This is a genomic window from Candidatus Lariskella endosymbiont of Hedychridium roseum (genome assembly GCF_964020185.1).
Lineage (GTDB): Bacteria > Pseudomonadota > Alphaproteobacteria > Rickettsiales > Midichloriaceae > Lariskella.
The window spans coordinates 634,384-865,069 of record NZ_OZ026538.1 but is presented as its reverse complement, the minus strand read 5'-3'; the positions used below and the strand labels follow the sequence as shown (position 1 = coordinate 865,069).

Below are 230,686 nucleotides of genomic sequence, written 5' to 3'. Positions count from 1 at the left end.
ATACAGCTCGCCAAACTTTCTGCGCTATTAATGCAACAGAATATAAGCGTAACATTTGACGACAACTTAAAAAAATGGCTTGCAGATAGGGGTTATGATCCAACTTTTGGTGCAAGGCCACTAAAGAGAGTGATACAGCAGTATCTGCAAAATAAATTAGCAGAAAAGATTTTATCAGGAGAAATTAAAGAAAACAGTAGTATAAATGTATATATGAATGATGAAAGTTTGGTAGAGATTAAGAATAACTAGCATGTTTATATTGTTCTCTTGGTTGCTGTTTAAGTTGTGAAAAATTTTCGATTTTTTATCTGTATGCAGTGTACAAATGCTTAGTGTCGTGGTACTTTCTTGAGTGTTATAATGTCGAGTTTATGTAGTTATATGTGATATGGTTAACACCCTCGCCTTTAGGCGAACACTTTAGTATTAGTTACTCACCTTACGCAAAATTGACAAAATCAGTATAAAGGTAGTAAAAGTAAGCGAAATAAAAAAATAAAGTATGTCTAAGAAAATATTGGATATATATTCAGACTATTTAATTTGTCAAAATAAGTATGCAACAGCTACTGGTTTATCAGATTTATTGTCTGGAGATATAAGCCACGACAAGATTACAAAATATCTTAATTATGAAGATTTAGGATCAAAAGAATTATGGTTATACATCAAGCCAGAAATTAGGAAGCATGAGCTTAACAAGGGATGTGTTTTGATATTAGATGATTCAATAGAAGAGAAACCTTATACGGATGAAAATGAGATAGTAGCATGGCATCACTCTTATGCTAAAGGAAGGCATGTAAAGGGGATAAACATTTTATCGTGCTTAGTTTCGTATGGTGACGTAGTGCTTCCGTTTGGGTACGCACTCATTCGTAAAGATGTTAGTTTTTCTGATATTGAGACAGGAAAAGTACAGCGTAAATCTAGCATTAGCAAAAACCAACATTTTCGCAATCTCATAAAACGATCAACAGAGAACAAAGTGTTGTTTGAGCATATTTTAGCCGACAATTGGTTTGGTTCTAAAGAGAATATGGAATTCATAGAATCGCTTGGTAAAAAGTTTATTATAGGTATTAAATCAAATAGAATTATTGCATTATCATGTAAAGATAAAAAATTGGGGAAGTTTCAACAAATCTCATCATTAGATATGCAGGATGGAGAATCAAAGAAGGTATGGTTGAAAGGAGTATCTTTTGAAGTTTTACTAATCAAAAAAGTTTTCATAAACGAGGACGGATCAACTGGTATTCTATACCTTGCTTCTAATGATACAGAACATGATGCTGCCTATTTGTACGAAATCTATCAAAAACGATGGAGAATTGAGGAATATCACAAATCTATCAAAGAAAATACAAGCTTGGCAAAATCTCCAACGAAAAAGATGCGATCTCAAGCAAACCATATATTTGCTTCAATCGTAGCATTTTGCAAGTTAGAAATTATAAAGGTTGCCACTGCAACCAATCATTTTGCTATTAAATATAAATTGTTAGTAGCAGCGAATATAGCATCTATGAATGAATTGATAAATTTACGCAAAAATAATGCTCTTGCGTAAGGTGAGTTAGTTATCTAGGAAATGTGCTAAGGGAGGACGAATGGAATATAGGAGATGATCCCACAGCCTATATGACCTAAAGTATCATATAGTATTTTGTACTAAGTATAGGTATAGAGTTTTAACTGGGCAAGTTGCGATTAGAACTAGGGAAGTAATCCGAGAAATATGTGCTGCTAATTACATAAATATAATTAGTGGCAGTATGAGTCCTGATCACGTACATATATTAGCATTGGTTCCGCCTAGTATATCAATATCTAAAGCTGTGCAATATATTAAAGGTATAAGTAGTCGTAAGTTGCTACAGGAATTTGCACTGCTCCGTAAGCGGTATTGGGGGACAACATCTTTGGGCCAGAGGGTATTTTGTTGTGACAGTTGGCAATGTGAATTCAGAAGAAGTGCAAAAATATATAGAACAGCATGAGGAACATCACAAAAAAGATGATTTTAGAATATCAGAGTTTTAGCGTTTACGCTTTTAATCTGCTTTGCAAGCGTTACACAAACTACCGCGCTTTAGCCGGTAGTAATTTGATACCTTGATACTTCTATTTGTGAGAGACAAGCTTGACATTTTATAAGCACTGAGCTTTTCTCTATATATAAGTTTTTGATGATGCTAAACTACTTTTTTCCATTTTAGAAATACTGTGTTAGCTTCAGTTTTGACTTACTCGCTTGCTTTTTAGTTTGTCTACTTATCATTTTGTTATAGTGGTAATAATTATTTGTGCTTTTGTTGTAAACGCGGCAAGCATAAACTCTGGGCCAGTTGGTACGTGTGTTTATTATGTAAATATAATATGTATATGCTGAACTTGTTTTCTATAAGTGTCAGAGCTTTGTTCTGCTTCTTTCTTATTGCTTGTTGTGCATTTAGTATATCACTGGCAAGTGAACATATAGAATTGAAGAAGGAGAAATGGAAATTCGATGGGCCATTTGGAACATTTGATAGACAGGCAATCCAAAGGGGTTTTAAAGTATATAGGGAAGTTTGTTCTGCTTGTCATGCGGTAAGCAGACTATCATTTAGAAATCTAATGGAAATCGGTTTTTCCAAAGAAGAAGCTGATTCGATAGCATCAGATTATACTGTTGAAGATGGGCCAGATGATTCAGGCGCGATGTTTCAAAGACCAGCTAAAATTTTTGATCACCTGCCTGCTCCTTTCGAAAATGAGAAGGCTGCAAGAGCGGCGAATAATGGCGCATACCCTCCAGATTTATCGCTGATTATTAAAGCAAGGGAAGGGGATGCAGATTATGTTTATTCCATACTGACTGGATATAAAAAAGATGTTCCACCTTCAATTGTGCTTGGAGATGGTATGCATTACAATCCTTACTTTCAGTCAGAGCAAATCGCAATGCCTCCTCCACTTTTATCTGACGGACAGGTTGACTATACAGATGGAACAAATCCAACGATTGATCAAATGGCCATGGATGTTGTAAATTTTTTGCAATGGGTTGCTGAACCTGAGATGGAACAGCGTAAATCTCTTGGTGTGAGAGTGATTATCTTTACAATAATATTTACTCTTATCATGTATCTTGCGAAGAGGCGTATATGGTCCAGGCTTCATAAAAAAGATTGAGTGCCTATAGCAATTGATTTGCTTGCGCACATGAATTTTTGGCGGAGAGACTAAGTTGTATGCACAGCAGAAGTCTCAGAAGAGATGACTTATAAAGGCTGCGCCTTGCTATAAACTTTTAAAAACGTTGTTGTGACTTGTAGAAGTCAAGATTTGATCTTACAGACAGTTATAAATTTTATATCTGCTTGTCAGTTAAGTTTCGACTGTCAGATATGTAACTGAGATACAAGATTTCATTATTCTTTTCCACAGCTAACTTTTTACTATCCAAAAAAGTTTGCATAGGTGTTTTTCCATAACAATATTTACCAGAATGAGGTCTTTCATTGTTGAAATATTCTAACCAAATATCAAGATCTAATTGCAAGTCATCCAATGATGTATAAATCTTTTTACGCATAGCTGTATCAAAGAATTCTTGTTTCATAGTTTTATTAAAACGTTCACACATACCATTAGTTTGAGGTGAATATGCTTTAGTTGTTGTATGCTCTATACCTTCTATACTGAGAAATAACTCAAAAGCATGATGTTCTATATTTCCCTTATATTCTCCTCCACGATCTGTAAGAATACGAAGCATCGGTATCCCTTGACTCTCATACCATGGTAACACTCGATCATTTAGCATATCAGCAGCAGTAATCGCAGTTTTGTCAGTATACAGTTTAGCATCAGCAAATCTACTGTAGCTATCAATAAATACCTGAGCATAAACCTTTCCTATCCCTTTGAAATTGCCTACATAATATGTGTCTTGGCAACCTAAATAACCTGGATGTTGTGTCTCAATTTCTCCATGTGCTTCTTTTTCATTACGGCGTTTCTCTAGTACTTGCAGCTGTGCTTCGGTCAATATAATACCATCTTGGGCCATCTTAGCTTCTAAGGCTTTCAATCTTTTATTGATATTATTCAAATCATTACGTAACCAAATCGATCTTACTCCTCCAGGAGAAACAAGTATACCACTCTTCTTCAGCTCATTTGATATACTCTAAGTTGTCCATATGCTGTACTCTATCGCCATATCAACTACTGCTTTTTCTACTGCAGGATCTACTCTATTAGCGATTATTGGCTTCTTGCGACTTATCTCGTATAGCGCTTCTTCTCCTCCTGTTTCATATAGTTCTTTAAATCTGTAATAGCTATCTCTACTATAACACATTGCCTTACATGCAGATTATATACTACCAAGGCTTTTTGCCAATTCAAGTAAACCTAGTTTCGGTTTGATGATTTTTTGATTTAAGTTCATTGCTTATCTCCATTTAATAACTAATTTAATTTACTAAATGTAAGATAAAATGTCGACTAATACACAAAGTAGAAAGCTTACTTGATCTGAAAAATCGCTATGACAATACAGTATTGCATGTTGCTGCTATGTATAATAAATACTCTATGCAATTTTTGATAAAAGCATTTCCAGCAAGAGTATCAGACTTACTTATAGAAAAAGAGTGCTACGGCATGAGTGTGCTGCACTCGATTGTTCAGTATAATCCAGACGCGCTAGAGCTCTTGGTAGATACATCCTCAGAAAAAATAGCAAACTTGCTTCAGTTGACGACAAATCAGGGCAACACAGTACTGCACGCAGCTGCCAAAAATAGTATAAAATCACTAAAAATTTTGATAGAAAAATTCCCAAAACAAGTCCAAAACTTACTTAGAGTACAAAATAATAATGGCGACACACCGTTGCACTGGATTGCTCACTTCAATCAAGAATCTATATACCTCGTGATAGAACATTTTCCACAAACAATAAAAAGTTTACTTGGAGTACAAAATAATGATCATGAAACGCTGCTAAACTTGATTGCAAAGCATAATCACGAATTATTAAATATTTTGATAGAAAAATTTCCAGAGGAAGTCAAGAGCTTACTTGGAATGAAAACAAAGTACTCTGGTGGCACTGTGCTACATATTGCTGCGGCTAACAATAAAGAATCACTAAAAGTTTTGATAGAAAAATTCCCAAAACAAGTCGAAAGCTTGCTTATTGAGAAATCTGGAGCAAGCAAAACAGTACTAGATGCTGCAAAGAAGAATCCTGGTGCAAATCAGATAATATGGGATTTCTTGTATTCTAAATCAAAAAAGGAAGAGAAATTACTTGAAGCTAAAGATCATGTTAGCGAAATCGACAGAAAATTTTACTTTGATGCATTGAAGGATGCATCATCACTTAAAATCCTTATATCAAAGCTATCCGACAAACAAGTGCAAGAATTATTAAGCATGACATATGGAGAGCAAAATACATCGTGGCACATTACTGCTCGACATAATGCAGACTCTCTACTGTTTTTAGCAGAAAAATTTTTAGCTGGAAAAAGTGCAGATGAAGTACGAAAAATACTTGAGCTGAAAAATAGAAGTGGCGATACAGTACTGCACTTAGTAATTCAATATAATGAAGCATCACTAATACCATTAATAGAAAATTTTTAAGAAGATATAATTAGAGATTTATTTAAAGTGCAAAATTTCTTTGGCGACACAGTGGTGCACTTAGCTGCTGCTGAACGTAAGAAAGGATCACTCGAACCCTATATATTTCAAATGATAAATTTCTCTGGCGACACAGCAATATACTTAGATGCTGTTAAACATAAGAAAGACTCATCACTCGAACTCTTGATACAAATTTACCCACATATCATTGATGAATCGCTGGCTGACAAAAGCGTAATATTGATGAATATAGCAAATGATGCTTCGCATACGTTACTAATTAAATTTTCAGAGGGTAATAAGATACACGGCGCAGAAGTTGGAATTTCCATCCCAGGGATTCCTGATGTGCTTTCTTATTATTATCAAGATCAGGTGAGTCTTTTGCTAAAACTTAGGCTTGAGGATGCAAAGCCAGGTGCACTAAACTCAGTTGATGTGCTTGAGGCAAGCTATATTCTTCAAGAAAATAATAGTGATGATGTGGCTGCTAAGCTCTCATCATTTATCTTAGCTTCTGCCAAAGAGACAATACTAATGCCGCTTAACATAGGTGGAAGTCATTTAGTTGGAATTGCAGCTAAAAAAAAACATGGCGATAAAGTTGTGCTCCACTATATGGATTCTGAATTGAATCCACTGCCAGAATCGCTTTTTGCAAAAGTTAGAGCAGAGCTAGAATCTAGAGTTTATTCTACGGAGCGAGTAATAGCAGAAATAGAAAAACAAAACTACAGTAATTGCGGCCCTGAAGTTATAGAAAATTTAACTGCATTTGCAAGCGGGAAGACGCGCACTTCACAAGAAAAAGCAATACCAAAACATTCCACTCTATTTGAAGAGTATTTGCTGAAAGATTCTAGCAAAGGGGAAAGCACAGATGATAGTAGTGCACATGAAAGCATAATCAAAAGCATGCCAGTACTTTCTGAAAGTGCAACTATTTTAGGCAATATGCTTTTCTATAAAATATCCAGAGTATCTGACATGAAGAAAAGTATTGAACTGAATATTGCAAATACCGATCTTCTTGTGGATGCGAAAACGCAAGCGCAGCTTATTTACTACTATAATACTGGTGAATTACTTCCTAGTGCTCGCAGCATGCTTGAAAGAAATTCAGCTGCAATCCAGGAACATTATAAATTCTCTATTGTCAATGAGACATTTCAAGTTTCCATGCCAGATACTTTAATTACGGATGGAAAACTGGAAGCGCAAGTATTGCATTATCTTAGGAGTGGCGAGTTATTTGAAAGCGCTCGCTCTGCGCTTGAGAGTGGCGCTGTCAGAGTTATAAATCAATCTTCTACTGTTTCCGAAGAAGAAGTGGAAAATACTGTACCACTGATAGCGCTATTACCTAGCTATATACAGGCTTCTAATAAAATGTCACACAATGATAGTGGTGAGGCTCTGGAATTTTCTGAAGAACACCATACAAACGATACTACAGGTGGATTATTTGACAGTTTCTTAGCTTATTTGCCAAGCTTTAGTTAAAAGCTTTTATACCTATTGCACTTTAAATTTTAAAAATTGATAGCAGGTGGTTTATGAAAAGTAGGTTTATTAGAAGTAATACATCAAGTGGTTTGCTCACATATCAAGAGCTATGTAGTGCCGCAAGTAAAGATGCTAGCGTGCTAGAAAATTTGATACAAGGCTATAAAGAACAAGTAGATGAACTGCTGGATAGAGAGCCTTTTTCTGGGAATACTATTCTACACTTTGCGGCGCAGTATTATCCAGATTCACTAGAGCTTTTGATAGACGTATTTGGAGAGAAATTACTAGAAGTGCAAAATGCAGATGGACACACAGCTGCACACTATGCTGCAAGGTATAATCTAGAGTCATTAGCGCTCCTGATAAATAGATTTGGAGAGAAAGTGTTTGCTACGAAAAATGACTTTGGGAACACAGCTCTGCACTTTGCTGCTAAGCATAATATAAACTCACTTGCACTCTTCATAAAGAAATTTGGAGATAAAGTTCTTGATGTGAAAAATGACGATGGCGAAACTATTCTGCACATAACCGCCATGCGAAGCGAAGCAGCGCTAGCACTGCTGATGGATGAGTTTGGAGAGAGTGCTAAATGAACGAAATAGTGATGGTAACACAGCACTGAGTTATGCTGCTATGCATAATAAAGATTCATTAAAAGTCTTGATAGATAGGTTTGGATAGAAAGTGCTAGAGGTAATAGATAACCGTGGGAATACAGTTCTACATCTTGCTGCTGCGTATAACAAATACTCATTAGAACTTTTGATAGAGACATTTAGAGAAGTTATAGGAAGCTTACTTGAGCTGCAAAATGATAATGGCAGTACAGTGCCGTACGCTGCTGCTCGCTGGAAACCAGCTTCCCTTGAGTTATTAATAAAGGCATTTCCGGAAAAAGTAGCAAAATTGCTTGAAGCACAAGACAAAAAAGGCAACACAGCGCTGCACTTAGCTATAAAGCATAATTCTGCTGCACTAAAACTCCTGATAAAGGAGTTTAAAGAAGGGATAGCAAGTTTGATTGAGATAAAAAATAATGACGGGGGACACAGTACTGCACTTAGCTACTATACATGGAGCAAATCTACTAAAACTCTTTCTAGAAGCATTTCCAGAGAAAGTCAAAAGCTTACTGTATCAAGAAAATATGCGAGGTCAAACAGTGTTTAATTTGGCTGATTATAATTCACGTCAGCTAATAAATGATTTCCTCAGTAATAAGATACACGGTGCAGAAAGCGGAATTTCCATCCCAGGGATTCCTGATGTGCTTTCTTATTATTATCAAGATCAGGTGAGTCTTTTGCTAAAACTGCGGCTTGAGGATGCAAAGCCAGGTGCAGTAAATTCAGTTGATATGCTTGAGGCAAATTATACTTTAAGAGAAAATAATAGTGATGATGTGGCTGCTAAGCTATCATCATTTATCTTAGCTTCTGCGAAAGAGACAATACTAATGCCGCTTAACATAGGTGGAAGTCATTTAGTTGGAATTGCAGCTAGGAAATATGACGACAGAGTTGTGCTCCACTACATGGATTCTGAACGCAATCCACTGCCAGAATCGCTTTTTGCAAAAGTTAGAGCAGAGCTAGAATCTAGAGGTTATTCTACGGAGCAAGTAATAGCAGAAATAGAAAAACAAAAATACAGCAACTGCGGCCCTGAAGTTATAGAAAATTTAACTGCATTTGCAAGCGGAAAGACGCGCACTTCACAAGAAAAAGCAATACCAAAACATTCCACTCTATTTGAAGAGTATTTGCTGAAAGATTCTAGCAAAGGGGAAAGCACAGATGATAGTAGTGCACATGAAAGCATAATCAAAAGTATGCCAGTACTTTCTGAAAGTGCAACTATTTTAGGCAATATGCTTTTCTATAAAATATCCAGAGTATCTGACATGAAGAAAAGTATTGAACTGAATATTGCAAATACCGATCTTCTTGTGGATGCGAAAACGCAAGCGCAGCTTATTTACTACTATAATACTGGTGAATTACTTCCTAGTGCTCGCAATATGCTTGAAAGAAATTCAGCTGCAATCCAGGAACATTATAAATTCTTTATTACCAATGAGACATTTCAAGTTTCCATGCCAGATACTTTAATTAAGGATGGAAAACTGGAAGCGCAAGTATTACATTATCTTAGGAGTGGCGAGTTATTTGAAAGCGCTCGCTCTGCGCTTGAGAGTGGCGCTGTCAGAGTTATAAATCAATCTTCTACTGTTTCCGAAGAAGAAGTGGAAAATACAGTGCAGCTGCAAAGTCTCATGCGCATGCCAAGTAGAGAATCATACAATGATAGTGGTGAGACTCTGGAATTTTCTGAAGAACACCATACAAACGATACTACAGGTGTATTATTTGAGAGTTTCTTAGATTCTACAGTTCATTTTAATCACAACAACGCTTCTGAAATTGTATAAGAGAAAGTATCAGATTTTGATTCTATCGACCTAACCATCATTTTTCCTGATCTATAGCGTTTTTTTGCAAAAGCTGAAAAACCCTAGTTCATAATATGTTTCTACATTCGAAACATATTATGTATATCTAGGAGGAGTAAATTTATCAGCTTTTAATAAAACAATATATTCAAGTTGCATAGCGCTTATTAATTTTATTTTAATAATGTGATATGTCTGAACTGGAACCATTAATATTTCCATATACTTTCTCTCCTCTTGGTGCTCTACCATATGCTCTAAATATACGGTTATCAACACCAGATTCATCTATATAAACTATAGTAGAAGTATTTATAGATGAGATTCTTTCTTTGAATGCAGACCTCTTAACTTCATCACGTTCTTTGTATAGTGTGATCTTTTTTTTAGCGTAATTTTCAATCGCTTTAATACTTCCATACCTTTGAAGAATGTAGTCCAACGCCTAACCCTATCTCCCTTAGCGTATCATCATGGCGAGCCTTGATGTAATCCAATATGACTTCATCTGAAACCTTCCTACTGTAATTGCTCCTTTGTTTGGTGCGCAAAGAACCTGAACGATGAAGACGTAGCCAACGATATACTGTATCAAGACCTATAGCAAAGGCAGCAGAACTCTTACTACCTCCTCGCTCAATATATGAAATAACCTTTTCTCTTAACTCAAGTGAATAATAGCGGCCCATATAACTCAATAACATATCTCTTATTTATTTCACAGATAATGTAACATTATCTTTTATTAATTGATAGGAGATATACTAGACATCTTGCATAACCTCATTCTGAGGTAGAAATTCTTATAGAGTAGATTTTTGCAAAACGTCACCAAACAATGATCCACGTGAGTGTTTTTATGTTTTAGTGACAATCAAATCACAGTTTGGAACAGGTTATGCAAGAGGTCTACTATATTCTAAGGGCTCAAGCTTTGAGATTTATTTCGTTAATTCTGGGACTTATGAGCGAAATCAGCTGAAGTATAGTGACTTTGTAAGTGATGACTTTATAGCTGCTTTAAATGAGCAATTAAAGGCAAAGACAGTAAGCTACAGGGGTAATATAGGAAATAAAAGCTAATGCTAGAGACTTCAGCCAAAAGGTGCGATGGCACAAGCCGATAACACAGCAAGTAAATGTAAGAAGCATTACAGTTATCCTATAGCATCTGCATTTACTAAGGTAATGATGGAGATATACAATGAAGCTGTGGAAGCTTTTAAAATGTGCAACAATTACTATTATGATACCAAGAAAATGCAGCAAATTGTTCAGTCAAAGTATAGTGAAGTATTAGCAAATTCTGATGTTAGAATGTTTGCATACAAACTTTCGATTAGCATTTATGACACTTCGCTTGGAATGATGCACCAAATTTCCAAGACGATAATTTCCATGCTAAGGCCTAAAATAACACGAGATGGAAGCATAGTATTTCCTTGATTTGAGTTTATGTCGCATGTAAAAGAGAGGATAGATAAGGTGTTGGAGAGATCAAATATAGCATAAGTGACTAAGATACTGACAAAAGTTAGGAATTAAGATATAAAAAGTGAGTATGAAATAAAAAGCATAAAATTATGGCAAGAGCATATCCAATAGAACTTAGGGTAAGAGTAATAGAAGCATTAGAAAATGGTGCAAGAATCACTAAAGTGAGTAAACTATTTAGAGTGAGTCGTGATACTATCTATAAGTGGAAAATTCTGCAAGATAAGCACGGTTCTTTGAAAGCAGCAAGTGGTTATCAAAAAGGTCACAGTCATAAGATCAAAAATCTAGAAGATTTTAAAGAATTTTTTGAATTAAATATTGCTATGACATCAAAAGAACTAGCAAAGAAGTGGTGTAATATATCACCTACAACGATCTTACAGGCGATAAAAAAACTTGGTTATAGCTATAAAAAAAACTCATCTTCATCCGAAAAGAGATATTCCGTTAAGACATGAATTTATTGAAAAGATAAAAACCATCACAAGAGATAAAATAGTATATCTTGATGAATCTGGAATAGAAGATAATGCTTGTAAAGGATATGGTTGTAGTATTTTAGGAGAAAGGTGCTATGGGGAAAAGGTGTATCAACATAAAACTAGAATAAGTATGATAGCTGGTCTTTGTAATTGTAATCTTATTGCTCCCGTAATATTTGAGGGTAATTGCAATAAAGAGGTCTTTGAAGCTTATATTAGGGAGATGTTAATTAAAGAATTAAAACCTGGACAAACTGTTGTTATGGATAACATTAACTTCCATAAGAATCCTAAAGTGAAAGAGTTAATTGAATCTGTGGGTTGTTACATATTATTTTTACCAACTTACTCTCCTGATTTAAATCCTATAGAGCATTACTGGTTTAAGATAAAAAATGAAATTAGAAAAACTATAGATTTATTTGATACTCTTTATGATGCTGTTTTTAATACAATTAAATTGTCAGCACCTTAGTCACTTATGCTATATATCGAAAAAAGGAATTGAAAAAGTGAGAGTTTTCACATAAAGATAGATAAGAGCTGTTCTTGATATTGTTTGAATATTTGTGTAATAGTAAGAGCGCACCAAAGCTTGATGGATCTGTATACCATTGACTCTTTTTTAGAAACGATTTTAGTGCGCCGTGTCATTCGGCATAAATGATGTCGCGTGTTGCTATTATCTCTCTCGATACATACTGTGCCAGACTTTCCAATTGTATGACGCTCTTTGGGTAAAATTTTAGAAAAAGCATCCCAATCATCCGTATAAAAATGACATTCTTTCAGATGACTCACTTTTTGTAGAGCTTTTGGAATGTTGCAGTATCACGATTGCCTGTAACCCAGGCAACGGTTCTCCTTGTACTACGATCAACTGCCTTAATGATCCAAAGCTTGTTTTTTTGAACCAATAAAATGCCACATCTCGTCGAATTCCATCTCCATAATATCCGAAGAGACAACTGGCTCCTGAGTCTTGCCCATCGCCTCTACTACCCAGCGATAAATTATGGACGGCGAATGCCCTAATATCTTGCATAACATAGAAAAAGAGCCATTACCAAGACTATATAGCATAACGCATAATGCTTTCTTAACAGCTGTTTGAGGCTTCTTGCCCAGATCGCCCTCAACAAAATTTAGAACATGATCTGCACTTATAACGCTGTACACCCCTCATAATGCCATTCTTTACAAAGATATCAGAGCAACATCCCTTACAACAAACCATAAAACCACTCTTTAGTTTTTAAAAAAGTGATCATATCATACTTCTATCTAATTGTGAAAACTCTCGAAAAAGTTATAAGTGACGAATATATAGCGTACGATTTCTCAGATAGATATGAGCAGCTATACATGCATCAACATCTAGAAGATATGTTGCCTAGAAGCAAGTGCAATGCACTCGTAATGCTTCTTACGCCATATAGAATCTAAAGTCTAAATTAAATGTAAAGTGGCCTCTAGCGCAGGCACGAAATCTGTGCTAGAGTGCCTCTCCCTGATCTTGTGGTAATTTTCTATATTTATCTCTAAAATACTTCAAATAGTTGTTAGCAACTTCTTTTTAAGCAATCAAAAATCGACATCGAAATATTGAAATTAATGTGAGTTTTTAGACTCAATAAATGAAATAATTCTTATATAAATCATTAATATTTTATATTTATTTGATAAATCTGTAATATACACCTTTTGGTAGATTAATGTTATTTTCATCCAATTTGAAAGCTGATTTTGCAACATTATTTTCCCTAATTGGCCTAAAATAAGCTATTTATGCGCCTTACAAGAGAATTATGCTTTTATACAGGTGATAATCAGAATTAATCAAAAGTACGCGCCCCAAAAGTCTCGGAAGCGGCATGAAATGCTGCTTAGAGTTTCAAAATGGCGCTTTCAATCCGTAAGAAAATGTTATAAAAGACCCAAAAACCTTACGGATTTTGTGAAAGTAGTGTTTTGAGGCGCTGGGGCAATTAGTATATCCAAAAGTTAACGCAGGGTCGAGTCCTGTGCTAAACATTTCACTTCTCCACAAAAATTGATTTGTGCAAGCAAATCAATTTTTGGCAGTGGACTAGATATTTTCTGCATTTTAAGCTACAATATGCAGTATGCGTTTATCATAATCAAACATTGCATAAAAAAAGCAACAAATGTCACTTTCCAAATATCTAGATCCTAAAAATGATGTTGCGTTTAAGAAGATCTTTGGCACTGAAAAGAACAAGGATATTCTGATACATTTCATCAATGATGTTTTGGAAATGAGAGGACTAAATAAGATCCAGTCTGTGGAGTTCTTGAGCCCTGTTCAAGATCCAGAAATCGCATATCAAAAGCAATCTGTTGTTGATGTGCTTTGCAAAGACGCAAGTGGCGTTCAATATATAATAGAAATGCAAATCTCTCCAAGCAAAGGTTTTGAGAAAAGAGCGCAGTATTATGCAGCTAAAGCTTATGGAAGGCAGGCAGCAAGAGGGTCTGATGGAATGGGCCTTTATTGCAATTTAAAGAAAATAATCTTTATAGCCATTTTAGACTGCGTGCTTTTTCCAGAGAAAGTAGGTTATAAATCAGATCATATTATTCTAGACAAAGTTACTTACGAAAATGACTTAAAAGATTTCTCATTTACGTTTATTGAGCTGCCAAAATTTAAGAAGAAGCCAGGAGATAAGCTAGATAACATCTTGCAAAAGTGGTGTTATTTCTTTAAGTATGCAGATCAAACATCTGAGTCTGATTTGCAACAGATAATAGAAAGCGATTTAATAATCAAAAGAGCATATGAAGCACTAGACCAGTTTGGCTGGTCAGAGCAAGAGTTGCTGTCATATGAAGAGCAGCAAAAACGTATCCTAGATCATCAATCTATGCTAGACGCGGCTCTGGATAAAGGAATGAATATAGGTCTTGAGAAAGGTAAACTAGAAGGTAAGCTGGAAGGTAAACTAGAAGAGAAAGAAGCATTTGCCATGCGCTTGCTTGCTAAGAATGCTGATATCCAGTTTATTTCAGAAGTTACGGAACTTTCTGAAGCAGAAATACTTAAGCTAAAATCCAAGAAACCCTAAGTGAGATATCGCGAATTATTATCGGTATTCGTCTTTTAGCTTGTACGCGCGCCAGAAGTCTCAGAAGTGGTGTAAAATGCTGTTTAAAGTGTCAAAATAGTATTTTAAATCCGTAAGAAAATGTTATAAAAGACCCAAAAACCTTATGGATTTGTATTATATGCCAGGAGAAGAAGTGAAAATTAATAATACTCAAAGTAGAATATTTGAAGAGAGATTATCTGATAGTTTGAATCCACAACATAAGTTATATAAATTAAGATCGAAAGTTGATTGATGTGCTCTTTTTGGAGCGAATTTTTGGTAAAGTTTCTGCGAAACGATATGGTAGAAGCCGTAAAGACCGTCGTGTTATGCTAGGGTTGTTTATGCTGCAAAGCCATTTCAAATGCCTCTGATTGTTATACCGAGGAGTGGCCTTCAGGAAAATGCATATTGGCAGTATTTTTGTGGATATGACTATTTCAAAAATGACATAATTGTATCTGAAAGTTGCATAAGAAGATTTCGTCAAGATCTGTAAAAATAACATATGAAAGAGGTTTTTGCATAAACGTACTGTTTTGTCGATGATTTTATGAAAGATCTATTGATCCGTATTGCCGGGAATTAGCACATTAGTGGCTCAATTTTAATTGGCAACTCGCGCTATATAGTTTCCATGAATCTGCTGTTGAGTGCATAGGCAAAGGCAAGTTGCACAAACCATATGAATTCGGCAACAAGGTTGGTATAGCGGTGAGTGGTAGAAGTAATTTCATAGTTGGAATTAAGTCATTTCATGGCAATCCATACGATGGACATACCTTATCTGAGGTGGTTGATGAGGCGAAAAAGGTTGCAGAAGATCCAAAAAGATATTTGTAGACCTTGGCTACCGAGGTAATAATTTCAAGTCAAAAAGCAAAGTATATACGCCATATACCAAGAAAAGCCTTAGTTTTTCTGATAAAAAGATAATGAAGCGAAGAAGTGCAATTGAGCCTATAATCGGAAATTTGAAGCATTTTGGTTGCCTTGGACGTATAGCATAAGTGACTAAGATACTGACAAAAGTTAGGAATTAAGATATAAAAAGTGAGTATGAAATAAAAAGCATAAAATTATGGCAAGAGCATATCCAATAGAACTTAGGGTAAGAGTAATAGAAGCATTAGAAAATGGTGCAAGAATCACTAAAGTGAGTAAACTATTTAGAGTGAGTCGTGATACTATCTATAAGTGGAAAATTCTGCAAGATAAGCACGGTTCTTTGAAAGCAGCAAGTGGTTATCAAAAAGGTCACAGTCATAAGATCAAAAATCTAGAAGATTTTAAAGAATTTTTTGAATTAAATATTGCTATGACATCAAAAGAACTAGCAAAGAAGTGGTGTAATATATCACCTACAACGATCTTACAGGCGATAAAAAAACTTGGTTATAGCTATAAAAAAAACTCATCTTCATCCGAAAAGAGATATTCCGTTAAGACATGAATTTATTGAAAAGATAAAAACCATCACAAGAGATAAAATAGTATATCTTGATGAATCTGGAATAGAAGATAATGCTTGTAAAGGATATGGTTGTAGTATTTTAGGAGAAAGGTGCTATGGGGAAAAGGTGTATCAACATAAAACTAGAATAAGTATGATAGCTGGTCTTTGTAATTGTAATCTTATTGCTCCCGTAATATTTGAGGGTAATTGCAATAAAGAGGTCTTTGAAGCTTATATTAGGGAGATGTTAATTAAAGAATTAAAACCTGGACAAACTGTTGTTATGGATAACATTAACTTCCATAAGAATCCTAAAGTGAAAGAGTTAATTGAATCTGTGGGTTGTTACATATTATTTTTACCAACTTACTCTCCTGATTTAAATCCTATAGAGCATTACTGGTTTAAGATAAAAAATGAAATTAGAAAAACTATAGATTTATTTGATACTCTTTATGATGCTGTTTTTAATACAATTAAATTGTCAGCACCTTAGTCACTTATGCTATAATTATATGCGAGGGATAATATGAGACATAATAAACCCATTTATATCAGCCATAGGTATGAATCTGAAGGCTATAGGACGCACATTATCTGGCTAATCACCTGAATTTAAACAGATAAAAATCAAATGCCACAAAGTGGCAATAGAGGACGCATGCTTAAAACGCAGCATTTTGCACGCATTACAGACATTTTTCTCATTCTGCCATAAAAAAATCACAGCAAATTGACACAGATACCGTCAGCTGAGCAACAAAACATATAATAAACAATACACAGTTGTACCAAGGTATTTCAAAAGCTAAAATGCATACTTTTGCCGGATGGACTACAAAAATTAGCCTTTAGAACTGCCATGCGCTAATTTTCTGATATATTAATTGGTCCTGTGCCACAAATGCTACTTTCACAAAATCCAGCAGAAAAAATGGCAAAAATTTAAAAATCTGGATCTAGATAGTGAGATGGCGGCATTATATGTTGCACATCATCTAACAATACAGATCTGAAGCTTGACCTTGATTTTATCAATGCATACCAAGATTTTGTCTTTTTACTATGCTCCCACGGAACATCATTAACCATATCTAGAATTGATAGTTGAGCAGCAGCAGCATAATCTGCAAGAGTCACGTGTGATCCGCATAGATAGTGTTCTTCTTGTAACAAGAAAGATATATAATCTAAATGATATAGAATATTTTTCTTAGCAGCTCTTATAGCTGCAGAATTAGGCATAGAGTGTGTATTATTCCTATCTACAATCTTTAGTATCTTCTCTGATAATATATACCTTGTCACTTCATCATAAAATTTCTTGTCAAACCAACTGCACACTCTTCTGATGTAAGCATCTTTTATCTTATCATTAGTAAACATAGAGCGTTCAGTGAACTCTGCTTCTATATACTCAAATATAGCATAATTACTTGATATGACACTTCCATCTTGTAAAACAAGTACAGGTGTTTCTGCTGCAGGGTTCAAAGATAAAAAATCATCTCCTCTTTCCCAGTACTTGACTTCAATTAATCTAAAATCTACTTTTTTTTCATTTAATATGCTTCTTGCCTTTCTTGAGAAAGGACAGACTTTGCTATAATATACTTTCAACATTTGATACAGAATCCAGCTGTTTCGGTAATTTAAATTTAATATTTTCTTCAATATCCCCGATCATATTTACATTTGTATCATAATAGTTTGATAATAGCATCAGTAAGTTTTGTAGCAATATATCAGGTGCAGAAGCACCAGCTGTTATACCAAGTGTCTGAACATTATCAAGTATTTCTAGCTTAAGATTTGATGCATCATCTATTAAATAAGAAGGTTTATTGCATGTAGCACCCAAATCTCTCAATCTATTGGAATTAGAGCTGTTTTTTGCCCCTATTACAAGGAGCGCATCTATCATCGGCAGTATCGCTTTTACAGCATTTTGCCTATTTTGTGTTGCATAGCATATATCCTTAACATCTGGTCCTTCTAAGTTTTTGAATTTGCTATGCAAAGCAGTGATTATCGATTTTGTATCATCAATACTAAGCGTAGTTTGTGTTGCATACGCAAGTGGCTCATATGTATCGAAATTCAGATCATTTACATCATCAATACTTTCAACAATATATACATGATTTTTTATTCTACCACTTGTTCCTATTACTTCTGGATGGTTTGAATGTCCTATTAATATAACTTTTCTATGGTTATTATTATGTCTTTTTACAGCATAATGTACCTTCTTTACAAGCGGACATGTAGCATCAATCACATTAAGGTTACGTTTATCTGATTCATCCTCGCAAGATTCAGGTACTCCATGAGCTGAGAATATTGTAACAGCTCTTTCAGGAATATGACTTATATCCTCAACAAAGATAGCACCCTTAGCTTTTAAACTATCTACAACGTATTTATTATGTACAATCTCGTGCTTAACATACACTGGTGGTCCATATTTATCTATTGCACGCTCAACTATTTCGATAGCTCTTTCTACACCAGCACAAAGACCCCTCGGGTTTGCTAGCACAACGTTCAGCTTTCTTTTGCTATTCATTTCATTATACCTATGAAGACTTTGCCTATTTTTTCAGCGGCACTACAACAATTAAGAAAACCTAAACCACAACGGATGCAACACTATCATAGAAGTCATGATCTTAAAACAGAAAATTATTTTATAATGTGCAACTTATTTAAATATGTATGTGTGAAAATTAAATCATCGTTGCATCATAATCTAAGAAGCACAAGGGTTTATAAGTAGTATTTTTGCAAGTATCAGAAATTAATATATCCAAAAAATAGCGCAGAGTAGCTCTAAAAGCTAATTTCTATACATTTAACTTTCCGCAAAAATTGATTTACGCAAGCAAATCGACTTATGACTGGTATGCTAAGTCAAAAGCGGCATTCTTAAAGTTTTAGAAATATCAATTACTACCGGCTAAAGCGCGGTAGTTTGTGTAACGCTTGCAAAGCAGATTAAAAGCGTAAACGCTAAAACTCTGATATTCTAAAATCATCTTTTTTTTGATGTTCCTCATACTGTTCTATATATTTTTGCACTTCTTCTGAATTCACATTGCCAACTGTCACAACAAAATACCCTCTGGCCCAAAGATGTTGTCCACAATACCGCTTACGGAGCAGTGCAAATTCCTGTAGCAACTTACGACTACTTATACCTTTAATATATTGCACAGCTTTAGATATTGATATACTAGGCGGAACCAATGCTAATATATGTACGTGATCAGGACTCATACTGCCACTAATTATATTTATGTAATTAGCAGCACATATTTCTCGGATTACTTCCCTAGTTCTAATCGCAACTTGCCTAGTTAAAACTCTATACCTATACTTAGTACAAAATACTATATGATACTTTAGGTCATATAGGCTGTGGGATCATCTCCTATATTCCATTCGTCCTCCCTTAGCACATTTCCTAGATAACTAATACTAAAGTGTTCGCCTAAAGGCAAGGGTGTTAACCATATCACATATAACTACATAAAATGCAGCTATTGTTGTAAGTCACTACCAAAGTTGTAAAATAGTATACCGCAAGTAAGTAAAGAGTTAGTGAATAAGTCATTGGTGCAAAGGTTCTAAAATACCTTATTCTTGATATCTTCAAGTTTTGCATAATAGCGTTTCTTATCCAGTGTATTTTCTAGTTTATCTACGATAACAGTTACTGCACAGTCACCAGTAATATTTATAGTAGTACGGATCATATCTAGAATTCTATCTATCCCTATGATAATTGATATACACTCAAGCGGGATTCCAACAGAAGAAAGAACCATACTCATCATTACAATTCCGCCTCCTGGAAATCCCGCAGCTCCTATAGAGCCTATGGTAGCAGTAAATATTACAACGCAATATTGTGCTGGCGTTAAAGTCATTCCTATTATTTGTGCAAAAAACACTGTTGTAATGCCAAGGTATATTGCAGTTGCATCCATATTCATTGAAGCGCCGAGTGGCAAAACGAAACCAACAGTCTCTTTTGAAACACCTAGCTTGTTATGTACATCTTGCATTGAGAGTGCAAGAGTTGCTTTGCTGCTAGAGGTAGCAAATGCCATAGTTTGAATATCAACCATTTTTCTATAGAATGGCCATGGTTTTAGACCGACTATTGATAATAACACACCAAATATCATATATTGTGTAAATAGTGCTGCAAGAACAACATATAAGAACTTGCTTAGAGCTACCATTACACCAAGACCATGTTCTCCTATAACCCAAGCCATTATTGCAAAAACACCATACGGAGTTAGCTTGATTATCAGCTCTATCATCTTAAATACAAGATGTGCTGCAGATGATACAAAGTTTTTTACCTCGCGACCTCGTTCACCTATTAGTACTAAACAAAACCCCGTAAAAAAAGCAAACACAACTATTTGCAGAGTATTAGATGTTGCCATAGCCTCTATTGGGTTACTTGGGATAATATTCATCAATATATCTGAAAGCTCTTTTGTTTTTTCGTGCTTATTTGGATCTATCTCAAGGTTAATATTTATGCCGATTCCCGGCTTAAAAAAAGATGCGAAAAGTAGCCCAGTTGTAACTGCAAATATGGTAGTACAACTGTATATGCTAAGTGCCTTCAATCCAACTCGTCCTAGTGTTGAGGCATCAGATATATTTGTTACTCCATAGAGTACAGCAAAAAATATAAGTGGTACTATTACCATTTTTAGGCAGTTGATATATATAGTGCCTATTGGTTTTAGAATTTCAGCATCTTTGCCAAATATAAAACCGCAAATTGCTCCCAAAACCATACCAATTATTACTTTGTGCCATAACTTCAAACTCATAAATACGCTCCGTAAATCCTGCAAAAATGCAAAATACAAAATATAAAATAAATGAAGGCTAGATTTAAACTCGTTGTCTTAAATAATCTATACACTTCTATTTTTCTAATTGAACAAAATTTTTTATAATTGTCATAATACCTATACACTATACAAATAAACACTTACTATCCTTACATAACCCAAGTTGTGGATTAATAACGCGAGTGTGTATAGCAGATTTTTTTGTAATACAAAGAGTGTATTTTGCTACTTTAATAATGGCTTGTAGCATATCTACTCCGCAAAAATCGTTGAGTTTTATATTTCTAAAACTTTAAGAAGGTAGCTCATGACTCAATTTTCGCACATATTTAGACGAGTTGCCAATTATAAAATAATTGGAAGCTCGCGTTACATAAGTCGCATGCTCCAAAAAAACAAAACTACAAGAGCAAAATATGCTCTATAGTCGCATATAACACAAATTTTTATGTAGTTATATGTGATATGGTTAAGACCCTCGCCTTTAGGCGAACACTTTAGTATTAGTTATCTAGGAAATGTGCTAAGGGAGGACGAATGGAATATAGGAGATGATCCCACAGCCTATATGACCTAAAGTATCATATAGTATTTTGTACTAAGTATAGGTATAGAGTTTTAACTGGGCAAGTTGCGATTAGAACTAGGGAAGTAATCCGAGAAATATGTGCTGCTAATTACATAAATATAATTAGTGGCAGTATGAGTCCTGATCACGTACATATATTAGCATTGGTTCCGCCTAGTATATCAATATCTAAAGCTGTGCAATATATTAAAGGTATAAGTAGTCGTAAGTTGCTACAGGAAGTTGGCAATGTGAATTCAGAAGAAGTGCAAAAATATATAGAACAGCATGAGGAACATCACAAAAAAGATGATTTTAGAATATCAGAGTTTTAGCGTTTACGCTTTTAATCTGCTTTGCAAGCGTTACACAAACTACCGCGCTTTAGCCGGTAGTAATTGATAGTAAAATTTTATAAAATCACTAAAAAGAAGAGAAAGTAATTCTACTGAGTATTATATATAATCTCTTGTTGATAAGTACCATTATTTTCATCATATAGTACAATCAAAATATTCGAAGGGTTATCAGATACTTCAATTGATGTAACAACCTTATACGAGTTTTGAGCGGATAATTCAATATTTGGATTCATTCTAAAATATCCAATTCCTTTATTATGTATATCTCGTACCACTATTTTGATACGTTTAATTACTTTTGTTAAATTTGTTTGGTTTACAATTTCAAATTGAATTTTTAAATATGATCTATAAGTGTCATTTTCAATATTACCTTTGTTCTCTCTATATAATGTCAAATGCTCTATTGATATGCCTTGATTTTCAACATTTTCACTGAAATTAAAAATATTTTTTTCATGGCTATAAAATGAAAACGCATAATACAAGCTTAATACAGTTAAAAATAGTGCTACAGCCCAGGCGATTTTTTTAGTAGTATTTTTCCCTTTACATCTTGTATTTAATGCAAGAATAGCGGAGTTTTCTTTTACAGCTGTTTTCGTATGTAATTCACTTCCTGGCATGTAAAGCCACTCATGCCCACAAATACTGCAGCGCAAAAATCTGCCGCTCGTTGTAACTTGGTCGCCAGCGATTAAAAACTTCGTGTTGCAATTTTCACATTCTATAATCATTCTTCTGTTTGCTTTTGTTGAAGATGAAATGTATTTATTGTTGCAAAATAGATAAGTTGCACCTTACAAATCCAAGTTATCATAAAATAGTTTTATTTCATGAGCACATATGCTTTGTTCACAATGCATAGCAAAAACTCCGCTGTACAATATATAGCATATATCAAATTGAATAAATTTCGTATCTTTTCAGAGTTTGAATGATGAATATTCATATCATAATGTATTAAGTCATACGAGCAGAAATTTAGTGTGTATACTCATCATACTTTTCAAAATTAGCGATCTTACAGATAGTTCGTTATATATTTATATACTTCTCCAAAGCTCTTCCTAGCTCTTTTGGAAGTCTAATTTTATATGTGCAAAAGTTCAAATACCCAACTCTTCATTCGCTTGAGGCATACTATATAGCACTGAGCTATACGCTCAGGAATTGGCATGCTGGAATTTTAGTATGCCCTTGCTATAACTACACATTCATTTTTAGAATAACTTGGATAATCATTTAATATACACCTACGACTCATAGAATATTCTTGTATTAAATCAAAAAATTTTGCTTCTTCAGTTTTTTCTTTTTCCATTACTATGAAACCATGGAAGTTATTCTTCAACAAATTTTTCATCTCATCTAGATTATCTACAAATCTAGTTTGTTTTTTTGTGTATTCCTCCATATGTTTTCGCAAATTGTTTTCTAGAGCATGTAGCTCTTTTTGTATAATCTCAAGAATATTGTTCATTTCTATAGACTTTTTATCATTGTGCGCCAGATCTCGTCTAAAGAATGTTATTGTTTTTGACTCCATTTCATTTGGTCCAATTTCAAGTCTTATAGGTGCACCTTTTTTTATCCACTTCCATTTTTTATTACTGCTCGTTATTTCAGATTGATCTAAACATACTTTAATATTAGAAGAAGCCAACAAATCCTTAATTTTATTGCAGTATGAAACTATTTCATTTAGTTGTTCAGTATTTCTTGCTATAGGAATTATAACAACTTGATAAGGCGCTATCTTTGGTGGCAGAACTAGTCCATCGTCATCAGAATGCACCATGATAATTGCACCAATTAACCTAGTAGTTATGCCCCATGATGCTGTGCAAGCGAAGCTGTTATTTCCATCTTTATTGAGAAATTTGATGTTAAATGCTTTAGAGAATGACTGCCCCAAGTTATGAGAGGTAGCTGCTTGTAATGCTTTTCCATCTTGCATCATAAGTTCTACAGTATAAGTGTTTGAAGCACCTGGAAATCTCTCTTCTTCTGGTTTTTCACCAATAATAGCTGACATTGCAAGATCTTTTGTAATGAATTTAAAATATTCATTGTGCATTCTTTTTGCGTCTTGTAGAGCACCTTCATTATCTTCAAAGATTGTATGTCCTTCTTGCCATAGAAATTCGGAAGTGCGCAAGAAAAGGCGAGTGCGCATTTCCCAGCGCATCACGTTACACCACTGATTTAATTTCATTGGTAGATCTCTGTGAGAATGTATCCATCCAGCAACAATACTTCCAATAATTGCTTCAGATGTTGGTCTTACTATATAAGGAGATGCAAGTTCTCCGTCAGGTATTAGCATTCCTTCTTCATTTTTTTTAAGTCTATGATGCGTGACAACAGCACACTCCTTTGCAAATCCATCTATATGTTCTGATTCCTTTGCAAGAAGTTCTATCGGTATTAAAAGAGGAAAGTAAACGTTTTGTACGTCGAAGCTTTTCAATGTTGCATCAAATATGCTCTGTATATTTTCCCAAATAGCATATCCGTATGGCTTTATAATCATACAGCCGCGCACAGGTGCATTTTCTGCAAGATCTGCTGCTTTGATAACTTCTTGATACCACTCTGCAAAATCTTCTGTTCTTGTAGGATTTATAGCGGTTTTTTGCATATTATTATTCTCAATTTTAGCATTTTGCTGAAACTGCTTTCACTATTTACATGGTACAGATATCATAATATCAGCAAGATGTCATGAATTTGTTGCGTATTTCAAGGTAGTTTGTTATATAATCCATTGCATTTAAATCCATGGCTTATAGAGTCTTGTAACTACTGCTAGCGTTTTCTTATATTATGAATTAATAATTAATAATGTTTATTAACCACTGTGATTGCATTTTAGTGACATAGGGTATTTTTGTGTTGATGATTATAAAAAGCAGATTTAGTTTTTTATATCTTGTTTTATATGTGATTCTATATAGCTTAATATTAATTTAGCTTAATTGTTTAATAAGTTAAAAACTAAGTGATTTAATACGAGTATACCTCAGGTAAATGAAGACTTGGTATTTATTATGTGTTTGAATGTGCTGACTTTAATGTTATTAGCACTTGTATGGATATAAATTGGAGAAATTAATGCGTGAATTGTTAAGTCTATCAATGGTAGAAGCGGTAGAATCTATGAAAAAAGGTGATTTTACAGCTAAAGAGTTGGTTACAAGCTATCTTACGCGCATTGATGAATTAAATGCAGAAATAAACGCATTCATCACTGTGACTCATGATCTTGCCTTGAGGCAAGCTGAATCATCAGACAGGAAAATTCAAAAAGGAGAGGGTGGTATCATAGAAGGTATTCCTATCGGAATAAAAGATCTATTTTGTACTGAAGGTGTAAAAACTACAGCAGCTTCTAAGATGCTGTGTGATTTTACACCATATTATGAATCAACCGTTACTAACCTTCTTTATCAGAATGGTGGCATCAGCCTTGGCAAGACTAATATGGATGAATTTGCTATGGGTTCTTCAAATAAAACAAGTTACTTTGGACATGTGAAGAGTCCATGGAAAAGAAAAAATGACAATATTGATCTTGTGCCTGGTGGTTCATCAGGCGGTTCTGCTGCTGCAATTGCGGCAAAGATGTCTCTTGGCACAATTGGCTCTGATACAGGGGGTTCTGTAAGGCAGCCTGCCTCTTTTTGTGGAGTAGTTGGTGTAAAACCTACATACGGTCGTTGTTCAAGATTTGGAATGATTGGTTTTGCAAGCTCTCTTGACCAGGCAGGAGTCTTTACTAGAAACGTCAAGGACGCTGCTTTGCTACTTGAATCCATATGTGGGTATGATGATAAAGATTCAACTTCCGTTAATATTGAAACTCCAAAATGGTCACAAAATCTAAATGGTTCTGTTAAAGGTTTGCGTATTGGAATTCCAAAAGAATATGTTATAGACGGTATGAAACCTGATATAATAAAAATGTGGGAATCTGGAAAAGATTGGCTGCGGAGTCAAGGGGCAGAGATAGTGGAAGTCAGTCTTCCTAATACTAAATATGCACTTCCTACTTACTATGTAATTGCGCCCTCTGAAGCATCATCAAATCTTGCAAGATTTGATGGAGTGCGTTATGGGTTGCGTGTTAATAATGGTAGTGCTAACATATCCGATATGATAGCTGAAAGCAGAGCTGCTGGCTTCGGTAGTGAGGTAAAGCGTAGGCTCATGATAGGCACATATCTATTATCTGCTGGCCACTATGATGCTCATTATTTGAGAGCGCAGAAGGTAAGGAGACTAATATACAATGATTTTTTAAATGTTTTTCAAGGTGTTGATGCTATATTGACTCCAACAACTCCTTCTACTGCCTTTGGTTTGAATGAAGGTGTATCTGATCCTGTTACTATGTATTTAAATGATATACTAACCGTAACTGTAAATCTGGCTGGTCTGCCAGGTATATCTGTCCCAGCTGCACTAGGAGAAGATGGATTACCACTTGGCTTGCAAGTCATAAGCCGTGCTTATGATGAAGTTACTTTATTTCAAATTGCATATGCGCTTGAGAAAGCAGCAAATTTTAAGGCTCTTTAACTTTAATAAAAATATTAATAGTTTTCATATGGTTAGTTCTGTTAAAAGTGATTACAGGGTAGAGTCTGATACCTTTGGAGAAATCAGGGTTGCTTCTTCAAAATATTGGGGTGCTCAAACTCAGCGCTCTTTAGAAAACTTTAAAATAGGCGAAGAGAAAATGCCTTTGCCTTTTATAAAAGCCCTTGCATTGATTAAAAAGGTTGCTGCGCTCGTTAATATGGAGATGGCTGATCTTGATAAGTCTATAGGAGAGGCGATATGCAAAGCTGTAGATGAAATTATCGATGGACAGCATCTTGATAACTTGCAGCTATCTGTTTGGCAAACTGGCTCTGGCACTCAAACTAATATGAACATGAATGAAGTAATATCTAATAGAGCAATTGAGATATTGGGTGGGCAGATAGGGAGTAAAAAGCCTGTACATCCAAATGATCATGTTAATATGAGTCAGTCTTCTAATGACACATTTCCAACTGCTATGCATGTTTCTGCTGTATCTGAAATAGAAGAACATTTGCTCCCAGCTCTTGAGAATCTTTATCAAATGTTGCATGAAAAGGAGCGTGAGTTTCAAAATATAGTTAAGATAGGTAGAACTCATCTTCAAGATGCAACACCGCTCACGCTTGGTCATGAATTTTCAAGTTATGCACAGCAAATCGAATATGGAATGGAAAGAGTACGTAGTGCTATGCCTAGATTGTTGCTGCTTGCGCAAGGTGGTACTGCTGTTGGAACTGGGTTAAACGCACCTAATGGTTTTGCAGAAAGATTCGCAAGTACTATCGCTGAGATAACTGGTTACAAGTTTAGAAGTGCTCCAAATAAATTTGAAGCTCTCGCCTCTCATGATGCGATAATAGAAATGAGCGGTGCTATGAATGTTCTTGCTGCTAGTCTTATGAAGATTGCAAATGACATAAGACTTTTAGGTTCAGGGCCAAGGTGCGGCCTTGGTGAGTTGATATTGCCTGCAAATGAGCCAGGTTCATCAATTATGCCTGGTAAAGTGAATCCAACTCAATGTGAAGCGATTACAATGGTTTGTGCACATGTGATTGGTAATAATACAACAATTACAGTTGCTGGTGCATCAGGACATCTTGAATTAAATGTTTTCAAGCCAGTGATGATTTATAACCTGCTGCAGTCTATACGCCTTCTATATGATGCTATAAACAGTTTTGCAGATAACTGTGTCGTTGGAATTGTACCAAATAAGGACCGCATATCTGAGAATTTGAAAAAATCTCTTATGTTAGTAACTGCTCTAAATCGCCACATAGGTTATGATAATGCTGCTAAAATAGCGAAGAATGCGTATGCAAAGAATATTACATTAAAGGATTCTGCAGTATTACTAGGACTTGTAACGGCTGAACAATTTGATGCTTGGGTTATTCCAGAAGAAATGGCAGAGCCGAGCTAGTAAACAATATACAAAACAGTGCTTCTTTCTCTCATGAATATTTTTAGAATATTTTATTCTTTTAGTATTTGCTGAATACTTTGAGGCTTCTTCTGCTTGCAGCAGTGCCATAGCTAAAGTGCTATAAAATAGGCATAGCAAACGAGTATTTAGAATAAATTTTTATTTGCTTAAAATCAGCAATATAACTCTATTTTAGCGCGAATTGCCAATTAATTGATTGCTGTATGATAGATTTTTAGGGAGCTATATGTTGCTTTAGGGTTTTGCAAATAAACAAAAATAACATGTGGAAAAGGTTTTTGCATCAATGTACTGTTTTGTCGATGATTTTATGAAAGATCTATTTATCTGTATCCCACGCAATTATTAGCTTAGATGCTTAATTTTAATTGGCAACTCGCGCTATTTTAGGCTAGAGGTTGACTTAAAATTTATCAAAAAGACAAAGTTTAGCATGCCTGTTTTATGCTGCTTTAGTTATAGATTGTGTCATAGGCATATCTCATATACGCTATGTGATTAGCGTAATTAAGTTATGTTTATGAAGCGCCTTTAATTCTTGTTTCTCTTAAAATGCTAATCTTTTGCAATCCATTCAACTTTATTAGCAGTGTTTTAACATATAGCCAATTTTTATTTCACTAGTTGTATACTACTTATAATTGATATTGAACTTCCAGTTGTGAATATCTTTTTCTTTGCTAAAAATATTGGATTTATAACGAGCTTTTGCTGAAATTTTATATATTTTTTAAATTCTTGACTATGATGATTTTTATGTGATATTAATTAAAGTATTGCATTAATATTAGGCAATTATTTCGTATAGATTAATAATTGTCGTTTTTGCTATTATTTATGTGTGATGCAGAGAATTTAATTAGTGATACCGGTCTTGTGACTAAAGCAAAGATGTACTTGCAGTTCAATGCATTATTGCTTGCGTCATAAGGTTTTTATGGAATCGTACTATTAAAATTTTGAGAGTTTTCACATAAAGATAGATAAGAGCTGTTCTTGATATTGTTTGAATATTTGTGTAATAGTAAGAGCGCACCAAAGCTTGATGGATCCGTATACCATTGACTCTTTTTTAGAAACGATTTTAGTGCGCCGTGTCATTCGGCATAAATGATGTCGCGTGTTGCTATTATCTCTCTCGATACATACTGTGCCAGACTTTCCAATTGTATGACGCTCTTTGGGTAAAATTTTAGAAAAAGCCTCCCAATCATCCGTATAAAAATGACATTCTTTCAGATGACTCACTTTGTTGTAGAGCTTTTGGAATGTTGCAGTATCACGATTGCCTGTAACCCAGGCAACTGTTCTCCTTGTACTACGATCAACTGCCTTAATGATCCAAAGCTTGTTTTTTTTGAACCAATAAAATGCCACATCTCGTCGAATTCCATCTCCATAATATCCGAAGAGACACCTGGCTCCTGAGTCTTGCCCATCGCCTCTACTACCCAGCGATAAATTATGGACGGCGAATGCCCTAATATCTTGCATAACATAGAAAAAGAGCCATTACCAAGACTATATAGCATAACGCATAATGCTTTCTTAACAGCTGTTTGAGGCTTCTTGCCCAGATCGCCCTCAACAAAATTTAGAACATGATCTGCATTTATAACGCTGTACACCCCTCACAATGCCATTCTTTACAAAGATATCAGAACCACATCCCTTACAACAAACCATAAAACCACTCTTTAGTTTTTAAAAAAGTGATCATATCATACTTCTATCTAATTGTGAAAACTCTCAAAATTTTATTCTATATAACCTCAGTTCGATATAAGAGCTAAGTTTATTATTTTATTTTTCCATGAGACTGCTGGTTTATTTGGTTTTAAAGTATAAGCAGTTATTCCAGCAAATAAGTTAGCTAAGAAATTAGTTGTTGATCTATGCCTTGTGTGCTGTATATGACAGATATTCTTCAGTTGTCCTATAGCTGTTTCAATAAAGTTACGCTTGTTTAAAAAGGATTTTTGAGCTTCAGAATATAGCTTTTCTTTCATGTTTTTCTTAAGTCTAGTAATTAGCTCTAAACCTTGAGCACGTAGCTTTTTAGCTATGTTCTTGCATATATATCCACGATCTCCAAACAGCCATCCTTTCAAGTTGCGTGCAAGATTCTCTACAACTGCTCTATCATCTTTATTACCAGGTGTTATTGATATATTAATAATTTCACCACAATCATTCATGATAATATGCAATTTAAATCCAAAGAACCAACCAGTTGATGTTTTCCCACGTTTTGCTATATCTTTGAAAACTTTGTGTCTTCTTATGCGCATATTATGACAAACCTCAAGCTTTGTTGAATCAATATAGTATTTACCAGTCTTACTTCCAGATAAAGAGCGTAGCATAACCATCTGTGGCACAACAGCATGCTTCATAAGCTCAACAAATCTATTGTAACTCACTAATCTTGGAAATTCCGACGCATAGTGTATGCTTAGACAGTCTTTATAAAAATCTTTAAATGTTCGATAATGACTAAGTTGGAACATCACAAGTATTGTAATGATCTCTGATAAGCTCAGCATGTATTGCCTATGTCTTAATCTTCTCTCACTGCATAAACCTCGATTCTGCAATTGCTCTTCAAATAGCTTGCAAAAGTCATCTATATAACAGTATAGCTCTAATAAGGGAACCATGGTATATCCTCAAAATGTAGTGGTTTTGGAGGAATTCTAATGGTTCCATTCTTATGCCGCTAATCTTATTTCTCTATTCCTTACGTCGAACTGGGGTTATATAGCATTGTTTTATATGGACAATTGTAATTTGCATTTATATGTTATGCCAGTTTTAACAATTAAAGTAGAACAAATGAGAGGATATTATGACAGATTTATATAGAGAGTTGGAATCACAAGAAGCAATAGAGAAATCTGATAGTAATTTAACAAATGAAAATATCAATGATGTTCAAAAATATACAGAAACTAAAGATAACAGTGAAGTAATACATAACGTAGCAGTTTTGAATACTGCTGAAGCAGATACTGCAAGTGAAGCAGAGTTACAAGATCCAAACCAAGGTAAAGAATTAGAATCAAAAGAAAAAGTAGAGGAATCTAGTGTTGATTTAACTACTGAATATAATGAAGATGATAATGAAGCGCAAGACACAGCAACTTCTACTACCACTGAGGTCAATGCAGAAGAAGTAAAAAAGGTAATAGATTCATCATTTGATCTTGAACAAGTAGCTGCTAGTGCTACTACGTAAGATATACCTGTTGCTGCTCATTCTAATAATGCTGAGGTAGACTCAATAGATAATGTTTCGCTGGATATTACATCAAGAACAGTATATACAGATGATATAGCGTCTGAATGTGATACAAATGTGAGTACACTAAGTACACCAAACGCAGAACTTTAAGAGTTTTATTTATTTCATGCTTTTGGAATGCAATATATTCATGTATATCATGTATAGTATATAGATAATTTAGCGCCCTTATGTTTCTTAGGGCGTTTTTCTATGATGCTTTTTTAGTTTCTGCATGTTTATATCAGCTTGTATAGTAAGATACAAGTTTCAGCATTTGTATAGCTGGGCTTTTGTACTAAATAGTATATAGTAGTTTTCCTTTACCTTTAATTGCATGAGCTTTAGTTTGACTAGCTTGCGTAGCTTATTCATAAATTACTATTCAATTTTCTTTTAATTTTTAATATGTTATTCAGATTCTATCACAAAACCAGGCTTATAAACGTTATACATGTATGCCAAGTATTTTTGTTATCAATAATAACCCCAAATTACTCCATCGCTATGCAGACAAAACATGATTCGCTAATACCAAGAACTGTACTTTTTGGAAATCCAGATAAAACTGCAGCTCGCATTAGTCCAAACGGCAAATACATAGGTTATATTGCACCTAAGGATGGAGTGCTCAACGTTTATATTGCAGATGCGGACAATATAAAAAATGCGAAATGTATTACAAATGACAAGGTAAGAGGGATTCGTTCTTATTTTTTTGCATATGACAATAAGCATGTAATGTATATGCAAGATGAGGCTGGCGATGAGAATTGGGCGGTCTATAGTGTTAATATTGAGACTTTAGAAGAAAAAAGGCTGACTGCAAGTGGTGTACGTGCGATGATACATAAAGTGAGCCAAAAATTTGAAGATGAAATTCTTGTTCAAATGAATAGCCGTGATCCGCGTTGGCATGATGTTTATAGATTAAACATTAAGAGCGGAGAAACTAAGCTTGTATACGAAAACAATGAGTTTGTGGATTTAATAAGTGATGATGATTTGAATTTGCGGTTTGCTGTCAAGCAAAAGCAAAGTGGGGATGTATATGTATATAAATTTGATAAAGAACTAAAGGCTGAAGAGTTCTACGTCATTCCACAGGAGGACTATTATACAACTGGCATAATAGGTTTCAATAAAGCTAATGATAAGATTTATACAATAGATTCAAGAGATAGAGATACTGGGGCTCTTTTCGAAGTTGATATAGAGAGCAAGTCTGGCAAATTAATATATAGTAATGATAAAGTTGATGTTTCTGGCTTGACTCTTCATCCAACAGAGAAGAATATTTGGATTGTCAACTACAATTACTTGAGAGATGAGATTGTAGTTATAGATGATGCTATTAAAGAAGATATAAAATATCTGAAATCCATAATAAAAGGAGATATGGAAATAATCAGCATGTCATTGGATGGAAAGCATTGGATAGTTGCAGACTCACAGGATAATGGCCCTGTAATGTATTATAAATATAACAGAGCAGAAAAAGGCGCTGGATTTGCTGAGTTTTTATTTGCTAATAGGGATGATTTAAATAAGTATAAACTGGTACATATGCATCCAGTTGTGATCAAATCTAGAGATGGTCTTGACCTCATTAGTTATCTTAGCCTTCCAAGTGGGAGTCAGAAAGATGATGGATTAACAACGAAATCTCCGCTTCCTATGGTACTTTATGTGCATGGTGGCCCAACTGCGAGAGACGATTGGGGCTTTAACTCTGCTCATCAATGGTTAACCAATAGAGGGTATGCTGTCTTAAGCGTGAATTATCGTGGATCAACTGGATTTGGGAAGAGCTTTATAAATGCAGGCAATGCTCAATGGGCTGGAAAAATGCATGATGATCTAATAGATGCAGTAGATTGGGCTGTGCAAAATAAAATAGCTGATAAAGAGAAAGTTGCTATCATTGGTGGAAGTTATGGTGGATACGCTGCCCTAGTTGGGCTAACATTTACTCCAGATGTATTTGCATGTGCAGTAGATATAGTAGGTCCTTCTAGCTTAGAGACTCTGTTCAATACAATGCCTCCTTACTGGGTGCCTGCGCTTAAGTCGATGCAGATTAAGATTGGAGCAGATCACACTACAGAAGAAGGGAAGAAATTTTTAGCATCTAGATCTCCAATTACATATGTTGACAGAATTAATAAGCCTCTTCTAATAGGGCATGGAGCAAATGACCCTAGGGTTAAGCAATCTGAATCTGACCAAATTGTTGATGTGATGAAGCAGAAGAATATTCCTGTCACATATGTTCTCTATCCAGATGAAGGTCATGGATTTGCAAGGCCAGAGAATCGCATATCATTTTTTGCTATCGCCGAGAGGTTTTTGTCTCATTATTTAGGTGGAAAATTCGAAGATGTGGGCTGTGATTTTAAAGATTCTTCCGTTGAAATTAAGCACGGTGAAGAGTTCTTGCCTAAGATTAATAACAAGTGTGACGAGCAGACAGAGAAAAATCAACTATGAAAATGTTGTAAAGCTTCATCAAAGAGAGGGGCTGCAGATGCAGCTTCCTTATGGAGTGAAAGTGGTTGTTCTTTAACGGATAGACTAGCTATAACAAACTCTTAATTAGGTATTTAATGAGATATGTTGCAGACAAGATAATAAGCATTCCTCCCAGCCATAAAATGACAAACCACATCCATTCTTTCACTCTTTTATGAGTATTTAGCCAAACACAAGAGTTTTTAATACATCGCCTCATGGCTGCTTTTTTCACGAAAAACATAATAGCAATAACTTGTATAGCCTAAAATAAGTGGTAGTAACGGTACAACTCCGCATAACATCAGAGATAAGCTTGGTCCATAAGCTGCGGCGTCCCAAATTGTGTAATGATATGGAATCAACCATGGAAATATACTAAGACCTAATCCCAAGTACCACATGAGAAATATACCAATACTGCAAAAAAACGGGCGGCGTTCATATTGAGCTTTACGCAAATCGCAAAAGAGTAAAAGAAACAAGACAGCTGTAAAGAACGGAATAACTGAAAGATAATATAAGTTTGGTATACTGAACCAAAAATTCTTGATTCGCTCGTTTATAAATGGCACAACAACGCTTACTAATATCATAAAAATTCCAACAAAACAAAGAACATAAGATGCCACTCTATTAGACCATTTTTGAGTGATATCTTCAGTCTTCATGATCAGCCAAGTAGAGCCTAAAAGTGCGTAACCAAATATAACTGCTATTCCAGTCATGATAGAAAAAGCCGTAGCCCAGTCGAATGGTCCACCTGCAAAGTTGCGTCCATTGACTTGCACACCTTGGATGAACCCACCAAGAATAGTTCCTTGACAGAAAGCAGCTCCAAGTGAACCAAAGTGGAATACATAATCCCATAGTCTGCGAGAATTTTTCCCTGCTTTAAAACGAAACTCAAATGCTACACCACGCATAATAAGCCCCAGTAACATCAACATAATCGGCATATAAAACGCAGGCATTAATATTGAGTAAGCTAGCGGAAAAGCAGCAAAAAGCCCACCACCTCCAAGCACTAACCACGTTTCATTTCCATCCCAGAATGGTGCAATAGAGTTCATCATTTTATCGCGGCATTGATCAGAAGGTGCAAACGGAAAAAGTATTCCAATGCCTAGATCAAAGCCGTCTAAAAGCACATACAGAAATATAGCAATTGCTATTATGATTGCCCAAATGAGCTGTAGATCTATTATATGAGAAAAATCAAACATGCGGCCCTCCCTTCGTGGCAATCGATTCAATCACAGAAGCTTCAATTCCATGTTTATAATATTGTTCGCCGCTTTCAGTAACAGGAATACCATTTCTTATTAATTTAACGATATAATATATGCCTGCACTAAATATCAGCGTATACATCACAATAAATGCAGCCAATGACCATGCAATCTGCTCTCCAAGAATAGCTGGAGAAACTGATTGTGCTGTTCGTATGATACCATATGCAGTCCAAGGTTGCCTGCCAATTTCTGTGACAAACCATCCAGCTAAAATCGCAATAAAACCACTAGGTATCATTAATATCCACCATATATGCAGCCATTTGCTTTGAAATAATTTGCCTCGAAAATACTGCAGCGTGCTTACAATACCTATTCCAATCATTAACATGCCAATGCCGACCATAACACGAAAGCTCCAAAAAACCCATACTACTGGCGGTCTATTTTCTTTTGGTATATCTTTCAATGCTGGAATTTTGCCATTTACATCACCAGTTAAAATCCAGCTGGCACCACCTGGAATAGTAATGCCATACTCTGTAGTCTCTTTTTCCTGATTTGGCCACCCAAATAGAAAAAGTGGTGCATTTTTTTTGTGATTCCAGTTACCTTCCATTGCCGCAACTTTTGCTGGTTGATAGTGCATAGTGTTTTCACCATGCATATGACCAACAAATAATTGTATAGGAGATACTATAACAACCATAATCACAGCCATTGCCAGCATAATACGTGCTTGCGGCATATCGCGTTTTTTTAAAAGATAAAATGCAGCAACACCGCCGACAAAGAAAGAAGTTGCTAAATATGCTGCTATTGTCATATGTATGAAGCGATAAGGAAAGGATGGGTTAAAAATAATCTCAATCCAATTAGTAGGAATTAACCTACCATCTGTTGTTATTGTAAAACCTTGTGGGGTTTGCATCCAACTATTAGCAGATAAAATCCAAAAAGCAGAAATTAAAGTGCCAGTTGCCACAATACATGTGGCGAAAAAGTGCATCCTATGACTGACGCGTCCCCACCCAAAAAGCATAATGCCAAGAAATGATGCTTCTAAAAAGAAGGCAGTCAATACTTCAAAACTCAATAAAGGACCTAAAACATTTGCTACACGATCAGAAAACACTGACCAGTTAGTCCCAAATTCATAAGACATTACAACACCAGATACAACACCCATGCCAAATGTCACAGCGAAAATTTTGACAAATAACCTATAAATATCCAGAAATCTTTGATCTTTGGTGGCAAGCCAGCGCCACTCCACAACCGCAAGAAAACTAGCGAGTCCTATGCTGATTGCGGGAAAGATGATGTGAAAACTTATAGTAAACGCAAATTGGATGCGGGCAAGTAAGATAGGATCAAATTCCATATACAACTCCCAATATTTATTCCACAGCAAAATTTAGTATATAAACTATTTTCTTGTAAAGAAAACTTAATTTATTTCAAAACTGATTAGACCTCTTGCATAACCTGTTCCAAACTGTGATTTGATTGTCACTAAAACATAAAAACACTCACGTGGATCATTGTTTGGTGACGTTTTGCAAAAATCTACTCTATAAGAATTTCTACCTCAGAATGAGGTTATGCAAGAGGTCTATTGTATCAAAGAATGATATTGTAGCAGGCACAGATAAAAATCAGTCTATATAAAAGTCTTTTCATAACTAAGGATTTGAATAATTTTCGAGAGTTTTCACATAAAGATAGATAAGAGCTGTTCTTGATATTGTTTGAATATTTGTGTAATAGTAAGAGCGCACCAAAGCTTGATGGATCCGTATACCATTGACTCTTTTTTAGAAACGATTTTAGTGCGCCGTGTCATTCGGCATAAATGATGTCGCGTGTTGCTATTATCTCTCTCGATACATACTGTGCCAGACTTTCCAATTGTATGACGCTCTTTGGGTAAAATTTTAGAAAAAGCATCCCAATCATCCGTATAAAAATGACATTCTTTCAGATGACTCACTTTGTTGTAGAGCTTTTGGAATGTTGCAGTATCACGATTGCCTGTAACCCAGGCAACTGTTCTCCTTGTACTACGATCAACTGCCTTAATGATCCAAAGCTTGTTTTTTTTGAACCAATAAAATGCCACATCTCGTCGAATTCCATCTCCATAATATCCGAAGAGACAACTGGCTCCTGAGTCTTGCCCATCGCCTCTACTACCCAGCGATAAATTATGGACGGCGAATGCCCTAATATCTTGCCTAACATAGAAAAAGAGCCATTACCAAGACTATAGCATAACGCATAATGCTTTCTTAACAGCTGTTTGAGGCTTCTTGCCCAGATCGCCCTCAACAAAATTTAGAACATGATCTGCACTTATAACGCTGTACACCCCTCACAATGCCATTCTTTACAAAGATATCAGAGCAACATCCCTTACAACAAACCATAAAACCACTCTTTAGTTTTTAACTCACCTTACGCAAGAGCATTATTTTTGCGTAAATTTATCAATTCATTCATAGATGCTATATTCGCTGCTACTAACAATTTATATTTAATAGCAAAATGATTGGTTGCAGTGGCAACCTTTATAATTTCTAACTTGCAAAATGCTACGATTGAAGCAAATATATGGTTTGCTTGAGATCGCATCTTTTTCGTTGGAGATTTTGCCAAGCTTGTATTTTCTTTGATAGATTTGTGATATTCCTCAATTCTCCATCGTTTTTGATAGATTTCGTACAAATAGGCAGCATCATGTTCTGTATCATTAGAAGCAAGGTATAGAATACCAGTTGATCCGTCCTCGTTTATGAAAACTTTTTTGATTAGTAAAACTTCAAAAGATACTCCTTTCAACCATACCTTCTTTGATTCTCCATCCTGCATATCTAATGATGAGATTTGTTGAAACTTCCCCAATTTTTTATCTTTACATGATAATGCAATAATTCTATTTGATTTAATACCTATAATAAACTTTTTACCAAGCGATTCTATGAATTCCATATTCTCTTTAGAACCAAACCAATTGTCGGCTAAAATATGCTCAAACAACACTTTGTTCTCTGTTGATCGTTTTATGAGATTGCGAAAATGTTGGTTTTTGCTAATGCTAGATTTACGCTGTACTTTTCCTGTCTCAATATCAGAAAAACTAACATCTTTACGAATGAGTGCGTACCCAAACTGAAGCACTACGTCACCATACGAAACTAAGCACGACAAAATGTTTATCCCCTTTACATGCCTTCCTTTAGCATAAGAGTGATGCCATGCTACTATCTCATTTTCATCCGTATAAGGTTTCTCTTCTATTGAATCATCTAATATCAAAACACATCCCTTGTTAAGCTCATGCTTCCTAATTTCTGGCTTGATGTATAACCATAATTCTTTTGATCCTAAATCTTCAGAATTAAGATATTTTGTAATCTTGTCGTGGCTTATATCTCCAGACAATAAATCTGATAAACCAGTAGCTGTTGCATACTTATTTTGACAAATTAAATAGTCTGAATATATATCCAATATTTTCTTAGACATACTTTATTTTTTTATTTCGCTTACTTTTACTACCTTTATACTGATTTTGTCAATTTTGCGTAAGGTGAGTTTTTAAAAAAGTGATCATATCATACTTCTATCTAATTGTGAAAACTCTCCTAATTTATTTTAATAAGAACATATCAAAAGTATTATATAATTTTATGTTGTTGAATGTGGTCCAAAACATAAATCTTGCTGTATTATGTAGAGATAATTTGAGAGTTATTGAGATGTTTGTCGCAAAAGAAAATAATGGATTAAATATAGTATTATTTTATCGCTAGAGATACTTAATATCTCATCAAGCTATGTTATAATCTTAGGTTTTTAAAAGCTTATAGGGCACTGGTTGCCAATTATTTTATGTAGTTATATGTGATATGGTTAAGACCCTCGCCTTTAGGCGAACACTTTAGTATTAGTTATCTAGGAAATGTGCTAAGGGAGGACGAATGGAATATAGGAGATGATCCCACAGCCTATATGACCTAAAGTATCATATAGTATTTTGTACTAAGTATAGGTATAGAGTTTTAACTGGGCAAGTTGCGATTAGAACTAGGGAAGTAATCCGAGAAATATGTGCTGCTAATTACATAAATATAATTAGTGGCAGTATGAGTCCTGATCACGTACATATATTAGCATTGGTTCCGCCTAGTATATCAATATCTAAAGCTGTGCAATATATTAAAGGTATAAGTAGTCGTAAGTTGCTACAGGAATTTGCACTGCTCCGTAAGCGGTATTGTGGACAACATCTTTGGGCCAGAGGGTATTTTGTTGTGACAGTTGGCAATGTGAATTCAGAAGAAGTGCAAAAATATATAGAACAGCATGAGGAACATCACAAAAAAGATGATTTTAGAATATCAGAGTTTTAGCGTTTACGCTTTTAACCTGCTTTGCAAGCGTTACACAAACTACCGCGCTTTAGCCGGTAGTAATTGATAGCAGAATCGGAAAAATGTTTGTAGTACGCGCGCCAGAAATCTATTTACGTAGCAAATAAATTTCTGTGGAGAAGTAAAATGTGCAACAAAGCCGAACTGCCATACGCTAATTTTCGGGTATATTAATTCTCCTATACCTAGCAAATACTACATTCACACAATCCGTAAGGTTTTTGCGTTTATTATAACATTTCCTTACGGATTTAAAGCGCTATTTTTGCGCTCCAAGCACCATTTCATGCTTGTTTTGAGACTTTGTACTAGTTACAATGTATGCTCCTCTTTGTATAGCCAAAAAATCTGCTATACACTTGGATTATGAATAGGTAACTTGAGTTAGTTATTGGTGCAAACAAAATTAATTCTGTTTATGATAAGATTTTGCAGTTTAGATGCAGCTTCCGAGTCTGTTTCGTCATTGCTCCAAGCAGATTTGAAGAATGATTGTTTTAAAGCTGTAACATTTACTGAATAACTATCATTTGAATCTTGCAATAAAAGGATACGATATTTTTTTCTCTCTTGTTTGTTATTTGAATACTGCCAATGTGTAACTGCAGTGCCAGACTCTTTGTCAGTAAAAGCTATTTGAATATCTGATAGAGAATCAAGCATAGTATTCCATACTAGGTTTTTACTGCAGTTTGAGGTTTGTTTCTTTGGTTTTGCAGTAAAATTAGAGTTATCTGTTGAACTATATATTGTAAAACCACCAGTTTCACCTCCAAGCAAGCTTCCAACTCTTTTATTCTCCACTTCTTCTTTGGAAGGTGGGAAAACAGGGTTTTTCTGGCTTATATTAGTACAAGCAGGCAGAAGTAATAGCGAGCATAAGATAAACAAAAGATTTAGTCTGTATTGTCTATTCATAAATTTCATTGCTAATTGTTGTAATATCCTTAATTTATATGTCCATCAAAAAATCGATTTGCCGCGCAAATAAATTTTTGCGGAAAATTAAATGTACAAAAGTTATTGTCAGCAGCCCTGTACTAATTTGTCCTGTACCCTAGGGCATTGCTAACCAAGAATAGATTTTGCTTTTAAATTCGCGTATATGTATACTGCCTTGATAGTAAGTTATATTGGAAGCATTATATATGTTAAGTTGTAAGCATTGTGGCAGCATAGGAAGCACAAAGAATGGCTATATTAAAGGTCGTCAGAGGTATAAGTGCCTAGAGTGTAAAAAGAGCTATAAGTCTGGAGATATGAGAGTAAAGTACAGCCTTAATAAAAAGATGAAGGTTGTTAGTATGTATCTGGAGGGAGTTGGAATTAGATCAATCGAGAGATTAGAAAAGGTCTCGAGTCCACTTATAATAAAGTGGATTAGAAAATTCTCAAAGCTTCTAAAACAAAGGCTGAATGATGTTACGATACCTGAGGATGCCAAGTAAATCTCAATTATTGAGCTGGATGAGCTTTTTAGTTATTGCCAAAAAAAACTAACAAAGTCTACATTTGGCTTGCTGTTGATAGGGACAGAAATAAAGTTGTTGATTTTGAAGTGAGCATTGTCAGGGATTTTGCATCCTATCTTCCGATTGCCATGCGATTACAAAGTAGCTACGAGATAGAGATATCATGCAGTGACCATTACGACGTTTATGAAAAATTTAGGATTGCTAAAAAACACTATTCTACTAAGGCAGAAACGTCTTTAGTGGAATCATTCAACTCATTAATACGGCACTATTTAGCCAGGTTTCATCGTAAAACCAAACGTTACAGTAAGGCCATAGATATGATCTATAACTCTATCCTAATGCTTTTTAATAAAGACTTGCTGATATCTATCTTTAGTTAGCAATGCCCATTCATTTCTTCGCAAATATATATAATATTGAGAGTTTTCACAATTAGATAGAAGTATGATATGATCACTTTTTTAAAAACTAAAGAGTGGTTTTATGGTTTGTTGTAAGGGATGTTGCTCTGATATCTTTGTAAAGAATGGCATTGTGAGGGGTGTACAGCGTTATAAGTGCAGATCATGTTCTAAATTTTGTTGAGGGCGATCTGGGCAAGAAGCCTCAAACAGCTGTTAAGAAAGCATTATGCGTTATGCTATATAGTCTTGGTAAGGGCTCTTTTTCTATGTTATGCAAGATATTAGGGCATTCGCCGTCCATAATTTATCGCTGGGTAGTAGAGGCGATGGGCAAGACTCAGGAGCCAGTTGTCTTTTCGGATATTATGGAGATGGAATTCGACGAGATGTGGCATTTTATTGGTTCAAAAAAAACAAGCCTTGGATCATTAAGGCAGTTGATCGTAGTACAAGGAGAACCGTTGCCTGGGTTACAGGCAATCGTGATACTGCAACATTCCAAAAGCTCTACAACAAAGTGAGTCATCTGAAAGAATGTCATTTTTATACGGATGATTGGGATGCTTTTTCTAAAATTTTACCCAAAGAGCGTCATACAATTGGAAAGTCTGGCACAGTATGTATCGAGAGAGATAATAGCAACACGCGACATCATTTATGCCGAATGACACGGCGCACTAAAATCGTTTCTAAAAAAGAGTCAATGGTATACGGATCCATCAAGCTTTGGTGCGCTCTTACTATTACACAAATATTCAAACAATATCAAGAACAGCTCTTATCTATCTTTATGTGAAAACTCTCATAATATTTAATTCAGAAATTAAAAAAGTCATGCCGTTAAAATATTCTCGCGTGCATTTACTTGAGCGCAGTGCCTAATCATACCGTCAAGTTAAAGTCAGAATATGGTGACAATTACAGCAAATTAAGTGTAGATCAAAAATATGAATTAAAGCACATTTAGAAAGTTTATGCTAAGATTTACGACAGTGAGTCTGAAGAAGTAGATTTAGAAACTGTTAGATAAGAAGGATCATTCATAATTTGAAGGATAGTACGTTGCCTTGCTAGAAATGTTAACATCTGCTTCTTATCAAGTGACACAGAATCGCGCACAACACTCAACTTAGAAGGGTTCACTTGCTTACCATCAACATGTACTTCATAATGCAAATGCGGACCAGTTGCAAGACCAGTTGCGCCAACGTATCCTATAATATCTCCTTGTTTGACTTTGCTACCAACCTTTGCATTATTTGAAAACTTATGCAAATGAGCATATAAAGTGGCATACTTGCTGCTATGCTTAATCTTTATATATTTACCATATGTATTATGGCTCTTGACAGATTCAATAATACCATCACCTGCGGCAAAAACAGGAGTTCCAGTCGGTGCAGCGTAGTCAAGGCCTCTATGTACTTTGGAATAGCCAAGTATAGGATGTTTCCTCATGCCGTAGCCAGAACTAATAACAGCACTCTTCACAGGCGTCTTTAAGAGAGCTTTTCTTATGCTGGATCCATCTTTGTAAAAGTATTCAGCTTTTCCGTCTACTAAATCGTATCTATAAATTTCGATCAATCTTCCTTTAATATTAAGAGCCGCATACTGTATTGCTCCATCTTTGACTCTATTGCCTTTATCGTTTACGTGTACATCATATAGTATTTTAAACTTTGTTCCGTTCTCAAGGTCGCGCTGAAAATCCACATCATAACTAAACATCCTGGTGAATTCAGCTGCTAATGTTCCAGAAAGACCACCTTTTCTAGCAGCTCCAAGAAATGTGCTATTCACAACGCCAGATACCAAACGTTTTTGTAGAGTTGTTGGAATAGAAAGAACCTCTGCTATATAAGACTGAAGTGCTGTATTATATTTCACTCTAATCTTGTTGTCTTGGAATGAGATAAAAATAGAATTTGGTGAGCCATTAGTAGTAACAGCTTCATCTTTCTCATTATAAGCAACTAATTCTACCTTTTCTCCAGCTTTGATAGAAGACAACTTAAACACTTTATTTATAGCACTTGTGATAAGAAAAGCACTGTTCTGTGTAACTCCTACATCCTTCAGAATCTGAGACATCGTATCACCAGGAGAGAGTGTTACAGTGGTTTTAAACCCATCAACTACAAACTTACTACTCTTTGCTGCGTCTTTCGCATCAATTTCAAGTTCTTCCATTTCTTGTTCACCAGCACCATAACTCATCTCACTTAAGACAAGTGAAAGTAGAGAGAGATCTTCGCGAGCACTCCTTGGCAATATGTTATACAGCAAAGAAAGAGCGGCTATCACTATTAAAACAAAATGGTACTTATCTATTCTAAACGCAGTTTGCATTGTTTAACTGTTTAACCAGAAACTAAATAATATCACGTAACAGCAACATATAAACTTTTAGCATTAAAATCAAGTATTTAATAATAATATGATATACAAATTGTTGAATTTTCTATCGTGACATTTTACTATTCGCCTGATGTTTTAAATCACTCCTTTTATGGAAAAAATCATATGAATATAGTGTTTATGGGGACTCCGCTGTTTGCTGAGCCTGCATTACTAAGCTTGATAGAGTCTAAGCATAACATTACTGCTGTATATACAAAACCACCATCTCAATCTGGTAGGAGCATGAATGAATCAAAGTCTTTGATTCACAGAGTGGCAGAGTCTTATAACATTCCAGTATTAACTCCAAAAACTTTGCGTAATGATTTAGAGATTGAAAGGTTAAGGTCTTTGTCTCCTGATATAGGTGTAGTTGCAGCATATGGCTTGATACTACCAGAAGATATATTAAGAATTCCAAAATTTGGTTTTGTCAATATACATCCATCAGATCTTCCAAGATGGCGGGGAGCGTCTCCAATTCAGCGTACTTTGCTTGCTGGAGATACTAAAACAGCAATGTGTATAATGCAGATGGACTCAGGGCTTGATACTGGAGACATAATATTAAGACACGAGATACATTTGAGTGATGATATTACTGGTAAAGAATTGCATGATAAAATGGCTCAGCTTGGTGCTGATATGTTAATTGAAGCTATAGGATTGTTTGAGAATAATAGAGCAGTTTTGCAAAAACAATCAGAAGTTGGTGTTACATATGCTGAAAAAATCGACTATAAAGAGGAAAAAATTGATTGGAATCAAGATGTGAAAATGATTTGCAATAAAATTAGAGCATTAAGTCCGAAACCAGGGGCACATTTTATATACAATGGAGAGATAATAAAAATTATAGCAGCAGATTATACTAAAATTGAGCATGGAGAGCAATTTGGGAAAGTGTTAGATAGTAATTTAAAGATAGCATGCAATGGTGGAATTCTGATACCAAAATTACTACAGCGACAAGGACGGAAAATGATATATACAGATGCGTTTTTGAGGGGCTATAAAATAGTAGCTGGTGTAGTTTTGCAATAACAAATCTAAGCGAGAAAGGTACAAACTGTAGTTTCACGTGAAAAGTTTTATGCGCTAAAAATCTTTATTAGCCTATCCGTAAAGAGTAAAAAAATTTTTTTAATTGAGGCGGAATATTAGCATGTAGAAAGATCTCATGTTGAAGCTAAAGGCTTCAACATGAACAAGTGTACTTTGCGAATTTTATTAATGAAAATTCGCATCTAAGGCCTCAAAGAGCATATTTCGCAGAGGTAATTTGTCCAAAATATTATGGATTTTGTTAGGCTCTGCGCTCAAGTAAGTGCACACGCGTGAATTTTGAGAGTTTTCACAATTAGATAGAAGTATGATATGATCACTTTTTTAAAAACTAAAGAGTGGTTTTATGGTTTGTTGTAAGGGATGTTGCTCTGATATCTTTGTAAAGAATGGCATTGTGAGGGGGTGTACAGCGTTATAAGTGCAGATCATGTTCTAAATTTTGTTGAGGGCGATCTGGGCAAGAAGCCTCAAACAGCTGTTAAGAAAGCATTATGCGTTATGCTATATAGTCTTGGTAATGGCTCTTTTTCTATGTTAGGCAAGATATTAGGGCATTCGCCGTCCATAATTTATCGCTGGGTAGTAGAGGCGATGGGCAAGAAGGTAATAAATGCTTATCTGATGGCTTATAACTTTGCAAAACGACTTAAAGCCATTAAAGGCAATACTCCTTGGCAATTTATATTAAAAAATCCTAACCATTACTTCAATGGATAAAACAACTAGCTATATCATCTTCTTCTATTCAATATATAATTGAAAGCTCTACAAAAGCATTGCAAAATGCGCCATTTATTGGCGCATTTTTAGATTCTCTACGCACAGTTTTGCAATTTGCTATTAGATCTGCCATATAAAAAGTATAAAAGTAGTACAAACACCATCCAGCAAGCAGCTCCTATATAAGTTTCTATAGGTAATCCAGCAATAATCTGAATAAGAAGAATGATTCCAAGGAGTGGAATCCAAGGCATCATAGGGCACTTAAAGGCTCTTTCAATATTTGGCTGCGTATAACGAAGATATAAAGCAGCAAAACATGTAATAGCAAATGAGCAAAGCACTCCAAAGTTTGAGAGTTTTACTAATGTATCGAGTGGTACTGTTGCTCCAATTACAGAGATTATAGAGCCTGCAATCATTGTACTTATGTAAGGCGTTTTATACTTTTTATGGCATATGGTTAGTACATCTGGCAATAAACCGTCTTTTGCGATAGTAAAAAGGATTCTAGCAAGGCCATAAAGCATTACTAGTATCACCGAAGTAAGACCTGAGATTGCGCCAACTTTTACAGCAAAAGAGAACCAAGGCATATTCATTCTATCGACTGCGAGTGCTATTGGTTGAGCACCTTTAAATTCGTTATATGGAACAATGCCGGTTAAAACAGCAGACACTAGAACATATGCAATTGTGCACACTAACAGAGAGCCTAGTATCCCAATTGGGAGATCACGCTGTGGATTTTTTGTCTCCTGTGCAGCAGTTGCAACAGAATCGAATCCATTGTATGCAAGAAATACAATCGAAGCACCAGCTATCACGCCTGAAAATCCGAATTTTCCAAACTCGCCTGTATTTTCAGGGATGAATGGTACCCAATTGCTTGGATCAACACTAAATGCACCGAGTATAACGAAAGCAATTAAAACAGACATTTTGATAAAGACTATCACAGAGTTTACCCAAGCTGAAGTTTGTGCACCAAAACACAATAATGTACTTAGTGATAAGACTATAAAAAGTGCTGGTAGATCAAATAGAGCAGGAGCCTCAGTTCCATCTGCTAGAGTGACCATTTGCCCTGTAACTGCTGTGAGTCTTGCAGGTATTATAATGCCAAAATCAGCAAGGAAACTTAGTGTATAACCAGACCATCCACCAGCAACTGATGCTATTATTAGAAAGCTGCCAAGCAGCATAAGTCCTGACATAATGCATGCAGGAAGCTCTCCAAGCGTTGCGTATATATAGGTGTAAGCACTCCCTGAAACTGGTATTGTGGAGGCAAGTTCAGCATAACAGAGACCGGCGCATACACAGGCAGCACCGCTTATTGCAAAAGAAAGAATGATAGCAGGTCCAGCGTGCTGGCTAGCAGCTTCTCCGGTTAATACAAATATTCCTGCTCCGATGATTGCGCCTATTCCAAGAAGGATAAGCTGCCAACCGTTTAAAGAACGCTCAAGATCTTTCGAACTTTCAGCTTGAGATAATAAATCTTTGATAGATTTACGTTTAAAGTATTGTTTCACTTATGCAATCATATTTTTATATTGAACTAAAGCAATTTAATTACACCCGTAATATTTCATAGTCAACCATTATACTGATTTCAACTTTTCCTGTGCCTAGTTTATATGAGCAAATGATCGGCGAATGTTAAAAAAACATTGCATGATTTTTAATGATTTATTTTGCGCTTAAATATTGGTTTTTATAAATTGTAATGACAGTGTTTTTGCATATTTTTACGATTAATATGATAAATATTGAATTATATGGCGGGGTATGTGATATATCATCATATTATGATGATATACATATTTAAAGTGATGTTTGTGTTAATGTTGTTTTGTTTTGGTCTTTTATTTAAGTTTGATGTGCAGTCTTAGCGTTGTGTGATTTAGCTTTGTTGTTGAGCGTTATCTTTTCGGCATTGCTAACTAAAGATAGATATCAGCAAGTCTTTATTAAAAAGCATTAGGATAGAGTTATAGATCATATCTATGGCCTTACTGTAACGTTTGGTTTTACGATGAAACCTGGCTAAATAGTGCCGTATTAATGAGTTGAATGATTCCACTAAAGACGTTTCTGCCTTAGTAGAATAGTGTTTTTTAGCAATCCTAAATTTTTCATAAACGTCGTAATGGTCACTGCATGATATCTCTATCTCGTAGCTACTTTGTAATCGCATGGCAATCGGAAGATAGGATGCAAAATCCCTGACAATGCTCACTTCAAAATCAACAACTTTATTTCTGTCCCTATCAACAGCAAGCCAAATGTAGACTTTGTTAGTTTTTTTGGCAATAACTAAAAAGCTCATCCAGCTCAATAATTGAGATTTGCTTGGCATCCTCAGGTATCGTAACATCATTCAGCCTTTGTTTTAGAAGCTTTGAGAATTTTCTAATCCACTTTATTATAAGTGAACTCGAGACCTTTTCTAATCTCTCGATTGATCTAATTCCAACTCCCTCCAGATACATACTAACAACCTTCATCTTTTTATTAAGGCTGTACTTTACTCTCATATCTCCAGACTTATAGCTCTTTTTACACTCTAGGCACTTATACCTCTGACGACCTTTAATATAGCCATTCTTTGTGCTTCCTATGCTGCCACAATGCTTACAACTTAACATATATAATGCTTCCAATATAACTTACTATCAAGGCAGTATACATATACGCGAATTTAAAAGCAAAATCTATTCTTGGTTAGCAATGCCATCTTTTCTTTTGCTTATAGTTTGCTTTTTTGTATCATTTAGTTTAAGTTGTATAAAGATTGTTTTGATTATGAAAGTTAATTTATGATTGCAGTGCCAAAGGGCTTTACAAATCATAAAAACTCATTTAATAATCGACTTGGTCCATTTTGGAATTTGTAGTGAATTTAGATTAGTTGCTATATGGCTGTAAAGATAAGATTAGCTAGAGCTGGCGCAAAGAAGAGGCCGTTCTATCATGTGGTTGTTACGGATGTTCGTTCTCCGAGAGATAGCAATTTCTTAGAGAAAGTAGGTTATTATAACCCATTGCTTCCTAGTGATCATAGTGAACGCGTTGTTCTCAAAAGTGATAGAGTGAAACATTGGCTTTCTGTTGGTGCTAAGCCGACTGAGGTTGTTCAGAAGTTTTGTAAAAAATTAGCTGTGATATAGTTGTTTTCTGGTTTTGTGCTAACCATTGTTTGCTGAAAGTGGTATTTCAATTTTTACAAATCAGTGTTTCGTTGTTGGTCTGGCGTATTATATAAGGTCTATGCTGTTTGTGTATTGTGTTGAAAGCTCTTCTTTTTAGGCAATTTCTTAACTAGTCATGAGAAAGATGTGGAGAGCTGGTTTTTAGGGCGCATGTGGTGTGTTGTATTATGACTGATATGTTTTGGTTACTTCCTTGTTTTATTGCTTGGGAAGTTCTTTTTGCTTATGTGCTTTAATTGAGTTGAAATGAACAATTTTGATATTTGTATCGGCATTATTACTGCCGTCTATGGTGTAAAGGGTTACGTTAGGATATGCTCGTTTGCTGAGAATCCTGAGGATTTTATGAGCTTTAGTCGGGTGTTCGATAGAGATATGATGGAGTACAAGCTGCAAATAATTTCTTCCAGAAACAACAAGATTATTGCAGCAATAGAGGGTGTTAACTCTAGAGCTCAGGCTGAAAAGCTTTGCAATAAGCAGCTCTTTATTAAACGTTCGGAGCTTCCTGTGCCTGAGCAGGATCAATTCTATCATGCAGATCTTTGTGGTATGACTGCTAAGCTCACTAGTGGTGAGTCTATTGGTATAGTGAAGAATGTGTTTAACTTTGGTGCTGGCGATCTTCTTGAGATATGTGATATCACTTCTGAGAGAACATTATATCACCCATTCACCAGAGTTTTTGTGCCAGAGGTGAATTTAGAAGGGCGGTACCTTGTGCTTGAGTATGTGGATGAGGTAATTGAGTAAAAATGTTTTGCGCTTTTTGTATGTCTGTGATATACAGTATTTTTTGCGCGTCCAGCAAACAGGGGCTGTTGTAAGCTTTGCAGTTTTATGCTGGCGTTTGTTTTTTATGAAGAATGGTGCTTAACTTTTCGTTGCGTCATAATTCTTGAAATGCAGAATTTGTGTTGGTTGTAAGCAAATGTACCACATAGGAATCCAGTAGAGAAAATGGCAAAATTGCCAAAACCTTATGGATTTTGTTAAGTAGTATTAGTATTTGTTAGGTACATGATAAATTATATATCTGAAAATTAGCGCAGGGTTGTGCCTAGAGCTAATTTTTGTATATTTAATTTTCTGCAAAAATTATTTGCGCAGCAGATCAATTTTTGATGGAGGAGCCAACTTTCGTGGTGTATGCTGCAGCCTTTGTTTTTCTGCTAGCTTACCTGGAATTCTATAGTTTAAGCTAAGGGGTTCCTTATTTTGTTGTTTACTCATGGCTTTCGATAGCCAAGCTTTTTATTTGTGATCCCGTAGCTCAGCCGGTAGAGCAACTGACTTTTAATCAGTAGGTCACGCGTTCGAATCGCGTCGGGATCACCACCTTTTTTAGTATGCTGCAAATATTTCTCAATCAGGTTAGAAGATCCTTATAGTAAGTATTAATGAAATTTATCAGCAAAAAATAATAAAAGTACTGATACTATTTTCTATATTTTCTATGTATTGCTTACAATATCGTTCTCATAGTTATCAGTGCTTATGATCACAAGATGTAGGGAAGTTATTTGCTTTATACAACAAGTATTCAATACATCAGATTATATGTAGAGAGAGTATATACTCGCGTTGTGCATGCATCATCACTTCCTAAGAAGCGGAGGATTTATGTTGGCCTGCAAAATTATGCTGTACCGAAAGTCCAGTAGAAGGAGTGGCAACATTGCCAAAAACTTTATGGATTTTGTTAAATAGTATTTACAAGTGTCGAACAGACTATATACTCGTCATACTTTTCAAAATTGGCATCGTCAGTCAAAAAATGCTATTTGTGTATTTTGTATACACATGCGCCTCTATTATTCCTAGTGCGTGCACCAAAAGTTTCAGAAGCGGCATGAAATGGTGCCACAAGTGTTAAAATAGCGCTTTAACTCCGTAAGAAAATGTTATAATAAATGCAAAAACCTTACGGATTTTGTGAAAGTAGTGTTTGCGCGCGGCACTGTACCAATTAATATATCCAAAAATTAGCGCAGAGTCGAATTCCTGGGCTAATTTTTGCACATTTCACTTCTCCACAAAAATTTATTTGTTTGCGTATATCAATTTTTGGCGGATGGAATAGCTATATTTCAAAAATTTGCGCCTAAAGATCGCTTGTTATGTGTGATTATACATATGCTCATTGCGTTCTTTTTGGTTCTTTTTAAAATATAGCTTCGTATCAAGATATGAAATGCCAACTCTTTATTTACCTGCGGTATACAAGGAATTGGCAAGGTTTTTTTATGTATTTATCTGTATTAGTCGACATTTTATCTTACATTTAGTAAATTAAATTAGTTATTAAATGGAGATAAGCAATGAACTTAAATCAAAAAATCATCAAACCGAAACTAGGTTTACTTGAATTGGCAAAAAGCCTTGGTAGTATATAGTCTGCATGTAAGGCAATGTGTTATAGTAGAGATAGCTATTACAGATTTAAAGAACTATATGAAACAGGAGGAGAAGAAGCGCTATACGAGATAAGTCGCAAGAAGCCAATAATCGCTAATAGAGTAGATCCTGCAGTAGAAAAAGCAGTAGTTGATATGGCGATAGAGTACAGCATATGGACAACTTAGAGTATCAAATGAGCTGAAGAAGAGTGGTATACTTGTTTCTCCTGGAGGAGTAAGATCGATTTGGTTACGTAATGATTTGAATAATATCAATAAAAGATTGAAAGCCTTAGAAGCTAAGATGGCCCAAGATGGTATTATATTGACCGAAGCACAGCTGCAAGTACTAGAGAAACGCCGTAATGAAAAAGAAGCACATGGAGAAATTGAGACACAACATCCAGGTTATTTAGGTTGCCAAGACACATATTATGTAGGCAATTTCAAAGGGATAGGAAAGGTTTATGCTCAGGTATTTATTGATAGCTACAGTAGATTTGCTGATGCTAAACTGTATACTGACAAAACTGCGATTACTGCTGCTGATATGCTAAATGATCGAGTGTTACCATGGTATGAGAGTCAAGGGATACCGATGCTTCGTATTCTTACAGATCGTGGAGGAGAATATAAGGGAAATATAGAACATCATGCTTTTGAGTTATTTCTCAGTATAGAAGGTATAGAGCATACAACAACTAAAGCATATTCACCTCAAACTAATGGTATGTGTGAACGTTTTAATAAAACTATGAAACAAGAATTCTTTGATACAGCTATGCGTAAAAAGATTTATACATCATTGGATGACTTGCAATTAGATCTTGATATTTGGTTAGAATATTTCAACAATGAAAGACCTCATTCTGGTAAATATTGTTATGGAAAAACACCTATGCAAACTTTTTTGGATAGTAAAAAGTTAGCTGTGGAAAAGAATAATGAAATCTTGTATCTCAGTTACATATCTGACAGTCAAAACTTAACTGACAAGCAGATATAAAATTTATAACTGTCTGTAAGATCAAATCTTGACTTCTACAAATCATTGCCTTAACCAATCGTTCTTAAACAATACATAAGTTTCTATATCGACAAACTCTCCTCTGACTTTCCTGTATGCTTTCATGAGTGCTTCGCGAGTAAAGCCATGCTTTTCTAGAAATTTTTGCGATGCAATGTTATGCGTCATGGTTTTTGCTTCCATTCTGTGGATTTGCATATTTGTGAAGGCAAAATCAAGCACTTGTGACATAGTAGCACTCATAATTCCTCTTCTCCAATATTGACTCATAAGCTCATAGCTTATTTCAGCTCTATTGTTGTAGAAGCTCCAGCTGTTAAAACCTATAGTACCTATTAAGTTGTTTGTCTTTGCTTCTGCTATACACCAATAAATAGAATGTTTCATGTAAAATAACGAACTCCAAAATTTTATTTCTTCTATTGCAGCTTCAGGAGAGCGAGGGATATCTTCATCAGATAAATATTGACTCACATTTGGATCCGAAAGAAGCTGATAATACCTAATGTTATCAGCAAGCATAAGCTCACGCAAAATAAAATCTCCAAATCTGATAATTGGAAACTTTCTAAAAAACTTTTCTTTGTTTAATTGAGGTTGTGATGTCATTTCTTTGATATCTCTCATATTTCAAGCTCTAATGTCTGACTTATACAGCACTTTAACTTATACCAACACTAAGAAGAAATAAATTTATATATAGCTTTGCCATTTCATTTTATAATCTTTCTTATAAGAAAATTGATCCATAATTTCCATCTAAAATAGATATAATTGCAAATAATTTAGCTGAAATAGCTATTCTATAGTGAATTTTTTCAACAACAAGTCTGAGTCAATATCTAAACTACTAAACTTTTCTCTCCAAAGCTTGGCATTCATCGAAATAATGTCCATATTAAGTAATGGCTCTTTTGTTGCAAGTATCACACGATTTTGAGTACTTAAGCTCCAGAATTTACCGAAAATCGCATGATATAGCTCTGTTTCTCTTTCATAGTGTTTGCTACTTGTAAATGTGTTAACTGCAAGTATGCCACCATCTCTCATAATTTCCTTTAGTTGCATTACAAACTCTTTTTTTAAAAAATGATCAGGTATATAATCTTGATCAAATGCATCCATTATTATAAAATCGTAACCCTGTTTGCTATACTGCTGCGCTTTGTGTCTGATAAATTCCGCTCCGTCCATAATGACTATGTTAGTTTTCTCAGTAGCATTGAAGAAAAAGTATTGTTTCGCTACGTATGGCATGTCACTATTTATCTCAACTATGTCAAGCGTGACATCAGGTAGCAAAGCAAGAATTGCTTTTGCTAGTGTTCCACCGCCAAGACCTATCATCAATACCTTTTTTGGTCCTGTGTTTATATAAAGAGCAGATAAAATTGATTTTTGATAATCGAATACTATTTTGTCTACATCAGCGAGCATTATACAGCTCTGCCTAGATAATCTACCAAGCCTCGGATCTTTAAATGATAGACACCTCTCTTTTGATGTATCATAAATCCACATTTTGCCATGCTCGTTTTTTATAATGTCTATTACTTTTACTTCTGAACTAAAAAACATATACAATTCGAGAGTTTTCACAATTAGATAGAAGTATGATATGATCACTTTTTTAAAAACTAAAGAGTGGTTTTATGGTTTGTTGTAAGGGATGTTGCTCTGATATCTTTGTAAAGAATGGCATTGTGAGGGGTGTACAGCGTTATAAGTGCAGATCATGCTTTCTAAATTTTGTTAAGGGCGATCTGGGCAAGAAGCCTCAAACAGCTGTTAAGAAAGCATTATGCGTTATGCTATATAGTCTTGGTAATGGCTCTTTTTCTATGTTATGCAAGATATTATGGCATTCGCCGTCCATAATTTATCGCTGGGTAGTAGAGGCGATGGGCAAGACTCAGGAGCCAGTTGTCTCTTCGGATATTATGGAGATGGAATTCGACGAGATGTGGCATTTTATTGGTTCAAAAAAAACAAGCTTTGGATCATTAAGGCAGTTGATCGTAGTACAAGGAGAACAGTTGCCTGGGTTACAGGCAATCGTGATACTGCAACATTCCAAAAGCTCTACAACAAAGTGAGTCATCTGAAAGAATGTCGTTTTTATACGGATGATTGGGATGCTTTTTCTAAAATTTTACCCAAAGAGCGTCATACAATTGGAAAGTCTGGCACAGTATGTATCGAGAGAGATAATAGCAACACGCGACATCATTTATGCCGAATGACACGGCGCACTAAAATCGTTTCTAAAAAAGAGTCAATGGTATACAGATCCATCAAGCTTTGGTGCGCTCTTACTATTACACAAATATTCAAACAATATCAAGAACAGCTCTTATCTATCTTTATGTGAAAACTCTCATTTTTTTTAATACTTACTTCATTTTTCGAAGCAGCATCAAAGAAAGTGATTAGAATTTCAGCATCTCCTAGCTTCAAAATATGGAAGAAAAATTGCTCATCATTTAATAGCTCTGGAGATATAACATAATTCTATGGTCTCTTCTGTGCGTTTCATAAGTAAATTCCTGAAAATACATTAATATGCGATGAATGTAGGGATCGTTGCGCGTATTAGTTTTAAATATCTCTATTTTAGCTGGCAACTCTTGATAATAAAGAGAAAACCGCATATTTTTGCCGCTTTATTGAAGTAATTGGCATTGTATGTAGTTATATGTGATATGGTTAACACCCTCGCCTTTAGGCGAACACTTTAGTATTAGTTATCTAGGAAATGTGCTAAGGGAGGACGAATGGAATATAGGAGATGATCCCACAGCCTATATGACCTAAAGTATCATATAGTATTTTGTACTAAGTATAGGTATAGAGTTTTAACTGGGCAAGTTGCGATTAGAACTAGGGAAGTAATCCGAGAAATATGTGCTGCTAATTACATAAATATAATTAGTGGCAGTATGAGTCCTGATCACGTACATATATTAGCATTGGTTCCGCCTAGTATATCAATATCTAAAGCTGTGCAATATATTAAAGGTATAAGTAGTCGTAAGTTGCTACAGGAATTTGCACTGCTCCGTAAGCGGTATTGTGGACAACATCTTTGGGCCAGAGGGTATTTTGTTGTGACAGTTGGCAATGTGAATTCAGAAGAAGTGCAAAAATATATAGAACAGCATGAGGAACATCACAAAAAAGATGATTTTAGAATATCAGAGTTTTAGCGTTTACGCTTTTAACCTGCTTTGCAAGCGTTACACAAACTACCGCGCTTTAGCCGGTAGTAATTGATGTTGGATGCACATTGTAAACAAATTGATCTGCTCTAGTCAATTAAATATTTGAAGATTTTTATGGAGAATTTGTGAATTATTCCGCTAAGTTGCGATTTATTCTTCCTTTAAAGGATAGTAAAATTGCTAAGAAAGCTTATATGCATGGTGCGGCTTTGAGAATATTCGCACGAAGTCCTTGTAAAACTCTTGGCTTTTAGGACTTGCATGTGAATATATAGTCTGTTAGTCAAAAATCGATTTACTGCGCAAATAAATTGTTGCCGAAAGTGAAGCTTATTACATAATCGCGCTGCATATCATAATAGATCTCTTGCAGAACCTATTTGTGAGGAGTGAATGGTACGGGGGCCCTTGAGACGCGCAAAGGAGGCATGTATTCTAATATACTAACGCGACCTTTAGCATTGAAGCGACGCACCGGGCGTCATCAGAAATTGAGTTATGCAACGCTTCTTTTGCAATAAAGCTAGCGCAGTGCCATAAAATTAGAAAGGAGATATTATATCAAGCACCTGTTTGCCGTATCTGTCTTGCTGATAATCCGAAATTTGGCCTCTACCACCATAAGATAACCTTGCTTCTGCAATTTGATCTAGATTTATTGCATTATCACTACTAATATCTTCTGGGCGTACTATACCATTAATAGTCACCTCTCTTAGCTCAAGATTTACACGGATCTCTTGAGATCCTTGTATAAGTAAATTTCCACTTGGTAGTATGCGTACAACAGTTGCTGCAATGGTAGTTGTCATGTCTTCTTTCCTGTCTATCTTACCATGACCAGAACTTGTATCTGAAGAGCTGGTACCAATTAGTTTTTTCGAATTTATACTCTTTTCAAGCCCAAAGAAGTTTGGAATTCCCATATCAGAATCCGCAGCTCTGCTCTTATCTATTTTGTTATCGAGCTTGGCTCTATCTTGAATGTTTATTTTAACCTTTACAATATCTCCAACAGCTCTTGCGCGCTGATCTCTAAAAAATGTTCTTGACCCTGGTCTCCAAAGAGAATTAACACTTCTAACATCTGAATCTACTACTAGAACTTGTGGATGAGCTATAAGTTGAGCCTTTGCAGCGTTATTGTTTTTCTCTTGATCTTTAACATTGACTTCATGAAATGCAGGTGCATTGCCAACATTCTTTAGTTTATCAATCATAGAGCTACATCCAGCAATAAGCTGTGAAGACACAAAAATCACACTCACAAAAGCGATGCGCCTAACTTTCAATTTAACTAATTGCTTCATAACCACAATATATAAAAATCTATTCCACCAATACAACCTTACTTTTCAGCACTCTACCGCTTAATGTTTTATTTGTGTCATCATTCCTTACTCTTATTACTTCATTTTTCCCGCCATCCTCAAGCGCCACGCCAGTAGCTTCTATTGTAAGAGCTCCCTTGTGATATAATATATTCACATTTTCTCCGCTCTTAACTACCGGAATACTTTTCACATCACTCATCCGAATAGGCTTATTTGCTGCTAATACCTTTTTTGTCTTTCTACCAAGCAGTAAATCTTTAGATGAAGCATATTCTCCTCTGTAACGTGACACTGGAAACTTAGCAAGCGCCAGATCAGATTCTGTAATTATCGCACCGTGGTGTATAGTAGAAAGAGGCACAACCAGGTGTCTTGCGTTTTCAAATGTTGCAAATACCTTGTAGTGCATACCACCAACATCTAGAATTACTTCTGTAGTCTTTCCACTGTTCATGTCAAAAGAAACTAACTCAAAATCCGCATTTTTCGGTAACGCTCTAATATCTTTAAACTTTACTATTAATGGCCCTCTAATTCCTGACTCTTCCAGCTTAATCTCAAGAAGCGATTCTATATCAGTAAGCGAACTTCCAAAACATGTAGTATATGCAAAAGAAATATAACAAAAAAACAGCAAAAGCACGCGTAGTGTGAGGAACTGCACAGTATATAAAACACAACTATCACCACACAACTGCTCATCATTTTTTTGAGTATTTAAACAAAACAGCTTCATACCGCAATCGTATAAAAATATTCAAACATATTCTATGCAAGAGAGAAGGATTATACCTTTATCTCTATCAATCCTTTCTCAGCTTGGTAACCGCCATTTAAGCAATTAAGCACCATGCTATGAATTTGTTGCAAATCCAACATAGAAAGAAGAGCTTTTATACTATTCACATTTGACCCTTCTAAGAAATACTGCCTTATTTTTCCATAATTATCTTCGTTTGCAGTTCCCTCTTGAGGGTCACCTGAAGCGTCAGTCGGCATATAAAGGTTATCACCTATAGCTTCCAGACCTGCAGGATTTATAAACCTTGTTAGTAAGATTTGCCCAACAGGCTGAGGTTCCTGTTGATTTGGCAATGTGACCCATACCTGCCCATCTTCTGCGATTGTCAGGTCTTTACTTTCCAGTGGAATCTCTATCTGTGCTTCCAATTCATATTTATCAGAAGCAACTATGCGACCCAAGTTATTACGACTCAGAGCACCATTTCTAGTATATGCTATTCTTCCATCTGGCAATATCACTGAAATAAATCCAATACCATCTATCGCTATGTGATAAGGACTATCTGCTTTATTGAGTGGACCCTGAGCAAAATTCTTCGTTATGCTAGAAACTGTTACACCTCTTCCAAGCTGTATCATATTTGGTACGCCATCTGTTGCTGTAATTCCAAGTCTTTGAGAACTCTGATAGGTTAAATCAGCAAATTCAAACTCACTGCTCTTATAAGCAGTAGTGTTATAATTCGCTAAGTTATTCGTAACATTTCGCATAGCATCACTAATTGCCATTAATGCTGTTGCTGCAACTGGTGAATTTTGTGGCATAAGCTTTAACCTCCTTGTTTACTCATAGCTTTATAAACTCCTTGTGAGAGTCTATAGTTATTGTTAATCATATTATTTGCAGCCTGCATTTGATTATTCAGTTCAAGCATTCTTGCCATTTCAGTGACAGGCACTGTGTTGGACTGTTCCAATGTTCCTTGAATCACTCTAAAATTTTCTGCAGGAAAAGCAGGCATATCTGAGAAAAACATATTATTTCCACTTTTTCTGACAAAATGTAGATCTGGAAAATCTACTACAGCTATATTTCCCCTTTCTTGGTCATTTGCCATCACTCTACCGTTTTCCATTATAGAAGGCGGATTATCTGTTACATCAAAAGCTATTGTGTCACCCTCAGAAGTGAGCACAGGATGACCATCTTTATTTACGAGAGTACCATCAGAATTTATGGTAAAACTACCGTTTCTTGTATAACGCACACCCTCAGGAGTTTGCAGAGCAAAGAAACCTCTGCCAGCTATAGCCAGATCAAATGGCTGCTTTGTAGGCTTAAAAACACCTTCTTGAAATAGTACAATCGTACTTGCATCATTTGGGAAAGTTGTTTTATCGAGTACGTCGTTAGTTAAAAATTGCTTGAATAACATTTTGTCTTGCTTAAAGCCAACAGTCCCTGCATTTGCCATATTGTTGGTTGTTAACTGTATATTATCCAATATCCCTACTTGGTTTGTAAGTGTACTGTAAACCGTATTATCCATAGGCAAAAATAGCAAATTTACAAGTTATAGCTTAGCAAAAAGCATCAATAATTAGAGACACGCATAAACAAGGTTGTTTAGTGTATAAACACATCAAACACAAATCAGATTAAATAGTAATTCTATCATATCCACACAAACACACCCTAAGATAGCAGGTTACACTAAAGGGATGCAATATCAATACAAATTTGATAGTTAGTTATGCTTTTTAATTTGTGTTCTAAACTCGATTTGCGATCATGCGCGGTTGTGTGTCCAGAGAAACTGGTATGTACAGTAGGTGCAAGTCCTACTGGGTTAGAAGTTAGAGACCTATAGCTAGGATGGCACGTTGCGAGAAATCAAGATGTGAAACCCATCGACAAACTTACCTATAGGGTAAGAGCAAATTATCAGGCCGCAGCGAAAGCGAACACATAGGTGGCCTCGAAAATGAGTAGCCCTGAAGGCCGAGCTAACGACCGTGTAGTGAAGGCAGTATGTTCAACTGAAAACTAACTGATACAGTTGGACACTTCAGCGGGGTGGTAGTGGCAGCATGATAATAAGGACATACAAAGCGACTGGAGAAGTCCTCCTCATCCCGAGAAGAAATTTCTCGGAGCAAGGTAGATTCTATAACTAGAAACACTAGGAAATGAGTCAAAGATGAGAGGATGGCGGATGGGTGTGTATTAGCGAAGAAGCAGTGTAATGGCTGTGGAGTGAAGGCACCCTACTGATAATACTGTTCCAACAACAAGGGAGGTAAAGACGAAATGATAAAAACGTCTATAGAATTACAAGACCTGAGAAGGAAGATATATACCAAAGCTAAAGCTGAGAAGCAATGGCGATTTTGGGGATTATATGTACATGTGTGTAAAATAGAAACGTTAAGGGAAGCTTACAAGCTGACTAAAGATAACAAGGGAGCTCCTGGAATAGACGGAGTTACCTTTGAAATGATAGAATCAGTTGGAGTTGAACAATTTCTAGCAAGCATACAAACAGAATTGCAAGCGAGGACCTACCATCCTGAAAGGAAAAGGGTTCAAGCAATCCCTAAGGATAATGGGAACAAGATGAGAAAGTTATCTATTCCGACTATCAAAGATAGAGTTGTAGAGGTAGCACTAAAACTCATTTTAGAACCAATATTTGAAGCTGATTTTCAACCTGGGTCATATGGATATCGTCCTAAACGAACTGCAGCTGAAGCTATAGAAAGAGTTACGGTAGCGGCAATTAAAGGCAAGACAAGAGTAATAGATATAGACCTACACTCTTACTTTGACACGATTGCTCACGCAGAGCTATTTAAAAAGGTAGCAGAGCGAGTCAATGACAGAGATGTCATGAGGCTACTAAAACTGATAGTCAAAGCAGGAGGGAAGAGAGGAATATCGCAAGGTGGACCGCTATCACCCCTTTTAAGCAACGTCTATCTAAATGAGGTAGATAAGATGCTGGAAAGAGCAAAAGCAGTGAGCAAGCTAAGAGATGGCTATGAGCACATAGAATATGCTAGATGGGCTGATGATCTGATCATACTAATTGACGGCTATAAGAAATGGCAGTGGTTAGAGAGAGCAATCAATATAAGGCTAAGACAAGAACTGTTGAAAATAAATGTCACACTAAACGAAGAGAAGACAAAGACAGTCGATCTGAAGAATGGTGAAACATTTAGCTTTTTGGGTTTTGATTTTAGACGAGTAAAAACTAAACAAGGTAAAATTGGAATCCGTAAGACGCCTAGAATGAAAGCACGCACTGCTTTATTAAAGAAACTAAAAGAAATATTCAGCAGATATGTATCGCAACCAGTTGATAGAGTAACAGAACTTATCAACCCGATATTACGAGGCTGGATAAACTACTTTAGGATTGGCAACTCTAGCCGTTGTTTTGGATATGTAAAGGACTGGGTAGAGAAGAAAGTGAGACGTCATTTAATGAAGTCGCGAAGATTACAAGGTTTCGGCTGGGCAAGGTGGAGTAAGAGGTATTTGTATGAGAAGGTGGGATTGTATAACGACTACCAAATTCGATATTACAGGCCTGTGAAAGCAACAACAGCAGATAGGCCATAAGCTTTGATAAGAAGTTATCAGGAAAGCGTAGTACGGGAAATCTGTACGCTACGTTTGACGAGGCGGGCGATGGAAACGGGGGATAATAAAACTCTACCGCGCCATTGCTCGACCCTACCACACTTAACCAATTCTTATCAAATAATTATGTTATATGATCCAATATTTTAAGATGGATTTTAAAAAACGGTCGTGTATTCAATGCGTTGATTAGTCTTTAAACATAATATTCTCGTTCAATAAATGTTACGATAATTCTGTCATTTTTACTTCTACTGTTGCCATCAATTACTACCGGCTAAAGCGCGGTAGTTTGTGTAACGCTTGCAAAGCAGATTAAAAGCGTAAACGCTAAAACTCTGATATTCTAAAATCATCTTTTTTGTGATGTTCCTCATGCTGTTCTATATATTTTTGCACTTCTTCTGAATTCACATTGCCAACTGTCACAACAAAATACCCTCTGGCCCAAAGATGTTGTCCACAATACCGCTTACGGAGCAGTGCAAATTCCTGTAGCAACTTACGACTACTTATACCTTTAATATATTGCACAGCTTTAGATATTGATATACTAGGCGGAACCAATGCTAATATATGTACGTGATCAGGACTCATACTACCACTAATTATATTTATGTAATTAGCAGCACATATTTCTCGGATTACTTCCCTAGTTCTAATCGCAACTTGCCCAGTTAAAACTCTATACCTATACTTAGTACAAAATACTATATGATACTTTAGGTCATATAGGCTGTGGGATCATCTCCTATATTCCATTCGTCCTCCCTTAGCACATTTCCTAGATAACTAATACTAAAGTGTTCGCCTAAAGGCGAGGGTGTTAACCATATCACATATAACTACATAAATTTTATATCTGCTTGTCAGTTAAGTTTTGACTGTCAGATATGTAACTGAGATACAAGATTTCATTATTCTTTTCCACAGCTAACTTTTTACTATCCAAAAAAGTTTGCATAGGTGTTTTTCCATAACAATATTTACCAGAATGAGGTCTTTCATTGTTGAAATATTCTAACCAAATATCAAGATCTAATTGCAAGTCATCCAATGATGTATAAATCTTTTTACGCATAGCTGTATCAAAGAATTCTTGTTTTATAGTTTTATTAAAACGTTCACACATACCATTAGTTTGAGGTGAATATGCTTTAGTTGTTGTATGCTCTATACCTTCTATACTGAGAAATAACTCAAAAGCATGATGTTCTATATTTCCCTTATATTCTCCTCCACGATCTGTAAGAATACGAAGCATCGGTATCCCTTGACTCTCATACCATGGTAACACTCGATCATTTAGCATATCAGCAGCAGTAATCGCAGTTTTGTCAGTATACAGTTTAGCATCAGCAAATCTACTGTAGCTATCAATAAATACCTGAGCATAAACCTTTCCTATCCCTTTGAAATTGCCTACATAATATGTGCCTTGGCAACCTAAATAACCTGGATGTTGTGTCTCAATTTCTCCATGTGCTTCTTTTTCATTACGGCGTTTCTCTAGTACTTGCAGCTGTGCTTCGGTCAATATAATACCATCTTGGGCCATCTTAGCTTCTAAGGCTTTCAATCTTTTATTGATATTATTCAAATCATTACGTAACCAAATCGATCTTACTCCTCCAGGAGAAACAAGTATACCACTCTTCTTCAGCTCATTTGATACTCTAAGTTGTCCATATGCTGTACTCTATCGCCATATCAACTACTGCTTTTTCTACTGCAGGATCTACTCTATTAGCGATTATTGGCTTCTTGCGACTTATCTCGTATAGCGCTTCTTCTCATCCTGTTTCATATAGTTCTTTAAATCTGTAATGGCTATCTCTACTATAACACATTGCCTTACATGCAGATTATATACTACCAAGGCTTTTTGCCAATTCAAGTAAACCTAGTTTCGGTTTGATGATTTTTTGATTTAAGTTCATTGCTTATCTCCATTTAATAACTAATTTAATTTACTAAATGTAAGAGCCACACGAAGTTGTCGGCGCATCTGCAAACATTGATCAGGTGCAAAGTATAATAGAAGGGCTTAGTGCATATATATGGGCAGCAACACCTAAAGTATTAGCAACTCTGAATATTACAGTGAACAGTAAAGTAATAGAAGAGGCTGTAAAACATTTATATTCTAAGACACCTCTTGTTTACCGCTCTATACCACGATGCTTTACCAGATAATTTATACGCACACTAAAAGTCTCAGAAGCTGTATAAAATGGTGTTTTAAGTCCGTAAGAAAATGTTAGAATAAGCGCAAAAAACTTACTGATTTTGTGAAAGTAGCATTTTACAGCATAGAGCCAATTAATATATCCAAAAATTAGCGCAGGGCAGATCTAAAAGCTAATTTTTGTGCATTTAACTTCTACGCAAAAATTATTACTTAACAAAATCCATAAGATTTTTGGCAATTTTACCACTTTTTCTGCTGGATTTATGCGTACCATAATTGCTTGCAATCAAGATAAATCCTATGTCCTTTAGAGTTATGACGCAGGCGACTTTGTGAAATTAAAAATTCTGCCTAAGTTGAAATGCAACATTTAGTGTACCATCATCCATATATTCTAATTCTGCACCTATTGGAATTCCATGAGCCAGTTTTGTGATTTTTATATTGAGCCCAGTTAGCATTTCTGCTATGTAATGAGCGGTTGTTTGCCCCTCTAGTGTTGAGTTTGTGGCGAGTATGACTTCTTTGATCTCTTTCTCCACAACTTTATTTTTAATTGCAAACATGTTGAGAGTTTCTGGAGTACGATTATCAATTATTGATAAATTACCGCCAAGTACATGATAATGACCGTTATACAGCTTGCTGCGTTCTATCGCCCAAAGTTCCGATATACTCTCTACAACACATAGCACTTCAGCATCTCTCTCCATATCACTGCAAATTCCACAAGGCGAAACATCATCAAAATTATTACATTCTACGCATCTTTTAATGTCTTGAGAGGAACTAGCAAAGAGTTCTGAAAGACGCATCATCTTTTCTGGGTTTTGTAGTAGGTAAATGAATAATCTTCTAGCAGACCTCGGACCAAGCCCAGGCAATTTTGATATTAATGCAATTGTGTTATCTATAATCTGAGGCATCACTTTAACTCATTAATTCTACGCAATACCTCCTCTTTTCCGAGAACTTCCATAAATTCATAAATTCCTGGTGACTCAAAAGTGGCAATAATAAATGCTCTCAAAACTTGCATAACTAGTGCTGGTTTTATGGATAAAATCACCGCAACATTCACACCAATTGACTTCAAATTCCCAGCATCCCACTGTTTACACTCTGTGTATTCAGCAATAAGCTTCTGTATAAGCTCAGATCCACTATATGCATCGATCAACTCTTGCGATCTTGGATCAGTAGGACTTTTTTTCTCAATATATAGACATGCAAGGTCTGTTAATTGCTTCAAGGTATTTGCTCTTGTCTTGATTAGTTGCATTCCGGATAAAATCTTATCACTTACAGAACTGTTTTCAAGTAACAAACCGATTTTTTCCAACCTTTCTTTGAGTAAACCTAGAAGCTCAAAATCGTCTTTATGCTTGATATAATGTGCATTAACGTAATTTAATTTTTCTAAATCAAATCTAGCTGGAGAGTGAGTAATGTCAGAGAGCTGAAAGATTTCTGACACATCTTCTTTGGTAATTAATTCTATATCTCCTTTGCCCCAACCAAGCCTTAACAAATAATTGCACATAGCTTCTGGTAGATAACCCATTTCTCTGTATACATCTATTCCAAGAGCTCCATGCCGCTTTGAGAGTTTAGTACCATCGCTACCGTGTATTAGCGGTATATGTGCATAAGATGGTCTTTGCCAGCCTAGTGTATCATATATCTGGAGCTGACGAAACGTGTTTGTAAAATGATCATCCCCACGAATAATATGATTTACGCCAGAATCATAGTCATCAACAACTACAGCAAGCATGTATGTTGGAGTCCCATCTGACCTAAGTAGAACCATATCATCTAAGCTGTCGTTAGGCACAGAAACTCTTCCGTGCACGGCATCTTCCATTTCAGTTGAGCCATTTAGCGGTGCTTTTAGTCTTATGGTATATTTACCACTAGAAACATTACTATCTTTATCTCGCCATACACTACGAAACCTAATGGATGGATTACGTATTTTTGCATCTTCTATTTCTTGTGGACTCATATAGCAACGGTAAGCTTTCCCCATGCTAAGCATCATCTCAGCCACTTCTCTGTGACGCTCTACGCGGGTAGACTGCATCACATACTCTCCATCCCAAAATAGACCAAGCCATTCCATTCCACTCAAAATCGCATCAATAGCCTGCTTTGTAGATCTTTCTTTATCAGTATCTTCAATACGAAGCAAAAATCTACCACCAACAGACTTGCTAAAAAGCCAGTTAAAAAGTGCAGTACGCGCCCCACCGACATGAAGGAAACCCGTAGGAGATGGAGCAAATCTAGTTACTACTTGGTTAGATGTCATATTTGTTGTTTTGATTGGATATTGGATGCTACATTATAAGTTATCACTGACTAAAAAGCTTCCAATGCAGAGAAAAGTGACTGTGTTTAGTATGGAATTCATTATATATACTCGCTATATTTCAAAATTGGCGCATTAAAGATTGCTCATTATGTAGCCCATCCGTCAAAAATTGATTTGCGCAAGCAAATAAATTGTTGTGAAAAGTTAAATGTACAAAAATGAGCTTGACAGCAGCTCTGCGCTCACTTCCTGAGATATCATTTGTCCTGTACCTAGCAAATACTACTTAGGTACTGCCGACAAAGCCTCTTGCGCAACCCTTTTTGGTCTGATTTCCAAGTATTACTTCATTAATTTCTTCGCAAATATACCATAAAATCCTTAAGATTTTTGGCAATTTTACCACTTTTTCTGCTGGATTTTCGGGGCGCCATAATCGCTTGCAGCTAATATAAATCCTCCGCTTCGAAAGTTATGACGCAGGCGACTTAGTAAGGTCCATGCTACTTAAATATCTACCCATGATAGATGACGATTTAGCATTTATTCAGTATATACGAAGTGAGACTTCAAAAAAGCTAGGCAGAATGTGATGCACATGTATACATAATACATCAATATATATGCAGTATTTACATACTCTTGGCGTGCAAGTGAAATCAGCTATTATCTTGAGTAAAATTCAATGACAAGATGTGGCTCCATCTGCAATGCATATGGAATTTCCTCAAGCACAGGTGCTTACATATCTTCCAGATAATTTACTTTGATCAAACTCTATATAATCAGGAATAGATCCAACGCTTTGCAAAGCAGATTGAATTATTAGAAGATTTTTTGAGCATTCTCTAACTTCAACAACATCTCCTACTTTAAGTCTGTAGCTAGCTATGTTCACCACTTTTCCGTTTACCATGACATGCTTATGGTTCACAAACTGACGCGCAGCAAATATAGTAGGAACAACTCCCATTCTATAAATAAATGCATCAAGCCTAGACTCAAGGAGAGCTACTAAATTCTGCCCAGTATCTCCCTTTCTTCTAACCGCTTCTGCATATATGCCGCGGAACTGGCTCTCAGTAATATCTCCATAATACTTCCTGAGCTTTTGCTTCGCTTTAAGCTGCTCTCCGTAATCGCTGAGCTTTCTATATCCCATGGAACCGTGAACACCTGGCGGATAATTTTTATTGTTGTTTACAGGGTCTTTTACAGAACCCCAGAGACTTGCCCCTAGCCTACGGCTAATTCCGAACTTTCTATTATGACGCTTAGACACAGCACCTCAAGATAAAACTGATTGATAATTGCACTTAAAATCCTCCCTTCTACCAAGGAATGACGGAGAAGATTTTAAATTTAAGAGTCCACTTTGTCAATTTGAGAGTTTTCACAATTAGATAGAAGTATGATATGATCACTTTTTTAAAAACTAAAGAGTGGTTTTATGGTTTGTTGTAAGGGATGTTGCTCTGATATCTTTGTAAAGAATGGCATTGTGAGGGGTGTACAGCGTTATAAGTGCAGATCATGTTCTAAATTTTGTTGAGGGCGATCTGGGCAAGAAGCCTCAAACAGCTGTTAAGAAAGCATTATGCGTTATGCTATATAGTCTTGGTATGGGCTCTTTTTCTATGTTAGGCAAGATATTATGGCATTCGCCGTCCATAATTTATCGCTGGGTAGTAGAGGTGATGGGCAAGACTCAGGAGCCAGTTGTCTCTTCGGATATTATGGAGATGGAATTCGACGAGATGTGGCATTTTATTGGTTCAAAAAAAACAAGCTTTGGATCATTAAAGCGGTTGATCGTAGTACAAGGAGAACCGTTGCCTGGGTTACAGGCAATCGTGATACTGCAACATTCCAAAAGCTCTACAAAAAGTGAGTCATCTGAAAGAATGTCATTTTTATACGGATGATTGGGATGCTTTTTCTAAAATTTTACCCAAAGAGCGTCATACAATTGGAAAGTCTGGCACAGTATGTATCGAGAGAGATAATAGCAACACGCGACATCATTTAGGCCGAATGACACGGCGTACTAAAATCGTTTCTAAAAAAGAGTCAATGGTATACGGATCCATCAAGCTTTGGTGCGCTCTTACTATTACACAAATATTCAAACAATATCAAGAACAGTTCTTATCTATCTTTATGTGAAAACTCTCAAAATAATCACGTAATGATAAATAATGGGAAATGATGAAAGTAGGATATATAGGTAAAATCATTTCTGGAGATTACAGTCCTTATGGTGAGATCTTGATAAAAGATGATACAGCAGAAAGTGGTGGGTACTACATATATATTTGGCCAAAAGATGGTACAAAGTGGCCAAATTCAAAGCATGAAATTATGTATGATGTATGGCTTGAAGATTGTAGTAAAATTCAGCAATATTTCAGTTATAGAAAATGGGTTATAGACTTGGATAATAAGTAGACCATATGTTGATTATATAAAAGAGATTTGCTTCTCACCTCAGAGAAAATGCTGCTATTATTGCTGATTATATAAATGCTGCATCTGAATATGCTACCTCTAAAATTCCAGATTCTATAAAAAGCGCCTATGAAGCATTTTTAGCTGGCACTACCCTTGAAGAGCGGAAATTCTTAGAATATGCGACTGCAGGTGCTGCCGCAAAAGGCTTTAAAGCTTTTCAGCAAAGCTAGCGGGCCAAACAAGGGACATAAGGACTTTGAGGGTGGTGGAAAATCTGCTGATACAGCAGGTTATAAAGATGTTGGTGAACATCGCTTTAGTGAAAGTGTAAAACAGGATTTATCTTCAGCACTTAGATCTGGCGATAGAGATAAAATACATGATACACTAAACAATGCTGGTTGGAAGGTTGACAAAAAGGTTATTGATAAGATTCCTGAGCATTTGGTGAAAACTGAAGGCAAGTTGGCCGATTCATTTAAAAGCCAAACTAACCCTAGAGGAGGGATAAAGTTTGAAACTAAAAGCGATAACATAAGAATAATGGAAAATAAGCCAGGTGGTCAGCCAGCTCAGCAACAGGATTATGTTAAGATTGTAAGTGGTGGCAAGGTGATTGGAAGGGATGGGAATGTTATTAGTCAAAAAGATTTTCCAAATCCTGCTTCCTGCTACACATCCTGATGCTCATATACCATTAAATGAATGGCTAAATTGGAAGGAGTGGAACAAAAGATGAGTGATGATGACATGATAAAAGGTGTTAAGCTTGCAGAGAGAAGAGGCGAATTAATTGTGAATCTTCTATACCTCTCAGACGTAGAATACCAAATGCGAAAGTGGGTTAATCCTAAGTGTGACAGTCAAGGCAGACATAATAGCTTTAGTAATGAAATTGACTTTACATTTGATTTTTTTGACGATTTAAACTTACTAGGTGATGACTTAGATGAGATAAAGCGAGATCAGTATGATGCAATAGGTTGGTATTTGAAGAGCGACAAAGAGGTAGAGATTATATGTGCAGTGGCAGAAGTGTTAAGATTGTTGTGTCATAACTGCTACACCAATGAAGAATATCTTTCCTCTCCGCACTTGGCACTTCTTCGAGAAAGAAGTGCCAAGGCATTTCATATTTTTATGGAAAATGAGAAGGATAATGAGAAGTTTTGTCAGTGGCTATATGAATATATAGGTAAACTTAATGAAGAATTTGGAAGACCTGGCTGGAGGCCTTGAAGTTTAATAAAAACTAATGTTGTTCTTGAAAATATAACGTGAGGTGCGTTAGGAGTTGGCATTCACAAGGGTTTTCTGCTTACAATGGGCCTTATTAAGGCATCTGAAGTTATGGATAGTGTTATAAGTGATTCTAAGTCTGCAATTAAGCAAGTTCATGCATTTGGAATGAGTAGCCGTGATTTAATGTCAAATAAGCTGGCCCGCGAATTTGGAGATGAGACTGGCAAAAGCCTGATGACAGCGCTTTCTGAGCAGGGTTTTATACAGTCACAGGAAATTGATTTTGCCTCTTGCGGCAAGTTTTCGGATGTGAAGCTTGAAGAGAAGCTCGTTGGCTATGAAAAAAGTTTGGTGAGTACGTGTAATTATATAGGCAAGCTGAAGCGCTCTAACTTTTACGAGGAAGTTGCTAGATTCCGTGGGCACCTTGAGAGTCTTTTTATAGGCAGCATCATCTCGACATGGAAGAATGACGTAATCTCGCCCGTTGCAGGGACTCTTGGTTCTATGGCTGGAAATTTTGCATATAACAAGATAAACAAGGCATTTGAAGAGAGGGCAAAACTTGCTGAAAGTCCAAGAGGCTATCAAGAGGAATCTAAAGAAGGTTTAAATAGAGAAAAGAATAAAGAGAAATCTAAAGAAGAATCAAAACGCCAGAAGCTTGATCCTGAAGATCTGATCAATAAGGGCAGGGCAGCGGGCGGCGACAAAGCAAGAGCTAATGCAGATTCCAAGGGCGCAGGTAGAGGAAAGTCTGAAGGCGGTCCTAAAAAATACACAGTTAAAACTGGAGATACAGTTTCAGAAATTGCTCAAAAGTTTGGTGTAAGCACAGATGAACTCATAAAAGCCAATCCGACCCTTGCAAATAACAGAAAGACAGACGCATATGGCCGTGATATGATCATAATCAAACCGGGTGAGAAGATTGTTATTCCTGGTAAGGCTGGAGCTGGAAGTACATCTGGTGGTAACACTGGTGGCAGCAAGCCAGATCATGGATACGGCCCTGAATACAGAAAACCTGATGCTGAGAAATCTGAGCCGTTCAACGATAACAGGAAGCCAGAATCAGAACAGAAGCAGGGTGATGCTGCGGAAAAACCTGATGCTGGGCATGGTCCTGCTAATGATGAATTTTGGTGGTGCGACTCAGGTGTAACTGGCCTTTGCGTTGCGAGCAAAGAAGATGCCAAAAGAGCCGAAGAATCGCTGAGGGAGGGCGCACGTAAAATTGGCTCTATAATATTGGCTCTATAATAATAGCTGGAGAGTCTTTAGCTATTGAGCAGCTTGAAAAGCTTTTTGACAAGCTAGAGCAGATAAATCCAAAATTTGCTTCTCACCTCAAAGAAAATGCTGCTATTATTGCTGATTATATAAATGCTGCATCTAAGATTCCAGATTCTATCAATTACTACCGGCTAAAGCGCGGTAGTTTGTGTAACGCTTGCAAAGCAGATTAAAAGCGTAAACGCTAAAACTCTGATATTCTAAAATCATCTTTTTTGTGATGTTCCTCATGCTGTTCTATATATTTTTGCACTTCTTCTGAATTCACATTGCCAACTGTCACAACAAAATACCCTCTGGCCCAAAGATGTTGCCCACAATACCGCTTACGGAGCAGTGCAAATTCCTGTAGCAACTTACGACTACTTATACCTTTAATATATTGCACAGCTTTAGATATTGATATACTAGGCGGAACCAATGCTAATATATGTACGTGATCAGGACTCATACTGCCACTAATTATATTTATGTAATTAGCAGCACATATTTCTCGGATTACTTCCCTAGTTCTAATCGCAACTTGCCCAGTTAAAACTCTATACCTATACTTAGTACAAAATACTATATGATACTTTAGGTCATATAGGCTGTGGGATCATCTCCTATATTCCATTCGTCCTCCCTTAGCACATTTCCTAGATAACTAATACTAAAGTGTTCGCCTAAAGGCGAGGGTCTTAACCATATCACATATAACTACATAAAAAACGCCTATGAAGCATTTTTAGCTGGCACGACCCTTGAAGAGCGGAAATTGTTGCTATTATGCCTAAATTGCTACATGTCGTCTTTTGAGTAATTAAAGATAATAATCAATTTAATCCAACATTTACTGCTTGACTCTTAAGACAGTATCAAAGTTGGTTTTGGCAGGTTTTGCTACTTTTTCTGCTGGACTTTCGGTGCGCAATAATTACTTGCAATCAAGATAAATCCTATGTTCCTCAGAGTTATGATGCAGGCGACTAGCTAGTAACTTATATATTTAGTAATAATCTTTCTGGGTGTTCTACAAGTTCTTTGATGCGTACCAAAAAGGTTACTGCTTCTTTTCCGTCTACTATTCTATGATCATATGAAAGAGCTACATAAGTCATAGGACGTATCACAACCTGACCTGCCATTGCGACTGGGCGTTCTACTATATTATGCATACCAAGTATTCCAGATTGTGGTGGATTGATTATAGGCGTCGATAAAAGCGAGCCATATATACCACCGTTTGTGATGCTGAAAGTGCCACCTGTCATATCAGACATACTCAACTTTCCATCTCTAGCTTTCTTCCCAAGCTTTGATATTCTGGTTTCTAGTTCTGCAAATGAGAGTTTATCAGCATCTCGTACAATAGGTACAACAAGACCTTGTTCTGTCCCAACTGCCACTCCAATGTCATAATAATATTTATATATTATATCATCTCCTCTTATCTCGGCGTTCATATTTGGAGATTCCTGCAATGCTATTACTACAGCCTTGACAAAAAACGACATGAAACCCAACTTGATAGAATGTTTTTCCTTGAACTTCTCTTGATATGTTTGGCGTAATCTGATTACTTCAAACATATCAATTTCATTGAATGTTGAAAGTATAGCTGCAGTATTTTGAGAATCTTTCAGTCTTTTTGCTATAGTCTTGCGAAGTCTTGTCATCACTACTTTTGTTTCTGTTCTTCCGCCTTGAGCAGAGCTGACTAGGACGTCCTCTTGTGCGGATTTTACAGTAGGTACACTTATAGTAGGAGAATTTTGGCTTTGTATGACATCGCATTTTGTGATACGGCCAGACCTGCCGCTGCCATCTATAGATGATAGATCTATGTCATTGTCTGCTGCAATCTTGTTTGCAGCTGGCGATGCTATAACTGTATCCTGTTTTGTCTTTGCATCTGAAGAAACTTGCGGTATTGCCTTTGGAGCTGCTATAGCTTGCACACTAGTATCTATAGAACCAAGAAGTGCACCTATATTTACTGTTCCCCCTACATCAATTGCAATTTCGCTTAGTACTCCAGAGTTTGGAGCGCTTACCTCAAGCGCAACTTTTTCCGTTTCCAGTTCCACCAATAATTCGTCTACAGTGACAGCTTCACCGATTTTTTTATGCCACTTTGCCACAGTAGCTTCTGTTACTGATTCCCCAAGTGGAGGGACTATGATCTGAACGCTATTTTTAGAATCTGACATTTGCTAAATGAATATGAATTAAACTTAAATGTTACTAATTTTTATACTAATCTCATGCTCTTCTAAGCAATAATATAGTAGATATGAAACAACTATTGCATATTTTTTAAAATTAAAATTCAAAAATTAGTTGCTTATTTATTTTTACGACTATTCTTTTGTTAATCGTTATATTTGAGAGAATAGCAAGTTTTTAAAGGCATTAAATCTGATGCCTTTGAAAATTTGTAATCATTCATCTGTTTTTATGAGAATGCCTCCTGCATCATTGTACCATGCTCTATGGAGTGCAATTTTCCATAACCAGCAGCGGTTGATGCTGATTCTGGGCGACCTACATAATCAAGTCTTGTATCAAAATGATTTATTTTTTGCAAAACACCTGTTATCAGATCTTTTACAAATCTAAAAGCTCCCATATTTTCGTGTTCTTCTTGACACCATATTACTTTTGCGTTTGTATACCGCAACAGCTGAGTTTCAAGCTCATTTGTTGGTATTGGATAAATTTGCTCCAACCTTAATATTACTATATCCATAGCATTCTTTTCAGCTCGCATTTCATATAGATCAAAATACACTTTGCCGCTACATATTATTACTTTTCTAATGTTTTTATCTGGTAAGACTCCTTGATCATTTTCCGGTATTAGTGGGTTAAATTGTGTGCCTTGCCCCATGTCGGATATTTTTGATACAGCAAGCTTATGGCGCAGTAGTGATTTTGGAGTCATTAAAATCAAAGGCTTTCTGTAATTTCTATGAACCTGTCTGCGTAAAATATGAAACAATGAAGCAGGAGTTGTGCAATTTGCAACTTGTATATTGTTGTTTGCGCATAACTGAAGGAAACGCTCAAGTCTTGCAGAGCTATGTTCAGGCCCTTGTCCTTCATAACCATGCGGTAATAACAATGTAATACCACTCATACGAAGCCATTTTGCTTCTGCTGATACTATAAACTGATCAATCAAAACTTGCGCGCCATTTGCAAAATCTCCAAATTGTGCTTCCCAAATTACCAGCTTACCGGGAGCAGCAAGGCTATAGCCATATTCAAAACCTAATACTCCAAGTTCTGAAAGATAACTATTGCATATTTCAATCTTAGAAACTTGATCATCACGCAAGTTATTAAGCGGAGTAAACTTTTTTTCATTTGTTTGATCTGTAAGAACAGCATGTCTATGAGAAAATGTTCCACGTTCAACATCCTGTCCGCTCATTCTAACGCATATTCCTTCATCTAAGAGGCTTGCTAAAGCAAGTGCTTCACCAGTGCCCCAATCTATATTTTCACCCATCTCTATTAATTTGCGCTTCGTCAAAAGTTGTCTTTCAATTTTGCTGTTTAAACTAAAATCGCTAGGAACTGTTGTTAATTTTACACCTATTTCTCTTAAACGAACTTCATCAACTCCAGTAGGTGTATTGCTAGCATTTTGGTCAGCAGAAGATACATAACCATTCCATACGCCGTTTAACCAATCGAACTTATCGTTTTTATGAGTTTTTGATAACTCATATTCTTTATCCAAAAAAAGCTTAAAATTATCATGTATACTGCTTGCTCTCTCTTCTGTGATTATACCCTCTGAGATCAGTTTATCTCTATAAATAATTGGCGGAGTTTTATGATTAGAGATAGCATGATACATGATTGGTTGTGTAAAAAATGGTTCATCACCTTCATTGTGCCCATATCTTCTATATCCTACTATATCAATGAACACATCTTTATGAAATTTAGCTTTATAATCAAGTGCAAGTTGTGTTGCAAAGATTACAGCTTCAATATCATCTCCGTTAACATGTAAAATAGGAGCTCCTATAGATTTTGCTATATCAGTACAATATCTAGCAGTTCTTGAGCTGGAGGGCAGGGTAGTAAAGCCAATCTGGTTATTTATTACAATATGTATTACTCCTCCAATATTGTAAGAAGGTAACCCTGATAAAACCATAGTTTCTGCTACAGATCCTTGTCCAACTATTGCAGCATCCCCATGCATCATGATCGCAGCAACTTTACTTCTTTGAACATCCGCTATGTCATCTTGTCTCGCTCTGACTCTACCAACTACCACAGGATTAACAGCCTCTAAATGCGAAGGATTTGGAAGTAAAGATAAATGTACTTTACCTCCTTCTACCTCTCTGTCACAAGAAGCCCCTAAGTGATATTTGACGTCACCCGGGTGGTTTGCAGGAAATGCAAAATTTCCAGTAAACTCCGAAAATAGTGCACTATATGGTTTTTTCAATATTTTTGTTAGAGTATTTAATCTTCCTCTATGCGCCATTCCAAATACAATCTCTTGTAAACCATATTTTGCTGCTTGACTTACAATATATTCAGTTGCAACAACTGCAGACTCGGAACCTTCTATAGAAAATCTTTTTGCTCCAGGAAATTTTATATGCAGATATTCTTCTAGTGCAGTTACCTCAAATAAATCCTGCAGTAGTTTGAGTTTTTGTGAGGCACTAAAGTATAAAGTTTTTTCTTTTTCTAAATAATTTACGAACCATTCACGCACCTCTTTTGATTCTATATGCATGAATTCATATCCTATACGCGCAGCATAAATATCGCGCAGTTTCTTAGATATAAAACCAGCATTTTTGCTATTTTCATTAATATCAATAATCTCCTGTGATATATTTTGCTTTGCTATATTCAGAGGATCAAGGTTAACAGCAGTATGTCCGTATATTCTATATATGTTTGCAATCTTTTCTATTGTTTGCTGGATATCTACTGCTTGTATAGCAGATGTATCTTTTCCGATACTTTTTTCAGTTATAGGTTTTTTTGGAGCTGTATCGCTAAATGCTTCAGATATCTCATTTTGTAGCGGATTAGCAACAGCTTTACTTTTCTCTATACTGTTTAAAAATCCTTCAAGTGCTGAAGGATTATCTCCTAAGCTTTTAAAATACTCTCTCCAAGACTGATCAATAGCCTCAGGAGATTTTATATACATAGCATACATTCCTTCTAAAAACCCAGCACTTGCACCAAAAAGGTAAGTATTGGAATGAAAATCCGACATCTTCTAATTCCTCTTAAAATTCCATTCTTCAGAAAGAGCATCTAGCTCTTTTTCAACATTATTAATTTTTTGCACTAGTTTAATGTTCTCTGAGGCAACAATATAACTAGGTATTACAAAATACATCACAATACTGATTGCAACTATTGCATATATATAGAACAAAGTACTTGCATCTACAAGCAAACTTATAGTGCCTGCACTAACATCGCCATATTTTAGTAGAAAACAAATAGAGGGGGCTGAACCTAAGCAATTAAAACACATGATATTTTTTGTTAATGACTTATACTTTTGAAGATTGGAAAAAGCTGATACAATTGCTGGAAAAAACCACAATATTAGTGCTGTAAGCAATGAAAGAGAAATATATGAGATAAAAATCACAGAGCACAGCAGTGCTATACATCGGAGTATTTTAGAATCTAAAATATTCCACTTTATATTTCTTTTCTCTTTTTTTATTGAGTCATCATTATATATTTTACCTTCTTCTGCAACTTGATCTTTAGATTCAATCCCTGGTGCAACATCTTGAACTTGTAGAGAGCGCATAAAACATTTTTCCAACTTAATGATTATATATGTAACAGTCGTTTCAAGTACGAAATTTGAACTAATAACAATTATAGTATTAGCATTACAAGACTATGTAAACTGAAAATAGTGCAGGATAATGTTAGATTTATACGGTGCTTCATGTATGTTTATTGTAATTCATAAATTATATAATTAATAATCAATTAGTTGAATTTTAGCAATGAATTTTTGCTATATGACGTGATAATATGTGTGTTATCATGATTTTGATATCTTTATATATGTGATAAATTAATTTTTTGGATAAATTCGGATCTTACTTTTTAGTAGAGGCAAATATGGTTCTATTAACTAAGTCATTATGTAAGCCTTTTTAACCTAATAGATTTCTTCTTCAAACTTGTTTTAGCGACCAATTGCTTTGTCACATCCTTAGGCGCTGCCGGCAATCACCTGCGCTGACCTTTTTGGCCTGATTTGCCAGTATTACTTCGTTAATTCCTTCGCAAATATAAATCTATACAAGTATTTGACACAGAAATTATCCTTCTCACACAAGCACTCTGCTGGCATTGCATATAGCAAAGAAAAGATAATAATAAAATGTTGCAGCGCAGCATTTTGTGTGTTACACTTCAATCCAGGTTGCTATTGTAGTATTTCTAAAGCGTATAGCACTTTAGTAACTGCTGTGTTAAAAATTTTTGGAGGAAAAAATGTATAACTTGTTCAATTGGCCATATGCGTGTTACTGGGGAAGCCAAGATGCAAATAATAATTATAAAAATGTTATGCAAAATAGGTTAGAATCAGTGTCAAAGGCTGGGCAAATAATAATGCAAAATGCTCAAAATGCGGCAACCAAGAATATTTCTTTTATGCAAAAGCAATCACAAAATGGTGTAGATGCTATGAATGAACATATTAAAGCACCTGAAAAGACACAAGAGAAGGTTGCGTCAGCTTATGGCAGTTTTGTGCAGGATATGTATAACCATCTGAAAGAAATGAATGATATTGCAATGAAATGTGCAAAAGAGCTAATCGACTTAAATCAGGAAGGTGTATCTGCTGTGTGTGAGCTCTCAAAAAGTGCAAAACCAACTGCACAGCGTTAAGCTTTTTACGCTTTTTTAGTGTGGGAGTTTGCACTCTGTTGTTTTTAAAAGCTGTCTTCCTCTGGTAGAAGTGCAGCCTTCCTATTTGAGTGATTTTTTTGCGTTTAAAATTCTAATTTTAATTTTAACTAAATTATCACTATGGAAACTGCTTTTATCGGATTGGATTACATCTTTGATATAGCTTGTGATGGTGGAAAGATGGCAACATCTGCTGAATGTGTCACAAACAATAATGTGATCTTAAAGGCAAATGCTGCTATCGAATTTGCTAGAAATAATGGTTGGATTGTAATACAAGCAAAACTTGGGTTCTCGCCAAGCTATTTCACAAGGATCTAGACGTAAGGGAAGGGGATATAATAATTGTAAAGCATAGGATAAGTGTTTTTTATTGTACTACACTGGAAGCAGTCTTGCGTGCAAATAAGGTTGTGCGTCTTGTGATTGCGGGTGTTAGTAGTGCTTGGGCCGTTCAGTCAGCTGCGCGCGATGCACATGACAGAGACTATGATGTTGTTGTGCTAGAGGATGCTTGTGCAGCAGCAGATGAAAATGAGCATGATTATTCTATGCGTTTGCTTAGAAAAATTGCTAACGTGATTAAGGTGTCAGAGTTGCCATCTTTAGAACTATGTGCAGGCGAATAGTGCGCTTTTTTGCTATGTTATTATTGATGAAGTATAATTTGCCAAAAATAGTATTGACAAGTATCGGACAAATTAGTACGTGCCAAAAGTCTTGAAACAAGCATGAAATGCTGCCATGAGTGTCAAAATAGCGCTTTAAATCCGTAAGAAAATGTTATAATAAATGCAAAAACCTTACGGATTTTGTGAAAGTAGTGTTTGCTTAGGCACTGGAGCATTTATTTGCGTATAGCAAATAAATTTTTGATGGAAAGACAATACACATTCTACTACAGTTTCAGTTTATTTGATATCATGAAGTTTTCTAGTAAGAGGAACTGCATAGAGTAATTCTGTTTACAGGCTGTTTCAAGATATATGAGCTTCTCAAGCAAGTTTGATATAGCGTTATATGTAAGTTTGTCACATGCTTTTGAAAAAGCTGTTTTATAGCGCCAGAATATAGGAGGTTTCAATTTTGCAATTGCAGTATCTTTGCTAATAGCTTTTTCAATTTCAGATTTCACATATATCGTGCGCATGAGATAGCTTTGCATTAATTTAATGAATAGTATTGGGTTGAAGTTTCTTAGCTTTGCATCAGATATATAAGAAGAAACTTTTTTATAATCATTATTCAAAAAGCTCAAGCATATTTCATCAGCTTGTACGTCTGAATCTTGCATTAATATTGCTAAATCATCGTAAGAAATCTTGATACAAATTCCATTCTCATCCATTTTGTATAGCAGTAACTTGTATATCTCATAATATGCACATAAATAATGCTGTGGCAGTATATCAACAAGTGAACGAACTACATTATATTCATATTCAACTTTATGTTTTGCAAAAAGTTTTCGCACGAGTTGTTCTGTAGCATTTCTATCTTGTGTGTAACATGGTATAAATACAGCATTTTTTAAACTCTTGAGGCTGAAAAAAGCTTTAGATGTCTTTTTTATTTCAGGCGCAATAATTAATACGAAGCAGTTAATAGCACTTAAATCACCTAAAGTATTAATCAACGCTTTATCTATATTATCTGGAATATTTCTGATAACGATTATATTGTAACCAGTATCAAATAAAGAGAGGGAACGTGCATCATCTTTTAAAACCTCATAGTCTTTTAGTTGTTTATAATCGTGTTCAATAATAGTAGTGCTAAAAGAGTGTAATCTAGTTAATATATAAATGATCTTCTTATATGCTGACAATATCATGCCATCGTCAGAGCCATAAATTACAGCAAATTTTGGAGTTGAGCGAAATTCCTGAAAGAACTTCTCAACATTATTGAATTTTATTTCTGTCATTAATTAATCAAATAATATCTTATCGGCTGCATTCTCAATATCGTCATATTGAGATGTTTTAACTGACCATAGTATACCAAGCACACAGAGCAACAAAATCGGCATGGAAAGCAGCATTAAATAGAAAAGTATAGTCATATAATCCACAAATAAATATAAAAATATGACATGTTCCTTTATTTCTTGCAAATATGTAAAACAGATTTTTTTATTGTAGACAACTAGTAAAACTAGTGTGTGAGAAACATTATACTGTAAGCCTAGACTACAAATGTATTACAATCAACTATTAATTGCACCGGTTAATGCGAGATTTCCCAGGCATTGCCTAGATTTGCAGTGAAAGCTATAAAAAAAGTATAATTTTTATGCACATTTTAGTTGAACTAAGAGCATATCTTTGATATAGCTGTCTTAAGGTATGTTTATCAAAAAAATCGCACCATCCCAATGCGAACCTTCCCAAAAAAATGATAAACATGCTCTTTCGTTGTGATCTTCCCGCGGGTTTTAGGTATATGAGTTCTGACATTCACACCAGGCCGCGCGGGTTCACGAGTACTTCAAGGTGTCTAAGATATGAGAAACGCCAGTGCTCATTTTTTTCTCAAATTGCCGCGTAGGCAATATAATTGCAGAGCTGAAATCATAACAAGCAGAATAGGTGTAACAAAAACTTTAAAGTTTATCCAAATATCTTCGCTGAAGTTGCGCCATGTTATTTCATTTGCCACTGCAAGGGCGGTAAATATAACAATCCACTGTATTGTCAGTAGCTTTATCTGTTTATTGTTTAAGTCAAGTGCTTGCTTTAAAATATCACCAATAAAATATTTATTGAAGAGCGTTCCAATTGCTAAAGATACTGCGAGAGTTCCATACAGTATTGTTGGTTTTATTTTAATAAATCTTGCATCATTTGTTATAAGGCTTAATCCGCCAAATAAAAATAATATGGTTGCAGAAAAGATCATCATCTTGGATGGCTTCACTCTATATCTCAAATATAAGAATAGCATGTTGCACAAAGTACAAGTCATCAATGCAAATGTTGCTGTAATGATATCGAAGAATTTATACACAGCAAAAAATATTACTAGAGAGCTTAGTTCTAATACATTCTGTATTGGCATATATTGTCTACTACTAACAAACTTAAAGGTTGCATAACTATGGGCTATCATATTACTATCCGTATATGCGTCCTACTGGATGCTTTTTAAGAGTGTGACGTACTGATAATAATAAAAGTAAGTCGCAAATAGGAAGAATATGCAGATTTGTATGCGTAATTTGAGGTGGATTTATGTCTAAGCTGTTGATGTATAATTGGTATAAATTACACAACATCGCCGCTACTATATTTTTTATATTTTCGGTGGCAAGTAGTTCGATAGCAGCTGTAGACAATGTATTTTATGTGGAGAACATACATGTTTTTTATGATGCTGGCAATCTAAAAGATTCGAAAAAGATTGCAATAGAAGATGGGATAATGAGTGGTCTAAAAAAACTATCTCTTGCTATTACAATGCCTGCTGCGCATAAGCGTATAGATAACCTGAAAGTTACAGATTTTAAAAAATTGATCAAAAAGATACAATTTTTAGATGAGCGTATGACATCACATTCATATATGGCTACATTAAATATAGAATTTGATGAAAAAAATGTTCTATCTCTATTGAATAGCTCTGGCATACTATATCAAACAAAAATATTTGACTCATTTGTAATCATACCATTTTTAAAAAATAGTATGAATTGGCTTTGGTTTAATGGTAATTGGAAAGAGTCTTGGGATAGAATTCCAGAACAAATTGGTATGATAAGGCCTGCTGTCATAAGAGGTAATATCCAGGACATAGATAATATTGACCTTTCTAGTTTTATGACTGCAGAATATGTAAGTTTTTCCAATATATTAGAACGTTATAGGGTACGTGAGTTAGTATTAATAGAAGCTTCACAATATGGTTCTTCCATGGAGTTAGTGTTACGTATTCTTAGCAACAAAAATGACTTAAAACAGTCTTTATCATATGAGCAGCAATTAGGAGAAACAGAATTTGATTGGTATACAAGGATTGCTATGGATATTATGAATATAATAGATTCACGCTGGAAAGGTGATATGGGATCATTAAAATAAAATCTAAGATTTTTTTTCACGTGATTGATGTTTAATGTCTTGCAATTTGTGCTGTTTATAAATATAGATCTAAGCTATAATTATTAACTTATGTTAAGACATTGAAACTATATTATTGTGTACTTGAGTTTAAAATGTTAGATTTAATCTTTTTATTAGGGATAGCAGTAATAATTTTTATCAGGTTATTCAAGATTTTTGGGCATACTGATAACAATTCATCTACTGCTAAAGTTTTTGAGAATTCAGTTGATAATTTTGATAAAGAAGCTCAAAAACCTGCAGATATCGAAATAATTTCAGCCACTGAAGCAGCACTTGCTCCTCATATAAGAGATGTATTTGATAAAATAAGAGAAGTTGAAGGAAATTTTAATGCTGATGTATTTGTATCATGTGCAAAAAAAGCATTCATAACAATAATAAATGCCTTTACAAAATATGATAAACAATCTCTTCAGATGCTGCTGAGTTCAGACGTTTACAAGGTATTTTCTAGAGAAATGGAGAAAAGAATATCTTCTGGATATTTGTACAACAAGACTGTTATCGGAGTGAGAGATGTTGAAATAACAGATGCTTATATATCAGATCACTTAGCTTCAATAACATTGAGGATAGTAAGTGACCAGGTTAGCTATGTCAAAGATAAGGCAGGAAACTTGTTAAATGGTAACACAGAAAAAATTGTTATAGTTGAAGATGCTTGGCAATTTGGCAAAAAAATTGGGCAAGATAAGATATGGTTGTTGCTTTCAACATCTGCAGTAACGAGGCAGTAGCTTTGCATCCATTCTTAGATAAAGATGGCAATTTATGAAATCCGATAAAAAAAATGAAATCCAAGAAGCGCTTCACAATATACAAAGCATGATGTCGCGAGACGATTTCAAAAAAATGCAAGATGATATATTAGAACTTACAGAAAGAGAGATAATAGATAGCAAATCTATTAATAAGTCTAGATTTTATAACGATGATTCTATAGAATCCGGTGACATGGCATGTGATGAATTGACTGCTAATGCTCTTGATTCTTGTCTTCAGAAGATTGTGAAGGATTTGTTAAAACCTGAGTTGATCAAGTGGTTAAACACTAATTTACCTGGAATAGTAGAGAAGATAGTAGAGAGAGAAATTAGGATGTTGATGCCTGATAAGGACGATTGAGATTAATATTGGATTTCAAATTGATGGAGGCGCTCAAGTTGAGGTGTGACTATTTACCAAAACTGTTAGACCACAATATGTTACGACGTCCTAATTTTGTGCTGCTTTTTTTTGTGCTAATTTGTGTAACATACGTCACTTTCTTTGAAGGTTTGTGCATAGGTAGTACTAAGGATGAAGATTTTTGGAGTGACGTAAGAAGTTTAGCAGATTCCAATAAAGATATGCCGTGGACTCCTATAAACAGAGGCAATTCAGAGTCGATTGACGTTAGTACGAGTAGCAAGCCTGCAGATAATAAGTTAGAAAAGATAGAAAGTGCATTCAGCAAAAAGCAAGTGTCTGTTGTTCCTCCGCAATCGATTGTAGATGATAATGTGAAAGAAGTGAATACTGCACTTAAGAATAAATCGCAAGATGGAGCTAAATTTTTACCTCCTCCAACACTTGAGTCACTCACTACATTACAACAGAAAAGTCAAAATAGTGACACAACTAAACAGCAGGAAAAAAGTTTAGCATTACCTGAAAAGTTTAGCGATCCAGTTGCCCCAATTGCTCCTGCTCCAAGTGCGAGTAAAGAAATTGCAAGTGATGTTACTATTCCAAGTGTAGTAGATGGTTCTGCTGATAAAATTCAAAGCATTACGCCAGCTGAGCAGATTAACAATGTTTCTAAGATCGATAGTAATCGTAAAGATAAGAATGTGTTAAGCAATAGTAGTAGTATTGCAGTGCCAGATAAAACAAAGAATGCTGATGGTTTAAGTAAGAATGCCGACAGTGAAAACAGTAAGAAAGAAAAAGTAGTAGAAAAAAATGAAAAAAATGTTGCGTCGAAACCTTTGAAAATCAATAAAAGAAGCAATGAATCAGATGCTAAAAAATCACTTCCCAAAAAAGAGAATAGTGGTTCCACAAAAGACATAACAAATGTTGATGATAAAAATAATGGAACAGCGAAAAAAAAACACAGTATCACACATAAGAAAGAATACTTGGTAGTGCCTGGATTCAATGCTAGAGTTCCAGATTTTGATGAAGAGACACATAGTATGGATTTAGACATAAACACGAGACAGCCATATGATTATAGAAAGCAACCTTTACCTCCAAGCATAAGTAAAAAGCAATATAATAGACAAAACCAGCATTTACCCAAAGCATTTTATCAAAGTGAATATTCTTCTCTGCTATTTATTGCTGTGCAAAGCTCAGATATAGGTGCAATTCAAGCTTTATTAGCTAAAGGTGCTGATATTAATGCACAGGATGCAAGCAACGGTTATACGCCATTAATGTATGCCATAGTATATAATAAGTTTGATGCATTTAGATATCTAATGATGAGTGGTGCAGATGTTAGCATAACTACACTCGATGGAAGAACTGCGCTACATATAGCAGCCATTTATAACAGAGTAGATATGTTTAAAATGTTGATTTCTATAGGAGCAAATATTTTTGCAATGGATAATGCTGGTTTAACTCCTTATGAGTCATCAGGTGAAATGTATGAGGAAATTGCTATGGTGCTTGCTTCTCAGTATGACGATATAAATCAAGCATTACTAGATTGTACATTTATAGGAGCAAATACTTGTGTTGTACAGATTCTAAAAAAAGGAGCGAATGTGAATTATAGAAGTAGACATGGAGATACAGCACTCACTATTGCAATGAATCGTAAAAATATAGACTTGATTGCAATACTAATAGCAAATGGTGCTGATTTAAATCAAAGAGGTATTGGTGGTTTAACAGCTAAAGATTTAGCGCATGCTATTGGCGATCAGCAGATCATCAATGTGGTAGAAACTGCAATAGTACAAAGAGAGCTAAAAGATATACAATGATATTTAAAGCGCTATTTTGACACTCGAGGCACCATTTCATGCTTGTTTCAAGATTTTTAGCGCGTGTACAATTATAGAACAATTAAGTATGGATCATTTTCCATAATATACATTATCATGTTTTTGTGCATCAATGTTGTAATTACGTATTGACGTTTGTTTTTTTTAAAGTTATGTAATCTAGGAAATAACTACTAGGTATTTAAGATGTATTACATGCGTTTTCTGATTTTATTTCTTACATTATTTGTTATAGGCTGCGCCAGCAATAACAGTGATAAGGTAATCCCGACGAATCCGGAGGAGCTTTATAGCTCAGGAGTAAAAAACATATCAGAGAAAAGATTTGCAGAAGCAATTAAAGATTTTTCCACCATAGAGAAAGAGCACCCTGCTCATAGATTAGCGCCAAATGCAACAATGCTAAAAATGTATGCATACTTTAAAAGTGATAAGTTTGATGATGCTACATTTGCAGCGGATGATTTTGTAAGAAATTATCCAGCTAATCAGCATGTTGATTATGTATACTATATTAGAGCATTATCACTTATAAATCAGATGATGGATTTTGAGAGAGACCAAAGCTTAACAGAAGATAGCCTATTGGCTTTAAATAAATTGATTACAAGATTTCCTCATTCAAAATATAGTGCTGATGCAGAGAAAAAAAGGCAATTTGCATATGATACAATTGCTGCAAAAGAAATGTCGGTAGGAAGGTTTTATCTATTTCAGAAAATGCCATTTTCAGCTGTTCCGAGATTTCAGAATGTTATACGTATTTATCCAAAAACAGCGTTTAGAAGTGAAGCATTATATAGAATGGTAGAAGTATACACTTCAATTGGTATTTTGGATGAAGCAAAATATTATGCGGAAGTGTTATCAAAAGAATTCCCAGATAGCAAATGGAGTAAGAGAGGTAAAGCTCTTGTTTCTATGAGTGCATTTGCCACAAATGATGATGCAACAACTAAAAACCTCATGGAATAAATTCTTACGGATTTAAAACACTTTTTGGTCCATCAGCCAAAGTTTATTATAACACTTTCTTACCTTTGACACTCGTGGCACTATTTCATGCCGCTTCTGAGACTTTTGGGGCGCGTACTCACTCCATAAGGTTTTTGGCAATTTTACCACTTTTTCTGCAGGACTTTCGGTGCATCATAATTTTGGAGTCGTCAAAGATTTCAGAAATCTGGTTCCCAAGCTTCGTAATCTGCACTTACTTTTTCACGTCTATTTGGTGCAACCCCATATCCAGGAGGATAATAAGCATTTTGTGTTCCTGTCAAATTTGGTATGTGCGTTTTTTTGCCTTTACTGCGTTTTACGCCATATTCTTTAAAATCTGGAACAGCATCTCTCTGATGATGTAACCAAGCAAACCAGGCACTAGGTACTTTAGTGGGTTCTACAATTCCACTGTATATAACCCAGCGTTTTTTTCTTCCAAAGAAGTTTTTTTCATCAGAACGCTCATAATATACATTGCCAAACTCGTCACTTCCAACACGAGTACCGAAAAATTTTGTATATAAAACCGTGGCTATGCACATAAAATCAATCATCTACATATATCAATAAAAACTTGCAAGCGGTCTATAAGCCGGATTCTGTAGAGCATAAAAGCTCTTTGTAGCCATTTATCTTGTTGCACAGTTACCAGTGCAATCTATGCGGCTCACCCTTGCGCTGCTAAATATAACGGCCAAAACAAAACCGCAGATCTAATAATCTATCGCGCATCTATATAGCCTTGCTTCTGACGGGGTTTACCATGCGGCACACATTGCTGTGGACCCGGTTTGAGCTCTTACCTCACCTTTTCACCCTTACCAGATGATAAAACAACTTCTGGCGGTATATTTTCTGTGGCACTTTCCCTGAGGTTTCCCTCGCCGGGTGTTACCCGACGTCATTGTTTTGTGAAGTCCGGACTTTCCTCTGAAAAATAAATTTCAGCGACTACACAACTGCCTGCAAGGGAAATGTTAACATATTATAAGCTACTATAAAAGCTAATTTACTAATTATGAAAGTAGAAGATAATGCAAGACTTTGGATAGGTACTAAATTTCAGCATCAAGGAAGGAAAAGAGGAATAGGATGTGATTGTGTTGGCTTAATACTGGGAATCGCAAGTGAGCTAAATATTCGTGCTAAAAGTGGTTCTTTATTAGCAGAATATGATTATCAATATTATAAAAATCTATATATTGAATTTGACTTGTTTAAAGCTCTACGACAACATATGGTAGCAATAGCAACGCCGAAAATCGGATGTGTAGTGGCGGTAAAAGCAAAATTTTCGTACCATCTTGGAATCATATGTAGCTATAGAATATTTCAATACTCTGATGTAACGTATGAAGATCATTTCTCTATAATACACGCGTGTATGAAAGCGGGATGTGTGGTTGAGCACAGATTTATAGAAGATATGTTTTCTAATTGTGAGATTAAGTATTTTTCGTTTTTTGATATATAAAAACTTGTAGCAACGAAGTTTTATAAGAAGTATGGATCTAAAGATATATGCATAAACAAACCATACAATTTACATATGCTAAGTTACTAGAGTCTTCAGCAATGTCTGCAGATCCTAAGCAGCTAGAACTCATAAAGATGTTTGATACTTATAAAACGTATATAGAAAATCTGAAAATTTCTAGGTTTACATTCTTTGCTTTAAAAGAAAAAATATATAAAAAATTAAATAAACAAAAAGGAAAAAAGCTCGCAATGGGCATATATATATGGGGCGGCACAGGACGCGGAAAGTCCATGCTAATGAAAATATTTTTTGATAATTTAGCAATAAAACAAAAGCAGATTATGCATTTTCATAAGTTTATGCTGGATTTTCACACTAACTTAAATAATTTACAGAAGAGTAAGCTTATAGCTTCATCGCTAAAACCTTTGGAAATTGTGGCTGGTGATATAATAAAAGATTGCAAAGTACTATGTTTAGATGAGTTACAGGTGAATAATATAGCAGATGCTATGGTTTTACTCAAGCTGTTTGAATTTATACTATCTAATGGTGTGTTTGTGTTTATCACTTCGAACTTTGAGCCACAAAAACTCTTTGAAGGTGGATTACAACGTCAGCGATTTCTACCGTTTATAGACTTATTAGAGCATTCACTGGATATATTTCATCTTGATAATAACCATGATTATAGAAGTACAAAGGTGAAAGGTATTGAGAAGCTTTATCACTTTCCACTCGACGATACAGCATCAGATTTTATTAAAAATGTGTTAAGTAAATTGATTGGTAGTAATAATATTCTAGCAGCACGTTCTATAGATGTTCATGGGAGTAGAAGTTTAACAGTCAAACGTTCTTTTGAATCTATTGCTTTATTTGATTTCGCAGAGCTTTGTAATGTGCCGCTTGGAGTTAATGATTATATTGCTATCTGCAAAGTTTTTGATGTTATTATTATAGAAAATATACCTAAAATGTGTGAAGAGAATCATAATGAAGCTTTGAGGTTTATTACTTTGATAGATGAGATATATGAAGCAAAAACGAGATTAATTTGTACAGCAGATGTCAGTATAGATAATTTATACTCTGGGAAGAAGCATAAAACAGAATTCGCAAGACTGGTATCAAGGCTATATGAAATGCAATCCATAGACTATTAAGTCGCCTTATTTCTTTGGAAGCGTTTTGCTAGTTTTAAGTGAACTTTTGGTGTGTGTACAAGCAAATCGATTTTGACGGACAGACTTCAATAAGCCTATTTCGCACTTATTTCTTGCTGCCAACTAGTAGCATCCTGCAACAAGATTTAAGCCATACATTAAGCACAAAAACTTATATCAATTTGTTTTTTGATTAATCGCTACCTCTGTTTTCTTTTTTACGCCTTCTATTTTTTTAGGTTCTATTATATCAGATATGGTATCATTTACTGTTTCAGGTCTTGCATTATCATCTATAACACTTTTTGTAATGATAACTTCTTTCACATCACTTTGACTAGGAATGTCAAACATTATATCAAGCAGAGAAGATTCAAGTATTGCACGCAAACCTCTAGCACCAGTCTTTCTAGATAAAGTCTTCTTTGCAATGGCACTCAATGCTTCGTCTTCAACAGTTAATTTTACTCCATCTATCTCTAATAACTTTGTGTATTGTTTTAACACTGCATTCTTAGGTTTTGTCATAATCTCAATTAAGGCTTCTTCATTTAAAGGCTCAAGTGTAGCGATAACAGGCAATCTACCAACAAATTCTGGAATCAATCCATATTTTATCAAGTCTTCAGGCTCAACTTCAGACAACAACTCATGTGCATCATGTTGCGTTGAATCTTTTATTTTTGCACCAAACCCTATAGAAGAGTTTTGTTTTCGATTTGCAACTATCTTCTCAATACCTTCGAAAGCGCCACTACATATAAATAAAATATTTGTAGTATCAACCTGCAAGAACTCTTGCTGTGGATGTTTTCTTGCACCTTGTGGTGGAACTGAAGCTACAATGCCTTCCATAAGTTTAAGCAATGCTTGCTGCACACCCTCACCAGATACATCTCTTGTTATAGAAGGACTATCAGCTTTTCTAGAAATTTTATCTATCTCATCTATATATACTATTCCCTTCTGTGCTCTTTCTATATTATAGTCTGCAGCTTGCAATAACTTCAAAATTGTATTTTCTACATCTTCACCCACATATCCTGCTTCTGTCAAAGTCGTTGCATCGGCGATAGCGTAAGGCACATTCAAAATTTTTGCTAATGTCTGTACAAGCAAGGTCTTTCCAGAGCCAGTAGGACCTATTAATAATATATTTGATTTAGATATCTCAACATCACTAATTTTAGTATTCATAAGACGTTTATAGTGATTATGTAGGGCAACTGCCAGTATCTTTTTTGCTTTCTCTTGTCCTATGACATACTGTCCAAGAAACTCGTATATATCTTTTGGTTTTGGTAAACTATCGTTAGGAAAAAATGCTCGATTTCCATCTTCTATTGCATCAATACAAAGCTCAACGCACTCATTGCATATATGAGCTGAGGTGCCAGTAATTAATTTCTTTACTTCAGGCTGACTCTTCCCACAAAATGAACAATATAATATATTACCTCTCTCTATATTATCTTTTTCCATGGCTAGGCTGCTCCATAATCACATGTCGTTTTGTTATAACGTTATCTATCAATCCAAAATCTTTGGCTTCTTCGCTACTCATAAATTTATCACGCTCAACGTGTTTTTCGATCACTTTTAGAGAGTTACCTGTATGGTGAACATACAACGTGTTCATTTTATGTTTTATACGTATTATCTCTTTAGCATGAATTTCTATATCCGTAGCTTGCCCCCTATAACCTCCAAGTGGCTGATGTATCATTATTCTTGCGTTTTGCAAAGCACTTCTCTTTCCTGTCGTACCAGCAGTAAGTAGCATGGAGCCCATGGAACTTGCTTGTCCTATACAGATGGTTGCAACATCACACCTTATGTATTGCATAGTATCATAAATTGCCATACCTGATGTAATGACACCACCAGGTGAGTTGATATACATACATATATCCTTCTCTGGATCTTCAGATTCAAGAAATAATAGCTGCGCAACTATAAGTGAAGCCATGGAGTCTTCAATCTCACCATTTACAAAGACAATTCTCTCTTTCAGCAAACGCGAGTAAATATCAAACGCCCTTTCGCCTTTAGATGTTTGTTCCACTACTACTGGAACAAAATTCATAACACTCATATTAATAACCAGCTTTAATTTATGTAAAATCGAAATCTGAGTTTTACTCGATTTACTTGTTAAAATTCATATTGCTAAAAATGCTATTGCATAAAACACTATTCAAAATAACTATGATAACCTGAAATCCCTGTATTATGCTATCTCTATGTAATAATAGCACTAAGTCCTTGCGTTTCATAACCAATATCATTTTAAAAATACTCATTTATATCATAAATTGCTTATCAAAAAGCATTATATCAAATGAGTATTGGAGAAAATATGAAATGATAATGATTATAAAATAGTAGTAAAATAGCGAGTATCAGTTAAGAATCAGCGTGTCTCAAGGGCACTGCCGGCAAAGTCACTTGCGCAGACCTTTTGGGCTTGATTTTCCATACAAGCTATTTATTACTCTTGATGTTCACAAGGTAGATAGTTCAGCAGATGTTCCTTATTATATTCTAAAATGTATCTAATCAATAAACAGCTGCTTTATAAAGCAAAAAGTACTTAATGTCATTTCTATACATTCGTATCTTTTAGGTACTTATTACTGAATTCATCCATTGATACATAAACTATATTGAGATTGATGCGAGATAATATAAAATCTACAACTTTTTCCTCTAAAAGCGGACCACGTAATTTTTCTAGATTCTCAGAATTTGAAAAACATTCTAAAATTTCTTTTTTCTGATTTGGCGACGATGCAACTTGAGCATTGATAGCATTTTTCATATCTTCTGTACTCACTGATATGTTATTTTCTTCTGCTATATTCGCTATAATTAAACCTAATTTTACACGCCGTTTAGCTAAAGCATTAAACTTTTCTTCCGCTCCTTCCTCAAACTCTTCTAGCGTGCCTTCTTTCTCAGCACGTTTTTTAGCCTCAGATAAAATTGATTCATAATCAACCTTTACAAGTCCAGTTGGTAATGTGAAATCATACATAGAATCAATTTTGTCAAATAGCTGCTTTTTATTACGCATCTTACAATATACAGCTACATCTCCGGTGACTCTTTGCTTTATAATTTCCTTCAGCATTCCTAAATCTTTTAATCCTAGCTTATTTGCAAGTTCATCATCAAAGACAACTTCAGGACCAGCTTTCATTATTTTCTCTACTTTAATGCTAAACTTTGCTTCTTTTCCTGCTACAGAAGACTCTGGATAATCATCAGGCAGCTTTACTGTGATTTCTTTTTGTTCTCCTGCTTTTACTCCAATTAAATTCTCTTCAATCTCTGGTATGAAAGTATTAGATCCAAGCTGTATTCTAACATTTTGTTGTACGCCCTTTGTAAAATCTTGTCCATCTGCTACCCCAGAGAAATCTATAATAATTATATCATGCTCTTGAGCGGCATATCCCTCTTCACCTTCATTAAAAGGTCTTAAGATTTTGGCAAACTGTTGCTCAGCATTCTTTATCTCTTCATCATTAAGCTTAACTTCAATGGATTCAATCTCTATTTTTTTATAGTCCAGCTCTGGAATGTTAGGCATAACATCCATAGAAACATGGAAAGTAAATTCTCCTTCTGCTTCAAAATTTTTTACATCAATTAGCGGTTGCATTGCAGGCTTAACATTTTTGTCAGCAAGTAATGACTGCATAGTCTCTCTGATTACTTCAGAAACTTGTGATGATAGTATATCAGCTCCAATATGTCTTTTGACTATACTGATAGGTACTTTACCTTCTCTAAAGCCAGGGAGTTTAAATGTAGCAGCTTTCTCCAAAATTTTACGATCAACACGAGAAGTAACAACAGTAGAAGGCATAGAGATTTTGTATTCCCTTTCAAGGCCTGAATTTTTTAACTCTTCTATTTTCATAAATTGCAAACGATATTGATTATTTCATAAATGCTATCAACAAGCTCTAAAATCAGCAAACACTCTTAGAGAAAAACAAAAAAGCAAAGGTGTAATTCATTCTCTCTAAGCACTTTCAAAACTCGACATAACAAACCTTAAGCAGAGGTCTCATATTCAATTATCAGAAAATTGTGCCGTGTGAAACACTTTTTTTATAAATTATACAATTTTGTATAGGTAAAGCTGTATATTTAACCAATTGATGGTTAGCACTCCATTGAACAATAAAGGATAACTTGAAATATACAATTGACTTATGGCTTTAAAATAATTGATCCTCTAGTATTACCAGATTCCAAAAGTTGATGAGCCTTTGCTACATCACTAAGAGAGAAAGCCTGTTCAATCTCTACTTTTAACTTGGAAGATTCTATCATTGAGAATATATCATGCGCACTCAACAATAACTCCATACGATTCGATTTATAGTGAAATATCGATGGTGCTGTGACAAAAATAGATTTATTCCTTACTTTATCCATATCTATATTACTGACTTGTCCAGTAATATCACCGTAGCTTATCAAAACACCCATCCTCATTAAACACTCAAGTGATTTGTCAAAAACTTCTGCTCCAAGCCCATCATAAACAGCAGTTACGCCAATTCCCTTTGTTAAATCCAAAACGGACGCTACCCAATCTTCAGATTGTGTGTTAAACACTTTGTGACAACCAAACTCGAGTGCAATCTGCTTTTCTTGTTCAGATATAACTGTTCCTATGACGACTGCCCCCTTCGAATTAGCAATTTGTGATAAGAGCCTACCAACTCCACCAGCTACGCCATGTATCAAAACAGCTGTTCCTTCTTTTATTATAAATGCACGTGCTGCAAGGTAATGTGCAGTCAACCCCTTAAAAATACTAGCAGCTGCAATATCTTCTGTAATAGAATCAGGAACGGTAATTAAATACTTATGATGAATACACCGAAAATCTACATATGCACCAACTTGCGCAGTTGCATATGCAACTTTATCTCCTACTTTAAACCCATCAACATTATCACCAAGTTCTTGTATTACACCACTTGCTTCATAACCTAGTACCAAAGGTTGTTTCAATTCACCAAACGTTTTTTGCCCAGACCTCATCTGTAAATCAATACGATTAACACCTATTGCAGAGTGCTTAACAAGCACCTCACCATTCTTTGTGGTACAGGCCTTCACATCCTCTACTTGTAAGACATCTGGAGGACCATATCTATTTAATGTTACGGCTTTCGACACAAAAACTCCCTCTACATAAACAACAAAAGATATCAATACTTTATTCTGATTTCTTTGAGATAAGCTGTCAAGTCTGTACAATAAATTGTAACAATCTTGGTTGCAAGTAATTATAGTGCGTCGAAAATCCTGCAGAAAAAGTAGCAAAATTGCAAAAAATAATGCATTTTGTTAAGTAGTATTTGCTAGGTATAGGACAAATTATATATCAGAAATTTTAGTATATTTCACTTTCCGCAAAATTTGACGGACAGAATCAGAGTATATAGCTACTATGCATTGCCGGAATAACAAACTAAATTGTGAAAGCTTTCAACACCAAGATCTCGCATTATAGTGCTCCATTTATCTTTTATACGCTGAGAAAACAAAAAATCCGCGGTAGTTGGAACCAGGAACCACGCATTGGATTCTACCTCAGCTTCAAGCTGCCCAGATTCCCATATAGCAACACCCTTTGCGAACAAGAGCTTTTCCTGCAAATGACCTTTTGAATATTCATGTAGAAAATGTTCAAGATCAGTATATAAAGTAACTCCCTGATGTTGTCGTAATATCTTCTCTTTATGCTTATTCATACAAAGCACTACAACTTTATCTGTGTAAACAGGACCGCCGAATAGTACTGGAAACTTCTTATCAATTGAACCTTTAGATTGAATCTTAGCAAACTTTGCAAGTTCTTGTGCAGTAATTGCACCTATCTTATGGTTAATTATTACACCAATTGCACCGTCTTTATCGTGTGCACATAAGTATACGAGCGACTTTTCAAAACAGTTATCATCTAAATTAGGAGAGGCCACAAGTAATTTACCCTCCATACAGTTAAAACCTTGCTCTGCATTATTTTCCATAAACATCAAATCCATTTTACATTTGGAGGCAAAGACATAAATATAGCATCGACATTTCCACCTGTCATTAACCCAAACCTAGTACCTCTATCATACAAAAGATTGAACTCAACATATCTTCCTCTTTTCAACAATTGCTTCTCCTTTTCTTCTATACTCCATTTTTTATGCATGTGAGATCTTACAATCTTACAAAAAACATCTCTTAATGCTACGCCAACATCTTGTGTGAAACCAAAGTCTGAATCCCAATCTCCAGAGTTTAGATTATCATAGAATATCCCACCAATTCCGCGTGGTTCATTTCTATGCTTTAAGAAAAAATATTCATCACAATACTTACTGAACTCAGGATAATAATTTATATTATATGTATCACATGCTTTTTTAAAGCTATCATGAAATGTCTTTTTATCGTCTTCATTCAGAAATGTTGGTGTTAAATCAGCTCCTCCGCCAAACCATGAACATGTTGTAACTATCATTCTAGTGTTCATGTGAACAGCTGGAACAAACGGTGAATTCATATGTGCAACTAATGAAATACCACTAGCCCAAAATTTTCTATCATCCGCTGCACCCGGTATTTCTTGTGCAAATTTTTCAGAAAATTCTCCAAAAACTGTTGATATATTAACGCCAACCTTCTCAAAAACCTCACCACGCATAATAGAGATTTCACCACCACCACCACCTTCCCTATTCCAAGTATCCATAATAAAGCTTGCAGAAGAACCATTCTCTCTTTCTATAGATTCAAATTGCATGCATATATCATTGCGCAATTCCTTAAACCAGTTAGCTGCTAAACTCTTTTTATCTTCTATATTATTGTATAGTGAGTATTTTTTCACTTATTACTCTCAAAATATATGTAGATGCTCATCTTAAAAAAAGTGAAAGAATTGGAATAATTTGACACTTTATACGATACCTATCTTAGAAAGATATTTAGCTGCATCCAGCGCTGCCATACAACCTCTTCCAGCAGCAGTAACTGCTTGCCTATAAATCTTATCTTGAACATCTCCCGCTGCGAACACTCCAGGAATATTTGTTCTAACACTTCCTTGCTCTGTTTGAATATAACCTTCAGAATCTAGAGTTAACCAATCCTTAAACATTGCTGTGTTTGGACTATGTCCTATTGCTATAAAAATTCCATCTATAGGTTTCTCTTTTATATCACTTGTTTTTAAGTTTTGCAGCACAGCAGAAACAACTCTAGTAGGATTCTCTTCACCCTTCACTTCCATCAGCACTGTATCCCAAACCATCTCCACTTTAGGATTTGATAAAAGACGTTGCTGCAATATATTCTCAGCACGCAAGCTATCTCTTCTATGCACAAGATAAACTCGCTTTGCATGGTTTGTAAGGTATAAAGCTTCCTCCACAGCTGTATTTCCACCGCCAATCACTATCACTTCTTGATTCTTATAAAAGAAGCCATCACAAGTTGCGCAACCAGAAACACCGAAGCCTTTATAACGCTCCTCACTTTCAAGGCCAAGCCATTTAGCATGAGCACCTGTACAAATTATGACAGAATCTGCTGTAAAGTTCTTGCCACTATTACAATAAATCAAAAATGGAGCTTTTGAAAAATTCACAGAAGCGACGTGATCATCAACCAAATGTGTTCCTACATGTTTGGCTTGTTCTCTCATCTGCTCCATCAGCCATGGTCCTTGTATTACATCTGCAAAACCAGGATAGTTTTCTACGTCAGTAGTAATAGTTAATTGCCCACCTATTTGATTTCCAGATATTAAAATAGGAGAAAGACCAGCTCTGGCAGCATATATTGCTGCAGAATATCCAGCTGGACCAGAACCTATTATTAGAATTTTAGTATGCATAATATACTATATACTCCTGTTTATGCGCCAAATTAGCATGTAGTGATAAAAAATTGTTTAAATCAACACTATAAAAATCAATCTTTATGTGTGTTACCTTGAGTATATAGCAACTTTTTATTAGACCATACCTTGCAGCCAGATGCTGAAGAGCGAGATATAGAAAAGCATAATTACATCTGTAGCAAAAAAGAATTAGCACTACTAGCCTATCACTAACAGGAATGCTTCTGATCTAAAACATGCACTACTTCTAGCAATAGATCATTGCCCACAGAAAAGCGCTCACCGTATCTATACGCTTGTATAATATGGACAGTGGATAACAGTCAACTATATAATAGTAATCAATTACTACCGGCTAAAGCGCGGTAGTTTGTGTAACGCTTGCAAAGCAGATTAAAAGCGTAAACGCTAAAACTCTGATATTCTAAAATCATCTTTTTTGTGATGTTCCTCATGCTGTTCTATATATTTTTGCACTTCTTCTGAATTCACATTGCCAACTGTCACAACAAAATACCCTCTGGCCCAAAGATGTTGTCCCCCAATACCGCTTACGGAGCAGTGCAAATTCCTGTAGCAACTTACGACTACTTATACCTTTAATATATTGCACAGCTTTAGATATTGATATACTAGGCGGAACCAATGCTAATATATGTACGTGATCAGGACTCATACTGCCACTAATTATATTTATGTAATTAGCAGCACATATTTCTCGGATTACTTCCCTAGTTCTAATCGCAACTTGCCCAGTTAAAACTCTATACCTATACTTAGTACAAAATACTATATGATACTTTAGGTCATATAGGCTGTGGGATCATCTCCTATATTCCATTCGTCCTCCCTTAGCACATTTCCTAGATAACTAATACTAAAGTGTTCGCCTAAAGGCGAGGGTGTTAACCATATCACATATAACTACATAAAAGAAAAGCTAAACACAAGGTTTAACACACCAATAGACAGCATTAGAGCTTTAAAGCTGACCAGCATTATCTTTTAGATAATTTGCTATACCATCCTGAGTAGGAGTAATCGCAGGTTTTCCTTTATTCCAATTTGCAGGACAAACCTCACCATACTCTGAATGATGTATTAGCGCATCAATCAAACGCAACATTTCTTCTACATTTCTACCAAGTGGAAGATCATTTACTGTTTGGTGCCTTACTATGTGGTTTTCATCTATTAAAAATGTAGCCCTAAACGCAGCGCCTATTCCAGACAGTACATCGTAATCTTTTGCTATTTGTCTTGTAATATCTGCGACAAGCGGATACTTTACTTGACCTATTCCACCATTCTCTATAGGCATATTTTTGTATGCAAAATGCGAAAAATGTGAGTCTATACTAACGCCTACAAGCTTAACACCCCTCTTTTTAAATTCTTCTACCTTTTTATCAAATGCTATTATCTCAGATGGACAAACAAATGTAAAATCTAGCGGATAGAAAAACAGCAAAGATTTAGAACCCTTTGTATACTCCCTGAAACTAAAGAAATTTTCAATGCTATTATCTGACATCACAGCAGCGGCTGTGAAATCTGGTGCCTCCCTACCTACAAGAACTCCCATATTAGATACCTAATAAATTGTTATTTACTAAAAATACAGCGCCATAAATTATAAAAAATTCTAGGTGCGCTAAATTATATATAGGGAGTGTTAAACAAAATCTCAAGACATAAAACAAGTTCACATCAAACATTAGACCTCTTGCATAACCTCATTCTGAGGTAGAAATTCTTATAGAGTAGATTTTTGCAAAACGTCACCAAACAATTGATCCACGTGAGTGTTTTTATGTTTTAGTGACAATCAAATCACAGTTTGGAACAGGTTATGCAAGAGGTCTATTAAGTGCATGCTTGTATATTAAAGATTATATAAGTTACTAATTCTACAAAGAAACAAATCAAAATATATAACTTATGTACTCATCATACTTTTCAAATTAGTGTCCTCACACTTCATTCTTCTCATAGCTCTTTTTAGGCATTGCTAACCAAGAATAGATTTTGCTTTTAAATTCGCGTATATGTATACTGCCTTGATAGTAAGTTATATTGGAAGCATTATATATGTTAAGTTGTAAGCATTGTGGCAGGATAGGAAGCACAAAGAATGGCTATATTAAAGGTCGTCAGAGGTATAAGTGCCTAGAGTGTAAAAAGAGCTATAAGTCTGGAGATATGAGAGTAAAGTACAGCCTTAATAAAAAGATGAAGGTTGTTAGTATGTATCTGGAGGGAGTTGGAATTAGATCAATCGAGAGATTAGAAAAGGTCTCGAGTTCACTTATAATAAAGTGGATTAGAAAATTCTCAAAGCTTCTAAAACAAAGGCTGAATGATGTTACGATACCTGAGGATGCCAAGCAAATCTCAATTATTGAGCTGGATGAGCTTTTTAGTTATTGCCAAAAAAAACTAACAAAGTCTACATTTGGCTTGCTGTTGATAGGGACAGAAATAAAGTTGTTGATTTTGAAGTGAGCATTGTCAGGGATTTTGCATCCTATCTTCCGATTGCCATGCGATTACAAAGTAGCTACGAGATAGAGATATCATGCAGTGACCATTACGACGTTTATGAAAAATTTAGGATTGCTAAAAAACACTATTCTACTAAGGCAGAAACGTCTTTAGTGGAATCATTCAACTCATTAATACGGCACTATTTAGCCAGGTTTCATCGTAAAACCAAACGTTACAGTAAGGCCATAGATATGATCTATAACTCTATCCTAATGCTTTTTAATAAAGACTTGCTGATATCTATCTTTAGTTAGCAATGCCTCTTTTTAAACTCTAACTTTTCATTTAGGCGGTGCAATAGCAAACAGTGCATTGGCTAATCTATAACATACATCATATTAACTAATCGTTTCTGCTATGATACATGTTTTAAAATATAATTTCGTCATAAATTTTTAAAATATTAAGGTATCAATAACAATAAGATATGTTAACGTATAATGACGCATCTGTAATAAAATTTTAATATTTATTGTTTTGATATGGATAAAGGAAACGAAATAGAAGTGCTAATCACAAAAGAAGAATTTGCAGTTGTATGTTTTCCAAAAAGCGGACCACATAATGATGGCATAAAAACTTTATACAATGTGGTTGTAGAAAAGTTTCAAGCACTAAGTAGCGTACTTGGAGAATATCAATTACTACCGGCTAAAGCGCGGTAGTTTGTGTAACGCTTGCAAAGCAGATTAAAAGCGTAAACGCTAAAACTCTGATATTCTAAAATCATCTTTTTTGTGATGTTCCTCATGCTGTTCTATATAGTTTTTGCACTTCTTCTGAATTCACATTGCCAACTGTCACAACAAAATACCCTCTGGCCCAAAGATGTTGTCCCCAATACCGCTTACGGAGCAGTGCAAATTCCTGTAGCAACTTACGACTACTTATACCTTTAATATATTGCACAGCTTTAGATATTGATATACTAGGCGGAACCAATGCTAATATATGTACGTGATCAGGACTCATACTGCCACTAATTATATTTATGTAATTAGCAGCACATATTTCTCGGATTACTTCCCTAGTTCTAATCGCAACTTGCCCAGTTAAAACTCTATACCTATACTTAGTACAAAATACTATATGATACTTTAGGTCATATAGGCTGTGGGATCATCTCCTATATTCCATTCGTCCTCCCTTAGCACATTTCCTAGATAACTAATACTAAAGTGTTCGCCTAAAGGCGAGGGTGTTAACCATATCACATATAACTACATAAACAAGTGCTCCTGAACAATATACATAATATCAAAGATAAAATTGATGAAGATTCGAATACTACCTTGAAGATATTATATGCGCTTTCCAAGGTTTGTGAGTCAGTTTCTGCGCAGCACAAAACAAAAATTGTTGATAGCTTTTTTAACATGATAGAAGATGGTGGTGCTTTCTATGATATGATGAAGGGATTTGGTGGCAGAGAAAGGATGTCATCGCATCATAGATGGAATAAAGCAGAAAATGCTAGTGATATCGGCATAGGAGACGGAGTTGTTTTAAATGAAGTGCTCATTGGAAAGACTAAAGACAATAAAACATGGATGCAAGTAGAAGCACATTCAACAAAAACGCTTTTGGACATAATAATGCATCTTATATACTATATACTCTATAAAATTATAGGGAAAAATGTCAGTCAATACGGGCAGAAGCTAGGAAGTGGTCAGAGAAGGTACAAAGTAACGATATTATTGAATTAAAGCGCTAGACCACATAACCAGTCATTAAAATATCAAAAACGAAAACCAGCTCCAAAAGTTACAGTATGAAGCAGCGAGCCAGCCTTTATGTTGTTTGCTCTCATTGCATCCACCTGATCTGTTGGCACACCTTCTTCTGAAGAAGGGTGACTATTCATAGATAACTGCATGGTGTATCCAGTGTCTATAAACAGAGCTTGAGAAAGATTATAAGATATCCCAAAACCAAGTGTGGCAGCAGGAGCAGTAAAATTCATAGCACTATTTGCGATGTTAGGTCGTGATAGGCTATTTGATATGATGCCAATGCCAATTTTAGCATATGGCGAAAAATCCCTATATGGACTAAAATCATAACGATAATTTGCCAAGAGTTCGTAGGAACGAATCTGTGACACATCATCATGCTTACGGTAAATACCAACTAATAGAGCAACTTGTGAACGATCGTTCAAGTAGTATCCACCAGACATATCCAAAACAAATCCTGTCTTTAAGCTAGTGTCTATAAGCTTTATGTCTTTATTCGTTTTAAAATTTAGGAAACCAGCTCCAATACCTAATCTTAAACATTTAAGCCCAGCATGATTTTCTGCATATGACACAGCTTCCACCAAAATAAGAAGCAACGGTATAATAGCAATCAAACATGCTTTTTCACAATAACGATTCATACTCAATATCACCTATATAAGATGAAGTACAGCATATAACATTTACTGTAATACCCGCATGATAAAAATTTAATGCAAACTGTATTTATCCATAAAACTAACTAATTTGTCAAGCAATGTATGAAGAGTACATACTAGTATACCAAAATTTCTATCAAAAAACCACTTATACAAACATCAATACCTCTTCTGCTAACACGCGATCATTGTATACTAATAATTCTACAATAATATTATATATAGCACAATCTTGAGCTGATTTAATATTTAAACACAACATTAAACTTGTATTACATATGTATTCCTTAAAATCACTTTTAAATAAACTAAGTGCCACTTCTTCCAAACGCGAAGCTCATAGTACATCAAAAGCATATATATATGGTCAAAAGCAAGCTGTATGGACAGAAAGAAATTATAGAAAATTTGCAAGTGAATCTTACAGTAAAAATGTAATCGCATATCGATGCATAAGTATGATATCACAAGCTGCTGCAAGTGTACATTTTAAACTATATAATGTGACTGAACAAAAATGGCATGTAGTGCAGTCTCATCCATTACTCGATTTATTAAATAAGCCGAGAGTTTTCACATAAAGATAGATAAGAGCTGTTCTTGATATTGTTTGAAAAATTTTAGAAAAAGCCTCCCAATCATCCGTATAAAAATGACATTCTTTCAGATGACTCACTTTTTGTAGAGCTTTTGGAATGTTGCAGTATCACGATTGCCTGTAACCCAGGCAACTGTTCTCCTTGTACTACGATCAACTGCCTTAATGATCCAAAGCTTGTTTTTTTTGAACCAATAAAATGCCACATCTCGTCGAATTCCATCTCCATAATATCCGAAGAGACAACTGGCTCCTGAGTCTTGCCCATCGCCTCTACTACCCAGCGATAAATTATGGACGGCGAATGCCATAATATCTTGCATAACATAGAAAAAGAGCCATTACCAAGACTATATAGCATAACGCATAATGCTTTCTTAACAGCTGTTTGAGGCTTCTTGCCCAGATCGCCCTCAACAAAATTTAGAACATGATCTGCACTTATAACGCTGTACACCCCCTCACAATGCCATTCTTTACAAAGATATCAGAGCAACATCCCTTACAACAAACAATAAAACCACTCTTTAGTTTTTAAAAAAGTGATCATATCATACTTCTATCTAATTGTGAAAACTCTCGATTTTTAATTGTCCGCAAAAATTTATTTGCGCAGTAAGTCAATTTTTGACGGATAGACAGATCAACGTGCCTTACACGTAGCAATAAAAGATGAAAATAAAGGATGTGGATTGAATGGAGATGATTTAAATTCAGGGTGAAATTGCACACAAACAAACCATTTATGTTCTGGAATTTCTAGTACTTCTGCAAGACTATCAATCTTAGATTTTCCAGTTATTTTCATACCAAATTCCTCGAGCTTATCTATGTATTTTGGATTAATCTCATATCTATGTCTATGACGCTCAGATATCAGACTTTTACCATAAATCCGGTTAGCAATGCTTCCTTTTTCCAAAATACATTCAAATGCTCCGAGACGCATTGTGCCACCGATATTTGAAGTATGACTGCGAGTTTCTTTTCCAAGTTCTGTTTGCCACTCTGTAATCATTCCAACAACATTATTCTTGGTATCCGCAAATTCTGTAGAGTTTGCATCTGATATATTTAGCACATTTCTAGAAAATTCTATAACAGCAACTTGCATACCAACGCATATACCAAAAAGTGGAACATTATTTTCTCGAGCATACCTCACTGAATGAATTTTTCCATCTATGCCTCTTGTGCCAAAACCTCCTGGTACTAAAATACCATCAACATCTCCAAGCATATGTTTGAGATCACTAGTCACTATATTTTCAGCGTCTATCCAGACATAATCTAACTCTACAGAATTCTGAATTGCAGCGTGTTTTAATGCTTCTACAATTGACTTATAAGCATCTTGTGATTTTGTATATTTTGCTATGATTGCAATACGAACTTTGCACGTTGTATGCTGAACCTTTTCTACTAATTCTTCCCATTTTTTTATCTTGGCACCTTCAGCATTTTTTATACCAAAATGCTTTAGAACTTGAACGTCTAACCCAGCTTTATGATAAGCAATCGGGATTTCATATATTAACTTCTGATCTATAGCTTCTATCACATTTTCTTGCTTGATATTACAAAAAAGCCCTATTTTTTGTTTTACATTTTCAGTGAGATTGCGATCTGCTCTACACATTAATATATCTGGTTGAATCCCTATAGCACGAAGTTCCTTTACCGAATGCTGTGTTGGCTTTGTCTTTAATTCCATGGAAGTAGCTATGTAAGGAACAAATGTAACATGTATATAAAGAACTTGTTCTCTGCCGAACTCATATCCAATTTGTCTAGCCGCTTCTAAATATGGCTGCGCTTCTATATCACCTACTGTTCCACCTATTTCTGTAATTATAAAATCAACTGAATCATTCTCTCTCAATACAAACTTTTTTATTAAGTTTGTTACATGAGGAATAACCTGTACTGTATTACCGAGGTACTCTCCCCTTCTCTCTTCCTCAAGTAGCGTGGTGAAGATTTTTCCGCTTGTTATATTGTCATACTTGGTTGTTATTACTTCAGCAAACCTCTCATAATGGCCAAGATCCAAATCAGTTTCTGCTCCATCATCTGTTACAAAAACCTCACCATGCTGCATGGGGTTCATAGTACCAGGATCAACGTTAAGATATGGATCCAATTTGCGTAGACTCACCGTATAATCAGAAGCTTTTAATAATGTACCAAGAACAGATGATACTATTCCTTTACCAAGTGAAGAAATAACACCGCCAGTGATAAATATGAATTTAGCCATAAACATCTTTTATGTTAGGTAAAACAGCATGTAGCGTTTCTAAAAATGACTTTATATCAAGATTATAATGAATCTATTATATACTTATCATACTTTTCAAAATTGGTGTATGTAGAGCGTTTGTTATGTATTAGTTATACATTGCATTGCACTCTTCCTAGCTCTCTAATTTCGTCATGTACATGATAAATAACAACCATTCATTTGTCAGGAGTATAATGCTGATAAGTAGTTTTTAAGTAAGATAAACACATACCCTTTAAACGCTAACTGTAAAACAGCCGCGGCTATACTAACATCTATATTATGATTTATACAGAATTTTTTGCCAGTCTTCGAACGCAAAATTATATCAATTACTACCGGCTAAAGCGCGGTAGTTTGTGTAACGCTTGCAAAGCAGATTAAAAGCGTAAACGCTAAAACTCTGATATTCTAAAATCATCTTTTTTGTGATGTTCCTCATGCTGTTCTATATATTTTTGCACTTCTTCTGAATTCACATTGCCAACTGTCACAACAAAATACCCTCTGGCCCAAAGATGTTGTCCCCCAATACCGCTTACGGAGCAGTGCAAATTCCTGTAGCAACTTACGACTACTTATACCTTTAATATATTGCACAGCTTTAGATATTGATATACTAGGCGGAACCAATGCTAATATATGTACGTGATCAGGACTCATACTGCCACTAATTATATGAGAGTTTTCACAATTAGATAGAAGTATGATATGATCACTTTTTTAAAAACTAAAGAGTGGTTTTATGGTTTGTTGTAAGGGATGTTGCTCTGATATCTTTGTAAAGAATGGCATTGTGAGGGGTGTACAGCGTTATAAGTGCAGATCATGTTCTAAATTTTGTTGAGGGCGATCTGGGCAAGAAGCCTCAAACAGCTGTTAAGAAAGCATTATGCGTTATGCTATATAGTCTTGGTAATGGCTCTTTTTCTATGTTAGGCAAGATATTAGGGCATTCGCCGTCCATAATTTATCGCTGGGTAGTAGAGGCGATGGGCAAGACTCAGGAGCCAGTTGTCTCTTCGGATATTATGGAGATGGAATTCGACGAGATGTGGCATTTTATTGGTTCAAAAAAACAAGCTTTGGATCATTAAGGCAGTTGATCGTAGTACAAGGAGAACCGTTGCCTGGGTTACAGGCAATCGTGATACTGCAACATTCCAAAAGCTCTACAACAAAGTGAGTCATCTGAAAGAATGTCATTTTTATACGGATGATTGGGATGCTTTTTCTAAAATTTTACCCAAAGAGCGTCATACAATTGGAAAGTCTGGCACAGTATGTATCGAGAGAGATAATAGCAACACGCGACATCATTTATGCCGAATGACACGGCGCACTAAAATCGTTTCTAAAAAAGAGTCAATGGTATACGGATCCATCAAGCTTTGGTGCGCTCTTACTATTACACAAATATTCAAACAATATCAAGAACAGCTCTTATCTATCTTTATGTGAAAACTCTCCTAATTATATTTATGTAATTAGCAGCACATATTTCTCGGATTACTTCCCTAGTTCTAATCGCAACTTGCCCAGTTAAAACTCTATACCTATACTTAGTACAAAATACTATATGATACTTTAGGTCATATAGGCTGTGGGATCATCTCCTATATTCCATTCGTCCTCCCTTAGCACATTTCCTAGATAACTAATACTAAAGTGTTCGCCTAAAGGCGAGGGTGTTGACCATATCACATATAACTACATAAAATATTATTGCTTGTTCCAAGGCATTTTGTTGAGCAACTTGGAAAGGCCGCAGCATCCTTGTAATTCCTGCGTATATTAAGCCAATACCAACTAGCCCTGATAGTATGTAAAAATCTTGGTGAATATTTATGTAATATGTCGCTTTAAACATGTTGCAGTGTTGCGCTTCTAATCATAATCCAAGTATTACTCCTAATAATATGATAGATCCTGTAATAAGCTGAGTTTGCCTATCAACTGGCAATATTTTGCAGCTTTGCTTTTTTGTGGCAAAACCTTCTCCTTTCCATGCTCCAATGCCGCCTTCTAAATAATAAATTTCGCGGTCTTGATCTTGAGCTAATAGCTTTTTACAAGCTTCTATACTTCTTGTACCAGACTCACAATGTAGAACAATAGGCTTGGAATTACTAGGTAATTTTTCAAGTGCTATTTCATCAAGCGCTATAGAACAAGCTCCTTCTATACTCTCTGATTTATTTTCACTTCGTTCTCGCACATCAATCAATAACACCTCATTTTTATCTATCTTTTCTTTTAATTCAGAAGAAGTTATCGATTTTGGTGTAATCTTTTTAGTGCTCTTTCTCATAAATACACTACCGTGTTAAATGTTGCGTACATACAAAAGATATATTTAAAAAGAGTTTTGCGCAAGATATTAAAATAATATTAACTATAAGTATTGAAAGGAGTAACATGAAGGTAAAGCTCTGCACATACCCCATTTACAGTGTTACGTATAGAAAATCTTCCGCCATTATCCATAACTAGCCTTTGTACTATAGCAAGACCTAGTCCTGTTCCAGTTGTTTTTGTAGTCACATATGGTTCTGTAATACGATCAATTATTGACTTATCTATTCCAAGGCCATTGTCGCAAATACTGACTACGATGAATTTTCCTGTTTCAGTAAATTCTGCTTCACTTAGTAATATTGTAATCTCACCGCAGAACGATTTCTCTGCAGTAAGCATCTTTACTTCTATAGACTCTGCAGCATTCTTTAGAAGGTTTGTAAGAATCTGTGATATCTGAGCTCTATCACAATATGCGACCCATTCTTTATCTTTAAAATTCATAATGTATTTAATGCTTCTAAATACATTATTTTGAGAAAATACTATATCTTTGATGATATTTGATAATTCACAGAGTGCAAATTTGGGAGCTGGTATTCTAGCGAAATTCAAAAATTCACTAAGCATAGTTTCTATATCGCTAACGTGACGAATTATTGTATCTATATATCGTAAAAATGTTTCATGATCGTGTGATATTTGACTGCTATATTTCTTTTTTAAGCGCTCTGCAGCTAATTGTATAGGAGTGAGTGGATTCTTTACTTCGTGTGCTATACGTTTTGCAATCTCTGTCCACGCGGCTGCTTTTTGTGCCACTACGAGCTCTGTTATATCAGCCATTGTAATAATGATACTTTCTAACTTTTCTTTTGAATCTTTTACAATTCCCACTCTCAGCAAAATATTGTTAACATGCCCATATCGCCTTACTACTAAGTGTTCTTCTATATGCCCTGTACTCATGAATTTTTCACTTGATAACATCTTAGAAATTTCAGGGAAAATCTCTTCTATTTTTAGTGATAAAATGCTTTTTTCTTCATTAATTCTTAAAAGTTTATAGACAACATGGTTATAAAGCGTGATGTTATATTCAGGATTTAAGACCAGTACTCCAGATGATAGTTCTATCAATATTGTTTCTATGAAACGTCTTCTTTTATCTATGAGATTATTTGCTCTAATCAATTCAGCACGTTGCATAGAGATCTGCTCTATCATGCTATTAAAAGCTTTTGCTAGAGTTTGAATCTCTTGTAATGTTCTATTTTCTGGCACTCTAGTAGTAAAATTTCCGTCCTTTATAAGCTTAGTTGCATCCACCAATTTAATTAGTGGATTTACTATAAAATTCGAGAGTCGATTTGATATAAAAATTGCAGTTAAGCATAATATAACAGATACAACAATGAATAAAGCGATGAGTTTATTTCTCGTAAATTTAATATTTCCCCAAAGTATCGAGTATTGAACAGCAGAATCTGAGGTTTCTTTTAGATGATTAATGATTTCAGGATCAATATACTTTCCTATCAAAAGATACGTTCCTTCTATGAAATGTGGCAAGCGCATTATAGCGCGTACTCTATCATCGGTACCACTTTTTAACAGAACAGCTTCCATGCTATCATCTGCTGCTTGTATGTCTTGCATTGGAACTTTTTCAAATATCAGTGAAAAACCTAGAGTATTACGCGCTATTACTTTTTCGCTATTAAAAATAGCAACTTCAGATAAATTTAATAAGTTACTCTGTTTATCTAGTAGAAGTGGTAATAATGAAGGATTTTCCAATACTATTTGACGATTTTTTTCTAAAATATTGGCTGTAGAGTATATATCTGTCTTGATATTATCTTTGTGCTCTTCAAGGTAAAGATGTGCAACATTCACAGTCTCTGATATTGCTTTGCTAACTTTTTCATTAAAAAAAGATTCGACACCTAAATAATAATAGAAAGAGGCAAGTACGGCTACCAGAATCGTAGGAGCAGCAGTCGCAACAATTACGACTATTAATGAGATTTGGCGTTTTAAGGTTAGCTCAATCATCTATTATTCAACGATATTTTACGGGAACCCGCTAGTACAAAGATATTCAAGATTAGCAAGCAAACTGTGAATAAGTTGCTGCTTAATGCTTCTGCAAATGAGTATGAAAACAACAGGGAATGGGGCGAGCAACGGAGATCGAATCCGCGACCTCAAGTACCACAAACTTGCGCTCTAACCAACTGAGCTATGCCCGCCACAAACTAAACATATGATGCGCAAACTTTATACACAAGCAATATCAAGTGGTAGGTTATATCAAAATAATTCCTTGGTTTCAAGAGGATACTTTAACGACAGATAGACTTTCAAAAGCATAACGAATATACAAATGTTTCTTCACTGATTAGTTAAGCCCATACGTTGCATATCTTAAAAATACTGACCGTACTAAAGAAATATTATTAACAACGCTCATACAAATTTTTCTAGCCATTTTTAGTGAAGCAATATCATTTGAAAAAATATTATTTAAGAAATCAGTCGCAAACATCATCAAGAATACATCGCTTTTTCTTTCTGCTTCATATCTAGAGAAAGCATCAAATGCTACAGCATCTAGCCCAACTCTAAAATTCTGTAGTATAATATCACAAAGCACCGCAGCATCACGCAAGCCTAGATTCAAGCCTTGCCCAGCAAGTGGGTGTATAGTATGAAGTGCATCTCCAACAAAAACTATATTTCCATCATAGTAATCCTCTGCTTTTTGCAATGATAGTGGAAAAGATTTTATACGCGAATCCAACTTTAATTCTCCAAACTCTGGAATCTTAGCACTTAATAATTCTATTATAGAATTTTTCGACAGCGACAAGACAGCTCTAGCCGCACCTTCAGATAAAGTCCAAACAATAGAAGAGCTATGCTCGCCAACTTTTGGCAATATGGCAAGTGGACCACTTGAAAAAAACTTCTCAACTGCAATACCACAGTGACTATGCTTATGCAGAATATCAAATACTATAGCTGATTGTTCATACGACTTTCTATGAGTCTTTAGCTTCAGCATTTTTCTAATAGAGGAACACTTTCCATCAGTCGCTATAACACATGACGCATGCAATACACTTTTACTATTATTTCTGATATCATTTAAAGAACAATAAACAATACCATAATCATCTTCTATAATATCAACCAACTTTGTTGAATCTAATAACAGAACATTCTCAAAAATTCTCACTCTCTTCAATAATGCGCTCATCAAGTCATGTTCCTGCACCATACAGCCAAAATAATCTAACTCTAAGTCACCTGGATTGAACTCAACTTTACTATTACCATCAAAAACCAGTATTCCATTTATGGTCTGTACACAAAGATCCTTAAAATCAATCACATGGAAACGTTTCAGTATCTCAAGTGATCCAAATGAAATAGCAAATAACCTGCCAGGTTCGTCTTCTTCAAGTTTTTTGGAAAACTTATTACTCTCAACAATGCATATCTTTCGACCGCTTGGCGCAAGCATTAAAGCCAAAACTAGCCCTAAATATCCACCACCTATTATTGCAACGTCAAATAAATCATCATAATATCTCATTCCATACCCACAATTTTATGCAACTGCATAGAGAACATTGCATTATTTTTCATAGCAATTTCAATAGCAAGCTTTATATTAGAACGATTTTTTTCCTCATCATACTCGTCCATAGGCTGGACATAAACTGGAACTCCTATTTCACTCTGCCCTACTTCTGCTATATTACTATAACCTTCCAATGAGCTTGACACTATAAACTTGATACCAACTGTGTGTCTTAGTACATCGTCTCTTATTTTATAGTAACCATTTCCATTATTCTTTGGAGAGCAAATAACCTGAACTTCATTTGAAATCTCATTGTATAACAGTCCATTAGTTTCAATCTGTACTTCAAAGTTTGATTTTATTAAAAGATCACATAGCATACCTATACGCTGTCTAAACGGTTCTCCACCTGTAATTACAATCAACATTCTTTTGTTCAGGTTTCTATTTGATACTCTGCATACATCACGAACTCTATCTAATATTTGCTCTAACTCAAGACTCTCATACAAATCAAATTCCGTATCACAAAACGAGCACGCAAGGTTACAACCTGATAACCTTATAAAAACAGCAGGTCTTCCAGAATATGGTCCTTCTCCTTGAATTGTGTAAAAGATTGAATGTACCTTTAACACTTTACCATCGAAAAACTCCGGAGGAAGCTTAGGATTTCTTCCAAACATATCAATAAATTCCTCATATCAAATTTCATCATGAAAAATGTAGGACACCATCATCTAATAACGCATTATAAAGCTTAACAGACGGAATTGAAAATTGCATAAGCCGCTGTATATCATAACACAAATATAACAACTACCTTTAAACTGACCTATATGTATAGCAGAGCCTACCAGGTATTTCTACACAATTTCAACACGTTTACCACAAAACAATTCTAATATTATTTTATATTGATAACAGGAAACCTAGATCTCTCTGAATAAATCAAAAATAAAATTATATATGTATATAATCGCTATATTTTAAAAATTTGCGCTTTTAAAATGCTACTTATGTATTTTATGTAGTTATATGTGATATGGTTAACACCCTCGCCTTTAGGCGAACACTTTAGTATTAGTTATCTAGGAAATGTGCTAAGGGAGGACGAATGGAATATAGGAGATGATCCCACAGCCTATATGACCTAAAGTATCATATAGTATTTTGTACTAAGTATAGGTATAGAGTTTTAACTGGGCAAGTTGCGATTAGAACTAGGGAAGTAATCCGAGAAATATGTGCTGCTAATTACATAACTCACCTTACGCAAGAGCATTATTTTTGCGTAAATTTATCAATTCATTCATAGATGCTATATTCGCTGCTACTAACAATTTATATTTAATAGCAAAATGATTGGTTGCAGTGGCAACCTTTATAATTTCTAACTTGCAAAATGCTACGATTGAAGCAAATATATGGTTTGCTTGAGATCGCATCTTTTTCGTTGGAGATTTTGCCAAGCTTGTATTTTCTTTGATAGATTTGTGATATTCCTCAATTCTCCATCGTTTTTGATAGATTTCGTACAAATAGGCAGCATCATGTTCTGTATCATTAGAAGCAAGGTATAGAATACCAGTTGATCCGTCCTCGTTTATGAAAACTTTTTTGATTAGTAAAACTTCAAAAGATACTCCTTTCAACCATACCTTCTTTGATTCTCCATCCTGCATATCTAATGATGAGATTTGTTGAAACTTCCCCAATTTTTTATCTTTACATGATAATGCAATAATTCTATTTGATTTAATACCTATAATAAACTTTTTACCAAGCGATTCTATGAATTCCATATTCTCTTTAGAACCAAACCAATTGTCGGCTAAAATATGCTCAAACAACACTTTGTTCTCTGTTGATCGTTTTATGAGATTGCGAAAATGTTGGTTTTTGCTAATGCTAGATTTACGCTGTACTTTTCCTGTCTCAATATCAGAAAAACTAACATCTTTACGAATGAGTGCGTACCCAAACGGAAGCACTACGTCACCATACGAAACTAAGCACGATAAAATGTTTATCCCCTTTACATGCCTTCCTTTAGCATAAGAGTGATGCCATGCTACTATCTCATTTTCATCCGTATAAGGTTTCTCTTCTATTGAATCATCTAATATCAAAACACATCCCTTGTTAAGCTCATGCTTCCTAATTTCTGGCTTGATGTATAACCATAATTCTTTTGATCCTAAATCTTCATAATTAAGATATTTTGTAATCTTGTCGTGGCTTATATCTCCAGACAATAAATCTGATAAACCAGTAGCTGTTGCATACTTATTTTGACAAATTAAATAGTCTGAATATATATCCAATATTTTCTTAGACATACTTTATTTTTTTATTTCGCTTACTTTTACTACCTTTATACTGATTTTGTCAATTTTGCGTAAGGTGAGTTACATAAATATAATTAGTGGCAGTATGAGTCCTGATCACGTACATATATTAGCATTGGTTCCGCCTAGTATATCAATATCTAAAGCTGTGCAATATATTAAAGGTATAAGTAGTCGTAAGTTGCTACAGGAATTTGCACTGCTCCGTAAGCGGTATTGTGGACAACATCTTTGGGCCAGAGGGTATTTTGTTGTGACAGTTGGCAATGTGAATTCAGAAGAAGTGCAAAAATATATAGAACAGCATGAGGAACATCACAAAAAAGATGATTTTAGAATATCAGAGTTTTAGCGTTTACGCTTTTAATCTGCTTTGCAAGCGTTACACAAACTACCGCGCTTTAGCCGGTAGTAATTGATATATACATCGCCACTCTTCCTAACTTTTTTTGAAGTCTAATACTAAACAGCATATATGTGCACAAGCTAAAGACTAACTCTTCATTCGTCAGAAGTATATTCTGTTAAGTGAGTCTTTATTAGCAACTCTACTATTGACCTGTAGAACCAAACCCAGAAACACCCCGACCTGTTGTCGGAAGTTCATCGACAATATTCCATGATATATGTTCATACTTAGAAATGATCATCTGCGCAATGCGCATACCACGTGTTACAACAAAATCTTCTGCACCTAAATTGATCAGGATAACTGCTATCTCACCACGATAATCTGCATCTATAGTTCCTGGTGTATTTAGTACAGTAACACCATGCTTTACTGCAAGCCCTGATCTTGGACGCACCTGAGCCTCATATCCTTCTGGCAACGCAATAGCAATTCCAGTCTTGATCAGCGCTCTTTCCATCGGTTTAATAGTTACTAACTCCTCATCATTAAGCGCAGCCATAAGATCTAAACCAGCACTTTGCAAAGTTGCATATGTAGGCATAGGCAAATCACCTAAATTATCAAGCTTTTTAATATGTATTCTCATCTTTCTGAAATTTATAAATAATTAATATTCCCAAAATCCTATCCAAACTATAAATAGCCAGTCATTCAGAATGCAACTCATATATAGCTTAAAATTTATGATAAAAAGAGCAGAAGAGTTAACAGCAGCTAGTTTCACAATTATTTTTAAAGCTTTGCAACTCTATCTGTATAGTAACATGCGAAATCGGGAATCTAGTTTTTATTTCCTTTTCAATTTTTCTAACAAAAGTCTCTTGAAATGCTTCCTTAGTCACAACTAAATGAACCGATAATGCTGTTTCTGTCGTACTAATCGGCCAAATATGTAGATCATGAACTCCTATCAATTCTTTATGCTTAGAAATTACGGCATTCAGCTTCTCTAAATCAACTGAAGCCGGTGTTGCAAGCAACATGAGATTAATAGACTCTTTAATCAAACCCCATGAACCAAGTGTAATAACAAAAGCAATGATAAAACTTACTACTGTATCAATCCAAAACCATGATTTCCATAAAATGAAAAGGCCAGTCACAATTACACCAATAGAAACAAAAGCGTCAAACAACATATGCAAAAACGCCCCACGGATATTAATATCATTGTGGCTATCATGTACAAAAAAATATGCAGTCAAGCCATTGACCACAACCCCAACAAATGCAACCAATATTACTGTAATAGAAGATATAGGTTGATAAACATTAACACGCTGCACTGCTTCCAATACAATTCCAAGAACAGCTAAGAGTAACAGTATAGCGTATGCTGCAATTATAGTAGCATTTTTATATCCATAAGTGAATTTCTTTGGCGCTTTTCTATGCGCAATCCAATAACACCAAACCATGCTATTAATAAACCAAATACATCTCCTGCATTATGCACAGCGTCTGCAACTAGAGCTAAAGAGTTGGACTGCAAACCATCAATTACTACCGGCTAAAGCGCGGTAGTTTGTGTAACGCTTGCAAAGCAGATTAAAAGCGTAAACGCTAAAACTCTGATATTCTAAAATCATCTTTTTTGTGATGTTCCTCATGCTGTTCTATATATTTTTGCACTTCTTCTGAATTCACATTGCCAACTGTCACAACAAAATACCCTCTGGCCCAAAGATGTTGTCCACAATACCGCTTACGGAGCAGTGCAAATTCCTGTAGCAACTTACGACTACTTATACCTTTAATATATTGCACAGCTTTAGATATTGATATACTAGGCGGAACCAATGCTAATATATGTACGTGATCAGGACTCATACTGCCACTAATTATATTTATGTAATTAGCAGCACATATTTCTCGGATTACTTCCCTAGTTCTAATCGCAACCTGCCCAGTTAAAACTCTATACCTATACTTAGTACAAAATACTATATGATACTTTAGGTCATATAGGCTGTGGGATCATCTCCTATATTCCATTCGTCCTCCCTTAGCACATTTCCTAGATAACTAATACTAAAGTGTTCGCCTAAAGGCGAGGGTGTTAACCATATCACATATAACTACATAAAATATTTCTGCAATAATAATGATAGAGTTGAGAAATATAGCAGCAACGAATTTTTTATTAATATTACTATTACAAGCGTGAGCCATATATTGTCACTATAGTATCAATCAAATTTTTACTCCTTATCTAGCAAAAATTACTAATCTTTGAAAAACTTTCTTCTAGTTAATTTGCAATAGATCTATGGCATAGACTAAATTATATAGCTATTAAGCATGAACTTTACGGCATAAAATAGAGCACAGATTTTCCAAGATAACAATTAGATTATGATAGAGATTACATATTATTAGAAGTTACTCAAAATAACGAACATTAATATCGGATTTAATTTAACTAATATTAGGCTAATTATCAAGATTATAAAACCATTTCTTCTATGCTAAGCAATTTTTGCAGAATTACTCTGCTACGAATAATAGATGTATTGTACTATTTCTCATATATTTCTAACTATGGCGCTGCCGGTAAAGTCATTGTTGGACCTTTTTTGCCTGATTTTTTAGAGTATAGCTAAAGCAGCATAAAAAATCATGCTAAACTTGATCTTTTTGATAAATTTTAAGTTAGCTTTTCGCCTGAAATAGTAGTTATATTATAGATTACAAACGAATAAAAATTTATTCTAAATACTCGCTTGCCATACTTACTTTATAGTACTTTAGCTATATCACAGGTAAATGAAGAGTTGGTATTTCGGATTTTGATATGAATCTATATTCTTAACCAGAATTATGGATTAGCAATACGGTACGTATTAGTAATAAGGGCTTTTTTATCCTTTAATTGATAAGCAAGTATATATCATCAAGATCTTTTCATACCCTCTCCCTTGTCCTGCTGCTCTTCCTGCAATACTCTTTTCGTATGCACACCTAATTCTTCTCTTTTTGTACCGCTATCTAATTCTTTTTTCCCAACATCCAAGTCTTTTCTTGGCTCAAGTCCAAATAGTTTAAAAATAGCGTCCATCAACTTATCAAACCAATTTGGAGAGTTAATATTTTCTTTAGCATCTTCTATAATTTTATCAAGACCAGACTGCAGTCTCTTATCGCTACCAGCATTAAATATATCTATATCTCTTTGGAACTTTTCCCTACCAAGCTCGACTTTGCTTTTGCTTGCTTTGCCTTCAACATCATCATCTATATCGATAGACATAAGTGTTTCATGAACTTTCTTTAGAAACTCAGTTCTATCACTAGAAGTTTTTCCCTCCATTTTCTTCCATTGCTCTTCGAATTCTTCAATCCGGTCTCGCACTTTGTTTGCATTTTTCATAAAATTTTTATGAGAATTATTATACTATATTCTGTTATGCAATTTAGAATGAATAAGATATGTATAGATCGTATACATATACAGAAAGATTGCAATATATTTTTAATATATTGCATTGAAATGTTCCGGTATATTAAATAAACAATACTGCTGCGACTACAAAAACTCATATAAAACTGCTAACACTGCAAGCTTTGCAACAACAGCTTGTACATGATATAGCGGCATCAGATTTTTCAAATCAAATGCATTTTCAAACTTCATACCTGTAGAATTTAGATTTGATAGATTATTCTTCTTCGTATTATATCGAACTATGGTACTAATTATATTACCATTTGCAAAATAGAACATACTTTCAGCAGCAAAGTCTTGAAATGTAAATGCTGTTTTTACACCTTCTTGAAGTAAAACTGCTTCATTTTTTACACCATCCTTTATAACGAACATACTGTTTCGCATTTTTTTGTTAAAGAACAAATCGCTATTTATTTCCTCTGTGTTTGTAATACCCATACCAAATGTACCATTATCTGCTTTAATAAATACATAAGGCTTCTCATCCAGAGATCTATCGTCATAACCTTTGCGTATTTTGTCTAACATTCCAGATATCAATGCACGCAACCTATAAATACTATTCTGATCTTTAAAATTTATATCATTACAATCTGCCACTTCAGTTGTAATTAACCAAGGGTCAAAATTAAAATGTTTACAAAATTCACTTGCAATATTGTAATAACACCTCATATGATGAGACTTACGCCTCAAATACCACCCTCGATTTAATGATGGAACAATGGGTTTTTTAATATCTTTTAATATGTCAGGAATTCCAGAGGTTAAATCATTATTCAAGATAATAACATCTGGAGAATAAGAATCAGACTCTATCAAAATATCTCTATGTTCTTTTACTATCTTCTCTATATGTAAATCAGCATTTTTATATACTATATCACTTGATCCAACCCTTATATCAAATTTTGCTTTTTTAAATATATCAACAAGAACAGAGACGTTTTTAAGATAATGCAAATTCCTATTAAAACCTTCTGGGATTAATAGCAACTTCGAAGATCCCGGAAAATTGGCATCAATAAAATGGCGAAACTTTGTTGCTACATCTGATATTTCACGTTTATCTAATAAATGAAAACCAGCAGGAAATATATTTGTATCTACTGGAGCAATTTTAAAACCTGAGCATCTTATATCAACTGAATTATAAATCTCATACTTTTGCTTTCCTGCTCTTGTCCTTATCCAAGAATCTATGGAAGCAGACTCTAATTTGCAGAATTCGTCAAGCTCAAGTAAAGATTTTGTAATACTAGCAATTCCTTTTATCATGCATTCCACCTTTCTAGTAACGATTGATATATCGCAATACCAGCTATGATAGCAGTTTCAGAGCGCATTATATGCACGCCAAAGGTCGTAGGAATCACACCTGGAAAAGATTCTATATATACCTTTTCTTCACTTGTAAATCCACCTTCAGGACCTATAAGTATGGCATTATTTTTATAAAGTTTTGGCAGATTTAACAAAACATCTTTTATGCTGCGTGCCCCTGAACGCTCACTAAAAAAAATTATTCCATCGTATTTAGGAGAATGGTGTTGAAAAAAAATTGCTAAATCCATCATAGGATGTATAACTGGCAATAAAACACTCTCGGATTGTTCAGCAGCCTCTATTGAGGTTTTAATCATCTTATCCATACTTAATTTACGCACAACACTTCGCGCTGTGAGCACTGGATATATCTCGCTTACTCCCATCTCGGTCGCTTTCTCTACTATAAAGCTAGGCATAACACGTCGTACCGGAGCAAAAACTAGCGCCAGTGGTTGAACAGGTGTCTGATTTAACTTTTTATCTATTAAATCAAGCCAAACAGTATTTTTGGCTTCAATTCTGATATTTGCATTCCATTCTCCATCTCTGCCATTAAACACAGATATACTATCATCACTTCTGCACCTCATAACATTCAATAAATAATGTGACTGCTGAGCTTGCAACAAAATATTTATATCTGATAACAAGTCACAATCAACAAACAATCTAATATTTCTGTTAGAATACCTCTTTGGCACTTTATGCATTGGATCTATTTATCAAAAGTTGATAGCTATGACACTCTTTGCAAATATTTATTATACATTTCCTAACTCTTTTTGAAATCTCACTTCGTATGTGCATAATTCAAAAATAGCAACTCTGCATTTACCTGCGGCATACTACCACTATCACTCAAAACTTTCATTGGACAGTCTATTCAAGCAGCGGCTAATTGCTTTGTGACTGTGTGGAATGTTCATGTACTTCATGTATACCGTGCTCTTATATGTTCATTGCACTTACCTCACTAAGCACTGCCGGCAAAGCAACTTGTGCAGACCTTTTTGCCTGATTTTCAAGTATTACTTTGTTAATTTCCTAACAAATATATATAATATTTTGAGAGTTTTCACAATTAGATAGAAGTATGATATGATCACTTTTTTAAAAACTAAAGAGTGGTTTTATGGTTTGTTGTAAGGGATGTGGTTCTGATATCTTTGTAAAGAATGGCATTGTGAGGGGTGTACAGCGTTATAAGTGCAGATCATGTTCTAAATTTTGTTGAGGGCGATCTGGGCAAGAAGCCTCAAACAGCTGTTAAGAAAGCATTATGCGTTATGCTATATAGTCTTGGTAATGGCTCTTTTTCTATGTTATGCAAGATATTATGGCATTCGCCGTCCATAATTTATCGCTGGGTAGTAGAGGCGATGGGCAAGACTCAGGAGCCAGTTGTCTCTTCGGATATTATGGAGATGGAATTCGACGAGATGTGGCATTTTATTGGTTCAAAAAAACAAGCTTTGGATCATTAAGGCAGTTGATCGTAGTACAAGGAGAACAGTTGCCTGGGTTACAGGCAATCGTGATACTGCAACATTCCAAAAGCTCTACAAAAAGTGAGTCATCTGAAAGAATGTCATTTTTATACGGATGATTGGGATGCTTTTTCTAAAATTTTACCCAAAGAGCGTCATACAATTGGAAAGTCTGGCACAGTATGTATCGAGAGAGATAATAGCAACACGCGACATCATTTATGCCGAATGACACGGCGCACTAAAATCGTTTCTAAAAAAGAGTCAATGGTATACGGATCCATCAAGCTTTGGTGCGCTCTTACTATTACACAAATATTCAAACAATATCAAGAACAGCTCTTATCTATCTTTATGTGAAAACTCTCAAAATGACATTCTTTCAGATGACTCACTTTGTTGTAGAGCTTTTGGAATGTTGCAGTATCACGATTGCCTGTAACCCAGGCAACTGTTCTCCTTGTACTACGATCAACTGCCTTAATGATCCAAAGCTTGTTTTTTTTGAACCAATAAAATGCCACATCTCGTCGAATTCCATCTCCATAATATCCGAAGAGACACCTGGCTCCTGAGTCTTGCCCATCGCCTCTACTACCCAGCGATAAATTATGGACGGCGAATGCCATAATATCTTGCATAACATAGAAAAAGAGCCATTACCAAGACTATATAGCATAACGCATAATGCTTTCTTAACAGCTGTTTGAGGCTTCTTGCCCAGATCGCCCTCAACAAAATTTAGAACATGATCTGCACTTATAACGCTGTACACCCCTCACAATGCCATTCTTTACAAAGATATCAGAACCACATCCCTTACAACAAACCATAAAACCACTCTTTAGTTTTTAAAAAAGTGATCATATCATACTTCTATCTAATTGTGAAAACTCTCAAAATTTTAATATTTGACTCAGAAATTCACTTGTACTCTAAAAATCATACAATTAAAATCTTCGCGCGTACAAATCATACAAGCAGTGTCTAAAATAAGTTTAAAGAATAGATCCATTTACACACACAAGTCAAATGCTAGCATTACTTCTTCTAATAATGCATGTAATCAATTCAACTATAAAAGCATAATTTTTTATCTCGATGATATATTGTCGTAGTAGTATTATTTCTTAGATAATTCCCTATCTATCAACTGAAGTCCATATATCGCAAATTATAATCTATTTTGCCACTGCTCCACACTTATCCACGGCAACAGAATAAAAAGTTTTTCTGTTATTTAAGAACTCCACTTCAGAATCAGTCAATGCACATCTAGATTTAAACAATGAATCTATATTATCTAGCTCTTTTGTTATAACACCTTGCTCAAAGCCATCTACAGCTACCGCATCATCGACACAAAGAGTACAGATATTAGACTGCACATGCAAATGACCATCAGATATATAAAACTTTGAGATTGTAGAGTCTAAATGGTGAATATAAACAGCACCAACTTTTAGTTCTGCTATAAAATTCTCATGCCTTGCCATTACACCAAGCTCTCCATAACGCCCAGGTAAAATAACCATGTGAACCTCTCCCTCGAAAACCGCATGGTCTATACAAAGTATTTTTAGTATAAGATTGTATTGATTGTTATCATCACGCATCCTTTGCCTCAGATTGTAATTTGCTTGCCTTATCAACAGCCTCATCTATACTGCCAACCATGTAAAATGCGGCTTCTGGAAGGTTGTCATACTCTCCGGCAACAAGACCTTTAAAACCGCGTATAGTATCTTCAAGAGAAACTAACTTTCCTGGCGTACCTGTAAAAACTTCCGCAACTTGGAATGGTTGCGATAGAAATCTTTGTATTTTTCTTGCTCTACTCACAATCAATTTATCTTCTTCTGACAACTCGTCCATACCAAGAATTGCAATTATATCCTGCAATGACTTATAGGTTTGCAGAATTTTTTGAACATCTCTTGCGACTTTATAATGCTCTTCACCTACAATTTCTGGAGTCATCATCTGAGAAGAACTATCAAGCGGATCAACTGATGGATATATTCCAAGCTCTGCAATTTGTCTGTTCAGTACTGTAGTAGCATCCAGGTGTGCAAATGACGCAGCAGGCGCAGGATCTGTTAAGTCGTCCGCTGGGACATATATAGCTTGAACAGAAGTAATTGAGCCCTTTTTAGTAGATGTTATACGCTCCTGAAGAGCACCCATTTCTGTTGCGAGTGTAGGCTGATAACCAACAGCAGAAGGAATCCTTCCAAGTAATGCTGAGACTTCTGAACCAGCCTGTGTAAACCTAAATATGTTATCTATAAAAAATAGAACATCTTGTCCCTCAGCATCTCGAAAATGTTCAGCTATTGTAAGTCCAGAAAGCGCTATTCTCGCTCTTGCACCAGGAGGTTCATTCATCTGACCATAAACAAGAGCAACTTTAGAATTTTCAAGCTTAGCTAAGTCTATCACCTTAGAATCCACCATTTCATGATATAAATCATTGCCCTCTCTGGTACGCTCCCCTACCCCAGCAAAAACTGAAAAACCACCATGGGCCTTTGCTACGTTATTAATTAGCTCCATAATTAGAACTGTTTTACCAACACCAGCACCACCAAATAACCCTATTTTCCCACCTTTTGCATAAGGCGCCAACAAATCAATTACTTTAATTCCAGTAACTAATACCTCAGAGGCAGTTGCTTGATCTTCAATACTTGGTGCAGCTCTATGTATAGGCCTTCTTTCCTGAACGTTCAGATCAATAATTCCATCGACTGGCTCACCTATAACATTTAAAATGCGTCCCAAGGTCGCTCTGCCAACTGGAACTGAAATCATATCACCTGTATCAACTACAGCAACTCCTCTCTGCAACCCATCAGTACTATCCATTGCTATAGCACGAACAACATTTTCACCCAAATGCTGCGCAACTTCTAAAACGACTTTTTTATCACCGATCATACAAGTTAATGCATTCAGTATTGGAGGTACAAAATCAACAAATTTAATATCTACTACCGCACCTATTACTTGAATTACAGAACCTTGATTTAGCATACTTACCTTTAAATATTTTTAGATTTGCTAGTTTTTTAAGCATTCAACTCTAATTTTGCATGACCACTAATAATTTAAATAAATGGACATTTTTTATACGTCATCTTAACTTACCTTGAACAATAACTCTGTTAACAAAGTCATTGTTCAAACCTTTGTTTCCTAATTTGCCATATTACTTCGTTAATTTCTTCGCAAATATATAAAATAATTTAGATGCAGAAATTAACTTATATTCTAAAAGCCTTCGCGCGTGCACTTTGCGTGAGATACCAAATACGTAAAAAACAAAAGCGTATAGCTTTAAAGTATACAAATTTTAAACAGTCTGTCTGTCAAAAATCAATTTGCTTCACAAATAAATTTTTGCGGAAAGTTAATATGCAAAAATTAGCTTTTAGAACTGCCCTGCGCTAATTTTTGGCTATATAAAATACTACTTAACAAAATCCATAAGGTTTTGGCAATTTTGCCACTTTTTCTACTGGACTTTCGGTGCACCATAATTACTTGCAAGCCAAGATAAATCCTCTAGCTTCTTAGAGTTATTACACAGGCGACTAGACAATCCACTAAATAAAGCAGCCCATGGCGTATATTCATAGAAAAATGCCAGGAACAACTATTTATTATCACAACCTGCTATATTTGCAAGCATAACTATATAACTTGCTATTAATTCTTATATTATAATCATGAACTAGGATGTATTGATATATTGAAATACAATACTAATATGGAGAGTTTTCACATAAAGATAGATAAGAGCTGTTCTTGATATTGTTTGAATATTTGTGTAATAGTAAGAGCGCACCAAAGCTTGATGGATCCGTATACCATTGACTCTTTTTTAGAAACGATTTTAGTGCGCCGTGTCATTCGGCATAAATGATGTCGCGTGTTGCTATTATCTCTCTCGATACATACTGTGCCAGACTTTCCAATTGTATGACGCTCTTTGGGTAAAATTTTAGAAAAAGCATCCCAATCATCCGTATAAAAATGACATTCTTTCAGATGACTCACTTTGTTGTAGAGCTTTTGGAATGTTGCAGTATCACGATTGCCTGTAACCCAGGCAACTGTTCTCCTTGTACTACGATCAACTGCCTTAATGATCCAAAGCTTGTTTTTTTTGAACCAATAAAATGCCACATCTCGTCGAATTCCATCTCCATAATATCCGAAGAGACAACTGGCTCCTGAGTCTTGCCCATCGCCTCTACTACCCAGCGATAAATTATGGACGCCGAATGCCATAATATCTTGCATAACATAGAAAAAGAGCCATTACCAAGACTATATAGCATAACGCATAATGCTTTCTTAACAGCTGTTTGAGGCTTCTTGCCCAGATCGCCCTCAACAAAATTTAGAACATGATCTGCACTTATAACGCTGTACACCCCCTCACAATGCCATTCTTTACAAAGATATCAGAGCAACATCCCTTACAACAAACCATAAAACCACTCTTTAGTTTTTAAAAAAGTGATCATATCATACTTCTATCTAATTGTGAAAACTCTCAAATATTATTAACTCACCTTACGCAAAATTGACAAAATCAGTATAAAGGTAGTAAAAGTAAGCGAAATAAAAAAATAAAGTATGTCTAAGAAAATATTGGATATATATTCAGACTATTTAATTTGTCAAAATAAGTATGCAACAGCTACTGGTTTATCAGATTTATTGTCTGGAGATATAAGCCACGACAAGATTACAAAATATCTTAATTCTGAAGATTTAGGATCAAAAGAATTATGGTTATACATCAAGCCAGAAATTAGGAAGCATGAGCTTAACAAGGGATGTGTTTTGATATTAGATGATTCAATAGAAGAGAAACCTTATACGGATGAAAATGAGATAGTAGCATGGCATCACTCTTATGCTAAAGGAAGGCATGTAAAGGGGATAAACATTTTATCGTGCTTAGTTTCGTATGGTGACGTAGTGCTTCCGTTTGGGTACGCACTCATTCGTAAAGATGTTAGTTTTTCTGATATTGAGACAGGAAAAGTACAGCGTAAATCTAGCATTAGCAAAAACCAACATTTTCGCAATCTCATAAAACAATCAACAGAGAACAAAGTGTTATTTGAGCATATTTTAGCCGACAATTGGTTTGGTTCTAAAGAGAATATGGAATTCATAGAATCGCTTGGTAAAAAGTTTATTATAGGTATTAAATCAAATAGAATTGTTGCATTATCAGGTAAAGATAAAAAACTTGGTAAGTTTCAACAAATCTCATCATTAGATATGCAGGATGGAGAATCAAAGAAGGTATGGTTGAAAGGAGTATCTTTTGAAGTTTTACTAATCAAAAAAGTTTTCATAAACGAGGACGGATCAACTGGTATTCTATACCTTGCTTCTAATGATACAGAACATGATGCTGCCTATTTGTACGAAATCTATCAAAAACGATGGAGAATTGAGGAATATCACAAATCTATCAAAGAAAATACAAGCTTGGCAAAATCTCCAACGAAAAAGATGCGATCTCAAGCAAACCATATATTTGCTTCAATCGTAGCATTTTGCAAGTTAGAAATTATAAAGGTTGCCACTGCAACCAATCATTTTGCTATTAAATATAAATTGTTAGTAGCAGCGAATATAGCATCTATGAATGAATTGATAAATTTACGCAAAAATAATGATCTTGCGTAAGGTGAGTTAGTATGTATCTGGAGGGAGTTGGAATTAGATCAATCGAGAGATTAGAAAAGGTCTCGAGTCCACTTATAATAAAGTGGATTAGAAAATTCTCAAAGCTTCTAAAACAAAGGCTGAATGATGTTACGATACCTGAGGATGCCAAGCAAATCTCAATTATTGAGCTGGATGAGCTTTTTAGTTATTGCCAAAAAAAACTAACAAAGTCTACATTTGGCTTGCTGTTGATAGGGACAGAAATAAAGTTGTTGATTTTGAAGTGAGCATTGTCAGGGATTTTGCATCCTATCTTCCGATTGCCATGCGATTACAAAGTAGCTACGAGATAGAGATATCATGCAGTGACCATTACGACGTTTATGAAAAATTTAGGATTGCTAAAAAACACTATTCTACTAAGGCAGAAACGTCTTTAGTGGAATCATTCAACTCATTAATACGGCACTATTTAGCCAGGTTTCATCGTAAAACCAAACGTTACAGTAAGGCCATAGATATGATCTATAACTCTATCCTAATGCTTTTTAATAAAGACTTGCTGATATCTATCTTTAGTTAGCAATGCCTATATAGCAGAGCAATGTGGAAACATGTATTATCTTTTATCCAATATGGAAAATTTGAGCACCTATAAGAATCAAGACATAAGAGCGCTCCAAAAAATCAGCGGAATATTTATTATTTATTAGCAGTATCAAACCTTGAGATTTCATATAGCGCTACTGCTGCAGCACAAGATATATTCAAACTCTCCATCTCTGAACTAATTGTTATCTTAGCAAGCAGGTCACAGCTCTCAGATGTCAATCTCCTCATACCACTTCCTTCTGAGCCCAGCACTATCGCAATCTTTCCGTCAAAATACTTTTGAAAACTGCTTAGATCTTCCTTCGCATTGCCAGATAGCCCAAGAACCCAATATCCAGAAGATTTCAATTGTTTTATTGCGGACGCAAGATTAACTACATCAATCATAGGAACTTTCTCAAACGCACCAGAGGAAGCTTTAACCAGTGCTGAAGATTCTTTTGCAGCCTGATTTTGTGGCGCAATTATCGCATCTACACTAAAAGCAAGCGCACTTCTAATGATAGCACCAACATTATTTGGATCTGTTACCTGATCAAGTATAACAACACATGAAGTTTTTTTAGTATTCACACTCTTGAGCAGCTCATCAATTGAAGGTTGACACAAGGTTTCTACAAATAGTGCAATGCCCTGATGAACAGCATCATGCAAGCCTGTTACCTTACATATGGCTTGGTGCGTCATAACTTCAGCACTAACCTTATGTTTAAATTCAGCAGTAGATTTCAGCTCTTCTAGCGCACTTTTTGTGCCTATTAACCTCTTGCAAACTCTGCTGCTATTTTCTAGAGCAGAGATGACGCTATGTCTTCCATATAGCCAATAAGCACTATTTCCCTTGCGCATAAATCTCCAAAATCATTCAGGAAATCTCATCCTCTATCCAAGAGAGTATTGAATCCTTTGGCAATGACCCTATCTTTGTTGATAAATGCTTCCCAGCTTTAAAAAGCATTAGAGTAGGAATACTGCGCACTCCAAGCTTAGATGGTGTAATAGTATTGCTATCTATATCCATCTTAAAAACTTTCACTCTATCTTTTAGCTCAGAATATATTTCATCTATTATCGGAGAAAGCTGCTTGCAAGGACCGCACCAATTTGCCCAAAAATCTATCAGTACATAACCATCAAAATTAGTGACCTCAGATTCAAATAATTCATCTTTTAAAACTTCTGTCATATTACCCAACAATAAAAATTGTTCATTAAACCTCTTATCCCACACAAATTAACATGTAGTCTACTAAAAAACTAGTTTGAAAGATTATAATCTTTTAAGTGATAATTCACATGCTGTTGCAAAAACAATGAATAGCTTATTATCTATGCTTATACAATAAGCAAAACATACAAATGTATTACAATTACTGGAGAGTTTTCACATAAAGATAGATAAGAGCTGTTCTTGATATTGTTTGAATATTTGTGTAATAGTAAGAGCGCACCAAAGCTTGATGGATCCGTATACCATTGACTCTTTTTTAGAAACGATTTTAGTGCGCCGTGTCATTCGGCATAAATGATGTCGCGTGTTGCTATTATCTCTCTCGATACATACTGTGCCAGACTTTCCAATTGTATGACGCTCTTTGGGTAAAATTTTAGAAAAAGCATCCCAATCATCCGTATAAAAATGACATTCTTTCAGATGACTCACTTTTTGTAGAGCTTTTGGAATGTTGCAGTATCACGATTGCCTGTAACCCAGGCAAATGTTCTCCTTGTACTACGATCAACTGCCTTAATGATCCAAAGCTTGTTTTTTTGAACCAATAAAATGCCACATCTCGTCGAATTCCATCTCCATAATATCCGAAGAGACAACTGGCTCCTGAGTCTTGCCCATCGCCTCTACTACCCAGCGATAAATTATGGACGGCGAATGCCCTAATATCTTGCATAACATAGAAAAAGAGCCATTACCAAGACTATATAGCATAACGCATAATGCTTTCTTAACAGCTGTTTGAGGCTTCTTGCCCAGATCGCCCTCAACAAAATTTAGAACATGATCTGCACTTATAACGCTGTACACCCCTCACAATGCCATTCTTTACAAAGATATCAGAGCAACATCCCTTACAACAAACCATAAAACCACTCTTTAGTTTTTAAAAAAGTGATCATAATTTATCAAAATCCATACTTATTCCATTTTTGAGTAACAATTTCTTTGATATCGTCACTCATATTTATTAGGCGGCCCCATTCTCTTTTTGTTTCTGGGTAAATTTTATCAGTTGCATCAAAACCCATCTTTCCACCTATTTCCGGCTCTATTGATGCAAAATCAAGATAGTCTATCGGAGTATTCGACACATTTAATACATCTCTTTGAAAATCCATTTTAGTAGATATTGCCCACATGATGTCTGACCAGCTTCTTGCATTAATATAATGATCAACAACTATTATAAATTTTGTATATGTAAATTGTCGCAAAAAAGACCAAACGCCCATCATCACTCTTTTCGCATGAGCTGGATATGATTTTTTAATTGATACTACTGCTATTCTATAAGAGCAACCTTCAGGAGGGAGCCAAAAATCTACTATTTCTGGAAATTGTTGTCGAATTAGCGGTAAAAAAATTTCATTTAACGCCTCACCAAGAACAGAAGGCTCATCAGGTGGCCGCCCAGTAAACGTGGAGAGATAGATTGGTGATTTACGAGTTGTTATACATGTTACTTCAAAAACTGGGAATTTTTCGACTGAATTATAATACCCAGTGTGGTCTCCATATGGACCTTCATCACCATATTCGTCAAAGATCACATATCCTTCTATGACAATTTCAGCATGTGCTGGTACTAGAATTGGCACAGTAATGCATTTAGCAAGCTCTAATTTTTTCTTTCGAAATAGTCCTGCAAATTCGTACTCTGAAATTCCGTCCGGAACTGGTGTAACAGCTGCTAGCATTGTAGATGGGTCACACCCTATAACAGCCGCAGCCGGCATTTTTTCAGAGCCAGAAGCAGACCACCTTCTGTGATGTTCTGCACCACCCCTATGTTTTAACCAACGCATCAGTGTTTTATTCTTGGATAACACCTGCATTCTATAGATGCCAACATTATAACAATCATCTTTTTGACCTAAGAACCCTCTAGTAATAACCATTGGCCATGTTATAAGTGGTGCTGGTTCTTGAGGCCAGCAAGTTTGTACCGGTAAAATATTTAAATCTACATCATCTCCTAAATATTGTATTGCCTGACACGGAGGGTTCTTTATCACTTTTGGCTTCATTACAAGCACTTCCTTTAGTATAGGAAGCATTTTAAATGCCTCTTTCAAATCGCTTGGCGGTTCTGGTTGCTTAAGAAATGCTAGTTTTTCACCTATCTTTGATAACTCATTTTCTTTAATGCCAAGAGCCATTGCAATACGCTCCTTTGTACCAAACAAATTTACAAGCACTGGCATAGTACTTTTTCCATTTTCCGATATCACATTTTCAAACAAAACTGCAGGTCCCTTTTTTTCTATCAACCTATGATGAATTTCTGTGATCTCTAAAATAGTACTTACTTCTTCTTTAACCCTAACAAGCAACCCTTCTTTTTCAAGTTTTGCAACAAAATCAGATAAAGATTCATAAACTTTTTCCTTATTCATTTCCTTTAGATTTTCACAAAAAAAATTTTTTATATGTTACTTCATTTTAGTTATATGACTTCATCATAATCAAATGGTAAGCAATAAAATATGCTTACTTAATATACACTTACGAGCCTCAGCGCAATCTCTCTTATAAAAAACTTGTTCATGCCAAACATTTTTATCCACTAACGCATTATATGTTTTATCAATACTTATTAGCATATAGTTTTATAGAAGAGAGTTTTCACATAAAGATAGATAAGAGCTGTTCTTGATATTGTTTGAATATTTGTGTAATAGTAAGAGCGCACCAAAGCTTGATGGATCCGTATACCATTGACTCTTTTTTAGAAACGATTTTAGTGCGCCGTGTCACTCGGCATAAATGATGTCGCGTGTTGCTATTATCTCTCTCGATACATACTGTGCCAGACTTTCCAATTGTATGACGCTCTTTGGGTAAAATTTTAGAAAAAGCATCCCAATCATCCGTATAAAAATGACATTCTTTCAGATGACTCACTTTGTTGTAGAGCTTTTGGAATGTTGCAGTATCACGATTGCCTGTAACCCAGGCAACGGTTCTCCTTGTACTACGATCAACTGCCTTAATGATCCAAAGCTTGTTTTTTTTGAACCAATAAAATGCCACATCTCGTCGAATTCCATCTCCATAATATCCGAAGAGACAACTGGCTCCTGAGTCTTGCCCATCGCCTCTACTACCCAGCGATAAATTATGGACGGCGAATGCCATAATATCTTGCATAACATAGAAAAAGAGCCATTACCAAGACTATATAGCATAACGCATAATGCTTTCTTAACAGCTGTTTGAGGCTTCTTGCCCAGATCGCCCTCAACAAAATTTAGAACATGATCTGCACTTATAACGCTGTACACCCCTCACAATGCCATTCTTTACAAAGATATCAGAGCAACATCCCTTACAACAAACCATAAAACCACTCTTTAGTTTTTAAAAAAGTGATCATATCATACTTCTGTCTAATTGTGAAAACTCTCTTATAGAAATAACTTATTAACAATATCACAACAATAAAAACATTATATCTCCAAAACATATCGGATACTACAAGATAATTCCATTATGCACACAAATTTTCAATAAATAATAAAAATTTATATCATAACAAAATTATTATTTAAATATAATATAAGAAAAATTCAATTAACTTTTAGTTGTATATCGTATTTGTAAGTGTTATAAAATCAGTAATAATTGCACACATTCATCATTAGACCTCTTGCATAACCTCATTCTGAGGTAGAAATTCTTATAGAGTAGATTTTTGCAAGACGTCACCAAACAATGATCCACGTGAGTGTTTTTATGTTTTAGTGACAATCAAATCACAGTTTGGAACAGGTTATGCAAGAGGTCTATTAAATACTGGCAACTTTTAATTGTATATGATATAGTTGGCACTTTGCTAACTGTAGAATCGTATTTCAGTGAAATCATGCAGTTACTATGTGTATAAAATTAGTTACAGAGGGAAATAATGAAAGTTAAAAATTTATTTATTTCATTAATAGGATTTGCATGCGTTTCAGAAGCATATGCTGCCTCACAACATATAAGAAGTAACATCAATTATAAAAACTTATATGTATCTGGAGAAACGGGAATCTCTATTCCATCATTCTCTAAAGATGACTCAAATAATGAAGAATATTATAAAGGTGCCAAACCAAAAGTTGGAATCCCATTTGGAGCTGAAGTAGGCTATAGGTTTTCTAATGACTTAAGAGTTGGTCTTAATATATCATATAGATCGCATAAGATTAATCAGGATGTAGAATTTGATTCTAAGGATAAAGAAGGAAAAGATAGCAAAGATAAAGCAAATGTGAATCAGAAATTTAGCAGTACACTATTTATGCTAAATGGCAAATATAGCATTTGTGATTTTTATGGAGTGAAGCCATATGTGATGGCTGGAATTGGCATGAATTATGCTGTTAATGGCGCATATACGAAGAATAGCACTGCAAATGATGGCAGCGTAGTATCAGATAAATACGCCGGTCAAAACAAAATGAAGTTTGCTTGGAATATAGGTGTAGGAATAGAAAAAGAACTTGGAAACAATTTCGTGCTTGGCCTTGGATATCGCTTCATTAATCTTGGTAAAAGAGAAACAAGTGGTGAGAAAACAGTATTAGGAGCAGCAGGATTGATACAGAAATATGATAACGTCACTCCTATTTCTGCATCTTTAAAAGCGCATGAAATCACACTTGGCATCACTTACAATTTCTAATTATCCAGTAGGTGAAATAAGATAAATTTTAGTTAAATTTGGTATAAAAATATGGCTAATATAAAAACAGAGTTTTATGCAGCTATCGCAAGGCTACAAAAACAATTAGAGAGCAACAGTCTCAGTAAAGATGATAAAGCAGCTACAGAAAAGTATATAAAAGACACATTAAGCACTTTCAGAGAGAAATTATCTTCCAGTGAAAAGAAAATGTCTGTGGATGACGTGAAGGCTCTTGCAAAAGAAATTGATGATGCAGATCAAAAGAAAGAGGACCTGGTTAATAAAATTAACACTCCAGTAAAAAAGGAAGAGATTCAGGATGTCGCAACCAATCTTGAGAATTTGAAAAAAGAGTTTGATGATCTTAATACTCAAGTTTCTAATGCTGTTCAAGAAAGACCATCCAAAGCTGATTATGAAAAACTCAAAAATGATCTATCTCAAGCAAAGTCGACTTATCTTGATGCTGCATTAAAAGATCTTGATGATGAACTTGACAGATATATAAAAGATGCGAAAGCTAACAAACAAGATAAAATTTCGCAAGATGTGAGTGACAAGTTTAAAGAGGATGTAAAAAGTAAAAGCGATGATTGTATAGGGAAACTTGAAAATGTAAGATCTCAAGTTCAAGATTTACTTGCCAAAGTAAAGGCAGTTTCTGATCAAATAGCTCCAGTCCGAGATTTACGTAACAAATTTTCTGATATCGAAGAGAAAATCAGCATCATGCTTGCAAAAGCCAGCGACGGGAAAATATCTGAGGAAGATAATAATGAATTATCTAAGGTGAATAATGAATTTCAAGCTATAGTTAAAGATGTAACCAGCCTTTTAAAAACAACTCAAGATAATGCACAGCAATATCCTAATCTGGAAGAGCTGAATACATTTACTAGTGCAATAGTAACAGATGAATTTGTCAAAGAAAAATTTGACAATCTGATAAACAAAATGAATGCACCAATTGTACTTGTTGAAAAAGCAGAAGAGGCAAGCGGTGAAGGTGAGAAAGAAGTAAAAGAACAAAATGATGAAGATTTGGAGGAAAGAGAAGCAGAAGACAATAATAATATTGAAAATGATAAAAGCTTAATCAAGAAAAGCACAAAAAACGAAGAAGAAATTGAAACACTGGAACAAAGCAGTAATACGGCCGGTACAGATAACACGAAAGAGCCTACTGAGCCAGCTTCTGCTGCAGAGCCAGTAGTACCTGAAGCGCTTCAGAATTCGCAAAGAGAATTTACAGATCTTAAAACTAGTGTCTCTGATGCTATCAGTGCAAAGCCCTCTCAGGATGCTTATGAAAAGTTTAAAAGTGATTTTAGTAAAATTATATCTACCGACTGTGAGACTGCATGGCAAAGTTTAAAGTCTAAAGCTCAAGAGCTTATACGAACTGCAAAAGATTTACAGCAAGATAAAATTTCGCCTGATGTGCGTAATAAATTTGTCAATGATGTCAAAACAAAGAGCAATACTTGTTTAGAGAAATTTAATGAGACTCAACCTAAAGGCAAAAAAATTCTTGGTGAAATGCAGCAAGTTTCTGATCAAGCAGCTCAACTCAAAGCTTTATCCGACAAGCTTGCAGATATTAAAACATCTGATGAAAGGGCAGAAAATCAACTGCAAACTTTAATGCATGATGTAACTAATCTTCTAGGCAATGCTAAAACCGCTGTACAGCAAAATCCTAATGTGGATGAAGCAATTCAATATCTTAGCAAAATTCCAGAAACTAAAGATATTGAAAAACCATTCGACAATCTTATGACACAAATTGATGATGTAAATTTTCTTGCTCAAACAGAAGAAAATACTCAACCTAACCCTTTTGCAGAATACATGATGCATTAAACTAATGAAATTTTTCTTCTAAATATCATCATGTTTAAAGTTTTTTGCCTGTAAATATTAGTTTATTTACAGGCAGGAGCGCTTTTATAGTCGCCTGCGTCATAACTCTAAGAAGCTAGAATATTTTTTTGGTTGCAAACAATTATGCTGCACTGAAAGTCCAGCAGCAAACATATAGTCGCTGCTGTATTCTATTATTTGTAGGAATTTGGTATTATATATCAGAAAATTAAATGCACAAAAATTGGCTTTTAGAACTGCCCTGCGCTAATTTTCGGATATATAATTGTCCTGTAGCTAGCAACACTACTTAACAAAATCCATAAGGTTTTGTGGCAATTTGTCACTTTTTCTGCTGTATTCATGTGCATTATAATTACTTGCAAGCCAATATAACTCCTGCTTTCTTTATGATTCCTTTAACAAGTTCACTTTGTATTTAGTATTCCTATATTATTTATTCTTGAAATAGCTCAAGTAATGTTTGTGGCTTCCATTGCTTATTTGTATACTTGCTATACTTCAAAAATTGCTACTGGCTATGTATTGATGTATATCTGTTTAGTTATAGAGTATAGACATCAAATGCATTCTCAAGCATTAGACATTCTTCACGAATAAAAGCAATGGTAACATTCTACTGTAATATCTTTATACCAAGCTTACTCCATAAAAATGCTGCAGAAGCAACCCATATGCTTATATTGATAATACTACTTAATAATCCTATACTTAGCCATTTTCTAACACTCATTCCACTGCCATTAAAAAATATAGGAGCGCTTGTTATACCATAGTGTGTTAAACATGCTGAAACATTTGCAAGAAAAGCTAGAATTAAACACGCTGCAATAGGATATATTCCCAAGTGTATCAATAAAATGGCAAAAGTTGTATACATCACTGTTGCGTATACTGTAATACTTGCAAAGAAATAGTGCATATAGAAAAACACAACCACTATACAAGCAGCAGCAATATATGGATTAAACCCATACACTATAGTTTCAGCATATTCACTGATTCTCTCCATGACACCAGATCCACTTAATGCACTAGATAAAGTTACAAATATCCCAAACCATATAAAAGTATCCCACGCAGCCTTCTCTTGAATTATGTCATCTAGCGTAATAACACCACATAATACTAAGATTACACAACCTAATAATGCCGTAGCTGTTGAGTTGATACCAATGTTATAACCAAATATCCAAAGCATTAGTAGTAGTACAAAAGTACACAGAACCACGATTTCTCCTTTGGAAATTTTCCCCATTTCCTTTAAAGCATGTTTTGCTGATTCCACAGCTTCGTCACAAGAATCTATATGTGGTTTTATTATATACATCATTACAAAGGGCAATAATATAAGACTAAGCAGGCCTGGGATGAATGCAGCTTTTGCCCATGTAATCCAATCTAATTCAACACCGATACCATGAGCCAACTTAGCTATAAATGGATTACCAACCATCGCAGTTAAAAACATAGCACTTGTTATAACATTTGATTGGAAACATATCTTCATCAAGAACTGTTTAATTAATTCTGGATTGCTGACATTTTTAGCTTCTGTTGAGTATTGATCAGCTATAGCACGAGCAATTGGAAATATGATTGCACCACCTCTAGCTGTCGCGCTTGGAATAACAGGCGCTATTAATAGTTCTGTTAAAATCAAACTATATGATAAACCAATTGTACTGGAACCCAATTTTGATATTAAAAAGTATGCTATTCTCTTGCTTAAATTTGACTTGATAATAGCCCTGGATATAAAAAATGCAAACACAACCAACCATACTATATCTTCACCGAACCCCTGCAGAGTATCCCTAACTGACATTGTATGAGTTAGAATACATGCTGTTACTGCAATCATGCTAAGAATGCTCATTGGTGCAGGATTAAATATTACTGCAATAATAGTAGTTAAAAATATTACTAATAAATTCCAAGATTTTTGTTCTAAGCCTGCGTGCCATGGCATAAACCATAAACATATACCAAACGCAAATATTAAAAAAAGAGCTTTATGATTGATTATATTTTTCTTTTCCATGGCAAATAGCAAAAATTAATAGTAATAGGAAGATTAAATTATGTGAAATGTCATATAGTGACACCACAAATAGATTAGGGAGTTTTCACATAAAGATAGATAAGAGCTGTTCTTGACATTGTTTTAATATTTGTGTAATAGTAAAGAGCGCACCAAAGCTTGATGGATCCGTATACCATTGACTCTTTTTTAGAAACGATTTTAGTGCGCCGTGTCATTCGGCATAAATGATGTCGCGTGTTGCTATTATCTCTCTCGATACATACTGTGCCAGACTTTCCAATTGTATGACGCTCTTTGGGTAAAATTTTAGAAAAAGCATTCCAATCATCCGTATAAAAATGACATTCTTTCAGATGACTCACTTTTTGTAGAGCTTTTGGAATGTTGCAGTATCACGATTGCCTGTAACCCAGGCAACTGTTCTACTTGTACTACGATCAACTGCCTTAATGATCCAAAGCTTGTTTTTTTTGAACCAATAAAATGCCACATCTCGTCGAATTCCATCTCCATAATATCCGAAGAGACAACTGGCTCCTGAGTCTTGCCCATCGCCTCTACTACCCAGCGATAAATTATGGACGGCGAATGCCATAATATCTTGCATAACATAGAAAAAGAGCCATTACCAAGACTATATAGCATAACGCATAATGCTTTCTTAACAGCTGTTTGAGGCTTCTTGCCCAGATCGCCCTCAACAAAATTTAGAACATGATCTGCACTTATAACGCTGTACACCCCCTCACAATGCCATTCTTTACAAAGATATCAGAGCAACATCCCTTACAACAAACCATAAAACCACTCTTTAGTTTTTAAAAAAGTGATCATATCATACTTCTATCTAATTGTGAAAACTCTCAAAAATATATACCATGATTTTTTGTTTATCATACACTAAACTGTAGTGCTATTATTATTACACACAGCATAACGGATAATTAACATGATAGAGATAATCACTAATTTTCTTGAGAAAATATCAATAGTATTTCAACAAAATACATATTTTTCCAGCATTGTTATTACTTTATTATGTGGCACTGTTGGATATATTGTCATGCTTTACACACAGAAAGGAATAAAGCGCCTGCAAAATGTATTTGCTGCTAGATTAAATAAATCAGAGAAATATTCTTGGTATCATAAAATATTAGTTGCAGCTGAGAGACCTATTCAGTTTGTTATTTTTTTCTTTCTGATTTCTATACTAGTTAGCATATTTAGTCAAAACATCAGTATAAGTGATAATTTTTTGAATTCTATAGGACTAGTGCGTGATATTGCTATTGTTGCTGCAGTAACTTGGTTTTTTCTAAATTTTATTACACAAATCGAACACCACTGGCTTTCGCTTAAGGATAAAAAGTCCAATATAGATTTAGCAAGCGCGGATTTAATAGTAAAAATACTGCGTGTTATTGTAGTGATTGCTGCACTTTTAATGCTAATGCAAGTTTTTGGTATAAGTGTAAATGGATTGCTAGCATTTGGTGGAATGAGCGGAATTGCTGTGGGTTTTGCAGCAAAAGATCTTTTAGCTAATTTATTTGGCACTGTGCTAATATACTTTGATAAACCATTTGTCGTTGGAGAAAGCATTAAGGTTATCGGTTCGGATGTAGAAGGCTCTGTTGAAGCGATAGGGTGGCGAGTTACAAAAATTAGAACATATGAAAAGAGACTGGTATATATTCCAAACTCTATATTTTCAACATGCACAGTTGAAAATGCTTCAAAAATGTCGCATAGACGCATTTTAGAAAATATTATAATTCGTCATGAAGATCACGCAGCTATCGAATCCATAGTGAATGATATACGAGAATCTCTCATTATAAATCATGATATAGATCAAAGTTTTGATATAATAGTCAATTTTAGCTCAGCAACATTAAATGGATTAAATATCATGATACAATGCTTGGTTTATGAAACACAGCTTGCAAAATTTTGCATTGTGAGGCAAAGAATTATGACTGATGTATGTAGAATTATAACATCACATGGTGCCTCGCTTGCTGTTTTAAAGAACAATTATGCGTCAACTGGTTGACACTATACCTTTCAAAATTGACGCGTTTCAAATACTCTTTGATTATACTATATCATCCAATGCTGCTGTTTTCTCTGAATTCCGCTTCTTATATTCAGAATACAGAACTAAAACTCCAGCAATTATAATCATAAGATATCCAAGATACGATAATAGAAACTTAGGAAATTCTCCAAAAATCATAAAACCTAAAATACTAGTGCATACTAGCTTCAAATATACGAGTGGAGCAACTACAGCCATATCTCCCTTCATAGCATAGAAAAACGCTATACTATGCATTAGATATAACAATGAAGCAGCACAAACCAACGCAAATTCATTGAATCCAATATTATCATCAAATGATGCATTAAAACCACCTGGATATGCAATAGAGAAGCTACCAATAATTAATAAGTGTTTCCATTCAATAAAAGCAACACAATATGAAATTAACGAAGCAAAAAGCATTACATAAAAAAGTTGCGCTTTATTGGAAGCTTTACGATGCCCCAAAAGCTTCACGAGAGAGCTATTTACTACCCAAAAACCCACTGTTAAAAAGACAAAGAAATAACCTTCATTAAAATCAGATACAACTTTTTCATCTGAGAACAAGCTATATAACGCTTCCGGCTTAACAACAATAAAGCCACCTAAGAATGCTAATATCACTGCAATTATTTTAATCAAAGTGATACGCTCATTAAAAAATACAGCACCTATAATGATCCATAATACCTGTTCTATGTGTGTAAGCGCTGTGACGTCTAAGAGTTTTAAAAACTTTAAAGAATACATCATACTAAGCGACCCACCTGCACTAAATACGCTACGTAGCAAATGTATCTTTATGTTTGGTGTCTTAATTACATTCAACCCATCTTTATAGAAAATCCATGGCAGGAGAAAAAGAAAAATAATAGACTTATATAAAAAAGTTGCCTGATTAGAGTTTACTGAGTATGTTATGCATTTCATTACCGCATAAAGAGAACCAAGACTTACAGCATTCACTGCCATAAACAGCATTGCAACCATATTACTATTTTTATCATTACTATCTGATAGCATAAAATCCTCATTATAAGATAATTAGATAGCATAATACGAAATTTGTTATCGCAATTAACTGCAAGCTTCACTATTATTTTTAATCAAGACATCAATTCGGCATACAATGCATAAATATTTATGCAAATATTTTTTGATTAATGTTGCATCCAGAATACAAGCTATAGATTACCTCAAACACTACACTATAATATAGATGAAATGCCTGACTATACTACTATCTGTAGAATGATCAAAACTTTAGATCTGCAAGTAAAAAATTATGTAAGAGATAGGACTTCTCCTATGCTTGTTGCTGTGGATAGCACAGGGATTAGCGTTTATAATTTAAGTGGTTAGCATGGAAGAATTGCTGCAGATAGAAAATACAAAGGCTTAAAACGCTCCTAGTATACGGCGCTTTACTGGCAATACAATAGCTCCAAAATTGAGGAAGGCTAATTTTCGTGCATAGATGAGTTTCCAGTTATTTTATAATTGGAACGCGCGTTAGATATAGTTTTCTTTGCTCTTTCGGAAATTTCTCGATAGCATAACGCAGCATTGTTCTCGGCATGGTATTTTTATAATTTTCCAGAAAATGAGTAAGTTGCAATATATCTTTTTTACCTGCTTCACGCAGCATCCATCCTACTGCTTTGTGTATTAGATCGATCGTGAGAATCATTTTGTAAAATTGATGCAATTTTGAACGTCCATTCCAAATCATCTTTACGTATGAAATATAATGTAGATACAATTGCAATTCTGCGTTCCCAAAGAGATTTTGAAGTAGCCAATTTAACAAGATAGCTTTTATCTCTATCCCAAAGATATGCTCCTACAATCAAGTGAGCAGAAGTATCAACAAGATTCCAATTATTTATATTTTTTAAGTTTTTTGTATAAAACTTAAAAAGCTCCTCTTTAAGTTCTGCTGAAGATATCTTATATTTATGAGATAAAATGATGAGCGCAAGCAATCGTTCTTCATTGATAGGTGATTATAGCGTAATACTTAACTCATCACATGTCAATGACAAAAATTTTTTTGCAATTTTCCGCAAAATTGGAACTCTAACACCAATAAATTGATCATGTTCAGCATAACCACCAGCATATGTTTTGAAAAAAATTGCAGTACTGCCTTTTGTAGAATCAATAGATTCTAGTAAAATTTTCTTGATACAATCAATATTGTGAGACATGTTTTTTCTCGTGATCAATAAGCCATTGTTTACGCGTAACGCCACCAGCATACCCTCCAAGATGACCATTGCTGTTAATAACACGGTGACACGGAATCACGATTGCTATTTGGTTTGCGGCATTAGCACTGGCAACGGCACGGTAAGCTCTTGGCTTTTCTATAGCACAGCCCAGTGCAGCATATGTTTGCGTTTTACCATATGGAATACACATCAACTCTTCCCAAACCAATTTTTGAAATTGACTTCCTAGAAGATTAATTGGTGTCTTAAATTTTATAAGTTTACCACTGAAATATGCTTTTAGTTCATCTTTAATTGACAGAATAATGTCAGTAATTCCTGGAATGATGAATGCTTCTAGTTTAAATATCAGCATGCTAATTTTGCATTCTAATCTACATCTGTCAGTAAATTCTAAGAGATAAATACCTTTATTATCCGAAATGACTAACATAGGTCCAAGCTGAATATCTATAAAAGATATCTTAAGAATATTTGAATGCTTATCAAGTTTCGCAGAAACTGTCTCTATATTTTTTAAAATGGTATCTTGAAGACAATGATATGATTTCATAGCTTTTTTACTCATTTCAAATAACTTTATTTATATTTCAAAAGTATATGGTTAGCGCAAGTTGCCAATTAATATTAAGCATCTAAGCTACTAATTACCGGCAATGCGGATCAATAGATCTTTCATAAAATCATCAAAAACAGTACCTTGATGCAACAACCTTTTTCATATTTTATTTTTGTTTATTTGCAAAACCCTCAGGTAACATATATGGCCCTAAAATCTGCCACACAGCAAGCAATTAATTAGCAACTCGCGTTAGTTAATAGGTTGCTATGTATATAAAACTTTATTTAATAGACCTCTTGCATAACCTGTTCCAAACTGTGATTTGATTGTCACTAAAACATAAAAACACTCACGTGGATCATTGTTTGGTGACGTTTTGCAAAAATCTACTCTATAAGAATTTCTACCTCAGAATGAGGTTATGCAAGAGGTCTAATAAAGTTTTATAGTAGATCTTTACTTTACAAAATATCTCATTTGCATTTGCACTAGTGAACTATTGCAAGCATAAGAAAAACCTTTTACAATGCGCTAGTTGCAAATTATTTTATAATTGGTTATTTGTCCTGAATACTGCGCTACAGGCCAAGTCGCTTAAATTAATTAAAAATGGATTGTAACATGAAAAAGCTTATTTTATTTCTATATTCGCTGGTTTTATTTGCAAATATAGCTAATGCTCAGCAATGTTTTGTTGCGAAGGAAAAAGATAAAATTATTCAACAGATAGAAGATTGCGATGTGAGATAGGCATCATGTAGTACCTTTAAAATTCCTATTAGCTTAATAAGTTATGACTCAGGAATTTTTTTTGACGCAACTAACTCTTCATGGCCTTTCCAAAAAGGTTATTCAGATTTTCTATATACATGAAAATAAGATCAAACACCAAAGAGTTGGATGAAAGATAGTTGCATTTGGTATTTGCAAATATAAACTATGCTCTCTGTGGTTAAAGAAATCTGGCGGATGGAGTGGGATTCGAACCCACGGTACGCTCTTCACGCACGCCGGTTTTCAAGACCGGTGCCTTAAACCGCTCGGCCATCCATCCAATGATAGCTTTTAACAGAACAGTAGCTTCTTATCAAGCATTTTCTAATAAAATAAGTGTATACTTTGCAGTCTTTTTGGGATACAATGAGTTGCTGCTCATGGTTATGTCGTTATTGATTATACCATGCTGCTGTGATCGCAATTTTTTTTACTAAGTAAATACATGAAGTACACTGGCATAGTGAAGTGGTTTAACCACACTAAAGGTTATGGGTTTATAGCTTCCGATTCTGAAGACTGCAATGAGGGTAAGGATGTTTTTATACACAAAACTGCCCTTGAGAGAGCAAGAATTGATTCTCTTAAGGAAGGTGATAGGATTACCTTTGAGATAAAAAAATTTAACGGGAAAGTTTCCGCTGAAAATGTTTCGTTAGCATAGATCTCTGTAAAAGGGAGTTGCTATATACATATAGTTGCTCCTTTTTTTATTTTTATAGATATAATATTTTAATTAGAGTTATGAAAATTCTGTCATCACTAAAGTCTGCAAAAAAAAGAGATAGAAATTGTAAAATGATTATACGTAGAGGTAGAGTATATATAATCAACAAAACAAATCCTAAATTCAAAGCAAAGCAGGCTTAGTTAGCAAACAAAAGCTAATACTAATGGCATAATTAATCATATAAGTTGCAGCTGCTATTCATATAGACTGAGATGTAGGCATTGCTAACCAAGAATAGATTTTGCTTTTAAATTCGCGTATATGTATACTGCCTTGATAGTAAGTTATATTGGAAGCATTATATATGTTAAGTTGTAAGCATTGTGGCAGCATAGGAAGCACAAAGAATGGCTATATTAAAGGTCGTCAGAGGTATAAGTGCCTAGAGTGTAAAAAGAGCTATAAGTCTGGAGATATGAGAGTAAAGTACAGCCTTAATAAAAAGATGAAGGTTGTTAGTATGTATCTGGAGGGAGTTGGAATTAGATCAATCGAGAGATTAGAAAAGGTCTCGAGTTCACTTATAATAAAGTGGATTAGAAAATTCTCAAAGCTTCTAAAACAAAGGCTGAATGATGTTACGATACCTGAGGATGCCAAGCAAATCTCAATTATTGAGCTGGATGAGCTTTTTAGTTATTGCCAAAAAAACTAACAAAGTCTACATTTGGCTTGCTGTTGATAGGGACAGAAATAAAGTTGTTGATTTTGAAGTGAGCATTGTCAGGGATTTTGCATCCTATCTTCCGATTGCCATGCGATTACAAAGTAGCTACGAGATAGAGATATCATGCAGTGACCATTACGACGTTTATGAAAAATTTAGGATTGCTAAAAAACACTATTCTACTAAGGCAGAAACGTCTTTAGTGGAATCATTCAACTCATTAATACGGCACTATTTAGCCAGGTTTCATCGTAAAACCAAACGTTACAGTAAGGCCATAGATATGATCTATAACTCTATCCTAATGCTTTTTAATAAAGACTTGCTGATATCTATCTTTAGTTAGCAATGCCTGATAATTGCAGTTCTTATACTTGCTTTATGTAGTTATATGTGATATGGTTAACACCCTCGCCTTTAGGCGAACACTTTAGTATTAGTTATCTAGGAAATGTGCTAAGGGAGGACGAATGGAATATAGGAGATGATCCCACAGCCTATATGACCTAAAGTATCATATAGTATTTTGTACTAAGTATAGGTATAGAGTTTTAACTGGGCAAGTTGCGATTAGAACTAGGGAAGTAATCCGAGAAATATGTGCTGCTAATTACATAAATATAATTAGTGGCAGTATGAGTCCTGATCACGTACATATATTAGCATTGGTTCCGCCTAGTATATCAATATCTAAAGCTGTGCAATATATTAAAGGTATAAGTAGTCGTAAGTTGCTACAGGAATTTGCACTGCTCCGTAAGCGGTATTGGGGACAACATCTTTGGGCCAGAGGGTATTTTGTTGTGACAGTTGGCAATGTGAATTCAGAAGAAGCGCAAAAATATATAGAACAGCATGAGGAACATCACAAAAAAGATGATTTTAGAATATCAGAATTTTAGCGTTTACGCTTTTAACCTGCTTTGCAAGCGTTACACAAACTACCGCGCTTTAGCCGGTAGTAATTATTGGTATCTGTATCAATTTATTGTGATTTTTTATGGCAGAATGGGAAAAATATCTATAAGGTGTGCAGTATGCGCGTCAACTTCTGCTCCTTTAAAATAATATTATATCCAGCCTCACCTAAGACATTCCTAAAACAGTCTCTGATATATAAAGCATAGAAACTCCAAGCATTACTCTAATGTTTCTTCGATATCTACAGACTTAACTGATAACACAGTGACTGCACGTGCACTGTCTTTGGCTAGATGTTATATTATCTATTGGCATGACGCAAAGGCTAACTGCTTTTTGAAGTCGCCTGCGTCATAACTCTAAGAAACGCATGATTTATTTGGCTTGCAAGCAATGACGATGCCTCAGAATCCAGCAGAAAAAGTTTCAAGTATCGAGCAATTATATATCCAACAATTAGCACGTGGCAGTTCTAAAAGCTAATTTTTGTACATTTAACTTTCCGAAAAATCGATTTTGACAGACAGACTATATAAATATATATACTCGCTATATTTCAAAAATTTATGCCTTGCAGACCGCTTGTTATGCATTGACTATACACTGCTTTGCGTTCTTTCTAGCTCTTTTTGAAATATAGTTTCGTATCAAACGGAAATACCAGCTCTTCATTTACCAGAGGTATATTATCCGTTGTGCTTGAGGCGCTAGACTACATATACTCACGCCTTGCAGCTCTGATAGCTTTTCTGACCTTAACTGGGTTTGTACCCCCTGCACTCCTTCTGCTTATCACAGCTCTTGATGATATAAAAACACTATATATGCCTTCGTTTATCTTCGGATCTATTTCTTGTAATTCACCAAGCTCCAATAAAGAAAGCTTCTTATTTTTTTGCATAGCATGTTTTATGATTTGTCTTGTGACGCAAGCAGCACGTTCATGAGTCATCTCAGCTGAACCTATTAACCAATCCATGAGATCATAAGCTGTGGAATAACCATACTGCGCAGCTTCTTTAAATTCTTTGCGATATACAATGAAATCTGCAGTAAGAGCAGCCATTATATTAATCGAGTTGAATAATGTATCATATGAATCAAAAACAGGCTCTGAAACCTCTTGTAAGTCTTGTGTAATGTCGTTATCAAGCGACTTCATTATCGTCATAATATTGAACATATTGCCGTATACGCGCCCAATCTTCGCTCTAACGACTTCTAATATTTCAGGATAATAACGATTTGGCACAACATGATCTTGAGTTACAAGATCTTTCGAGAAAGATATAAAATTACAATATGGACTTTGCCAATGTATTAAATCTTCTACCATGCGTGTTATATGCATCATAGCAGTAGAAACTGCAGCAGTAAAATCTATAGCAAAGTCTCTATCTGTCACTGCATCTAACGCATTCTGCACAATTCCATCAAAGCCTAAAGCTTTTGATGTCATTTCTCTACTTATATGTAGAGCAGTTCCGACACCCATATAAGCACCAAAAGGTGACTTATTAAGCCTTACTCTAGCTTCTCTAAACCTTTGCCTATCTCTCCCAAACATCTCGACATAAGACAACAGCTTATGACCTAATGACACAGGAGGACCAACCTGATTATGAACGTAACTTGGTACAACCATCTTAACGTTTTCTTCAGCTTTATCTATTAATGCTGCTTGCAGATTTTGTAAAACAGAATCAAGCACATCGCAAGCATCACGCATCCAAAGTCTCAGATCTCCTGAATACTGTTCTCCACTTGATCTTGCAATTTTTAGATAGTTTGTAACTTCACCAAGTGTATCATCAAGACATGATTCTAAAAACGCGTATATGTTTCTGGAATCTCCACCTATTACTATCTTTTTTGCTATTATCTCTTTTTTAAGCTTATCCAAAGCTCTGATAATCCTTTTTGCATCATGCTCAGGTACTATATTACGCTTTAGACACATCCGCATCTGAGCTTTCATAGACTCTATTGCAACAGAATACAGTCTGTTATCATATGATATAGAACTCAGTATCTTGCTACTTAATGCATCACGACTACTGGAAAAATAGCCTCCCCACAAAGACTTTGTCACCCCTTCAACTTGAGCAACAGAAGAGACAACATTATCGCGAGTATGCCCTAAATTTATTTTTGCTCCATTCATTTTATGAACAACCACACTAAATCAATTAATATTTAATTATTTAAAAACACATCACAAAACCATATCATAAGCATATTAAGATATGCATAATCCACTATGTAGTTTGAAGCAGCTTTTTAATACCTTCACACAATAAATTGTTAATTTTATATGTGCAAGGTAACTTAAGCTAGGTTCATATACTAAACAAAAATGTATAGTTATATGAAAACAGCCTAGAACTACAAACTGTTTATAGTTGGACTATAAACACATACTTTAAAAACTAATGCCTGCAATTAATAGCGATAAAAATGTCCAGATATGTTTATTTTTTTGTAACTTTTCTTTTGTTTTACCCTACGGCATCTTTAGGAATCATAAATAAGCTACCAAATAAAACTGGTCTACTTATAACTGAATCCTATTCCACTAATAAAATTTTTACTAGAAAGTTTTCAACCATAAATGATTTTTTCTCAACTGGTAAAAATAATAATATTATTATAACGAGTAATACAACCTATTATAAAAATCAACAGTATCTTATACATAGCATTAAGAATACTATGACAACGATGCAAAATGTTGACGAAGTTAAGAATTTATATAGGATGCCAGATGTTACATTTTTTGATGAATCTGACAACCAATATACAACTAAAACTTTTAATAACAGCCTTATAGTAATGTATTTCTGGGCAACTTGGTGCTTAGAATGTACAGAAGAGCTTGTACAACTGAATCAATTACAGAAAAGACTACTATACGAAGGCATATACGATATCGTAATATTGCCAATCTCAGTCGATTTTAAAAATATCGATACTATATATGAACTGTATCAAAATAAGAAAATAGACAAAATAGGCTTATTTATAGATAAACAGCGAATGTTGATGAATACATTAAACATACGCTCTCTACCCAGCACTGTCTTAATCAGCAAACAAAATGTAGTGATTGCCAATATCAACAAAAACACACCTTGGAACACTAAAGAAACTTACGAAGCTTTAGTGCAATTAAGGGATTGGGGATTGTAGTGCATTTTTAAATATCAGTCAACGCTATCGAATAGAAAGATATAAATTTCTATCAAAGTTTTGCTATATAAAATTCGTATAACGCAATAAAATATACAAAATAAGATCCTATATGTAAAGGTTACATTACAAGATTGTTGTAAAAATATTCTTTTATACAGAATTCCATAGAGTTTTTAGCACTTTAAAAGTACACTATAAATAAGATTTTATTACAGATGATGATCGAGATACTTACATAAAGTTGCAGCTCACTAATCCGCATATATATCTGATCACACGATATCTTATTAGCAATAAGAAGAAAAAATATATAAAATATCAAATTCATTACATATGCTTATGCAGCACATATATATGCTATAAATATGTATTATATAGCTCAAAATTTATCTATTTCAAGCGCGATATACAAAGCAAACGAGATATAATACAAAAATCGCATCAAAATATCAAAATGATTTTTCTTGCACACTCTATAGAACTAGTACGCAAAATGAGGCATTGATCCAAAGATTTCAACTCCTCTAAGCTTTTATAATCTCTATGAATCTTGTAATACTAACTCCCCAAATCATAGCATATAGTAGCCACGTATTTTGTTAGAAAATTTAAGATTAGATTTAAGTAAGCTGTGCTAGAGGTGCCGCTGCGAAGAGTACGCTTAAATTTTTAAAATTTTAAAAAAGACGAAGCTAAAGTGTTCTATGATTTGTGGAGTTGGAATAAGATCATTATCGCATCCACGCTATAAACAGAAATCTTGATATAGCATAAGTGACTAAGATACTGACAAAAGTTAGGAATTAAGATATAAAAAGTGAGTATGAAATAAAAAGCATAAAATTATGGCAAGAGCATATCCAATAGAACTTAGGGTAAGAGTAATAGAAGCATTAGAAAATGGTGCAAGAATCACTAAAGTGAGTAAACTATTTAGAGTGAGTCGTGATACTATCTATAAGTGGAAAATTCTGCAAGATAAGCACGGTTCTTTGAAAGCAGCAAGTGGTTATCAAAAAGGTCACAGTCATAAGATCAAAAATCTAGAAGATTTTAAAGAATTTTTTGAATTAAATATTGCTATGACATCAAAAGAACTAGCAAAGAAGTGGTGTAATATATCACCTACAACGATCTTACAGGCGATAAAAAAACTTGGTTATAGCTATAAAAAAAACTCATCTTCATCCGAAAAGAGATATTCCGTTAAGACATGAATTTATTGAAAAGATAAAAACCATCACAAGAGATAAAATAGTATATCTTGATGAATCTGGAATAGAAGATAATGCTTGTAAAGGATATGGTTGTAGTATTTTAGGAGAAAGGTGCTATGGGGAAAAGGTGTATCAACATAAAACTAGAATAAGTATGATAGCTGGTCTTTGTAATTGTAATCTTATTGCTCCCGTAATATTTGAGGGTAATTGCAATAAAGAGGTCTTTGAAGCTTATATTAGGGAGATGTTAATTAAAGAATTAAAACCTGGACAAACTGTTGTTATGGATAACATTAACTTCCATAAGAATCCTAAAGTGAAAGAGTTAATTGAATCTGTGGGTTGTTACATATTATTTTTACCAACTTACTCTCCTGATTTAAATCCTATAGAGCATTACTGGTTTAAGATAAAAAATGAAATTAGAAAAACTATAGATTTATTTGATACTCTTTATGATGCTGTTTTTAATACAATTAAATTGTCAGCACCTTAGTCACTTATGCTATACAAAAGATCGCTTTATCAATGACAAACAAGAAACTTACTATTTTTACGTAAGTTACTAATTATTAGACTTCTTCAAAAATCAGATTTCAGTGAAGCAAGGAGTATTCTGAAAGTAGCGTAACAACAAAGTAATCTGCATCAAGAACAAATATTTGCAAAGAAGTCTATTGTATAAATTTGCAACTCTATGATCAAATATTCTACTCTCTAAGTGACTACAATCAAGTTCATAGATTTTATCGCATATATCATATTCATGAATCATATTTAACATAATGCTCAATGAAGTAAATATAAAAATTTATCATATATTTATTTACTCACCTTACGCAAGAGCATTATTTTTGCGTAAATTTATCAATTCATTCATAGATGCTATATTCGCTGCTACTAACAATTTATATTTAATAGCAAAATGATTGGTTGCAGTGGCAACCTTTATAATTTCTAACTTGCAAAATGCTACGATTGAAGCAAATATATGGTTTGCTTGAGATCGCATCTTTTTCGTTGGAGATTTTGCCAAGCTTGTATTTTCTTTGATAGATTTGTGATATTCCTCAATTCTCCATCGTTTTTGATAGATTTCGTACAAATAGGCAGCATCATGTTCTGTATCATTAGAAGCAAGGTATAGAATACCAGTTGATCCGTCCTCGTTTATGAAAACTTTTTTGATTAGTAAAACTTCAAAAGATACTCCTTTCAACCATACCTTCTTTGATTCTCCATCCTGCATATCTAATGATGAGATTTGTTGAAACTTCCCCAATTTTTTATCTTTACATGATAATGCAATAATTCTATTTGATTTAATACCTATAATAAACTTTTTACCAAGCGATTCTATGAATTCCATATTCTCTTTAGAACCAAACCAATTGTCGGCTAAAATATGCTCAAACAACACTTTGTTCTCTGTTGATCGTTTTATGAGATTGCGAAAATGTTGGTTTTTGCTAATGCTAGATTTACGCTGTACTTTTCCTGTCTCAATATCAGAAAAACTAACATCTTTACGAATGAGTGCGTACCCAAACGGAAGCACTACGTCACCATACGAAACTAAGCACGATAAAATGTTTATCCCCTTTACATGCCTTCCTTTAGCATAAGAGTGATGCCATGCTACTATCTCATTTTCATCCGTATAAGGTTTCTCTTCTATTGAATCATCTAATATCAAAACACATCCCTTGTTAAGCTCATGCTTCCTAATTTCTGGCTTGATGTATAACCATAATTCTTTTGATCCTAAATCTTCAGAATTAAGATATTTTGTAATCTTGTCGTGGCTTATATCTCCAGACAATAAATCTGATAAACCAGTAGCTGTTGCATACTTATTTTGACAAATTAAATAGTCTGAATATATATCCAATATTTTCTTAGACATACTTTATTTTTTTATTTCGCTTACTTTTACTACCTTTATACTGATTTTGTCAATTTTGCGTAAGGTGAGTCAGTAATCTTGAAAATTTGAAAACTTTGATCTCTCATGAAAGTATACACTCACTATTCAGAAATAGAGGGTTTTTTGCAGAATTTGGTCCTAATATGCAGTTTAATCATTTATGGTTTGCTGAAGGGTTTACTGATTATTATACATCATTACTAAACTATAGGAACGGTATTATCACAGAGCAGGAGTATATTGATAATATCAACAAATCGATTGAAGAATATTATAAGCGGGATAGAATCTTTCAAAAAATAGTTAGCGCACCTTATTCTAAAAAGACACGCATAGTTGAGCAAATACTCTTAGGCAGTGGACATACAGCAAGGGCTTTTTATAATTCTGGACAACTCGTAGCAATGGATGATGCTGGCAGGCTCATCGCCATGAACATGGATTATATGATAAGGACGAAGAGCAGTGGAAAATTTAGCTTAGATGATTTCTTGCGGAATTTAGTTAAATCGCACTGTAAGGGCGCTTCTTGCAATGTGAGCAGAGAGCAGTTTTATAGTGAATTTGCAAAGCTTCTGGGGCAAGAATTTGAGGATAAGGAAAGAAAAGATGGATTATATAGCTATATGGATCGCTATATAATTGATTTTGCGCCTATCTCACCTCCAGATACTATTCCTGAGCTAAACAGAGCTTTGTCTTATAAAAGAATCGATAATGCAATTTGTCAATTTGGCTTTGATATAGACAGATCATTCTTAATGGGTTTGATCTCTGGAGTGGATGAGAATAGCAATGCCTATAAAGCCGGGCTCAGGAATGGTATGAAGCAGATTTATTTCATGTTGGGTGGCGCAAAAAATGATCTCAAAGATTTTGAAGTGAAGATCGAAATAGAAAATCCAGATCATAGCAAGCAATCTATAAAATATACTGCTCTGGGAGAAATTATGCTGCCATATTATAAATAAATTTGTAATAAATTTATTATTCTCATAATGAAATTTTAAAGATCCATATAAATCAAAGAAAAGCGCAAAATAATTAAATTTATTGCTTGTAATATGTTATTAATGCGCCTATAGTCGCCGCTAAGAAATAAAAATGCCATGGGCTTGGGGCGAATATATAATTTCAACTAATAAAAGGTAAATTAATATGGGATACGAATCATATGAACTTCAAACTAATGATATTTATGCATTTCAAGATTACAGCGATCAATATGGTATTCAGGTAAAGAGTCCTTTTGCTGACGAGTCCAGTTATGTTGAAACTCTTTGTAAACGTATCAATAACGGACCGGAGTTTTGTGTGGATGCAGATCTAGAAACCGTAAAAGAAATTGCTAAAGGCACTGGTAAAGCTGCTGAAGAAGCTATTAAAGAATTTGGTGAATTTGTAGGGGGAAGTGATTGTAGATACTACTCATATTATTGGAGAAGTAGATGAGGCTGCTGGAGAAATTGTTGTAGATGTTGCTGCACTTCCGCTGAAGATTCTTGGTGATATCTTTGGAAGCGAATTGATTCAACCCGTAGGAATTAAATCTCTATCTTCAGTGTCACAAGAGAAAGAAAAACATTGAAGTGCAATTAACAATGGAGAATTTAAACAAAGCTATCGTTACTATAAGAAGCATATTACATGGTTCTATATATGGAGCGCAGAGTGCAATTGCAACAGCCAAGGGATTCATATTGGATAAGAAGAATGGATTGTTGCTCACAAATAAGCATATAGCGAATAAAACATTAATACAGGATTTATATGTAACATTCTTCAACAATCATCATGTAGCAAGCAGCCTTTTGTATAACGATCCTGAGCATGATTTTGCAATAATTCAGGTTGCAGCTTATGAAGTCCCAGAGGCTTGCATGCAATTGCGTTTAAGTGAAGTGCTGCCAAGTGCTGGTGAAGCAGTTTATATGCCGCTATATAATGAAGACGGAGTGAATAATTTCAGGTATGGGGTCGTGCTGGATCCTCATGTTTCTATGGGTTACTTCTCAACGCATGTAATACTGACAAATCTGCGTGCAGGATATGGATATAGCGGCTCTCCAATTTGTAACAAAGATGGGTAAGTAGTAGGGATTCAGTTTGCGGCTGCAAGTGGCAAGGCTGTGGCAATATATGCTAAGTATATTGCTGATGCTATGGAATACTTGATGAAAAGCGAAATTCCTCCGCGTTATAGCTTAGGCGTGACATTAGATTATTGCAAATTAGGAGATTTATTGAAGTTCGCTTCTTTTTCGCAAGCTGACGCGATACAACATATGCAAAATTATAGCATGTGTTCTGGTAAGGTGTTATGTGTAAAATCGTCTCTAAGCATTCCGAATTTACAAAACAACCTTACTTCACTGGATGTTGTGCTGGAAGCAGGCGGCGAACGGGTCGGTTGCAATCTCTATAAATTTCAACAAATCGTGAACACTGCAAGTTATGGAATAGAGCTTGTGATATTCAGAAACGGTGTGATGCAAATCTTTAATGCACAAAAGTACAGCCTTTATAGATATGAGGTTAGTAAAGCTATCTATATTAATGGCGCAATGTTATACGAGGCGGATGAATTTACGCATATCACTACAGGCGCTCCTATAGGTAGCGTATTTGTGCAGAACGTTCCTAAAGATTCAATGCTGCATAGCATAGATATGTCGGAAATAAAGCAAATTGCTGCGATTCCAATTTCGAATATAGATGAAATGCTAAGCGCCGCATATTTTTGTATACACAAAGAGCACTTCGTGCTTTACAGCGTGAGCTATAAATCTAGTTTGTATTTTAATAATGCGTTTATAAATAATCGTACAATTATTGCAAATTATATTTCTTTGCCTAAGAACACCGCAGAAATAGCGTTGTTGCAGTATAGCGATAATGCGTGGCATAGAACTTCACTTCTGGATGAGACATCTAAGCATGGCATGTCTGATTTTTTTGAGACTATGCCGCACGAAGAATATATACAATAAGCGCTTTCTAGCTTTGCTGCATCAATCACGTATGGATATGCAATAAAATTCACAGAGCGCTTCAATTTTTGCTAATCAATTTCAAATAGAGAATAATATGAGACAGAATTTTGGGATAATTTTTTATATAACATTTGCAACTACACTTTGTGCTTATTCAGCGAATGCTGAAAATAAAAATACAGATCTGGCAGGCTCCAAATATGTGAAAGGGAGTGCTGGATATGCTGCTGCTAGGTATGGCGGTATACAAGAGAAACAAGATCTTAGTGTTTTAGGCCTCAGCAAAGAAACAAGCTTTGTTGGCACTGTGCCACTTCGAAGCTTTACACCAGAGATTGCTTTTGGTTATTACTTGACAGATAGTATAAGAACAGAACTCGCGGTGAGTACGTCTCTTTTAAAAGGTGAAAATTCAGAAAATTTGCCAAGTGTAGGAAGCGATGTGCTAGGCATACAAAACGTAAAAATACGTGAATCAGATATGTTTTTAAACGGATATTATGACTTTAATACTAGTGGTAGTGTTAGGCCGTATGTGAAACTAGGTGTCGGTTATATGTTTATGAAAAAGACAAGCACTATATCGAATGCAAATGTAGACTTTGCTAATATGGAACGTAAGTTTAATAATCTCGCTGCAGCTGCTGGCATTGGCATATTATACAATGTATCTGATAAATTTTTCTTAGATATTGGATATACGACAAAATTTGCATTCAAGACAAATGAGACATATTCGATTACACGCTCTGAAGAGAATACAAAAAAATTAAGTAATATACCTAGTATAAAAGGAGAGTGCTTAACTAAAAACTCTTTTGGTATCATCTCAATTGCAGTTGGTTTTCGTTTCTAGATTCTTTTGAAATTCTAAACTAGTCCATTCCGAAGAATCTGTATAGCGCAAGTTGCAAATTAAAAATTAAGCATTTATTTGCTACGCAAATCAATTTTTGGCGGATGGACTAGAAAATTTTATGTCTTACAGTTTCTGGTGCGCTAAGTATTGGCATGTTTCCAGAGAAAGATTTGGAAAGTTCGATTCAGCATGCGGAAAAAATTACTTGGTACGCGCACCAAAAATCTCAGAAGCGGCATAAAATGATGTTTAGAGTGTCAAAATAGCGCTTTAAATTTGTAAGAAAATGTTATAATAAACGCAAAAACCTTACGGATTTTGTGAAAGCAGTGTTTGCGTGGCACATGAGTAATAAATATATACAAAAAATTAGCGTAGGGCCGATCTAAAAGCTAATTTTTGTATATTTAATTTTCTGTAAAAGTTTATTTTTGACAGATAGACTAATTAATATGGGCTTTCTCATTTTCTTTTGGCTGCTTAATATGAACGGCTCGACTCATTCCTTAAATTTACAATCGCTCATAGGATATTTTCTTATATGCAACATAAGTTTCACAAGACTCCTTATACTACATGACGACATTCTAGAATATTAAAATTATTTTATTAACAGTGCAATGATGTATAATTTTCGAGAGTTTTCACAATTAGATAGAAGTATGATATGATCACTTTTTTAAAAACTAAAGAGTGGTTTTATGGTTTGTTGTAAGGGATGTTGCTCTGATAGCTTGGTAAAAAATGGCATTGTGAGGGATGTACAGCGTTATAAGTGCAGATCATGTTCTAAATTTTGTTGAGGGCGATCTGCGCAAGAAGCCTCAAACAGCTGTTAAGAAAGCATTATGCGTTATGCTATATAGTCTTGGTAATGGCTCTTTTTCTATGTTATGCAAGATATTATGGCATTCGCCGTCCATAATTTATCGCTGGGTAGTAGAGGCGATGGGCAAGACTCAGGAGCCAGTTGTCTCTTCGGATATTATGGAGATGGAATTCGACGAGATGTGGCATTTTATTGGTTCAAAAAAACAAGCTTTGGATCATTAAGGCAGTTGATCGTAGTACAAGGAGAACAGTTGCCTGGGTTACAGGCAATCGTGATACTGCAACATTCCAAAAGCTCTACAACAAAGTGAGTCATCTGAAAGAATGTCATTTTTATACGGATGATTGGGATGCTTTTTCTAAAATTTTACCCAAAGAGCGTCATACAATTGGAAAGTCTGGCACAGTATGTATCGAGAGAGATAATAGCAACACGCGACATCATTTATGCCGAATGACACGGCGCACTAAAATCGTTTCTAAAAAAAGAGTCAATGGTATACGGATCCATCAAGCTTTGGTGCGCTCTTACTATTACACAAATATTCAAACAATATCAAGAACAGCTCTTATCTATCTTTATGTGAAAACTCTCAATATATATACTTGTTATACTTTTCAAAATTGGCGCCTTAAAGATCGCTTGTTATGTATTGATTATACACATGCCTCCTTACTTCTTCCTAGCTCTTTTGAAGTATAACTTCATATTAATGCAATACAAACTCTTTATTTACCTATTATATATAGCATTTTTGCTCTAATCTGTAGAAGATTTTATAGCAATTTGATTTTTAGAAAACGCGATAATCTATCTAAAAAACAATATATTTATAGAATAAATATAATACTTATTCGATGTATTGTGCTTTTATATCAATGCATTCAATAGTATTATTATTGATCATAGTGCTTCTTTCAGTATACTATTTGTTAGTATTAGCACGCAATTTTCTTAGGATCCTTGTTGACTCTTGCAAAACATCTGTTATGATTTCCATTTTCTAGAAAATAAACTAGTTAATTAATCGTCTCAAAATGGCAACAAAAAGAACTTATCAGCCTAGTAAATTAGTAAGAAAACGTAGACACGGTTTTCGTACAAGAATGGCGACTCCTAGTGGTAGGAAGATAATAAATAACAGAAGAGCTCAAGGTAGAAAGGTTTTGAGTGCATGACTGTAATAAAGTCTACGCTTGCCAAGGTCTTTTTAGAATTGTTCGAGCTTCTGACTTTGCTATACTTAAGAAAAATGGCAGCAAAATTGTCTCGAAAAGTTTCGTGCTACTTTACAATGTTTATAGCTCTGAAGGGTTTTGTATAAGGTTTGCACCAATAGCAAGTAAGAAAATCGGAGGAGCTGTGATTCGTAATAAAGCAAAGAGGGTCATTAGATCAATGATGCTTGAAGTCTTCAGATGCTCTTATAATAGATTTAATGGGATGTTAAGTCTTTTGATCATAGCGCGCCCTGCTCTACTTTCTAGAAATCATGCTACTTTAATTAAAGAGGCAAAGTATTGTATCAATAAAATTATGAGTGAAGCTCTTTAAGTCATTATGTGGTAGTTGCATTATCACTCTCAAGGTATGGGGTTTATGTAGTTATATGTGATATGGTTAACACCCTCGCCTTTAGGCGAACACTTTAGTATTAGTTATCTAGGAAATGTGCTAAGGGAGGACGAATGGAATATAGGAGATGATCCCACAGCCTATATGAACTAAAGTATCATATAGTATTTTGTACTAAGTATAGGTATAGAGTTTTAACTGGGCAAGTTGCGATTAGAACTAGGGAAGTAATCCGAGAAATATGTGCTGCTAATTACATAAATATAATTAGTGGCAGTATGAGTCCTGATCACATACATATATTAGCATTGGTTCCGCCTAGTATATCAATATCTAAAGCTGTGCAATATATTAAAGGTATAAGTAGTCGTAAGTTGCTACAGGAATTTGCACTGCTCCGTAAGCGGTATTGTGGACAACATCTTTGGGCCAGAGGGTATTTTGTTGTGACAGTTGGCAATGTGAATTCAGAAGAAGTGCAAAAATATATAGAACAGCATGAGGAACATCACAAAAAAGATGATTTTAGAATATCAGAGTTTTAGCGTTTACGCTTTTAATCTGCTTTGCAAGCGTTACACAAACTACCGCGCTTTAGCCGGTAGTAATTGATATTTGTTGTAAACAATTATGATGCATCAAAATCCATGAGAAAAAGTGGCAAAATTGCAAAAAACCTTATGGATTCATGTTAAGTAGTATTTACTAGGTACAGTACAATTATATACCCGAAAATTAGCGCAAGACCGCGTATTTGTGACGGATAGACTTTATTATATTTCTGCATTGCTAATGAGTATAGACAAAAAGAAGGCATCTTCCTCTTATTTATATGGATTAACTTCCGAGGTGCTGGTAGCAGAATATTTAGTTGCAAATGGCTATGCTGTATTAGAAAATAGATATAGGACTCCGTATGGTGAACTTGATCTCATCGCCACCAAGAAAGGTATATTAATATTCTGCGAAGTAAAGGCAAGAAAGAAAGCAAATGTTTTCTGCTTAATATCTGAAAGACAAAAACTCAGAAACACTAATGCTGCATTATTTTTTCTATCGCAGTCTCAAGAATATGTACATTATGAAGCGCGCTTTGACTTTTTTCTAGTACTGCAAGACAGGATTGAGATGCACATAGAAAACGCGTGGGAGTGTCATATTGATCTTGCTGTCTAATAATACCTACATAGCTAAAGCAATATAAAAGAGTCATGCTAAACTTTGTCTTTCTGATAAATTTTAAGTCAACCTCTAGCTTCAAGTAGAATTATATTGCGATTTTAAGCGAATCAAAATTTATTCTAAATACTCGCCTGCTACGCCTATTTTATAGCATTTTAGCTATACATCAATTTAAAATAATCATTCCAGTTCTACTTTTATTATATGTTAAACTCTGCAGATGTTGACGTCTAGATAATGTATCTTAATACCTCTGCAATATATTGGTGTAATATTTTAGTATTATGTTACAATCAAGTTGTATTGATTATGTATATATGACGATAATATTTCACTTAATAACATATTGAGAGCTTGCTTCATTGTCTTAGTAAGAATTGTTAAGCGGTCAACATATGTGAAGTGTGTGTTATATCAATTACTACCGGCTAAAGCGCGGTAGTTTGTGTAACGCTTGCAAAGCAGATTAAAAGCGTAAACGCTAAAACTCTGATATTCTAAAATCATCTTTTTTGTGATGTTCCTCATGCTGTTCTATATATTTTTGCACTTCTTCTGAATTCACATTGCCAACTTCCTGTAGCAACTTACGACTACTTATACCTTTAATATATTGCACAGCTTTAGATATTGATATACTAGGCGGAACCAATGCTAATATATGTACGTGATCAGGACTCATACTGCCACTAATTATATTTATGTAATTAGCAGCACATATTTCTCGGATTACTTCCCTAGTTCTAATCGCAACTTGCCCAGTTAAAACTCTATACCTATACTTAGTACAAAATACTATATGATACTTTAGGTCATATAGGCTGTGGGATCATCTCCTATATTCCATTCGTCCTCCCTTAGCACATTTCCTAGATAACTAATACTAAAGTGTTCGCCTAAAGGCGAGGGTCTTAACCATATCACATATAACTACATAAAAAGATGAATACATGTCTTAGAAACAGTGTGTAAAGATGCTTTAAAACGAATGGAATCAATTGATAATATATAATACTCATCATGGAATTGCGACAAGTATCATACTATATACTTATAGTCAATTCTAAGTTGTTTTTAATTAAATTATATCTTGATAAATATATCATAAAAATTACATTAGACCTCTTGCATAACCTCATTCTGAGGTAGAAATTCTTATAGAGTAGATTTTTGCAAGACGTCACCAAACAATGATCCACGTGAGTGTTTTTATGTTTTAGTGACAATCAAATCACAGTTTGGAACAGGTTATGCAAGAGGTCTATTTTTTGATTTGATAAAATTTCCAATGTTGCTATCATTTATACACATTGTCTACAACCATAAGGTTAAAGAGTAGTTCTATATCTACCTTTTAATCAAAACAGATGACAGTTAATGCATGTATTTAAGAGTCTATTGATAAAGAGCGAGTAAGAAAAATGATGTGAAGAAGTGCGATGGCATTAGATAAGAAGCATGGTCAGACCAACCTACTTTCAGCTAAATTAGATGAATAGCTAGAGGCATGATGTGCTTGAAATAACATATGAACTTAATTTGATGATCTTATACAACAAGTAATAATAAGTATAGCTATGTTAGAAATCGGAAAGTTTTTTTAACATAAAATCTTTCGCAATAATTATGATTTTTCAATCTAACAATAAGCATATAAGTCTATGACAAAACGCATTACAAAATCTTTTGATATTGAAGAAAGCATATATATAGCATGATGCTTGATTTCATACTTTATTTCACTGCTATAGACATTATGAAAATTAATATTTTGAAACTATAAGTAATAATATGCACGAGAAATTTTCTGCTGAAATAAGATCTCAAATTGCTAAGGTTTTTAATGCTAAGCCAAAGAATGGGATCGCACAAATTAAAGATATTTGTAATACATTACAAATAGATAAAGAAAAACAAATTGCAGCTTTCTTTACAACAGAAAAACAAAATCTAGATTTATCTGAAATTGGAGATTATCTAGGCACCAAAGCAACAGAAAATCAAAGTGTACTAAAACATTTTGTTGCAAGTATGGAATTTAAAGATAAACCATTTGGTGATGCATTACGTGATTATTTAAAGAGTTATAAGTTGCCTGGAGAAGCACAAAAAATAGACAGACTAGTTCAAGAATTTAGCGAAGCTTATGTGCAACAAAACCAATGTCAAGATTTTAATCACCCTGATGCGGTATATCTATTAGCATTTGCAACTATCATGCTGAACACTGACTTGCATAATCCATCTATTCGAAAACATATGAGTTTTATACAATTTCAAAACAATTTAAAAAATGTAAATCAAGATAAAGACTTTGATCATGAATTCTTGCAACATCTATATCAAGATATCAAGAATAATCCTATTGAAATGAACTTTGTAAAGGTGCCTATGGGCATGCAAATAAATTCCTTAGCACTTCAATATGATAAAACTTTTACTATGTTATCTACATACATAGCTAATATGAATGTATCACGTATACAAGATGTGTTTCCTGTATTAAAGGGTAGAGATTTAAAAATTGAAGTACATGCTCCAGAGTCGTGGTTTAGCATACTCATGGGATATCAAGGTACTATTACAGTAACTGATAAGAATACTGCTGATCAAGTCACCATACAAACATACAAACCATCTATCATTTCTAGACTCTTTTTTAATGATAAGCCTAGTCTCATTATACAACCAATATCTATCAGTAATGAAACGCAACTTGGTTCTTTGCAGCTTGCAGCTCAGTGTGCAGCTAGCTTTAAACCTGAAGTTAATACTTTCAAGTCTACATATGAATATGAAAGACTTGAGCTAGAGCAGGCGTACCGTGAAGCGAAAAATATACAAACTAAAACATTGAGCCATCAGCAACGTCTAGCAGAAAATAGCTTAACTACTGAGAATAGTAGGTATAAATGATTTTTTTATTATATGTGTCTATCAATCAATAAGTAAAAATTTTTTTGAATTGAGGCAAAAAAGTACGCGCACCAAAAAGCCTCGGAAGCAACATAAAATGATGTTTAGAGCGTAAAAATAGTGTTTTACATCCGTAAGAAAATGTTATAATAAACGCAAAAACCTTACGGATTTTGTGAAAGTAGTGTTTACTAAACATAGAAACAATTAATATATCCGAAAATTAGCGCAGCAAATCAATTTTTGGCGGATGGACTTCAAAATTTATGTTGTCAAAAAATTACAGTATATCAGAATCGATCTAGATTTTTGAGCATATACTATAATTTAGAGCTTACAGCTTTTTATAACACATAAACTGTGGTAGCGAAGGAGGGATTTGAACCCCCGACAAACGGATTATGATTCCGCTGCTCTGACCAACTGAGCTACTCCGCCATAATAAATATTACTTTGTATAACATAGCTATAGTAATCTAAAAAATCTTGGTATGAAAGACACAACTATAACTATATTTTCAAAAACACAAAGCTATAAAAACAATTACCATAACATAAAAATAATAACGCCTAAGTGAAACATAAATTTATGATTCACATAAGATATAAGAGAGGTAAAGACCAATCTTGTCTACCAATTCTGAAGCCATATGTCAACTTTTAAAAGGTATAACAATAAAATTAATGTATATAGCTGGTAAATAAAGAGTTGATATTTCGGATTTTGATATAACGCCAATATATAATCAATAACTAAAAACTTCGAGAGTTTTCACATAAAGATAGATAAGAGCTGTTCTTGATATTGTTTGAATATTTGTGTAATAGTAAGAGCGCACCAAAGCTTGATGGATCTGTATACCATTGACTCTTTTTTAGAAACGATTTTAGTGCGCCGTGTCATTCGGCATAAATGATGTCGCGTGTTGCTATTATCTCTCTCGATACATACTGTGCCAGACTTTCCAATTGTATGACGCTCTTTGGGTAAAATTTTAGAAAAAGCATCCCAATCATCCGTATAAAAATGACATTCTTTCAGATGACTCACTTTGTTGTAGAGCTTTTGGAATGTTGCAGTATCACGATTGCCTGTAACCCAGGCAACTGTTCTCCTTGTACTACGATCAACTGCCTTAATGATCCAAAGCTTGTTTTTTTTGAACCAATAAAATGCCACATCTCGTCGAATTCCATCTCCATAATATCCGAAGAGACAACTGGCTCCTGAGTCTTGCCCATCGCCTCTACTACCCAGCGATAAATTATGGACGGCGAATGCCATAATATCTTGCCTAACATAGAAAAAGAGCCATTACCAAGAACTATATAGCATAACGCATAATGCTTTCTTAACAGCTGTTTGAGGCTTCTTGCCCAGATCGCCCTCAACAAAATTTAGAACATGATCTGCACTTATAACGCTGTACACCCCCTCACAATGCCATTCTTTACAAAGATATCAGAGCAACATCCCTTACAACAAACCATAAAACCACTCTTTAGTTTTTAAAAAAGTGATCATATCATACTTCTATCTAATTGTGAAAACTCTCAAAACTTCATATATAATTAATAAGAGCATTGTAGCATTCCTTGCAAAATGCAATAAAATGCTAGAGAAGGCATTGTTTTTCTATCCAATCTTCTTTCACTTTTACGTATAAGAATAAGTGTATAGGTCTATCTAGTATATTTGAGATCTTTACTCTACTCTTTGATCCTACTTCTTTTATCTTCGCTCCTTGTTTGCCAACTATAATGTTTTTTTGAGATTCTTTTAAAACATGTATAACTTGATGAATCTTTGCACTGCCATCATCAAGCTCTTCCCACTTTTCAGTTTTTACCTCTATAGAATATGGCAATTCCTCTGCAAGCGTCATGTATAGAGTCTCTCTTGTAACTTCCTCTGCAATTTCACGCTCTGTTTTATCAGTTACCTCATCTTCCTTGAAAAGCCATGGCATTTCCTTTGCATTTTGTGTAATAAATGACAAAAGATTGTCAATTCCATTTCCACGCAGCGCAGAGATCATAAAGATAGAATGAAAAATGCTGAGTTGATTTAGAGACTCCATAATTGGCAATAGAGTCTTTTTATCACGTAATTTATCTATCTTATTTATTACTGCAATACAGATTTGATTATTATTTTTCACTCTTTCTTTAATTGTTGATAAATATTCAAGAAAATCTGAATTTGGATCGATCAAAAAGCATATTATATCAGCTTCGTTTATTCCATCCCATGCCGACCTTACCATTTGTTTTTCAAGAGGCTTTTTAGGTTTAAAAAGCCCAGGAGTATCTATAAAAATTATTTGTGTTTCTCTTAAATTTACTATTCCTCTTGTATTAAATCTTGTTGTCTGCACCTTTGGTGTAACTATGGAAATCTTTTGTCCTACCAACAGGTTAGTTAACGTAGATTTTCCAGCGTTTGGCATTCCTGCCAATGCTACTATAGATAATTTTTTAGACATTCTTTTTAATTATATTAACCACTTACATGTGTTATTTTTTCTAGCATCATACCAGCAGCTTTTTGTTCCGCTTCTTTTTTAGAACGCCCATTTGCAATTACTTTTCCTATCTTATGAATTTCAACCGAAATACTAAATATCGGAGAGTGAGGATTACCTTCCTCATTTTCTAAAACATAGATTGGATTTGTCTTATAATGTTTCTGCATCCACTCTTGTAATTTAGTCTTCTGATTTTTGTTTTCGATTTCTGGATTGCCTAAAACATCACGCCAAAGCTCCTTTATAAAAGACTTTACTGTTTCATAATCACTATCTAGAAAAACTGCTCCTATTAATGCCTCCATTGCATTCTCAAGATTTCTTGGATTACTCCGCCCACCTATGATCTCTTCTCCGTGATCCATCATGATAGCTTCATTTAGATTAATACTTAATGCAACCTTCGCAAGGCTTGTTGTATTCACAGCATTTGCATGTATTATTGATAGCGGTCCTTCAAGAAGATCCGAATACTCATGGTAGATTATATCTGCAATGACCATGGAAAGCACACTATCTCCAAGAAACTCTAGCCTTTCATATCCATTCTTTGGCGCATTGCTTATTTTATTCTTACCAAGACTTGGATGAGTTAATGCAAGCCTTAATATGTCTGGATTATTGAATTTATAATTAATGAGTAACTGTGTCACTTAAACCTCCAAACATTCTACCAATATCCATGCTTGAAAAAAATTTTTTAAAAGAAAAATCACCAGGCCAGATTATTACATCAGCTCTGCCCATTAATTTATCTTCTGAAACATAGCTTATTCCACTTGAATATCTACTATCTGCAGAATGATTTCTATTATCACCAAGAAAAAAGTAATGACCCTTTGGTACTCTATATATTGGTGTATTATCCTCATCAAATCCATTATTTGAATCAGGGTTTCTTTTGCGTTGATGAATCTTATATACAGCATCATTTGGAAGAATTTCTTCATATACATCATATATAATACTCTCTCCACGCTCACCAATTTGAGTTGACGCACCTATTCTTTTTCTTTGTACTGAAACATCATTAATATACAAAATTCCATCTTGAATTTGTATCTTATCACCAGGAAGCCCTATTAGTCTTTTTATATAATTAATCTTATCACATGGAAGTCCTATGAGTTTTTTTATACACCAACTTTCCTCATCTGGCGCTTTAAAAACTATTACATCGCCTCTTTCCGGTGGAGTGAAAAATACTCTACCTTTAAAACTCTCTGGCGAAATAGGAAAACTAAATCTTGAATATCCATAAGCATATTTAGAGACAATGAGCCGATCGTCAATCATAATTGTAGGCACCATAGAAGATGTAGGTACCTTAAACTGCTCAAAAAATAAAGACCTAAACAATAAAGCGATAATCACAGCCCATATAATAGTCTTTGTATACTCAATGAACTTTTCTCTACTTATACCAAAACTCTTTCCATGCTCAGATGTACTTACTTTCATATATCTTTTAATTCATTCAAACTTTTTATAAGTAACGCATTATATATCATCCATTGCTAGAGATATTACTTCACTAGTTAAACAACTGTTATTGTTAAAATTTTAAAGAAGTCTAGTGTGTAGCATACAATAAAGAAAAGCAACATTACAATTTTGCTTGAGTCATATTGAAAACAACATATACACTGCTGACTAATGGTTTCTTGAAAGAAAGATGAAACTACTATCAATTCGAACACTGCTACATACTCTCTACTGCTTTTATTCCTATAATATCTAAACCAGACTCTATTGTATTAATAAACGTTTGTATTAAAATCAACCTTGCAGCTGTTAGCTCTCTATCGTTTTCTACTATAAACCTAAATTGAGCATTATGGGTTCCATATCCCCAAATTTGATGAAATGTTGTTGCAAGGTCATATAGATAGTATGGAATCCTAAAAATTTCGTAAGACTTTGCAGCACTTTCAACAACCTTTGGAAAGATAGCTATTTTCTTTATCAATGTCATATCTTGTTCAGAAACAAGTCTTTCTAAATTAGCGCACTCTATATCTTGTGTAATCCCAAGTTCTTTAGCCTTTAATAAAACTGAATGTGCTCTTGCGCTTGCGTATTGTATATAAAAAATATGATTATCTTTAGATTGTTCTTTCATCTTCGTGAAATCAAGGTCTATCACTGTATCATTTTTTCTGCTAAGCATTCCAAATCTTATTAAATCCTTGTCGAGTTCAGATAGAATATCTTGTACTGTTAAAAAATTTCCAGCTCTCTTTGACATTTTAAATGGCTTTCCGTCTTTCATTAGATTAACTAATTGATTAATGATGACATGAATTTCAGCTTCATTGTTGCTAAGTGCACTAACGATAGCTTTGATTCTTTTTGTATAGCCACCATGATCTGCACCGAGCAATAGTAACATATTAGAAAATCCTCTGTTCAGCTTATCTAAGTGATAAGCTGCATCTAAAGCAAAATATGTATAACTTCCATCTGAACGCACAATCGGTCTATCAGCATCATCACCAAATTTCGTTGCTCTAAATATTGTTTGCTCTGTAGATTCCCAGTCATCACTAGTCTTAGATTTAGGTGCTTCTAAAACTCCACTATATATTAAATCAGCATCTTGAAGTCGTTTTAAAGTTTCTTCAACTAATCCTTTTTCAAGAATATCACATTTTTCAGACGTAAATTTATCATGAATCACGCCAAGATCCATCATATCTTTGCATATTATCTTCATGATCTGATCAACAGCAAATTTTTTCAATATCAAGTCACGTTCTGCATCTACAATGTTTAAAAGCTTATTTCCATGTAATACTACTAATGTTTTTGCTATGTCGATCAGATATTCACCTGGGTATGAGTTTTGTGCAAGTGTTGCATCTATTCCAAGCTCTTGTTTATATCTTATGAATAATGAGTGAATTAGAGTATCTATCTGCTTTCCAGCATCATTTATATAGTATTCTCTAGTAACTTTAAATCCACATTTAGAAAGTAATTTTGCAAGTGCATCGCCATAAATTGCACTGCGTGCATGTCCAACATGCATAGGCCCAGTTGGATTAGCAGAAACAAATTCTATATTAATTTCTTGATTTTTTCCAATTTTACTATCACCATACTCTTTCTTTGATAAATAGGTTTCGCGCAAGAAGTGTTGCCAAAAGCTATTGGTAAGTTTTATATTGACGAAGCCAGGAACTGCTACTTCTGAGGACAGTACATAATCAGACTTTGATAGCTCTGTTGCTATCGATTCTGCTACTCTCTTCGGAGATTGTCCTGTATGATTTGCAAAAATCATTGCAGCATTAGTTGCTAAATCCCCATTTTTAGGGTTATTCGGCACTTCTACCGTGAATATAAAATTAGAGTTTTGTTCATGCTCAAATTGCAGCAATATATTTGTTATATTTTCGTAAAATATAGAGAAGATATTCATAAAATAGATGGTCTTGTATATTAGATAATAAATGGATTTGGAATTTTTGTGTAATATGATGTCTTTTCAGCATGCTATGCATGTTTATATGCTACATCAAAATAATAGATGCTATAAAAGTAACAAACTTCAGTTTTATGCTAACTACCTACACAATTAATTAGTCGGGTTCTTCGGCCTATTTATCCTTCAAAATGACCAAGATAGAAAGGGTGTAAGGTGTTTTACATAAACTACCAAGAGAGGTAATGAAAAAACATGTCAGACATGATTAATAACATAATAAAATCAAGAAGTGTATACTTTGCTTGGCTTACTGCTGCACTTTTCTTTTTTTATCAGTATGTACTGAGAGTTTCACCAGGTGTAATGCACCATGAACTTAGAACTGAGTTCTTGCTCACAGCACAGCAATTTGCATCACTTGGTTCTATTTACCTCTTGGCATATTCTATATTGCAAATACCGCTCGGTGTGTTGATGGATAAATATGGAGCAAAAATTGTAATTCTTGTTTCTATACTACTTTGCAGTATTGGGTCTATAATGTTTTTCTATGCAAATACGCTTAGTACCATGCAGCTTGCTAGGTTTTTAATAGGTGCTGGTTCTGCTGCTGCTTTTATGAGTGCACTTAAAATAGTTGCAGATAACATGCCACCTGGGAATAGAGCTGTGCTTTTAGGTTTGACACTAACAATAGGGGTTATGGGCGCATTATTTAGCGGTACTATAATAAGTAGCATCCTCACAGTTATATCTTGGAGAGAAATCTATAAGTATATGGCATTTTTTGGTTTTTTAATGTTTATATTTGCTTTCTTTAGCATTAAAAAAAGCATTACTCAGGGACCTATAGTACGCGCAAATATGTCATCTTTTAGTATATCAAGTATGCTTCTTGAAATCTCAATAGTGCTGAAGAATCCTGTTATAGTGATGTATGCAATACTATCAGTTGGACTATATACTCCTCTTTCTGTTCTTGCAGATTTAATGGGAGTTGCTTTTATAGAGCAGAAATTACTTGTGAATAATGTTATAAGCGCACGTACCACAATGCAACTATATCTCGGGCTTGCAGTGGGTAGTATCATGATTCCATATTTATGTGAAAGATATAATATTATCAATCGTGGAATACAAGTATGTGCAACTGGAATATTAATAAGCTTTTGCACACTGCTATATTTCCCTGATCTCTCTTTAGAAGGCGTCTCTTTTATACTATTTATAATAGGTGTCTTATGTGGATCTGATATGTTATGTTTTACAGGTGCGCTTAGAGTTTCTGATCATCAAAATTCTGGTGTGATAATAGGTACAATTAATACCCTGAATATGCTTGGCTGCGCTATACTAGACCAGTTCACTGGTTATCTACTCGATCTTCAGTGGAATCACATATATGATATAAATAATGTAAGAGTTTACTCAGTACAGAATTTTGTTATTACATTTTCGTCTTTGGTAGTTGTTATCTTTATTGCAGTTATTATTTCAATGTTTCTAAGAAGACATGGCAGATAATAATGATTTTATTGAGAGGAATAGTGGAACAGACGGATTATTTAAAATAGTTATTAGTATGTAGGCAGCATAGTATCGTATAAACTTAATTTAAAAATAACTTTTGTCAAATTAGGAAATGTTTATATTATTTTACTAGGTAAGCTATGACCAATATTCATTTACTAGCAGATAAGCAATGTTTACCATATCAAAATGATATAATGCCGCTTAATAAGCGTGAGATCCATAAATTATTAGATCAATTACAAAATCATTGGAAAGTAAATAGTTCTGGACATGTATATAAACGCTATGAGTTTAACAATTTTATAGATGCTATGGAATTTGCAAATAAGATAGCAATTATTGCTGAGAGAGAGAAGCATCATCCAAATTTAAGTATTGAATGGGGAGCTTGCTTAATAGAGATTTGGACGCATAAAGTAAATGGACTAACGGAGAGTGATTTTATACTCGCAGCTAAGATTGAGGATATAACTTCATGCCTATAGCTGAAAAAGTTTATGCTAGCCTTTGTATATTATTCTCCGGGCTGATAATATTAGGAAACTTAGTTTATCAAAAATTCGTTATTTTACATGTACCATCGATTTATACATTCGAGTTATCTGCTGGTGCTATTTTATACCCACTCACCTTTTCGATTACTGATTTAATCACAGAATTTTATGGGAAAGCAAGAGCCAATTTTTGTGTGCGTTTTGCAATACTCACTAACATAGTAATAGCAACAATCATAGCACTTATAGATTATTTACCTGCCACAAGTTGGTCAAAAGTTGATAATCTAACTTTCCACAAAGTATTTGGTTTTTATAGTGTTGCTTTTATAGGTTCTATGATCGCATGTTATGTATCACAAGCAGTTGATATTATGATGTACCTATGGATATATAAGCTTACGAAAGGAAAGCATCTATGGTTAAGAAATAATGGTAGTACATGTATATCACTTTTTATTGATACTACTATTGTTATAGTATTTTTGACAATGTTTAAGGTTTTGCCAGCTGAGCAAATGCTAACACTTATTTTTAATAGTTATGTATGGAAGCTATTTTTCACTATATGTAGCACTCCTATGTTCTACATATACGTGCGCATAATAAAGCTCATATTAAAAAATTGAGTAGCTTGTACCGTTGCGCCAAAAGTCTCGAAAGTGCGCATGAAATGTTGCTTGGACCGCAAAAATAGCGCTTTAAATCCGTAAGAAGTCCATCCGCCAAAAATGAAAATTTTTTAAATTGATGTGTAATATTAGCTTGTAGAAAGACCTTTTGCTAAAGCTAAAGGCTTCAACATGCCTAAGCAGAATTACGAATTTTATTAAAGAAAATTCGCACTTAAGGTTTCAAGTAGAACACTTTTGCAGAGGTGAATTTAAAATCCATAAGGTTTTTTACAAGTATCGGATAAATTATATATCCGAAAATTAGCGCAGCAAATAAATTTTTGATGGATAGACTAATAAAGCTTTTCTTTATAAAACTGTTCACATATTTTTATTTCATTTTTACCGTTTTTTATCCTCCAAGAGTTCGTATCACGCAATGAATATATACAGCCGCAGTATTCTTGCTTATAAAAATTCTCTCGCTTTGCTATTTCATACATCCTTGCACTACCACCATTTTTACGCCAATTATAAGTCCAATATTGAACACCGTCATAATGTGAAGCAGCTCTCTCTCCGCATTCATTAATTTGTTCCATATTTTTCCATCTTGATATTCCCAGAGAGCTTGTAAAAATCGGAAAGCCATTTTCTTTTGCATAGAGAGCTGTACGCAAAAATCTCATATCAAAACACATTGTACATCTAATCCCTCTTTCTGGCTCATTTTCCATACCTTTAGCCCTGGCAAACCAATTCTGCACGTCGTAATCAGCATCAACAAATGATATTCCAAAACGCTCAGCATATCTTATATTTTCACTTTTTCTCATCTCATACTCTTTCAAAGGATGAATATTAGGGTTATAGAAAAAGATAGTAAAATCTATCTCAGATGCTAGCATTGCTTCCATAACTTCACCAGCGCAAGGTGCACAACAAGAATGTAGTAAAACTTTTCCGCTACATGGGGGAATTAATTTTTCTCTAGATAGCATATCAATATATTAAATTCATAAAAAATTCTTAAATAATAATCCAACGAGCAAACTTATCAAAATACTCACAAATACGGCTGCGCCAGCATATAGCAATGGGTTTTGTGTAGCAAGATTATCTAACTTTAAATACAATTTATCTTTATGAACAGAAAATGTTAGGTACTTAATTTCTATAATCTTATTATCTTTAACAGCATAAACTTTTACAGTATATTTTCCTGTAATTGCACTCGCAGGAAGATGTATATCATATACAAACATTTTATCTTTTTTATCTATTTGTGAAACATTTCTAATAAAAAATCCATTCTTAGATTGAATTTTTTGAAACACTCTCTGAGTATCTGCGACATCAAATTTCTTTGCATGATGTGTTATTATCTCATTTAAATACCGTATAAAGTTCGCATTTATTGATTCAGTTAACGATTTTATTGTTTTGTTATTTTTATTAGTGGCTGCAATAGAGTAATATGAGTATACAGAAGGTATTACAATATTTATACTATTCACCCAAAACACTATTTTCTTTTCTTTTTTCCAGATCCTATACGTTGCAAGTGGTCCATAAACCTCAACGATAATATCAATATTATCATCAGATATTTTACCAGATACAGACAAAACCTCCTGCTTGAAGTTATATCCTTTTACAATATTCTTCTGAGACAGTTTTGCAGTGATATTAGATCTTCCTGTAGCATTCTCTGCAAGAGAAGTAATCAATATTAGCGATGCAAGAATGATTCTTATGTTTCTCATTGATTTAAGAATTCAATATGATACAAATCTTTTGGCATCACGAATAGATTTATAGCTACTCTTAAGCAAAGCATTATTATAAGAAATCCAAGAAGTACCTTAAAGGTTTCTTGATTAAACCTAGCGCTTATTCTTGCACCTATATGCGTACCAAAAACTGAGCCGATTATCAATGCAAACGATAATACAATATCGAGACTTTGAGAGGTCATAGCATGCAAAATAGTTGCAAAAATTGCAGAAAAAATTACATGAAACTGAATTGTTCCAACGGTATAACTTGGCATTGTCCCAAGTATATGCAGTGCCATTGGAAGCATCAAAATACTTCCACCTATACCAACAAATGATAGCGTAAAACCTCCAACCATACCAACTAATAATGGCAATATCACGCTAATTTTAGCTCTAATACTTGGAAAATAGACACACAAAATACGAATATGTTTAGCAATATTTGATATTTGTGATTCAGGCAATTTTATTTTCTTATATTTGTAATATATTATTCTTGCTGCATCTTTTGCAGCAAGAAAGCCTGCTATACTTAGAGTTAAAACTAGACCAATTGATACAAAAAGATCCACATGACCCAAGAACGATAAGAGAGAAAATAGCCATATACCAGTCAGAACACCTATAATGCTACCACAAAGCATCACTAAGGAAAGTTTATAATCAACTAAAGCACGTCTTGCATATACAAGATATCCAGAAAAAGATGAGGCAATCATTTGATTAGTTGCAGTCACTATTGCAACCTGCGGCGGAATCCCTATAAAAACCAATACAGGAACACAAATCATACTTCCACCTATGCTAAACATGCCAGATAGGAGACCAACTCCGAGTCCCAGAGCAATGAGTACAAGAACGTTAATACTTGTCCCAGCCACTGGCAAATATATCTGATATATGTCCTGCAAGGCTTCCTCCTTCCTCTTTTGCTAAACTACTTTCAATATAAAATCTTTCTAATAGTTAAACACAGCAACAAACCACTTGTATATATTCTAAAATTTGTACTGTGACAAAGCATTATTTTTTATATTATTCTAAAATGATTTTACAGTTATCATACACTAAGCAATAATGGCATACTATAGGTTGAATATTAGAACAGTACTAAAAGGTTGTTTGTGATACTTACAAGCAATATACTACCATTTTGCTGTAAAACTGCTTTGTATTAAAAATGCTCAACTATTCATGTTAAATTGTAAACTATTAAAATAACTAAAATAAAAAAAATAGGATTATAAGAGCTAAAGTAGTGCGCGATGATAATAAAATAAGAACACTTTGTAATTTATTAATTATAATAAAACTACTATTTAATCAATTACTACCGGCTAAAGCGCGGTAGTTTGTGTAACGCTTGCAAAGCAGATTAAAAGCGTAAACGCTAAAACTCTGATATTCTAAAATCATCTTTTTTGTGATGTTCCTCATGCTGTTCTATATATTTTTGCACTTCTTCTGAATTCACATTGCCAACTTCCTGTAGCAACTTACGACTACTTATACCTTTAATATATTGCACAGCTTTAGATATTGATATACTAGGCGGAACCAATGCTAATATATGTACGTGATCAGGACTCATACTACCACTAATTATATTTATGTAATTAGCAGCACATATTTCTCGGATTACTTCCCTAGTTCTAATCGCAACTTGCCCAGTTAAAACTCTATACCTATACTTAGTACAAAATACTATATGATACTTTAGGTCATATAGGCTGTGGGATCATCTCCTATATTCCATTCGTCCTCCCTTAGCACATTTCCTAGATAACTAATACTAAAGTGTTCGCCTAAAGGCGAGGGTGTTAACCATATCACATATAACTACATAAATATATAAGCTAAAAATGCTTAGTATAAAGTAAAAATTGACTATTGCATTCTATATGTTGCAATTTAGTTAATCTTATGATAGTTATCATGTGTTTTTAAGTGTTGTTTTACTATAACTAAACGTGATTGAGGACGTTACATGCGATTTGCAATATTTAGGTTATCATCTTGGCAACAAGTTTTGATAGGACTTGTTCTTGGTATTGTAGTAGGTGTTGTATTCAAACATAACGCTTCTGTTTTAGGCTATTTAGGAAGTATATTTCTTAATCTAATCAAGATGATTACAGTTCCAATGATATTCTTTGCAATATTATTTGGAATTACAAGCGTAGAAACCTCAATTGGATTATACAGAATTAGTATGAAAGCATTTGCCGCTTTCTTTATTACCTCTGTTTGTGCTGTTGCAATTGGAATAGGAGCTGCGGCTATTTTAAAGCCTGGTTCTAATGTCTCTCCTTCGATATTAGACGCATATAGAACCGCTACACCACAATCGTTTCAACCTCAATCAGATTCGACGATTATGGATATGTTAATCAATATAATACCAACCAATGTTTTTGAGGCAATGGCAAGTGGTAATATACTGCAGGTTATACTTTTTGCATTTTTTGTAGGAGTTACACTCAATATAAAGCATAATGAATGTGCTAACTTAATTAAGATTTGTCATGAAATAGCAAAGATGCTTTTTCAAGCTGTACAAATGATTATGAAAATTGCTCCGATAGGAGTGTTTGGCTATATGGCATCAATGGTTGGAAAAGAGGGAATAGGCATAATATTCTCGCTTGGTGAACTTATGATCACTATCTTTTTAGGATGTTTAGCACAATATATATTTTTTGGTATTTTAATAATCGTCTGGGGAAAACTTTCTCCTATACCATTTTATAAGAAAGTATTTGGTTGTCAAATGATCGCTTTCTCCACAAGTAGTTCAAAAGCGACTCTTGTTCCTTTGATGCAAGTTGCAGAAAAAAATCTCGGAGTTTCTAGACAAAATAGTAGATTTCTATTACCACTTTCAGCAGCTCTCAACATGGATGGTGGTGCGATATATCAAGGAGCGTGTGCAATCTTCTTCGCTCAAATGATGGGTGTAGATCTTTCTTTTGCGAACTATATGACGCTATTTTTTATGTGCACTTTTGCATCAATTGGTGGGGCTGGTATCCCAGGTGGAGTACTACTATTTTTAGGAATGGTACTGCATTCTGTAGGACTACCAGTAGAGGGTGTATTACTTATTGCAAGTGTCGATAGAATATTAGATATGGCTACAACACTTTTAAATATTACTGGATGTGCGTGTGTGACACTTCTTGTTGATAAATCTGAAAAAACACTCAATATAAAATTATACAATTCCAAATCTAAACCAAATACGCAAAATTGATGATAATGACCTCATATAATTGCGTGAATTAATTTGTATAATTTATTGTTAAAATAGTACGCGCGCCAAAAGTCTCAAAACAAGCATGAAATAGCACCCCGAGTGTCAAAATAGCACTTTAAATCCGTAAGAAAATGTTATAATAAACGCAAAAATCTTACGGATTTTGTGAAAGCAGTGTTTGCGCGCGGCACAGGACCAATTAATATATCCAAAAATTAGCACATTGCCGAATCCTGAGCTGTATTAGTCGACATTTTATCTTACATTTAGTAAATTAAATTAGTTATTAAATGGAGATAAGCAATGAACTTAAATCAAAAAATCATCAAACCGAAACTAGGTTTACTTGAATTGGCAAAAAGCCTTGGTAGTATATAATCTGCATGTAAGGCAATGTGTTATAGTAGAGATAGCTATTACAGATTTAAAGAACTATATGAAACAGGAGGAGAAGAAGCGCTATACGAGATAAGTCGCAAGAAGCCAATAATCGCTAATAGAGTAGATCCTGCAGTAGAAAAAGCAGTAGTTGATATGGTATACTGACAAAACCGCGGTTACTGCTGCTGATATGCTAAATGATCGAGTGTTACCATGGTATGAGAGTCAAGGGATACCGATGCTTCGTATTCTTACAGATCGTGGAGGAGAATATAAGGGAAATATAGAACATCATGCTTTTGAGTTATTTCTCAGTATAGAAGGTATAGAGCATACAACAACTAAAGCATATTCACCTCAAACTAATGGTATGTGTGAACGTTTTAATAAAACTATAAAACAAGAATTCTTTGATACAGCTATGCGTAAAAAGATTTATACATCATTGGATGACTTGCAATTAGATCTTGATATTTGGTTAGAATATTTCAACAATGAAAGACCTCATTCTGGTAAATATTGTTATGGAAAAACACCTATGCAAACTTTTTTGGATAGTAAAAAGTTAGCTGTGGAAAAGAATAATGAAATCTTGTATCTCAGTTACATATCTGACAGTCAAAACTTAACTGACAAGCAGATATAAAATTTATAACTGTCTGTAAGATCAAATCTTGACTTCTATATGTAATTTGTGAACTAAAGATCTAATTTTAGATTTTAAATTTCAAGCTATATCCACTCTATAACACTTTCAACTTCATTGACTAAATACAACAAATGCTCAGAATATAGAGCTATTAACTTGTTCCATTAAATACTGTATATTTGATTTGCCGGGCTTCAACAAACTCGCTAGATTCTTTGCTTTATTCACGCTTATAACACCACCATTTTCGTTGATCACACCATTTGATAGCCTTCTGTGACTCTTACTCACCGTCACTTTATCCTTAATCTGTGACATGATGCCCTCCATTAACAATTAGCCTAATTTTCATATCTTAAATATATATCTGTAAAAAATTACAAAATTATGAATAGCGAATTCTATAGGCCTATATATCTTAAATACAGCAGTCAGCAGGACTTGTATTATAGCTAAGACTGTCTTTAAGACTAGAATATCTGTTTCACTCTGACAAAAATTTTTATTAATTAACTGCTCGCGGATATTAATTATTGCGTATGTTTTCGTAGTAAAAACTTGAGATACGCTCAAGCAACTACCGCTATAATCAAATTGATTTTAATATTAACGACTAAAAAACAAATGATCAAGAAGTATTTATTTAAATGCTATGAACAAAATCTTTCTATATAACATGCATCTCCATACGAAAAAAATCTATAACTATTTGATATTGCTTCACTGTAAAGAATGCCCATAAATTCTAAACTAGTAAACGCAGAAACCAATACAAACAATGTAGATTTAGGGAGATGAAAATTTGTAACTAATGAATCTGCAACACGAAATTCATAACCAGGTTTAATAAATATATCAGTTTCACTAGAGTGAGTTGGCATTACCATACCAATAGCATCTGCTGAACTTTCCAGTGCTCTTAATGTTGTTGTCCCTATACAAATAACCTTTGAACCCCTTTTTTTTGCCATATTTATAGCACTTGCAGTATCATCACTGATAGAAAAGCTTTCAGTATGCATGCGATGTGTGTTTATGTCATCTGTTTTAATTGGCAAAAAAGTGCCAAGGCCAACATGAAGAGTCACAAATACTATTTCAACCCCAATATCTCTTATCTCTTGAAGCAACTTGGTAGTAAAATGTAACCCAGCTGTTGGAGCTGCAAAAGATCCTAGCTCTCTTGCATATTCCGTTTGATATGCCTCATTATCAGTAGCTTTGCTGCTTAATATGTTGCGTTTAATATATTGAGGCAGAGGCATCATCCCATATCGTTCAAGATTATGAAATATCTGCGCCTCACTAACCATTAAAAATTTAATATATATTTCATTGTTAGCACTTTCTTTATATACTACCTCAGCTTTAAATTCGCCACCTTCATCAAAATATAATACATCCCCAAGCGCTAATTTCTTAGCAGGCTTAGCTAAAATTTGCCATAATAAATCGCTATTCTGTATTTTTTTTACGAGATTTATAGTAATACTATTCCCTTCACAATTCTGTTTGCGCGCGTGAAGCAAAGCTGGAATAACCTTGGTATCATTCAATACCAAAACATCACCTTTTTTGAATACTTTTTTTATATCATAGAATATGCCGTGTTCAATCTTCCTATCTTTGGTGCCAAAAATTAACCTAGAAGTATCTCTAGGAAATACTGGCGCTTGAGCTATTAACTCACTTGGCAAGTCAAAGTCAAAGTCAAAGTCTGACAAATGCATTTGAAAAACCTTTAGTGAACAAATATATCGTCTGCCCAACCTAAAATATCTAGCCTCGCTCTATGTGGCAGGAACTCAAAACACTTCTTAGCAAGATCGACTCGCTTTTCACGCACAAGCATATCATCTAATATTACTCTTATACTATGTAAATGCAGCACATCATTCGCTGCATAATTTTGCTGTTCCTTGGTTAAAGCTTGCGCCCCCCAGTTACTACTCTGCTGCTGTTTTGAAATTCTTATCCCAAGCAACTCGTTACATAGCTCCTTTAAACTATGATGCTCAGTGTATGTTCTTGCAATTCTAGACGCAATTTTTGTACAGTATATATTTGAAAAATCAATATTTAAGTAATATTGCATTATTGCAATATCAAACCTTCCAAAATGGAATATCTTAGTACGCTCAACGTCACTTAACAATGCTTTCAGATTCTTACAATCATATTTATCTGATGGAAAATGTACTATATGCACCCTGCCATGTTCGTCTGCAATCTGCACGACACAAAGCCTATCACGCCCTATTCTAAGACCCATTGCCTCTGTATCTACAGCTATATCACCAGATATATCAAGACCATCTGGAAGATCATAAACATGATATTGTATGTTCATAAAATCTCTACTCCGCCAAAATTTTCTTTCAAGCATACCGTTTGATTTACCTTCAAAAGACATACCATTTATATATAAAACCATGACTTTTCAATAACGCATGGCTTTCATAGCTAAACTAAAACTCTTCCACACTTCTATTATTTTTAGCATTTAAAAGATAACAAGCAGAAACCATGCCCATAACAATAGCAAATATAGTAGAAATTTCTCTTTAATTAATCTCCAATCCTTCTTCCAAACTCTTTTCTAATATCACACAAATCATAAAATACACTATAAATAAGCAACAAACCTAGTCTATACGTCAAAAATCGATTTGCGTGCGCAAATAAATTTTTGTGGAAAGTTAAATGTATAAAAATTAGCCCTGAGGCATGACCCTGAACTAATTTTTGAATATATAATTTGTCCTGTACCTAGCAAATACTACTTAGAAACTGCAGGCAAAACCACTTGCACAGACCTTTTTAGCCTGATTTTCAAGCATCACTTCGTTAATTTCTTTGCAAATATACATAATATTTGACTCAAAAATTAACTGGCACTCTAAAAAAATCCTCGCGCGTATATTTATGAAGGCAGTGTCTAGAGAATGCTTAATGAACAACTTCAGAATTATAAGCACATCATACTATTTTTTTATTGCAAACAAAATCTACATGCTAAATATAAGATTTTTCACTGTATATTAATCATACTTTTCAAAATTTGCACCTAAATTCTTCCTAACTCTTTTTGAAGTCTAACTTCTTGCATGCATAAGTTAAATACCAACTCTTCATTTACGTGAGGTATATATCACAAATTTCTGATCCATGCATCAAAATCTCTTCTACCAAGATCTTTTTCAAACGTCAGAAGATCTGATACTGAATTAACGCATAATTCATGAGAAGGCATGAGCAATTCCTGCCCACTACCAAGCGCAAGACACTGTGTTTTACAAGCTTTTTCCAAATGATAAAGAAAAAACATTGCTTCATGTATGCTCTTTGTGCAAATAACTACACCGTGATTGCGTAGCATCAGTATATTTGAGTTACATAAAGCACTGGCAAGTAACGTTCCTTGGTCATTGGTTAACAAAAGCGAATCATAGTCATAATATTTAACATTTTCATAAAAATGCAAAGCCCATTGACTAATTGGTAAAATACCACATTTCATAGCAGAAACTGCTATTATACTTGGTGTATGAACGTGAAACACTGCTTTCACATCTTGACGTTGCTTGTAAATAGAACCATGCAGTATATAGCCTGTTGTATTAATATGCTCCTCTATGCCACTTTTTACTTCGCCACTAAATGTGATATCTAATAAATTCTCCTCTCTAATTTCAGAAAATCTTAGCCCAAACTTATTCATAAACATTATACCAGACTCATCTTCTGATCTTGCAGAAAGATGCGTATATGTATGATCATCAAGCTCAAGCTTAGCTATAATTTGGTATGCGTATGCTAAATCCCTTTTGATAATATTATCACTCTGCACTATACACCGTTCATTTATTTAAATTCTATATGAGAAACTTTAGAGCCTGGAAATTTTTGCAATATATGCTGCACCAATGAACTTTGTATCACATTGCTGCGCATTTTCTCATTCTGTAAATTTTCCAGTTCTGTTAGAGAACGAGCAAAATCATCACTTTCAATTTCTACTCTCCACTTTTGTTTTGTAATATCACATATTTTTTTTTCAAGTAAAGAAGCAATATTGTTATTTGCACCATTCAAAAGCGTTACTCTAATTACATGTTCTGTGATTGAGTTTACAGATATCTCATTTTGCAATGCATAACAAAGTACCATTTCATTATGATCATATAAAATACTTATTAGATCATTTGCATTTGTTGGATCAAAACTGGTGTATTTCGCTAAATTATCGCTTAAAATATCAACATCCTGCGCATTATTTTTATATTCAACAACTGCGCTCTGCGTGCTGCACGCAGAATCAAAATCGCGATCATTCCGTTTCATATTCTGCTCTAACGAACGTTGCTGATTTTGCTGGCTACTGCTAGTTTTAAGTCCGTTTAATATATCCTCTGGTGTTTCCAAAGTATTTGCATAAGCAATTCTGATTATCACCATTTCAAGAGATTCAAATGGAAGCATAGAAATGCTGATCTCTTCCATACCTTTCATTAACATCTGCCAGATTCTTGAGAGAAAAATTATATCTAGTGACCTGGCAAAACTTTCCATATATCTCTTATGCGTCTCAGAGTTGCTTCTTTCACAAATCTTACCATTAGTTTTCGAAAGTGTTATATCATGCACAAGCTCAAGAAGAGCACGAATGATATGGACAGGATCAACTCCTCTTTCATATAAAGACGATGCAAAACTCAAAGCAACAACCACATCACCACGTATAACTGAGTCAAAAAGCTCATAGACTGCATCTATTCCACCAAGACCTAACATCTCCTCAACTATTTCTTTTGTGACGTTTGTACATCTGCTAAGTGCAATTGCTTGATCTAAAATAGAAAGACCATCACGAACAGAACCATCTGCAGCTTTTGCCACCATGTAAACAGCTTCTTTATCTATAGAAACTCCTTCTTTTAAAGCAATTTCCTCATAATGCTTTACTAAATGCTCAACAGAAATTCTTTTTAAGTAAAATTTCTGACACCTAGATAGTATAGTAAGTGGTATCTTATCCATTTCGGTTGTTGCAAAGATAAACTTTGTGTGTGCTGGTGGTTCTTCTAGTGTTTTAAGCAATGCATTGAAAGCACTGCCAGATAGCATATGCACCTCATCTATGATGTAAATTTTATTTCTAGCTGAAATTGGTTTATATGCAACATTCTCTATAATAGCACGAACATCGTTTACACTTGTATTGCTAGCTGCATCCATTTCTACAACATCTGGATGTCTTGATTCTGAAATCGCAACACAGTTGTTACACACACCGCAAGGTTCTTTACTTGGTATATTCAAATCACCAGATGGACCTATGCAATTCAGAGCGCGTGCTATTATCCTTGCTGTAGTTGTTTTACCAACACCACGAATTCCAGTAAGCAACATCGCATGTGGAATTTTGGAGTGGTTTATCGCATTTGTGATGATACGTACAAGTACATCTTGACCTATCAAGTCAGAAAATAGCTGCGGACGATACTTACGCGCTAAAGCTTTGTAGTAATGACTTTCCATAAATTTAACACTGTATTATATACTTTATACTTATTTTGTTTAGTGCCAATCATTTGCACTTTAATCTCTTGACATTGTATTTCCATTTTTCTTTACATATTTCTTAAGCAAATGGAGATAGCGGTGCAAGTAGCACCAAAGCTACATGTTCTCTCCATCATAACACTCAAAATGGAAGATTGATATTGGTTGCAAGCAATTATGACGCATCTAAATCCAGCAAAAAAAGTGGCAAAATTGCCAAAAATCTTATGGATTTTGTTATGCACTATCTTCATAAGTGCCTAAAGTAGTATTTGCGAAGTACAGGACAAATTATATATCTAAAAATTAGCGTAGGACCAGGACTTTAAGCTAATTTTTGTACATTGATTTACGAAGCAAATCAATTTTTGACAGACAGACTACATGACAGAAAGAACAAGACAAACAAATATCGCAGCGAGCATAAGCCCGTCCATCCTATCTAGCATGCCACCATGCCCAGGAAGAATATTACCGCTATCTTTCACCTTTACAATTCTCTTTACAAACGATTCCAACAGATCTCCGCACTGCGCAACAAAAGCCGTAACACCGCTCAAAAATATATATCTTGGTGTAATAGACGGCATTATCGCTGTCATACACGCACCAACCAAGACTGCAAACGCACATCCACCTATAAGACCCGACCAAGTCTTTGTTGGACTAACAACAGGTAGAAGTTTTGGCCCACCTATTATATTACCAAAAACATATGCCCCAACATCAACTGACCATACAGTTAAAAAAAGCCAATAGGAAAGTTCCATACCAAATGGCTCCACATCACGAATAGCTATGATACAAACTGAAGCTATAAGTATATAAGTTACTCCAAACGCACTAAATATTACACTCTTTATCCTTGAAAATTTTGCTCCTGCATGAAACGATATATTCACCATCTCGATCATCATTACAGCGCATATTCCAAGAATCAAAGACTTGAATAATATACCACCACTCCATATTGTAAATAATACAACAGGCGCAAGAACAAGTGTTGTGATTGTTCTCTTTATTAAATTCGCTGCATTTTGCATAAGCTCTTTTTAATTTTTATATGTTATATTTTTGAGATCAGCTCATTCTTTATCTTTAGCACATCAAACCACATAGCTTTCTTTTCACTTGGTTGTCTTAGCAGATATGATGGATGTAATATAATTGCTGTTTTGATATTTTTTTCCAAATAGCAGTTTGTATAATCAAAATACTGTGATTTTAAAGATTTCATCGACTGTTTAAGGTTTAACAGCGATTCAACTGCTGTACTTCCAACTAGAATTATCAATTTTGGATTGATAAATGCTATATGCCTCTCTACGAATGGACGGCATATGGCGATTTCCTCAGGAGTTGGCCTTCTATTTCCTGGCGGCCTCCAAAACACAGTATTTGTTATATAGCAATTCTTACGCCTAGAAAGACCTATAGATTTTAATATATTATCCAGCAGCTTCCCACTCTGACCGCAGAACGGTATTCCATATAAATCCTCCTGAGCACCAGGTGCTTCACCAACGAGTAAAATATCAGAAATAGTACCATCTCCAAGAACTATATTCTTGGCAGCTCTTTTCAAATCACAACCTTCAAATTTCTTAATAGCATCATAAAGCTCATCTATATTTGATACTTTATCTGCAATTCTTCTACTTTCTGATGTTATCCTATTTTCACTTATAGTACCCACTTCTAGCACTTTATTAACAATTTTCTGCTGTGCCTTTCCATATCCCTGCATACTGTTTGATTCCTTATTAAGCTCTTCTGCTGATTTCAACACGCTTGAGTAAGCAGCACTTGAATCTTGAATATGCTGACTTTTCGTCTGATCCTGCGGAGTCTTGTTATAAAATAGGTCAGCACCGATATCATTAAACCATTCTAATTTTCTCATCTAAAACATATCTCTTATATGTTGATCAAGCCCGATAATATCTTCTATTAAAGATACAGAATTTGGTCTCTTTGCTACTTCCAAAACCTTTCTAATAAAACCTATAATTTCTAGAAATGAAATTTTGCCATTTAAAAACATATTTACTGCTATTTCATTTGCTGCATTTAAAATAATGCATGCTGCAGGCCCTTCATTTAATGCAGAAATTGCCAAATTAAGTAGTGGAAATTTTTGAAAATCAGGCTGCAAGAAACTGAGTTTCCCTACCTCTATTAAGTTTAATGGTTTTGGATGCCATTCTAGCCTTTCTGGATATAAGAATGCAAGCGAAATTGCTGTCTTCATATCTGGCACGCTCATATGCGCAATTGTAGAGCCATCCTTATAATGTACCATACCATGCACAATAGATTCAGGATGCACAAGTACTTCAATTTTACTTGATGGGAGATCAAATAGAAGCGCAGCTTCTATCACCTCAAGTCCTTTATTCATGAGTGTTGCAGAATCCACAGAAATTTTCGCCCCCATGCTCCAGTTTGGATGTTTAACAGCTTCTTTTGGAGTCACCTTAGCTAATTCTTCCATACTCTTATTTAAAAAAGGACCTCCCGACGCTGTGAGCGTAATTTTCTCCATCTGTTTAGATTGATTAGAAGCTCCAGAATTTAAAATCTGAAATATTGCACTATGCTCTGAATCAATTGGTATAATCTTTGTACTATGCTTCTCAGCAAGACTCAATATTATGCTGCCTGCACAAACTATACTCTCTTTGTTTGCTATTGCTATTTTTCTAGTATTTGGAATACATCTATAAATCGGTTCAAGTCCTGCAATTCCTGAAATAGCGGCTATAGTAAGATCGTGCTGATTCTTTACAACATCAAGCAAAGCATTTCTGCCTGCTAGCACTTCAATTCCAGAGCCAAAGAGCAGGTCTTTTAACTCACCGTATTTACTTTCATCATAAATTACCGAATATTTCGGTTTATGCTTCAGGCTCTGCTCTGCAAGTTTCTGTGTATTACTACCGCCTACTAATGTTTCTACTTGAAAGAGCTCTTTAAATTCCTGCATTTCTAAAAGCTCAAGTGTGCTGGAACCAGCAGAACCGGTCGCACCTAATATCATTATTTTTTGCATTTATCTCTTAGTATAGTATATCTAGTCAACATATTGAATCCGAATTGCTAATAAATAACACAATTGTATAATGCATTACATTATGCATCAAGCTGAAATGAATAATTTCTGCGCAGCAGCAATTGCTTCTTCTGTAATACTACTGCCTGAAAGCATTCTTGCGACTTCTGATATACTGTCAAGCTTGCTAAGCTTATTTACTGTTACTTTTGCTGCCTCGTTTGTTTGCTCTTTCTCCACTAAATAATGATTATTTGCATACACAACGACTTGTGGCTGGTGCGTTACCACTATAACCTGCTTTTCTTCAGAAAGTTTTAAAAGTTTCTTTCCTACGTTACTTGCAACCTTTCCCCCTATTCCTGAGTCTATCTCATCAAAAATTATTGAAGTAACACCTTTATTTCCAGAAAGTGCAACCTTATATGCAAGCATAAATCTTGATAATTCTCCACCAGATGCTATCTTACTAAGCGCACCAAATTCACTATTTGAATTAGTTTTTATTAAAAAGGTGACATTATTAATTCCGTTCTTCTTTGCCTCTTGAATATCTAGTTCATCAACCTGCACTAAAATATCTGCTTTTTCAAGATTAATATGCTGAAATTCTGCTAGAATCTTGCTTCTTAACTCAAAAGCTGCAGTTTTTCTTCTTTCAGATAAAAGCTTTGCTTCACGCAAATAATTACCTTGTGCATCTTGAAGCTCTTTGCTTAAGCGTTCAATGATTGAGCCTATGTCACATATCATTTCATATTGCTTTTTAGCATACTCCAAAAATTTATTTAGGTCATTGTCTGTGACTCTGTATTTCCTAATTAAATTTCTAAGCTCAAAAAGTCTATTCTCTATGAAATCAAGATCTTCATTAATAATGAGTTCTGATCTTTTGTGCTCAACTGTATTACTAAGCTCTTGAAGATCAATTCTGATAGCTTCAAATTTTAAATTAACATCAGAAAAATAATCAGGAAACCTAGACAAAGCCTTTTCTATAGCACATAACTGACTTATTACACCTGTTCCTGGCATATCTAATATTGAAGTTGATTCCAGAGTAGCTTCTAATATCTTTGTCTTAGATATTAAGACCTTACGTTTCTCATCGAGTAATGCTTCCTCTCCCACTATAGGCATGAAAGCTTCAATTTCATCTATGACATGCTTTAGGTAAGCTTTTTCGCTTTCTGAAGCTGCTTGTGTAGCTATAGCGTTATTTAGCTGCTTCTTGATGTTTTGCATAGTATCGAAATATGCTTCAACATCCTTTAGTATTTTTTCGTTTTTTGAGAACAAATCTAATATATTAATATACTCTCTTGGATCCAGTAATTGCTGGTTCTTATGTTGACCGCAAACTTCAACCAAATGTGAACATATTTGTCCTAGTTGCCCTATATTAATTAAACTATTATTTAGAAAAGCTCTAGTTCTTCCGTCAGGATTAATCACTCGTCTGATGATTAACTCGCACGCTGTGCTAAGCGGCTTTGCTTCTATACCTAATTCTAATAAAATATCGCGCAAATTCTTGTTATCAAGTAAATCAACCTCGATTTCCACAGTGACAACAGCCGCCTTATTTTTGTCTTTCAGGAAATGTACCCCACCTTTATCACCAAGTGCAAGACCAAGCGCATCTAATATAATTGATTTTCCCGCTCCAGTCTCTCCACTCAAAATGCAAAGTCCGAGATCAAACTCTATGGATATATTTTCTATAAGAACAAAATTCTCTACAGTTAGTAAACGTAACACCATTTATAAATACTTTAAAATATATCTCTAATAAATTAAGAGTTGGTATTTAACTTGCATACATATGAAGTTAGACTTCAAAAAGAGCTAGGAAGAGCTTAAGGGAGCATTTTTGTGTATAATCAATACATAACGAGCAATCTTTAATGCACCAATTTTGAAAAGTATGACTAAGATACAACTAATATATATTCATAAACACTACTTTAGTTGATAAGCTCAACCAAAAACCCTATCATATAAGAAAAAGAAATACACTATAAGTATACTATTCATACTTTTCAAAATTTGCGCCTTTAAAATGCGACTTATGTAACTCGAGCTGCCGATTGATAATCATAGTGTATGGCAGATTTTTTAGCAATAGCACTGTTAATAAGGCATTTGTGTAATGATTCTTTTGAGTACGATAATTCCGCACATAATACTTTTACATATTTGCAAAGAAACTAACGAAGTAATATAGAAATTAGGCTAAAAAAGCTTACACAATGACTTGATTAACAGGATAATACATAATAAATGCTAACTCTTCATTGACCTATGCCGGTATAAATTTACCTTGAAGCTCCTCTGTTTGTTGTTCTAGATGCTATTTCTGTTCTTTCCTGCCAACTATGACTTTTGTCTTGATTTTCCTTCTCATGATCTCTTTCTTGTTTAGCATGTAGAGTTTGCAACTCACTCATGACAGTACCATGCAACATTATAAGATCTTTTCTGTGTTCCGAAGGAACATTTTTAATTACTGCTCTAACTTGTTCCTCTAACATAGCGATAGTTTCTTCTCTCAGCTGCCCTTTCATTATTTTTATTGACTCATCAGCTTTAGTATAATGCACAGCAATATCTTCAGAATGGTCTTTACCGACCTCATCATGTCTGAGAAAGCAATCTCTTATCTGCCTAAGTGTGTCATATATACTAGACAAAGACTTCTCAAGCTCAATATTTGCTTTCGCGCTAACGTTTACACAACTTTCTTTAACATTAGCAATAAATTCAATTAATACTGTTTCAACATATTTTAAAACAGAGATGTTCTCCTGTTGATTATCTTGTGATTTACTAGTATCTATTTGCTGAGCCATTTTTAATAGTTCGGAGTTTTCTTGTATAGAGTCATTACCCTGCACATGCGATAAAATAGCTTCTTTTAATGGAATTTGACTAGTCAGATCTTGAGTCCTAAGCGCCATAACATATTGACCATAAGGCTTAGCAAGTTCAATATGTTTTGCAAGTATATCTCCTGCCTCATGTGACATGACTTCACTTGGCATCTCTAGCATGTTCTTATACATAACAAATGATATACTGTACGCTATATTACGGTTTGCTATATAATCTGCTATCTCTTTTCTGTTATTATCAACATCATAATTTGCAAGCACTTCATTTACCTGCTCTATCAAGTCTTTTTCGTTACTGTTTGGCAGACCTACAAGTGCAGATCTTATGTTTGACTTAAGTACGTCATCTCTCGTAAATAACTTTTCTAGTAAATTTTCCATCGCGTTAGATGCAACTTCATTTCCCGCTTTAAGATTTTGATTCTCAATGATCTTAGCGATATCCTCAGAGAGCATATGCCTTATATTTTCTTCAGGCATTTTTAATATTGATTCTGTAAGCCTATCACTATAATTAGAATAACAAGCCAATATAGCCGGATCTATCTTTACTGTGCCAAACTTCTCAGGACTGTCTTGCAGTTCCAAATATCTTTTTCCAATTTCTTTCATGCATGTGTTTACAAGGAGATATAATTGAGATTGCTCTCTTATAAGTACAGGCGCTTCAAACGCACTAAGTTCCTCAGAAAATGCACGATCTATATGAGCAGAAAATAAGTTTGTTGTAAATTTTGTTAATTCCTCAGTACTACACGCTGGTATAATCTCTTCTCGAAATGCTTTCAGTTTATCTCTAGGAAGTGTATTGAAGTTTATAAAATCATCATCAGTTAACTTGTTTGCTTCTACACCCTTGATAAAATCAACAATATCATACCCAACACCTTCAGACATAAACGAACCTCCAGATAATGCTATAAGCTATGTTGTCATTCTAGAACATGTTAAACATTCTAGTAAACTAAAAGTTGCAATAAGCGTGTCAAAATATATCTATGATAATAAATGAAGAATTGGTATTTGCACTGTTAACAATGCCACAGAATATTTACTAAGTACTATTTTGATTCTATACGATTCTCATTTAGATTTAATCTTTTGTTTGCTTAATATCATTAAAAATGCTAGCATGTGCAATGCTCTACATGTGGATTTTAGCTATTATATTGCTATTTTTTGAGCATGTTCCTTGCTTTTTCTATGTTGACTTTGCTTATTTTTAGGAGGTACGCAAAAATGGGCGGTCGTTTTGGAGAGTTATTGCTAATCTTCTTAATAGTGCTTGTCTTATTTGGCGCAGGGAGAATACCAAAGATCATGCGCGATATAGGAGCCGGCTTAAATGCATTTAAAGATGGCATGAAGCGTGGAAAAGACGAAGATAAATCTGATAATCAGAAATAAATAAAAATCATACATAATATAAAATGCTGTCTAACTTGCGTAAGCTATTCATAAAAACGTATGGCTGCCAGATGAATTTCTATGACTCTGAAAAGATGGTGGAACTTTTAAGGCCACATGGTTTTACTATTACAGAATCTGCATCTGATGCCGATCTATTTATATTGAATACTTGTCATGTAAGAGAGAACCCTACTGAAAAAGTTTATGCAGAACTTGGCAGGATCAGAAAAATCAAGGAGACAAGAAAGAAAAAAGGCGATGATGTTGTAATAGCTGTTGCAGGCTGCGTTGCTCAAGCTGAGGGAGAGGAAATCTTTAAGCGTGCTAAATTTGTTGATGTTGTTGTTGGGCCACAATCTTATCACCATCTTCCAGTTTTGATCGAACAAGCAAGACGTGAAAAAAAGTGGGCTATCAATCTTGATTTTTTAGAAAATGTAAAGTTTGATTCTGTAAAACAGCTGGGCGAGCAAACTACATGTAATGTCTCATCTTTTCTATCTATACAAGAGGGATGTGATAAGTTTTGCCATTTCTGTGTAGTACCTTACACGCGAGGTCCTGAATATTCAAGACCTGTGCATGAAATATATAGAGAAGCTCTGAATTTGGTATCACGATCTACAAAAGAGATTACATTGCTTGGACAGAACGTGAGCGCTTATAAGGGCACAGCACCTGAGGATAGATTATTTAGCATAGCTGATTTAATCGAGCATATTGCAAAGATAGATGGACTAGAACTTATAAGATATACAACTTCACATCCTCGTGATATGGAAGACAACAAATTATTTGAGTTGCATGCTAGTGAGTCGAAACTTATGCCTTTCATACATCTTCCAGTACAATCTGGTTCTGATAAAATATTGCGGACAATGAACAGAAAACACGATAGAAAACTTTATGTTGATGTAATATCGCGTTTTAGGAAAGCAAACTCTAACATACAGTTTTCATCTGATTTTATTGTTGGATATCCAGGTGAAACTGAGCAAGACTTCTTGGAAACCATATCACTTGTCGAAGAAATAGGATATACGCAATATTTTGCATTCAAGTATAGTAGACGTCCTGGCACTCCAGCTTCTATATTAGAAAACCAGATTTCAGAGGAAGTAAAAAATGAAAGATTAGCAAGGTTACAGGAAGTATTAAATCGCCAGCAACTTGATTTTAACAGAAGTATGATAGGTAATAGCCTTGACATTCTTATATACAAGAATGGTAAAAAAGATGGCCAGCTTTTGGGTAAATCTCCATATATGCAATCTGTAATAATTGACGATTGTAATGCAGACCTTATGAATAAAATGGTCAAAGTCAAAATCATTTCTGCATCACAAAACAGCCTAGTTGGCATGATTTAAAATATCTTAATACGCCATAAACAAAACTTGTTGCTTTGATTGTTTTCATTTTGCTGAATATATATTATTACTCCACAAAAATTTATTTGCATAGCAAATCAATTTCTGGCGGATGGCCCGTACTAGCTAAAGAATGAATAAAGCTGATGATAAATGGCAGATAAACATAGTTTAATTCAAGTATGAAAACTATGTTCATTTATCAGTGCTTGCAAGAAGCATAGCAAGCATTTTTTATGTAGTTATATGTGATATGGTTAACACCCTCGCCTTTAGGCGAACACTTTAGTATTAGTTATCTAGGAAATGTGCTAAGGGAGGACGAATGGAATATAGGAGATGATCCCACAGCCTATATGACCTAAAGTATCATATAGTATTTTGTACTAAGTATAGGTATAGAGTTTTAACTGGGCAAGTTGCGATTAGAACTAGGGAAGTAATCCGAGAAATATGTGCTGCTAATTACATAAATATAATTAGTGGCAGTATGAGTCCTGATCACATACATATATTAGCATTGGTTCCGCCTGGTATATCAATATCTAAAGCTGTGCAATATATTAAAGGTATAAGTAGTCGTAAGTTGCTACAGGAATTTGCACTGCTCCGTAAGCGGTATTGGGGGACAACATCTTTGGGCCAGAGGGTATTTTGTTGTGACAGTTGGCAATGTGAATTCAGAAGAAGTGCAAAAATATATAGAACAGCATGAGGAACATCACAAAAAAGATGATTTTAGAATATCAGAGTTTTAGCGTTTACGCTTTTAATCTGCTTTGCAAGCGTTACACAAACTACCGCGCTTTAGCCGGTAGTAATTGATATCTGTAAGAAATTGAAGGTGTAACTTTTAGTGTTTGAACTGAACAGTTTTATTATTTGATGCTTGTTGTCCAACCCTGTCAGCAAACTTATTGCCAGACATTTGAGTACTTTGTACTGCTTCAACATGTGCTTTTTGCTTCAAATCTCGTGCGGCATCGTTTACTTTTTGAGCACTTTGTGTTGATTCAGTATTTTCTTTTATATTCTGTGAGTTCTGTTCATTTTTTGTGTCTTGGGTATTTCGCGTTGATTGAACATTTTCTTTTTTACTTCTTGAGTCTTGCTGATTTGTTATTTCTTGAGAACTTGGTATGATTTCAACATTTCTTTTTTCATGCTTTAATTCCTGTTGATCTTTTATCTCTTGTGCATTTTGTTTTGATACAACATCCTCTTTTTCTAAGCTAAGACTGTCTTTTTCATTTATCAAGATCTTCTTTCTTTTTATCTCTGTATCTATCAGATCTTTATAGGCAAAAAGCTGCTTTGTACACTTGCTTTCATTTATTTTTCTATAAATACCAAATACGTCAAGCATACTAATCAACCCACCAAAAGATTTCTGCTCATCTCTTTTTAAGCTTACTTTCCCACCTGTAGTAAGTATTCTTTTGAAGTATTCCGGATTTTCACGTATTATGTCTTCAACTGTTCTGCGATTTCCATGATCATCTTGATATCCTGTAAGAGTCCAAGAACCTTTCTCATTTTTATTAAAAGCAAGACTGATATCTATCGTAGTAGCATAATCCTTAAGGGATGTTTGCCTCTTCTGCATCTTTTCTATAAAATGAGTTTTTAGAGATTCTACTATACCTTCTTTATCATTAATTTTAGCGATCTCAATGGTAGCAACCTGCTTTGCAAACTCTTGCAGTGGAGCTATACCATAGTACTGACCAACTTCGTCAAAACCCTCCTTTATAGCGATGGTAAAATCGAAATCATATATATCTTTCAAACCTCTAACAAATACAGGGTGTATCCTCATTTCTTCAGGATATTCAACAAAGTGATTTGTTGGACCAAATCCAGGCAAATGACGGAAAACCGAATGCGGATGAACCTCATCCTCAAAACAACCTTTAAATGCCCAAGCAAAATCTATTCTTACCATCTTTGCTGGAACGTCTGGCTTACTTGGATCTCTAACAACACCAACATTTCCCCAATGTATATCAAAATCTCCGATAAGTAGCGACAGAGGCATTATATCAGAAAATCCACTATAATTCTTACTTGCTATCGTTTGATTAAACACACTGGCATCTTGCCCAATTAACCAAGGTCTATCTTTTGGTGCTTGCTTTCCAAGAATATTATATGCATCAACATACAAATCTTTATAATGATCGAAAAATATGGAAGCAACATATATATTGCTTCCGTCACTGTCCGGAATTCTTATGCTGCTAGAATTCTTTGCTAAAAATACCTTTGCGCCAGAATTAGGTTTTGCGTGTGCAAACATCCTGCTGCCCAGAAATTCACATATGTTACTAACATTATCAACACCACCACCTTTGTTTTCTTGCTTAATTAGAGCTGTTATCTCTCCTCTTCTATATATTCCGCCGTCTTGACCAGCGGAATTAGCTCCGCCAGATTTCCCCGCAACAAAAACAAAGTCGCTTATGTCTAATGAATCTTCGTCGTTATAGCTGATTACTCCATCTTGAAATGATTCAATCTTCCTCGAGCCATCATAAGTCTCAGAACAAACCCACTGATTATAGTTATGTTCATCCTTATATAAACCAATGACGTCTTGTATCTCTTCTTTCTTTGAATACTTGTTTATTCTATGTACATTAAAAAACTTATGCAGTGTTGTATTTGCAAGTTTGAACTTTGTGGAGCCAGTAGGTAAATTGGTAAATTCTCCATTCTTTGCGATACCATAATCTTGCCAAAACTCCACATTCTTGCCGCAAAGTTGTAGTATATCAGCATCTGACTGTTTTGGATTTTTAGAGTTTATTTCTCCTGCAACTTGTTCGATATTTTTAATATTTAACGTGGCATTTAGAACTGAATTATTATTAGATGCTTGAAATGATAATTTCACATTAATCTCTTGAGTATCTCTATCATTGTGCGCATTCACAGCATGCTTTAACAATGATACAAGGTCTGACGCTGATATCACACCGTCATCCACTACAACGCAGGGTTGGATATCTGCTATATTACCGTCCCTCACTTTTCCTCCTTAATGAATAAATAAATGCCAATTGTGTTAGCAAGCCAATATAGAATGTTACAATTTTACTAAGATTGCAAAACAAAAATTTATTAAATATTTGTTTGCGCGAAAATGCAATTATATATAAATAATGTTAAAATGATATTAATTATATATTGCGCTATACATAATCCTTTAAAGGTTAAAGGGCAATATTACAACAATACTACACCTGTAAAATAATCTATCAACTGTACATTGTAATCAAGCTTAAAATAAGAAGAAGCTACCACTGTAAGAGGTAACAGACTTATGAAGTAATAAACACGTTAAAGATTAATTATTTATTATAACAGAATCAAATCTAGAAAGTTAAAAATATGTGGCGGAATCTCTTTTCTCACTAGTATAAATAAATCTTAAAGACATCACTGAAGGTTTAACTTTAAACAATACACAAATATACAACGCATCAATTATTAGTGCAGTTCATAAGCTCTAATAGGTGAAAAGTAATAAATAATATATAAATCACTTATATCATTTATAACTTAATATCAGATGAGTAATTAAACTAAGAAAGCGCTTGTGTTTGTGGATGCATATCTTAAATTTCACCCAGCCATTTTTGAGCTAATTTTGCAATCTCTCCACTTTCATTTAATGCTCTAAGCGCAGAATTAATTTTTTCTCTGAGCTCTGAACCTTTTTTAATAGCTATTGCATAGCCAAACTCTGATTTTGCTATGCTAGTATATTCAAGCTCTATATTTTTTTGTGCAAAAGCTTGCGCTTGAAATAAATCAATTAACACGCCATCAACTCTACCTGCTTTTAGAGCTTCAACAGCTTGTGGATTATTATCAAGAAGCACAAGTTCTGTATCTTTCGCATTTTCTTTTAGCCAAATCTCCATAGTTGTTCCGAGTTGACAAGCAATTTTTTTTGTTCTTAATTGAGATTTATCAGTTATTGCTTGTTCTCCTTTGTTTGAAAGAATAGCAATCTCTTCTCTATAGTATACATCTGAGAAATCAAAGTTTTTTTCTCTCTCTTCTGTAACAGTGATTGTAGAGATGCCTGCATCAACCGCTCCACTCTGCACGGCAGCAAAGATGTTAGCGAATCTCATATCTTCAAATATAGCTTCCATATCCATTTGCTTTGCTATAAGTCCAGCTAGCTCTATATCAAATCCAATAATAGCACCAGCTCCTTCACGATATTCAAAAGGTGGATAATCCGCCGATACAGCAAATTTTAACACTTTCTCTTCATCCTTTTTGCCGCAACCTGTAATCAGAATTGCAAGGGACAAAAAAATGCTTAGTAAATATTTCTTCATTTATCTAATCTAATAAGTTCTTATACTGGTCAAATATCTTCTTATTTTGCAAGCCATATACTCGTCATACTTTTCAAAATTGGCACATTTAAAATGCTTTTCATGTAATTTTGTATATCATATGTCGCATTCTTGCTGACTTTTTTAGAAGTATCGCTTTATATGTGCATAATTAAATAATAACCCTTCATTTATCATTAATAATATATACTGAAAAATATTTATAGTTAATCTAAATAAGCTTCAAACATTTTAACTTAAAAACTCTATACCAGTTGAGTAATAAAACCTTGGACAAAAGTACAGCTGTAAACATAGAGCTGGCAATGCCTATTATTAATGTCACAGCAAAACCTTTGATAGGTCCACTTCCAAAACAATATAAAGCAAGTCCTGCAATCACGGTTGTCACATTAGAATCGACTATTGTAAAGAAGGCGGCTTTATATCCACTTGAGATGGCTGGTAACATTTTCTTTCCTAAGCGCAGCTCTTCTTTGATGCGTTCACAGATAAGAACATTAGAATCAACTGCCATACCCAGCGTTAAAACTATGCCAGCGAGACCAGGTAACGTAAGTGTAGCGTCTAAAAAGCTTAACATAGCAAATATGAAAAATATATTCATTATCATTGCTATATCTGCTATTAAACCAAATATACCATAAAATGCAACCATAAATATAATCACTACAATAGCTCCAGCAATCATGGCGCGTGCGCCTGCTTCTATGGAATCACTGCCTAAATTTGGTCCTACTACTCTTTCTTCAATTATATTTAGTGGGGTAGCAAGTGCGCCAGACCTAAGCATAAGAGCAAGTTCATTTGCAGTTTCCATAGAGAAGCTTCCTGAAATTACTCCAGAGCCACCAATGATAGGTTCATTAATTACAGGTGCGCTTATAACCTCATTATCAAGAACAATTGCAAGCATTTTACCTGTATTTTTTGATGATATATCCGCAAATATCCTACTTCCAACGCTACTTAGTTTAAAACTTACTGCAGGTTTTGATGTATTTACTACAACTTGTGCATCAATCAACATGTCACCACTGAGCATAGATTCTGATTCAACAGCCAAATAACGCTGATTGCTTTCACTGTTACCAGCACTAAACAACAGAATTTTAAACCCAATTGGAGGTCTTACCCTAGATTCCAGAAATTTTTTTGTAATTTCTAGATCCACAAGATGGAATGAAAGCTTTGCAGTGCGGCCGAGCAATCTCTTAATTTGTTCAGGTGAACTTGCTCCAGGAACCTGCAATAAAATCTGATTTTCCCCTTGTTTTTGTAGATCAATCTCCTTAGCACCTTTTTCGTCTATACGTCTTCTTATTATTTCAATGCTTTGCTCCATTATCTTGCCTTCAGCTGCTTGAAGCATATCACTATCAAGCTTTACTGATATAACATCTGTTTCAGTACGAACGCAAAAGTTTTGCCCCACAGTCTCTTTTACTTTTTTTAAGAGTTGTTCATGCAAGTCTTTTGATATTTCTTTTCTGAGCTTTAAGTTAATTCCTTGTAAATCAGGTAGTAGTTCAAATTCTACAGAATGCGTAGTATCTTTCTTGAGCTGCACCTTTAGTTGAGAAAAAGCTTGCTGCAGAACCTCTTTTCTATAATTCTCAAGGTCCGCTTCGAGCAATAAAGAAACTCCTCCTCTAAGATCTAAACCTAAATTCGCAGTATTTTTAGGCAGGTAATTAAGCAAATTACTACTGCTGCCTATAAACATACTAGGAAGTGCAAAATATATTGCAAGTAGACAACAACACCATATAAAGAACTCTTTCCACTTTGGAATATAAAACATGTAAGTAAATAAAAGTAAGTTTTAAAATTCTTGAGAAATATTGATCGTGTTTGCCATATTAATCACAATGGCAAATCAAATGAATAATCCAGGGCAATGTATCAAAAAGTATACAATTTGAAAAGCATCAAAAATAAAACTTCAGTATAAATCATGATGTTTCAAGTTCATGCATTATATGTTATAGAATTATGTCGTGTCGATACAATTTTGAATCACAAACAAACAATCAATGTATTCATCCAGTAATTTAGAAAACCTTTTTATACATCTTAGAGCACACTCAGATTATTCTCTTGGTAAAAGTACAAACAAAATTCAAGCACTTGTTAAAGAATCTCTAAAGTATAAGATGCCAGCACTTTGCCTTGCTGATTACGGTAATTTATTTGGCTCTTTAGAATTTTCCATGGAATGTGTAAAAAACGGCATCAAGCCGTTGATAGGCTGTATAATCAAAGTCTTATTACCTCAACAATTTGCTCTACAAAGTGGTAATCAATTAAATCTACACGACTTTTTTATAATAGCTAAAAACGAAAGTGGATATAGAAATTTATTATACCTTGTAAGCCACTCATTTTTGGATACAAAAGGTGATGTTAAATCTTATATTACACTAGAGCAACTATTTCAAAAATCAGATGGCATAGTGCTATTATCACCAGGCACACAGGGTATAGCAAGTGAACTATTTCATTCTGGCAAAACTGCTCAACTTGAGGAATTAGTTGTCAGTCTAAGCAAACAATTTGAAGATAATTTCTTTTTAGAGTTTATTAGGAATAGTGATAAAATAGATGTTGCGCTGGAGAATGTATGCTTAGATCTTGCATATAAATATAATATACCGATTGTTGCAAGCAACCCCATATCTTATCTCACACCAGAACTTATGGTGGCTCAAGATGCGCTGCTTTGTATAACAGAAAGTAAGTATTTGCTAGAAGATACAAGACCAAAAGCAGGCATACATAATTATTTCAAATCACAAAGCGAGATGGTGAAACTCTTCAGCGATTTGCCGGAAGCAATCGAAAACACAGCATTGATTGCAATGAAATGCTCGGCTATGGCAGAGGAGAGAGCTCCAATGCTGCCTAAGTTCACTACACAGTCACAAGACATTTCTGGAAATACAAAAAGCATTAGTGAAGCTGAAGCTCTTCGCAATGCCGCCAAAACGGGACTTGAGAATAGAATTAGTGATATCACAGATTCAAAAGAGAGAGAGGAGTATTTCTCAAGGCTAGAATTTGAACTCGAAGTTATAAATAAGATGAACTTTCCTGGGTATTTTTTGATAGTCTCAGACTTCATCAAATGGAGTAAAAGTCAAGGAATTCCTGTTGGTCCAGGGAGAGGATCGGGTGTTGGATCGATAGTAGCTTGGGCTCTTGAAATTACAGATCTTGATCCTATAAAATTTGGCCTGCTGTTTGAGAGATTTTTAAATCCTGAAAGAGTCTCAATGCCAGATTTTGATATCGACTTCTGTCAAGAGCGCAGGGATGAAGTGATAGGGTATGTACAGCAAAAATATGGCGAGGAGAGAGTAGCACAGATAATAACATTTGGAAAATTACAAGCAAGAGCAGTGCTTAGAGATGTTGGTCGTGTTATGCAACTTCCATATGGTCTTATAGATAAGATAAGCAAATCTGTTCCTCATAATCCAGCAAATCCAATTACACTCTCTGAAGCAATAAAATTAGACAAAGAATTACAAGCGCAAAGAGGAAATGATCCAGATATTGATAAATTACTTTCAATTAGCTTGCAACTTGAAGGGATAAATAGGCATGTATCAACACATGCAGCGGGAATAGTAATATCAGATCGCCCTATCATAGAGCTTGCCCCTCTTTATCAGGATGCGAATTCAACGATGCAAGCAGTGCAATATTCACTGAAATATGCTGAATCTGCTGGCCTCATAAAATTTGACTTTCTTGGACTTAAAACATTAACGGTCATTTCCAAAACCTGCTCTCTTATCAATGAGAGTATTATACAAGAAAATAAAAGTAAGGATAATCCATCATTCTTCGATATCAATAGTATTGGCCTTGACGACCAAAAAACTTATCAAATGCTCTCCAGAGGAGAAACCATAGGGGTATTTCAGTTTGAGGGTGTTGGTATGCGCGGCTCCATTAAAAATCTGAAGCCAGATTGTATTGGAGATCTAATGGCGCTTGCGTCGCTATATAGACCAGGCCCTATGGATAATATACCAAGCTATATCAAGCGAAAACATGGCCTTGAAAAGGTATCTCACATACATAAGAAGCTTGAAGAGTTACTTAGCGAAACATACGGTATCATAATATACCAAGAGCAAGTTATGGAGATTGCTAAGATCCTTGCTGGCTATAGCTTAGGACAAGCAGATTTGCTCAGAAGAGCAATGGGTAAGAAAAACAAAGCTGAGATGGAAAGATTACGTGAAGGCTTTGTGAATGGTGCTGTAAAGGGAGGAATAGAAAAACAGCAAGCACAAGAAATATTCGGCTTAGTCGAGAAGTTTGCAAGTTATGGATTTAATAAATCTCACGCTGCTGCATACTCTGTAATCTCATATCAAACTGCATATCTAAAAGCGCATTACCCACTGCAATTTTTTACAGCTTCTATTAACCTTGAGATACACGACTCAGACAAGATAAGTATGTTCTGTTCAGATGCTAGACATTTTAAAATAAAAATCTTGCCTCCTGATATCAATAGTTCCGCGGCATATTTCAAAATCGAGGGAGATGCTATAAGGTTTGGACTTGCTGGTATTAAAAATGTCGGAATTTCTGCGATGGAAATCTTAGTAAAAGAACGGCAAGAAAATGGACTATTTACCGACATTTTTGATGTACTTGAGAGATGCTCACATAACGCTATTAACAAAAGAGCTATAGAAAATCTTGCGAAAGCTGGAGCATTAAACTCTATAGCGGATAATAAAAAGCAGATTTTCTCAAATGTTGATACATTAATAAAATATTTAAATTTCTACCACAACAACTCTTCTTCACAAATAGATCTTTTTGCTCAAGACGGCAAGCAATATTGCCTCAGGCCGGAATTACAACTATGCCAAGATTGGGATCAGAAAGAAGGTTCAAAGATGGAATTTGAAGCGCTGGGGTTTTATCTATCGTCGCATCCACTGTCTGAGCACAAAGTCAAACTACAAAAAGCAAAGGTAATAACTTCAGATTTAATCGAGCACTTAGCTGATAAGAACGCTGCCAAAATGAACATAGCGGGGATTGTTATCAATAAGAAAATACGTTCCACTCCTAGAGGTAAGTTTGCATTTCTGCAACTCTCAGATCCAAACGGAATGATAGATGTTTCTATATTTAATGAACAGATTCTATATGAAAATGCAGATCTAATTGCTGAGGGGCATGCTGTATTTTGCGAAGTTGAAACTAGAAAGGATGCCGCAGGAGTTAAAATAATTATCGAAAAAATACATGATCTTGACGATTATTTATCAAAAGTTAACTCTTTTTTTAACGTTTATGTATCGAAAATAGAAGTAATAGATAAGATAGCAAATGAGATTTGCGAATCTGGAGTACAAATCAATATCATAGCAAAACTAAAATTCTCTGAGGGTACTGATCAAATTTCAGATAAAACGTTTACAATATACTTTACACATCAGAAGCAAATATTTGTGACAAAAGAGTATTTAGAGAAAATGAAGCACATAGACGGAATAGAACTTGTTGAGGTTTAGCATTTAGAATGAGTTAAATTTTATAGTCCGTTCGTTAATAATTTATTTGCATAGCAAATAAATTTTTGGCGGATAGACAAGATATAGATTTGTTCGTCGCATTTATTAACTTATTGCGACAAAACCAATGCTAGTGATAGAGATTTCCAAGTATCACATTTCATAAATTTACAAGTAATAGCTTGGACTTTTGCAGTTTAAGCTATTTTTCTTTGTAAGAAACTGCGCGGATAATTTTTGTGAATTCACGTGCATCAAGACTTGCGTTTCCAACAAGAATTCCGTCTATACTATTAATACTGCTGAGCATGCTAATGTTTGAGGAATTAACAGAGCCGCCATATAAAAATTTTATTCCTGTATAGTGATTTTTTATAACGGTTGCTACTTCATTGATATCACTTGGAGTTGGAATGTTGCCAGAACCAATAGACCATAGTGGTTCGTATGCGATTATCACATCGCTGATACTTTCTGTATCCAACAGATGAATTGAGCCATGAAGTTGCTCTAGAATTTCATTTATATAAGTTCCGCTATTTCTCTGTTGTGTGGATTCACCAACACATATTATAGGGGTCACTTTGCTCTTTAGCAATGAACATACTTTTTTTGAGATCGATAAGTTAGATTCGGGTTTTGCTATCCTGCACTCTGAGTGTCCAACTATTGAATATTTACAGCCAAGATCAAAGAGCATACGCGAATTTACCTGCCCTGTATGTGGGCCGTATTCGCAATATTCAGAAACGTCCTGTGCTCCAAGTGTAAACTTTAGCGATAATTCAGAAGAATAATTTGTGATGTTACAAGCAGCTTCTATGGAACCTAGATTTTCAATGGTGACCACTGAGTTATCATAAGGAAGAGGAGGATGTATGGAGGTACAGCTGCTTTGATATGAAGATGAGTTATTGATCATGGCAGAGACAGTGCCAAGATACACATACGGTGGACAAAAAACAACTTCTACTCCACCAATACCACATGTAATGTTACCTGTGAATGCTTCCATAACAGCGGAGACAAGGCGGGAAGCGCTGGCCTTGTCACAATTCATTTTCCAGTTTGCTACTACTAAGCGCACAAAATCGTGTTAATATAAAATTAAACGCTTTCTAGAGCTTTGATTTTTTTTGTGAGTTGGCTAACTTTTCTAGAGGCTGCATTTAGCTTCAAGACACCAAACTTCACGCCACGCATGATTTCAGATTCGACTGTGCCAAGCATTGCCCTTAAATCAGTGACGTCATTTTTTGCAATAGCAGCTTCTAACTTCTTAGTAAAAGTCTTAATTCTACTGACTCTCTGTGTATTTCTTTTTGATCTTTTTAACGAAGCGCGATGAGCCTTAATTGCGGATCTGTGATTAGCCATAAAATTTCAAAGTTACAAAATAATTATAAAGTGTTGGATTGCAATATACCAGAGGCAAATTATACAACGTTTCTACTTGCGAGTCAAGATCACCTATGCTGCATAATTGACACAATTAGTAAAGATATGGTAAGCATCTGGTTAGATGAGCTTGTATATTGATAGCTATATCCTGAGCAGAATAATGTTATTAATGCGATTTGCCAATTCCTAAAGTTTTTGAAATATAAAATTCAACGATTTTTGCAAAGTAGATATATTGCAACCCACTACTAAAAGTAGCAAAATGGTATAGCACTTTGTCGGCAGTGCCTAGGTTATCTTATATCAAAAAATTGCTGTGACTTCTTGTATTATAAGAAAAAAAATATCACTTTTTATAGCTTTTATGTCTAAAGATATCCCAAAAAAAGATATATTGGAGTGGTTAAAGCTCTTAGAGGATAAAGAAATTAAGGAGAGTAAGAGTCACTTAATTAAAAAATCTTCAATAAAATTATATCAGGAAGATATAAACCACTCTTCGATTGAAGAATCTTATAAAGGGTCTAATGACATAGCATTATATGATAATAATATCTATTCTCTTAAAGAATTAAAGGAAAAACAATATAAAGAAAAATCGTGCCTTAGACAAGAAGTGTCTAATAAGATGAATCTAAATGTCAAGAAGGTTGAGAAATTACACCTTACTCATACTTTGAAAACAGCCAGATTATTAGAAGAGTATAGAGACAAATTACTTATTGCGCATAATTCATGCCTTTCTCATAAAAAAATTAGAAGCATATCATCAGGAAAGTGCAACATAGATTCTTCAATTGATTTGCATGGATATACTATAGAATCTGCATTTTATATGTTTGAACAATTTGTTACTGCAGCATATTTAAACGGACAAAGACTGCTTCTTGTAATCACAGGAAAGGGTAGGGCAAAAAGATGTGATTTAATAAAAAATGATACAATTAATGGCATGATACAAGAATGGGTCAATATAAAGTCTATGAAAGATAAAATACTGTATTTCAGCCATGCAGCCCAGCATCATGGAGGAAGTGGTGCATTTTATATTTTTTTAAAACGAAAGCGCGGATAATAAATATTAAAAATAACTGTGTATTGACTCTATAACACTTTTGATTAGTATCGGGTCTTGTCTTCCTGGAATAGATTCAATTCCGCTTTCTACATCTAATATCTTAGCGCTTGTTTCTCTAACTATATAGTGAAAATTATACCTAGAAATGTCACCAGATAATATCCATGGTTTGTCTGTATCTATTTTTTGAAAGATGTTCCAATCCGTAAATTCTTCAAATTGGTTTGATCGTTTGAACAGAAACATATCAACTACGTCGTCATATGGTATCGTCTTCTCAAAATCATAAAAGTTTTGTACATGAAATGTCTTGATTATTTTGCAATTGAACTGTGACTTGATAATTTTGAGCATGTCAGGTGATTCAAAGCCATTAAACTGTATATAATCTGGATGAAATAATGAAATAATATTGTTAAGCAGTAAATTTGTTACTTTATTTACAACTGCTACCTTTTTTACACTTAAAAGTGGCATATCCATGAGCATTTCCCTTGCTGCAATTGGGGTGATGCAATTTACGGATGCGGGATCAAAATGGCAACCTATATAGTCAGCGCCATTCTGTACGGCAGATAATATACTATCTCGATTGCTCAGCCCACATAGTTTTACGGCAATCTGTGGTGCTCTATACATACTTATAAATGTTTTAATCCTTCCCTTAGATAAACATAACCTGTAGCGAGTGTCAATATGGCTGCAATCCATATCAAAAATTGCCCGATTGCATCAGTATAAGGTATTCCTGTGCACTCTTCGCCGAGCAATAACACTGTGATGGCTATCATTTGTATTACAGTCTTGATTTTTGCTATATTACTTACTGGTATGCTAACTTTTGTTTCTGCTAGATGTTCCCTAAGGCCAGAAACCAATATCTCCCTACATAATATAGCAATAGCAGGGAAAACATCTACCTTATCGAAGTGTACCAGCATAAGCAGGGCAGAAGCAACAAGCATTTTGTCAGCAGTTGGATCTAAAACTGCTCCAAAGCGTGATTGTGTGCTCCAAAGTCTTGCTAAAAATCCATCAAAATAATCTGTTATGCTAGCAAATATGAATATTCCAGCCGCCATATAATGAGCAAAGTTATCTTGTAAATAAAATGACATTATAAGAATTGGTATCATGCAAATGCGCAGTAGTGTCAATATATTTGGTATATTTTTTGTCATGCTTCTACATCGTAGTTGAAATTAAACAGATTGTATTATTAATGAATCCAATAACTCCGTTAGTGAGTAACTGCATCATTTTAACTAAAATTGCAATATATAGTGTGCAAAATTAGAAATAATCGATTTACATTATTGCATATAATATGCGGTTCTATTTAAAAAGGTGCACACTTTAGTATCATATAAATGAATGCAGTTTAATATTGAATGAATCAATTTATACAAGTTATTTTTATAACTCAAATTCCTCTTCTCTCGCTCCGCTTAACCATTTTTCCAGAAATATGTTGTAATGTTCTTTATTACCTGATGTTAAGAAAGATATGATTTCTGAGATAGATTTCATATATCCGTCTCGTTTCATTTTGCCAATATGGTGCGCATAGCGCAAATATAGTATATATGTATTCAATACGTCTAATTCACAGTAGTCTCTGATTTCTTGAATTTTGCCTTCATAGTACATCTGCTCAACCATGCCGCCATCAATCTCCATTTTGCCTGGCAAGCCCAGCATTGCACATACTTCATTCATCCTCACTCTTGCTGAGCTTCCAAAATCTGAAAATGCTTCTAGCAAGTCACAATGCCAGTCTAGTGAATATCTACTGCTGTAGTTATTCCATTTATCGCCTGACTTATAGAACCAATCTAGTGATATGTTATAAAGCATTGCTCGATATTTCAAAACAGGCATATCAAAAGTTTTGCCGTTGAAGCTCACAAATCTTGGATGTATCTTCCTCAAATATTGAAACAATCCCGTGATAAGATCTTTTTCACTAGATTCTACATTTCCTCCTGATCTTAAATCTTTTATTTTATAGTATTCAAAATCATCTTGATATTCTATATCTGCTTCTAAAAAACTTATTGCAACTACTTTATGAAATGGCTGTCTTAAGAATGAGTTTTTTCCTTGAGTAATATCCAGGTGATACTCTTTAAGTTTTTTTGTTAAAAAATCTCTGCTGGTCTCGGAATTATCAGCATCTGCTTCATCTGATATTAAATTTGATGCAGCAACCAAATCAGGTATAGTTTCGATATCAAAAACGAATAATGTTTTGTGTTTCAATGTTTATTTTCCTATACAAAAGTTACTAAAAATGCGGTCTAACAGCTCTTCGACATTAACTTTTCCTGTTAATCTGCCAAGAGCGTCTGCAGCTAATCTTACGTCTTGAGCTGCAATTTCCAAGTGTTTTTCTAAAGAGAATAAGTTAAGATGTGAAACGCAATCATTTAATGTGTGGATATGTCTTAGCTTTGTGATCACAGGTTCTGTAGCTGATATATGGTACTTAGCTTTAATCAATAGCAATAATTTTTCTGTAATGGAATCAAATGCAGTGCTTTGATCTATTAGTGAGATTGGAATCATAGTGCATTCTGGAATACCAAGATTCAAGATTGCGTTTTTAACTTCTTGTGCTGGTGGTTTAAGATCTGACTTATTTAAAAGGCAAATTATGGAACTTGATATATCATCTCTTGATATTGAGAAATCTCTGATTAGTTCTGCTGAGTATGATAAATTAGATTCGCAACTTGCATCAAATACAAAAATTGCTACATCTGAATTTAATAATGATTTTTTAGCTCTTTTTATTCCTTCTTGTTCCAAAGGATCTATGGTTTCCCTGACTCCCGCTGTATCTGCAAAAACAATTGGAAAGCCTCCTATGTCAACTTTACTTTCTATAATATCGCGCGTGGTTCCTGCTATATCAGATACGATAGCAGCGTCTCTTTGAGAAAAAATATTAAGTAAAGTGGATTTTCCGGCATTAGGCGGCCCAATGATTGTCACTCTAATTCCATCATTTAATGAGGTGTTATTCTGGTTTGTCTTGATGTATCTAGCAATCTCTGACTTTAATCTTAAAACCTCAGCATTAACATTATTCAGCAATTTATCTGGTATATCATCTTCAGGAAAGTCTATCAATGCCTCTAAAGTAACGAGTATATCAATTAGTGATGATCTCCATGAATCATATAAATTTTCAAGTTCTCCAGAGAGGTTGCGTATTGAAATGGATTTTTGTAACTCTGTTTGTGCGTCTAACAAGTCTGCTAGTGCTTCTGCTTTTGTGAGGTCGAATTTAGAGTTATAAAATGCTCTTTTGGTGAATTCCCCTGGTTCTGCAAGGCGCAAAAAATCTAATTTGTGTAATTCTTTTATCAAGTCATTGATCACAGCTATGCTGCCGTGCACATGGAGTTCTAAAACATCCTCACCAGTGAAACTTGCGGGACTTTGAAAAAAAATTGCTATTGCATCATCTATTATATGACTTTTATCTACTGAAAACAGGCGACTCAATGTTGCTCTTCGATTAATTAGCTCATCCTTTCCTCCTAGCTTGCTATATGTTAGTTTAGCATCTGGCCCTGAGATTCTTATCACTGCGACTCCAGATTTGCCGAATATGGTAGAAAGTGCAAATATAGTGTGAGACATACTTTGTTATAGCTACATATGGCCTAAAACGGCTTTAATACCGCAAGAAGAACTATGAAAATCATAAGTAGAGATGGTATTTCATTTGCTACTTTAAAAAATCTTGGTGTTCTATTATTAGCACCAAGTGCAAACCGTTTTGCAAAGCGCCACATTATGTGATGAAATGCAAGTAGAATGAATACGAAAAACAGCTTTATATGGAGCCATATGCCGCTCTTAAATCCAATTATATAAATCAAGGCAATTCCAAGGAGTAGTGATAAAATCATGCTAGGGGTCATTATATACATAAAAAGGCGTCTTTCCATGGTTCTAAATATCATATCTGTTTCAGAGCCTACTCTTGTATTGGCATGATACACAAAGAGCCTTGGTAGATATAGCAAGCCAACCATCCAGCATATTACTGCAATAATATGAATAGATTTTATAACTAAATAGTATCCGGAAATCATAACTTTAAATACCAAGAGATATTATCTGACCAGTAATTGAAGGTGTTTTTATTATAAAATCTAAAGTGCTAGCAATCTCATCGCATTGAACTTGTCTGCCTAGTATAGATTTTTTAATTTCATTTTCAAAATTTTTTTGACTCTGTTGTTCGCTTTTTAGTGCATATCCAACTGCTATGCCATTCACTCTGATTTTTGGTGCAAGCTGTCTAGCTGACGTTTTGGTAAAATCTGTAAGCGCTAATTTTGTTAGCCTATACGTGCAAAAATTGTTCGCTGAAGAGTATGCATTGCAATCTAACATATTTATTATGTTTAGGTTAACATTTTTAGGGAAATTTTGTCTTGCGAACAATGATGTCAGTATAATAGGAGCTGTCAGGTTCGTAGCAAGACAAGAGCTTACCTCATCAAAGTTTAAAGAATAAATAGAGTCATTTTTGAATACAGAGGCGTTATTAATCAGAAGGCTGATTGGTTCTTTTGTTGCGTGAAATAGCGCGGGAAAATTACAAGAAGCTGCTGAAAAATCAAGGCGCGCCAGTTCTATTCTGCCTTTTTCTTCTTCAGAAAGCGAAGAGTGGATAGATGATGCTTCAGAATGCGATTGATTGTAATGCACAATAACATTCCAACCATTCTTTATAAGATAAAGCGTCAGGAATCTTCCTATTCTCCTTGCGCCGCCAGTTATTAAGGCTGTGGCCACTCACAATCTCCTACGAGTATTCTTGAAAATGCAAAAAGAAACTAATTTTACATAAAATGAATTGGCAGGAGCGAGAGGACTCGAACCTCCAACCGCCGGTTTTGGAGACCGGAACTCTACCAATTGAGCTACACTCCTATATGACAACGAGAATCTATATTTGATTCTGTGTAAAGTAAAGTACTTTTTGAGTTATTATGAATATCTATAATTTATAGAAGTTTGCGTAAATCTATCATAAGTTGTGATTTTTATTCTTCTGTCTCGGAATGTTTTGTTTAAAATATATTTTATCATAACTCTGTTAACCAAGTCATTTTGTAAACATTTTTTATCTAATATACCATATTGCTTCGTTAATTTCTTTGTAGGTATGTGAAGTATTTGAGGTAGAAATTATTATACTCTAAAAAATCATGATTTCAAAATCATCACTCGAGCATTTATGTAGGTAGAGCCATATGAAAAGTGATGCAGCGCTGAGATAGCGATACAACTCAAAGATGATTTATATTTTTATATAAAGTAATGATTTATATAAAAATATAAATCTTTTGATGTTTATTTGTATATATGAGATAATAATAAGTCATGCTATATATTGGTATTGTGTTATGTTGGAAAATCATTGGATTTTTGTTTTCTTATTTTTGAGATGAGCAACAATATCTTACCTTTATATTTTATTTTGGAAGCCTTTCGGTGTAGTGCGAATACAATATATGTTAAATTAGCCAAGAGGGTTGTTCGATGAATTTTCTAAATGGATGTAGGAAGGTATAGCATAAGTGACTAAGATACTGACAAAAGTTAGGAATTAAGATATAAAAAGTGAGTATGAAATAAAAAGCATAAAATTATGGCAAGAGCATATCCAATAGAACTTAGGGTAAGAGTAATAGAAGCATTAGAAAATGGTGCAAGAATCACTAAAGTGAGTAAACTATTTAGAGTGAGTCGTGATACTATCTATAAGTGGAAAATTCTGCAAGATAAGCACGGTTCTTTGAAAGCAGCAAGTGGTTATCAAAAAGGTCACAGTCATAAGATCAAAAATCTAGAAGATTTTAAAGAATTTTTTGAATTAAATATTGCTATGACATCAAAAGAACTAGCAAAGAAGTGGTGTAATATATCACCTACAACGATCTTACAGGCGATAAAAAAACTTGGTTATAGCTATAAAAAAAACTCATCTTCATCCGAAAAGAGATATTCCGTTAAGACATGAATTTATTGAAAAGATAAAAACCATCACAAGAGATAAAATAGTATATCTTGATGAATCTGGAATAGAAGATAATGCTTGTAAAGAATATGGTTGTAGTATTTTAGGAGAAAGGTGCTATGGGGAAAAGGTGTATCAACATAAAACTAGAATAAGTATGATAGCTGGTCTTTGTAATTGTAATCTTATTGCTCCCGTAATATTTGAGGGTAATTGCAATAAAGAGGTCTTTGAAGCTTATATTAGGGAGATGTTAATTAAAGAATTAAAACCTGGACAAACTGTTGTTATGGATAACATTAACTTCCATAAGAATCCTAAAGTGAAAGAGTTAATTGAATCTGTGGGTTGTTACATATTATTTTTACCAACTTACTCTCCTGATTTAAATCCTATAGAGCATTACTGGTTTAAGATAAAAAATGAAATTAGAAAAACTATAGATTTATTTGATACTCTTTATGATGCTGTTTTTAATACAATTAAATTGTCAGCACCTTAGTCACTTATGCTATAACTCATGGCAGTGAATAGGGAATATTTGACACGTCAGATTAAAAAACGAGTTGGGCTGCATGTATTTCAAGCTGAGTATATAGTGGATGCTGTGATAGATTTTATCATAGAATCTCTAGCGGCAGATGATTGCACTGTACGTATTAAATCATTTGGTTCATTTTATGTGCATAAAAGAAAAGCAAGAATGGTGTATAACCCCAAAACTGGTAAAGAAGTATTGGTACCTGAAAAAAGAGTAATAGACCTCTTGCATAACCTGTTCCAAACTGTGATTTGATTGTCACTAAAACATAAAAACACTCACGTGAATCATTGTTTGGTGACGTTTTGCAAAAATCTACTCTATAAGAATTTCTACCTCAGAATGAGGTTATGCAAGAGGTCTAATGAAGTTTAAAGCATCTAAGCATCTGAAGTCAGCAATTGATTCTAACATCAATATGATTGTTAGAACATATCATGTGGATGAAAAACGAGGTGTACGGCGCGCAGGATATAAAAATTCGAGAGTTTTCACAATTAGATAGAAGTATGATATGATCACTTTTTTAAAAACTAAAGAGTGGTTTTATGGTTTGTTGTAATGGATGTTGCTCTGATATCTTTGTAAAGAATGGCATTGTGAGGGGTGTACAGCGTTATAAGTGCAGATCATGTTCTAAATTTTGTTGAGGGCGATCTGGGCAAGAAGCCTCAAACAGCTGTTAAGAAAGCATTATGCGTTATGCTATATAGTCTTGGTAATGGCTCTTTTTCTATGTTATGCAAGATATTATGGCATTCGCCGTCCATAATTTATCGCTGGGTAGTAGAGGCGATGGGCAAGACTCAGGAGCCAGTTGTCTCTTCGGATATTATGGAGATGGAATTCGACGAGATGTGGCATTTTATTGGTTCAAAAAAAACAAGCTTTGGATCATTAAGGCAGTTGATCGTAGTACAAGGAGAACAGTTGCCTGGGTTACAGGCAATCGTGATACTGCAACATTCCAAAAGCTCTACAACAAAGTGAGTAATCTGAAAGAATGTCATTTTTATACGGATGATTGGGAGGCTTTTTCTAAAATTTTACCCAAAGAGCGTCATACAATTGGAAAGTCTGGCACAGTATGTATCGAGAGAGATAATAGCAACACGCGACATCATTTATGCCGAATGACACGGCGCACTAAAATCGTTTCTAAAAAAGAGTCAATGGTATACGGATCCATCAAGCTTTGGTGCGCTCTTACTATTACACAAATATTCAAACAATATCAAGAACAGCTCTTATCTATTTTTATCAATCTATAGCATTATACTAATTTTTGAATTTAGCTTGCTCAATATACATTTTGTATATACTCCATCGCGCGTACTACATAATCGTGCATAGGCACTGCCGGCAAAGTCATTATTCAGGCCTTTTTGGCCTAACATTTCATATTGCGTCATTCATTTCTTTGTCAATATATAAAAGCATTAGGTGCGGCAATTACTCCATCCTCCAAAAATTTATTTGCGCAGGAGATCAATTTTTGACGGATAGACTTTTTGAAATTGGCGCAATAAAAAGATCGCTTGTTATGTATTGACTATACACATGCTCCCTTAGTTCTTCATAGCTCTTTTTGAAGTCTAACTTCGTATGTGTATAATAAAATACCCACTCTTCATTTACCTGCGATATAGTTTTAATAGCTATTATTTAAGAAAGAATTGCATCTAGCATCCATATATTTTTTTCATGTTCAGCAAGTTGTGATGTGAAAAAATCTGCCGCTACAAAATCCGATATTTTTTCAGAATCTGCTATAATTGCTCTGATTAAATCAGAGAGAATTTTATTATCCTCTAGCAGATGTTTTAGCATAGATTGCCAATTTGCAGATATCTCAATACCGGACTTTATCATACTATTCTTATCAAACTCTGTGAATGAGGCATTTATGCTTTGATTTCGCATTACTATAAGCTCAGCTATGCCGTCTATTCTAGATTGCATGGTTTCATATTGCTCTTGAAATAATTGATGTAGTGAATGGAAGTGTGGTCCTGATATATTCCAATGACAAACTTGCGTCTTTAGGTAAAGGCTGTAAGTGCTTGCGAGTATTGTATGTAAATCTTTCATCTTAACCTTCAATAGATTTGTGTTTGAGTTTATTTAAAAGTGGTTTGTTAAGTAATGCAAAGCGTTATTGTGCCTGTATACTTTTCCATATATGGTGACCAAGCTATTGTATAAGTCTTTTTCGCCTAGTTTTCTATATTACTTCGTTAATTTCTTTACAAATATGTAAAAGTATTAGATGCAGCAATGAACTTGTACTCTAAAAAATCATGTTCTAAAAATCCTTATATAAGCACTTTTGTTAATGGGGCCACATCAGTGCGTGTTGCAATAGATGTGTTCTAATATATCGATATATCATAGTTTTATTGAATTTTAACATGTTGTTATTGCATGAGCGTAGTTATAGATTTTGCCTAGCTTATCACTGAGTTGGAAGATTAAAATTCTGTGAGAATTGAGATAACTTTGCGCTGCGGAGATAAACAAAGATTATAGTCTAATTTCTTATATACGCATAGTTAAAACCAACTCTTTATTTATTATATATATACTCATCATACTTTTTAAAATTTGTGTTGTCACAAGGCTCCTTATTTTATGCGAGTTGCTAGTTCATTTTATGATTGGCAATTTGTGTTTTGTAGCTCTTTTTGAAGTATGACGAGTATATAACTTCATATGTTGCACGGTTGATAAAGTCATTTCTTAAAATCTGTGCGCGTGTACTTTGTAGGCAGTGTCATGCATAATAAATATCAGCTCTTTATTTGTTAGAGATATATATGATCTTATTAGGGTTCTGCAAATCTCCAGTTTGTAACGCATAATTGCTTCCATATTGAATTTTAGAGAGTTTTCACATAAAGATAGATAAGAGCTGTTCTTGATATTGTTTGAATATTTGTGTAATAGTAAGAGCGCACCAAAGCTTGATGGATCAGTATACCCTTGACTCTTTTTTAGAAACGATTTTAGTGCGCCGTGTCATTCGGCATAAATGATGTCGCGTGTTGCTATTATCTCTCTCGATACATACTGTGCCAGACTTTCCAATTGTATGACGCTCTTTGGGTAAAATTTTAGAAAAAGCCTCCCAATCATCCGTATAAAATGACATTCTTTCAGATGACTCACTTTGTTGTAGAGCTTTTGGAATGTTGCAGTATCACGATTGCCTGTAACCCAGGCAACTGTTCTCCTTGTACTACGATCAACTGCCTTAATGATCCAAAGCTTGTTTTTTTTAAACCAATAAAATGCCACATCTCGTCGAATTCCATCTCCATAATATCCGAAGAGACAACTGGCTCCTGAGTCTTGCCCATCGCCTCTACTACCCAGCGATAAATTATGGACGGCGAATGCCATAATATCTTGCATAACATAGAAAAAGAGCCATTACCAAGACTATATAGCATAACGCATAATGCTTTCTTAACAGCTGTTTGAGGCTTCTTGCCCAGATCGCCCTCAACAAAATTTAGAACATGATCTGCACTTATAACGCTGTACACCCCCTCACAATGCCATTCTTTACAAAGATATCAGAGCAACATCCCTTACAACAAACCATAAAACCACTCTTTAGTTATTGATGAAACTCTAAGCGCAGCAGAAGTTGTTTATGGCATTAGACCTCTTGCATAACCTGTTCCAAACTGTGATTTGATTGTCACTAAAACATAAAAACACTCACGTGGATCATTGTTTGGTGACGTTTTGCAAAAATCTACTCTATAAGAATTTCTACCTCAGAATGAGGTTATGCAAGAGGTCTATTGACTTTAAAGTGATAGATTTACCAGAAACATATCAAAAACAAAGCACTATAGCTTTGTTTCGCGAAGAAGAATTTATAGAACAAAATATTGCTGACACTCATACCATTCTGGAGACGCTTCATGATATGTCTATTGGGTTTAAAGCATTAGATGTTACTATAAATTCTATAAGGTTTGCGCAAGAACCGACTGCAAGCAATGCTAGAAAAGTGATAATTGAATCTGCTCATTTATATACAATGTTTAGCGGCTTTAATTGGTATTCTAATGTTGTTAACATGGCTGATATTATTTATTCTGGTTATCTTGGTGAGTATAATAAAGTGCTTCAATATGCTCTAGTAACGGTTGCTTATGTGGGATTGCATTATGCTGCAGCATGTTTTGGAGCATCACAAATTGTACTAATTTACAACATTTTTGTTGCTAGTTACAGCGCATATAGTGCACTTTCTAACTTATATTCATTATATGAAGAGTACTTAAGAGATGATTGGGCTTTAAAATCAGACGCTGCATATGCGGAGCTTGGTTGGTTTTTGCATAGTGCTTTTGGTCATCTTAGCTATGATTTTTTTGCTAAGAGTAATGGTAATGATGAAGAGATGTGCTTAGTAGATCACATTGGTTTTTCAGTTGAGGATTTTTATCAGCAAGAGGTTGAATGAAGGTAATATTTTAACGGACAGACTAATTGCTTATAACCAAGATAAATCCTATGCTTCTTAGAGTTATAACACAGGCGACTATATAGTCCATCCCTTGAATTCTAAAACGAAGTGCAACAATCCAAAAAATGATATAAGAATCATTTAAAAACAAACAAAAGGGATTGTTGTATAATGCATAGTACATATCTTGAGTTTATCTGCTAAATAGATCAGCTAAGTAGCTAACAAAGTTGGTATTTCAATGGCAGATAAACACAAGATACACAACTGGTCGGAATATAACACAAATTTAGTAAATAGAGGTAATATTTATTTTGTATTTGAGCAAGAAAGGGATGTGTTGATCAAGTATTGTGGCAAAGGAAGGATTCGGAAATACTTGTGATGATATTGGTATTCAATTTACTAATCACGATCATCATAAACATGCTTTTACTCATATATTTGAGCATGTTTGCAGGGAAAATCATAATAGAGCATAGAAAGACTAAGGTAAAGCATCTATGGACTAACGGACAATTAGAGCGCATGGATAGAACTCTTAAAGATGCGACTGTAAATGTTTTCTATCATGCGACGCATGATCAGCTTAAAGTACACTTGAATGCTTATCTGATGGCTTATAACTTTGCAAAACGACTTAAAGCCATTAAAGGCAATACTCCTTGGCAATTTATATTAAAACAGTGGATAGATTATCCTCAATATTTTATCATTAATTCAAACCATTACTTCAAGGGATCAAACAAATTACCAAGTTTTGCTATTGTTTCTTTAATACTGGTGCAAGCTTATAGCATAAGACGCATATTAGCAAATACAAAGGGAAATTGTATCTATTGGATCATGAATATGTTTGAAAATTTTGCAGATAATAGATATAAGAACAGAGCATCTTAAAAAACATCATGCTACAATACAGTACCTTTTATCTAAAGAGCCGTGAAACTTCTATTTTTGTTCTTATAAGGAGAAAAGCAGAAATTGCAAATGAATGCAATGGATTTATCAGATATAAAATGATATGCTACGAATGAAAAAATTATACTTAATGCTTATTATTAGTTTGGAGCTTATTTACTACCCATAATTTTATGGAAGCAATTAAAGGTATCATTACTTAAGCTTAGAATTCAAATACTCTTTATATTTCTTCAATAACTTTATTGGCAATAGCTATTCTTATTTATAAGAATAGAGTTAACATATATGAAAGAAGAGCAGATTTCTTAAATAATATAGAAGAAATAGAAAGTTTTACTGTGTTCAATATTGCATAAAAATATAATAACCGAAAGTATAGTGCTATCTGGAAGATTTCAATTAGATTCAGTAGGCTGTTTAATTATAGCTGCTATCAGGGAGATTATCGGTGCTTTTATAACAAAGGATCAGAAAGTTATAGATTGAACTAAACAAGGATATTTTAAAACATTAGCTAGTTAAGTTAATCTATTGCTTATGAATAGATATTTATTTCTCTTTAAAGTATTGTGAAAAGAATATGATCGAGTTGTATTTTGCACCTATGGCTGAGTCCTTATAGATTATCTAAAGTATATATATCTTGCTAAGGTAAAACCACACATATAATCACTAAACTTTTTAGTTAAAGATGAAAACAAGCAAATAGTACAAACATTTGCCAAACAGTGTGGAGTGAATTAGGAAATCAGGAGTGGGAGAAATGCATATAATAGATGTTATCATAGTTCTTATTTATCTTGTACTATGCATATTTGTTGCTCTATATAAATTTAAGTCAATAAAAATAATAAGAGAGTATGCTATAGGTAGAGGTTACTTTTCTAATACTGTTATTATCACCACTTTATTTGTTACAAATCTTAATGCTGCTAGCGTCCTTGGTGGTATAGAAAAAGTTTATACTCTTGGTATATTTTTTATTGTGGTACGACTTTTCTCTCCCTTATTCTGGCTGATTATGGCTAAGATATGTGGCGAAAATATAGACCAGTTTCGTGGCTGTATTTCAGTCAGCGACATAATGGCACTGCTTTACGGTAAGATAGGTAGATGGGTTACTAATACTACATCTATGCTTGCATCTATAGGAGTTGTCGCAATGCAAGCTGCTGCTATGGGTCATATAGCAAATTACTGTTTTGGTACCGCATATCATCAAAGTGTAATAATTACAGTTCTCATACTTGCTCTATATTCCTCTCTTGGTGGAATAAGAGCTATTGCTTTTACTGATGTATTTCAGTTTGCTGTTATTATAGTAGCATTACCTGTTGCATTCTCTTTCGCATATCATGACGTAGGTGGATACAGAGGTATAGTGAATTCTTTACCTGATGAGATGATAACTCTCGATATAAATAGAGATAACGCTTTCTCTTTTTGGAGTCTAATAATTTGTTCTATATTACCTAGACCAACAGGTGTTTTTGTACAAAGATTTTTTATGTCTAGAGATTCTATTCAACTTACTTATTGTTTGAATGTTGCTGCTGTAATAAGTTTCTTTTTTGCAATCATTATATGTATGATAGGGCTTATTTTAAAAATAAAAGAGCCAGATATAGAGCCTCATATTGTATTTATTCATTTTATTATAGATCACATTGCTGTTGGATTTAAAGGTTTAATTATAGTTGGTTTACTTGCTGTCATAATGTCAACAGCTGATTCTTGGCTCAATACTACAAGCGTTCTTTTTACTCATGATATGATACGTGAAGTAATACTGCTAAATGAAAGGCAAGCTTTACTAGTTGCTAGAATATTTACATTCCTTATAAGTATTTTTGCTGCCTTTTTAGCTCTTAATCAAAATGGATTAATAGAAATACAGTTTATAACTGCTAATTTTTGGGGACCTCTGATGACAATACCATTATCTGTGGGCTTTCTAAAATTTAGAACTAATAGTAAGTCATTTATAGCGGCTGCAATATTAGCTATATTATCAACTTCTATTAGCGGATATATAATAGGAGATTTTGCGACTATAAGCTTAATGTGCGGTATGATTGGTAGCGCTATAGGCTTATTTGGTATGCATTACTTACAAGTATATCTCGGTACTCTAAATATCCATACTCTAAGTATTGTTACTCAGCCTATAAGCCTTGAAGTATTGAAAGTGAAAATATAGATGCAGTAAAGCTGAGCAAAATATATGGTTATTTGAGTTAGATTAGCACGCTTGAGAAGAAGCCATCTAATGATTTATACGGCTTGTCCACTCTTGAAAAAGTACTCAAGCGCTTTTCAAATGACAATAGCATATTCAAAAAATGTGAATGTGATGCTTGCTATAAAAATCCGTAAGTTTTTTGCACTTATTATAATATTTCCTTACGGATTTAAAATACTATTTTCCAACTTTAAACACTATTTTATACAGCTTCTGAGACTTTTGGCGCGCGTACTAACTGCTATTTCAGGCGAAAAGCTGACTTCAAATTTATCAAAAAGACAAAACTTAGCATGACTTTTTTTATGCTGCTTTAGCTATATTTAGAGTACCATTATATACTTGAAAATAATGCATTCCAAACAAACCTATAGCACTTCCTATCATACCACACATTAGGCTAATGGTCCCTAAATCTCCTACTTTATATCCGCTAATAGCAGTAAATGATACACCTATTATTAGTGCCGCTATAAATGACTTACTATTAGTTCTAAATTTTAGAAATCCTGCAGTTAAAGGCACAATAACCAAAGGGTCATAAAAACTGCAAGCTAACCACTCTATTTCTATTAATGCTTTTTTATACATTGCTAATTCAATAGCAAATGCACATAATAAAAACGTGAATGTTCTGGCCATTAACAAGGCTTGCTTGTTAATTAAAGGTATAATCTTGCCTATGATATCATGAGCAATGAGCACACTAGAAGTGTTGAGCCAAGAATCAGCTGTTGACATCATAATAGCAAGTAATCCCGCTATAATTAATCCCTTTATTCCAATAGATAAATAATTTGAAGTAAAATCAATTACTACCTGCTAAAGCGCGGTAGTTTGTGTAACGCTTGCAAAGCAGATTAAAAGCGTAAACGCTAAAACTCTGATATTCTAAAATCATCTTTTTTGTGATGTTCCTCATGCTGTTCTATATATTTTTGCACTTCTTCTGAATTCACATTGCCAACTGTCACAACAAAATACCCTCTGGCCCAAAGATGTTGTCCCCCAATACCGCTTACGGAGCAGTGCAAATTCCTGTAGCAACTTACGACTACTTATACCTTTAATATATTGCACAGCTTTAGATATTGATATACTAGGCGGAACCAATGCTAATATATGTACGTGATCAGGACTCATACTGCCACTAATTATATTTATGTAATTAGCAGCACATATTTCTCGGATTACTTCCCTAGTTCTAATCGCAACTTGCCCAGTTAAAACTCTATACCTATACTTAGTACAAAATACGAGAGTTTTCACATAAAGATAGATAAGAGCTGTTCTTGATATTGTTTGAATATTTGTGTAATAGTAAGAGCGCACCAAAGCTTGATGGATTCGTATACCATTGACTCTTTTTTAGAAACGATTTTAGTGCGCCGTGTCATTCGGCATAAATGATGTCGCGTGTTGCTATTATCTCTCTCGATACATACTGTGCCAGACTTTCCAATTGTATGACGCTCTTTGGGTAAAATTTTAGAAAAAGCATCCCAATCATCCGTATAAAAATGACATTCTTTCAGATGACTCACTTTTTGTAGAGCTTTTGGAATGTTGCAGTATCACGATTGCCTGTAACCCAGGCAACTGTTCTCCTTGTACTACGATCAACTGCCTTAATGATCCAAAGCTTGTTTTTTTGAACCAATAAAATGCCACATCTCGTCGAATTCCATCTCCATAATATCCGAAGAGACAACTGGCTCCTGAGTCTTGCCCATCGCCTCTACTACCCAGCGATAAATTATGGACGGCGAATGCCCTAATATCTTGCCTAACATAGAAAAAGAGCCCCTACCAAGACTATATAGCATAACGCATAATGCTTTCTTAACAGCTGTTTGAGGCTTCTTGCCCAGATCGCCCTCAACAAAATTTAGAACATGATCTGCACTTATAACGCTGTACACCCCCTCACAATGCCATTCTTTACAAAGATATCAGAGCAACATCCCTTACAACAAACCATAAAACCACTCTTTAGTTTTTAAAAAAGTGATCATATCATACTTCTATCTAATTGTGAAAACTCTCAAAAATACTATATGATACTTTAGTTCATATAGGCTGTGGGATCATCTCCTATATTCCATTCGTCCTCCCTTAGCACATTTCCTAGATAACTAATACTAAAGTGTTCGCCTAAAGGCGAGGGTGTTAACCATATCACATATAACTACATAAATAAACGCTTGATCCGGATCTATATCTGGAGCTTTTACTCTAATAATTAAACCCATTAAGCATATTATTAGAGTGAAAGGTAAATAAATAAGAGTGAGAATCTTCATGCACTTCACCAGCTGCTTGGAATTTTTACAGATTAAAAATCTCTGTATGTAAGGACCACCATTTGTAGGTAATAAGCTATAAAAAATTAAGCTTAAAAATAGCCAAATATTTTCTGTATTTAAATCTAGCTTTAACATATCTTGAGGTAAACCGCTCACTATACCCCTGTAACCACCAACATCATGATATGCGAAAGAGCAAGCTATTGGTATAGCAATCATAATAACTGCAAATTGGAAGACGTCAGTAAGAGCAACAGCTCTTATGCCTAATATAGAGCGAGTATCAGAGCTGCAATTGCAACGCTTTTATGATATCCAATACCAAAAAAGTGATTTGTTATATGTCCAATAGCTGCAATTTGTATTGCGACAAATCCTATAGAAATAAATATAGAAGCAATGTTAGTAACCCATCTTCCTACCTTGCCATATAGCGTTTCCATTATGTCACTTATTGACATTAGACCTAAAAATTGATCTACGTTTTATCCATATACCTTTGCCATAATTAGCCAGAACAAGGGAGATATAAAGCGTATAACTATAAAAAATACTCCAAGGGTGTAAACTTTTCCAATGTTACCAATTACAGTGCCAGCACTTATATCGGTAGCAAACAAAGTAGTAATAATGACAATATCAGGAAAGTAGTTTTTGCCTAAGGCATATTCTTTTAATGTTTTAATTGATTGTGACTTATATAAACCAATCAATAAACATAACGTGAGATAAGCAATAACGATGATGATATCCATTGTATGCATATTGTAATTTAAACTTATAGTTATATTCAATAAGCATATAATTATACTACAAGTTGATTACAGATCATAATTTTATCTTAAAGATATACATCTAATAAATCTCTGCTATTCAGAAGAAACTGCGCAACACTTTAAGGATAGTCAATACCACCCTTAGAAAAGCTACTACATCTTATTATCCTAACAGCAATCATATGCATTGCTTTTGATGAATTATATTTTTTTAAAGCAGACACTGCATATTCTGAACAACTTGGATAGAATCTACAAGCCTTTGGTAATACTGGTGAAATCAGTATCCTATAGATATTTATGATCATCAAAAATGCTATTTTCATGCTTGTCCTAATATTTTATAAGTCACTCAAATCAACACACAATAACTCCTCATTTATCAGAGTGTGATATACTATACAAATGATTAACGCTGATGAGCAGCTTACTTGCCTCTTGCGCAAGTACGAAATACAATCTCTCATTTCTCTTTTATTAATTTTGCTGCTACTTTTTTGATATAGCACTGCTATCATGCTTTATATCACTTTCACTGCCTGAAACTGTGCCTCTGTTCAATACAACCTTCACCTCTTTGCTTAGGCGTACTTGCACAGAACCCTTTGGTTCCGAGAGCATATAACTCCCAGTTCTTGGGTTCCTTACCACCTTCTCGCCTCTCACTTTGACAGATAATGAACAAAATTTTCGAAGTTCTACCCTATCACCAGATACTAGCGCTGCAATTAAAGAGTCAAAAAACACATCAACTGCCTTTCGGATTGCATCATCACTAACCTTCTGATTTTGTTCAGCGATCTTTGACACTATAGCAGATTTTAATAATATCTTCTTATTCAAGTTCGTTCATTTTATAAAATTTTACCATGTAGAAGGATTATCACATTACATTCTTTTCGTCTATATTATGGAGATATTTTAAAGACAGATATATGCTTTATATATTCTTCTTAAGAGAGTATATCGCAACTACATGCTTTAAGATATAGCATAAGTGACTAAGGTGCTGACAATTTAATTGTATTAAAAACAGCATCATAAAGAGTATCAAATAAATCTATAGTTTTTCTAATTTCATTTTTTATCTTAAACCAGTAATGCTCTATAGGATTTAAATCAGGAGAGTAAGTTGGTAAAAATAATATGTAACAACCCACAGATTCAATTAACTCTTTCACTTTAGGATTCTTATGGAAGTTAATGTTATCCATAACAACAGTTTGTCCAGGTTTTAATTCTTTAATTAACATCTCCCTAATATAAGCTTCAAAGACCTCTTTATTGCAATTACCCTCAAATATTACGGGAGCAATAAGATTACAATTACAAAGACCAGCTATCATACTTATTCTAGTTTTATGTTGATACACCTTTTCCCCATAGCACCTTTCTCCTAAAATACTACAACCATATCCTTTACAAGCATTATCTTCTATTCCAGATTCATCAAGATATACTATTTTATCTCTTGTGATGGTTTTTATCTTTTCAATAAATTCATGTCTTAACGGAATATCTCTTTTCGGATGAAGATGAGTTTTTTTTATAGCTATAACCAAGTTTTTTTATCGCCTGTAAGATCGTTGTAGGTGATATATTACACCACTTCTTTGCTAGTTCTTTTGATGTCATAGCAATATTTAATTCAAAAAATTCTTTAAAATCTTCTAGATTTTTGATCTTATGACTGTGACCTTTTTGATAACCACTTGCTGCTTTCAAAGAACCGTGCTTATCTTGCAGAATTTTCCACTTATAGATAGTATCACGACTCACTCTAAATAGTTTACTCACTTTAGTGATTCTTGCACCATTTTCTAATGCTTCTATTACTCTTACCCTAAGTTCTATTGGATATGCTCTTGCCATAATTTTATGCTTTTTATTTCATACTCACTTTTTATATCTTAATTCCTAACTTTTGTCAGTATCTTAGTCACTTATGCTATATTGCTGTATAGAAATATAGAGCTTTAACAAATTTTGCAAAGAAATACGTTAAATTGCACTATTTATCAAATGCACTAACACACTTTTATGTAGTTATATGTGATATGGTTAAGACCCTCGCCTTTAGGCGAACACTTTAGTATTAGTTATCTAGGAAATGTGCTAAGGGAGGACGAATGGAATATAGGAGATGATCCCACAGCCTATATGACCTAAAGTATCATATAGTATTTTGTACTAAGTATAGGTATAGAGTTTTAACTGGGCAAGTTGCGATTAGAACTAGGGAAGTAATCCGAGAAATATGTGCTGCTAATTACATAAATATAATTAGTGGCAGTATGAGTCCTGATCACGTACATATATTAGCATTGGTTCCGCCTAGTATATCAATATCTAAAGCTGTGCAATATATTAAAGGTATAAGTAGTCGTAAGTTGCTACAGGAATTTGCACTGCTCCGTAAGCGGTATTGGGGACAACATCTTTGGGCCAGAGGGTATTTTGTTGTGACAGTTGGCAATGTGAATTCAGAAGAAGCGCAAAAATATATAGAACAGCATGAGGAACATCACAAAAAAGATGATTTTAGAATATCAGAATTTTAGCGTTTACGCTTTTAATCTGCTTTGCAAGCGTTACACAAACTACCGCGCTTTAGCCGGTAGTAATTGATAGCAGCTAATTTGAAAAATTTACTATGAATTTCGGAAGCATATAGCAAAAGTGCTAGCTCTGATTTTATCGTCACTGTTAATTAAATATGAGTTAACTTTTAATTGTTGCTTTACGTGTACTATGATTTCACTTAAGTTTTAATAATATAGAGTGGACTTTCCAGCCTAAAGCGATTTTAAAATTTAGCATGTTGCTGTTATGGCGCTTATAACACTGATAACATAAGTGCATGTACGAAGATTTTGATAGCATGATTTTCTAGAGCACAAGTTAATTGCTGCGCCTGATTATTTGCAAAGAAATTAACGAAGTAATATGAAACATTAGGTCAAAAATAGACCTCTTGCATAACCTCATTCTGAGGTAGAAATTCTTATGGAGTAGATTTTTGCAAAACGTCACCAAACAATGATCCACGTGAGTGTTTTTATGTTTTAGTGACAATCAAATCACAGTTTGGAACAGGTTATGCAAGAGGTCTAATGTCTTCACAATGATTTGGTTAACAAGACTATAGCAGACTCTTACGCACTTAATTTCTAAAGCTTGTGGTTATTACTTGATATAGATTTTCTATTGGCTTTGTGATCATATAACGCGAATAAGTTAATATTCGTTACAAGTGTAATACTAGAATATAGATGAATGTGAGATTGTTTGTTATATATTCGTAGCTTCTAGATACTAAAATACCAATTGAGTCTCTATATCATTCTTAGAGTTACTACAATGTGTCTTTGATAAATGTTCATTTTTTCGTTAATGTTTTAAACTCTAAGTTCATATTTAACAGTTCGTTTTTAATAAGATATATAAATATGCCTGTGAGATTGTTTCCTCGTATAGTAGTGCAACTACTTTTTCTCATTGTTATTTGTTATGCAGAAGCTTTAGCTGATGATTCCAGTGTCTGCATAGCTGCTAATGATTTTGGATTAGGTGGCGTCTTTAAAATACGTGCAAACCCTGATGAAGGGAATTCTGGACCAACCAAATTACTCCGAACCCAACCAAAAAAAGCTCAAATTGCTCCATGGATCGACACTGAACTTTATGCTTCTGGGAACACATTGGATAATGGTGGTAATTTGCTTGCAGCCATTACTGGATCTTGGAATCCGTGGGGTATGGGAGGAGGTTCTTGTAAATACTTAAACTGCGATCCTGCAAAACCTCACGATGCAGTTTGTCTGCCTAGTGGTGAAATAGTTGATGACAGCATAGACAATGCACCATGCATTGTAGCTGATGGATATGGATTATATGGTCTTATTGCAATATTAAAAGACGGTGTATATCAAGATCCTAATAAAATTGAGAATGCAACATCTTTGCCACAAACATATTTTAGAACTTTTAATGTCACACCTTTAAAAAAAGGTGACATAAGAAGACCTGACATAGATAGTGGAGCGCCAGAACAGAAAAATAAATACGAATACCATTTTGAAATCTCACAAACTCAATATTGTGACATAAATTCGAATTGCGTGCCTGATACAAATCCAGACGGTAGCCCAGCTGTGCTTGAAGGACGTCTATTCTTTAAAATCTTAGACAGATATTATCAAGATAATACTGGTTCTTATGAAATCAATATATTGAGCGGTGTTTATAGTGAGCGTGGCTTTATAGAAACAACAATAAAATTTTTCCAAGATACAATTTTGCGTGTTACAGATCGTATATATCAATCCATAACCACTGACAGCAACTTCATCAACATAGTAAGAGCGTTACTGCTATTATATATCACCTCCTCTTCAATTGGGTTTATGCTCGGTGTTTTGAAAATGAATCAATCAGAATTGATAATTAGGATTGTGAAAATAGGCCTTGTTGCCACATTAATATCAGAAGGAAGCTGGGAATTTTTTAACAAGTACCTATTCACGTATTTTACTGAAGGCGCAGAATCTATTGGTATTATGATAATAAAAGCTTCGCTATTTAACGATGAGGGAATTCCTAATTACATTTTGCCCAAAGACGCAACACCTCTTGCAGTATATGACAGCCTTCTTAAAATGCTAACAATGCCGCCAATACATATAAAGATAGCTGCTCTGCTTTTTTATAAATGGCAGCTTTATTGGATACCTTGCATATACATATGCATATTTTTAATCTTGTGGGCCATATTTAAGTCTGTTGTTCTTTATCTGCTTGCCATAATGCAGTTTGCTTTATTGCTAGTTGCAGCTCCAATATTCTTAATTATGATGCTGTTTAAGATTACATCAAGCCTCTTTGATGCATGGCTTAAGAATTGCATAGCTGTAGCTATATTATATTTATTAGTCTCAGCCAGTATAGCTATGATGATGGCCCTCATAGTAAATCAAATCACATCTCTTCTTGGATATGAAGTTTGCTGGCAAACCGTTTGGGAACTTAAGTTGTTATGGCTTACGATTTTCGAGTTGAAGTTTTGGTATCCACAATCAGATACTCAGGTTTTGGACTCCATAAATGCTATAAACTTCTTTGCTTTCTTAGTGGTTTGTTTCTTGTTTAAATCTTTTATAGAAAGCCTGCCATCATTTGCTGATATGCTTAGTAATGCTGTCAGAACTCCTCTAATATCAATGTATGACAATATGATTAGGTCATATAATCAATCTCCGCTTGCTGGGCTTGGTGCAAAAGTGCGTGCGTTGAATCCTATAGGGATGTTGCTCGATAGAAAAGGAAGCGTTACTCGCACTGGTATTGATGCTATTAGTGGTATTTATGGAATGGGTGAGTCGATTGTTGACAAGATCGACGACAAACTAGGATATGAAAGAAGAGAATTTGGAAGACGTCCAATTGATGATAGGTTTAATGACAGGGATGATAGCGGCCCAGACAACATGCACCATGCATCGCAGCAAGGTCAGCCGCAAGATAATCAGGATAACGCTAGTAGTAATCAGTCACGAGATGCACAAGGAGCAGCGGAACAAAATTCCAATAATAATAGAGGAAATGCTGGTGGTGACGAGCAAGATAATGACCCTGGAAATGCAAGAAGATAGAGCACGCTTAAATTTTCTAAAAAGACGAAGTTAAAGTGTTCTGTTATTTGGTCCATTCGCCAAAAATTTATTTGCGTAGCAAATAAATTTTTGTGGAGAAGTTAAATGTGCAACAATGACCGATATAACTAGAGCATTGCAAAGCCTCAACTATCTGAAACCGAGCCCTTTTTCCATTAGATGACAATCATGTGGATGTTTTGTATGCTTTGGCTGAACTGTCGTGTCAATAATCACGGCTGCCAAATCTTTGTTTTAACTGCGCCAATCCTACAGCCTATTCTGACCACCTCCTTTAATATCTCACGACAACCAGATTCTCACAGATCTTGACGAAATCTTCTTATGCAACTTTCAGATACAATTATGTCATTTTTGAAATAGTCATATCAACAACAATACTGCCAATATGCATTTTCCTGAAGGCCACTCCTCGGTATAACAATCAGAGGCGTTTGAAATGGCTTTGCAGCATAAACAACCCTAGCATAACACGACGGTCTTTACGGCTTCTACCATATCGTTTCGCAGAAACTTTACCAAAAATTCGCTCCTAAAAGACCACAACAATCAACTTTCGATCTTAATTTATATAACTTATGTTGTGGATTCAAACTATCAGATAATCTCTCCTCAAATATTCTACTTTGAGTATTATTAATTTTCACTTCTTCTCCTGGCATATAATACAAATCCGTAAGGTTTTTGGGGTCTTTTATAACGTTTTCTTACGGATTTAAAATACTATTTTGACACTCGGGGCTCATTTTATGCCTCTTCTGGCGCGCGTACTACTTAGAGTTATGACGCAGGAGAGCTACACAATAATTTGGTCCACAATATATAGCTTGTTGTACTTCAGAATATAGGCGGCAAGACTATTGCGTAATTGTTCTCATTTTCAAATATTGTATGTAAAAGCTTGTTGTTTAACATGTGTCCTGATTTTATAGCTTCTACATAACCAACCAACTCATACCCAGCAAGGTACAAGTCTCCTATACAATCCAAAACCTTATGCCTAACAAACTCATCTTCATAGCGCAATCCCTCATCATTCACAACGCCATTAGCCGATACACCGACTGCATTCTTAAGAGAAGCACCTTTTGCAAGCCCTCTAGACTGCAGCATCTCGATCTCCTCAATAAAACCAAATGTTCTTGCTTTTGCTACTTCGGCAGCAAAGCTACATTTATTTGAGTCAAAAATATATCTCTGTGTTCCTATACTTGGGTGCGAAAACGATATTGTAAAGTCTATAACAAAACCATCATACGGACGAATTTTAATACTTTTATCGTTTTGCCTCACCTCAACATCCTTTAACATTTTCAATCGCTTTGTAGGAATTTCTTGATTAATATATCCAACACTTTGTATTAAATTCACAAAGCATAAAGCACTACCATCAAGCGCAGGAACCTCAGGCGCATCTATCTCAACTATGACATTGCTGATTCTATATGCAGCCAAAGCAGCCATTAAATGCTCGACAGTCATAACACTCACACCGCACTCATTAGATAATACCGTACAAAATCCAGTATCCGAAACGCTTAAAAATGAAGCTTGCACTTCATTTCCACCATCCACATCTATGCGAATAAATTTAATCCCAGAATTTACAGGTGCAGGTTTTAACGTGAGATTTGCAATCTTTCCAGTGTGAAGTCCTACACCACTGCATGACACGGTGCTTTTGATCGATCTTTGCATCATTTTAATTTGCCAATCCACAAAATACTACTTTAGTATTTCCATACTCTCTACAGTCAAAAACCGTAATATAATTTGGAGTTTTTATAAAATTACGTTTAGCAACTTCAATAACTAACACTCCATCATCAGACAAAAGCTTGTTCCTTACAATAGAGTCTACACTCTCGTATGCAAAAGAGCTATTATAAGGTGGATCTACATATATCAACCCATACTGCCCAGTTACCTTACTCAAATCTCTAGCATCCATACAAAGATATTCCACACTCTCACGTATATTAATGCGATTCACATTACTCTTTAAATGCTGTATGTTATGCGAGCTAATATCAACAAAAGTTACGTGTGAAGCTCCAACAGAAAGTGCTTCTATTCCAAAAGCACCACTACCACAGTATACATCAAGCACACGAACGCCATTAAAATTTGCGGCAGCTCTAAGCACATTGAACACAGCAGCTCTAATTTTCGACTGCGTAGGTCTCAACCCAAGCTTCCTGCAGTGTACTACACTTGGCAGCAACATCTTGCGATTTTTATATTTACCAACATTGATAAGCATTCACTAGCCTCGAAACATATACCTCAAAAAGAAACTCAGCTAATAAATTTGCCAAGATGTTTTTTCCCAAGCAAGTGGATATGAAAATGATAGACAGTCTGCTCTGCATCATTTCCGTGATTAGCCACAATTCTGTATCCCGATTCTTCCAAGCCAAGAAGCTTAGCAACTTTTTGCACAGAAAGAAAGAAACTACTAACAAATGATGGATCTGCTTTTTGCACAAAGTCATTAAAGGAAATGCATTCAAACTTAGGTATCACAAGAACATGCACAGGTGCAGCAGGCGCTATATCATTAAAGGCTAGAGAGAATGCATCCTCATATATCACATTTGCTTGTATTTCTCTGCGTAATATCTTTGCAAATATATTGTCAGCATTATATATTTTTTCGCTCATTTCATGAACCAATGCACAGATTAATTGATTTTTACAAGGCTGACTTAGCCAGGATACTACGTACAACTTTTTTAGCCATAAGTCAACTTCACACTCACCTGTAACAATCATTGCTAAAACCAACAGAGCAATACTATAAATTATAATAAAAATTCTAGAAGAGAGAAAATTCACACCTTTATCATACGTGTTATAAATCAAATGTGCAAATATTGCAAACTTAACATTTACATGCAGACCTTGTTATATCTGACTAATGCTTAAAATACCATGGTTGTCTATTAATAACACGAGTGTATGACAGATTTTTTCAACAATACAAAGAGGTACATATATACAAGTTTTATTACTTTAGTGACTACTACAATATATATGGCAACTCGCATTATATATATAACCTCAGTTCGATATAAGAGCTAAGTTTATTATTTTATTTTTCCATGAGACTGCTGGTTTATTTGGTTTTAAAGTATAAGCAGTTATTCCAGCAAATAAGTTAGCTAAGAAATTAGTTGTTGATCTATGCCTTGTGTGCTGTATATGACAGATATTCTTCAGTTGTCCTATAGCTGTTTCAATAAAGTTACGCTTGTTTAAAAAGGATTTTTGAGCTTCAGAATATAGCTTTTCTTTCATGTTTTTCTTAAGTCTAGTAATTAGCTCTAAACCTTGAGCACGTAGCTTTTTAGCTATGTTCTTGCATATATATCCACGATCTCCAAACAGCCATCCTTTCAAGTTGCGTGCAAGATTCTCTACAACTGCTCTATCATCTTTATTACCAGGTGTTATTGATATATTAATAATTTCACCACAATCATTCATGATAATATGCAATTTAAATCCAAAGAACCAACCAGTTGATGTTTTCCCACGTTTTGCTATATCTTTGAAAACTTTGTGTCTTCTTATGCGCATATTATGACAAACCTCAAGCTTTGTTGAATCAATATAGTATTTACCAGTCTTACTTCCAGATAAAGAGCGTAGCATAACCATCTGTGGCACAACAGCATGCTTCATAAGCTCAACAAATCTATTGTAACTCACTAATCTTGGAAATTCCGACGCATAGTGTATGCTTAGACAGTCTTTATAAAAATCTTTAAATGTTCGATAATGACTAAGTTGGAACATCACAAGTATTGTAATGATCTCTGATAAGCTCAGCATGTATTGCCTATGTCTTAATCTTCTCTCACTGCATAAACCTCGATTCTGCAATTGCTCTTCAAATAGCTTGCAAAAGTCATCTATATAACAGTATAGCTCTAATAAGGGAACCATGGTATATCCTCAAAATGTAGTGGTTTTGGAGGAATTCTAATGGTTCCATTCTTATGCCGCTAATCTTATTTCTCTATTCCTTACGTCGAACTGGGGTTATATACGAAGTTAGACTGCAAAAAGAGTTAGGCAAAGTGAGGGTGCATGTTGTATACACTTGAAAAGTATGATTAGTATACATCGTATGACACAATGACATTACTCTACAACTAAGCGCATCCTTGATGTTATTATCATTTCATGATAGGTGTCAACGACACACTATTTTTAAGCACTGAATTTAATAAGAATGATTAAAAATATCAAAATAGGAATGAACATACATAAAATTTTGATCTCGCAACAAGATGCAGGAACTAGGCTCGGCAAACTGATTAATAAATACTTTGCTACCGTACCCTTTACAACTATAGCAAAACTCGTACGCACTGGCCAAATTAGAGTCAATGGAAAGCGTTCAACACTAAATGCAAAGCTTGAAAAAGACGATGAAGTTAGAATTCCAATACATGAACCCACAATCATGAAAAATGTGGATAATATTGATAGAAAATTTTCTGAGCTTGAAAAAAAGATAGCAGCAGAGCTAGTAGAAAGTCTAATATATAAAGATGAAAACATATTTGTGTTAAATAAACCTGCAGGACTTGCAGTACAAGGCGGAAGTAAGATTAAAATAAGCATAGACTCATTATCAAGTTTACTGCAGTTTGAAGCTAATGAAAAGCCTAGATTGGTGCACAGACTAGACAAGGAAACCAGTGGAATACTATTATTAGCGAGAAATAAACAAGCTGCTCAAACATTATCGCTTGCACTAAAAGAACAAAATATACAAAAAAGATATATTGCTATTCTTGATGGAGTACCAGAAATAACTGAAGATGTGATTAACATTCCTATTAAAAAATCTCGTCTTCAGTGTCGACAATTTGAAAAAGTTCAAGAAGATAGCGAAGGAAAAAATGCTGTCACAGAATATAGAGTACTTGATTGCATAAATAATAGTAAAATTCGTCTTTCATTAGTGGAATTTTTATTGATTACTGGACGCACTCACCAGATAAGAGTACATAGCTCATCTATTGGGTGCCCGGTTCTTGGAGATGAAAAATATGTGAAAAACAAAGCAAATAAAAAAAGTCCTTTGTTTTTGCATGCATGGCAAATCCAGATTTCTTTATTTGGAAAAAATCTAAAACTCACAGCACAATTGCCTGATTACTTCACTACTAAACTCAAAAGCTTGAATATGAAACTCTCTTATAAATAATACTAATTTTCTATTATAAATAGATATATTATTTCTTGATATGCTAAGTAAATGAGATTTTTTAAAAAAATCAATGCAAAGCTATCTTTATAGTCTGTTCATCAAAAATTTATTTACACAGCAAATTAATTTTTGGCGGATATACTGGATAACACTCTCTTTTTATGCAGCTTCTGAGACTTTTGGCGTGCGTACTACTGAACCGCCGTGTACGGAAACAAGTATATGCTGTGATGTTGAAGAGACTGTTGTGAAGTCTCTTCCTAGCACGATTCATCGCTGTTGATCACTAAAACCGAACATTACTTTATCAAACTCATCCATAAACAAAGTTTCATATGATGTATCATTTTGCTACATACGTACATTCTTCCAATCTATCACTCAGCATTGTATAGGCATTTTTTATTGCTATCACTGCTTCTGTGCGAGGTATGCCCTTTTTTTCAGCATAAGAAATTGCTTCGCTATATTCTTTGATGCGCTCAAAGAAGTTATCTATAATCAATTTATTTCTATTTGTGTCAGTTTGTTCATAATATGAGTTTTCTGGATGGAATTGCACTCCAGGCTGACCAGTTTTGGAAGCTACTGCTTGTACCACCCCTTCTTTAGATACAGCTCCAAGTTTAACATCACCAAGTTGTTCTTGTACTCCAGAGTATTTGTGCGACCTATGCACTGGAAATATAACATTTGGAAATACACATTTCTCCAATGCTTCATTTTGCTCAGTTTTAGTAAGTGCTGCAAAATGCGGGAAAGTACCTTTAATGAATGTTACACGACGATCAAGTTCATATTTATTTACAACATCTAATTTTCCTCCTTTGTTTAGAATAAGATGCTATGCGCCTGAGCATATGCCAAGGTATGGAATCCCAAATTCATTTGAAACATTCAGCACAGATTGATATAACTGCTCGTTCTCTAGCATCGTCTCACCCTGTATATCTTGTAGATTAAATGGTACATTTGGGAAGCTATCGCCTGCTCCAGGATTAATGAATCCACTAAATTCTTTAAGAAATTCTGTGTCATTTTGCTGAGCTTGAGACAATGGTAGTATATATATACCGTAGTTCGAATGTACAAAGGGTTTTAGTGCTTCAAGGACATCTGATGACCACATCTCTCGTATGTTTGAGACTCCAAGTAAAATTCCAGAAATTAAAACATTGTTATGAAATAATTCTTGCACAAGATGAGTATCTTGGCGCTGCAACGCACCTCTCATAATTGTCTT

General features: G+C 34.6%; 216 protein-coding genes, 4 tRNA genes, 1 other RNA gene and 27 pseudogenes (2 of these 248 running past the window's edge). 112 read left to right on the top strand and 136 right to left on the bottom strand.

What is annotated here, in order from left to right:
* The 4 genes and pseudogenes from clpB to AACK98_RS04405 all read left to right on the top strand — a co-directional run.
* Positions 1-252, top strand: the 3' end of a protein-coding gene (gene clpB / locus AACK98_RS04420; protein ID WP_339040289.1) for an ATP-dependent chaperone ClpB. Its footprint begins 2,331 nt before the window's first position; 252 of the gene's 2,583 nt are visible here — the last part of the coding sequence; its start codon lies beyond the left edge, outside the window; its stop codon occupies positions 250-252.
* A 253-nt stretch (positions 253-505) separates the two neighbouring features.
* Positions 506-1,576: a transposase gene (locus AACK98_RS04415; RefSeq protein ID WP_339040287.1), complete on the top strand. Its 1,071-nt coding sequence runs from the start codon at positions 506-508 to the stop codon at positions 1,574-1,576.
* Between the two features lie 70 nt (positions 1,577-1,646).
* A pseudogene (tnpA, locus tag AACK98_RS04410) lies at positions 1,647-2,006 on the top strand (IS200/IS605 family transposase); the annotation flags it as partial.
* Between the two features lie 385 nt (positions 2,007-2,391).
* On the top strand, positions 2,392-3,183 hold the full coding sequence (locus tag AACK98_RS04405) for a cytochrome c1 (protein WP_410520018.1): 792 nt from the start codon (positions 2,392-2,394) through the stop codon (positions 3,181-3,183).
* Between the two features lie 178 nt (positions 3,184-3,361).
* Here AACK98_RS04405 and AACK98_RS04400 read toward each other — a convergent pair.
* Positions 3,362-4,357, bottom strand: a pseudogene (locus AACK98_RS04400) (IS481 family transposase).
* Positions 4,358-4,575: 218 nt separating this feature from the next.
* Between AACK98_RS04400 and AACK98_RS08210 the strand changes: the two are divergent.
* The 6 genes and pseudogenes from AACK98_RS08210 to AACK98_RS04375 all read left to right on the top strand — a co-directional run.
* A pseudogene (locus tag AACK98_RS08210) lies at positions 4,576-4,917 on the top strand (ankyrin repeat domain-containing protein); the annotation flags it as partial.
* A gap of 18 nt (positions 4,918-4,935) precedes the next feature.
* A complete protein-coding gene (locus AACK98_RS04395; RefSeq protein ID WP_339040285.1) occupies positions 4,936-5,652 on the top strand; it encodes an ankyrin repeat domain-containing protein in 717 nt (238 codons plus the stop codon).
* Between the two features lie 27 nt (positions 5,653-5,679).
* Positions 5,680-7,158, top strand: a complete 1,479-nt coding sequence (locus AACK98_RS04390; protein ID WP_339040283.1) for a hypothetical protein — start codon at positions 5,680-5,682, stop codon at positions 7,156-7,158.
* 53 nt (positions 7,159-7,211) lie between these two features.
* On the top strand, positions 7,212-7,760 hold the full coding sequence (locus tag AACK98_RS04385) for an ankyrin repeat domain-containing protein (protein WP_339040281.1): 549 nt from the start codon (positions 7,212-7,214) through the stop codon (positions 7,758-7,760).
* A gap of 91 nt (positions 7,761-7,851) precedes the next feature.
* A complete protein-coding gene (locus AACK98_RS04380) occupies positions 7,852-8,337 on the top strand; it encodes an ankyrin repeat domain-containing protein (protein ID WP_339040279.1) in 486 nt (161 codons plus the stop codon).
* Complete coding sequence (locus AACK98_RS04375) at positions 8,330-9,598, top strand: hypothetical protein (RefSeq protein WP_339040277.1); 1,269 nt, start codon at positions 8,330-8,332, stop codon at positions 9,596-9,598. The genes AACK98_RS04380 and AACK98_RS04375 overlap by 8 nt, the downstream gene beginning before the upstream one ends.
* Positions 9,599-9,797: 199 nt before the next feature.
* On the opposite strand, the gene AACK98_RS04370 is transcribed toward AACK98_RS04375, so the two are convergent.
* The gene (locus AACK98_RS04370) at positions 9,798-10,061 is read right to left on the bottom strand and encodes a hypothetical protein (protein WP_339040276.1); all 264 of its coding nucleotides are present in this window, start codon (positions 10,059-10,061) and stop codon (positions 9,798-9,800) included.
* Positions 10,027-10,308 (bottom strand): IS630 transposase-related protein, encoded by a 282-nt coding sequence (locus AACK98_RS08205; protein WP_410520017.1) that lies wholly within the window; start codon positions 10,306-10,308, stop codon positions 10,027-10,029. The genes AACK98_RS04370 and AACK98_RS08205 overlap by 35 nt, the downstream gene beginning before the upstream one ends.
* Positions 10,309-10,486: 178 nt before the next feature.
* Here AACK98_RS08205 and AACK98_RS04365 point away from each other — a divergent pair, with 178 nt between their 5' ends.
* From AACK98_RS04365 to AACK98_RS04355, 3 genes are all read left to right on the top strand, one after another.
* Positions 10,487-10,702: a hypothetical protein gene (locus AACK98_RS04365; RefSeq protein ID WP_339040274.1), complete on the top strand. Its 216-nt coding sequence runs from the start codon at positions 10,487-10,489 to the stop codon at positions 10,700-10,702.
* Between the two features lie 27 nt (positions 10,703-10,729).
* A complete protein-coding gene (locus tag AACK98_RS04360) occupies positions 10,730-11,065 on the top strand; it encodes a hypothetical protein (RefSeq protein WP_339040272.1) in 336 nt (111 codons plus the stop codon).
* 137 nt (positions 11,066-11,202) lie between these two features.
* Positions 11,203-12,073, top strand: a protein-coding gene (locus AACK98_RS04355; protein ID WP_339040258.1) for an IS630 family transposase whose coding sequence is annotated in 2 segments (ribosomal slippage) — positions 11,203-11,526 and positions 11,528-12,073 — 870 coding nt in all. Because the reading frame shifts where the segments join, the coding sequence is not laid out codon by codon here.
* Between the two features lie 47 nt (positions 12,074-12,120).
* Here the strand turns inward: AACK98_RS04355 and AACK98_RS04350 are convergent.
* Genes AACK98_RS04350 through AACK98_RS04340 form a run of 3 tightly spaced genes read right to left on the bottom strand, consistent with a single transcriptional unit; the run spans position 12,121 to position 12,777 of the window.
* Positions 12,121-12,399 (bottom strand): IS1 family transposase, encoded by a 279-nt coding sequence (locus tag AACK98_RS04350; RefSeq protein WP_339040270.1) that lies wholly within the window; start codon positions 12,397-12,399, stop codon positions 12,121-12,123.
* On the bottom strand, positions 12,362-12,526 hold the full coding sequence (locus AACK98_RS04345; protein WP_339040268.1) for a hypothetical protein: 165 nt from the start codon (positions 12,524-12,526) through the stop codon (positions 12,362-12,364). The genes AACK98_RS04350 and AACK98_RS04345 overlap by 38 nt, the downstream gene beginning before the upstream one ends.
* A complete protein-coding gene (locus AACK98_RS04340) occupies positions 12,484-12,777 on the bottom strand; it encodes a hypothetical protein (protein WP_339040266.1) in 294 nt (97 codons plus the stop codon). The genes AACK98_RS04345 and AACK98_RS04340 overlap by 43 nt, the downstream gene beginning before the upstream one ends.
* A gap of 111 nt (positions 12,778-12,888) precedes the next feature.
* Here AACK98_RS04340 and AACK98_RS04335 point away from each other — a divergent pair, with 111 nt between their 5' ends.
* The 5 genes from AACK98_RS04335 to AACK98_RS04320 all read left to right on the top strand — a co-directional run bounded on the left by AACK98_RS04335 (position 12,889) and on the right by AACK98_RS04320 (position 16,663).
* Positions 12,889-13,044, top strand: coding sequence for a hypothetical protein (locus tag AACK98_RS04335; RefSeq protein WP_339040264.1), 156 nt, complete (start codon positions 12,889-12,891; stop codon positions 13,042-13,044).
* Positions 13,045-13,766: 722 nt separating this feature from the next.
* On the top strand, positions 13,767-14,687 hold the full coding sequence (locus tag AACK98_RS04330) for an Rpn family recombination-promoting nuclease/putative transposase (RefSeq protein ID WP_339040262.1): 921 nt from the start codon (positions 13,767-13,769) through the stop codon (positions 14,685-14,687).
* Between the two features lie 388 nt (positions 14,688-15,075).
* Positions 15,076-15,210 carry a transposase gene (locus AACK98_RS08200; protein WP_410519966.1) on the top strand — a complete coding sequence of 45 codons (135 nt, stop codon included), beginning with the start codon at positions 15,076-15,078 and terminating at the stop codon, positions 15,208-15,210.
* Positions 15,211-15,383: 173 nt separating this feature from the next.
* Entirely contained in the window at positions 15,384-15,554 is a 171-nt protein-coding gene (locus AACK98_RS04325; protein ID WP_339040260.1) for a hypothetical protein, read from the top strand.
* Positions 15,555-15,792: 238 nt separating this feature from the next.
* Positions 15,793-16,663, top strand: a protein-coding gene (locus tag AACK98_RS04320) for an IS630 family transposase (RefSeq protein ID WP_339040258.1) whose coding sequence is annotated in 2 segments (ribosomal slippage) — positions 15,793-16,116 and positions 16,118-16,663 — 870 coding nt in all. Because the reading frame shifts where the segments join, the coding sequence is not laid out codon by codon here.
* Between the two features lie 449 nt (positions 16,664-17,112).
* Here AACK98_RS04320 and AACK98_RS04315 read toward each other — a convergent pair.
* The 4 genes and pseudogenes from AACK98_RS04315 to AACK98_RS04300 all read right to left on the bottom strand — a co-directional run bounded on the left by AACK98_RS04315 (position 17,113) and on the right by AACK98_RS04300 (position 21,023).
* Entirely contained in the window at positions 17,113-17,790 is a 678-nt protein-coding gene (locus tag AACK98_RS04315) for a glutathione S-transferase family protein (RefSeq protein WP_339040256.1), read from the bottom strand.
* Entirely contained in the window at positions 17,771-18,736 is a 966-nt protein-coding gene (gene ispH, locus AACK98_RS04310) for a 4-hydroxy-3-methylbut-2-enyl diphosphate reductase (RefSeq protein WP_339040254.1), read from the bottom strand. The genes AACK98_RS04315 and ispH overlap by 20 nt, the downstream gene beginning before the upstream one ends.
* Positions 18,737-19,179: 443 nt before the next feature.
* Positions 19,180-19,581, bottom strand: a pseudogene (gene tnpA, locus AACK98_RS04305) (IS200/IS605 family transposase); the annotation flags it as partial.
* A gap of 215 nt (positions 19,582-19,796) precedes the next feature.
* Entirely contained in the window at positions 19,797-21,023 is a 1,227-nt protein-coding gene (locus AACK98_RS04300; protein ID WP_339040252.1) for a dicarboxylate/amino acid:cation symporter, read from the bottom strand.
* Positions 21,024-21,620: 597 nt separating this feature from the next.
* Between AACK98_RS04300 and tnpA (AACK98_RS04295) the strand changes: the two are divergent.
* A pseudogene (gene tnpA, locus AACK98_RS04295) lies at positions 21,621-21,956 on the top strand (IS200/IS605 family transposase); the annotation flags it as partial.
* A gap of 110 nt (positions 21,957-22,066) precedes the next feature.
* Here tnpA (AACK98_RS04295) and AACK98_RS04290 read toward each other — a convergent pair.
* From AACK98_RS04290 to proS, 3 genes and pseudogenes are all read right to left on the bottom strand, one after another.
* A complete protein-coding gene (locus AACK98_RS04290) occupies positions 22,067-22,609 on the bottom strand; it encodes a hypothetical protein (protein WP_339040250.1) in 543 nt (180 codons plus the stop codon).
* 18 nt (positions 22,610-22,627) lie between these two features.
* A pseudogene (locus AACK98_RS08195) lies at positions 22,628-22,720 on the bottom strand (zinc-ribbon domain-containing protein); the annotation flags it as partial.
* 452 nt (positions 22,721-23,172) lie between these two features.
* Complete coding sequence (gene proS, locus AACK98_RS04285; RefSeq protein ID WP_339040248.1) at positions 23,173-24,627, bottom strand: proline--tRNA ligase; 1,455 nt, start codon at positions 24,625-24,627, stop codon at positions 23,173-23,175.
* 473 nt (positions 24,628-25,100) lie between these two features.
* Here proS and gatA point away from each other — a divergent pair, with 473 nt between their 5' ends.
* Both gatA and fumC read left to right on the top strand, forming a co-directional pair.
* A complete protein-coding gene (gene gatA / locus AACK98_RS04280) occupies positions 25,101-26,567 on the top strand; it encodes an Asp-tRNA(Asn)/Glu-tRNA(Gln) amidotransferase subunit GatA (RefSeq protein WP_339042585.1) in 1,467 nt (488 codons plus the stop codon).
* 28 nt (positions 26,568-26,595) lie between these two features.
* Positions 26,596-28,002, top strand: a complete 1,407-nt coding sequence (gene fumC, locus AACK98_RS04275; protein WP_339040246.1) for a class II fumarate hydratase — start codon at positions 26,596-26,598, stop codon at positions 28,000-28,002.
* A 993-nt stretch (positions 28,003-28,995) separates the two neighbouring features.
* On the opposite strand, the gene AACK98_RS04270 is transcribed toward fumC, so the two are convergent.
* The 3 genes from AACK98_RS04270 to AACK98_RS04260 all read right to left on the bottom strand — a co-directional run bounded on the left by AACK98_RS04270 (position 28,996) and on the right by AACK98_RS04260 (position 30,572).
* Complete coding sequence (locus AACK98_RS04270; RefSeq protein WP_339042583.1) at positions 28,996-29,364, bottom strand: IS1 family transposase; 369 nt, start codon at positions 29,362-29,364, stop codon at positions 28,996-28,998.
* Complete coding sequence (locus AACK98_RS04265; RefSeq protein WP_339040244.1) at positions 29,271-29,654, bottom strand: hypothetical protein; 384 nt, start codon at positions 29,652-29,654, stop codon at positions 29,271-29,273. Before AACK98_RS04265 ends, AACK98_RS04270 begins: the two co-directional genes overlap by 94 nt.
* A 144-nt stretch (positions 29,655-29,798) precedes the next feature.
* Positions 29,799-30,572, bottom strand: coding sequence for an IS982 family transposase (locus AACK98_RS04260; RefSeq protein WP_339040242.1), 774 nt, complete (start codon positions 30,570-30,572; stop codon positions 29,799-29,801).
* A gap of 302 nt (positions 30,573-30,874) precedes the next feature.
* On the opposite strand from AACK98_RS04260, the gene AACK98_RS04255 reads away from it, so the two are divergent.
* Together AACK98_RS04255 and AACK98_RS04250 are read left to right on the top strand one after the other, a co-directional pair.
* The gene (locus tag AACK98_RS04255; protein WP_339040240.1) at positions 30,875-31,264 is read left to right on the top strand and encodes a hypothetical protein; all 390 of its coding nucleotides are present in this window, start codon (positions 30,875-30,877) and stop codon (positions 31,262-31,264) included.
* 792 nt (positions 31,265-32,056) lie between these two features.
* Positions 32,057-33,799 (top strand): S9 family peptidase, encoded by a 1,743-nt coding sequence (locus AACK98_RS04250; RefSeq protein ID WP_339040238.1) that lies wholly within the window; start codon positions 32,057-32,059, stop codon positions 33,797-33,799.
* 224 nt (positions 33,800-34,023) lie between these two features.
* Here AACK98_RS04250 and cydB read toward each other — a convergent pair whose 3' ends face one another.
* The 4 genes from cydB to AACK98_RS04230 form a co-directional block, all read right to left on the bottom strand.
* A complete protein-coding gene (gene cydB / locus AACK98_RS04245; RefSeq protein ID WP_339040236.1) occupies positions 34,024-35,046 on the bottom strand; it encodes a cytochrome d ubiquinol oxidase subunit II in 1,023 nt (340 codons plus the stop codon).
* A complete protein-coding gene (locus AACK98_RS04240; protein WP_339040234.1) occupies positions 35,039-36,439 on the bottom strand; it encodes a cytochrome ubiquinol oxidase subunit I in 1,401 nt (466 codons plus the stop codon). Before AACK98_RS04240 ends, cydB begins: the two co-directional genes overlap by 8 nt.
* A 330-nt stretch (positions 36,440-36,769) precedes the next feature.
* Positions 36,770-37,177, bottom strand: a complete 408-nt coding sequence (locus tag AACK98_RS04235) for an IS1 family transposase (protein ID WP_339040232.1) — start codon at positions 37,175-37,177, stop codon at positions 36,770-36,772.
* Between the two features lie 335 nt (positions 37,178-37,512).
* A complete protein-coding gene (locus tag AACK98_RS04230; RefSeq protein WP_339040230.1) occupies positions 37,513-38,583 on the bottom strand; it encodes a transposase in 1,071 nt (356 codons plus the stop codon).
* A 107-nt stretch (positions 38,584-38,690) separates the two neighbouring features.
* Between AACK98_RS04230 and AACK98_RS04225 the strand changes: the two genes are divergently transcribed.
* Together AACK98_RS04225 and tnpA (AACK98_RS04220) are read left to right on the top strand one after the other, a co-directional pair.
* Positions 38,691-38,870, top strand: a complete 180-nt coding sequence (locus AACK98_RS04225; RefSeq protein WP_339040228.1) for a hypothetical protein — start codon at positions 38,691-38,693, stop codon at positions 38,868-38,870.
* Between the two features lie 198 nt (positions 38,871-39,068).
* Positions 39,069-39,470, top strand: a pseudogene (tnpA, locus tag AACK98_RS04220) (IS200/IS605 family transposase); the annotation flags it as partial.
* 405 nt (positions 39,471-39,875) lie between these two features.
* Here the strand turns inward: tnpA (AACK98_RS04220) and AACK98_RS04215 are convergent.
* Complete coding sequence (locus AACK98_RS04215; RefSeq protein ID WP_339040226.1) at positions 39,876-40,409, bottom strand: DUF3576 domain-containing protein; 534 nt, start codon at positions 40,407-40,409, stop codon at positions 39,876-39,878.
* A gap of 230 nt (positions 40,410-40,639) precedes the next feature.
* Here AACK98_RS04215 and AACK98_RS04210 point away from each other — a divergent pair, with 230 nt between their 5' ends.
* From AACK98_RS04210 to AACK98_RS04195, 4 genes are all read left to right on the top strand, one after another.
* On the top strand, positions 40,640-40,939 hold the full coding sequence (locus AACK98_RS04210) for a hypothetical protein (protein WP_339040224.1): 300 nt from the start codon (positions 40,640-40,642) through the stop codon (positions 40,937-40,939).
* A gap of 35 nt (positions 40,940-40,974) precedes the next feature.
* Entirely contained in the window at positions 40,975-41,349 is a 375-nt protein-coding gene (locus tag AACK98_RS04205; protein ID WP_339040222.1) for an IS1 family transposase, read from the top strand.
* 161 nt (positions 41,350-41,510) lie between these two features.
* Entirely contained in the window at positions 41,511-41,894 is a 384-nt protein-coding gene (locus tag AACK98_RS04200) for a hypothetical protein (protein ID WP_339040220.1), read from the top strand.
* A complete protein-coding gene (locus AACK98_RS04195; RefSeq protein ID WP_339042506.1) occupies positions 41,798-42,169 on the top strand; it encodes an IS1 family transposase in 372 nt (123 codons plus the stop codon). The genes AACK98_RS04200 and AACK98_RS04195 overlap by 97 nt, the downstream gene beginning before the upstream one ends.
* Positions 42,170-42,357: 188 nt before the next feature.
* On the opposite strand, the gene AACK98_RS04190 is transcribed toward AACK98_RS04195, so the two are convergent.
* A complete protein-coding gene (locus AACK98_RS04190; protein ID WP_339040218.1) occupies positions 42,358-43,725 on the bottom strand; it encodes a M23 family metallopeptidase in 1,368 nt (455 codons plus the stop codon).
* 117 nt (positions 43,726-43,842) lie between these two features.
* On the opposite strand from AACK98_RS04190, the gene fmt reads away from it, so the two are divergent.
* Positions 43,843-44,820, top strand: coding sequence for a methionyl-tRNA formyltransferase (gene fmt / locus AACK98_RS04185; RefSeq protein WP_339040216.1), 978 nt, complete (start codon positions 43,843-43,845; stop codon positions 44,818-44,820).
* A 426-nt stretch (positions 44,821-45,246) separates the two neighbouring features.
* Positions 45,247-45,561 (top strand): hypothetical protein, encoded by a 315-nt coding sequence (locus AACK98_RS04180; RefSeq protein ID WP_339040214.1) that lies wholly within the window; start codon positions 45,247-45,249, stop codon positions 45,559-45,561.
* A gap of 98 nt (positions 45,562-45,659) precedes the next feature.
* Here AACK98_RS04180 and AACK98_RS04175 read toward each other — a convergent pair whose 3' ends face one another.
* The 3 genes from AACK98_RS04175 to AACK98_RS04165 all read right to left on the bottom strand — a co-directional run bounded on the left by AACK98_RS04175 (position 45,660) and on the right by AACK98_RS04165 (position 48,218).
* Entirely contained in the window at positions 45,660-47,102 is a 1,443-nt protein-coding gene (locus AACK98_RS04175; RefSeq protein WP_339040212.1) for an amino acid permease, read from the bottom strand.
* 407 nt (positions 47,103-47,509) lie between these two features.
* Positions 47,510-47,899, bottom strand: coding sequence for an IS1 family transposase (locus AACK98_RS04170; protein ID WP_339040210.1), 390 nt, complete (start codon positions 47,897-47,899; stop codon positions 47,510-47,512).
* On the bottom strand, positions 47,868-48,218 hold the full coding sequence (locus tag AACK98_RS04165; protein ID WP_339040208.1) for a hypothetical protein: 351 nt from the start codon (positions 48,216-48,218) through the stop codon (positions 47,868-47,870). The genes AACK98_RS04170 and AACK98_RS04165 overlap by 32 nt, the downstream gene beginning before the upstream one ends.
* A gap of 270 nt (positions 48,219-48,488) precedes the next feature.
* On the opposite strand from AACK98_RS04165, the gene rpsP reads away from it, so the two are divergent.
* The 4 genes and pseudogenes from rpsP to AACK98_RS04145 all read left to right on the top strand — a co-directional run bounded on the left by rpsP (position 48,489) and on the right by AACK98_RS04145 (position 52,187).
* Entirely contained in the window at positions 48,489-48,740 is a 252-nt protein-coding gene (gene rpsP, locus AACK98_RS04160) for a 30S ribosomal protein S16 (RefSeq protein ID WP_410519900.1), read from the top strand.
* Positions 48,741-49,028: 288 nt separating this feature from the next.
* On the top strand, positions 49,029-49,535 hold the full coding sequence (rimM, locus tag AACK98_RS04155) for a ribosome maturation factor RimM (protein WP_339040206.1): 507 nt from the start codon (positions 49,029-49,031) through the stop codon (positions 49,533-49,535).
* A gap of 509 nt (positions 49,536-50,044) precedes the next feature.
* Positions 50,045-50,120: transfer RNA gene (locus AACK98_RS04150), tRNA-Lys, on the top strand.
* Between the two features lie 1,073 nt (positions 50,121-51,193).
* A pseudogene (locus AACK98_RS04145) lies at positions 51,194-52,187 on the top strand (IS481 family transposase).
* A 42-nt stretch (positions 52,188-52,229) separates the two neighbouring features.
* Here AACK98_RS04145 and AACK98_RS04140 read toward each other — a convergent pair.
* Both AACK98_RS04140 and AACK98_RS04135 read right to left on the bottom strand, forming a co-directional pair.
* Positions 52,230-52,835, bottom strand: coding sequence for a GNAT family protein (locus tag AACK98_RS04140; protein WP_339040204.1), 606 nt, complete (start codon positions 52,833-52,835; stop codon positions 52,230-52,232).
* Between the two features lie 171 nt (positions 52,836-53,006).
* Positions 53,007-53,807: a fused MFS/spermidine synthase gene (locus tag AACK98_RS04135; protein ID WP_339040202.1), complete on the bottom strand. Its 801-nt coding sequence runs from the start codon at positions 53,805-53,807 to the stop codon at positions 53,007-53,009.
* A 53-nt stretch (positions 53,808-53,860) separates the two neighbouring features.
* Here AACK98_RS04135 and AACK98_RS04130 point away from each other — a divergent pair, with 53 nt between their 5' ends.
* The 3 genes and pseudogenes from AACK98_RS04130 to tnpA (AACK98_RS04120) all read left to right on the top strand — a co-directional run.
* Entirely contained in the window at positions 53,861-54,304 is a 444-nt protein-coding gene (locus tag AACK98_RS04130; RefSeq protein ID WP_339040200.1) for a hypothetical protein, read from the top strand.
* Positions 54,208-54,579, top strand: a complete 372-nt coding sequence (locus AACK98_RS04125) for an IS1 family transposase (protein ID WP_339042581.1) — start codon at positions 54,208-54,210, stop codon at positions 54,577-54,579. The genes AACK98_RS04130 and AACK98_RS04125 overlap by 97 nt, the downstream gene beginning before the upstream one ends.
* A gap of 433 nt (positions 54,580-55,012) precedes the next feature.
* Positions 55,013-55,414: pseudogene (tnpA, locus tag AACK98_RS04120) on the top strand (IS200/IS605 family transposase); the annotation flags it as partial.
* Positions 55,415-55,971: 557 nt separating this feature from the next.
* Here the strand turns inward: tnpA (AACK98_RS04120) and flgH are convergent.
* The 4 genes from flgH to AACK98_RS04100 all read right to left on the bottom strand — a co-directional run bounded on the left by flgH (position 55,972) and on the right by AACK98_RS04100 (position 59,057).
* A complete protein-coding gene (flgH, locus tag AACK98_RS04115) occupies positions 55,972-56,739 on the bottom strand; it encodes a flagellar basal body L-ring protein FlgH (protein WP_339040198.1) in 768 nt (255 codons plus the stop codon).
* 19 nt (positions 56,740-56,758) lie between these two features.
* Positions 56,759-57,400 carry a flagellar basal body P-ring formation chaperone FlgA gene (gene flgA / locus AACK98_RS04110; protein ID WP_339040194.1) on the bottom strand — a complete coding sequence of 214 codons (642 nt, stop codon included), beginning with the start codon at positions 57,398-57,400 and terminating at the stop codon, positions 56,759-56,761.
* Positions 57,401-57,549: 149 nt separating this feature from the next.
* Positions 57,550-58,332 (bottom strand): flagellar hook-basal body complex protein, encoded by a 783-nt coding sequence (locus tag AACK98_RS04105; RefSeq protein WP_339040193.1) that lies wholly within the window; start codon positions 58,330-58,332, stop codon positions 57,550-57,552.
* 5 nt (positions 58,333-58,337) lie between these two features.
* Positions 58,338-59,057 carry a flagellar hook-basal body complex protein gene (locus AACK98_RS04100; protein ID WP_339040191.1) on the bottom strand — a complete coding sequence of 240 codons (720 nt, stop codon included), beginning with the start codon at positions 59,055-59,057 and terminating at the stop codon, positions 58,338-58,340.
* Positions 59,058-59,818: 761 nt separating this feature from the next.
* Between AACK98_RS04100 and ltrA the strand changes: the two genes are divergently transcribed.
* Positions 59,819-61,135: a group II intron reverse transcriptase/maturase gene (ltrA, locus tag AACK98_RS04095; RefSeq protein ID WP_339040189.1), complete on the top strand. Its 1,317-nt coding sequence runs from the start codon at positions 59,819-59,821 to the stop codon at positions 61,133-61,135.
* 351 nt (positions 61,136-61,486) lie between these two features.
* Here the strand turns inward: ltrA and tnpA (AACK98_RS04090) are convergent.
* The 5 genes and pseudogenes from tnpA (AACK98_RS04090) to rpsD form a co-directional block, all read right to left on the bottom strand.
* A pseudogene (gene tnpA / locus AACK98_RS04090) lies at positions 61,487-61,888 on the bottom strand (IS200/IS605 family transposase); the annotation flags it as partial.
* Between the two features lie 124 nt (positions 61,889-62,012).
* Positions 62,013-63,006 (bottom strand): annotated as a pseudogene (locus AACK98_RS04085) (IS481 family transposase).
* Between the two features lie 679 nt (positions 63,007-63,685).
* Positions 63,686-64,273 carry a recombination mediator RecR gene (gene recR / locus AACK98_RS04080; protein WP_339040187.1) on the bottom strand — a complete coding sequence of 196 codons (588 nt, stop codon included), beginning with the start codon at positions 64,271-64,273 and terminating at the stop codon, positions 63,686-63,688.
* Positions 64,273-65,661, bottom strand: a complete 1,389-nt coding sequence (gltX, locus tag AACK98_RS04075) for a glutamate--tRNA ligase (RefSeq protein WP_339040185.1) — start codon at positions 65,659-65,661, stop codon at positions 64,273-64,275. Before gltX ends, recR begins: the two co-directional genes overlap by 1 nt.
* Positions 65,662-66,330: 669 nt before the next feature.
* Positions 66,331-66,946, bottom strand: a pseudogene (gene rpsD / locus AACK98_RS04070) (30S ribosomal protein S4).
* Positions 66,947-67,172: 226 nt separating this feature from the next.
* Here rpsD and AACK98_RS04065 point away from each other — a divergent pair.
* The 6 genes from AACK98_RS04065 (at position 67,173) to AACK98_RS04040 (ending at position 70,620) form a co-directional block, all read left to right on the top strand.
* Positions 67,173-67,589: a hypothetical protein gene (locus AACK98_RS04065; RefSeq protein WP_339040183.1), complete on the top strand. Its 417-nt coding sequence runs from the start codon at positions 67,173-67,175 to the stop codon at positions 67,587-67,589.
* Positions 67,552-67,830, top strand: coding sequence for an IS1 family transposase (locus AACK98_RS04060; RefSeq protein WP_339040181.1), 279 nt, complete (start codon positions 67,552-67,554; stop codon positions 67,828-67,830). Before AACK98_RS04065 ends, AACK98_RS04060 begins: the two co-directional genes overlap by 38 nt.
* Before the next feature lie 42 nt (positions 67,831-67,872).
* Positions 67,873-68,112, top strand: coding sequence for a hypothetical protein (locus tag AACK98_RS04055; protein WP_339040179.1), 240 nt, complete (start codon positions 67,873-67,875; stop codon positions 68,110-68,112).
* 180 nt (positions 68,113-68,292) lie between these two features.
* Positions 68,293-68,799 (top strand): hypothetical protein, encoded by a 507-nt coding sequence (locus tag AACK98_RS04050; protein ID WP_339040177.1) that lies wholly within the window; start codon positions 68,293-68,295, stop codon positions 68,797-68,799.
* A gap of 51 nt (positions 68,800-68,850) precedes the next feature.
* Positions 68,851-69,354: an SCO4402 family protein gene (locus AACK98_RS04045; RefSeq protein WP_339040175.1), complete on the top strand. Its 504-nt coding sequence runs from the start codon at positions 68,851-68,853 to the stop codon at positions 69,352-69,354.
* 111 nt (positions 69,355-69,465) lie between these two features.
* Entirely contained in the window at positions 69,466-70,620 is a 1,155-nt protein-coding gene (locus AACK98_RS04040; RefSeq protein WP_339040173.1) for a LysM domain-containing protein, read from the top strand.
* Positions 70,621-70,837: 217 nt separating this feature from the next.
* Here the strand turns inward: AACK98_RS04040 and tnpA (AACK98_RS04035) are convergent.
* The 4 genes and pseudogenes from tnpA (AACK98_RS04035) to AACK98_RS04020 all read right to left on the bottom strand — a co-directional run.
* Positions 70,838-71,239: pseudogene (gene tnpA, locus AACK98_RS04035) on the bottom strand (IS200/IS605 family transposase); the annotation flags it as partial.
* Positions 71,240-71,633: 394 nt separating this feature from the next.
* Complete coding sequence (gene odhB, locus AACK98_RS04030; RefSeq protein WP_339042462.1) at positions 71,634-72,845, bottom strand: 2-oxoglutarate dehydrogenase complex dihydrolipoyllysine-residue succinyltransferase; 1,212 nt, start codon at positions 72,843-72,845, stop codon at positions 71,634-71,636.
* A 245-nt stretch (positions 72,846-73,090) separates the two neighbouring features.
* The gene (locus tag AACK98_RS04025) at positions 73,091-75,901 is read right to left on the bottom strand and encodes a 2-oxoglutarate dehydrogenase E1 component (protein WP_339042457.1); all 2,811 of its coding nucleotides are present in this window, start codon (positions 75,899-75,901) and stop codon (positions 73,091-73,093) included.
* Between the two features lie 3 nt (positions 75,902-75,904).
* The gene (locus AACK98_RS04020; RefSeq protein ID WP_339042455.1) at positions 75,905-76,471 is read right to left on the bottom strand and encodes a hypothetical protein; all 567 of its coding nucleotides are present in this window, start codon (positions 76,469-76,471) and stop codon (positions 75,905-75,907) included.
* A gap of 674 nt (positions 76,472-77,145) precedes the next feature.
* Between AACK98_RS04020 and AACK98_RS04015 the strand changes: the two genes are divergently transcribed.
* From AACK98_RS04015 to AACK98_RS04005, 3 genes are all read left to right on the top strand, one after another.
* A complete protein-coding gene (locus AACK98_RS04015) occupies positions 77,146-77,559 on the top strand; it encodes a phasin family protein (RefSeq protein WP_339042453.1) in 414 nt (137 codons plus the stop codon).
* 141 nt (positions 77,560-77,700) lie between these two features.
* On the top strand, positions 77,701-77,901 hold the full coding sequence (locus AACK98_RS04010) for a hypothetical protein (RefSeq protein WP_339042727.1): 201 nt from the start codon (positions 77,701-77,703) through the stop codon (positions 77,899-77,901).
* A complete protein-coding gene (locus AACK98_RS04005; protein WP_339042451.1) occupies positions 77,844-78,209 on the top strand; it encodes an isochorismatase family cysteine hydrolase in 366 nt (121 codons plus the stop codon). Before AACK98_RS04010 ends, AACK98_RS04005 begins: the two co-directional genes overlap by 58 nt.
* Positions 78,210-78,478: 269 nt before the next feature.
* Here AACK98_RS04005 and holA read toward each other — a convergent pair whose 3' ends face one another.
* The 3 genes from holA to AACK98_RS03995 form a co-directional block, all read right to left on the bottom strand.
* Positions 78,479-79,507 (bottom strand): DNA polymerase III subunit delta, encoded by a 1,029-nt coding sequence (gene holA / locus AACK98_RS04000; RefSeq protein WP_339042449.1) that lies wholly within the window; start codon positions 79,505-79,507, stop codon positions 78,479-78,481.
* 3 nt (positions 79,508-79,510) lie between these two features.
* A complete protein-coding gene (gene ccoS, locus AACK98_RS08190; protein ID WP_410520016.1) occupies positions 79,511-79,645 on the bottom strand; it encodes a cbb3-type cytochrome oxidase assembly protein CcoS in 135 nt (44 codons plus the stop codon).
* 458 nt (positions 79,646-80,103) lie between these two features.
* Positions 80,104-80,640 (bottom strand): inner membrane-spanning protein YciB, encoded by a 537-nt coding sequence (locus AACK98_RS03995; protein WP_339042447.1) that lies wholly within the window; start codon positions 80,638-80,640, stop codon positions 80,104-80,106.
* A gap of 245 nt (positions 80,641-80,885) precedes the next feature.
* Between AACK98_RS03995 and AACK98_RS03990 the strand changes: the two genes are divergently transcribed.
* The 5 genes from AACK98_RS03990 (at position 80,886) to AACK98_RS03970 (ending at position 85,681) form a co-directional block, all read left to right on the top strand.
* Positions 80,886-81,659, top strand: a complete 774-nt coding sequence (locus AACK98_RS03990) for a hypothetical protein (protein ID WP_339042445.1) — start codon at positions 80,886-80,888, stop codon at positions 81,657-81,659.
* 134 nt (positions 81,660-81,793) lie between these two features.
* A complete protein-coding gene (locus AACK98_RS03985) occupies positions 81,794-82,441 on the top strand; it encodes a Tim44/TimA family putative adaptor protein (protein ID WP_339042443.1) in 648 nt (215 codons plus the stop codon).
* Between the two features lie 34 nt (positions 82,442-82,475).
* Positions 82,476-82,829: a DUF2497 domain-containing protein gene (locus AACK98_RS03980; protein ID WP_339042442.1), complete on the top strand. Its 354-nt coding sequence runs from the start codon at positions 82,476-82,478 to the stop codon at positions 82,827-82,829.
* A gap of 113 nt (positions 82,830-82,942) precedes the next feature.
* The gene (locus AACK98_RS03975; RefSeq protein WP_339042440.1) at positions 82,943-84,685 is read left to right on the top strand and encodes an ankyrin repeat domain-containing protein; all 1,743 of its coding nucleotides are present in this window, start codon (positions 82,943-82,945) and stop codon (positions 84,683-84,685) included.
* 216 nt (positions 84,686-84,901) lie between these two features.
* Positions 84,902-85,681 (top strand): outer membrane protein assembly factor BamD, encoded by a 780-nt coding sequence (locus AACK98_RS03970; protein WP_339042438.1) that lies wholly within the window; start codon positions 84,902-84,904, stop codon positions 85,679-85,681.
* Positions 85,682-85,881: 200 nt separating this feature from the next.
* Here the strand turns inward: AACK98_RS03970 and AACK98_RS03965 are convergent, their stop codons facing one another.
* Positions 85,882-86,262, bottom strand: a complete 381-nt coding sequence (locus tag AACK98_RS03965) for an NADH-ubiquinone oxidoreductase subunit NDUFA12 family protein (RefSeq protein WP_339042436.1) — start codon at positions 86,260-86,262, stop codon at positions 85,882-85,884.
* Positions 86,263-86,280: 18 nt separating this feature from the next.
* Positions 86,281-86,675, bottom strand: an RNA gene (rnpB, locus tag AACK98_RS03960) — RNase P RNA component class A.
* A gap of 51 nt (positions 86,676-86,726) precedes the next feature.
* On the opposite strand from rnpB, the gene AACK98_RS03955 reads away from it, so the two are divergent.
* Together AACK98_RS03955 and zapE are read left to right on the top strand one after the other, a co-directional pair.
* Positions 86,727-87,182, top strand: a complete 456-nt coding sequence (locus AACK98_RS03955) for a hypothetical protein (protein ID WP_339042434.1) — start codon at positions 86,727-86,729, stop codon at positions 87,180-87,182.
* A 47-nt stretch (positions 87,183-87,229) separates the two neighbouring features.
* Positions 87,230-88,354, top strand: coding sequence for a cell division protein ZapE (gene zapE / locus AACK98_RS03950; RefSeq protein ID WP_339042432.1), 1,125 nt, complete (start codon positions 87,230-87,232; stop codon positions 88,352-88,354).
* Positions 88,355-88,531: 177 nt separating this feature from the next.
* Here zapE and clpX read toward each other — a convergent pair whose 3' ends face one another.
* The 9 genes and pseudogenes from clpX to AACK98_RS03905 all read right to left on the bottom strand — a co-directional run bounded on the left by clpX (position 88,532) and on the right by AACK98_RS03905 (position 97,869).
* Entirely contained in the window at positions 88,532-89,836 is a 1,305-nt protein-coding gene (clpX, locus tag AACK98_RS03945) for an ATP-dependent Clp protease ATP-binding subunit ClpX (protein ID WP_339042430.1), read from the bottom strand.
* Positions 89,823-90,440: an ATP-dependent Clp endopeptidase proteolytic subunit ClpP gene (gene clpP / locus AACK98_RS03940; RefSeq protein ID WP_339042579.1), complete on the bottom strand. Its 618-nt coding sequence runs from the start codon at positions 90,438-90,440 to the stop codon at positions 89,823-89,825. Before clpP ends, clpX begins: the two co-directional genes overlap by 14 nt.
* A 519-nt stretch (positions 90,441-90,959) precedes the next feature.
* Positions 90,960-92,282, bottom strand: a complete 1,323-nt coding sequence (gene tig / locus AACK98_RS03935) for a trigger factor (RefSeq protein WP_339042577.1) — start codon at positions 92,280-92,282, stop codon at positions 90,960-90,962.
* Positions 92,283-92,578: 296 nt separating this feature from the next.
* The gene (locus tag AACK98_RS03930; RefSeq protein ID WP_339042428.1) at positions 92,579-93,559 is read right to left on the bottom strand and encodes a quinone oxidoreductase; all 981 of its coding nucleotides are present in this window, start codon (positions 93,557-93,559) and stop codon (positions 92,579-92,581) included.
* Between the two features lie 272 nt (positions 93,560-93,831).
* Positions 93,832-94,416, bottom strand: a complete 585-nt coding sequence (locus tag AACK98_RS03925; RefSeq protein ID WP_339042426.1) for a YqgE/AlgH family protein — start codon at positions 94,414-94,416, stop codon at positions 93,832-93,834.
* A gap of 5 nt (positions 94,417-94,421) precedes the next feature.
* Positions 94,422-95,243 (bottom strand): oxygen-dependent coproporphyrinogen oxidase, encoded by an 822-nt coding sequence (hemF, locus tag AACK98_RS03920; protein ID WP_339042575.1) that lies wholly within the window; start codon positions 95,241-95,243, stop codon positions 94,422-94,424.
* A 96-nt stretch (positions 95,244-95,339) separates the two neighbouring features.
* Positions 95,340-96,278, bottom strand: coding sequence for a thioredoxin-disulfide reductase (trxB, locus tag AACK98_RS03915; RefSeq protein WP_339042424.1), 939 nt, complete (start codon positions 96,276-96,278; stop codon positions 95,340-95,342).
* A gap of 414 nt (positions 96,279-96,692) precedes the next feature.
* Positions 96,693-97,077: pseudogene (tnpA, locus tag AACK98_RS03910) on the bottom strand (IS200/IS605 family transposase).
* A 189-nt stretch (positions 97,078-97,266) separates the two neighbouring features.
* Positions 97,267-97,869 (bottom strand): peroxiredoxin, encoded by a 603-nt coding sequence (locus tag AACK98_RS03905; protein WP_339042422.1) that lies wholly within the window; start codon positions 97,867-97,869, stop codon positions 97,267-97,269.
* Positions 97,870-98,375: 506 nt separating this feature from the next.
* Here AACK98_RS03905 and AACK98_RS03900 point away from each other — a divergent pair.
* The 3 genes from AACK98_RS03900 (at position 98,376) to AACK98_RS03890 (ending at position 99,496) form a co-directional block, all read left to right on the top strand.
* Positions 98,376-98,789 (top strand): hypothetical protein, encoded by a 414-nt coding sequence (locus tag AACK98_RS03900; protein WP_339041173.1) that lies wholly within the window; start codon positions 98,376-98,378, stop codon positions 98,787-98,789.
* Positions 98,711-99,085, top strand: a complete 375-nt coding sequence (locus AACK98_RS03895) for an IS1 family transposase (RefSeq protein ID WP_339040222.1) — start codon at positions 98,711-98,713, stop codon at positions 99,083-99,085. Before AACK98_RS03900 ends, AACK98_RS03895 begins: the two co-directional genes overlap by 79 nt.
* A 228-nt stretch (positions 99,086-99,313) precedes the next feature.
* On the top strand, positions 99,314-99,496 hold the full coding sequence (locus AACK98_RS03890; RefSeq protein WP_339042420.1) for a hypothetical protein: 183 nt from the start codon (positions 99,314-99,316) through the stop codon (positions 99,494-99,496).
* Positions 99,497-99,578: 82 nt separating this feature from the next.
* On the opposite strand, the pseudogene tnpA (AACK98_RS03885) reads toward AACK98_RS03890, so the two are convergent.
* Positions 99,579-99,938, bottom strand: a pseudogene (gene tnpA, locus AACK98_RS03885) (IS200/IS605 family transposase); the annotation flags it as partial.
* Between the two features lie 125 nt (positions 99,939-100,063).
* Between tnpA (AACK98_RS03885) and AACK98_RS03880 the strand changes: the two are divergent.
* Complete coding sequence (locus AACK98_RS03880; protein WP_339042418.1) at positions 100,064-100,540, top strand: hypothetical protein; 477 nt, start codon at positions 100,064-100,066, stop codon at positions 100,538-100,540.
* A gap of 32 nt (positions 100,541-100,572) precedes the next feature.
* On the opposite strand, the gene AACK98_RS03875 is transcribed toward AACK98_RS03880, so the two are convergent.
* The 5 genes and pseudogenes from AACK98_RS03875 to tnpA (AACK98_RS03855) all read right to left on the bottom strand — a co-directional run bounded on the left by AACK98_RS03875 (position 100,573) and on the right by tnpA (AACK98_RS03855) (position 104,777).
* Positions 100,573-101,214 (bottom strand): outer membrane protein, encoded by a 642-nt coding sequence (locus AACK98_RS03875; protein WP_339042416.1) that lies wholly within the window; start codon positions 101,212-101,214, stop codon positions 100,573-100,575.
* 553 nt (positions 101,215-101,767) lie between these two features.
* On the bottom strand, positions 101,768-101,908 hold the full coding sequence (locus AACK98_RS03870; RefSeq protein ID WP_339042414.1) for a hypothetical protein: 141 nt from the start codon (positions 101,906-101,908) through the stop codon (positions 101,768-101,770).
* Positions 101,871-102,287, bottom strand: a complete 417-nt coding sequence (locus AACK98_RS03865) for a hypothetical protein (RefSeq protein WP_339041738.1) — start codon at positions 102,285-102,287, stop codon at positions 101,871-101,873. Before AACK98_RS03865 ends, AACK98_RS03870 begins: the two co-directional genes overlap by 38 nt.
* A 186-nt stretch (positions 102,288-102,473) precedes the next feature.
* Positions 102,474-104,090, bottom strand: coding sequence for a CTP synthase (locus AACK98_RS03860; protein WP_410520000.1), 1,617 nt, complete (start codon positions 104,088-104,090; stop codon positions 102,474-102,476).
* A 419-nt stretch (positions 104,091-104,509) separates the two neighbouring features.
* Positions 104,510-104,777: pseudogene (gene tnpA / locus AACK98_RS03855) on the bottom strand (IS200/IS605 family transposase).
* Positions 104,778-104,917: 140 nt separating this feature from the next.
* Here tnpA (AACK98_RS03855) and AACK98_RS03850 point away from each other — a divergent pair.
* Positions 104,918-105,211 carry a hypothetical protein gene (locus tag AACK98_RS03850; RefSeq protein WP_339041453.1) on the top strand — a complete coding sequence of 98 codons (294 nt, stop codon included), beginning with the start codon at positions 104,918-104,920 and terminating at the stop codon, positions 105,209-105,211.
* On the top strand, positions 105,180-105,575 hold the full coding sequence (locus AACK98_RS03845; protein ID WP_339042408.1) for an IS1 family transposase: 396 nt from the start codon (positions 105,180-105,182) through the stop codon (positions 105,573-105,575). Before AACK98_RS03850 ends, AACK98_RS03845 begins: the two co-directional genes overlap by 32 nt.
* Here the strand turns inward: AACK98_RS03845 and AACK98_RS08185 are convergent.
* The 4 genes and pseudogenes from AACK98_RS08185 to AACK98_RS03830 form a co-directional block, all read right to left on the bottom strand.
* Positions 105,568-105,702, bottom strand: a pseudogene (locus AACK98_RS08185) (transposase); the annotation flags it as partial. The gene AACK98_RS03845 and the pseudogene AACK98_RS08185 sit on opposite strands and share 8 nt — an antisense overlap.
* A 303-nt stretch (positions 105,703-106,005) precedes the next feature.
* A complete protein-coding gene (locus AACK98_RS03840) occupies positions 106,006-106,425 on the bottom strand; it encodes a rhodanese-like domain-containing protein (protein ID WP_339042406.1) in 420 nt (139 codons plus the stop codon).
* 80 nt (positions 106,426-106,505) lie between these two features.
* Entirely contained in the window at positions 106,506-108,470 is a 1,965-nt protein-coding gene (locus tag AACK98_RS03835) for a sensor histidine kinase (protein ID WP_339042405.1), read from the bottom strand.
* Between the two features lie 120 nt (positions 108,471-108,590).
* Positions 108,591-108,667: transfer RNA gene (locus AACK98_RS03830), tRNA-His, on the bottom strand.
* Positions 108,668-112,413: 3,746 nt separating this feature from the next.
* Here AACK98_RS03830 and tnpA (AACK98_RS03810) point away from each other — a divergent pair.
* The gene (gene tnpA / locus AACK98_RS03810; RefSeq protein WP_339042404.1) at positions 112,414-112,710 is read left to right on the top strand and encodes an IS200/IS605 family transposase; all 297 of its coding nucleotides are present in this window, start codon (positions 112,414-112,416) and stop codon (positions 112,708-112,710) included.
* Between the two features lie 199 nt (positions 112,711-112,909).
* Here tnpA (AACK98_RS03810) and dut read toward each other — a convergent pair whose 3' ends face one another.
* From dut to AACK98_RS03780, 6 genes and pseudogenes are all read right to left on the bottom strand, one after another.
* Complete coding sequence (dut, locus tag AACK98_RS03805; RefSeq protein WP_339042403.1) at positions 112,910-113,356, bottom strand: dUTP diphosphatase; 447 nt, start codon at positions 113,354-113,356, stop codon at positions 112,910-112,912.
* Positions 113,357-113,474: 118 nt separating this feature from the next.
* The gene (locus AACK98_RS03800; RefSeq protein WP_339042401.1) at positions 113,475-114,188 is read right to left on the bottom strand and encodes a cation diffusion facilitator family transporter; all 714 of its coding nucleotides are present in this window, start codon (positions 114,186-114,188) and stop codon (positions 113,475-113,477) included.
* 145 nt (positions 114,189-114,333) lie between these two features.
* Positions 114,334-114,735: pseudogene (gene tnpA / locus AACK98_RS03795) on the bottom strand (IS200/IS605 family transposase); the annotation flags it as partial.
* 928 nt (positions 114,736-115,663) lie between these two features.
* Entirely contained in the window at positions 115,664-116,140 is a 477-nt protein-coding gene (locus AACK98_RS03790; RefSeq protein ID WP_339042399.1) for a hypothetical protein, read from the bottom strand.
* A 156-nt stretch (positions 116,141-116,296) separates the two neighbouring features.
* Entirely contained in the window at positions 116,297-117,496 is a 1,200-nt protein-coding gene (gshA, locus tag AACK98_RS03785) for a glutamate--cysteine ligase (protein WP_339042573.1), read from the bottom strand.
* Positions 117,493-118,197 (bottom strand): RsmE family RNA methyltransferase, encoded by a 705-nt coding sequence (locus AACK98_RS03780; protein WP_339042397.1) that lies wholly within the window; start codon positions 118,195-118,197, stop codon positions 117,493-117,495. Before AACK98_RS03780 ends, gshA begins: the two co-directional genes overlap by 4 nt.
* Positions 118,198-118,737: 540 nt before the next feature.
* On the opposite strand from AACK98_RS03780, the gene AACK98_RS03775 reads away from it, so the two are divergent.
* From AACK98_RS03775 to AACK98_RS03765, 3 genes are read left to right on the top strand one after another with little or no spacing between them, the layout of a single operon-like run.
* On the top strand, positions 118,738-119,031 hold the full coding sequence (locus tag AACK98_RS03775; protein WP_339042395.1) for a hypothetical protein: 294 nt from the start codon (positions 118,738-118,740) through the stop codon (positions 119,029-119,031).
* Complete coding sequence (locus AACK98_RS03770; RefSeq protein WP_339040402.1) at positions 118,989-119,153, top strand: hypothetical protein; 165 nt, start codon at positions 118,989-118,991, stop codon at positions 119,151-119,153. The genes AACK98_RS03775 and AACK98_RS03770 overlap by 43 nt, the downstream gene beginning before the upstream one ends.
* Positions 119,116-119,394 (top strand): IS1 family transposase, encoded by a 279-nt coding sequence (locus AACK98_RS03765; RefSeq protein WP_339040346.1) that lies wholly within the window; start codon positions 119,116-119,118, stop codon positions 119,392-119,394. The genes AACK98_RS03770 and AACK98_RS03765 overlap by 38 nt, the downstream gene beginning before the upstream one ends.
* Before the next feature lie 31 nt (positions 119,395-119,425).
* Here AACK98_RS03765 and AACK98_RS03760 read toward each other — a convergent pair whose 3' ends face one another.
* The 5 genes from AACK98_RS03760 to AACK98_RS03740 form a co-directional block, all read right to left on the bottom strand.
* Complete coding sequence (locus AACK98_RS03760; RefSeq protein WP_339042111.1) at positions 119,426-119,809, bottom strand: hypothetical protein; 384 nt, start codon at positions 119,807-119,809, stop codon at positions 119,426-119,428.
* Between the two features lie 406 nt (positions 119,810-120,215).
* Positions 120,216-120,650 (bottom strand): ATP synthase F1 subunit epsilon, encoded by a 435-nt coding sequence (gene atpC, locus AACK98_RS03755; protein ID WP_339042393.1) that lies wholly within the window; start codon positions 120,648-120,650, stop codon positions 120,216-120,218.
* The gene (gene atpD / locus AACK98_RS03750; RefSeq protein WP_339042391.1) at positions 120,643-122,070 is read right to left on the bottom strand and encodes a F0F1 ATP synthase subunit beta; all 1,428 of its coding nucleotides are present in this window, start codon (positions 122,068-122,070) and stop codon (positions 120,643-120,645) included. Before atpD ends, atpC begins: the two co-directional genes overlap by 8 nt.
* Before the next feature lie 747 nt (positions 122,071-122,817).
* Positions 122,818-123,186, bottom strand: a complete 369-nt coding sequence (locus AACK98_RS03745) for an IS1 family transposase (RefSeq protein WP_339042483.1) — start codon at positions 123,184-123,186, stop codon at positions 122,818-122,820.
* Positions 123,093-123,476 carry a hypothetical protein gene (locus tag AACK98_RS03740; protein WP_339040357.1) on the bottom strand — a complete coding sequence of 128 codons (384 nt, stop codon included), beginning with the start codon at positions 123,474-123,476 and terminating at the stop codon, positions 123,093-123,095. Before AACK98_RS03740 ends, AACK98_RS03745 begins: the two co-directional genes overlap by 94 nt.
* Before the next feature lie 205 nt (positions 123,477-123,681).
* Here AACK98_RS03740 and AACK98_RS03735 point away from each other — a divergent pair, with 205 nt between their 5' ends.
* The 3 genes from AACK98_RS03735 to AACK98_RS03725 are packed head-to-tail and all read left to right on the top strand — an operon-like array spanning position 123,682 to position 125,317.
* On the top strand, positions 123,682-124,752 hold the full coding sequence (locus AACK98_RS03735) for a transposase (RefSeq protein ID WP_339042389.1): 1,071 nt from the start codon (positions 123,682-123,684) through the stop codon (positions 124,750-124,752).
* Between the two features lie 11 nt (positions 124,753-124,763).
* Complete coding sequence (locus AACK98_RS03730) at positions 124,764-125,021, top strand: hypothetical protein (RefSeq protein ID WP_339042387.1); 258 nt, start codon at positions 124,764-124,766, stop codon at positions 125,019-125,021.
* Positions 124,943-125,317 (top strand): IS1 family transposase, encoded by a 375-nt coding sequence (locus AACK98_RS03725; RefSeq protein ID WP_339040222.1) that lies wholly within the window; start codon positions 124,943-124,945, stop codon positions 125,315-125,317. Before AACK98_RS03730 ends, AACK98_RS03725 begins: the two co-directional genes overlap by 79 nt.
* A gap of 119 nt (positions 125,318-125,436) precedes the next feature.
* Here AACK98_RS03725 and rlmB read toward each other — a convergent pair whose 3' ends face one another.
* The 8 genes from rlmB to AACK98_RS03685 form a co-directional block, all read right to left on the bottom strand.
* Positions 125,437-126,195 carry a 23S rRNA (guanosine(2251)-2'-O)-methyltransferase RlmB gene (rlmB, locus tag AACK98_RS03720; RefSeq protein ID WP_339042385.1) on the bottom strand — a complete coding sequence of 253 codons (759 nt, stop codon included), beginning with the start codon at positions 126,193-126,195 and terminating at the stop codon, positions 125,437-125,439.
* Positions 126,196-126,211: 16 nt separating this feature from the next.
* The gene (trxA, locus tag AACK98_RS03715) at positions 126,212-126,532 is read right to left on the bottom strand and encodes a thioredoxin (RefSeq protein ID WP_339042571.1); all 321 of its coding nucleotides are present in this window, start codon (positions 126,530-126,532) and stop codon (positions 126,212-126,214) included.
* A gap of 198 nt (positions 126,533-126,730) precedes the next feature.
* Positions 126,731-127,009, bottom strand: coding sequence for an IS1 family transposase (locus AACK98_RS03710; protein WP_339040346.1), 279 nt, complete (start codon positions 127,007-127,009; stop codon positions 126,731-126,733).
* A complete protein-coding gene (locus AACK98_RS03705) occupies positions 126,972-127,136 on the bottom strand; it encodes a hypothetical protein (RefSeq protein WP_339042383.1) in 165 nt (54 codons plus the stop codon). The genes AACK98_RS03710 and AACK98_RS03705 overlap by 38 nt, the downstream gene beginning before the upstream one ends.
* Positions 127,094-127,387, bottom strand: a complete 294-nt coding sequence (locus AACK98_RS03700) for a hypothetical protein (RefSeq protein ID WP_339040266.1) — start codon at positions 127,385-127,387, stop codon at positions 127,094-127,096. Before AACK98_RS03700 ends, AACK98_RS03705 begins: the two co-directional genes overlap by 43 nt.
* Before the next feature lie 98 nt (positions 127,388-127,485).
* Positions 127,486-128,976 (bottom strand): UbiD family decarboxylase, encoded by a 1,491-nt coding sequence (locus AACK98_RS03695; protein WP_339042381.1) that lies wholly within the window; start codon positions 128,974-128,976, stop codon positions 127,486-127,488.
* 229 nt (positions 128,977-129,205) lie between these two features.
* Positions 129,206-129,574: an IS1 family transposase gene (locus AACK98_RS03690; protein ID WP_339042569.1), complete on the bottom strand. Its 369-nt coding sequence runs from the start codon at positions 129,572-129,574 to the stop codon at positions 129,206-129,208.
* Entirely contained in the window at positions 129,481-129,864 is a 384-nt protein-coding gene (locus AACK98_RS03685; protein ID WP_339040981.1) for a hypothetical protein, read from the bottom strand. The genes AACK98_RS03690 and AACK98_RS03685 overlap by 94 nt, the downstream gene beginning before the upstream one ends.
* 623 nt (positions 129,865-130,487) lie before the next feature.
* On the opposite strand from AACK98_RS03685, the gene AACK98_RS03680 reads away from it, so the two are divergent.
* Both AACK98_RS03680 and AACK98_RS03675 read left to right on the top strand, forming a co-directional pair.
* Positions 130,488-131,249 carry an outer membrane protein gene (locus AACK98_RS03680; protein WP_339042379.1) on the top strand — a complete coding sequence of 254 codons (762 nt, stop codon included), beginning with the start codon at positions 130,488-130,490 and terminating at the stop codon, positions 131,247-131,249.
* A 51-nt stretch (positions 131,250-131,300) separates the two neighbouring features.
* Positions 131,301-133,115, top strand: coding sequence for a hypothetical protein (locus AACK98_RS03675; protein ID WP_339042377.1), 1,815 nt, complete (start codon positions 131,301-131,303; stop codon positions 133,113-133,115).
* Between the two features lie 637 nt (positions 133,116-133,752).
* Here AACK98_RS03675 and AACK98_RS03670 read toward each other — a convergent pair.
* The 3 genes from AACK98_RS03670 to AACK98_RS03660 form a co-directional block, all read right to left on the bottom strand.
* Positions 133,753-135,180 (bottom strand): DASS family sodium-coupled anion symporter, encoded by a 1,428-nt coding sequence (locus AACK98_RS03670; RefSeq protein WP_339042375.1) that lies wholly within the window; start codon positions 135,178-135,180, stop codon positions 133,753-133,755.
* 74 nt (positions 135,181-135,254) lie between these two features.
* Positions 135,255-135,545 carry an IS1 family transposase gene (locus AACK98_RS03665; RefSeq protein ID WP_339042373.1) on the bottom strand — a complete coding sequence of 97 codons (291 nt, stop codon included), beginning with the start codon at positions 135,543-135,545 and terminating at the stop codon, positions 135,255-135,257.
* Positions 135,508-135,924 carry a hypothetical protein gene (locus tag AACK98_RS03660; protein ID WP_339042371.1) on the bottom strand — a complete coding sequence of 139 codons (417 nt, stop codon included), beginning with the start codon at positions 135,922-135,924 and terminating at the stop codon, positions 135,508-135,510. Before AACK98_RS03660 ends, AACK98_RS03665 begins: the two co-directional genes overlap by 38 nt.
* 208 nt (positions 135,925-136,132) lie before the next feature.
* Here AACK98_RS03660 and AACK98_RS03655 point away from each other — a divergent pair, with 208 nt between their 5' ends.
* Entirely contained in the window at positions 136,133-137,242 is a 1,110-nt protein-coding gene (locus AACK98_RS03655) for a mechanosensitive ion channel family protein (protein WP_339042368.1), read from the top strand.
* Positions 137,243-137,284: 42 nt separating this feature from the next.
* Here AACK98_RS03655 and AACK98_RS03650 read toward each other — a convergent pair whose 3' ends face one another.
* The gene (locus AACK98_RS03650) at positions 137,285-138,298 is read right to left on the bottom strand and encodes a DMT family transporter (protein WP_339042366.1); all 1,014 of its coding nucleotides are present in this window, start codon (positions 138,296-138,298) and stop codon (positions 137,285-137,287) included.
* A gap of 201 nt (positions 138,299-138,499) precedes the next feature.
* Between AACK98_RS03650 and AACK98_RS08160 the strand changes: the two genes are divergently transcribed.
* Positions 138,500-138,637 (top strand): transposase, encoded by a 138-nt coding sequence (locus AACK98_RS08160; protein ID WP_410519997.1) that lies wholly within the window; start codon positions 138,500-138,502, stop codon positions 138,635-138,637.
* Between the two features lie 127 nt (positions 138,638-138,764).
* Here the strand turns inward: AACK98_RS08160 and AACK98_RS03645 are convergent, their stop codons facing one another.
* The 4 genes from AACK98_RS03645 to AACK98_RS03630 form a co-directional block, all read right to left on the bottom strand.
* A complete protein-coding gene (locus tag AACK98_RS03645) occupies positions 138,765-138,923 on the bottom strand; it encodes a DNA alkylation repair protein (RefSeq protein ID WP_339042364.1) in 159 nt (52 codons plus the stop codon).
* Complete coding sequence (locus tag AACK98_RS03640) at positions 138,913-139,260, bottom strand: DNA alkylation repair protein (protein WP_339042362.1); 348 nt, start codon at positions 139,258-139,260, stop codon at positions 138,913-138,915. Before AACK98_RS03640 ends, AACK98_RS03645 begins: the two co-directional genes overlap by 11 nt.
* Before the next feature lie 208 nt (positions 139,261-139,468).
* The gene (locus tag AACK98_RS03635) at positions 139,469-139,942 is read right to left on the bottom strand and encodes a methylated-DNA--[protein]-cysteine S-methyltransferase (protein ID WP_339042567.1); all 474 of its coding nucleotides are present in this window, start codon (positions 139,940-139,942) and stop codon (positions 139,469-139,471) included.
* Positions 139,943-141,034: 1,092 nt separating this feature from the next.
* Positions 141,035-141,125, bottom strand: a tRNA-Ser gene (locus AACK98_RS03630).
* Positions 141,126-141,290: 165 nt separating this feature from the next.
* Here AACK98_RS03630 and AACK98_RS03625 point away from each other — a divergent pair.
* The 5 genes and pseudogenes from AACK98_RS03625 to tnpA (AACK98_RS03605) form a co-directional block, all read left to right on the top strand.
* On the top strand, positions 141,291-141,509 hold the full coding sequence (locus AACK98_RS03625) for a cold shock domain-containing protein (RefSeq protein ID WP_339042360.1): 219 nt from the start codon (positions 141,291-141,293) through the stop codon (positions 141,507-141,509).
* A gap of 80 nt (positions 141,510-141,589) precedes the next feature.
* Positions 141,590-141,715 carry a type B 50S ribosomal protein L36 gene (ykgO, locus tag AACK98_RS03620; RefSeq protein ID WP_339042358.1) on the top strand — a complete coding sequence of 42 codons (126 nt, stop codon included), beginning with the start codon at positions 141,590-141,592 and terminating at the stop codon, positions 141,713-141,715.
* Between the two features lie 164 nt (positions 141,716-141,879).
* The gene (locus AACK98_RS03615; RefSeq protein WP_339040208.1) at positions 141,880-142,230 is read left to right on the top strand and encodes a hypothetical protein; all 351 of its coding nucleotides are present in this window, start codon (positions 141,880-141,882) and stop codon (positions 142,228-142,230) included.
* Positions 142,199-142,588 (top strand): IS1 family transposase, encoded by a 390-nt coding sequence (locus tag AACK98_RS03610; RefSeq protein WP_339040210.1) that lies wholly within the window; start codon positions 142,199-142,201, stop codon positions 142,586-142,588. The genes AACK98_RS03615 and AACK98_RS03610 overlap by 32 nt, the downstream gene beginning before the upstream one ends.
* A 154-nt stretch (positions 142,589-142,742) precedes the next feature.
* Positions 142,743-143,144 (top strand): annotated as a pseudogene (tnpA, locus tag AACK98_RS03605) (IS200/IS605 family transposase); the annotation flags it as partial.
* 731 nt (positions 143,145-143,875) lie between these two features.
* On the opposite strand, the gene argH reads toward tnpA (AACK98_RS03605), so the two are convergent.
* Positions 143,876-145,327, bottom strand: a complete 1,452-nt coding sequence (argH, locus tag AACK98_RS03600) for an argininosuccinate lyase (RefSeq protein ID WP_339042356.1) — start codon at positions 145,325-145,327, stop codon at positions 143,876-143,878.
* A gap of 329 nt (positions 145,328-145,656) precedes the next feature.
* Here argH and AACK98_RS03595 point away from each other — a divergent pair, with 329 nt between their 5' ends.
* Positions 145,657-146,352, top strand: a complete 696-nt coding sequence (locus AACK98_RS03595) for a TlpA disulfide reductase family protein (RefSeq protein WP_339042354.1) — start codon at positions 145,657-145,659, stop codon at positions 146,350-146,352.
* An 848-nt stretch (positions 146,353-147,200) separates the two neighbouring features.
* A protein-coding gene (locus tag AACK98_RS03590) for an IS630 family transposase (RefSeq protein WP_339040258.1) occupies positions 147,201-148,071 on the top strand; the annotation gives its coding sequence in 2 pieces (ribosomal slippage) (positions 147,201-147,524 and positions 147,526-148,071; 870 coding nt in all).
* A 339-nt stretch (positions 148,072-148,410) separates the two neighbouring features.
* Here the strand turns inward: AACK98_RS03590 and AACK98_RS03585 are convergent.
* On the bottom strand, positions 148,411-149,481 hold the full coding sequence (locus AACK98_RS03585; RefSeq protein ID WP_339042352.1) for a transposase: 1,071 nt from the start codon (positions 149,479-149,481) through the stop codon (positions 148,411-148,413).
* A gap of 95 nt (positions 149,482-149,576) precedes the next feature.
* Between AACK98_RS03585 and AACK98_RS03580 the strand changes: the two genes are divergently transcribed.
* From AACK98_RS03580 to AACK98_RS03525, 13 genes and pseudogenes are all read left to right on the top strand, one after another.
* On the top strand, positions 149,577-150,473 hold the full coding sequence (locus AACK98_RS03580) for a hypothetical protein (protein ID WP_339042350.1): 897 nt from the start codon (positions 149,577-149,579) through the stop codon (positions 150,471-150,473).
* 187 nt (positions 150,474-150,660) lie between these two features.
* On the top strand, positions 150,661-150,954 hold the full coding sequence (locus AACK98_RS03575) for a hypothetical protein (RefSeq protein ID WP_339042348.1): 294 nt from the start codon (positions 150,661-150,663) through the stop codon (positions 150,952-150,954).
* On the top strand, positions 150,914-151,090 hold the full coding sequence (locus tag AACK98_RS03570; RefSeq protein ID WP_339042346.1) for a hypothetical protein: 177 nt from the start codon (positions 150,914-150,916) through the stop codon (positions 151,088-151,090). The genes AACK98_RS03575 and AACK98_RS03570 overlap by 41 nt, the downstream gene beginning before the upstream one ends.
* A 13-nt stretch (positions 151,091-151,103) precedes the next feature.
* Positions 151,104-151,592 (top strand): serine protease, encoded by a 489-nt coding sequence (locus tag AACK98_RS03565; protein ID WP_339042344.1) that lies wholly within the window; start codon positions 151,104-151,106, stop codon positions 151,590-151,592.
* Between the two features lie 84 nt (positions 151,593-151,676).
* Positions 151,677-152,492, top strand: coding sequence for a hypothetical protein (locus AACK98_RS03560; RefSeq protein WP_339042342.1), 816 nt, complete (start codon positions 151,677-151,679; stop codon positions 152,490-152,492).
* 97 nt (positions 152,493-152,589) lie between these two features.
* A complete protein-coding gene (locus AACK98_RS03555; RefSeq protein ID WP_339042340.1) occupies positions 152,590-153,351 on the top strand; it encodes an OmpW family outer membrane protein in 762 nt (253 codons plus the stop codon).
* A 121-nt stretch (positions 153,352-153,472) separates the two neighbouring features.
* A complete protein-coding gene (locus AACK98_RS03550; RefSeq protein ID WP_339042338.1) occupies positions 153,473-153,595 on the top strand; it encodes a hypothetical protein in 123 nt (40 codons plus the stop codon).
* Positions 153,596-154,113: 518 nt separating this feature from the next.
* Positions 154,114-154,407, top strand: a complete 294-nt coding sequence (locus tag AACK98_RS03545) for a hypothetical protein (RefSeq protein WP_339042337.1) — start codon at positions 154,114-154,116, stop codon at positions 154,405-154,407.
* On the top strand, positions 154,376-154,888 hold the full coding sequence (locus AACK98_RS03540; RefSeq protein WP_339042335.1) for an IS1 family transposase: 513 nt from the start codon (positions 154,376-154,378) through the stop codon (positions 154,886-154,888). The genes AACK98_RS03545 and AACK98_RS03540 overlap by 32 nt, the downstream gene beginning before the upstream one ends.
* Positions 154,889-155,223: 335 nt before the next feature.
* Entirely contained in the window at positions 155,224-155,364 is a 141-nt protein-coding gene (gene rpmH / locus AACK98_RS03535; protein ID WP_339042333.1) for a 50S ribosomal protein L34, read from the top strand.
* A complete protein-coding gene (locus AACK98_RS08155; RefSeq protein WP_410519996.1) occupies positions 155,357-155,740 on the top strand; it encodes a ribonuclease P protein component in 384 nt (127 codons plus the stop codon). The genes rpmH and AACK98_RS08155 overlap by 8 nt, the downstream gene beginning before the upstream one ends.
* A gap of 164 nt (positions 155,741-155,904) precedes the next feature.
* Positions 155,905-156,306: pseudogene (gene tnpA / locus AACK98_RS03530) on the top strand (IS200/IS605 family transposase); the annotation flags it as partial.
* A gap of 211 nt (positions 156,307-156,517) precedes the next feature.
* On the top strand, positions 156,518-156,937 hold the full coding sequence (locus tag AACK98_RS03525; protein WP_339042331.1) for a YraN family protein: 420 nt from the start codon (positions 156,518-156,520) through the stop codon (positions 156,935-156,937).
* Positions 156,938-157,424: 487 nt separating this feature from the next.
* Here the strand turns inward: AACK98_RS03525 and tnpA (AACK98_RS03520) are convergent.
* Positions 157,425-157,760 (bottom strand): annotated as a pseudogene (gene tnpA, locus AACK98_RS03520) (IS200/IS605 family transposase); the annotation flags it as partial.
* A 974-nt stretch (positions 157,761-158,734) separates the two neighbouring features.
* On the opposite strand from tnpA (AACK98_RS03520), the gene ralF reads away from it, so the two are divergent.
* Complete coding sequence (gene ralF, locus AACK98_RS03515) at positions 158,735-159,859, top strand: T4SS guanine nucleotide exchange effector RalF (RefSeq protein ID WP_339042329.1); 1,125 nt, start codon at positions 158,735-158,737, stop codon at positions 159,857-159,859.
* A 361-nt stretch (positions 159,860-160,220) separates the two neighbouring features.
* On the opposite strand, the gene AACK98_RS03510 is transcribed toward ralF, so the two are convergent.
* The 6 genes from AACK98_RS03510 to argS all read right to left on the bottom strand — a co-directional run bounded on the left by AACK98_RS03510 (position 160,221) and on the right by argS (position 165,811).
* Positions 160,221-160,297: transfer RNA gene (locus AACK98_RS03510), tRNA-Met, on the bottom strand.
* A 334-nt stretch (positions 160,298-160,631) separates the two neighbouring features.
* Entirely contained in the window at positions 160,632-161,144 is a 513-nt protein-coding gene (locus AACK98_RS03505; protein WP_339042327.1) for an IS1 family transposase, read from the bottom strand.
* A gap of 331 nt (positions 161,145-161,475) precedes the next feature.
* A complete protein-coding gene (gene era / locus AACK98_RS03500; RefSeq protein WP_339042325.1) occupies positions 161,476-162,345 on the bottom strand; it encodes a GTPase Era in 870 nt (289 codons plus the stop codon).
* A 14-nt stretch (positions 162,346-162,359) separates the two neighbouring features.
* Positions 162,360-163,040 (bottom strand): ribonuclease III, encoded by a 681-nt coding sequence (gene rnc / locus AACK98_RS03495; protein WP_339042323.1) that lies wholly within the window; start codon positions 163,038-163,040, stop codon positions 162,360-162,362.
* Entirely contained in the window at positions 163,021-163,848 is an 828-nt protein-coding gene (gene lepB, locus AACK98_RS03490) for a signal peptidase I (protein ID WP_339042321.1), read from the bottom strand. Before lepB ends, rnc begins: the two co-directional genes overlap by 20 nt.
* Positions 163,849-164,089: 241 nt before the next feature.
* Positions 164,090-165,811, bottom strand: a complete 1,722-nt coding sequence (gene argS / locus AACK98_RS03485) for an arginine--tRNA ligase (protein WP_339042320.1) — start codon at positions 165,809-165,811, stop codon at positions 164,090-164,092.
* Between the two features lie 258 nt (positions 165,812-166,069).
* Between argS and AACK98_RS03480 the strand changes: the two genes are divergently transcribed.
* From AACK98_RS03480 to AACK98_RS03470, 3 genes are all read left to right on the top strand, one after another.
* The gene (locus AACK98_RS03480) at positions 166,070-167,341 is read left to right on the top strand and encodes an MFS transporter (protein ID WP_339042318.1); all 1,272 of its coding nucleotides are present in this window, start codon (positions 166,070-166,072) and stop codon (positions 167,339-167,341) included.
* A gap of 146 nt (positions 167,342-167,487) precedes the next feature.
* Positions 167,488-167,835: a 4a-hydroxytetrahydrobiopterin dehydratase gene (locus tag AACK98_RS03475; protein WP_339042316.1), complete on the top strand. Its 348-nt coding sequence runs from the start codon at positions 167,488-167,490 to the stop codon at positions 167,833-167,835.
* Entirely contained in the window at positions 167,826-168,473 is a 648-nt protein-coding gene (locus tag AACK98_RS03470; protein ID WP_339042314.1) for a queuosine precursor transporter, read from the top strand. Before AACK98_RS03475 ends, AACK98_RS03470 begins: the two co-directional genes overlap by 10 nt.
* A gap of 338 nt (positions 168,474-168,811) precedes the next feature.
* Here the strand turns inward: AACK98_RS03470 and AACK98_RS03465 are convergent, their stop codons facing one another.
* From AACK98_RS03465 to tnpA (AACK98_RS03450), 4 genes and pseudogenes are all read right to left on the bottom strand, one after another.
* Positions 168,812-169,459 (bottom strand): epoxyqueuosine reductase QueH, encoded by a 648-nt coding sequence (locus AACK98_RS03465; protein ID WP_339042312.1) that lies wholly within the window; start codon positions 169,457-169,459, stop codon positions 168,812-168,814.
* A gap of 15 nt (positions 169,460-169,474) precedes the next feature.
* On the bottom strand, positions 169,475-170,224 hold the full coding sequence (locus tag AACK98_RS03460) for a TIGR02186 family protein (RefSeq protein WP_339042310.1): 750 nt from the start codon (positions 170,222-170,224) through the stop codon (positions 169,475-169,477).
* Positions 170,221-171,120, bottom strand: coding sequence for a sulfite exporter TauE/SafE family protein (locus tag AACK98_RS03455; protein ID WP_339042308.1), 900 nt, complete (start codon positions 171,118-171,120; stop codon positions 170,221-170,223). Before AACK98_RS03455 ends, AACK98_RS03460 begins: the two co-directional genes overlap by 4 nt.
* Before the next feature lie 509 nt (positions 171,121-171,629).
* Positions 171,630-171,965: pseudogene (gene tnpA / locus AACK98_RS03450) on the bottom strand (IS200/IS605 family transposase); the annotation flags it as partial.
* 261 nt (positions 171,966-172,226) lie between these two features.
* On the opposite strand from tnpA (AACK98_RS03450), the gene AACK98_RS03445 reads away from it, so the two are divergent.
* Both AACK98_RS03445 and AACK98_RS03440 read left to right on the top strand, forming a co-directional pair.
* A complete protein-coding gene (locus AACK98_RS03445) occupies positions 172,227-173,492 on the top strand; it encodes a dicarboxylate/amino acid:cation symporter (protein ID WP_339042306.1) in 1,266 nt (421 codons plus the stop codon).
* 396 nt (positions 173,493-173,888) lie between these two features.
* A pseudogene (locus AACK98_RS03440) lies at positions 173,889-174,522 on the top strand (integrase core domain-containing protein).
* A gap of 138 nt (positions 174,523-174,660) precedes the next feature.
* On the opposite strand, the gene AACK98_RS03435 reads toward AACK98_RS03440, so the two are convergent.
* The 10 genes from AACK98_RS03435 to AACK98_RS03390 all read right to left on the bottom strand — a co-directional run bounded on the left by AACK98_RS03435 (position 174,661) and on the right by AACK98_RS03390 (position 186,933).
* Positions 174,661-174,843 carry a hypothetical protein gene (locus tag AACK98_RS03435; RefSeq protein WP_339042304.1) on the bottom strand — a complete coding sequence of 61 codons (183 nt, stop codon included), beginning with the start codon at positions 174,841-174,843 and terminating at the stop codon, positions 174,661-174,663.
* Positions 174,844-175,175: 332 nt separating this feature from the next.
* Positions 175,176-176,249 (bottom strand): tRNA preQ1(34) S-adenosylmethionine ribosyltransferase-isomerase QueA, encoded by a 1,074-nt coding sequence (gene queA, locus AACK98_RS03430; protein WP_410519995.1) that lies wholly within the window; start codon positions 176,247-176,249, stop codon positions 175,176-175,178.
* Between the two features lie 17 nt (positions 176,250-176,266).
* Positions 176,267-176,875 (bottom strand): ribonuclease D, encoded by a 609-nt coding sequence (locus AACK98_RS03425; RefSeq protein WP_339042565.1) that lies wholly within the window; start codon positions 176,873-176,875, stop codon positions 176,267-176,269.
* Positions 176,876-177,676: 801 nt separating this feature from the next.
* Entirely contained in the window at positions 177,677-178,378 is a 702-nt protein-coding gene (locus AACK98_RS03420) for a class II aldolase/adducin family protein (protein ID WP_339042563.1), read from the bottom strand.
* A gap of 11 nt (positions 178,379-178,389) precedes the next feature.
* A complete protein-coding gene (locus tag AACK98_RS03415) occupies positions 178,390-180,066 on the bottom strand; it encodes a DNA polymerase III subunit gamma/tau (RefSeq protein ID WP_339042300.1) in 1,677 nt (558 codons plus the stop codon).
* A gap of 404 nt (positions 180,067-180,470) precedes the next feature.
* A complete protein-coding gene (locus AACK98_RS03410; RefSeq protein WP_339042298.1) occupies positions 180,471-181,133 on the bottom strand; it encodes a phosphatidate cytidylyltransferase in 663 nt (220 codons plus the stop codon).
* Between the two features lie 23 nt (positions 181,134-181,156).
* Entirely contained in the window at positions 181,157-181,993 is an 837-nt protein-coding gene (locus AACK98_RS03405) for a uracil-DNA glycosylase (RefSeq protein WP_339042296.1), read from the bottom strand.
* A complete protein-coding gene (dxr, locus tag AACK98_RS03400; protein ID WP_339042294.1) occupies positions 181,994-183,142 on the bottom strand; it encodes a 1-deoxy-D-xylulose-5-phosphate reductoisomerase in 1,149 nt (382 codons plus the stop codon).
* A gap of 87 nt (positions 183,143-183,229) precedes the next feature.
* Entirely contained in the window at positions 183,230-184,906 is a 1,677-nt protein-coding gene (locus AACK98_RS03395) for a DNA repair protein RecN (RefSeq protein WP_339042292.1), read from the bottom strand.
* A gap of 554 nt (positions 184,907-185,460) precedes the next feature.
* On the bottom strand, positions 185,461-186,933 hold the full coding sequence (locus AACK98_RS03390) for a hypothetical protein (protein WP_339042290.1): 1,473 nt from the start codon (positions 186,931-186,933) through the stop codon (positions 185,461-185,463).
* 306 nt (positions 186,934-187,239) lie between these two features.
* Here AACK98_RS03390 and AACK98_RS03385 point away from each other — a divergent pair, with 306 nt between their 5' ends.
* From AACK98_RS03385 to tnpA (AACK98_RS03375), 3 genes and pseudogenes are all read left to right on the top strand, one after another.
* Positions 187,240-187,443, top strand: coding sequence for a twin-arginine translocase TatA/TatE family subunit (locus tag AACK98_RS03385; RefSeq protein ID WP_410519994.1), 204 nt, complete (start codon positions 187,240-187,242; stop codon positions 187,441-187,443).
* A 23-nt stretch (positions 187,444-187,466) separates the two neighbouring features.
* A complete protein-coding gene (miaB, locus tag AACK98_RS03380) occupies positions 187,467-188,816 on the top strand; it encodes a tRNA (N6-isopentenyl adenosine(37)-C2)-methylthiotransferase MiaB (RefSeq protein WP_339042288.1) in 1,350 nt (449 codons plus the stop codon).
* Positions 188,817-189,171: 355 nt separating this feature from the next.
* Positions 189,172-189,531: pseudogene (tnpA, locus tag AACK98_RS03375) on the top strand (IS200/IS605 family transposase); the annotation flags it as partial.
* Between the two features lie 138 nt (positions 189,532-189,669).
* Here the strand turns inward: tnpA (AACK98_RS03375) and AACK98_RS03370 are convergent.
* The 3 genes from AACK98_RS03370 to secD form a co-directional block, all read right to left on the bottom strand.
* On the bottom strand, positions 189,670-191,847 hold the full coding sequence (locus AACK98_RS03370) for a hypothetical protein (RefSeq protein ID WP_339042286.1): 2,178 nt from the start codon (positions 191,845-191,847) through the stop codon (positions 189,670-189,672).
* A 589-nt stretch (positions 191,848-192,436) separates the two neighbouring features.
* The gene (locus tag AACK98_RS03365; RefSeq protein WP_339042284.1) at positions 192,437-193,174 is read right to left on the bottom strand and encodes an ABC transporter substrate-binding protein; all 738 of its coding nucleotides are present in this window, start codon (positions 193,172-193,174) and stop codon (positions 192,437-192,439) included.
* 232 nt (positions 193,175-193,406) lie between these two features.
* Positions 193,407-194,921 (bottom strand): protein translocase subunit SecD, encoded by a 1,515-nt coding sequence (secD, locus tag AACK98_RS03360; protein WP_339042282.1) that lies wholly within the window; start codon positions 194,919-194,921, stop codon positions 193,407-193,409.
* A gap of 11,979 nt (positions 194,922-206,900) precedes the next feature.
* Here secD and AACK98_RS03300 point away from each other — a divergent pair.
* The 4 genes from AACK98_RS03300 to AACK98_RS03285 all read left to right on the top strand — a co-directional run bounded on the left by AACK98_RS03300 (position 206,901) and on the right by AACK98_RS03285 (position 209,081).
* A protein-coding gene (locus tag AACK98_RS03300) for an IS630 family transposase (RefSeq protein WP_339041283.1) occupies positions 206,901-207,771 on the top strand; the annotation gives its coding sequence in 2 pieces (ribosomal slippage) (positions 206,901-207,224 and positions 207,226-207,771; 870 coding nt in all).
* Positions 207,772-207,795: 24 nt separating this feature from the next.
* Positions 207,796-208,065 carry an HU family DNA-binding protein gene (locus AACK98_RS03295; RefSeq protein ID WP_339042280.1) on the top strand — a complete coding sequence of 90 codons (270 nt, stop codon included), beginning with the start codon at positions 207,796-207,798 and terminating at the stop codon, positions 208,063-208,065.
* Positions 208,066-208,416: 351 nt separating this feature from the next.
* The gene (locus tag AACK98_RS03290) at positions 208,417-208,800 is read left to right on the top strand and encodes a hypothetical protein (RefSeq protein WP_339040670.1); all 384 of its coding nucleotides are present in this window, start codon (positions 208,417-208,419) and stop codon (positions 208,798-208,800) included.
* Positions 208,704-209,081, top strand: coding sequence for an IS1 family transposase (locus AACK98_RS03285; RefSeq protein ID WP_339042557.1), 378 nt, complete (start codon positions 208,704-208,706; stop codon positions 209,079-209,081). The genes AACK98_RS03290 and AACK98_RS03285 overlap by 97 nt, the downstream gene beginning before the upstream one ends.
* A 394-nt stretch (positions 209,082-209,475) precedes the next feature.
* Here AACK98_RS03285 and AACK98_RS03280 read toward each other — a convergent pair whose 3' ends face one another.
* The 3 genes from AACK98_RS03280 to AACK98_RS03270 form a co-directional block, all read right to left on the bottom strand.
* Complete coding sequence (locus AACK98_RS03280; RefSeq protein WP_339042278.1) at positions 209,476-209,901, bottom strand: DNA starvation/stationary phase protection protein; 426 nt, start codon at positions 209,899-209,901, stop codon at positions 209,476-209,478.
* Positions 209,902-210,781: 880 nt separating this feature from the next.
* Positions 210,782-210,961, bottom strand: a complete 180-nt coding sequence (locus tag AACK98_RS03275; RefSeq protein ID WP_339042276.1) for an IS1 family transposase — start codon at positions 210,959-210,961, stop codon at positions 210,782-210,784.
* A 13-nt stretch (positions 210,962-210,974) separates the two neighbouring features.
* Entirely contained in the window at positions 210,975-211,358 is a 384-nt protein-coding gene (locus AACK98_RS03270; RefSeq protein ID WP_339042274.1) for a hypothetical protein, read from the bottom strand.
* A 242-nt stretch (positions 211,359-211,600) separates the two neighbouring features.
* Between AACK98_RS03270 and AACK98_RS03265 the strand changes: the two genes are divergently transcribed.
* From AACK98_RS03265 to AACK98_RS03250, 4 genes and pseudogenes are all read left to right on the top strand, one after another.
* Positions 211,601-212,293, top strand: coding sequence for a hypothetical protein (locus AACK98_RS03265; protein ID WP_339042273.1), 693 nt, complete (start codon positions 211,601-211,603; stop codon positions 212,291-212,293).
* A gap of 389 nt (positions 212,294-212,682) precedes the next feature.
* Positions 212,683-212,951 (top strand): annotated as a pseudogene (locus AACK98_RS08095) (IS481 family transposase); the annotation flags it as partial.
* A gap of 1,032 nt (positions 212,952-213,983) precedes the next feature.
* Entirely contained in the window at positions 213,984-215,420 is a 1,437-nt protein-coding gene (locus AACK98_RS03255; RefSeq protein WP_339042269.1) for a sodium:solute symporter family protein, read from the top strand.
* 120 nt (positions 215,421-215,540) lie between these two features.
* On the top strand, positions 215,541-215,759 hold the full coding sequence (locus AACK98_RS03250) for a hypothetical protein (protein WP_339042267.1): 219 nt from the start codon (positions 215,541-215,543) through the stop codon (positions 215,757-215,759).
* A gap of 6 nt (positions 215,760-215,765) precedes the next feature.
* Here the strand turns inward: AACK98_RS03250 and AACK98_RS03245 are convergent, their stop codons facing one another.
* The 9 genes and pseudogenes from AACK98_RS03245 to AACK98_RS03210 all read right to left on the bottom strand — a co-directional run bounded on the left by AACK98_RS03245 (position 215,766) and on the right by AACK98_RS03210 (position 220,416).
* Complete coding sequence (locus AACK98_RS03245) at positions 215,766-216,203, bottom strand: hypothetical protein (RefSeq protein ID WP_339042265.1); 438 nt, start codon at positions 216,201-216,203, stop codon at positions 215,766-215,768.
* A 134-nt stretch (positions 216,204-216,337) separates the two neighbouring features.
* Positions 216,338-216,731 (bottom strand): annotated as a pseudogene (gene tnpA, locus AACK98_RS03240) (IS200/IS605 family transposase).
* The gene (locus AACK98_RS03235; RefSeq protein ID WP_339040433.1) at positions 216,728-217,006 is read right to left on the bottom strand and encodes an IS1 family transposase; all 279 of its coding nucleotides are present in this window, start codon (positions 217,004-217,006) and stop codon (positions 216,728-216,730) included. The pseudogene tnpA (AACK98_RS03240) and the gene AACK98_RS03235 overlap by 4 nt, the downstream one beginning before the upstream one ends.
* Complete coding sequence (locus tag AACK98_RS03230; RefSeq protein ID WP_339040402.1) at positions 216,969-217,133, bottom strand: hypothetical protein; 165 nt, start codon at positions 217,131-217,133, stop codon at positions 216,969-216,971. Before AACK98_RS03230 ends, AACK98_RS03235 begins: the two co-directional genes overlap by 38 nt.
* Complete coding sequence (locus AACK98_RS03225; RefSeq protein WP_339042263.1) at positions 217,091-217,384, bottom strand: hypothetical protein; 294 nt, start codon at positions 217,382-217,384, stop codon at positions 217,091-217,093. Before AACK98_RS03225 ends, AACK98_RS03230 begins: the two co-directional genes overlap by 43 nt.
* A gap of 869 nt (positions 217,385-218,253) precedes the next feature.
* Positions 218,254-218,562 (bottom strand): hypothetical protein, encoded by a 309-nt coding sequence (locus AACK98_RS03220; protein WP_339042261.1) that lies wholly within the window; start codon positions 218,560-218,562, stop codon positions 218,254-218,256.
* A gap of 101 nt (positions 218,563-218,663) precedes the next feature.
* A complete protein-coding gene (gene yidD / locus AACK98_RS08090; RefSeq protein WP_410520013.1) occupies positions 218,664-218,852 on the bottom strand; it encodes a membrane protein insertion efficiency factor YidD in 189 nt (62 codons plus the stop codon).
* Between the two features lie 181 nt (positions 218,853-219,033).
* Positions 219,034-219,387: an HU family DNA-binding protein gene (locus tag AACK98_RS03215; protein WP_339042259.1), complete on the bottom strand. Its 354-nt coding sequence runs from the start codon at positions 219,385-219,387 to the stop codon at positions 219,034-219,036.
* A gap of 158 nt (positions 219,388-219,545) precedes the next feature.
* A protein-coding gene (locus tag AACK98_RS03210; protein WP_339040258.1) for an IS630 family transposase occupies positions 219,546-220,416 on the bottom strand; the annotation gives its coding sequence in 2 pieces (ribosomal slippage) (positions 219,546-220,091 and positions 220,093-220,416; 870 coding nt in all).
* Positions 220,417-220,703: 287 nt separating this feature from the next.
* On the opposite strand from AACK98_RS03210, the pseudogene tnpA (AACK98_RS03205) reads away from it, so the two are divergent.
* Together tnpA (AACK98_RS03205) and AACK98_RS03200 are read left to right on the top strand one after the other, a co-directional pair.
* Positions 220,704-221,105: pseudogene (tnpA, locus tag AACK98_RS03205) on the top strand (IS200/IS605 family transposase); the annotation flags it as partial.
* Between the two features lie 807 nt (positions 221,106-221,912).
* Positions 221,913-224,195, top strand: coding sequence for a type IV secretion system protein (locus AACK98_RS03200; protein WP_339042257.1), 2,283 nt, complete (start codon positions 221,913-221,915; stop codon positions 224,193-224,195).
* 536 nt (positions 224,196-224,731) lie between these two features.
* Here the strand turns inward: AACK98_RS03200 and AACK98_RS03195 are convergent.
* The 5 genes from AACK98_RS03195 to AACK98_RS03175 form a co-directional block, all read right to left on the bottom strand.
* On the bottom strand, positions 224,732-224,878 hold the full coding sequence (locus AACK98_RS03195) for a hypothetical protein (RefSeq protein WP_339042255.1): 147 nt from the start codon (positions 224,876-224,878) through the stop codon (positions 224,732-224,734).
* A gap of 175 nt (positions 224,879-225,053) precedes the next feature.
* Positions 225,054-225,935: a UDP-3-O-acyl-N-acetylglucosamine deacetylase gene (gene lpxC, locus AACK98_RS03190; RefSeq protein WP_339042253.1), complete on the bottom strand. Its 882-nt coding sequence runs from the start codon at positions 225,933-225,935 to the stop codon at positions 225,054-225,056.
* Entirely contained in the window at positions 225,919-226,479 is a 561-nt protein-coding gene (gene rsmD / locus AACK98_RS03185; protein WP_339042248.1) for a 16S rRNA (guanine(966)-N(2))-methyltransferase RsmD, read from the bottom strand. Before rsmD ends, lpxC begins: the two co-directional genes overlap by 17 nt.
* Positions 226,480-226,514: 35 nt before the next feature.
* On the bottom strand, positions 226,515-227,003 hold the full coding sequence (locus tag AACK98_RS03180; protein WP_339042246.1) for an HIT domain-containing protein: 489 nt from the start codon (positions 227,001-227,003) through the stop codon (positions 226,515-226,517).
* 276 nt (positions 227,004-227,279) lie between these two features.
* Positions 227,280-228,053: an IS982 family transposase gene (locus AACK98_RS03175; protein WP_339040242.1), complete on the bottom strand. Its 774-nt coding sequence runs from the start codon at positions 228,051-228,053 to the stop codon at positions 227,280-227,282.
* 403 nt (positions 228,054-228,456) lie between these two features.
* On the opposite strand from AACK98_RS03175, the gene AACK98_RS03170 reads away from it, so the two are divergent.
* Positions 228,457-229,440: an RluA family pseudouridine synthase gene (locus tag AACK98_RS03170; protein ID WP_339042244.1), complete on the top strand. Its 984-nt coding sequence runs from the start codon at positions 228,457-228,459 to the stop codon at positions 229,438-229,440.
* 346 nt (positions 229,441-229,786) lie between these two features.
* On the opposite strand, the gene AACK98_RS03165 is transcribed toward AACK98_RS03170, so the two are convergent.
* The gene (locus tag AACK98_RS03165) at positions 229,787-230,158 is read right to left on the bottom strand and encodes a hypothetical protein (protein WP_339042242.1); all 372 of its coding nucleotides are present in this window, start codon (positions 230,156-230,158) and stop codon (positions 229,787-229,789) included.
* A gap of 129 nt (positions 230,159-230,287) precedes the next feature.
* Positions 230,288-230,686, bottom strand: partial view of a hypothetical protein gene (locus tag AACK98_RS03160; RefSeq protein WP_339042240.1) — the end only. It continues 1,017 nt past the right edge of the window; the window shows 399 of its 1,416 coding nt (coding positions 1,018-1,416); its start codon lies off the right edge, out of view; it ends in the stop codon at positions 230,288-230,290.

Bases quoted from the DNA above. Each gene is read 5' to 3' on its own strand.
- AACK98_RS04165 (WP_339040208.1), bottom strand. From the start codon at position 48,218: ATGTTAAGTTGTAAGCATTGTGGCAGCATAGGAAGCACAAAGAATGGC.
- lepB (WP_339042321.1), bottom strand. From the start codon at position 163,848: ATGAAAGTAAGTACATCTGAGCATGGAAAGAGTTTTGGTATAAGTAGA.
- AACK98_RS04105 (WP_339040193.1), bottom strand. From the start codon at position 58,332: ATGCCACAAAATTCACCAGTTGCAGCAACAGCATTAATGGCAATTAGT.
- gltX (WP_339040185.1), bottom strand. From the start codon at position 65,661: ATGACATCTAACCAAGTAGTAACTAGATTTGCTCCATCTCCTACGGGT.
- AACK98_RS03550 (WP_339042338.1), top strand. From the start codon at position 153,473: ATGTCTTACAGTTTCTGGTGCGCTAAGTATTGGCATGTTTCCAGAGAA.
- AACK98_RS03650 (WP_339042366.1), bottom strand. From the start codon at position 138,298: ATGCTATCAGATAGTAATGATAAAAATAGTAATATGGTTGCAATGCTG.
- AACK98_RS03735 (WP_339042389.1), top strand. From the start codon at position 123,682: ATGTCTAAGAAAATATTGGATATATATTCAGACTATTTAATTTGTCAA.
- AACK98_RS03875 (WP_339042416.1), bottom strand. From the start codon at position 101,214: ATGAATCGTTATTGTGAAAAAGCATGTTTGATTGCTATTATACCGTTG.
- AACK98_RS03900 (WP_339041173.1), top strand. From the start codon at position 98,376: ATGTTAAGTTGTAAGCATTGTGGCAGGATAGGAAGCACAAAGAATGGC.
- AACK98_RS04045 (WP_339040175.1), top strand. From the start codon at position 68,851: ATGAGTGATGATGACATGATAAAAGGTGTTAAGCTTGCAGAGAGAAGA.
- gshA (WP_339042573.1), bottom strand. From the start codon at position 117,496: ATGATAAAAGGAATTGCTAGTATTACAAAATCTTTACTTGAGCTTGAC.
- AACK98_RS03695 (WP_339042381.1), bottom strand. From the start codon at position 128,976: ATGAATAAGGAAAAAGTTTATGAATCTTTATCTGATTTTGTTGCAAAA.
- AACK98_RS03800 (WP_339042401.1), bottom strand. From the start codon at position 114,188: ATGGTTTGGTGTTATTGGATTGCGCATAGAAAAGCGCCAAAGAAATTC.
- AACK98_RS03555 (WP_339042340.1), top strand. From the start codon at position 152,590: ATGAGACAGAATTTTGGGATAATTTTTTATATAACATTTGCAACTACA.
- AACK98_RS03905 (WP_339042422.1), bottom strand. From the start codon at position 97,869: ATGGGAGTTCTTGTAGGTAGGGAGGCACCAGATTTCACAGCCGCTGCT.
- atpD (WP_339042391.1), bottom strand. From the start codon at position 122,070: ATGCTAAATCAAGGTTCTGTAATTCAAGTAATAGGTGCGGTAGTAGAT.
- AACK98_RS03995 (WP_339042447.1), bottom strand. From the start codon at position 80,640: ATGCCAATACAGAATGTATTAGAACTAAGCTCTCTAGTAATATTTTTT.
- AACK98_RS08205 (WP_410520017.1), bottom strand. From the start codon at position 10,308: ATGGGCCGCTATTATTCACTTGAGTTAAGAGAAAAGGTTATTTCATAT.
- argS (WP_339042320.1), bottom strand. From the start codon at position 165,811: ATGAATATCTTCTCTATATTTTACGAAAATATAACAAATATATTGCTG.
- yidD (WP_410520013.1), bottom strand. From the start codon at position 218,852: ATGATCATAAATATCTATAGGATACTGATTTCACCAGTATTACCAAAG.
- fumC (WP_339040246.1), top strand. From the start codon at position 26,596: ATGGTTAGTTCTGTTAAAAGTGATTACAGGGTAGAGTCTGATACCTTT.
- AACK98_RS03390 (WP_339042290.1), bottom strand. From the start codon at position 186,933: ATGTCTGAAGGTGTTGGGTATGATATTGTTGATTTTATCAAGGGTGTA.
- AACK98_RS04215 (WP_339040226.1), bottom strand. From the start codon at position 40,409: ATGAATAGACAATACAGACTAAATCTTTTGTTTATCTTATGCTCGCTA.
- AACK98_RS04170 (WP_339040210.1), bottom strand. From the start codon at position 47,899: ATGAGCTTTTTAGTTATTGCCAAAAAAACTAACAAAGTCTACATTTGG.
- AACK98_RS03465 (WP_339042312.1), bottom strand. From the start codon at position 169,459: ATGCTATCTAGAGAAAAATTAATTCCCCCATGTAGCGGAAAAGTTTTA.
- AACK98_RS04050 (WP_339040177.1), top strand. From the start codon at position 68,293: ATGCGACTGCAGGTGCTGCCGCAAAAGGCTTTAAAGCTTTTCAGCAAA.
- AACK98_RS03395 (WP_339042292.1), bottom strand. From the start codon at position 184,906: ATGGTGTTACGTTTACTAACTGTAGAGAATTTTGTTCTTATAGAAAAT.
- AACK98_RS03625 (WP_339042360.1), top strand. From the start codon at position 141,291: ATGAAGTACACTGGCATAGTGAAGTGGTTTAACCACACTAAAGGTTAT.
- cydB (WP_339040236.1), bottom strand. From the start codon at position 35,046: ATGTTTGATTTTTCTCATATAATAGATCTACAGCTCATTTGGGCAATC.
- recR (WP_339040187.1), bottom strand. From the start codon at position 64,273: ATGCCTCAGATTATAGATAACACAATTGCATTAATATCAAAATTGCCT.
- AACK98_RS03675 (WP_339042377.1), top strand. From the start codon at position 131,301: ATGGCTAATATAAAAACAGAGTTTTATGCAGCTATCGCAAGGCTACAA.
- rpmH (WP_339042333.1), top strand. From the start codon at position 155,224: ATGGCAACAAAAAGAACTTATCAGCCTAGTAAATTAGTAAGAAAACGT.
- AACK98_RS04190 (WP_339040218.1), bottom strand. From the start codon at position 43,725: ATGCAAACTGCGTTTAGAATAGATAAGTACCATTTTGTTTTAATAGTG.
- AACK98_RS03655 (WP_339042368.1), top strand. From the start codon at position 136,133: ATGATAGAGATAATCACTAATTTTCTTGAGAAAATATCAATAGTATTT.
- ispH (WP_339040254.1), bottom strand. From the start codon at position 18,736: ATGAATAGCAAAAGAAAGCTGAACGTTGTGCTAGCAAACCCGAGGGGT.
- AACK98_RS03195 (WP_339042255.1), bottom strand. From the start codon at position 224,878: ATGCCAGGAGAAGAAGTGAAAATTAATAATACTCAAAGTAGAATATTT.
- AACK98_RS03840 (WP_339042406.1), bottom strand. From the start codon at position 106,425: ATGAGAAAGAGCACTAAAAAGATTACACCAAAATCGATAACTTCTTCT.
- trxA (WP_339042571.1), bottom strand. From the start codon at position 126,532: ATGACAGAAGTTTTAAAAGATGAATTATTTGAATCTGAGGTCACTAAT.
- AACK98_RS03445 (WP_339042306.1), top strand. From the start codon at position 172,227: ATGCGATTTGCAATATTTAGGTTATCATCTTGGCAACAAGTTTTGATA.
- AACK98_RS03670 (WP_339042375.1), bottom strand. From the start codon at position 135,180: ATGGAAAAGAAAAATATAATCAATCATAAAGCTCTTTTTTTAATATTT.
- era (WP_339042325.1), bottom strand. From the start codon at position 162,345: ATGTCTAAAAAATTATCTATAGTAGCATTGGCAGGAATGCCAAACGCT.
- AACK98_RS04330 (WP_339040262.1), top strand. From the start codon at position 13,767: ATGTCACTTTCCAAATATCTAGATCCTAAAAATGATGTTGCGTTTAAG.
- AACK98_RS03545 (WP_339042337.1), top strand. From the start codon at position 154,114: ATGTACAGCGTTATAAGTGCAGATCATGTTCTAAATTTTGTTGAGGGC.
- AACK98_RS04290 (WP_339040250.1), bottom strand. From the start codon at position 22,609: ATGCCAGGAAGTGAATTACATACGAAAACAGCTGTAAAAGAAAACTCC.
- AACK98_RS03890 (WP_339042420.1), top strand. From the start codon at position 99,314: ATGGATAAAGGAAACGAAATAGAAGTGCTAATCACAAAAGAAGAATTT.
- AACK98_RS03645 (WP_339042364.1), bottom strand. From the start codon at position 138,923: ATGCTGCGTGAAGCAGGTAAAAAAGATATATTGCAACTTACTCATTTT.
- AACK98_RS03610 (WP_339040210.1), top strand. From the start codon at position 142,199: ATGAGCTTTTTAGTTATTGCCAAAAAAACTAACAAAGTCTACATTTGG.
- AACK98_RS03505 (WP_339042327.1), bottom strand. From the start codon at position 161,144: ATGGCATTCGCCGTCCATAATTTATCGCTGGGTAGTAGAGGCGATGGG.
- AACK98_RS04055 (WP_339040179.1), top strand. From the start codon at position 67,873: ATGAAAGTAGGATATATAGGTAAAATCATTTCTGGAGATTACAGTCCT.
- AACK98_RS04360 (WP_339040272.1), top strand. From the start codon at position 10,730: ATGGCACAAGCCGATAACACAGCAAGTAAATGTAAGAAGCATTACAGT.
- AACK98_RS03385 (WP_410519994.1), top strand. From the start codon at position 187,240: ATGTTGACTTTGCTTATTTTTAGGAGGTACGCAAAAATGGGCGGTCGT.
- ltrA (WP_339040189.1), top strand. From the start codon at position 59,819: ATGATAAAAACGTCTATAGAATTACAAGACCTGAGAAGGAAGATATAT.
- AACK98_RS04415 (WP_339040287.1), top strand. From the start codon at position 506: ATGTCTAAGAAAATATTGGATATATATTCAGACTATTTAATTTGTCAA.
- AACK98_RS04405 (WP_410520018.1), top strand. From the start codon at position 2,392: ATGCTGAACTTGTTTTCTATAAGTGTCAGAGCTTTGTTCTGCTTCTTT.
- AACK98_RS03470 (WP_339042314.1), top strand. From the start codon at position 167,826: ATGCCTATAGCTGAAAAAGTTTATGCTAGCCTTTGTATATTATTCTCC.
- rlmB (WP_339042385.1), bottom strand. From the start codon at position 126,195: ATGCGCAAGGGAAATAGTGCTTATTGGCTATATGGAAGACATAGCGTC.
- AACK98_RS04210 (WP_339040224.1), top strand. From the start codon at position 40,640: ATGTTAAGTTGTAAGCATTGTGGCAGCATAGGAAGCACAAAGAATGGC.
- AACK98_RS04250 (WP_339040238.1), top strand. From the start codon at position 32,057: ATGCAAGATGAGGCTGGCGATGAGAATTGGGCGGTCTATAGTGTTAAT.
- rimM (WP_339040206.1), top strand. From the start codon at position 49,029: ATGAACAATTTTGATATTTGTATCGGCATTATTACTGCCGTCTATGGT.
- AACK98_RS03410 (WP_339042298.1), bottom strand. From the start codon at position 181,133: ATGCAAAATGCAGCGAATTTAATAAAGAGAACAATCACAACACTTGTT.
- flgH (WP_339040198.1), bottom strand. From the start codon at position 56,739: ATGAAGCAATTAGTTAAATTGAAAGTTAGGCGCATCGCTTTTGTGAGT.
- dxr (WP_339042294.1), bottom strand. From the start codon at position 183,142: ATGCAAAAAATAATGATATTAGGTGCGACCGGTTCTGCTGGTTCCAGC.
- clpX (WP_339042430.1), bottom strand. From the start codon at position 89,836: ATGGAAAAAGATAATATAGAGAGAGGTAATATATTATATTGTTCATTT.
- AACK98_RS03365 (WP_339042284.1), bottom strand. From the start codon at position 193,174: ATGAAGAAATATTTACTAAGCATTTTTTTGTCCCTTGCAATTCTGATT.
- holA (WP_339042449.1), bottom strand. From the start codon at position 79,507: ATGACAGAAATAAAATTCAATAATGTTGAGAAGTTCTTTCAGGAATTT.
- secD (WP_339042282.1), bottom strand. From the start codon at position 194,921: ATGTTTATAGGCAGCAGTAGTAATTTGCTTAATTACCTGCCTAAAAAT.
- AACK98_RS04255 (WP_339040240.1), top strand. From the start codon at position 30,875: ATGACAGATTTATATAGAGAGTTGGAATCACAAGAAGCAATAGAGAAA.
- AACK98_RS08160 (WP_410519997.1), top strand. From the start codon at position 138,500: ATGCCTGACTATACTACTATCTGTAGAATGATCAAAACTTTAGATCTG.
- dut (WP_339042403.1), bottom strand. From the start codon at position 113,356: ATGAGAATACATATTAAAAAGCTTGATAATTTAGGTGATTTGCCTATG.
- AACK98_RS03170 (WP_339042244.1), top strand. From the start codon at position 228,457: ATGATTAAAAATATCAAAATAGGAATGAACATACATAAAATTTTGATC.
- AACK98_RS04140 (WP_339040204.1), bottom strand. From the start codon at position 52,835: ATGAGAGATATCAAAGAAATGACATCACAACCTCAATTAAACAAAGAA.
- AACK98_RS03250 (WP_339042267.1), top strand. From the start codon at position 215,541: ATGACAATAGCATATTCAAAAAATGTGAATGTGATGCTTGCTATAAAA.
- AACK98_RS03925 (WP_339042426.1), bottom strand. From the start codon at position 94,416: ATGGAAAATAATGCAGAGCAAGGTTTTAACTGTATGGAGGGTAAATTA.
- AACK98_RS04230 (WP_339040230.1), bottom strand. From the start codon at position 38,583: ATGTCTAAGAAAATATTGGATATATATTCAGACTATTTAATTTGTCAA.
- AACK98_RS03835 (WP_339042405.1), bottom strand. From the start codon at position 108,470: ATGATTGAGCTAACCTTAAAACGCCAAATCTCATTAATAGTCGTAATT.
- AACK98_RS03635 (WP_339042567.1), bottom strand. From the start codon at position 139,942: ATGTTAGTCATTTCGGATAATAAAGGTATTTATCTCTTAGAATTTACT.
- ykgO (WP_339042358.1), top strand. From the start codon at position 141,590: ATGAAAATTCTGTCATCACTAAAGTCTGCAAAAAAAAGAGATAGAAAT.
- AACK98_RS03415 (WP_339042300.1), bottom strand. From the start codon at position 180,066: ATGGAAAGTCATTACTACAAAGCTTTAGCGCGTAAGTATCGTCCGCAG.
- AACK98_RS03965 (WP_339042436.1), bottom strand. From the start codon at position 86,262: ATGATTGATTTTATGTGCATAGCCACGGTTTTATATACAAAATTTTTC.
- AACK98_RS04260 (WP_339040242.1), bottom strand. From the start codon at position 30,572: ATGCTGAGCTTATCAGAGATCATTACAATACTTGTGATGTTCCAACTT.
- AACK98_RS03405 (WP_339042296.1), bottom strand. From the start codon at position 181,993: ATGAGAAAATTAGAATGGTTTAATGATATCGGTGCTGACCTATTTTAT.
- rsmD (WP_339042248.1), bottom strand. From the start codon at position 226,479: ATGCTTATCAATGTTGGTAAATATAAAAATCGCAAGATGTTGCTGCCA.
- AACK98_RS03860 (WP_410520000.1), bottom strand. From the start codon at position 104,090: ATGGCTAAATTCATATTTATCACTGGCGGTGTTATTTCTTCACTTGGT.
- AACK98_RS03280 (WP_339042278.1), bottom strand. From the start codon at position 209,901: ATGAAAGATTTACATACAATACTCGCAAGCACTTACAGCCTTTACCTA.
- miaB (WP_339042288.1), top strand. From the start codon at position 187,467: ATGCTGTCTAACTTGCGTAAGCTATTCATAAAAACGTATGGCTGCCAG.
- AACK98_RS03680 (WP_339042379.1), top strand. From the start codon at position 130,488: ATGAAAGTTAAAAATTTATTTATTTCATTAATAGGATTTGCATGCGTT.
- AACK98_RS03245 (WP_339042265.1), bottom strand. From the start codon at position 216,203: ATGTCAACAGCTGATTCTTGGCTCAACACTTCTAGTGTGCTCATTGCT.
- AACK98_RS03985 (WP_339042443.1), top strand. From the start codon at position 81,794: ATGTTAGATTTAATCTTTTTATTAGGGATAGCAGTAATAATTTTTATC.
- AACK98_RS04040 (WP_339040173.1), top strand. From the start codon at position 69,466: ATGGATAGTGTTATAAGTGATTCTAAGTCTGCAATTAAGCAAGTTCAT.
- AACK98_RS03565 (WP_339042344.1), top strand. From the start codon at position 151,104: ATGGAGAATTTAAACAAAGCTATCGTTACTATAAGAAGCATATTACAT.
- gatA (WP_339042585.1), top strand. From the start codon at position 25,101: ATGCGTGAATTGTTAAGTCTATCAATGGTAGAAGCGGTAGAATCTATG.
- clpP (WP_339042579.1), bottom strand. From the start codon at position 90,440: ATGAATTTTGTTCCAGTAGTAGTGGAACAAACATCTAAAGGCGAAAGG.
- AACK98_RS03585 (WP_339042352.1), bottom strand. From the start codon at position 149,481: ATGTCTAAGAAAATATTGGATATATATTCAGACTATTTAATTTGTCAA.
- AACK98_RS04025 (WP_339042457.1), bottom strand. From the start codon at position 75,901: ATGTCGGATTTTCATTCCAATACTTACCTTTTTGGTGCAAGTGCTGGG.
- AACK98_RS03255 (WP_339042269.1), top strand. From the start codon at position 213,984: ATGCATATAATAGATGTTATCATAGTTCTTATTTATCTTGTACTATGC.
- AACK98_RS04240 (WP_339040234.1), bottom strand. From the start codon at position 36,439: ATGGAATTTGATCCTATCTTACTTGCCCGCATCCAATTTGCGTTTACT.
- atpC (WP_339042393.1), bottom strand. From the start codon at position 120,650: ATGCGTGATGATAACAATCAATACAATCTTATACTAAAAATACTTTGT.
- AACK98_RS03970 (WP_339042438.1), top strand. From the start codon at position 84,902: ATGCGTTTTCTGATTTTATTTCTTACATTATTTGTTATAGGCTGCGCC.
- AACK98_RS03730 (WP_339042387.1), top strand. From the start codon at position 124,764: ATGTATCTGGAGGGAGTTGGAATTAGATCAATCGAGAGATTAGAAAAG.
- AACK98_RS04100 (WP_339040191.1), bottom strand. From the start codon at position 59,057: ATGGATAATACGGTTTACAGTACACTTACAAACCAAGTAGGGATATTG.
- AACK98_RS03435 (WP_339042304.1), bottom strand. From the start codon at position 174,843: ATGTCACAGATTAAGGATAAAGTGACGGTGAGTAAGAGTCACAGAAGG.
- AACK98_RS04010 (WP_339042727.1), top strand. From the start codon at position 77,701: ATGGAAACTGCTTTTATCGGATTGGATTACATCTTTGATATAGCTTGT.
- AACK98_RS03265 (WP_339042273.1), top strand. From the start codon at position 211,601: ATGAGGTTATGCAAGAGGTCTATTGACTTTAAAGTGATAGATTTACCA.
- AACK98_RS03575 (WP_339042348.1), top strand. From the start codon at position 150,661: ATGGGATACGAATCATATGAACTTCAAACTAATGATATTTATGCATTT.
- argH (WP_339042356.1), bottom strand. From the start codon at position 145,327: ATGAATGGAGCAAAAATAAATTTAGGGCATACTCGCGATAATGTTGTC.
- zapE (WP_339042432.1), top strand. From the start codon at position 87,230: ATGCATAAACAAACCATACAATTTACATATGCTAAGTTACTAGAGTCT.
- AACK98_RS03615 (WP_339040208.1), top strand. From the start codon at position 141,880: ATGTTAAGTTGTAAGCATTGTGGCAGCATAGGAAGCACAAAGAATGGC.
- odhB (WP_339042462.1), bottom strand. From the start codon at position 72,845: ATGTCAGATTCTAAAAATAGCGTTCAGATCATAGTCCCTCCACTTGGG.
- AACK98_RS04385 (WP_339040281.1), top strand. From the start codon at position 7,212: ATGAAAAGTAGGTTTATTAGAAGTAATACATCAAGTGGTTTGCTCACA.
- AACK98_RS03480 (WP_339042318.1), top strand. From the start codon at position 166,070: ATGTCAGACATGATTAATAACATAATAAAATCAAGAAGTGTATACTTT.
- rpsP (WP_410519900.1), top strand. From the start codon at position 48,489: ATGGCTGTAAAGATAAGATTAGCTAGAGCTGGCGCAAAGAAGAGGCCG.
- AACK98_RS08200 (WP_410519966.1), top strand. From the start codon at position 15,076: ATGCCTCTGATTGTTATACCGAGGAGTGGCCTTCAGGAAAATGCATAT.
- AACK98_RS04130 (WP_339040200.1), top strand. From the start codon at position 53,861: ATGGTTTGTTGTAAGGGATGTTGCTCTGATATCTTTGTAAAGAATGGC.
- AACK98_RS03790 (WP_339042399.1), bottom strand. From the start codon at position 116,140: ATGAAAAATGCAAACAAAGTGCGAGACCGGATTGAAGAATTCGAAGAG.
- AACK98_RS03175 (WP_339040242.1), bottom strand. From the start codon at position 228,053: ATGCTGAGCTTATCAGAGATCATTACAATACTTGTGATGTTCCAACTT.
- ccoS (WP_410520016.1), bottom strand. From the start codon at position 79,645: ATGACTATACTTTTCTATTTAATGCTGCTTTCCATGCCGATTTTGTTG.
- AACK98_RS03475 (WP_339042316.1), top strand. From the start codon at position 167,488: ATGACCAATATTCATTTACTAGCAGATAAGCAATGTTTACCATATCAA.
- ralF (WP_339042329.1), top strand. From the start codon at position 158,735: ATGCACGAGAAATTTTCTGCTGAAATAAGATCTCAAATTGCTAAGGTT.
- AACK98_RS03460 (WP_339042310.1), bottom strand. From the start codon at position 170,224: ATGAGAAACATAAGAATCATTCTTGCATCGCTAATATTGATTACTTCT.
- AACK98_RS03955 (WP_339042434.1), top strand. From the start codon at position 86,727: ATGAAAGTAGAAGATAATGCAAGACTTTGGATAGGTACTAAATTTCAG.
- AACK98_RS04315 (WP_339040256.1), bottom strand. From the start codon at position 17,790: ATGTTGAAAGTATATTATAGCAAAGTCTGTCCTTTCTCAAGAAAGGCA.
- AACK98_RS03425 (WP_339042565.1), bottom strand. From the start codon at position 176,875: ATGAACATACAATATCATGTTTATGATCTTCCAGATGGTCTTGATATA.
- proS (WP_339040248.1), bottom strand. From the start codon at position 24,627: ATGCAAAAAACCGCTATAAATCCTACAAGAACAGAAGATTTTGCAGAG.
- trxB (WP_339042424.1), bottom strand. From the start codon at position 96,278: ATGCATACTAAAATTCTAATAATAGGTTCTGGTCCAGCTGGATATTCT.
- AACK98_RS03560 (WP_339042342.1), top strand. From the start codon at position 151,677: ATGAAAAGCGAAATTCCTCCGCGTTATAGCTTAGGCGTGACATTAGAT.
- AACK98_RS03275 (WP_339042276.1), bottom strand. From the start codon at position 210,961: ATGTCATTTTATACGGATGATTGGGAGGCTTTTTCTAAAATTTTACCC.
- AACK98_RS03980 (WP_339042442.1), top strand. From the start codon at position 82,476: ATGAAATCCGATAAAAAAAATGAAATCCAAGAAGCGCTTCACAATATA.
- tig (WP_339042577.1), bottom strand. From the start codon at position 92,282: ATGAAAATAGAAGAGTTAAAAAATTCAGGCCTTGAAAGGGAATACAAA.